This is a genomic window from Pseudomonas sp. CAU 1711 (assembly GCF_039888625.1).
Taxonomy (GTDB): Bacteria; Pseudomonadota; Gammaproteobacteria; order Pseudomonadales; family Pseudomonadaceae; genus Aquipseudomonas.
The window spans coordinates 111,951-312,791 of record NZ_JBDQQT010000004.1 but is presented as its reverse complement, the minus strand read 5'-3'; the positions used below and the strand labels follow the sequence as shown (position 1 = coordinate 312,791).

The window sequence follows — 200,841 nt, the reverse complement described above, 5'->3', positions numbered from 1 at the left end:
TTGCGGCGGCCAGAAACACCGAAATGAGCGAGCCATCTGGTCGATTTTGACCCACTGGCCGCTTTCAAAATTGGCGAAGGCCGAAGTCAGCCAGAAAAACCGCTCTACTTCAGACCTTCCTTAAGAAAACGCCGCGACCTTTACAGAGTCGCGGCGTTTTTCTGGCTTGTGTCTGCCTGAGAGCACGCGGTGCAATGCCGTAGCCTGGATGTTCTCCAGGTAAAAGCTGTCCTAAGTGCCCCTCTCCCATCGGGAGAGGGGCTGGGGGGAGAGCGTTTCGGCGAATCCCTCACCCCGGCCCTCTCCCAGGGGGAGAGGGAGAACAACAGCTGCAGACCTGAACCAAGAAAAGTCAGGCCGTGGCCGTGTGCCGCTAAGTGAACAGCATTAGCCGCAGGTGCGGGGCGTGCGAACGAGCCGTTCGGGCCTATTCCTTGACCTTCATATCCAGCGACAGGTCGCGGGCGGCCTTGGTGGCGAGAATGCCCATCAGCTGGCCGATCTCGTCCTGGCGGCTGGCGCTGGCGCCGTTGCCACTGGCGCCCATCATCACGCCCGGTACCGGCGCCTGGGCCGCGGCCTCGGCCCACACCTTGTTGATGGCGATCAGCGCCTCGAGCTTGGGCTGCAGGGCGCCGTCCGCCTCGATCACCGCCTTGCGCGCGTAGGCTTCGGCGTCGGCGGTGATCTTGGTGGCGTCGGCGGTGATGGCGGCCTTGTCGCGCAGCAGCTCGGCGGTCTGCTTCTCGATCTCGGCGCGCTGCTTCTCGCGCTCGGCGTTGATCACCGCCAGCTGCTTCTCGGTCTCGGCCTGGGTGGTGCGCTCGATCTGGTCGCGCAGGGTCTCCTGGCGGCGGGCTTCCACTTCCTTCTCGCCGCGGGCGGTGACCAGGAGCTTCTCTTCCTCTTCCTTCAGCCGGTTCTGCCGGGCCACGGCCAGCTCGGCCAGGGCCTGCTGGACCTTGACCATGCGCTGCTTGTATTGCGGGTTGGGGTCGACGTTGGTGATGCGCGCCTCGACCACTTCCACGCCGTACTTGCGGAACTGCTGCTGCTTGCGTACCGGGATGCCCTTGCTGTCCATGACCTTCTCGGTGACGAACTGGCTGGCGCTGTTGTCGCCGAAGCTGCCTTGCTCGCTGCCGGCCTGGAGGATGGCGGTCTGGCTCGGCAGGTGGCCGCGAGGGGCGCGCACTTCCTTGCGCTTGATCAGGTACAGGCCGTCATTGAGCTGGTTCTCAAATTCGGCGGCGAATTCGCTGCGCGCGCCGGCATAGAAGTCGTCGGCGCTCATCAGCGAGGCGGTGGCCTGCAGGGTCTCCTTGATGGCCGGCACCAGCGCGGTCTTGATGAAGTTTTCCGGGTTGCGGTACTCCTGGGCGATCTTCAGGAACTGCTCGCCGGAGGGCAGGCGGAAGCGCGCCGAGGACTCGACCTTGGCGTCGACGTTACCGAGGAAGACGATGGGGAAGGCCTCGATGGTGGCGCTCAGGTTGTTGTCGTCGCTGCCGTCGGAGTCCAGCCCCTTGTCCAGCACGGACTGCACGCTGAGGGCCTTCTTCCAGGGGGTGGCGCGACCGAACCACTTGGTGGCGTAGCCGACGTCGTCGACGACCTTCTCCTCGCCGAAGATGGTCCGCACGTGGGTGGCATAGCCGGCCTCGTTGTAGAAGAAGACGCCGTTGAAGCTGGCGAAGCCGACGGCAGCGACGAGGGCGGGCACGCCGACATACTTGAGCAGGCTTCTGGAGGCGGTTGCGGCGGGGATGTCCATGATCTGTCCTTGACTGCTGGAGGGAGTCGGCATGCTGCGCAGCCCTAATGGCAGCGTCAAGTGGCAGAGTGCCAGGCTGTGGCGCAGCTCGCGCCAACGGGCTCAGGCGAGCGGGAAGGGGGCCTGGTGGAAGCCGCCCTCGTCCACCTGCAGGGCCCAGCCCTGCCTGTCCCAGTCGCCGAGGACGATGCGCCGCGCGGGCTGCCCGTCCACCTGCAGTTGGTGCATGGCGGGGCGATGGGTGTGGCCGTGGATCAGGGTACGCACCTTGTGCGCGGCCATGACCCGCGGCACTTCGTCCGGGGTCACGTCGACGATTTCGCTGGCCTTCATCCGCGTCTGTGCGCGGCTCTCGCTGCGCAGCTTGCGCGCCAGCTTGTGGCGGGTGGCCAGCGGCAGGTTGCGCAGAATGAACAGGGAGAGCGGGTTGCGCAGCCAGCGGCGCAGCTTCATGTAGGCGGCGTCCAGGGTGCACAGGCTGTCGCCATGCATCAGCAGCACCGGCTCGTCATTGAGGCGGACCACGCAGGAGTCTTTCAGCAGGGTGCAGCCGGCGGCGCGGCAGAAGGCGCGGCCGATGAGGAAATCGCGGTTGCCGTGCATCAGCAAGATGCGCGTGCCAGCATCGCTCAGCTCGCGCAGGGCGCGGGCGATGTCCTGCTGGAAGGGCGACATGCCGTCGTCGCCGATCCATACCTCGAAGAAGTCGCCGAGTATGTACAGCGCCTCGGCCTCGTGCGCGCGGGTCTTGAGGAAATGCACAAACGCCCGGGTGATGTCCGGGCGTTGCTCTTCCAGGTGCAGATCGGAGATCAGCAGGATCATGTCATTCAGCAGACCGATAAAAACGTAGCGAGCGACGGCTAGGCTAGGCGCGGATAGCCGAGGAACGCACTGGGCTCGCACCCGAGTTTACAAAGGGTAAATGAGCATTCCGAAGCTGGCCGCAACGACGCATAGCCTAGCGCAGTAGTTTTTGGCGGTCTGTCAGACGATTTCGGCTTTCTCGATGACCACGTCATCCACCGGCACGTCCTGGTGGCCGGACTTCATGGTGGTGGCCACGCCCTTGATCTTGTCGACCACGTCCATGCCCTCGGTCACCTGGCCGAACACGGCGTAGCCCCAGCCCTGCATGGTCGGTGCGCTGTGGTCGAGGAAGCTGTTGTCGGCGACGTTGATGAAGAACTGCGCGGAGGCCGAGTGCGGCTCCATGGTGCGGGCCATGGCGATGGTGCCGACCTTGTTGGACAGGCCGTTGTTGGCCTCGTTCTTGATCGGCGCGCGGGTGGGCTTCTGCTTCATGCCCGGCTCGAAACCGCCGCCCTGGATCATGAAGTTGCCGATCACGCGGTGGAACACGGTGCCGTCGTAGTGGCCTTCGCGCACGTACTGTTCGAAGTTGGCGGCGGTTTCCGGGGCCTTGTCGGCGAACAGTTCCAGGGTGATGACGCCGTGGTTGGTGTGCAGCTTGATCATGGCGGATGCGCTCTCGAATTCGGGCAAGGCGGGCAGGGCGGCGGCGCGTTCGCGCCAGAGAGCCACTCCCGGTCGCATTGCGGCTGTCAGGGATATAGCGGGTTGAGTATCATACGGGCTTTGTCTCGACCGGCCTACCTCCCGCGCGGAGGCCGCACCGCATCTAAGGACACCATGAGCAAGCCCACCGTCGAAAAAGCCGCCAACTTCCTGCGTCCCATCGTCCAGGCCGACCTGGACAGCGGCAAGCACACCAAAGTCATCACCCGCTTCCCGCCGGAGCCCAACGGCTACCTGCACATCGGCCATGCCAAGAGCATCTGCCTGAACTTCGGTCTGGCCGAGGAATTCGGCGGCGAGTGCAACCTGCGTTTCGACGACACCAACCCGGCCAAGGAAGACCAGGAATACATCGACGCGATCAAGAGCGACGTCGAGTGGCTGGGCTTCAAATGGGCCGGCGAGGAGCGCTACGCCTCCGACTATTTCGACCAGCTGCACGCCTGGGCCATCGAGCTGATCAAGGCCGGCAAGGCCTTCGTCTGCGACCTGAACGCCGAGGAAATGCGCGCTTATCGCGGCAGCCTGACCGAGCCGGGCAGGAACAGCCCGTTCCGCGACCGCTCCGTGGAAGAGAATCTCGACCTGTTCGCCCGCATGAAGGCCGGCGAATTCGCGGACGGCGCCCGCTCGCTGCGCGCGAAGATCGATATGGCCTCGCCGAACATCAATCTGCGCGACCCGATCCTCTACCGCATCCGCCACGCCCATCACCACCAGACCGGCGACAAGTGGTGCATCTACCCGAGCTACGACTTCACCCACGGCCAGTCCGACGCCATCGAGGGCATCACCCACTCCATCTGCACCCTGGAGTTCGAGGACCATCGCCCGCTCTACGAGTGGTTCCTGGCCAACCTGCCGGTGCCGGCGACCCCGCGCCAGTACGAGTTCGCCCGCCTCAACCTGAACTACACCATCACCAGCAAGCGCAAGCTCAAGCAGCTGGTCGATGAGCGGCACGTCGCCGGCTGGGACGACCCGCGCATGTCGACCCTGTCCGGCTACCGTCGCCGTGGCTATACCCCGGCCTCGATTCGCACCTTCTGCGACATGATCGGCGTCAACCGCGCCGGCGGCGTGGTCGACATCGGCATGCTGGAATTTGCCATTCGCGAGGACCTGGACGCCAACGCCGCCCGTGCCATGTGCGTGCTCAAACCGCTCAAGGTGGTGATCACCAACTACCCGCAAGGGAAGGTCGAGAACCTCGAACTGCCGCGCCACCCGAAGCAGGACATGGGCGTGCGCGTGCTGCCGTTCAGCCGCGAGATCTACATCGACGCCGGCGACTTCGAAGAGACGCCGCCGGACGGCTACAAGCGCCTGATTCCGGGTGGCGAAGTGCGCCTGCGCGGCAGCTATGTGATCCGCGCGGATGAAGCGGTGAAGGACGCGCAAGGCAATATCGTCGAACTGCGCTGCAGCTATGACGAGAACACCCTGGGCAAGAACCCGGAAGGGCGCAAGGTCAAGGGCGTGATCCACTGGGTGCCGGCCGCCGAGAGCGTGGAATGCGAGGTGCGCCTGTACGATCGCCTGTTCCGCTCGCCGAACCCGGAGAAGAGCGAGGAGGGCGGCAGCTTCCTCGACAATATCAACCCGGATTCGCTGGTCGTTCTGCAGGGCTGCCGCGCCGAGCCGTCGCTGGCCATGACCACGCCGGAGGAGCGCTTCCAGTTCGAGCGCGAGGGTTACTTCGTCGCCGACCTGAAGGACACCAAGCCGGGCAAGCCGGTGTTCAATCGTACCGTCACCCTGCGCGACTCCTGGGGAGCCTGATCCATGGCGTTGTCCATCTACAACACGCTCAGCAAGGTCAAGGAAGCCTTCCAGCCGCTGGAAGGCAACAGCGTGCGCATGTATGTGTGCGGCATGACCGTGTACGACTTCTGCCATATCGGCCACGCCCGCGTGATGGTCGCCTTCGACGTGGTCACTCGTTGGCTGCGTCAGCGCGGCTATGACGTGACCTACGTGCGCAATATCACCGACATCGACGACAAGATCATCAAACGCGCCCAGGAGAACGGTGAACCGTTCGAGGCCCTGGTCGAGCGCATGATCGCCGCGATGCACGAGGACGAAGGTCGCCTCAACGTGCTGCGCCCGGACCTCGAGCCGCGCGCCACCGGCCATATCGCCGGCATGCACCAGATGATCCAGACCCTGATCGACAAGGGCTACGCCTACGCGCCGGGCAATGGCGACGTGTACTACCGCGTCACCAAGTTTGAAGGCTACGGCAAGCTCTCAAGGCGCAAGATCGACGAGCTGAAGATCGGCGCGCGCATCGAGGTCGACGAGATCAAGGAAGACCCGCTGGACTTCGTGTTGTGGAAGGGGGCCAAACCGGGCGAGCCGAGCTGGGATTCGCCCTGGGGCAAGGGCCGGCCGGGCTGGCACATCGAATGCTCGGTGATGTCCACCTGCTGCCTGGGCGAGACCTTCGACATCCACGGCGGCGGCCCGGACCTGGTGTTCCCCCACCACGAGAACGAGATCGCGCAGAGCGAGGCGGCCACCGGCAAGCTCTACGCCAAGGCCTGGATGCACGCCGGCGCGGTGCGCGTGGACGGCGAGAAAATGTCCAAGAGCCTGGGCAACTTCTTCACCATCCGCGAGGTGCTGGAGAAGTACCACCCCGAGGTGGTGCGCTACCTGCTGGTATCCAGCCACTACCGCAGCCCGATCAACTACTCGGAAGACAGCCTCAAGGAAGCCAAGGGCGCCCTGGAGCGCTTCTACAACGGCCTGAAAGGCTTGCCGGAGGTGGCGCCAAGCGGTGGCGAGGCCTTCGCCCTGCGCTTCGGCGCGGCGATGGACGACGACTTCAACTCGCCGGAAGCCTGCGCCGTGCTGTTCGAGATGATCCGCGAGGTCAACCGCCTGCGCGAGACCAACGTGCAGGCCGCCGCCGGCCTGGCCGCCCAGCTCAAGCAACTGGCCGGCGTGCTCGGCGTGCTGCAGCTGGAGCCGGACGCCTTCCTGCAAGCGGGTGCCGCCGGCAAGGTCGACGCCGCCGAGGTCGAAGCCCTGATCGCCGCGCGCCTGCAGGCCCGCGCCGACAAGAACTGGGCAGAAAGCGACCGCATCCGCGACCGGCTCACCGCCATGGGCGTGGTGCTGGAAGACGGCAAGGGCGGAACGACCTGGCGGTTGGCCGAGTAGCCTGCTTGGCCCAATAAAGAACCGCTCGTAATGAGCGGTTTTTTTTATTGGGTCGGCAGCGGTTGATTTCAGTTCGTGGCGTTTCCGGGCGTTCTTGAGCTGGCCGATCTCAGGGTATGGGGCGACCAGAAGGTCATGCTGGAGGGTCACTTCCAGTCTCTAACGCCATATTTGCGCAGTATCTCCCCCAGCCTCCCCGAGTGGCGCAAGTCGGCCATCCCCTTGTCGAATGCCTCAATCAGCACGTCACCCTTCGTGCCCTTTGGGCCGAAGGCCATATAGATGGGCTGTGGTGTGTCGCAGCCTGCCGAGATCACCTGTTGGGCAAGCCCGGTTCTGAGCAGTTGGTAGTCCATCACCACGCCGGCTTCGATCATGCCGTCCAGGCTGCCATCGACTAGTTTGCGCAGGTTGCGCATGCTTGGCTGATCGCCGGAGGTGATGAAGAGCTTGGGGGCGTTATCGGGGCGCTCGATCCATTCTTTAAAGCCATCCTCATAGACGTAGCCCAAGGCAATGCCCAGGCGTTTGATCGAGTTCAGGTCGTCGGCATTGCCCCTGTATCTGGCGGGGTTGCCGGAAGCGACATACAGGCAGTCGTAGATCAAGCCAATGGGCTCTTGGCCGACCTGCAGACCTTCTCTCTCGGTGATATCGCTGCCTGCGCCAATGGCGGCAGCGCTTGTGCCTTTCTTGACGTTGTGTACTGCGCGCTTCCACGGGAGGACGCGATAGTCGATTTCGTCCTGCGCAAAAACTGCGTTGAGAATCTCGATTGCGTACCCGGGGGCGGCATCCTCCGGTCGGCAGTTGATGGGACACCACTCATCGGCCACCACCTCGAGGCTCGCCGCGTTCACGCCGATATCTACCAGCAATAGCAATGTCGGCAGATATCTGACGCTAGGGCTCATCGACAGGCTCCTTTGCTATCGGCTGGCAGTGAATGGCCTGCAAAGCGAGGGCGGTGTTTTTAGCCTAGCTCAGCTTCTGGCTAGAAAACCCGGCAGGGAGCGGCGAGCGAGTGGGGGCGCTTGTTTCTCTCGGTGGGGCGGGAGGCGACGGAGCCGCATTGAGCGGCTCCGTGCATCGTTCATTAACCGCGCGACAGCGGCGGCGTGCGCGGCGGCACCAGGCGCTTGGAGCCGGTGGACTCATAGGCGGCGGCCAGGCGCAGCAGGCTGTTGTCGTCGTAGGCGCGGCCGGCGAAGGTCAGACCCACCGGCATGCCAATGTCGGCCATCACGCCCATCGGCACGGTGACGGTGGGTACGCCCAGGTGGCGGATGGCCAGGTTGCCGTTGGCCACCCAGACGCCGTTGCTCCAGGCGATATCGGCGGAGGCCGGATTAATATCGGCATCCGCCGGGCCCACGTCGGCCACGGTGGGGAACAGCACGGCGTCGAGCTTGAGCCCGTCCATCCAGTCCTCCAGGTCGATCTTGCGGGTCTTCTCCAGGCCGCGCAGGCCGTCGGGCAGGGTCGCGATCTGGTCCCAGGGCTTGATGCCGCGCTTGGCCATGTTGACGTATTCGTCCATGCCGGCGGCCAGGTCGCCCTCGCGGTTGGGCAGGGTGCCCGGGTCGTGCGGGAAGATCTGCGGGCCGTCGACGTCGGCCAGGCGGTTGAGCTTGGGGTCGCCGTTGGCGCGCAGGAAGTCGTCGAAGGCCCAGCCGGACAGCTCCCACAGTTCGTCATGGAGGAACTCCGGGGTGACGATGCCGCGGTTGAACACGGTGGGCGCGCCGGGGCGGTCGCCCTCGCAGTTGGACACCAGCGGGAAGTCGACCTCGATCACTTCGGCGCCGGCCGCTTCCAGTGCCCGGCGGGCGGCCTCCCAGAGGGCGATCACCGAGGCTCGGGTATGGATGCGCTGGCCGGTCGGGCCGCCGATGCCGGGGTTGTCGCTGGTGCCGGCCAGCTCGTCCTTGTTGATGAACATGCGCGGCACGCCCAAGCGCTTGCCCCTGAGGGACTCGGCGCCGGCGGCCAGTTGCAGGTAGGAGGCCGGGCGCACATCCGAGGCCTTGGGGATCGGCACCCAGGGCTGCAGGCGCCACAGGTCGCCACGCTTGTCGGCGTCGTCGGCCACCACCACGTCGAGCACTTCCAGCAGGTCGGCCATGGTGCGGGCGTAGGGCACCACCACGTCCATGGTCGGGGTCAGCGGCCAGTTGCCGCGCACCGAGATCACCCCGCGCGAGGGGGTGTAGGCGCACAGGCCGTTGTTCGAGGCCGGGCCGCGGCCGCTGGACCAGGTCTCCTCGGCCAGGCCGAAGGCGGCAAAGCTGGCGGCGGTGGCGGTGCCGGCGCCGTTGGACGAGCCGGAGGCGAAGGGCGCGGTCAGGTAGGCGGCGTTGTACGGGCTCTCGGCGCGGCCGTAGACGCCACGCTGCATGCCGCCGTTGGCCATGGGCGGCATATTGGTCTTGCCCAGGCAGATGGCGCCGGCGGCGCGCAGGCGCTCGATGGTGAAGGCGTCGCGCTGGGCGACCAGGTCCTTGAACGCCGGGCTGCCGGAGGCGGCGGTGAGGCCCTTGACCAGGTAGCTGTCCTTGGCGGTGTAGGGGATGCCGTCCAGCGGGCCGAGCGTCTCGCCGCGCGCGCGGCGGGCATCGGAGGCCTCGGCTTCCTTGAACGCCTCGGGATTGCGCACGACCAGGGCGTTGAGGCGGGTCTCGCTGTCGGGGCCGTCGTAGGCGTCGACACGGGCGAAGTAGGCCTGGACCAGTTCGACGGCGGTGGTGCGGCCGGACTCGAGCGCGGCGCGCAGTTCGGCGATGGACACTTCGGTGACTTCGATCATGTTGCCAACTCCAGCTACAGGTGGGGCGTGTTTACATTCCAGGCGAATGCCTGATCGTAAATTCGATATTTATCGACAAAAATCATTGTAACGGATATCGGAACAAAGTTTCGACAGGTCGTCGGCAGATTTCTATCAAGGTTAGGTCGCCGGATGCGAGTCAGTATGTGCCGGCCATCGGCGGTAGCCGCCGCGGCACCGAACTCTTCTTGACGATGGCGGTGTTGGTCTCCGCGTGGGCGTTGAGGCGGTCGAGCAGTTCGTCCAGCTGCTCCATGCTGCGCACCTGCAGGCGGGCGACGAAGCAGTCCTCGCCGGTGATCTTGTCGCACTCGGTGAACTCGGGAATGGACTGGATCAGGCGCTCCACCTCGTGCAACCGGCCGGGCAGCGGGCGTACCCGGACGATGGCCTGCAGCTGGTAGCCGAAGTGGCGTGGGTCCACATCCACCCGGTAGCCGCGGATCACTCCGCGCTCCTCCAGGCGGCGCAGGCGCTCGCCCACGCTGGGCGAGGACAGCCCGCTGATCTGCGCCAGGGCCTTGAGCGAACGGCGCGAGTCTTCCATCAGCGCCTTGAGCAGAAGTTGGTCGATTTCGTCGATCATATAGGTCTCGTTAGGTAAAGGTTGTCTCTTGCCTTCGTAATAAAGGCAACGCTCTGGTTTCACCTTAGATTAGTCCTGGAGCGGGGCGGGTGTGCGGCCGAATAATGAACGCACCCAAACCGGAGGACCTGACCATGGACAAAACCCTCAAGCGCGGCTCGCTGGAGATGATCGCGGCGATGCTGATATCCGGCACCATCGGCTGGTTCGTCCTGGTCTCCGGCCAGGCGGTGGTCGACGTGGTGTTCTGGCGCTGCCTGATCGGCGGTGCCCTGTTGCTGCTGGTGTGCTCCGCGCTCGGCCTGTTGCGCGGCGAGTGGCTGGGGCGCCGCATGCTGGCCCTGATGGTGCTCAGCGGGGTGGCCATAGTCGGCAACTGGCTGCTGCTGTTCGCCTCCTACTCCAAGGCTTCCATCGCCATCAGCACGGCGGTGTATAACGTCCAGCCCTTCATGCTGGTGGGGCTGGCCGCGCTGTTCCTGGGTGAGCGCATCACCTGGGCCAAGCTGGCCTGGCTGGGGCTGGCCTTTCTTGGCATGCTGGCCATCGTCAGCGCCCATGGCGAGGCCGGCACGGCGGGGGACAACTATCTGCTGGGCATCGCCCTGGCCCTGGGCGCGGCGCTGCTCTATGCGCTGGCGGCGCTGATCGTCAAGCGCCTCACCGGTACGCCGCCGCACCTGATTGCGCTGGTCCAGCTGCTCACCGGCGTGCTGATGCTGGCGCCGCTGGCCAGCCTGCAATTGCCCGAGCAGACGCAGGCCTGGGCCAGCCTGGCGGCGCTGGGCATCGTCCACACCGGGGTGATGTACATGCTGCTGTACAGCGCCATCCAGAAGCTGCCGACGGCGCTCAGCGGGGCGCTGTCCTTCGTCTATCCGATCGCGGCGATATTCGTCGACTGGCTGGCCTTCGGTCACCGCCTGAGCCCGTTGCAGTGGCTGGGCGTGGCGGCCATCCTGCTGGCGGCGGCCGGCATGCAGCAGGGCTGGAGCCTGCGCCGGCGGCGCGTGGCGGCGGTCTGAGGTTCAGAGCAGGCCGCGCAGCCGCGCCGAGCGTGGCCAGGCCAGCCTGATGCATATCCACAGGCAGAGGATGCCCACGATGGCCGACAGGACGGCGAAGCCGGCCTGCATCATGATCAGCTGATTGAACAGCTCCGGATCGTCTTCGCGCAGGATTCGCGTGGAAGAGGCGCCGCGTGCGCCCTGCGAGACCATGACGCCCTGTTGGAAGTCCATCAGCGTGGAGGCGGCCACGCCAATGCCGAGCAGCAGGAAGAAACTGCCGAGGATAAGCAGCGCCATCATGCCGTGATGCTCGTGGCGGGTGTTCTATGAGGGAAACTCGCAGGGCCGGGGCGTCGCATCTCGCAGGGTATCCTTGCCGCAGTGGTGGGGCGCGATTCAATCGTCGCGGGTCAGTACTTCCAGCAGTTCGATCTCGAAGATCAGGTTGGCATGCGGCGGGATGGCGCCGACCTGGCGCTCGCCATAGCCCAGGTGCGCCGGCACCCAGAGCTTGCGCTTGCCGCCGACGCGCATGCCCATCAGGCCGCGGTCCCAGCCCTGGATCACCCGGCGGGTACCGATCACGCACTGGAAGGGCTTGCCACGCGCGTAGGAGGAGTCGAACTCGCTGCCATCCTCCAGCCAGCCGCGGTACTGGGTGGTGATCAGCGCACCCTTGACGGCCTCCTTGCCGGTGCCGATGTGCAGGTCTTCGATCTTCAGTTCGTCGTTCATTGCGGGACTCGTCGAGAGGGATCGGGCGGCAGTCTAGGGGCTGAGCGGAGGTTTTTCGAGCCTGCCGTCCAGGGCGCCGTGCTGCCCGCCGCGACCTCCGCGCAGGCAGCGACAACGGAAGCATTCTCGCGGATGCGCCTGGCGCGAGGAGACGCCATTCGGAGAGCGGGCGCTGTTTTGCTTGTCGCCGGCACCGCCAATTCGCTAGCGTTCCGCTTATGACCGGACATCCACAGCAAGGAAGTGAAGTCGCCATGACGCAGGCACAGGAATCACACGGGCTGCAGGGCCCGGGCGAGCGGCTGGAGCGGCGCCTGCAGGCACGGCGGCTGGTGCAGATTGTCAACGTGCAGTGCGTGGTGCTGCTGTGCATCGGCCTGGAGCGAGTGGTGGCCGAGCGCTGGCTGGACACCGGCCTGGTGGCGTTGGCGCTGCTGGTCGTGCTGGCGGGGCGGGTGATGATCGGGCGCGATTGGCTGAACACGGCCGTGACGCTGATCCTGTTCAGTTTCACGGCGCTGGTCTCGGTGTCGCTGTGGTTCAGCCAGGGCCTCTACAGCGGCGCGCTGCTGTGTTTCCCGGGCATCCTGATCGTGGCCGGCATGGTGGCGCCGCTGCGCCTGTTCGTTGCCCTGCTGCTGTGCATCCTGGCGGTGGTGGCGTTCCTCACATACGCCGCGCTCAGCGGCTTGCAGAGTTTCACGCCGTCGCCCCTGGGGCTCGGCCGCATGCTCAACGTCAGCGCCATTCTGGTGATGTGCGCGGTGGCGGTGTGGCTGCTGGCCAACGACCTGCGCCGCACATTGCTGCGCTTGCAGGAGGAGATCCTGAGGGTGAAGGACTCGGAGGCCAACTTCACCCACCTGGCCCAGCACGACGCCCTGACCAACCTGCCCAATCGCCTGCTGGTGCGCGACCGCATGGAGCAGGCCATCGGCCACGCGCGGCGCGACGGCAAGCAGGTGGCGCTGCTGTTCCTCGATCTGGACAACTTCAAGACCATCAACGACTCCCTCGGCCACGCCGTCGGCGACGAGCTGTTGCAAGGCGTGGCGCGGCGCCTGCGCGAGGTGGTGCGCGACATCGATACGGTGAGCCGGCAGGGCGGCGACGAGTTCCTCCTGGTGCTGGCCGATGTCGAGGACCTGGGCGCGGTCTCCGCGCTGGCCTCCCGTCTGCAGCAGCATCTGGCCGAGCCCTTCCGCCTCAAGGGCATGCAGATCGTCAGTTCCAGCTCCATCGGCATCTCGCTGTTTCCCGGCGACGGCGAGGACTTCGACACCCTGCTCAAGCACGCCGACACGGCGATGTACCAGGCCAAGTCGGCCGGGCGTAACACCTACTGCTTCTTCGACGCGCGGATGAACGCCGACATCCGCGAGCGCCTGGCCCTGGAGCAGGACCTGCGCCAGGCGCTGGTCCGTGGTGAGTTCATGCTGCACTACCAGCCCATAGTCGACCTGCACACTGGCCGACTGCTGGCCGCCGAGGCCCTGCTGCGCTGGCGCCATCCGCAGCGTGGCCTGGTCGGCCCGGACCTGTTCATCCGGGTCGCCGAGCAGTCGGGGCTGATTGCCGAGATCGGCGAGTGGGTGCTGGACGAGGCCTGTCGCCAGGCCATGCTCTGGCAGGCGGCCGGGCTGCCGCGCCTGGTGCTGTCGGTCAACCTGTCGGCGGTGCAGTTTCGCCGTGGCGATTTGCAGTCCCTGGTGGCCGCCGCGCTGGATCGCTACGGCCTGCCGCCTTCCTACCTGGAGCTGGAGCTGACCGAGTCGATCCTGCTGCAGGACTCGCCGGCCTTCATCGAGCAGCTGCGCCGCCTCAAGGCGCTGGGCGTGCGCCTGGCCATCGACGACTTCGGCACCGGCTATTCCAATCTGTCGTACCTGCAGCGCTTCCAGGTGGACAAGCTGAAGATCGACCAGTCCTTCGTGCGCAGGCTCAACGACAATCCGCAGGACCAGGCCATAGTCACCGCCATCGTGCAGATGGCCCACAGCCTGGGGCTGCAGACGGTGGCCGAGGGCATCGAGGACGAGGCGATCCATCGGCGCCTCGCCGAGCTGGGCTGTGAGCTGGGCCAGGGCTTTCTGTTCGCCCGGCCGCTGACGGCGGCCGACTTCAGCCTGTTCGCCCGTGGCCGGACAGTGCCGGTCTAACCAGCCTGCAGGCCGCGCTGCAGGGCTAGGTCCCAGGGCGGCACGGGGCCGAAGCGACGCTTGAGGAAGTCCAGCAGCAGGCGGGTGCGCGAGTTGGCATCGCTGGCCAGGCGCAGGGCATAGATGCCGCTGGGCTCGGCCGGCGGCAGGCCGCCTTCGCACAGCAGCGGCAGCAGTTCGCCGCGCAGCAGGTACTCGCTGGTCAGCCAGGTCGGCAGGTGGGCGATGCCGAGGCCGGCGAGGGCGCTGCACAGCAGGGTCTCGGCATTGTTGGCGGTCAGCCGCAGGCGGCCGGGGCGCAGCAGCTGCGGACGGCCGTCCACCTCGAAGCGCCAGGCGTGCGGCGGCGCCAGGGCGTCCCAGTCCAGGCCGTCGTGTTGCGGCAGCTCGCGGGCGTCGCGCAACAGGCCACGGCGCTGCACGTACTCGGGGCTGGCGCAGAGCACCCGGACCATGGGCGCCAGCGGCGTGGCGACCAGGCGGGTGTCGGCCAGCGGGCCGATGCGCAGCACCAGATCGACCTCGCCCAGGTGCTCGCCGCGCAGGTCGACGAAGCTGTCGATCAGCCGCAGCTGCACGTCCAGCCCGGGGTAGAGGCCGAGAAAGTCGGCGATGGCCGGGGCCAGGTGGCGACGGCCGAAGGGCGAGGGCGCGTCGATGCGGATCAGCCCCTCCGGCGCGCTGCTCAGCGACACCGCCTCGGCACGCGCCTGGTGCAGTTCGGCGAGGATACGCCGGGCGCGCTCGGCGAAGGCCAGACCGGCCGCGGTAGGCTTGATCGCGTGAGTGCTGCGCTCGCAGAGCGTGCAGCCCAGGGCGCGCTCCAGGGCGTCCATGCGCCGCGCCACCGCCGAGGGGCTGAGCTGCAGGCGGCGGGCGGCGGCGGAGAAGCTGGCGGCTTCGAGCACCTCCAGATAGAGGGCGAGCTGTTCGGTGAGCTGGTCGGGATTCATGGCATGCCTTTGCGTAACTTGCAAAGCCATTGTGCACGGCTATGCGTTTCATGGCCATGCTTCGCCCGCTAGCATGCCTGCCAGTGTGTTGGAGGTGTCATGAGCCCTGTCGATCTGTTGCTGGACCTGCTGCTCGGCCTGCTGCTGGGAACGGTCGGCGGTCTGTTCGGCATTGGCGGCGGCCTGGTGGCGATTCCCGCCCTCGGCGTGCTGTTCGGCCTGGACCAGCAACTGGCCCAGGGCACGGCGCTGGTGATGGTGGTGCCCAATGTGCTACTGGCGCTGTGGCGCTATCACCAGCGCAACCGCATCGTGTTCCGGCATGCCGCGCTGCTCAGCGCCGCCGGCTTCGCCTGTGCCTGGCTGGCCTCGTTGTATGCGGTGGAGCTGCAGGCCGAGCGCATGCGCCAGGCCTTCGTCATTTTTCTCGTCGCCCTGGCGGTCTACAACCTGAGCCGGCTGTTCGTTCGCGGCCCGACGCCGAGCGCCGAGCTGCGCCGCCCTTGGCCCTGGCTGGGCGTGCTGGGCGGCGCGGCCGGGGCCCTGGGCGGTCTGTTCGGGGTGGGCGGCGCGGTGCTGGCGGTGCCGGTGCTGACCACCCTGTTCGGCACCAGCCAGCTGGTGGCCCAGGGCCTGTCGCTGGCCCTGGCGCTGCCGAGCACGGCGGTGACGCTGCTGACCTACGCCGGGCACGGTCATGTCGACTGGAGCATGGGCCTGCCCCTGGCGGTCGGCGGCCTGCTCAGCATCGGCTGGGGGGTGAGGCTGGCCCACTCGCTGCCCGAGCGCCTGCTCAAGGGGCTGTTCTGCGGCTTTCTGCTGGTGTGCGCGGCGCTGCTGGCGCTGGAGTAGGGCGGGCAGGGTACACATGCTACCCGGGCAAACACCGCTGCTACAGGCGGAAACCCTCGACTATATGCTCGGCCAGGGTATCGGTGACCTGCGACTGGCGCTGCGGATGGCGCAGCAGGACGATACTGGTCAGCGGCAGATTGGGCAGGCCATCGGCCTCGCCGAGGATGCGCATGTCCGGGGTGATCAGGCTCTGCAGCTGGGCGGTGAGCGCCAGGCCGGCGCGTACCACGGCGAAGATCGCCGACAGGCTGGGGCTGGTATAGGCGATGCGGTAGGGCCGCTCCATGGCGTCCAGCGCGTTGCAGGCCCAGGCGCGGCAGAAGCAGCCGGCGTTGAACATGGCCAGCGGCATGGGGTTCTGCTCGTGCGGTGTGAAGCCCTGGGCCTCGGCCCAGACGAAGCGTTCCTGGCGCAGTAGCTGGCCGATCTCCTTGCCCGGCTCGCGGGTGACTATGGTCAGGTCGAGATCCTGGCGCTGCAGCAACTGGCCGGAGGTCTCGCAATGCACTTCCACCTGTACCAGCGGGTAGGCCTGGGCGAAGCGCGAGAGGATGTCCGGCAAAAAGCGCATCACATAGTCGTCCGGCGTGCCGATGCGCACGGCGCCGACCATGTGTGGCTCGCGCAGGGTGTTGAGCACCTCGCCATGCAGCTTGAGGATGCGCCGTGCGTAACCCAGCAGTACCTGGCCCTCGGGCGTCAGGCGCACCTGACGGCCGTCGCGCTCGAACAGGGTGCGCTGCACCACGTCGTCCTCCAGGCGCTTCATCTGCATGCTCACCGCCGACTGGGTGCGGTTGACCACCTCGGCGGCGCGGGTGAAGCCGCCGCTGTCGGCGATGGCGACGAAGCTGCGCAGCAGTTCGGTATCGATGCTGGGGTAGTGGGCCATTCATCAATCTCCAAGATGCCTTGCATAAGAAACATTCGTTGGATTGATCTTATGCGTGAAGGGAAACTGGCGCCAACCCCATAGGGAGGGCGAGACGATGAAAGGTCAGAAAGGTTTTGCGATAGTTCCTTCTATATCCTGGCGGCGGCCGCTGCCGAGCCTCGACCTGGGCATGCTGTGGCTGCGCCTGCGGCGCTGGCAGCAACTGGCGCGCGAGCGCCGTCAGCTGGCGATGCTCGACGATGCGGCGCTCAAGGACCTCGGCCTGAGTCGGACCGATGTGCTGCAGGAAAGCGAGCGGCCGTTCTGGGATGATCCGCTCAAGCGCTGAAGTGAATGCATTTGGAGTGGTGGTATGAGTCAGCCGCGCAAGGGCGCCGATCTGTTTCTGTTGCAACTGATGCTGTTGCTCTGCGCGATCTGGGGCAGCCAGCAGGTGGCGATCAAGCTGGCCGCCGAGGATATCGCTCCGCTGCTGCAGGTGGCGCTGCGCTCGGGGATCGCCGCTGTGCTGGTCAGCCTGTTGCTGCTCTGGCGGGGCGTTGCCGGCGGCTGGCTGGCGGCCACCTGGCGCGGCGGCCTGCTGGCCGGCGTGCTGTTCGCCCTGGAATTCTTCTTCATCGCCGAGGGCCTGCGCCATACCACGGCCTCGCACATGGCGGTGTTCCTCTACACGGCGCCGATCTTCTCGGCCCTCGGCCTGCACCTGCTGCTGCCCGGCGAGCGCCTGCAGCCGTTGCAGTGGCTGGGCATCGCCCTGTGCTTCGGCGGCGTGGTGCTGGCGTTTGGCGCGGGGCAGGGCTGGAGCGAGCTGGATGCCGGCATGCTGCTGGGCGACCTGCTCGGCCTGTGCGCCGGCCTGGCCTGGGGGCTGACCACCGTGGTGGTGCGTGGCTCGCGGCTGTCCGAGGCGCCGTCGGCGCTGACCCTGTGGTACCAGCTGGCGGTGTCCTTCGTCCTGCTGCTGGGCTATGCGCTGCTGTTCGTCGACCTGCCCGCGCCGCGCTGGACGGCGCTGGCCATCGGCAGCGTGCTGCTGCAGGGCGTGGTAGTGTCCTTCCTCAGTTACCTGGCCTGGTTCTGGCTGCTGCGGCGCTATCTGGCGTCGAACATGACGGTGTTTTCCTTTATGACCCCCATGTTCGGGGTGAGCTTCGGCGTGCTGCTGCTGGACGAGCCGCTGAGCCTGAATTTCCTGATCGGTGCGTCGCTGGTGCTGCTGGGCATAGCTCTGGTCAGCGGCGCGGACTGGCTGCGCCGGCGCGTGGCCCGGGCGCGGGGCGCCATGGACCCGGTCTAGTGGCCTGTTTGGCTAATTCAAATATCCAATTTCGGCGCCAGGCTTCGCCATACGTCGTTGCCGCTCCTCGCCGTAGCTCTGCTACGACTCGTCGCGGCGCCTAGTCTGGCAAACCCTGGCACTCGAACTTGAATGCACGAATTAACCGCACAGGCCACTAGCCTGTACCCTATCCCAACAAGGAGCGTGCAATGTCCCGTCATCAACTGGCCCAGCTCAATATCGTCACCCTGCGCGAACCGCTGGAGGCGCCCGGCATGGCCGACTTCGTCGCCAACCTGGAGCGCATCAACGCCCTGGCCGAGACCTCGCCCGGCTTCGTCTGGCGTCTGCAGGACGAGGCGGGCGATGCCACGGCGCTGCGCCCCTTCGGCGAGGATGTGCTGGTGAACATGTCGGTGTGGGCCGATGTGCAGTCGCTCAGCGACTACGTGTACAAGTCGGCGCATGCCGAGATGCTCAAGCGCCGCCGCGAATGGTTCGACAAGGCCGGGCAGGCGCACATGGTGCTCTGGTGGGTGCCGACCGGGCATCGGCCGAGCCCGGGCGAGGCGGCCGAGCGCCTGGCGCATCTGCGCGAGCACGGTCCGAGCGCGCATGCCTTTGTCTTTCGCCATGCCTTCGCCGCGCCGGAGGAGGCGCTCGTCCAGCCCTGCTAGGTCGACTGCCCATGCGTCTGTCGCTATCGCTCGCCGAGGCCCGGCGCCTGGCTCTGGTCGCCCAGGGCTTCGGCCGTGCGCCGCGCGGCGGAGTCGGCCTACGCCAGCTGCGCAGCCAGGTCGAACGGCTTGGCGTGCTGCAGATCGACTCGGTCAACGCGCTGGTACGTGCCCACTACCTGCCGGCCTTCTCCCGTCTCGGCCACTACGACCCGGCCCTGCTCGACCAGCTGGCCTGGGGCAAGCCCCGGCAGCGTGCCCTATTCGAGTACTGGGGGCACGAGGCCTCGCTGCTGCCGCTGGAGCTTTACCCGCTGCTGCGCTGGCGCATGCGCAGAGCCGCGCAGGGCCAGGGCATCTATCGGCAACTGACCGAGTTCGGTCGCGAGCGCCGCACCGTCATCGAGCGGGTGCTGCAGGCGGTGCGCGAGCAGGGCGCGCTGGGGGCCGGCAGCCTCGGCACTCGTGTCGGCAAGGCCGGCCCCTGGTGGGACTGGAGCGAGGAAAAGCATGCGCTGGAGTGGCTGTTCGCCGCCGGCGCGGTGACCGTGGCTGCAAGGCGTGGCTTCGAGCGGCTCTACGACCTGCCGGAGCGGGTGATTCCCGCGGCGCTGCTGGAGGCCGATGTAGCCGAGGAGGAGGCCCAGCGTCGGCTGCTGCTGCATTCGGCCGATGCCCTCGGCGTGGCCACGGAGGCGGACTTGCGCGACTACTATCGCCTGGATGCCGGTACCACCAAAGCGCGCATCGCCGAGCTGGTGGAGGCGGGCGAGCTGAGCCGGGTGGCGGTCGAGGGTTGGCGGCAGCCGGCCTACTGCCGGGGCGAGCCGCGCATCCCGCGGCGCAGCGAAGCCTGCGCGCTGCTGTCGCCCTTCGACTCGCTGATCTGGGAGCGCCAGCGTACCGAGCGGCTGTTCGGCTTCCGCTATCGCCTGGAGATCTACACGCCGCCGGCCAAACGGGTATATGGCTACTACGTGCTGCCGGTCCTCTACCGCGGGCTCCTGCTGGCGCGCCTGGACCTGCGCAGCGAGCGGGCCCGGGAGTGCCTGGCGGTACATGCCGTGCACCCGGAGCACGGCTTGCTGGACGCCGAGGCGCTGTCGGCCTTGGCCGGCGAGCTGCATGCCCTGGCTCGCTGGCTGGGACTGGCGCAGGTGCGGGTCGACTGCCGTCTGCCGGCGGCGCCTGCCCTGCGCCAGGCGTTGAACGCTTAGTTCGGCGCGTCGTGGCGGGGCAGTGCCAGGGAGATCAGCGCGGCGCTCAGCACGAAGGCGCTGGATACCCACAGGCAGGCCGCCAGCCCATAGGCCTGGAACACCCAGCCGGAGAGCAGGGTGCCGATCAGCCGGCCCAGTGCGTTGGACATATAGTAGAAGCCGACGTCCAGCGACACGCCGTCCTCCTTGGCGTAGCTGACGATCAGGTAGCTGTGCAGCGAGGAGTTGACCGCGAACAGCGCGCCGAACAGCAACAGGCCGCCGAGCAGCACCAGCTGCGGCGACCAGGCGGCGCTCAGCCCCAGGGCGATTAGCGCCGGCAGCCCGGCCAGCGCCAGCGCCCAGGCGAAGGCGGCGCGGCCGTCCGGCACCTGGCCGCCGTTGCGCCCGGTGATGCGCGGGGCGAAGGACTGCACCATGCCGTAGCCGATGATCCACAGCGCCAGGAAGCCGCCGACCCACCAGAAGTCCCAGCCGAACACGCTGCTCAGGTACACCGGCAAGGCCACCACGAACCACACGTCGCGGGCGCCGAACAGGAACAGGCGGGCGGCGGAGAGGATATTGATCGCCCGGCTCTTGGACAGCAGGTCGCGGAACTTGGGCTTGGCGCGGGCGCGCCCCAGGTCCTTCTTCAACAGCATCAGGCTGCCGACCCAGATCAGCGCCAGCACGCCGGCCATGGCCAGCACGGCGCCGGCGAAGCCGAGCAGGGCCAGCAGCGCGCCGCCGAGGAAGAAACCGACGCCCTTGAGCGCATTCTTCGAGCCGGTGAGCAGGGCCACCCACTGGTACAGCGTGCCCTGCTGGCTGTCCGGCACCAGAAGCTTGATCGAGCTCTTGGCGCTCATCTTGTTCAGGTCCTTGGCGATACCCGACAGCGCCTGCGCGCCCATCACCCAGGGCACCGTCAGCCAGGCGGCCGGCATGGTGAGCATTAGCAGGGCCAGCACCTGCAGGCCGAGGCCGAGGTTCATGGTGCGATTGAGGCCGAGGCGGGCACCCAGGTAGCCGCCGACCAGGTTGGTGACCACGCCGAAGATCTCGTAGAACAGGAACAGCGCGGCGATCTGCAGCGGCGTGTAGCCCAGGCCGTGGAAGTGCAGCACCACCAGCATGCGCAGCGCGCCGTCGGTGAGGGTGAAGGCCCAGTAGTTGCCGGTGACCAGCAGGTACTGGCGCACTTCGCTGGGCAGCTGCGAGAGTCGAGACATTACGGCTTCCTTTTCCCGGATGGCATCCGGCTACAGGGCTGCGAGAGCCGGTGTGCAGGTGTTGCTTGGCGCATTTGCGCCGCTTGCGCCCCTCTCCCCAGCCCTCTCCCCGCAGGGGAGAGGGGGTTAAGTGCGAGGCTTAAGAGTTGCTCTGGCTGTGCTCCCCTCTCCCGCATGCGGGAGAGGGGCTGGGGGAGAGGGGCTGCGTTACGGTAGCCCGGATGCAATCCGGGACTCGGGCGCCCCTGCACTCAACCCGCCGCGCCAACCAACCGCGCCAGTTCCACCGTGCGGTTGGCGTAGCCCCACTCGTTGTCGTACCAGGCGTAGATCTTCACCTGGGTGCCGCCTACCACCAGGGTCGACAGCGCATCGACGATGGAGGAACGCGGGTCGGTGCGGTAGTCGATGGACACCAGCGGACGCTCCTCATAGCCGAGAATGCCTTTGAGCGGGCCCTCTGCGGCGGCCTTGAGCAGGGCGTTGACCTGCTCGGCCGTGGTCGCCCGCTCGACCTCGAACACGCAGTCGGTCAGCGAGGCGTTGGCCAGCGGCACGCGCACCGCATGGCCGTTCAGCTTGCCGCGCAGCTCGGGGAAGATCTCGGCAATCGCCGTGGCCGAACCGGTGGTGGTGGGGATCAGGCTCATGCCGCTGGCCCGCGCCCGGCGCAGGTCCTTGTGCGGCGTGTCGAGGATGCTCTGGGTGTTGGTCAGGTCGTGGATGGTGGTGATCGAGCCGTGGCGGATGCCCAGTGCCTCGTGGATCACCTTGACCACCGGGGCCAGGCAGTTGGTGGTGCAGGAGGCGGCGGTGACGATGCGATGCTGGGCAGGGTCGAACAGATGGTCGTTGACCCCCATCACCACATTCAGTGCGCCCTTTTCCTTGACCGGCGCACAGACCACCACGCGCTTCACGCCTTGCTCCAGGTAGGCCTGCAGCACTTCCACCGACTTCATCTTGCCGCTGGCCTCGAGCACCAGATCGCAGTCGCTCCAGTCGGTATCGGCGATGGCCTTGTTGGTGGTCACGCGGATGCGCTTGCCGTCGATCAGCACGTAGTCGCCGTCGCTGCCGGCCTCGTGCTGCCAGCGGCCGTGCACCGAGTCGAAGCTGAGCAGGTGGGCGTGGGTGGCGGCGTCGCCGGCCGGGTCGTTGATCCGCACGAACTCCAGCTCCGGCCAGTTCCATGCGGCGCGCAGGGCCAGGCGACCGATGCGGCCGAATCCGTTGATGCCGACTTTGAGGGTCATATTGATTGCCTTCGGGTGAGGTGGGAAATATCGGTCTTTCAGCAGCAGCTCGCCTGCCGCTGCGGGCGATTGCCCATGGCGTCGAGGCGCTCGGCGTCGGGGTCGAGCCAGTGCTGGTTGGCCTGCAGCACCGTGGCCAGGGTCTGGCCGACCCACTCGGGCAACTCGGGGTGCAGGCGGTAGTAGACCCACTGGCCCTGGCGGCGATCCGCCAGCAGGCCGCAGGTGCGTAACTGCGCCAGGTGGCGGGATATCTTGGGCTGGCTCTCGCCCAGCGCGCAGGTCAGCTCGCACACGCACAGCTCCTGCTCGCGGGCGATCAGCAGCATCAGGCGGGCGCGGGTCTCGTCCGCCAGGCACTTGAACAGACTGGTCGGGGTCATGGAGGAAACCTCCGCTGCAATAGATATGGTTTTTCGAATATATGGTTTTCCATATGTAATGTAAACCGAAACGGATCGAACGGAGAAAATAAATTGGGGCGATTCACTACGCCTGGCTGGCCGAACCGGAATCCGCGCGCGCCAAGGAAGCTCTGTGCCTACTTGGATTGATCAAGCATGCCTGGTTGGGGAGCGGCGGAGTTTACGGATACCGCAAGATTCACGACGACCTGCGTGAACTGGGGGAGTCCTGTGGCCGGCACCGCGTGGCTCGCCTGATGCGCGTGGAGGGGCTGTGCTCGCAGACCGGCTATCGTCGGCGGCCTGGGTATTACGGAGGCAAGCTGATGGAGGCCTCGCCCAACCGCCTGGAACGGCAGTTCAACGTCAGCGAGCCGAACAATGTCTGGGTCACCGACATCACTTACATTCGCACCTCTGAAGGCTGGTTGTACTTGGCAGTGGTGCTGGATCTGTTTTCGCGCCAGGTAATTGGCTGGTCGATGAAGCCACGGGTGTGCAGCGACCTGGCCATCGATGCGTTGCTGATGGCGATCTGGCGGCGTAAGCCAAAGCAGGCGGTGAAGTTCTGCCAGTTCAGCAACTCGGACTGGCAGAACTTCCTCAAGGCCAACAACCTAATCAGCAGCATGAGTCGACGCGGCAACTGCCACGACAACGCGGTTTCGGAAAGCTTTTCCAGTTACTGAAGCGGGAGCGCATCCGACGGAAAACCTACGGCACCCGCGAAGAAGCCCGTAGTGATGTGTTCGATTACATCGAGATGTTTTATAACTCCAAACGCCGGTACAGCAGGGCTATGCAGCTATCGCCAGTAGAGTTTGAAAAGCGCTATTTCCAGAGCTTGGAGAGTATCTAGAAAATCCGGAGCGATTCAGGCGGCGGTGGCCTTTGGTCACTCTCCATCTGACATACGCCTCAAGCCGGGCGCCCAATATATCGCCGTGTAATTGATCGTGATGGCGGCGGTCAGCCCGATTTCTGCGACTGGGCGCTTATTGTCGGAGTTGAGGGCGGGAATCAGCGGGCTGTTTCTGGATCACCGTCCAAGGCCAGCAAGGCCAAGGACGGTGAAGGTTTCAAAGACCCGCTACCCAGTAGATCGGAAGGCTGCGCCACTTAAGTGAACAGCATTACGCGGAAGCGGGGCTTTTTCATGCGTTCGATTCTAGAAGTCGAAGTCGTAGTCGTTCAGCTGTCTCTGCAGCCGACGCTCTTCCAGCAGATTGTCGATGATGCGGCGCTTGGTCAGGTTGGTCTTGGCCACTTCGACCACGCGTTCGCCGCCTTCTTCGCTGTCCTCGGCGACGAAGTCATCGTCCAGTTCGAGTTCTTCTTTGTCACTGCTCATGGGTCCACTCCAGATTTCGGAATGCTGATGGCGCACCTTATAGCGGCAAAGACAGAGGCGGTAAAAAAGATTTTTTCAATCGGAGTAATGCGCTCGAAAAGGCGGCTCAATCGTCCGAGGTCTTGGCCTTGTACTCGCACAGATCCTCGATGCGGCAGGCGCCACAGCGCGGCTTGCGCGCGGTGCAGACGTAGCGGCCATGCAGGATCAGCCAGTGGTGGGCGTCCAGCAGATAGTCCTTGGGCACGAACTTGAGCAGCTTCTTCTCCACCTCCAGCACGTTCTTGCCGGGAGCGAGGCCGGTGCGATTGCTGACGCGGAAGATATGCGTATCCACCGCCATGGCCGGTTGGCGGAAGGCCGTGTTGAGCACCACGTTGGCGGTCTTGCGGCCGACACCGGGCAGGGCTTCGAGGTCCTCGCGGTTGTCCGGCACCTGGCTGCCATGCTTCTCGATGAGGATGCGGCAGGCCTCGATGACGTTCTTCGCCTTGCTGTTGTACAGGCCGATGGTCTTGATGTACTCGGACAGGCCCTCGACGCCCAGGGCGTAGATGGCTTCCGGGGTGTTGGCCAGCGGGAACAGCTTGGCGGTGGCCTTGTTGACGCTGACGTCGGTGGCCTGGGCCGACAGGGTCACCGCCACCAGCAGCTCGAAGGGCGTGCTGTAGGCCAGCTCGGTCTTCGGCTCCGGGTTGTCCTCGTGCAGGCGGCGGAAGATCTCCAGGCGCTTGGCGGCGTTCATTCGATGACTCCGGTGACTCGCACGCGGCGGCTGACGGCCGGTGCGGCCGGCTCCTCGGCTTTGGCGCGTTCGGCCAGGCGCTCGTCGATGCGGTTCTTCAGGGCGATCAGCAGGCCCAGCACGAGGAATGCGCCCGGCGGCAGGATGGCCAGCAGGAAGCCCTGGTAGCCGGGCAGCAGGGTCAGTTTCCAGTCTGCGGCGATCGGGCCGAACAGCAGCTGCATGTTGGCGAACAGCATGCCGGTGCCTAGCAGCTCGCGCGCCGCGCCGATGGCCAGCAGCACGCCGCCGAAGCCGATGCCCATCATCAGGCCGTCGAAGCTGGCGTGGGCCACGCCGTTCTTCGCCGCGAAGGCCTCGGCGCGGCCGAGGATCACGCAGTTGGTGGTGATCAGCGGGATGAAGATGCCGAGGATCTGGTACAGCTCGTAGGTGAAGGCCTGCATCAGCAGTTCGATGCAGGTGGTCAGCGCGGCGATGATCATGACGAAGGCCGGCAGGCGCACGGCGTCGGTGACCTGGCGGCGGATCAGCGCCACGGCAGCGTTGGAGCAGGTCAGCACCACGGCGGTGGCGATGGCCATGCCGAGGGCGTTGACCACTGAGTTGCTCACTCCCAGCAGTGGGCACAAGCCGAGCAGCTGCACCAGGCCGGGGTTGTTCTTCCACAGGCCGTTGACGGCGATTTCGCGGAAACTAGCCATGGGCGGCCTCCGGGGTCAGCAACTCGGCCTTGTGCTTGTCGAAGTATTGCAGCGCCTTGTGCACGGCCTTGATCACTGCGCGCGGGGTGATGGTGGCGCCGGCGAGCTGGTCGAACTGGCCGCCGTCCTTCTTCACCGCCCAGCCGGCTTCGTCGGGCTGGCTCAGCGACTGGCCGTCGAAGCCGAGAATCCAGCGGCTCTTGGCCAGCTCGATCTTGTCGCCCAGGCCTGGGGTCTCGCGATGCTGCAGGGCGCGCACGCCGGCCAGGCGGCCGTCGGCAAGAATGCCCACGAGCAGTTTGATCGAGCCGCTGTAGCCGTCCGGCGCGGTGACCTGCAGGATCACCGCGCTGGGCTGGCCGCCCAGAGTGGCCAGGTAGGCGGGGGCCGGGTTTCTGTTGCCGAGCAGTTCGTCCTGCACCAGACGGCTGCTGTCGAGCAGGTGATTGTCGTAGCTGCCGGCCGGCAGGATCTGCGCCAGTGCCTGCACCTGGGCTTCGCGCTCGGCGGCGGCGATGCGCGGGGCGGTGCCCTGCTGGATGGCGGCGACCACGCCGACCGTGGCGACGGCGAACAGGCCCAGCACGGCGGCGTTCTTCAGCATGGAGCGGGAGACTTCCGGCAGCACGCTCATTCTCCCAGCTTGAAGCCGCGCTCGGCCTTGCGGTGGCCGTAGGTGCGCGGGCGGGTGTAGTAGTCGATGGTTGGCGCGGCCAGGTTCATCAGCAGGACGGCGAAGGCCACGCCATCCGGATAGCCGCCCCAGGCGCGGATGACGTAGACCAGCACGCCGACGCCGGCGCCGAAGATGATCCGCCCCAGGTTGCTGGTGGCGCCGCTGACCGGGTCGGTGACGATGAAGAAGGCGCCGAGCATGGTGGCGCCGGTCAGCAGGTGGAACAACGGCGAGCCGTTGGAGTCCGAGCCCGAGCCGTTCCAGAACAGCAGGCTCATGACGAACAGGGCGCCGAGCATACCGGCCGGTGCGTGCCAGGCGATGACTTTCTTGTACAGCAGGAACAGGCCGCCGAGCAGGAAGGCCAGGTTGACCCATTCCACGGCCTTGCCGCCGAAGCTGCCGAAGGCCGGGCTCTGTGCCCACAGTTCGTCGAGGGTCAGGCTCTTGTTGATTTTCAGCGTATCCAGCGCGGTGGCCTGGCTCCAGCCATCCGGCAGGGCGGCCAGGCCGAGGATCTGCTGGATGCCCTCGCCGATGCCGACGCTGTGCGGCGCCGGCCAGCTGGTCATGGGAATGGGGAAGGAGATCAGCACCACCACGTAACCGAGCATGGCCGGGTTGAACGGGTTCTGCCCCAGGCCGCCATACAGCTGTTTGCCGAAGACTATGGCAAAACCGACGGCGACCAGGGTCAACCACCAGGGCGCATAAGGCGGCAAGGCCAAGGCCAGCAGCACGGCGGTGACCAGGGCACTGCCGTCCTTGAGGAAGAATGCCAGCGGGCGCTTGCGCACGGCGAGGATGGCCGCCTCGCAGGCGATGGCCACCAGGCAGGCCCAGAGCAGGTTGACCAGGGTGCCGACGCCGAACAGCCAGGTCAGCACCAGGGTGCCCGGCGCGCAGGCGGCCGCGACCAGCAGCATGACGCGCTGGGTCTTGTTGCTGCCCTTGGCGTGGGGCGAGGTGATGCGGGGCAGGGCCATCGGCGCTCCGTCGTTGTATTGCCTTGTGCCGTCAGAGCGGCATGCTCATGTTCTGTAGCCCGGATGCAATCCGGGGTGTTGCTGGGCCATTCACCCGGATTGCATCCGGGCTACGGGCTTTGGTGTTCCGCCAGTTTCTGTTCGGCTGCGTTGAGCCGTGTCCGTGCGGCGTCGAGGGCTTCGGCTGCGGCGCTTTCGTCGCGCTCCAGCTTGCGCAGGTCGGCGCGGGCGAAGGCCACTTCGGTCTTCAGCGCCTTGAGCGCGGTATCGACGCCGGGCTTCTCGGTGCGCACCAGCTCGGGCGCCGGTTTGCCGGAGGCGCCCTCGGCGGCATGCAGGGCCTGTTCCGCTGCAGTCAGGGCCTGGCGCAGTCGCTCCAGCTCGCTCTCGTCGGCCCCAGCTTTTTCGGCTTTCTTCAGCTCGGCGCGTTTCATCGCCAGCTCGATCTTGGCCTTTTTCAGTTCGCTGTCGTCGACGGACTTGGCGGGGGCAGGTGCTGCGGATTGCAGCTGCTCCAGCTCCTTCTCGGCTTCGGCCAGCTTGGCGCGAGTCTGTTCCAGTTCGGCCTGCTGCTCGGCGCTGGGCGCTTCGAGCTTTTCCAGCTTGCGTAGCTGGGCCTTGAGCATGGCGGCTTCGATCTTGGCCTTCTTCAGCGCCTCGTCGTTGGCCGGTGCGGCGGCGGATGGTGCAGGCGCTGCGGATTGCAGTTGCTCCAGCGCTTTCTCGGCCTGGGCCAGCTTGCTGCGAGCCTGCTCCAGTTCGGCCTGTTGCTCAGGCGTCGGGGCTTCGAGCTTTTCCAGCTTGCGCAGCTGGGCCTTGAGCATGGCGGCTTCGATCTTGGCCTTCTTCAGCGCCTCGTCGTTGGCCGGTGCGGTGGCAGTTGGGGGCGCTGCGCTGGCCTGGGCGGCTTCCAAGGCTTTCTGCGCGGCCTCGGCGGCGCTGCGCAGTTCGGCGACCTGGGTCTTGAGCTCGTCGGTGTCGTGCAGGGCCAGCTGCTTCTCGGCCTTCTTCAGCGCGACCTGGGCCATGCTGGCCTCGATCTTCAGGCGTTTGAGCTGCTCGTCGGCGGCGCTCGGCGCGGCGCTGGCGGGTGCCGCTGCAGCGGCCTCGGCTTGCGCCGCCTTGGCCTTGGCGGCGCGTTCGGCGCGGGCCTGGCGTTCGGCCTCCTTGCGTTCTTCCTCACGGCGCAGGCGTTCCTGGCGCAGTTCGAAGCGCTGCTTGGAGTGCTCGGCCTTCTGTTGCTTCTGCTCCAGCTCGCGGATCTCGCCCTTGGCGGCGCGGTAGTACTGCACCAGCGGGATGCTGGAGGGGCAGACATAGGCGCAGGCGCCGCATTCGATGCAGTCGAACAGGTTGTGCGCCTTGAGCTGCTCGTGCTGCTGGCCGAGTGCGAAGAAATGCAGCTGCTGCGGCAGCAGGCTGGCCGGGCAGGCCTCGGCGCATTCGCCGCAGCGGATGCAGGGCATGGCCGGCGGCGGTGTGGGCAGCTCGCTGGCGGTGCCGGCCAGCAGGCAGTTGGCGGTCTTGACCAGCGGCACGCCGAGCTCGGGCAGGGTGAAGCCCATCATCGGCCCGCCCATCACCAGGCGATGGAGCTTGCCATGGTCGAGCCCGGCGAAGGCCAGCAACTCTTCCACCGGAGTGCCGAGCAGTGCCTCGACATTGCCCGGCCGCGCCAGGGCTTCGCCGGTCAGGGTGGTGATCCGCGAGATCAGCGGCTTGCCCAGCAGCACGGCATCGTGAATCGCCACGCAGGTACCGACGTTCTGGCAGAGCATGCCGATATCGGCCGGCAGGCCGCCGGAAGGCACCTCCACGCCGGTGAGAATCTGGATCAGCTGCTTCTCGCCGCCGGACGGGTACTTGGTGGGGAACACCTTGAGCCGGTAGCTGCGCTCGCTCAGGGCGCCGCGCACGGCGGCGATGGCCTCGGGCTTGTTGTCCTCGATGCCGATCAGCACTTCCTCGGGCTGGATCAACTGCACCAGGATATCGATGCCGGACACCAGCTCGACGGCGCGTTCGCGCATCAGCAGATCGTCGGCGGTGATATAGGGCTCGCACTCGGTGCCGTTGATGATCAGGGTGTGGATCTTCTGCGTCGGCCGCGCGGTGAGCTTGACCGCCGTGGGGAAGCCGGCGCCGCCGAGGCCGTTGATGCCGGCCTCGCGGATCAGCTCCAGCAGCTCGGTCGAATCCATATGGCGGTAGTCGGGCTGGGGCGTCAGCTCGATCCACTGCTCCAGGCCGTCGCTGTCGATGACGATGGCCGGCGCCAGCATGCCGGAGACATGCGGGTAGGGCTGCGGGCCGATGAAGCTCACGGTGCCGGAGGTCGGCGCATGCACGGCGGCGCTGACGAAACCGTTGGCCGCGGCGATCTTCTGGCCCTTGAGCACGCGCTCGCCCACCGCCACGCAGGGCTCGGCGGCGGCGCCGATATGCTGGCCCAGCGGCAGGATCAGGCGCTTGGGCAGCGGCGCGCGCTGGATCGGCGTGCGGTTGGACAGTTCTTTGCGTTCGGCCGGGTGGATGCCGCCGGGAATGTCCCAGATGCGTTCGTGGGCGCTCATGCGGCCTGCTCCCGGTCACTGGCGATCAGCCGGCCGGGGGCCAGCGGCAGCTGCCATTTCCAGCTCTGCACGCTGCCGCCGACTTCCACCATGTCGATGCAGTCCACCGGGCAGGGCTCGACGCACAGGTCGCAGCCGGTGCACTCGCTGGCGATCACCGTGTGCATCTGCTTGGCCGCACCGACGATGGCGTCCACCGGGCAGGCCTGGATGCACTTGGTGCAGCCGATGCACTCGGCCTCGCGGATCACCGCGACCATCTGCGGTTTCTCGCCCTCGACGGCGTCCAGCGGTTCCGGCTCGACGTCGAGCAGGTCGGCCAGGGCGGCGATGGTGGCCTCGCCGCCGGGGGGGCACTTGTTGATCTTGTCGCCGCTGGCGATGGCCTCGGCGTAGGGCTTGCAGCCTGGGTAGCCGCACTGGCCGCACTGGGTCTGCGGCAGCAGGGCGTTGATCTGCTCGGCGATGGGATCGCCCTCGACCTTGAAGCGCACGGCGGCGAAGCCAAGGATGGCGCCGCCGAGCAGGCACAGGCCGAGCAGGGCGAGAACGGCAATCAGGACCAGGCTCATAGTTTGATCAGCCCGGCGAAGCCCATGAACGCCAGGGACATCAGCCCGGCGGTGATCATGCCGATGGAAGCGCCCTGGAACGGCTTGGGCACGTCGGCGATGGCGATGCGCTCACGCATGGCGGCGAACAGCACCAGCACCAGGGAGAAGCCGATGCCGGCGGCGAAGCCGTTGGCGGTGGCGCTGATAAAGGTGAACTCGGCCTTGTTGGCATTGACCAGGGCCACGCCGAGGACGATGCAGTTGGTGGTGATCAGCGGCAGGAAAATGCCCAGCACGCGGTAGAGCAGGGGGCTGGTCTTGTGCACCACCATCTCGGTGAACTGCACGGTGACGGCGATCACCAGGATAAAACTGATGGTGCGCAGGAACTCCAGGCCCAGCGGCTCCAGCACGTACTCCTGCACCAGGTAGCTGCACATGGCGGCCAGGGTGAGGACGAAAGTGGTGGCCAGGGACAGGCCGATGGCGGTCTCGATCTTCTTCGACACACCCATGAACGGACAGAGGCCGAGGAACTGCACCAGCACGAAATTGTTGACCAGGATGGCGCTGACCATGATCAGGAGGAGGTCGGTCATGGGATTGCCGTTGTACGCAGGGTCAGGGAAAGGGGCAGTCATTATCGGGAAGGCCCCGAGGGCATACAAGTGCCGCACCGCCCTCACTGCTGCTTGTCGTGAGGGCGGTATCCGCAGCAGGCGATTGGGCGTTCCGCTTGTGCGGCGCGGCTGCCAGCGCTGGCTTGGCAAGGCACGGGATGCCTCGCTGCAGGTGCATCGAGGATGCGTGGCGAACATTTGCCCTGTGGACGGATTCGAATATTTCGCTGACGGATATAGAGGAGGTACGCATATTGCCAAATGGACTTAGTGTTCCGATAATAACCGCTCAGTCATTAAAAAGAACCTTTGAGCCAACGCTTCGACCATTCATCGCGCTATCAGGAATACGTTTACGAAACCTGCTCTAGGCTCAAGTCGAGGGAACGAGTTCAACCGTGCAAGGAGTGCCGCGATTGCCCGCATGGCGGGCTTGAAGTTCGCAGAAGGAGTCCTTGTGTGTCTCGACAGTTGCGCGGCTTTACCCTGATCGAGTTGATGATCGTCATAGCGATCATCGGCATTCTCGCGGCCATCGCCTGGCCGAGCTATCAGCAGCATGTCATCCGCGGCAAGCGTTCCGCCGCTCAGGCGGCGATGATGGACATCGCCAACCGGCAGAAACAGTTTCTGCTGGCCAACCGCGCCTATGCCGACAAGACGACCCTGGAGAACAGCGGTTACACGCTGCCGGCGGATGTCAGCGCGGCCTACACCTATACCGTCACCCTAGGCGCCGGATCTGCTCCCAGCTTCACCCTCACCTTCACTCCCCAGGGGGCGCAGGCCAGTGACGGTGCCCTCACGCTCAACAGCCAGGGGGTGAAAACCCCGGCGGGTAAGTGGTGAGCCCATGCGTCAGTCGATCTTCTCGCAGCGTGGAGTCAGTTTGGTCGAGGTGCTGGTCACCATGGTCATCCTGGCCATCGGTCTACTGGGCGTGATGGGGCTCCAAGCGCGCTTACAGGAATCGGAGATGGAAACCTACCAACGCTCCCAGGCGCTGATCCTGCTCGAGGATATGGCGCAGCGACTGGCGGCCAACCGGAATGCGGCTGCCAGCTACGTGACGGGTGGCGCCAATCCTGTCGGCGCCGGGATGAGCTGCCAGTCTACGACCACGACTCAGCGGGATCGCGACCTCAAGGAATGGTGCGAGGAGCTGCAGGGTGCCGCCGAAACCCTAGGTGCCAGTGGTTCACGTGTCGGCGCCATGCTGGGCGGGCGGGGTTGCGTGGAGTCGCTGGGGAGCAATCAGTATCTGATCACGGTGGCCTGGCAGGGCCTGGCGCCGTTGACGGCGCCTCCCGCCGGCGCAGCCTGCGGGCGCAATAGCTACGACAGCGCGGGCAGCTCGTGCACCGGCGACCGCTGCCGCCGCGTGGTGACCACTCTGGTACGGATCGCACCGCTATGAAGAACTCGCCTGCCCTCATGCATCCGCAGCGGTCGACCGGAGGCTTCGGTCTCATCGAGTTGATGGTGGCGATGGCGATCGGTCTTGTCATCACTGCCGCTACCCTCACGCTCTATGTGGATATGAGCCGCAGCAATAACGAGCTGGCCAAGACCAATACCCAAATCGAAAACGGTCGCCTGGCCATACAGTTACTGCGTGACGACCTGATGCACGCGGGGTTCTGGAACGGTTACATCCCGAATTTCGACGACATGACGCTCACCGGGGCGCCCGCCGACTATCCCCGGGATATACCGTCGCCATGCCTGGCCTATGCATCTTGGACCAGTCAGCACCGGGAAAACCTGATTGGCGTCCCGGTGGCGTTGTATGCCGATGTCCCGTCTGGCTGCTCGAGCCAACTGCCCGACAAGCAACCCAATAGCGACGTATTGGTAGTGCGGCATGTGCAGAACTGCGTCGCTGGCGCGGCCAATTGCGAGGCGCTCACCGCCGGAAAACTGTACTGGCAGACCTCCTTCTGCGAGGCCGAGGCGCGTTATCAACTGTCTGACGCGGGGCTCACATTGACTCGGCGGGACTGCACCACAACTGCCGAGATCCGCAAGTTCGTCAACAACATCTATTACCTGCGCAACTACGCCCTGGATCCTGGCGACGGTATTCCCACCCTCATGCAGTCCTCCTTCGACTTGCAGGCTGGGAGTCTGGTGCAGCAACCCGCCGTGGCCATGGTGGAAGGCGTCGAGGCCATGCGTTTCGAGTTTGGCGTGGATGACCGCAGCGACGCCAATCAGGCGGTCAGCCACACCCAGGCAATCACCTGGGCCAACCCGCAGAGTCGCTCGTCTCCGACCAATCGAGGCGATGGCGCGGCGGATCGTAGTTGCACCTCGACTACCTGCTCCTCAGCCATCACGCCGGCATGCGATATGGACCCGACCAAGCCCGCGCTGTGCAACATGGTCGACAGCGTGGTGGTGAAGGTCTACCTCCTGGTGCGCAATCTCGAACCTACGCCGGGGTACGTCTCCAGCCAACAGTACACACTCGCCGGGCAGACCTACGGCCCCTTCAATGACAACTTTCAGCGCCACGTCTATTCGACCACCGTTCGCCTGACCAATGTGTCTGGCAGGAGGGAAACTCCATGAACAGCTTGCCCCGGCGGCAGCAGGGAATGGCTCTGGTCATCACCCTGATCATGCTGTTGCTCATGACCTTGATGGTCTCGTCGAGCTTCACCCTCAGTACAACGAACCTGGAGGGCGTAGGCAGCCAGCAGTGGCGCAGCGAAGCGCTGGCGGCAGCCGACACGGCCATTGAGCAGGTCATCGGTTCGTCCTTCACGACCGCCCCGGCGGCTCAATCCATCAGTGTGGATATGAACCAGAACGGCTCGGCCGACTATGTGGTGCAGGTATCCCAACCCGTATGTGTCAGGGCGCGGGTAGCCAGCGTGGCCCCGCCGAGCAGCATGGGCTTGCAAGGGATGTCGAACAATACCTGGAACACCATCTGGGAAATTGTCGCCGCGGTGCAGGATCCGGTCAGTGGGGCTTCGGTGCGGGTGCGTTCCGGAGTGCGTGTCTTGCTTTCCGAGTCGGTCAAGAACGCGATCTGTCCTTGAGCTAGCTGTCATGAGGTATGCGTTATGAAATCGATCATCTGCAAGGCTCTCCTGCTCGCGATGAGCGCCATGGTGATGGCCGAGCGGTCGTACGCCGAGGACATCGACCTGTTCGTTGGCAATCCCAGCAGCGTCACGGAAGCGCCCAACGTCTTGATCGTTCTGGACAATACCGCCAACTGGAACCAGCCATTCGCCAACGAGAAGGCGGCCCTGGTGTCTGTGATCAACGCACTGCCGCCGGACAAGTTCCGTGTCGGTGTGATGATGTTCACCGAAAGTGGCGGCGGCAATTCCGGCAATGATGGCGCCTATGTGAGGGCGGCCATCCGCCCGCTGACAGCCGCGCACAAGACGCGCATGCAGGCCCTGGTCAACAGCCTGCACCAGAACGACGACAAGTCGAACGGCGGCAAGGTCGGCAAGGCCATGCAGGAGGCCTATCTCTACTTCTCTGCAGGCACGCCACACGCCGGCAATAACAAGGCGAAGACCGACTTCACCGGCAACACTGGGGTAAATGCCGCCTCCGATGCCATCTATGCCGTGGCCGGGAATGCCCTGGCCAGCAAGGGCAGCAGCACCTATCTCTCGCCGATTGTCGCCGGCTGTGCCAAGAACTTCATCATCTACATCAGCAACGGCGCCGCCCAGGACAATAATGCCGATACCGTGCAGTCCACCAACGCCTTGGCGGCGGCCGGCGGCTCCACCACTACTATCCCGATCACTCCCAGCGGCTCCCAGAGCAACGTCGCCGACGAATGGACTCGCTTCATGAAGAAGCACAGTTTGGGCGTGACGACCTATACGGTGGATATCGACAAGATCACCACCGGTCAGGGACCGGGCTGGACCGCGTTGCTGCAAAGCATGGCCCGCGTCAGCGGCGGTAAATACTTCGATGTCAGCAGCGGCTCGGGCGGTTCGCAAATCGTCAACGCCTTGAATGCGATCTTCTCCGAGATCCAGGCGGTGAACAGTGTCTTTGCTTCGGTCAGCCTGCCGATCAGCGTGAATACCCAGGGTACCTTTCTCAATCAGGTGTATGTCGGCATGTTCCGCCCGGACCAGGATTCCTTTCCGCGTTGGTTCGGCAATCTCAAGCAATACAAGCTCGGCCTGATCAACAATGATCTGCGCTTGCTGGATGCCAACGATACGAGCGCGATCAACAGCGCAACGGGATTCATCACCGAATGTGCGCGTAGTTTCTGGACGCCTTCGGCGGTCGACAACTACTGGACGTTCAGTCCCCGTGGCGAATGCCTCGCGGTGGCCGGTTCCGACGTCTCCAACTATCCGGATGGAAACGTGGTGGAGAAAGGGGCCCAGGGACATCGCCTGCGCAACGCGGCCACGCGCACGGTGTACACCTGTTCGCGGACCTTCGGCAGTTGCACTTCGCTGACGTCCTTCAGTACCACCAATGCCGACATTACCCAGGCGAGCCTCGGCGCAGCCGACGCCACCGCACGAAGCGACCTGATCACTTGGGCCCGTGGCCAGGATCTGCTGGAGGAAAATGGCAACGGCAACACCACCGAAGTACGACCATCCGTGCATGGCGATGTGGTGCATTCACGGCCAGTGGCGATCAACTACGGTACCGATGCATCGCCGGAGGTTGTGGTGTTCTACGGCGGCAACGACGGTGTGCTGCGCGCAATAAACGGCAATAGGACTGACAGCCAGATCGGTTTCACTGCGGGCAGTGAGCTGTGGTCATTCATGCCGCCGGAGTTCTTCGGCAACATCAAGCGGCTGTACGACAACACCAGCACCATCAGTTTCCCGGGCAGTAGCAGTGGTACGCCGAAATCCTATGGCATGGACGGTGCCGTGACTGCCTACAAGCAAGGCAGCAATGCCTGGTTGTATTCCACCATGCGCCGTGGTGGGCGTGTGCTCTACGCGTTCGACGTGTCGGCAAGGGGAGCGCCCACCCTGAAGTGGAAGCGAGGCTGCCCGAACAACTTCCCGGCTTCAGGCGCGGTGAGCGATGTCGACTGCAGTTCGGGGTTCAGCGGCATTGGCCAGACCTGGTCGGCGCCCAAGGTCATCAAGACGGCTGGCTATGGTTCGGGCGCCTCGCCCATGCTGATCATGGGCGGGGGATACGATACTTGCGAAGACGCCGACCCGCACAGTTGCACCAGTTCCACCAAGGGCAACAAGGTCTATGTGCTCGACGCAGATACGGGAAGTCTGCTGCGCACGTTCGACACGGATCGCAGTGTCGTGTCCGAGATATTCGTAGTGCCGGACAGTAGCGGCCTGGGCATCTACGGTTACGTGGCGGACCTGGGTGGAAACGTCTACCGCATCACCATGGGCACCGCTGCACCGGCATCCTGGAGCATGGTCAAGATTGCCGCGCTGGGGCCGAACCGCAAGTTCATGTTTGCGCCGGATGTCGTTCAGGACGGCTCGGACTATGTCCTCCTGCTCGGTTCGGGTGACCGGGAGAAGCCCTTGCTCAGCTACACGGCTGCTTCCAGTGCCACCAATTACTTCTTCATGCTGCGCGATAGGCCAAACGACTCGGCCTGGTTGACGAGCGAAGTCGCAAATTGCGGGGCCGCTCAACTGTGCCTGAGCTCCCTGCTGCCGATCACCAGTTCGGCCACGCCCAGCGCGAGCACGCTGGCAACGAAGAAGGGTTGGTACCTGGGTTTGAGCTCGACCGAGCAAGTCGTGACCTCGGCGATAACCGTGTTCGGTGTGGTGACCTTCAGCACCCACCAGCCGGCAGTGGCGACGCCCGGTGTGTGCAGCAGCCTCGGGGAGGCGCGGGTATACAACATCAGTTATCTGAATGCCGAGGGCAATAACGGCCAGCGCTACCTGGACCTGGCCGGTGATGGCCTGCCACCTTCGCCGGTCGCGGGCATGGTGACGTTGGATGATGGCCGTACGGTGCCTTTCGTCATCGGCGCCAACCCCAATTCGCCGCTCGAGGGCAGCCCGCCCGTGCAGCCGCTGTCTGTGCTGCAGCCTACGGCGCGGGTCTACTGGAACGTCGAGGACTAGGAGGGTAGGTCATGGCAAGACGGCTTGCTGGCCTCGACGCAGATGGCTTCTCCCTGGTGGAGCTGATGACGGCGTTAGCCGTCCTGGCGATACTCGTGGGGCTGGCGATACCGGCGTTCGACAATTTCATCCTGTCTACACGGCTGCGCACTTACGCCAATGATTTCGCCGCCAGCGTGCAATTGGCGCGCGGCGAGGCGAAGAAGCGCAATGCCGTGGTGACTCTCTGTCCTTCCTCTAATGGCAGCAGCTGCGCTAATTCGACTAATTGGGCGCAGGGCTGGATTGTGCTGAGTGGCAGCAGCGTGCTGCGCCATCGTCAGGCGACCGCCTCGGGCTATCAGATGAGCTCGGCCGTTACTGCGCTGTCCTTCCAGCCCAGTGGGTTCGGTTCCACACAAACGACACTGTTGGTGTGTCGGGCATCGCCAGTCGGTAGTCAGGAGCGCGAGGTGTCCGTTTCTGCCACAGGCCGCACGCGAGTGAAGAAGACCAGTGCAGGGAGTTGCCCAACGGGCTCCTGATAGCTGGCCTTCCTCCGGAAGGGGGGAGTAGGCGTGGCCCGCGTCACTTCACCCGCTGTCCCGGCCTGGCGCCGCTGTCCGGGCTGAGCAGGTAGATCTCCTCGCCGCCGGGGCCGGCAGCCAGGACCATGCCTTCGGAAACGCCGAACTTCATCTTGCGCGGGGCCAGGTTGGCCACGTACAGGGTCAGGCGGCCTTCCAGCTGGCTCGGGTCCGGGTAGGCGGACTTGATGCCGGAGAACACGTTGCGCTTCTCGTCGCCGATGTCCAGGGTCAGGCGCAGCAGCTTGTCGGCACCCTCGACGAACTCGCACTTCTCGATCAGGGCGATACGCAGGTCTACTGCTGCAAAAGCGTCGAAGTTGATCTCGGCGGCCAGTGGGTCCTTGGTCAGTTCGCCATTGCCAGCAGGCTTGCTGGATTCGGCGGCGAGGTCTTCCTTGGAGGCTTCGGTCATGGCTTCGATCTTCGCGGGTTCGATACGGGTCAGCAGCGGGTTGAACGGGTTGAGCGGGTGGTTGGCCAGCGGCGCGGCCAGATCATTCCAGGTCAGCGGCGCGACGTTGAGGAAGGCCTCGGCATCGGCGGCCAGCTTCGGCAGCACCGGCTTGAGCATGATCACCAGCTGGCGGAACAGGTTGATGCCCAGGGCGCATATTTCCTGCACCTCGGCCTGCTTGCCGGGGGCCTTGTTCAGCGCCCAGGGCGCCTTGTCGGCGATCCAGGCGTTGGCACGGTCGGCCAGGGCCATGATCTCGCGCATGGCACGGGAGAAATCGCGGGCCTCGTAAGCGTCGGCGATGCTCGGCGCGGCGGCCTGGAAGGCGGCCCACAGCTCCGGCTCGGGGTTGGCGGCGACCAGCACGCCGTTGTTGCCCTTGTGGATAAAGCCGGCGCAGCGGCTGGCGATATTGACCACCTTGCCGACCAGGTCGGAGTTGACCTTCTGCACGAAGTCCTCGAGGTTGAGGTCGAGGTCATCCACGCCACGGCTCAGCTTGCTGGCGTAGTAGTAGCGCAGGTATTCCGGGTTCAGGTGGTCCAGGTAGGTGCGTGCCTTGACGAAGGTGCCGCGCGACTTGGACATCTTCTGGCCGTTGACGGTCAGGTAGCCGTGCACGTTCACCGCGGTCGGCTTGCGGTAGCCGGCGCCTTCGAGCATGGCCGGCCAGAACAGGGCGTGGAAGTTGACGATGTCCTTGCCGATGAAGTGGTACAGCTCGGCGCTGGAGTCCTTGCTCCAGAACGCGTCGAAGTCCAGCTCCGGGCGCTTGGCGCAGAGGTTCTTGAAGCTGGCCATATAGCCGATCGGCGCGTCCAGCCAGACGTAGAAGTACTTGCCTGGCTCGTCCGGGATCTCGAAGCCGAAGTAGGGCGCATCGCGGGAGATGTCCCACTCCTGCAGGCCAGCATCCAGCCATTCGGCGATCTTGTTGGCCACCGCTTCCTGCAGGGTGCCGGAGCGGGTCCACTGCTTGAGCATGGCCTCGAAGTCCGGCAGCTTGAAGAAGAAGTGCTTGGAGTCCTTGAGCACCGGGGTGGCGCCGGAGATGGCGGACTTCGGGTTTTTCAGCTCGGTCGGCGCATAGGTGGCGCCGCACTTCTCGCAGTTGTCGCCGTATTGGTCCTCGGCCGCGCACTTGGGGCAGGTGCCCTTGATGAAGCGGTCGGCGAGGAACATGCCCTTCTCGGGGTCGAAGTACTGGGTCACCGAACGGGTGGCGATATGCCCGGCATCGCGCAGCTTGAGGTAGATGGCGGCGGACAGCTCGCGGTTCTCTTGCGAGTGGGTCGAGTGGTAGTTGTCGAAGTTCACCCCGAAATCGGCGAAGTCGGCCATATGCTCGGCCTGTACATTGGCGATCAGCTGCTCGGAGGTGATGCCTTCCTTCTCGGCGCGCAGCATGATGGCCGAGCCGTGGGCGTCGTCGGCGCACACATAGATGGCCTGGTGGCCGCGCAGCTTCTGGAAGCGCACCCACATGTCGGTCTGGATGTACTCGAGCATATGGCCGAGGTGGATCGAGCCGTTGGCGTAGGGCAGGGCGCTGGTGACGAGAATCTTGCGGGCTTCGGACATGGTGATCGGGCCATCGGGTGTTACGAGGGAAGTCGGCAACTATAAGGGAAGCTGCAAGCCTCAAGCTACAAGCGGCAAGCAAAAGCGCCGTTTGCTTGCGGCTTGAAGCTCGTGGCTGCTGGTATGATGCCGGCCTGATTTGCCCTGCCGTTGGAGTTGCCATGAGCACTGTCACCCGCGAAGCCGTCGAAGCCCGCCTGCGCCAGTTCACCGATCCCCACCTGAACCAGGACCCGGTCAGCGCCGGCTGCCTGCGCGAGGTCGATATCCAGGGCGGCAGGGTCGTCGTGCGTCTGGAACTGGGTTACGCCGCCGGGCTGTTCAAGAACGGCTGGGCGCAGATGCTGCAGATGGCCCTGGAAGGCCTGGACGGCGTGGAATCGGCCAAGGTGCAGGTGGACGTGTCCATCGCGCCGCACAAGGCCCAGGATCAGGTGCCTGCCCTGGCCAATGTGAAGAACATCATCGCCGTGGCTTCCGGCAAGGGCGGCGTGGGCAAGTCCACCACGGCCGCCAACCTGGCCCTGGCCCTGGCCCGCGAAGGCGCCCGGGTCGGCATGCTCGACGCCGATATCTACGGCCCCAGCCAGGGCATCATGTTCGGCATCGCCGAAGGCACCCGACCCCAGGTGCGCGAGCAGAAGTACTTCGTGCCGCTGGAGGCGCATGGCGTACAGGTGATGTCCATGGCTTTCCTCACCGACGACAACACCCCGGTGGTGTGGCGCGGGCCGATGGTCTCCGGCGCGCTGCTGCAGCTGGTGACCCAGACCGCCTGGGACGACCTCGACTACCTGGTGATCGACATGCCGCCGGGCACCGGCGATATCCAGCTGACCCTGGCGCAGAAGGTGCCGGTGGCCGGCAGCGTGATCGTCACCACCCCGCAGGACCTGGCCCTGCTGGACGCCAGGAAGGGCGTGGAGATGTTCCGCAAGGTCAATATCCCGGTGCTGGGCGTGGTGGAGAACATGGCCGTGCATATCTGCAGCAACTGCGGCCATAGCGAGCACCTGTTCGGCGAGGGCGGCGGCGAGAAGCTGGCCGCCCAGTACGGCGTCGACCTGCTGGCCTCCTTGCCGCTGTCCATGGCCATCCGCATGCAGGCCGACGGCGGCAAGCCGACCGTGGTGGCCGACACCGAGAGCCAGCTGGCGATGATCTATCAGGAAATGGCGCGCAGCGTCGGTGCGCGTATCGCCCAGGCCGGACTTGGCGCGCAGGCGATGCCTAGCATCGAGATATCCGACGACTGAGGGCGCATTGTGGAACGGGGGGACGCCGCGTCATTTGCTCGCGAAGCTCTTATGGTGACAGGTTCGCGAGCAGAACTCGCTCCTATGGGTAATGCTGTTCACTTAAGAAAACGCCGCGACTTCTTTATAGAACCGTGGCGTTTTTCTGGCTTGTGTCTGCCTGAGGGCATACTGCGCAATGCCCTCGCTTGGATATTCTCCCGCCTAAGTGCTCCCCTCTCCCGTCGGGAGAGGGGCTGGGGGTGCGGCCGTTTCGGCGAGTCCCTCACCCCGGCCCTCTCCCAGGGGGAGAGGGAGCACAACAGCCGCAGACCTGAACCAAGAAAAGTCCGACCGTGGCCGTGATGCTGCTAAGTGAACAGCATTACGCACCTACGGGGACCTTTGAACCGTGCCGCGCCTCCCGGTAATATGCGCGATCATTTTTCAGCCAACAGCTTCAGGACGCCCGCCATGAGCATCAAATCGGACAAGTGGATTCGCCGCATGGCCCTCGAACACGGGATGATCGAGCCCTTCGTCGAGCGCCAGATTCGCGGCGCCGACGACAGCCGGGTGATTTCCTACGGCGTCTCCAGCTACGGCTACGACGTGCGCTGCGCGGCCGAATTCAAGGTGTTCACCAACATCCATTCGGCGGTGGTCGACCCGAAGAACTTCGACGAGAAGAGCTTCGTCGACATCAACAGCGACGTCTGCATCATCCCGCCGAACTCCTTCGCCCTGGCCCGCACCGTCGAGTACTTCCGCATCCCGCGCGACGTGCTGACCATCTGCCTGGGCAAGAGCACCTACGCGCGCTGCGGCATCATCGTCAACGTCACCCCGCTGGAGCCGGAGTGGGAAGGCCACGTGACCCTGGAGTTCTCCAACACCACCAACCTGCCGGCGAAGATCTACGCCCACGAAGGCGTGGCGCAGATGCTGTTCCTGCAGTCCGACGAGGCCTGCGAGGTGTCGTACAAGGACCGCGGCGGCAAGTACCAGGGCCAGACCGGCGTGACCTTGCCCAAGGCCTGACCCCTCGGCCTCGCCCCACAGCAAAAAGCCCCTGGCGCGCGAGCGACCAGGGGCTTTTTCGTTGCTGCGGCCGGGGCCGCTCAGTCGCCGCGGTACTCGCAGCCGCTGGTGCAGGTCTCGTGCACGCGGATGCGCGAGAGTTCCGGCAGCAGCGGCTTGAGCTCCTGCCAGATCCACTTGGCCAGGTTTTCGCTGGTGGGGTTCTCCAGGCCGGGGATTTCGTTGAGGTAATTGTGGTCGAGGCGCTCGTAGATCGGCTTGAAGATCGCCTTGATCTCGGCGAAGTCGCGAATCCAGCCGGTATGGGCGTCGACCTCGCCCTCGATGTAGACGGCGACGCGGAAGGAGTGCCCGTGCAGGCGGCCGCACTTGTGGCCGGCTGGCACATGGGGCAGCAGGTGGGCGGACTCGAAGGTGAATTCTTTGAACAGTTCCAAGGTAAACGCTCTGCTGGATAGGCCGCTGCGCGGCGTGAGGCTCGCCGCTCAGTTTACCAGTTCGAGGGCTTAGCGAGCCTGCCGCAGGCGATTGAGCTCGGCATTGAGCCAGCCGGCCGAGGGTTGCAGGCGGCCCTGGCAGTTCACCCGGTAGGGCTCGCCGCTCATGCTGCTCTCGCTCGCGGCGCGGGCGATGAAGTCCTCGGGCGAGTCGATCAGGCCCTTGTCCTGCAGGTAGTCGAGCTTCTTCTGCAGATGCCGGCGCGCGTCGGCGGGTTGATGCTCGCTGCCGTTGCGGATGAACAGGCAGCCGCTGTGCTCGACGAAGGCGAGCAGGGCATCGACCTCCTGGCGGCCCTGGGCATCCAGACCCGCCTGGGCCGGGCCGCAGAGGAGCAGGGTGGAGAGGGCCAGGGCTCTGCTGAGGGACATGATGGTTTCCTTGCGGTGAGCGGTCAGAGGGGTTGCAGGCGCTCGCCGAGGCTGCCGCTATCGGCCAGTTCGAGGAATTCGTCGCCGAGGCGCTGGCTCTCGGCCATCGCCTTGCGCCAGTAGCGCTCGCGGCCCTCGTCGTCGCCCAGGTAGCGCTTGAAGTCGCTGCGGTCCGGCAGCTTGCCGTGGGGCAGGCGCGCCAGGTACTCGCGCGACGGCGCCAGCAACAGTACGTCCTGCAGGCGCTCGCCGTCGCCACGGCGCCAGGGCAGGCTCTTGTCGAACCAACCCGGAATCACCTTGTCGGTGAAGTGCGGGTAGAGCACCACGCCATCGCTCCGGTAGGGCAGATCGAGGTGATAGTCGAGCAGGCCGCCGTCGCGATAGGCGCCGGCTTCGAGGCCGGGGATGTCGCGGATCGCTTCCATCACCATGGGAATCGAGCCGGAGGCCAGCAGGGCCTGGCGCAGGTTGCTCTCGGCCAGGGTGTGGAAGTGCGAGCGGAAGTCGTTCAGCGCGGCCAGCGGCGGGGCCTGGCGGGCGTCGTGCAGTATCACCCGGTCGAAGTGGCGACCCAGGCGGCTGCGGCCGAGCAGGTTGTTGCCGATCACCGAGGACAGGCCCAGGCCGAGCTTGCCACGGTGGTCGTGGCGCAGCAGGCCGTGGCTGCGCACCACCATCACGTTCAGGCGGTACAGTGGGTTGTTCAGCACGGCGGCGTCCTGGCCCTCCAGCAGGTCGTCCAGCAGGCGCACGCAGCTGCGCGAGACCTCGGCCATGCTCACGCCCTTGGCGTAGCGCTGGCCGGTATACAGCTCGCCCAGGCGGCGGATGCCGACGCAGGCATCCGGCAGGCAGGCGCTGGCGAAGCGCCAGGAGCCGATGGAGGCGCCGATCAGGCTGCGTTCGCGCGGTGCCCGCGGCAGCCAGTCGCCGAACAGCGCCAGATCCAGCCCCTGGATGCCGAGGCCCTTGGGGCCACCGGCGGCGCCCGGCAGAATGCCGACGTCGGCCGGCTGCAGGCCGCGTTCGCGGATGCGCGCGAGGGCGCGCTTGCCGGCGCGCAGGCTGAGGGCGGGGGACTTGATATGAATGGCGCTCATGCTCGGCTCCATGTTGCCAGCGCGCGATTATAGTGGCCTGGCCTGTCTGGCCAAGCGGCTTCAGGCGCTGAATGCCCTGGCAGTTGCGGGGCCTATCCGGACGCTGCTGATCACATGCCGTTGGTAAAGGCCGGGTTGTTCAGGTCGATGGCCGCGCGCACCGGCTTCAGCGCTTCGGCGTACTTGCCGAGGATGTCCAGGGCATAGTCGGCGCGCCTGCGGATGCGCAGGTCGTCCTCGCCGCTGGCCTCGCCCTCGTTCAGCACCGCCTCGACCTGGCGCACGATCAGGTGCTCCGGCAGGTAGGCGATGCGGCAGTTCTTGTAACCGGAGGCGCGCAGCTCGCTGATCGGGTAGGCGCCGCCGATGCCGGAGGACACCCCCACCAGCAGCGCCGGCTTGTGCGCCAGTTCGGCCTTGCTGGCGTAGAGGAAGAAGTTCTTCACCGCCGGGCAGGCCATGCCGTTCCATTCCGGGGCTATCACCACCAGCGCGTCGGCGGCCGCCAACTGCTGGCGGTACTCGGCCCAGGGGCCCTTGTCGTCGGCCGGCCACAGCGGCAGGGCGCGCTCGCCGAGATCGAGCAGGCTGCTCTGCTCGGTGCTGGTCAGGCCCAGTTCGATCAGGCGTTGGCGGAGATAGCGGGCGACCTTGGCGGACTGGCTGCCGGTGCGGCTGGAGCCGGCGATGAGGGCGATATTGAACATGGGCGAAGTCTCTTGCAGATAACTGCGCGCAGCCTAGCGGCCGCTCTGCAACGGGGCAAGGGACGAGGCGCCAGGGGCGCGGACGGATGACGCCAGCGCCCCGAGCGGGGCGCTGGATGAGCGATCAGACGCGGAACTGATCCATCAGCCCCTGCTGGTGGTTGGCCAGGCTGTTCAGGCTCTGGCTGACCCGCGCCGACTCGTCGGCCTGGCCGGACAGCGCCTCGGTGACATCGCGGATACTGGCCACGTTGCGGTTGACCTCCTCGGCCACCGCGCTCTGTTCCTCGGCGGCCGAGGCGATCTGCAGGTTCATGTCGTTGATCACGCCCACCGCGTCGCCGATGCGGCGCAGTGCCGCCACCGCCTGCTCGACCAGCTCGACGCTGCCCTGCGCCTGCTTGTGGCTGCTGTGCATGGAACCGACCACGTCGCGGGTTCCGCTCTGCAGGTTCTCGATCACCTGGCGGATTTCCTCCACCGAGTCCTGGGTGCGCTTGGCCAGGTTGCGCACCTCGTCGGCGACCACGGCGAAGCCGCGCCCGGCCTCGCCGGCGCGGGCCGCCTCGATGGCGGCGTTGAGGGCCAGCAGGTTGGTCTGCTCGGCGATGGCGCGGATCACCTCCAGCACCGAACCGATCTGCTCGCTGCTGCTGGCCAGGCTCTCCACCTCGTGCATGGCCGCGTTCAGTTCGCTGGCCAGCTGCTCGATGGACAGGGTAGTGCGGTCGATCACCGCCAGGCCCTCGCGGGTCGCGGCGTCGGCACCGCGGGCGGCCTCGGCGGCCTGTGCGGCATTGTTGGCCACGTCGTGGGCCGTGGCGCTCATTTCCTGGGAGGCGGTGGCCACCTGCTCCACCTCGCGGAACTGCTGCTGCATGCCATCGCTGGTCTGGCTGGCGATGGCGGCGGACTGGTCGGCGGTACTGCGGGCGTCCTGCACCGTGCGCTTCACGTCGGCGATGATCGGTTGCAGCTTGTCGAGGAAACGGTTGAACCAGCCGGCCAGCTCACCCAGTTCGTCGTGCTTGGCGTACTCCAGGCGGCGAGTCAGGTCGCCCTCGCCGCTGGCGATGTTCTGCAGCATGGCGGCCACGCCCAGGATCGGCCGGGTCACGCCGCGCGCGGTCAGCCACATCAGCAGCAGGCCGGCGAATGTGGCCAGCAGGGCGAGGCCGATGGAGAAGGCCGTGTCGCCGGTACGGCGCTCGTCCAGCTGCCGTTCCAGTTTGAGTGCCGGGCCGAGCAGGGCCTGCTGCGGAGCCTCCAGCAGCACGCCCCAGGGCTTGGACTCGGGGATCGGCAGCAGCGGCTCGAACACGCGCAGTTCGTCCTCGTGCTCGAGGAATGCGGCCTTGCCGGCGGCCAGCAGGGCGGTGATCTCGGCCCCCTGGTCGACGAAGACGCTTTTCAGGGGCTTGCTCAGCTGGCTGCTGTCGCGGCTATGCCCGGCCAACAGGCCGGCCGGGCTGAGTATGCTCACATGGCCCTGACCATCGTACAGCTCGCGGTTGGCCTGCTCGGCGATCTGCTGCAGGCTCTCCAGGCTGATATCGACGCCGAGCACGCCGATGACCTTGCCGCCCTGCTCGAGGGGGAAGGCGATGCTGGTCATCAGCACCTGTTCGCCGTTGACCTCGTCGAAGTAGGGGTCCAGCACGCAGGCCATGCGGCTGTCGCGGGGGCAGGTGTACCAGGCGTTGTAGGGGGTGCCGCTGGGGCCGGCGGTGGTGTCGCCGAGCATCTCCTCGTCCATCGACTCGGACTCCAGGGTGCCCGGGGTGCCCTGCGACCAGTAGAGCGAGAAGCGCCCCTTGTCGTTGCTGCCCAGCTCGGGCATGCCGGCGAACAGCTCGTCCTTGCCGTCCAGCGCATTGGCCTCGAACACCAGGTAGAGGCCGAGCAGGTTGGGGTTGGCCTCCAGCGCGGAGCGCACCTGACGGGTCATGTCCTCGCGCAGGTCGAAGGCGTCGAGGAAGCGCTTTTCCGCCTGCTCCTTGAGGAACAGCACCTGGCGCGAGAAGCCCTTGCCGTACTGGTAGGCATCCATGAAGTAGCGCTGGATGCGGATGCCCTGCAGCTCGCCACGAGCGGCCATGCGCAGGCGCGCCGACTCCTCCAGCATGGCCGAGCTGGAGGCTTTGACCAGGGCGGCGCTGTGGGTGGACTGGTAGAGCGAGGCGCCCACCAGCAAGGTCACTATGGCCAGCAGGCAGAGGCCGGCGAGCAGGGTGATTTTCCACTGGATGGACAGGCGCGACAGCATGGGCGGGTCCTTATGAGTTCAGACTGCTACGTCATGTATCGGAGCGAGCGGCGGATACTTGACTGTTTGCGAGCATATTGAGCCGCTCATGAGCCCCTAGGCAAGAATCATGCACATGGGGTTCGGAATTTCGCACGGGTTGCCTGTGTCCGCGCCGAGCGATCCGCTCCGGCTTGGCCTAGGCCGATACCTTGCCCCGCGCGGCATGCTGCAGAGCCGCTTAAGTTCATATAAGCAAAAACGCCACGACTCGTTTGCCGAGTCGTGGCGTTTTTTGTATCGGGCCGGCCGCTCAGTGGGCGACGGCCACCAGCCCGGCCTGCTGTACCAGCTCCAGCAGCGGCTGCGGGTAGACGCCGAGGAAGAAGGCGAGCAGGGCGACGAACAGCAGCATCATGCCGCCGGCGCGCTGGCCCCAGTTGAACGGCGCGTCGTGGCGCTTGAGGTTGGGCTCGACCAGGAACAGGGTGACCATGACCCGCAGGTAGTAGAACACGCCGATGGCGCTGCCCAGCACCAGGGCGCCGAGCAGCCACCACTGCTGCGCCTGCACGCCGGCGGCGACCACGTAGAACTTGCCGATAAAGCCCGCCGTGAGGGGAATGCCGGCCAGCGACAGCATCATCACGGTGAGCACGGCGGTCAGGTACGGACGGTGCCAGAACAGGCCGCGGTACTCGTACAGGGCGTCGGCATCGCGGCCGCTGTAGGGCGTGGACATCAGAGTGATCACGCCGAACGCGCCCAGGCTGGTCAGCACATAGGTGGCCAGGTACACGCCGATGGCCTCCACCGCCAGGCCCTTGCTGGCGATCAGGGCGATCAGCAGGTAGCCGAAGTGGGCGATGGACGAGTAGCCGAGCAGGCGCTTGAGGTTGTTCTGCAGCAGCGCCAGCAGGTTGCCGAACAGGATCGAGGCGATGGCCAGCGCGCTGAGCAGGCCCTCCAGCCAGCCGCCGGCGGTGACCGGGGATATCTGGTACAGGCGCAGCAGCACGGCGAACACCGCGACCTTGCTGGCGGTGGCCAGGAAGGCGGCGACCGGCGCCGGGGCGCCCTCGTAGACATCCGGCGTCCACAGGTGGAAGGGCACTAGCGACAGCTTGAAGGCCAGGCCGATCAGCATCATGCCGATGCCGATCTGCGCGATCAGGCTGGGCAGTCCGTCGGCCGCCAGCTTGGCGCCGATGCCGGCGAAGCTCAGGCTGCCGGACTCGGCGTAGAGCAGGGCCATGCCGAACAGCAGGAAGGCGCTGCCGGCGGCCGACAGCACCATGTACTTGATGCCGGCCTCCAGCGAGCGCTTGTTGAAGAAGGCGTAGGCGATCATGCCGTAGGTCGGCACCGACAGCAGTTCCAGGCCGATGAACAGGCCGGCCAGATGCTGGGAGCTGACCAGCACCAGGCCGCCGGCGGCCGACAGCAGCATCAGCAGATACAGCTCTTCGCGGTTGCCCGGATAACCCTGGCGGCCCGACTCACCGCCCAGGTAGGCGTGGATCAGGGTGGTGCAGGCCAGGGTGGCGGCCAGCACCAGGGCCATGTAGTAGCAGGCGAACTTGTCCACCAGCAGCAGCGGGGTGACCTGGATCGGCGTCACTTCCAGGGCCGGAATCACCGACAGCAGCGCCAGGTTGAGGCCCAGCACCGAGAGGACGAAAGTCAGGTCGTGGTTGCGCTTCCAGGCGACGGCGAGCATCACCAGGATGATGGTGGCGCTGGTGACCAGCAGCGGCAGCAGCGCGATGAAGTGTTGAGTCGTCAGTTCCATGGCGCGTGATTACCGGACCGAAGCGAGTTGAGTGAGGGCGCCGCTGAACCACTGCTGCACGCCGTGCATGCTGGCGGCCGAGGTGTCGAGCACCGGCTGTGGGTAGACGCCGAGGAGGATCAGCAGCACGGCCAGGCCCAGCACCATGGACAGCTCGCGGGCCTTGAGGCCCTGCAGCGGCTCGTCCGACTTAGCCGGGCCGAAGTAGGCGCGGTGGATCATCGCCAGGGCATAGACCGAACCGAACACCAGGCCGGTGGCGGCCAGCACCACTACCCAGGGCGCGGCCGGGAAGCTGCCGACCAGGATCAGGAATTCGCCGACGAAGTTGCCGGTGCCCGGCAGGCCGAGGGCGGCGGCGGCGAAGAACAGGCTGACGCCCGGCAGCCAGGGCATGCGCGCCCAGATGCCGCCCATGTCGCGGAAGTCGCGGCTGTGCAGGCGCTCGTAGAGCTGACCGCAGAGGATGAACAGGGCGGCGGCGGACAGGCCGTGGGCCATCATCTGCACCACCGCGCCCTGCAGGGCGATGTGGCTGCCGGAGTAGATGGCGATCAGCACGAAGCCCATGTGCGACACGCTGGAGTAGGCCACCAGGCGCTTGATGTCGGTCTGCGCGAACGACAGGAAGGCGCCGTAGGCGACGGCGAACACGCCGAGGCCCATGGCGATCGGCGCGAACTCGGCCGAGGCGTTGGGGAACAGCGGCAGGGCGAAGCGCATCAGGCCGTAGGCGGCGGTCTTCAGCAGGATGCCGGCCAGATCCACGGAACCGGCGGTCGGCGCCTGGGCGTGGGCGTCCGGCAGCCAGGAGTGCACCGGCACCACCGGGAACTTCACGGCGAAGGCGGCGAAGAAGCCGAGCATCAGCAGGTACTCGGTACCGGCCGGCAGCTCGGCCTTCAGCAGGTCGGCGTAGTTGAAGGTCAGCACGCCGGTGGCGTCGTAGTTGACCAGCACCAGGGCGAGGATCGCCACCAGCATGATCAGGCCGCTGGCCTGGGTGAAGATGAAGAACTTGGTGGCGGCGTTGATCCGCGAGTGGCCCTTGCTGCCGCTGTGACCCCAGAGCGCGATGAGGAAGTACATCGGCACCAGCATCATTTCCCAGAAGAAGAAGAACAGGAACAGGTCGATGGCGAGGAACACGCCGACCACGCCGCCGAGGATCCACATCAGGTTGAGGTGGAAGAAACCGACGCGGTTCTGGATCTCGTTCCACGAACAGAGCACGGACAGCACGCCGAGCAGGCCGGTGAGGGCGATCATCAGCACCGACAGGCCATCGAGGCCGAGGTGGATGCTGATGCCCAGACGCTCGATCCACTGCAGCTTGAACTCGGCGGCCCAGACCGGGGCGGCACCCGGCGCCGGGGCCAGGCTGAAGTCGGCGCTGGCCCACAGCCACAGGCCGAGGGCGAACAGCAGGCCCATGGTGAGCAGGGCGATCCAGCGCGGCAGGACGTTGCCGAAGCGCTCGCCCTGCCAGCACAGCAGGCCGCCGATAAAGGGAATCAGGATTAGCCAGGGGAGGATCATCAGGCTGTTTTCCTTAACTCAGAAAGAGGAGTACGGCGAGCACCAGCACGGCGCCCCCGGCGATCGAGGCGGCGTACCAGCGCACCTGGCCGGTCTGGCTGCGCACCAGCACGGCGTTGCCGCCGCGCACCAGGCGCGGGGCCAGGTAGATGCCCTGGTCGATGGGGTCGCGGCCGAGCAGGCGGCAGATCAGCAGGTACGGTTTGACGAACAGCAGGTCGTACAGCCAGTCGAAGCCCCAGGCGACGAACCACCAGGCCGACAGCAGACGGCCCGGGCCGCTCTGGGCCACCGCGGTGGCGAAAGTGCGCTTACCGAGGAACAGCAGGGCGGCCAGCAGGATGCCGGCCAGGGCGATGGCGCCCGAGGCGATCTCCAGGCTGTGCTTGGCCGCACCGCCGGCATGGCCGATGCTCTGCGGCAGCACGCCGGCCAGCGGCGGGGTGATCAGCGCACCGACGAAGGTGGACAGCACGATAAGGGTCGCCAGCGGCAGCCAGTGGGCCACGCCATGGCCCGCATGAGCTTCAGTTTTCGCTTCACCATGGAAGGCGATGAAGATCAAGCGGAAGGTGTAGATCGAGGTCAGGAAGGCACCGGCCAGACCCGCGTAGAGCAGGCCGCTGTGGCCACTGGCGAAGGCCTCCCAGAGGATCTCGTCCTTGGAGTAGAAGCCGGCGGTCAGCAGCGGCAGGGCGGCCAGGGCGGCGCCGCCGACGATGAAACTGGCATAGGCCAGCGGCAGCTTCTTCCACAGGCCGCCCATCTTGAAGATGTTCTGCTCGTGGTGGCAGGCGTTGATCACCGCGCCGGAGGCGAGGAACAGCAGGGCCTTGAAGAAGGCGTGGGTCATCAGGTGGAAGATCGCCGCGTCCCAGGCCTGCACGCCGAGGGCGAGGAACATGTAGCCGATCTGGCTCATGGTCGAATAGGCGAGGATGCGCTTGATGTCGGTCTGCACCAGGGCGGCGAAGCCGGCCAGCACCAGGGTCACGCCGCCGACGATGCCGACCAGTTCGAGGATGTCCGGAGTCAGCAGGAACAGGCCGTGGGTACGCGCGATCAGGTACACGCCCGCGGTGACCATGGTCGCCGCGTGGATCAGCGCCGAGACCGGCGTCGGACCGGCCATGGCGTCGGCCAGCCAGGTCTGCAGCGGCAGCTGGGCGGACTTGCCGACCGCGCCGCCGAGCAGCATCAGGGTGGCGATCCACAGCCAGGCGTCGCCGGCCACGTACTTCTGCGGCGCCAGCGCCATCAGCTCCTGGATGTTCAGGGTGCCGAGGTGCAGGAACAGAATGAACAGGCCGATGGCCATGAACACGTCGCCGACGCGGGTGACGATGAAGGCCTTGAGCGCCGCATTGCCGTTGGGCACGTGCTTGAAGTAGAAGCCGATCAGCAGGTAGGAGCACAGGCCCACGCCTTCCCAGCCGAAGTACAGCACCAGCAGGTTGTCGCCCAGCACCAGCATCAGCATGCTGAAGATGAACAGGTTGGTGTAGGCGAAGAAGCGCGAGTAGCCCTCTTCGCCGCGCATGTACCAGCTGGCGAACAGGTGGATCAGAAAGCCGACGCCGGTGACCACGCCGAGCATGGTCAGCGACAGGCCGTCCAGGTACAGGGTAAAGCTCGGTTGGAATGCGCCAACCGACATCCACTGCCACAGCACCTGGGTGAATACGCCGTTCTGCGGCGGGTTCAGGTTGAACTGCAGCATGACCCAGGCGGCGCACAGCGCCGACAGGCCGACCGAGCCGACGCCGATGGCTGCGGCGGTGTTTTCCGAGAGTCGCCCGCGCGAGAAGGCCAGCAGGAACCAGCCGAGCAGCGGGAAGAGCAGGGTAAGGAATAGAAGGTTCATCCGCGCATCTCGCTGGCAGCGTCGACATCGAGGGTGTGGAAGCGGCGATACAGCTGCAGCAGGATCGCCAGGCCGATGCTGGCCTCGGCGGCTGCCAGGGTGATCACCAGAATGAACATCACCTGGCCGTCGGCCTGCACCCAGCGGCTGCCGGCGACGACGAAGGCCAGGGCAGTGGCGTTCATCATCACTTCCAGGCTCATCAGCACGAAGAGGATGTTGCGCCGTACCATCAGGCCGATCAGGCCCAGGCTGAACAGCACGGCGGCCAGGGCCAGGCCGTGTTCCATGGGAATGGGATTCATGCGGTGGGCTCCTTGGCTTCGTGGCGGCCCAGGTGATAGGCGGCGACCAGGGCGGCGAGCAGCAGCATGGAGGCCAGCTCCACGGCCAGCAGGTAGGGGCCGTACAGGGCGATGCCGACGGTCTTGGCGTCCACCGTCTGCAGGCCGATGGCGGCATTGCTCGGGCTGGCGAACAGGGCGTACAGCAGCTGCGCCAGGAGCAGGGTGGAGAGGATGGCCGGGCCGGTCCAGATGCCCGGGGTCAGCCACTGCCGCTCCTGCTCGGCGGCGGCCGGGCCGAGGTTGAGCATCATCACCACGAAAACGAACAGCACCATGATGGCGCCGGCGTAGACGATGATCTCCAGGGCGCCGGCGAAGGGCGCGCCGAGGGCGAAGAAGGTCATGGCCACGGCCAGCAGCGAGACGATCAGGTAGAGCAGGGCATGCACCGGATTGCTCCCGGTGATGACCCGCACTGTGGAGGCCACGGCGACGCCCGCGGCGAGGTAGAAGGCGAATTCCATCAGCAGAACCTCAAGTCATGCGCGAACTGCTCCCTCTCCCGTCGGGAGAGGGCTGGGGTGAGGGGTTCCAGCGGGCAGGGAGCAACGGCCCTCACCCCTGGCCCCTCTCCCGGGGGGAGAGGGGAATGTCGGAGGCGGTAAGGAGCGGCGATCATGGCAGCAGGCCCTTGACGTTGATCGGCTCGGCCTCGTTCTGCGCGGCGCCTTTCGGCTTGCCAGCGATGGCCATGCCCGCCACGCGGTAGAAGTTGTAGTCCGGGTTCTTGCCGGGGCCACTGATCAGCAGGTCTTCCTTCTCGTACACCAGGTCCTGGCGCTTGAACTCGCCCATCTCGAAGTCCGGGGTGAGCTGGATCGCGGTGGTCGGGCAGGCTTCCTCGCACAGGCCGCAGAAGATGCAGCGCGAGAAGTTGATGCGGAAGAACTCGGGGTACCAGCGGCCGTCCTCGGTCTCGGCCTTCTGCAGCGAGATGCAGCCGACCGGGCAGGCCACGGCGCACAGGTTGCAGGCCACGCAGCGCTCTTCGCCGTCGGGGTCGCGGGTCAGCACGATGCGGCCGCGGTAGCGCGGCGGCAGGTACACCGGCTCTTCCGGGTACTGCAGGGTGTCACGCTTGCGAAAGCCATGGCCGAAGATCATCACCAGGCTGCGCAATTGGGTCCAGGTGCCGTGCACCACATCCCAGATGTACTTGAACATGTGTGTCTCTCCTTACTGGGCCGCGGCCAGCACGAGCGCGCCGGTCACCAGCAGGTTGATCAGGGTCAGCGGCAGGCAGAACTTCCAGCTGAACGCCATGACCTGGTCATAGCGCGGGCGCGGGATCGATGCGCGCAGCAGGATGAAGATCATGATGAAGAAGCAGGTCTTCAGGGCGAACCAGATGAAGGGAATCTGCGGCAGCAGGCCGAACGGGCCGTGCCAGCCGCCGAAGAACAGGGTCACCAGCAGCGCCGAGATGGTCACGATGCCGATGTACTCGCCGACGAAGAACATGCCCCATTTCATGCCGGCATATTCGATGTGGTAACCGTCGGCCAGCTCCTGCTCCGCTTCCGGCTGGTCGAACGGGTGACGGTGCGTGACCGCGACACCAGCGATGAAGAAGGTACAGAAGCCGAAGAACTGCGGAATGATGAACCACAGGTTCTCGGCCTGATAATCGACGATGTCGCGCATGTTGAACGAGCCGACCTGCGCCACCACGCCCATCAACGCCAGGGCCAGGAACACCTCGTAGGAGACGGTCTGCGCCGAAGCGCGCAGGGCGCCGAGCAGGGCGTACTTGTTGGCGCTGGCCCAGCCGGCGAACAGCACGGCGTAGACCGACAGGCCGGCCATGGCGAAGAAGAACAGGATGCCGATGTTCAGGTCCGCCACGCCCCAGGTCGGGGTGATCGGGATGATCGCGAAGGCCATCAGCATGGCGGCGAAGGCGATCATCGGCGCGATCATGAAGATGAACTTGTCGGCGAACGGCGGCGTCCAGTCCTCCTTGAAGAACATCTTGATCATGTCGGCGGCGATCTGAAACATGCCGAACGGGCCTACGCGGTTGGGGCCGTGGCGGTCCTGCCACCAGCCGAGCAGGCGGCGTTCGACGAAGCTCAGCAGCGCGCCGCAGACCACCACCACCAGCAGGATGACGATGGCCTTGAGGACGGCGATCAGCATGTCCATGAGTTCGGGCGTCAGCCAGCTCATTGCGCGGCCTCCTGGGTTCCTGCAACACCAAGCGCGGTGGCCGTGGCGCCGGCGATGGCGGCCGGGATGCCGGCGAAGCCGGCCGGCAGACCGACCAGGCCCGGGGCCAGGTCTTCGCTGACTTTCACCGGCAGGCGCAGGGCCTGGCCGGCGACACTCAGGCTGAGCAGCGCGCCGTCCGTGGCGCCCAGGCGCTCGGCCTCGGCCGTGGCGATGGCGACGTAGGCGGGCTGGATGCGCTCCTGCACCGGTGCCGCGCGCGAGGAGTTCTCCTCGCTGCCGAACAGATGGTGCATCGGCACCACCTGCCAGGTGCCCTGGGCCGGGGCGAAGGCGTTTGGCACGGCGAACCAGGCCAGGGCCTTGCCCTGCGATTCGATCAGGCGCACGCCCGGGTCGCCGGCGCGCAGGTGGCCACCGACCTCGTCCTGGAACTTGTTCCAGGCCTGCGGCGAGTTCCAGCCCGGCGACCAGGCGAACGGCACCTGCTGGCGCGGCTCGGTGCTGCCGGCATAGCCTTCCATGGAGAAGGCGAACGCGGAGTCCGCATCCTGCGGCTGGCGTGGCTCGTGCACGCTGATATTGGCGCGCATGGCGGTGCGGCCGCTGTAGCGGTGCGGCTCGCGCGCCAGCTTGAGGCCCTTGATGCGGAACGAGGCGGTCGGCGCCGCGTCCTTGATCGCCGCCAGCATGGAGCTGCTGGCCGCGACGGCGGCGGTGACCTGGTCCAGCTGGGTCCAGTCCACGGCCTTGCCCTGCAGGGTGCAGTGCAGCGCGTGCATCCAGCGCCAGCCCTCGCGCACGAGGATACTGCTGTCGTAGTAGCTCGGCTCGAACACCTGGAAGAAGCGCTGGGCGCGACCTTCCTGGCTGACCAGGGTGCCGTCGCCCTCGGCGAAGCTGGCGGCGGACAGCACCAGGTGGGCCTTGGCGGTGGTCGCAGTCTGCTGGTGGTCGGCGACTATCACCGCCTTGGCGGCGGCCAGGGCGGCATCGACCTTGGCGGCGTCGGCGCGGCGGTACAGGTCGTTTTCCAGCACCACCACGGCATCGGCCTGGCCGGAGGTCAGGGCTTCCAGCGCGGCGTCGACCGACTTCCCGCCGAGCTCGTCACCCAGAAGCAGCGCCAGGCCCATGCTGTTGGCTTCCGGTACCACCAGGCTGATGGAGGCGTTCTTCTCGCGGTTCTTCAGGGCCTGGGCGATATTCGCCGCGGCCTCGATGATGCTCTTCTCGCCCAGCGAGGCGCCGCTGACGATCAGCGGGCGCTTGCCGGCCAGCAGGGCGTCGGCGATCAGCTGAACGAGCTCGGCGGCCTCGGCGTCCAGGCCGGTGACGGCCGGGGCGCTCGGGTCGATGGCGTGGGCCACGGCGAAGCCGATGCGCGCGAGATCCGCCGGGGCCGCATGCACGCAGGCCTCGGCCACGTCGTCCAGGCGGGTGGCGTCGACGCTGGCGATAAACAGCGGGTTGAGCGCGTCCTGGGCCACGTTCTGCACGGCGGCCATGTGCCAGTCCTGGATCTTCATCGAGGCGGCGATCTCGGTGGCCTTGCCCTTGACCGACTGGCGCAGGGCCAGGGCGATGCGCGCGGCGGTCTGGGTCAGGTCCTCGCCGAGGACGAACACGGCGTCGTGGTCCTCGATCTCGCGGATCGACGGCACCGGCAGCGGGCCGTGCTGCAGCACGTCGCGGATCAGGCGGATGTTGTCCAGCTCGGCCGCGCCGATGCCGCTGTAGAAGTTGGCCGCGCCGACCAGCTCGCGCAGGGCGAAGTTGCTCTCCAGGCTGGCGCGCGGCGAGCCAATGCCGATCACCCGCTTGCCCTTGAGCAGCTCGGCGGCGGTGTCCAGCGCGGCGTCGATGCCCAGCGTGGAGTGGCTGCCGCTGTTGAGCAGCAGGGGCTGGCGCGGGCGGTCGGCGCGATTGGTGTAGCCGTAGCCGAAGCGGCCGCGGTCGCACAGGAAGTAGTGGTTCACCGAGCCGTTGAAGCGGTTCTCGATGCGCCGCACTTCGCCGTAACGCTCGCCGGGGCTGATGTTGCAGCCGCTGGAGCAACCGTGGCAGATGCTCGGGGCGAACTGCATGTCCCACTTGCGGGTGTAACGCTCGGAGTGGGTCTTGTCGGTGAACACGCCGGTCGGGCAGACCTCGGTGAGGTTGCCGGAGAACTCGCTTTCCAGCACGCCGTCCTCGACGCGGCCGAAGTACACGTTGTCGTGCGCGCCATAGACGCCCAGGTCGGTGCCGCCGGCGTAGTCCTTGTAGTAGCGCACGCAGCGGTAGCAGGCGATGCAGCGGTTCATCTCGTGGGAGATGAACGGGCCGAGCTGCTGGTTCTGGTGGGTGCGCTTGGTGAAGCGGTAACGGCGCTGGCTGTGGCCGGTCATCACCGTCATATCCTGCAGGTGGCAGTGACCGCCTTCCTCGCACACCGGGCAGTCGTGCGGGTGGTTGGTCATCAGCCATTCGACGACGCTGGCGCGAAAGGCCTTGGACTCCTCGTCGTCGATGCTGATCCAGGTGTTGTCGCTGGCCGGGGTCATGCAGGACATGACGATGCGACCGCGGGTGTCGTTCTCGTCGGTGTACTGCTTCACCGCGCACTGGCGACAGGCGCCGACGCTGCCGAGCGCCGGGTGCCAGCAGAAGTAGGGGATGTCGAGCCCGAGGGACAGACAGGCCTGCAGCAGGTTGTCCGCCCCATCGACTTCGAAATCTTTGCCGTCTACGTGGATAGTGGCCATGGTTTCTTGGTTTCTTCGTTACCCGCCGAAACGGGCTTGGCTAATGGAAAGCTTTATTTCCCTCCACCCTCGGGAGAGGGGCGGGGCGAGGGGAAATGGCGTGTGGCCAACGTCCCTCACCCCGACCCTCTCCCGGAGGGAGAGGGTGCGTTCTTTATAGACTCACGGTTTCAGCTCGGCCGACCGGAGCGGCAGTGCTGGCCACGCCAGCCTCGAACTCCGGACGGAAGTACTTGATGGCACTGCCCAGCGGTTCGACGGCGCCCGGTGCGTGGGCGCAGAAGGTCTTGCCGGGGCCGAGGAAGTTGACCAGGCCGAGCAGGGTGTCGATGTCCTGCTGAGTGCCTTGCTTGTGTTCCAGGGCGCGAAGGATCTTCACGCTCCAGGGCAGGCCGTCGCGGCACGGTGTGCACCAGCCGCAGGATTCGCGGGCGAAGAACTCTTCCATGTTGCGCAGCAGCGAGACCATGTTGACCGAGTCGTCCACCGCCAGGGCCAGGCCGGTGCCCATGCGGGTGCCGACCTTGGCGATGCCGCCGGCGAACATGGCCGCGTCCAGGTGCTCGGGCAGCAGGAAGCCGGTGCCGGCGCCGCCGGGCTGCCAGCATTTCAGCTTGTAGCCGTCGCGCATGCCGCCGGCGTAGTCCTCGAACAGCTCGCGGGCCGGGATGCCGAACGGCAGTTCCCACAGGCCGGGGTTCTTCACCTTGCCGGAGAAGCCCATCAGCTTGGTGCCCATGTCTTCGCTGCCCGGGCGGGCCAGGGTCTTGTACCAGTCGACGCCGTTGGCGACGATGGCCGGTACGTTGCACAGGGTCTCGACGTTGTTCACGCAGGTCGGCTTGCCCCACACGCCGACGGCGGCGGGGAAGGGCGGCTTGGAGCGCGGGTTGGCGCGGCGACCTTCCAGCGAGTTGATCAGCGCGGTCTCTTCGCCGCAGATATAGCGACCGGCGCCGGTGTGGACGAACAGCTCGAAGTCGAAGCCGCTGCCTAGGATGTTCTTGCCCAGCAGGCCGGCGGCCTTGGCTTCGGCGATGGCGCGGTTGAGGTTGGCGGCGGCGTCGACATACTCGCCGCGCAGGAAGATGTAGCCACGGTAGGCCTTGAGCGCGCGCGCGGAGATCAGCATGCCTTCGACCAGCAGGTGCGGCAGCTGCTCCATGAGCAGGCGATCCTTCCAGGTGTTGGGCTCCATTTCGTCCGCGTTGCACAGCAGGTAGCGGATGTTCATGGATTCGTCGGCCGGCATCAGGCCCCACTTCACGCCGGTGGGAAAGCCCGCACCGCCGCGGCCCTTGAGGCCGGAGTCCTTGACCGTCTGCACGATGTCGGCCTGGGCCATTTCGCTCAGGGCCTTGCGCGCGGCGCCATAGCCGTTCTTCGCCTGGTACTCCTCCAGCCATACCGGCTGGGCGTCGTCACGCAGGCGCCAGGTCAGCGGATGAGTCTCTTCGCTGCGGGCGACGCTGTTGATCGGGCCGATGGAGGTGAGCGTCTTCATCATGCGTAGGACTCCAGCAGCTGGGCGATGCCATCGGCATCGAGGTTGCCGTAGGTGTCGTCGTCGATCATCACCGCCGGGGCCTTGTCGCAGTTGCCCAGGCAGCACACCGGCAGCAGGGTGAAGCGGCCGTCGGTGGTGGTTTGCCCGGGGACTATGCCGAGCTTGTCCTTGAGGCTGCCGAGCAGGTCCTCGTGGCCGCCGATGAAGCAGGTCATGCTGTCGCACACGCGAATGATGTGGCGGCCCACCGGCACGCGGAAGATCTGGCTGTAGAAGGTGGCCACGCCCTCGACGTCGCTGGCGGGGATGCCGAGGATGTCGGCGATGGCGTAAATGGCGCCGTCCGGCACCCAGCCACGCTGCTTCTGCACGATCTTCAGGGCCTCGATGCTTGCGGCGCGCGGGTCCTCGTAGTGGTGCATTTCGTGTTCGATGGCCTCAGCCTCTGCCTGGCTGAGCTCGAAGCGGTCGGTCTGGATCACGTCTTGAGAAGAAATAGTGCTCTGGCTCATGTGCTTAACGGTCCACGTCGGCCATAACGAAATCGATGCTACCCAGGTAGGCGATCAGGTCCGCGATCATGCTGCCGCGGATCACCGAGGGGATCTGCTGCAGGTGGGCGAAGCTGGGCGTGCGGATGCGCGTGCGGTAGCTCATGGTGCTGCCGTCGCTGGTCAGGTAGTAGCTGTTGATGCCCTTGGTCGCCTCGATCATCTGGAAGCTTTCGTTGGCCGGCATGACCGGGCCCCAGGAAACTTGCAGGAAGTGGGTGATCAGGGTCTCGATGTGCTGCAGGGTGCGCTCTTTCGGCGGCGGAGTGGTCAGCGGATGGTCCGCCTTGTACGGGCCTTCCGGCATGTTGCGCAGGCACTGGTCGATGATGCGGATGCTCTGGCGCATCTCCTCGACGCGCACCATGCAGCGGTCGTAGGCATCGCCGTTATGGGCCAGCGGCACCTCGAACTCGAAGTTCTGGTAGCCGGAGTAGGGGCGCGCTTTGCGCAGGTCGAAGTCCAGGCCGGTGGAGCGCAGGCCGGCGCCGGTGACGCCCCATTCCAGCGCTTCCTTGGTGTTGTACTGGGCGACGCCCTTGGTACGGCCGATCAGGATGCTGTTCTTCAGCGCCGCCTTCTCGTACTCGTCGAGGCGCTTGGGCAGCCAGTCGACGAATTCCTTGACCAGCTTGTCCCAGCCGCGCGGCAGGTCGTGGGCGACGCCGCCGATGCGGTACCAGGCCGGGTGCAGGCGGAAGCCGGTGATCGCCTCGATCACCTTGTAGGCGCGCTGGCGGTCGGTGAAGGTGAAGAACACCGGGGTCATGGCGCCGACGTCCTGGATATAGGTGCCCAGGAACAGCAGGTGGCTGGTGATGCGGAAGAACTCGGCGAGCATCACGCGGATGAAGTCGACGCGGTCCGGCACCTTGATGCCGGCCAGCTTCTCCACGGCCAGCACGTAGGGCAGGTTGTTCATCACCCCGCCGAGGTAGTCGATGCGGTCGGTATAGGGGATGAAACTGTGCCAGGACTGGCGCTCGGCCATCTTCTCGGCGCCACGGTGGTGGTAGCCGATGTCCGGCACGCAGTCGATGATCTCTTCGCCATCGAGCTGCAGGATGATGCGGAAGGCGCCGTGGGCGGACGGGTGGTTGGGGCCGAGGTTGAGGAACATGTAGTCCTCGTGCTCGCCGTGGCGACGCATGCCCCAGTCTTCCGGCCTGAAGCGCGCGGCTTCTTCCTCCAGCTGCTGCTTGGCCAGGGTCAGGCTGAACGGGTCGAACTCGGTGGCGCGCGCCGGGTAGTCCTTGCGCAGCGGGTGACCTTCCCAGGTTGGCGGCATCATGATGCGGGTCAGGTGCGGGTGGCCCTGGAAGTTGATGCCGTACAGGTCCCAGACCTCGCGCTCGTACCAGTTGGCGTTGGGCCAGATGCCGGTGACGGTGGGCACGTTGAGGTCGCTCTCTTTCAGGGCGACCTTGATCATGATGTCGCTGTTACGCTCGATCGACATCAGGTGGTAGAACACGCTGAAGTCGGCGCCCGGCAGGCCTCGGCGCTGGGTGCGCAGGCGCTCGTCGACGCCGTGCAGGTCGTACAGCATGACGTAGGGGCGCGGCAGGTTGCGCAGAAAGGTCAGCACGTTGATCAGGCGATCGCGGGCGACCCACAGCACCGGCATGCCGGTGCGGGTGCTCTGGACGGTGAAGGTCTCGGCACCGAAACGGGAGTTCAGCTCGACGACCACATCCTGGTCGTCGGCCTTGTACGGTGGAACGGACAGAATGCTGTCTGCAGTCATGGTCTCGATCGCTATCGGCGGTATGCGGCATCAGTGAGCGGGCGGGTGGGCCGGCTCACACTTCGTCGGGGCTGCGCAGGTTGGTCACGGCGATGCGCTCGGCGCGGCGCTGTTCCTTCTGCGACGGCATTTCGGCGCGGTAGACGCCTTGGTCGCCGACGACCCAGGACAGCGGGCGGCGCTCCTGGCCGATGGACTCCTGCAGCAGCATCAGGCCCTGCAGGAAGGCTTCGGGGCGCGGCGGGCAGCCGGGAATGTAGACGTCCACCGGAAGGAACTTGTCGACCCCCTGGACCACAGAATAGATGTCGTACATGCCGCCGGAGTTGGCGCACGAACCCATGGAGATCACCCACTTGGGTTCCAGCATCTGCTCGTAGAGGCGCTGGATGATCGGCGCCATCTTGATGAAGCAGGTGCCGGCGATGACCATGAAGTCGGCCTGGCGCGGTGACGCACGAATGACTTCGGCGCCGAAGCGCGCGATGTCGTGCGGCGCGGTGAAGGCGGTGGTCATCTCCACGTAACAGCAGGACAGGCCGAAGTTGTACGGCCACAGGGAGTTCTTGCGCCCCCAGTTCACCGCGCCGTTGAGAACATCTTCGAGCTTGCCCATGAAGATGTTCTTGTGGACCTGATCCTCCAGCAGCGGGTCGGCTACGGTCTCCCGCGAGCCGATCGGATACTGCTCGTTCGGAGCATCCGGATCGATCCGTGTAAGTTTGTATTGCATCGCCAAAGCCTCATTGTTTTAGCTTCGCCTGCCGATTGCGACGGCCTTCGGGCGCCCAGTCGAGCGCGCCTATACGCCAAAGATAGACAAGACCAGCCAACAGAATTGCTATGAAAACTGTAGCTTCGATCAGGCCGGCCCAGCCGCTTTCGCGTACCGAGACCGCCCAAGCGAAGAGAAAGAGGGCTTCGACGTCGAAGATCACGAACAGCATCGCGACCAGATAGAACTTCGCAGAGAGGCGCAGGCGCGCACTGCCGACCGGCAGCATGCCCGACTCGAACGGGTCGTTCTTGCTGCGGCCCCAGGCCTTGCTGCCCAGCAGGCTGGACAGACCGAGCATGAAGGCGATCAGCCCGAAGACTCCGAGCAGGAATACAGCGAAGGCCCAGTTATGGGACATGGTCGATACCGCATCAGGCATGCCGGATCTCCTTGGATAAAGGGGCGGCTTTTTAATAATGGTAGAGCAACCTCTTCGGGTTGCCCTGCAGAGTAGTGCGGCAATTTTATGCCTGCGGGCAGAGGTAAGTAAATTTTTCGAATAAAAAAATGAACGCTTAAAGCGACCTTTTATGTCGGAGAAGTGCCGCATCTCACGACATGTGGCGGTGTCTGTGGCTTTGGTCTAATGGCGTGCCCGGGTGTCGCTCGCGCTGGCGTCTCATTGATCCATGAGCGCAGCGGACTGTTGCGGATATCGATCGGCGTTCGGTGGCGCAGGCTGCTCTGAGAACCCGCTTACCGAATACTTTTCGGGTGAAAACGAAGAAGCCCCGGCATCGCTGCCGGGGCTTCCCCTGATAACACCTGCGGCGAGCCGCAGAGCCGGTTCCTATTAGTGGAACTGGTTCATGGTGTTGTCTTTACCGCTGGCCTTCAGAGCAGCTTCGCCGGCGAAGTACTCTTTGTGGTTGTCGCCGATGTCGGAACCAGCCATGTTCTGGTGCTTGACGCAGGCGATGCCCTGGCGCAGTTCCTGACGCTGCACGCCCTTCACGTAGGCCAGCATGCCCTGGTCGGCGAAGTAGCCCTTGGCCAGGTTGTCGGTCGACAGAGCGGCGGTGTGGTAGGTCGGCAGGGTGATCAGGTGGTGGAAGATGCCAGCCTGAGCGGAACCGTCGCGCTGGAAGGTGCGGATCTTCTCGTCGGCAACCTGGGCCAGTTCGGTCTCGTCGTACTCGACGCTCATCAGGTTGGCGCGGTCGTAGGCGGAGACGTCCTTGCCTTCGGCAACGAAAGCGTCGAACACCTGCTGACGGAAGTTCAGGGTCCAGTTGAAGGACGGGCTGTTGTTGTAGACCAGCTTGGCGTTCGGGATCACCTTGCGGATCTCGTCAACCATGCCTTTGATCTGGCCAACGTGCGGCTTCTCGGTCTCGATCCACAGCAGGTCGGCGCCGTTCTGCAGCGAGGTGATGCAGTCCAGGACGCAGCGAGCTTCGCCGGTGCCCTTGCGGAACTGGAACAGGTTGGACGGCAGACGCTTCGGGCGCAGCAGCTTGCCTTCACGGTTCAGCACGACGTCGCCGTTCTTCATGTCGGCCGGGCTGATTTCTTCGCAGTCCAGGAAGGAGTTGTACTGGTCGCCCAGGTCACCCGGCTCGTTGGTCACGGCGATCTGCTTGGTCAGGCCGGCGCCCAGGGAGTCGGTACGCGCGACGATCACGCCGTCGTCGATGCCCAGTTCCAGGAAGGCGTAGCGAACGGCGTTGATCTTGGCGAGGAAGTCGGCGTGCGGAACGGTGACTTTGCCGTCCTGGTGGCCGCACTGCTTCTCGTCGGAAACCTGGTTCTCGATCTGGATGCAGCAGGCACCGGCTTCGATCATCTTCTTGGCCAGCAGGTAGGTGGCTTCGGCGTTGCCGAAACCGGCGTCGATGTCGGCGATGATCGGTACGACGTGGGTTTCGAAGTTGTCGATCTGAGCCTGGATCTCGGCGGCCTTGGCGCTGTTGCCTTCGGCGCGAGCGTTGTCCAGGGCGGTGAACAGCAGGTCCAGCTCACGGGCGTCGGCCTGACGCAGGAAGGTGTACAGCTCTTCGATCAGCGCGGCAACGGAAGTCTTCTCGTGCATGGACTGGTCCGGCAGCGGGCCGAAGTCGGAACGCAGGGCGGCGACCATCCAGCCGGACAGGTACAGGTAGCGCTTGTCGGTGGTCTTCAGGTGCTTCTTGATGGCGATCAGCTTCTGCTGACCGATGAAGCCGTGCCAGCAACCCAGGGACTGGGTGTACTTGGAGGAGTCGGCGTCGTACTCGGCCATGTCTTTGCGCATGATGGCCGCGGTGTACTTGGCGATGTCCAGGCCGGTCTTGAAGCGGTTCTGAACGCGCATGCGAGCGGCGTACTCGGGGTTGATGGCGCCCCAGCTGCTGCCGTACTTCTCTTTCAGGGCGGCAACGGCCTTGATCTCGGTCTGGTAAACGGACATGGTCAATCCTTCAAAAAGTGTGTGTTGAGCACCGACTTCCCACGGGAACCTGCGATGAGGTCGCTGTATGGGAGGCTACCGCTGGGACGTCGAGGATTCGACCGAGGCGAGGATGTACCGCGAGGAGGGGTGACGAGACGAACAGTGGGATTAGGCCGAGCAGGGATGTCACCGGCTGGCTCGTGGATGCCATGGGTGACGCTGTCTGGGTCTATCGATCCGGCTGATACGGCTAAACGCTTCCCCGTCCCTCAGGACAACTTCGTTCCAGTCGCAACCTCGTCGAACTGCCTTTTGGGCTGGTAGGACACTGATCGTCCCGACGGTGGGTCGGTGCGATCCGGAGGCCCTGAATCAGGACCCCAGGCTAGCGGGAGCGGGGTCATCATGCACTTTCAAACGAGCGTTCGTCAATCGTTTTGTAGTGCTTTTTTTGTGCGACTACATGGTCGTGCGGCTTCAGTCGAGAGCCTCGACCCTGATGCGCATGCTCATGTCGCTGCTGCCCTGGGTGGAGTAGTGGCGGGCGAAGCCGGAGTCGTTGCGCTGGCTCTGCTCGCTGACGCCGCCCAGCGGAATCCATTCGCCCAGGCGGCCGCTGACGCGGGTGTCGGTGCTCTGGGTGTCGATGACGCCGGGCTGGTACTGGTTCACCCGGTCGTTGCTGGTGCTGATGCTGAGGTTGACCCGGTCGCCGGCCAGGGTGGCGGTGACGTAGAAGCCCTGGTTGACGTTGCGGTACTGGGTGTTCTGGTAGACCTGGCCGTAGGGGCCGACGCTGGTGCTGGTCAGCGGCACGCTCTGGCCGACCTGGATCAGCGCCGGGTAGCCCTCGGTGGCCTGCACCTGCTGGGTGCCGCCGCTGCGGCTGTCGGTGGAACGGCGGATGATGCGCACCTGATCTCGACCCTGGATCTCGCCGCGCCCGGCGATCACCTCGACGTCGCCGGCGCTGATGCTGCCGTCGACTCGGTAGCCGCTGCCGTCGTCCAGGCTGTTTTCGCGGGTGTCGACGCTGATCAGCAGGCGCCGCGGCGCCCGGTCCAGTTGGCCGAGCAGGTCGCGGATCTCGGCGATCTTGTCGGGCGCGGCATTGATCAGCAGCTGGTTGCCGTAGGCGCTGGCCTTGCCCTGGCCGTCCAGCGCGGTCTGCACCAGCGGCAGCACATCGTCGGCCATGCGGTAGTTGAGCTGGATCAGCTCGGTGGCCGCCTGCAGCGGCAGGCTGAGGCCGAGCGAGAGGGCGAGCAGGCAGGCGCGCAGGGTCATAGCAGGAAGCTCCGTAGGTCGGGGTCGGTCAGGCTCAGGTCCCAGGCCTCGTCGAACTGCGCCTGGCGTTGGCGAACCCGTCCGGGGTCGTTGTACAGGGCGTAGCCGGCGTACAGCTCGGGCGTTTCGCGCAGCAGCAGGCCGCGGTCGTCGACCAGCAGATAGGCGCCGGTCTCGCCGGGGTGGTCCGGGTTGATCTTGCGCACCTGCAGGTTGCTGGTGATGCGCTTGGCCAGGTTGAGCAGGCGGTGGCCCTGGCGCAGCGGCGTGCCGACGTCGCGCAGCAGGATGCGCATGCGGTTCTTCGGGCTGGCTAGGAGCAGGCGCGTACAGGCGTCCTGCACGCTGCTGTGGTTGTACAGCCAGGCTTCCAGGTCGGGGCTGTACAGGCACAGGTTGTTGTGAGCCTGTTGCAGCAGGGCCAGGGCGTGGGCCTGGGCCTCGTCCGGGCGGCCGAAGCGCTCCAGGTGCGAATGGCCGCCAAGGGCGAAGGGGGCGGGTTCGCGCGGTTCGCTGGTGACGGCTGGCTGGTTGTCGGGGTTGTGCACGGAAAAACGCCCCGGCGACTGGAATTCGATGGCCGGCAGTTCCGGTTGGTTCTCGTCGTGCGGGGCGTTTTCGTCGCTCATGCTGCCGTCCTAATCGCTATGCCGCACCATCATCACGTGGGGGATGCCGGCCTCGAGGTACTCGTCGCCCTCGATGCGGAAGCCCAGTCGCTCGTAGAAGGCGCTGGCGTGCACCTGGGCGCTGAGCCTCTGCTCGCGCTGGCCACGTTGCTCGGCGGCCTCGATGGCGGCGCGCATCAGCGCCTCACCGACCTTCAGGCCGCGCCAGTCCTTGAGCACCGAGACCCGGCCGATCTGGCCGTCGGCCAGCAGGCGCGCGGTGCCGATCGGGTAGTCGCCCTCGCAGGCGAGGAAATGCACGGCATCGATGTCCTCGTCATCCCATTCGAGTTCGGCGGGCACCGCCTGTTCGGCGATGAACACCGCCTCGCGGATGCGCCGCAGGTCGGCATTGTCCTTCTGCCAGTGGGCGAGGCGGACGTGAATCTCACTCATCAGCAAACTCCAAACTTCCTTGCTGGACCAGTTCACGCACCAGTGTACGCCCGTCTTCGTCGGCCAACCAAGGCGCCAGGTTATCGCCGTGCAGAGCCTCGGCGGCGCAGATCAGGCGCAGCAGCTCCTTGAGGTGCGCCGGCAGCAGGCGGCTCTGGCCGCTGGCGAACAGCACCAGGCCGACGTCCACCTCGCTCCAGGCCAGGCGGGCGCTGGGGTTGCGTACCAGCACGGCGCCGTCTTGCAGGGCGCCGAGGAACTCGTCTTCGGCTATTTCGGGGCCGTTGACCAGCTCGGGGTAGCGCGGCTCGGTCATGAACTGGCCGAACCAGGTGAGCAGCAGGCGTTCGTCGCTCATGTGCTCGGTCAGCAGCGCCTTGAGGCGGTCGAGGGCGTCCTGCTGGATCTGGTGCGGGTCGCTGCTCGGCGCCATGCCGGCGTCGCTGTAGCGCTCCTCGTCCGGCAGGAACTGGGCGAGAAAGTCGGTGAAGTGGGTCAGCACCTCGGCCGCGCTCGGTGCGCGGAAGCCGACCGAGTAGGTCATGCAGTCGTCCTCGGCGATGCCATGGTGGGCCAGGCGTGGCGGCAGGTAGAGCATGTCGCCGGGCTCCAGCACCCATTCGTCGGTCTGCTCGAACTCGGCAAGGATGCGCAGGTCGGCGTGCGCCAGCAGCTTGCTGTCGGCGTCGCACATCTGGCCGATCTTCCAGCGGCGCTGGCCTTCGGCTTGCAGCAGGAACACGTCGTAGTTGTCGAAGTGCGGGCCGACGCTGCCGCCCGGCGCGGCGAAGCTGATCATCAGATCGTCGATGCGCCAGCTGGGCAGGAAGCCGAAGTCCTTGAGCACCTCGGCCACTTCCGGCACGAACTGGTCGACGGCCTGTACCAGCAGGGTCCAGTCGCGCTCCGGCAGCTGGCTGAAGGTGTCCTCGGCGAAGGGGCCGCGGCGCAGTTCCCAGGGGTGGGCGCCGTGCTCCAGCACCAGGCGCGACTCGACTTCCTCTTCCAAGGCCAGGCCGGCCAGCTCGTCGGCGGTGATCGGGCTCTCGAAGCCGGGAATGGCCTGGCGGATCAGCAGGGGCTTCTGCTGCCAGTAGTCGCGCAGGAACTCGCGGGGAGTCAGGCCGCCCAGCAGCTGCAGGGGAGTATCAGGATTCATGGCTAAGCCCTTGAAAGAGATGAAATGGCTAAAACAAAAACGCCCGGCTCAGCCGGGCGTTGGCGGGGCTGGTGGCGCTCAGATGCGCTTGGCCTGGGCGACGGCGTTGCCGATGTAGCGGGCCGGGGTGAGCTGCTTGAGCTCCTCCTTGGCGGCTGCCGGCATGTCCAGGCCGTCGATGAAGCTGAGCAGGGCCTCGGGGCTGATGCCCTTGCCGCGGGTCAGCTCCTTGAGCTTCTCGTAGGGATTCTCGATGGCGTAGCGGCGCATCACGGTCTGGATCGGCTCGGCCAGGACTTCCCAGCAGGCGTCCAGGTCTTCGGCGATGCGCGCCTCGTTCAGTTCCAGCTTGCCGATGCCCTTGAGGCTGGCCTCGTAGGCGATGACGCTGTGGGCGAAGCCGACGCCGAGGTTGCGCAGCACGGTGGAGTCGGTCAGGTCACGCTGCCAGCGCGAGATCGGCAGCTTGCTGGCCAGGTGCTGGAAGATCGCGTTGGCGATGCCCAGATTGCCTTCGGAGTTCTCGAAGTCGATCGGGTTGACCTTGTGCGGCATGGTCGAGGAGCCGATCTCGCCGGCCACGGTCTTCTGCTTGAAGTAGCCGAGGGAGATGTAGCCCCACACGTCGCGGTCGAAGTCGATGAGGATGGTGTTGAAGCGGGCGATGGCGTCGAACAGCTCGGCGATATAGTCGTGCGGCTCGATCTGGGTGGTGTAGGGGTTCCACGAGAGGCCCAGGTCGCCTTCGATGAACTGCTTGGCGTTGGCCTCCCAGTCGATCTGCGGGTAGGCGGACAGGTGAGCGTTGTAGTTGCCTACGGCGCCGTTGATCTTGCCCAGCAGCGGCACGGCGGCGACCTGGGCGATCTGGCGCTCCAGGCGGTAGACCACGTTGGCCAGTTCCTTGCCGAGGGTGGTCGGCGAGGCCGGCTGGCCGTGGGTGCGCGACAACATCGGCACGCCGGCGAACTTGACGGCCAGCTCGCGAATGGCGCCGGCGATCTGCTTCATCAGCGGCAGCAGAACGCTGTCGCGGCCCTCGCGCAGCATCAGGGCGTGGGACAGGTTGTTGATATCTTCGGATGTGCAAGCGAAGTGGATAAATTCGCTGACCGCGGCCAGTTCCGGCAGCTTGGCGGCCTGCTCCTTGAGCAGGTACTCCACGGCTTTGACGTCGTGGTTGGTGGTGCGCTCGATTTCCTTCACGCGTTCGGCGTGCTCGACGGCGAAGTTCTCGGCCAGCTCGTTGAGCAGGGCGTTGGCCTCGGCGGAGAAGGGCGCGACTTCGGCGACGCCTTCATGGGCGGCCAGGCGCTGCAGCCAGCGTACTTCGACCATCACGCGGAAGCGGATCAGGCCGTATTCGCTGAAGATCGGGCGCAGGGCGCTGGTTTTGCCGGCGTAGCGGCCATCGACGGGGGACACCGCGGTGAGCGAGGAAAGCTGCATGGAGGCGTTCTCGGGCAGGTCGGTCAACGAAAAGGGCGCACATCATACACGAAAGAGCAGCTTTAAGCCGCAAGTTGCAAGCTTCAAGTAGAAGCGTGGCTCGGCGCAGGAGTGCTTTTGCTCTTACTTGCGGCTTGCAGCTTGGGGCTTGCGGCTGATTGCGAGCAGGCTGGCGGCGAAGATCAGCGCCGCGCCGATCAGCGAGGTGACGTCCGGCATCTCGCCCCAGCGCAGCCAGGCGATAAGGCCGGCGAAGACGATGGCCAGGTAGGCGATGGGGCCGATCAGGCCGGGCGGCGCCAGGGCGTAGGCCTTGGACATGACGATCTGGCTCACCGTGGCGAGCAGGCCGATGCCCAGCAGCAGGCCGAGCTGGTGCTGGTCCAGTGGCTGCCAGGCCCAGGTCAGCGGCACGGCGGAAATCAGTGCGCTGAACAGCGAGAAGTAGAAGACGATGCGGAAGGCCGGCTCGGTATCGCTCATCTCGCGAATGGACACGAAGGCGAAGGCCGCCAGGATGCTGGCCGCCAGGCCGACCAGGGCCTGGCTGTCGAACAGCGCCTGGCTGGGCTTGGCCACCAGCAGCACACCGACCAGGCCGATGCCGGTAGTGAGCAGCATGCGCCGGGTCAGCGGCTCCTTGAGCAGCCACCAGGCTAGTACTGGGGTGAACACCGGCGCCGAATAGGTGAAGAGCATGGCGTCGGCCAGCGGCAGGTGGGCGATGGCGTAGAAGAAGCAGTACATCGCCGCCAGGCCGTAGCCGGTGCGCCACAGATGCGATTTTATCCGGCCTGTCCTCAGCGGGCCGGTGCCCTTGAGGGCGACCAGCGGTAGAAAGAACAGCACGCCGACCAGGTTGCGGAAGAACACCACCGACTCGTTGTTGACGCCGCCGGACACCTCGCGGATGCCTACGCCCATCAGGGAAAAGAGCAGGGCGGAGAGCGCCAGCAGCAGGGCGCCCTGCACGGGTCTGACGCTGCGGCTGGGCGGGTTCATGTCAGCTCCGCAGCAGCGGGTAGAGTTCCTTGAGCAGCTTGCCGCGGCTGAACACCAGCTGCCAGCGGTGGCCACCGAGCTGGCGCCACAGGCGAGCCGAGCGGATGCCGGTGAGCAGCAGGGCGCGGACCTTGGAAGCCACGGCCGGTTGCTGCAGGAAGCGCATGTCGCCATGCACCTGGATGCGCTGGCGGAAGGTGCTGATGGTGTCCTGGTACAGGCTGCCGCAGGCGGCCACCACGTTGTCGTGGGTCGGGCCGAAGTGCTCGACCTGGTTCTGGATCTGGTCCAGGCGGCTGCCGATCACTTGCAGCATGTCGTCGCGCTTGGCCAGCTGGCGCTCCAGGCCGAGCAGGGCCAGGGCGTAGCGCAGCGGTTCGCGCTGCAGGCTGGCCGGGCTGCGCTCCAGGGCGCCGACCAGGGCCTTGTAACCCTCGCGCAGGTTGAGGTCGTCGCCGCCGTAGACTTCCAGCGTGCTCTTCGGGTCGCGTACCAGCAGGCTGCCGAGCAGGCAGCCGAGCTGGGCGTCGCCGACCTGGCCGGTGCGGGCCAGCTTGTCCACCAGGCTGGCGGCCTGGAATACGGCAGAGAGTGCGATCAGCTGTTCCTGGGTCGGGCTCATGCGCGCGGTGCTCCTTCGGCGCAGGGTTCGGCGACCTCGATCACGCCGCCGCCGAGGCAGATTTCGCCGTCATAGAACACCACGGACTGGCCCGGGGTGACGGCGCGCTGCGGCTCGTCGAACAGGGCGCGGTAGCCGTTCGCGGTCTTTTCCAGGGTGCAGGCCTGGTCGGCCTGGCGATAGCGCACCTTGGCGGTCAAACGGCGCGGGCTGGACAGATCGACGGGGTTGACCCAGTAGATGTCCGAGGCGAGCAGGGCGCGGGAGAACAGCCAGGGATGGTCGTTGCCCTGGCCGACGATCAGCACGTTGCGGGTGAGATCCTTGTGCAGCACGTACCAGGGCTCGTCGCCGGCGTCCTTCATACCGCCGATGCCGAGGCCCTGGCGCTGGCCGATGGTGTGGTACATCAGGCCGACGTGCCGGCCGATCACCTTGCCCTCGGTGGTCTCGATATTGCCCGGCTGGGCCGGCAGGTACTGCTTGAGGAAATCACTGAAGCGGCGCTCGCCGATGAAGCAGATGCCGGTCGAGTCCTTCTTCTTGGCGGTGGCCAGCGCGTACTTCTCGGCGATGGCGCGTACCTGCGGCTTCTCCAGCTCGCCGACCGGGAACAGGGTGCGGCCGATCTGCTCGCCGCCGACGGCGTGCAGGAAGTAGCTCTGGTCCTTGTTCGGGTCGAGGCCCTTGAGCAGTTCGCTGCGGTCGTCGATATCGCGGCGGCGCACGTAGTGGCCGGTGGCGATCAGATCGGCGCCGAGGCTGAGGGCGTAGTCGAGGAAGGCTTTGAACTTGATCTCGCGGTTGCACAGGATGTCGGGGTTCGGCGTGCGCCCGGCCTTGTATTCGGCGAGGAAGTGCTCGAACACGTTGTCCCAGTATTCCGCGGCGAAGTTGGCGGTGTGCAGCTTGATGCCGATGCGGTCGCACACGGCCTGGGCGTCGGCCAGGTCGGCCATGGCGGTGCAGTATTCGGTGCCGTCGTCCTCCTCCCAGTTCTTCATGAACAGGCCTTCCACCTGGTAGCCCTGCTCGAGCAGCAGCAGGGCGGAAACGGAGGAGTCGACGCCGCCGGACATGCCGACGATCACTCGGGTATTGGCTGGTTCGCGCATGGGAGTTCGAGAAGGGTGACTGCGGAAAGCTGGCGATTCTATCAGGAGCGGGCCCCGCGCGGCGAATCAGGCCGGGCCGCGATCGGCCGGGGTGCGGATCAGGCTGAGGTCGTGGCGTGCCCCGGCCAGGTAATCGTCGATGCAGCGCAGCACCAGTTCGCTGCGCCAGCGCTCGGGCTGGGCGGCCAGCTCGTCGCGGGTCAGCCAGCGTGGGCCGATGATGCCTTCGTCCAGGGGCGACTCCGGCAGGTGGCGCAGCGGCTTGGCGGCGAAGCACACGCGCTGGTAGGTCACGCCGTTGCTCGGCGCGGTGTACAGGTAGATGCCGGTGACGGCGGTCAGCTCCACCTGCCAGCCGGTTTCTTCCAGGGTCTCGCGCAGGGCCGCCTCGATCAGACTTTCGTCGGCTTCCAAGTGGCCGGCAGGCTGGTTAAATACCGCCTGGCCGCCGGCCAGTTCCTCGACCAGCAGGAAGCGTCCGCGGTCCTCGACAACGGTGGCGACGGTAACGTGTGGGGTGAAGCGCATAGGGGGCTCCATGCAGGCAAATGGCGGCGGGGCTCGGGCAATCCCGGGGCGAGCTGCTAGGCTTGAAAGCGCCCGGTCGGTGCCGCTCTGTAGCGGCCCTGTAGTTTGACTACAAGAATGGCCCGAGGCCAGGATTCGAGCAGTCTAAGCCGGGGCAGAGGCGCCGGTAAACGGTTAAAAGTGCGTGACTTTCTGTAGAAAAACTACAAGAATGCGACACCTTTCCGAGATCCAGATGTATCGTCTGCCGCGCTACCCGTGCGGTGGATTGTCAGACCACGAAAACAAACGGAGTCCAGCATGGGATACCAGAAGATCCAGGTGCCTGCGAGCGGCGAGAAGATCACTGTCAACGCCGACATGTCCCTGAATGTACCGAACAACCCGATCATTCCGTTCATCGAGGGTGACGGTATCGGTGTCGATATCAGCCCGGTGATGATCAAGGTCGTCGACGCTGCCGTCGAGAAGGCCTACGCCGGCCAGCGCAAGATCGCCTGGATGGAAGTGTATGCCGGCGAGAAAGCCACCCAGGTCTACGACCAGGACACCTGGCTGCCGAAGGAAACCCTGGAAGCCGTGCGCGACTACGTCGTGTCCATCAAGGGCCCGCTGACCACTCCGGTCGGTGGCGGCATTCGCTCCCTCAACGTGGCCCTGCGTCAGGAGCTGGATCTGTATGTCTGCCAGCGTCCGGTGCGTTGGTTCGAAGGCGTGCCGAGCCCGGTGAAGAAGCCGGGTGACGTGGACATGTGCATCTTCCGCGAGAACTCCGAGGACATCTACGCCGGCGTCGAGTGGAAGGCCGGTTCGCCCGAGGCCGAGAAGGTCATCAAGTTCCTCACCGAGGAAATGGGCGTCAAGAAGATCCGCTTCACCGAGAACTGCGGCATCGGCGTCAAGCCGGTTTCCCTGGACGGCACCAAGCGCCTGGTGCGCAAGGCCCTGCAGTACGCCGTGGACAACGATCGCAGCTCGGTGACCATCGTTCACAAGGGCAACATCATGAAGTTCACCGAAGGTGCCTTCAAGGAGTGGGGCTACGAGGTGGCGCGCGACGAGTTCGGCGCCGAGCTGCTGGACGGCGGCCCGTGGATGCAGTTCAAGAACCCGAACACCGGCAAGACCATCGTGGTGAAGGACGCCATCGCCGACGCCATGCTGCAGCAGATCCTGCTGCGTCCGGCCGAGTACGATGTGATCGCCACCCTGAACCTGAACGGTGACTATCTGTCCGACGCCCTGGCGGCCGAGGTGGGCGGAATCGGCATCGCGCCGGGCGCCAACCTGTCCGACACCGTGGCCATGTTCGAGGCCACTCACGGCACCGCGCCGAAGTACGCCGGCCAGGACAAGGTCAACCCGGGCTCGGTCATCCTCTCCGCCGAGATGATGCTGCGCCACATGGGCTGGCTGGAAGCTGCCGACCTGATCATCAAGGGCACCAACGGTGCCATCGCCGCGAAGACCGTGACCTACGACTTCGAGCGTCTGATGGACGGTGCCAAGCTGTTGTCCTGCTCGCAGTTCGGTGATGCCATCATCGCTCACATGTAAGGCGACGAGCGGTAAACGAAAAGGCCGGTCATCTGACCGGCCTTTTTCATTTTGGCTCTTTTCAGGCTTCCGCTGGAGTGTTTTGCGGCGAGCTGATGGCCGCCGGGGATTCACTGGTTACCAGAATCGGACTGATATTCACCGCATGCAGGCCCTTGGGGCCCTGCAGAATATCGAATTTGACCGCTTGGCCGGCCTTGAGAGTCTTGTAGCCGTCCATCTGGATAGCCGAGTAGTGGGCGAACAGGTCCTCATCTCGGCCGTCGGCGACGATGAAGCCGTAGCCCTTGGCGTTGTTGAACCACTTGACCTTACCGCTAAGCATGCTGACATCCCTCTGCAAAGGACTCCATCACTGGAGTATCATCCACTTCAGCTCCACGTCCGACTTCGGCCGTTTGGGCGCAGCCGCGGAACCCCGATACCCGATAGGGTATTCACTGTTTGTAACACCGTTTCGCCTTTAGTCAAGGTGCGCAGACGGGAGGCTGAGAAGCCTGTCAAAATCCCTCTGCCATCGAACTCCCACCTATCACTATCCCATCAGTTCAGCATGCATTCACGCAGCCAGATTCGACTAACATTCAATCAGGATCGCCCCGTCGAGCATGAGGACGATTCCACCGGCCTGGCAGTGCAGGAAGCGAAGCCGAAGTTGCAGGCACCGCCCATGTATAAGGTGCTGATGTTCAACGACGATTACACGCCGATGGATTTCGTGGTCGAGGTGCTGGAGCTGTTCTTCGGCATGAATCGGGAGCTGGCCACCAAGGTCATGCTCACCGTGCATACAGAGGGCAAGGCGATCTGCGGGGTGTTCACCCGCGACATCGCAGAGACCAAGGCGATGCAGGTCAACCAGTACGCTCGGGAGAGCCAGCATCCGCTACTCTGTGAGATAGAGAAGGACGGTTAACGCCGTCCCGCTTGGGTAAGAGGTGAAGCTATGTTGAATCGAGAGCTGGAAGTCACCCTCAATCTGGCCTTCAAGGAGGCACGTGCCAAGCGCCATGAGTTCATGACGGTCGAGCACCTGCTTCTTGCTTTGCTGGACAACGAGGCTGCAGCGACCGTACTGCGCGCCTGCGGCGCCAACCTGGATAAGCTCCGACATGATCTGCAGGAGTTCATCGACTCCACGACCCCCCTGATTCCGCAGCACGACGAAGAGCGCGAGACCCAGCCGACCCTGGGTTTCCAGCGCGTGCTGCAGCGCGCCGTGTTCCATGTGCAGAGCTCCGGCAAGCGCGAGGTGACCGGCGCCAACGTGCTGGTCGCCATCTTCAGCGAGCAGGAAAGCCAGGCCGTGTTCCTGCTCAAGCAGCAGAGCGTGGCGCGCATCGACGTGGTCAACTACATCGCCCACGGCATCTCCAAGGTGCCGGGGCATGCCGAGCATCACGAGAGCGAGCAGGAGATGCAGGACGACGAGGGGGGCGACTCCTCGCCCTCCGGCAATCCGCTCGACGCCTACGCCAGCAACCTCAACGAGTTGGCGCGCCTGGGTCGCATCGATCCGCTGGTCGGGCGTGAGCATGAGGTCGAGCGGGTGGCACAGATCCTCGCCCGGCGACGCAAGAACAACCCGCTGCTGGTCGGCGAGGCCGGTGTCGGCAAGACCGCCATCGCCGAGGGCCTGGCCAAGCGCATCGTCGACGAGCAGGTGCCGGACCTGCTGGCCGACAGCGTGGTCTACTCCCTCGATCTCGGCGCGCTGCTGGCGGGCACCAAGTACCGCGGCGACTTCGAGAAGCGCTTCAAGGCGCTGCTCAACGAGCTGCGCAAGCGCCCGCACGCCATCCTGTTCATCGACGAGATCCACACCATCATCGGCGCCGGCGCGGCCTCCGGTGGGGTGATGGACGCCTCCAATCTGCTCAAGCCGCTGCTGTCGTCCGGTGAGATTCGCTGCATCGGCTCGACCACCTTCCAGGAGTTCCGCGGCATCTTCGAGAAGGATCGCGCCCTGGCGCGGCGCTTCCAGAAGGTCGATGTCAGCGAGCCCTCGGTCGAGGACACCGTGGGCATCCTCAAGGGGCTCAAGGCGCGCTTCGAGCAGCACCACCATATCGAGTACAGCGACGAGGCCCTGCGTGCGGCGGCCGAGCTGGCGGCGCGCTACATCAACGACCGGCACATGCCGGACAAGGCCATCGACGTGATCGACGAGGCCGGCGCCTACCAGCGCCTGCAGCCGGAGGAGAAGCGCGCCAAGCGCATCGAGGTGGCCCAGGTCGAGGACATAGTGGCGAAGATCGCGCGGATTCCGCCGAAGCACGTCAGCAGCTCGGACAAGGAGCTGCTGCGCAACCTGGAGCGCGACCTCAAGCTCACCGTGTTCGGCCAGGATACGGCGATCGATTCGCTGTCCACCGCGATCAAGCTGTCCCGGGCCGGGCTCAAGGCGCCGGACAAGCCGGTCGGCTCTTTCCTCTTCGCCGGCCCGACCGGCGTCGGCAAGACCGAGGCCGCTCGTCAGCTGGCCAAGGCCATGGGCATCGAGCTGGTGCGTTTCGACATGTCCGAGTACATGGAGCGCCACACTGTGTCGCGCCTGATCGGTGCGCCACCCGGTTATGTCGGTTTCGACCAGGGCGGCTTGCTGACCGAGGCCATCACCAAGCAGCCGCACTGCGTGCTGCTGCTGGACGAGATCGAGAAGGCCCACCCGGAAGTCTTTAATCTGCTGTTGCAGGTGATGGACCACGGCACCCTGACCGACAACAACGGGCGCAAGGCGGACTTCCGCAACGTGATCCTGATCATGACCACCAACGCCGGGGCGGAAACCGCGGCGCGGGCGTCGATCGGCTTCACCCAGCAGGACCATTCGTCCGACGCCATGGAAGTGATCAAGAAGAGCTTCACGCCAGAGTTCCGCAACCGCCTGGATACCATCATCCAGTTCGGCCGCCTGAGTCACGAGACCATCAAGAGCATCGTCGACAAGTTCCTCACCGAGCTGCAGGCGCAGCTGGAGGACAAGCGCGTGCAGCTGGAGGTCAGCGACGCGGCGCGTGGCTGGCTGGCGGAGCGTGGCTACGACGTGCAGATGGGCGCGCGGCCGATGGCGCGGCTGATCCAGGACAAGATCAAGCGGCCTCTGGCCGAGGAGATCCTGTTCGGCGAGCTGGCCGAGCACGGCGGCCTGGTGCATGTCGACCTCGAAAACGGCGAGCTGCATTTCGAGTTCGAGACCACGGCCGAGCCGGCTTGATCGGCAGGCAAACGAAAACGCCCGGCAGTGCCGGGCGTTTTTGCATTCGGATTGCGCGAGGTGGCAATCAGCGGGCGCGGTAGGTGATGCGGCCCTTGCTCAGGTCGTAGGGCGTCAGTTCGACGCGGACCTTGTCGCCAGTCAGAATGCGGATGTAGTTCTTGCGCATCTTGCCGGAGATGTGCGCGGTAACGACGTGCCCGTTTTCCAACTCCACACGGAACATGGTGTTGGGCAGGGTGTCGACGACAGTACCTTCCATTTCGAAGCTGTCTTCTTTCGACATGCAGTAAAGCCCTCGGTATCCAAAGATTGGCCCGGCGCAAGGGTGCCCGGACAAAAGCGGCGTGCATTGTGCCCGAAAAGGGGGAGGGACGCCAAGTGGCTGCGGAGTCGGGAAATGGTCGGCTCAGGTCAGAACGACCCAGCGCTGGTTGACGAACAGCTCGATGGGGCGGTACTGGGTCTTGTAGCTCATCTTCCGGCAATTCTTGATCCAGTAGCCAAGATAGACGGCCTGCAGGCCGAGACGGGCGGTCTCGCCGATCTGCCAGAGAATGGCGAAGCGGCCCAGGCTGCGGCGTTCCTCGTCCGGGTCGTAGAAGGTGTAGACCGCCGACAGGCCGTTGGGCAGCACGTCGGTGACGGCCACCGCGACCAGGCGGCCTTCCAGGCGGAACTCGTAGAAGCGGGCGAAGGGTAGGTCGCGGACCAGGAAGGTGCTGAACTGGTCGCGGCTGGGTGGGTACATGTCGCCATCGGCATGGCGCTGCTCGATGTAGCGCACGTAGAGGGCGTAATACTCCTCGCTGAAGGCGGGGCGTACGGGGCGCACTTGCAGGTCGGCGTTGCGCTTGAGGATGCGCTTCTGCTGGCGACTGGGGATGAACTGGTCGGCGGGAATGCGTGCCGGCACGCAGGCGGTGCAGCGCTGGCAGTGCGGGCGGTAGAGGTGGTCGCCGCTGCGGCGAAAGCCCATCTCCGAGAGTTCGGCATAGACCTGCACATCCATGGGCTGGCTGGGATCGAGAAACAGCGTGGTGGCCTGTTCCTCGGGCAGATAGCTGCATGGATGGGGCTGAGTGGCGTAGAACTTGAGGCGTGCCAGCTCGGTCATGGTCGACCCTCGGGGAAACCCTGGGACAAGTGTATGTCAGCCCGGGGGTGCCTACCACACGAGGCGGTCATACCCGCCAGTCGGCAGCGCTGCCCTGCTCCAGATGCTCGCGCAGATAGGCGGCGAATTCCCGTCGTGGAATGGCACGGGCGCCGAAGCTGTGCAGGTGCTGGGTCGGCATCTGGCAGTCGATCAGGGCGAAGCCCCACTCGCGCAGCTTGCCGACCAGGGTGGCGAAGCCGACCTTGGAGGCATTGTCGATGCGGCTGAACATGGATTCGCCGAAGAACAGTCGGCCCATGGCCAGGCCGTAGAGGCCGCCGACCAGCTGCTCGCCCTGCCAGACTTCCACCGAGTGGGCGATGCCGCGGCGGTGCAGCTGCAGATAGGCCTGCTGCATGCTCTCGGTGATCCAGGTGCCGTCGGCGTAGTCGCGCGGTTCGGCGCAGGCGCGGATGACAGCGGCGAAGTCCTGGTCGAAGGTCACCCGCAGGCGCTGCTGGCGCATCAGCTTGGCCAGGCTGCGCGACAGGTGGAACTCCTCGGGCAGCAGAACGGTGCGTGGGTCGGGCGACCACCACAGCAGTGGCTGGCCCTCGCTGAACCAGGGGAAGCAGCCGTGCCGGTAGGCGGCGATCAGGCGCTCGGCGGACAGGTCGCCGCCGGCGGCCAGCAAGCCATTGGGTTCGCGCATGGCCTTCTCCAGCGGGGGGAAGTCCAGTGAGTCGCGTTGCAGCCAGGTCAACATGCGGGGGAGGGCGGGTGCGCTGGCACCCGCAGCCGGGCTCAGGCGTCGAGGTATTTCTCGGCGTCCAGCGCGGCCATGCAGCCGGCGCCGGCCGAGGTGATGGCCTGGCGGTAGACATGGTCGGCCACGTCGCCGGCGGCGAATACGCCCTCGATGCTGGTGGCGGTGGCGTTGCCTTCGCTGCCGCCCTGGACGATCAGGTAGCCGTCACGCATCTCCAGCTGGCCCTGGAACAGCTCGGTGTTGGGCTTGTGGCCGATGGCGATGAACACGCCGGCCAGCTGCAGCTCTTTAGTGCTGCCGTCGGCGGTGCTTTTCAGGCGCACGCCGGTGACGCCGGTGTTGTCGCCCAGCACTTCGTCCAGGGTGTGATTCCAGTGCAGGCGCACGTTGCCGTTGGCGGCCTTGTCGAACAGCTTGTCCTGCAGGATTTTCTCCGAGCGCAGTTTGTCGCGGCGATGGATCAGGTGCACTTCCTTGGCGATGTTGGACAGGTACAGGGCTTCCTCGACGGCGGTGTTGCCGCCGCCGACCACGCACACGACCTGGTTGCGATAGAAGAAGCCGTCGCAGGTGGCGCAGGCGGACACGCCCTTGCCGGCGAAGGCTTCCTCGGACGGTAGGCCCAGGTACTGGGCACTGGCGCCGGTGGCGATGATCAGTGCGTCGCAGCTGTAGGTGCCGCTGTCGCCCTTGAGAACGAACGGCTTGCTCTGCAACTCGGCGGTGTGGATATGGTCGTAGACGATCTCGGTGTCGAAGCGCTCGGCGTGCTCCTGCATGCGCTGCATCAGCGCCGGGCCGGTCAGGCCGTGCACGTCACCCGGCCAGTTGTCGACTTCGGTGGTGGTGGTCAGCTGGCCGCCGGGCTGGATGCCGGTGATGACGACGGGCTTGAGGTTGGCGCGGGCGGCATAGACGGCGGCGGTGTAGCCGGCCGGGCCGGAGCCCAGGATGATCAGGCGTGAATGCTTGACTTCGCTCATAAAAAGACCCCATAAGCCTTTGTCACAAAAGAGAATGCGTGCTCCAATTGGGCGGCACGCAAGGGATAGCCGGGTATCCTACACCGAAGCGGGAGAGGGCGGCAAAACGGCGCCCCGGCCTGGCACGATACCTGTAAATTTGTACAATAGTCCGCTCCCAGGATCGCCAGTCGCGTTCCACGCGCAGGAATGACAGCGTTTTGAAGAATCCCAGCACAGCAGCCCAGGCGCCGGCCTGGCGCCAGCAATTGCAGCATCGCCTCAAGGAAGGTGCCCTGATCGCGCTCGGCGCGCTTTGCCTGATCCTGTGGATGGCGCTGCTGACCTACGACCAGAACGATCCGGGCTGGACTCACACCAGCACTGCCCAGCAGGTGCAGAACGCCGCCGGTCGCGCCGGTGCCTGGTTCGCCGACGTATTGTTCATGGCACTCGGCTACTTCGCCTACCTGTTCCCGCTGCTGCTTGCCGTGCGCATCTGGCAGATGTTCCGTGCCCGCAACGAGCCGTGGCAGTGGAACGGCTGGATGTTCTCCTGGCGTCTGATCGGTTTGGTGTTCCTAATTCTGGCCGGCTCCACCCTGGCCTATATCCATTTTCATTCCGCGCCCGGCATGCCGGCCTCCGCCGGCGGCGCGCTGGGCGAGAGCCTGGGCCAGCTGGCTATCGAAGCGCTCAACGTGCAGGGCAGCACCCTGCTGTTCCTCGCCCTGTTCCTGTTCGGCCTGACCGTATTCACCGACCTGTCCTGGTTCAGGCTGATGGACCTGACCGGCAAGATCACCCTCGACCTGATCGAACTGGTGCACAGCCTGATCACCCGCTGGTGGGAGGCGCGTGTGCAGCGCAAGCAACTGGTGGCTCAGCTGCGCGAGGTGGACGAGCGTGTCGCCGAGGTGGCCGCGCCGGTGGTGCCGGATCGCCGCGAGCAGGCCAAGGTCAAGGAGCGCCTGATCGAGCGCGAGGAGACCCTGGCCAGGCACATGGTCGAGCGCGAGACCCGCGCCGCGCCGGTGATAGCGCCGCAACCGGCGCCCAAGGCCGCCGAGCCGAGCAAGCGCGTGCTCAAGGAGAAGCAGGTGCCGCTGTTCGAGGATGCGGCCCTGGCCGGCAGCCTGCCGCCGATCTCCATTCTCGACGTGGCCGAGAAGAAGCAGAAGAGCTTCTCCCCCGAGTCGCTGGAGGCCATGTCGCGCCTGCTCGAGATCAAGCTCAAGGAGTTCGGCGTCGAGGTGGTGGTGGAGTCCGTGCACCCGGGCCCGGTGATCACCCGCTTCGAAATCCAGCCGGGCATCGGCGTCAAGGTGAGCCGCATCTCCAACCTGGCCAAGGACCTGGCCCGTTCGCTGGCGGTGATCAGCGTGCGGGTGGTCGAGGTGATCCCGGGCAAGACCACGGTCGGCATCGAGATTCCCAACGAGGACCGCCAGATCGTGCGCTTCTCCGAGGTGCTGTCGTCCAACGAGTACGACGACGCCAAGTCGCCGGTGACCCTTGCGCTGGGCCACGATATCGGCGGCAAGCCGGTGATCGCCGACCTGGCCAAGATGCCGCACCTGCTGGTGGCCGGTACCACCGGCTCCGGTAAGTCGGTGGGGGTCAACGCCATGATCCTGTCGATCCTGTTCAAGTCCACGCCGGAAGAGGCGCGGATGATCATGATCGACCCGAAGATGCTCGAGCTGTCCATCTACGAAGGCATTCCGCACCTGCTGTGCCCGGTGGTGACCGACATGAAGGAGGCCGCCAACGCCCTGCGCTGGTCGGTGGCCGAGATGGAGCGCCGCTACAAGCTGATGGCGGCCATGGGCGTGCGCAACCTGGCCGGCTTCAACCGCAAGGTGAAGGACGCCGAGGAGGCCGGCACGCCGCTGCATGACCCGCTGTACAAGCGCGAGTCGATGGAAGACGAGCCGCCCTACCTGAAGACCCTGCCGACCATCGTCGTGGTGGTCGACGAGTTCGCCGACATGATGATGATCGTCGGCAAGAAGGTCGAAGAGCTGATCGCCCGCATCGCGCAGAAGGCCCGTGCCGCCGGCATCCACCTGATCCTGGCCACCCAGCGCCCGTCTGTGGACGTGATCACCGGTCTGATCAAGGCCAACATCCCGACCCGCATGGCCTTCCAGGTGTCGAGCAAGATCGATTCGCGCACCATCCTCGACCAGGGCGGCGCCGAGCAGCTGCTGGGCCACGGCGACATGCTTTACCTGCCGCCCGGCACCGGCCTGCCGATCCGCGTGCATGGCGCCTTCGTTTCCGACGACGAGGTGCATCGCGTGGTCGAGGCCTGGAAGCAGCGCGGCGCGCCGGACTACATCGAGGACATCCTCGCCGGCGTCGAGGAGAGCGGCAGCGGCTTCGAGGGCGGCGGTAGCGGCGAGGGCGGCGAGGGCAGCGAGGAAGACCCCTTGTACGACGAGGCCGTGGCCTTCGTGCTGGAGAGTCGCCGCGCCTCCATCTCCGCCGTGCAGCGCAAGCTGAAGATCGGCTACAACCGCGCCGCGCGCATGATCGAGGCCATGGAGATGGCCGGCGTGGTCACTCCGATGAACACCAACGGCTCGCGCGAGGTCATAGCGCCGGGGCCGTCCCGAGACTGAAGAAAGAGGATTTCCATGCGCCTGATTCGCATGCTGCTGCTGGCCACCCTGGCCTGCAGCCCCGTACTTGCCCATGCCGACGACGAGGCCGCGGTCAAGCGGCTGACCGCCTTGCTCGACCAGGCCCAGACCCTGAGCGGGCGTTTCTCCCAGCTGACCCTGGATGGCTCCGGCACCCAGTTGCAGGAGACCTCCGGGCAGATGGCGCTGAAGCGCCCCGGCCTGTTCCGCTGGCACACCGATGCGCCGCAGGAGCAGCTGCTGGTGTCCAACGGGCAGAAGGTCTGGCTGTACGACCCGGACCTGATGCAGGTGACCGTGCAGAGCCTCGACCAGCGCCTGACCCACACCCCGGCGCTGCTGCTGTCCGGCGATGTGTCGAAGATCCGTGAGAACTTCGACATCACCTACAAGGAAGGCGGCGACGTGGTCGATTTCATCCTCAAGCCCAAGGCCCGGGACAGCCTGTTCGACAACCTGCGCCTGTCCTTCCGCAAGGGCACGATCAACGACATGCAGCTGATCGACAGCATCGGCCAGCGCACCAATATCCTGTTCCTCGGCGTGAAGATGAACGACAAGCTGGACGCCGGCCTGTTCGACTTCCAGGTGCCGGAAGGCGCCGACGTCATCCAGGAATAAGAGGCCCAGGTGGACCTGTTCCGCGCCACCCCCGTCGCCCAGCCGCTGGCCGCGCGTCTGCGCGCCACCAGCCTGGACGAGTACGTCGGCCAGGAGCACGTATTGGGGGCCGGCAAGCCGCTGCGCGAGGCGCTAGAGCAGGGCGCGCTGCACTCGATGATCTTCTGGGGCCCGCCCGGCGTCGGCAAGACCACATTGGCCAGGTTGCTGGCGCAGGTCTCCGATGCCCACTTCGAGACGATTTCCGCCGTGCTGTCCGGCGTCAAGGAGATTCGCCAGGCGGTCGAGGTGGCCAAGCAGCAGGCCGCCCAGTACGGCCGCCGCACCATCCTCTTCGTCGACGAGGTGCACCGTTTCAACAAGAGCCAGCAGGACGCCTTCCTGCCCTATGTCGAAGACGGCACCCTGATCTTCATCGGCGCCACCACCGAGAATCCCTCGTTCGAGCTGAACAACGCGCTGCTCTCGCGGGCCCGCGTCTATGTGCTGAAGAGCCTGGACGAGGCCGCCCTGCGCAAGCTGGTGGCGCGCGCCCTGGGCGAGGACAGGGGCCTGGGCACGCGTGGGCTCAGTCTGCCCGAGGAGAGCTTCCAGATTCTCCTGGCCGCCGCCGATGGCGATGGCCGGCGCCTGCTCAACCTGCTGGAGAACGCCGCCGACCTGGCCGAGGACGGCGACGAGATCGGCCCCGAGCTTTTACACAACCTGCTGGGCGACAGCCGGCGGCGCTTCGACAAGGGCGGCGAGGCCTTCTACGACCAGATTTCCGCGCTGCACAAGTCGGTGCGCGGCTCCAACCCCGACGCCGCGCTGTACTGGTACGCGCGGATGATCGACGGCGGCTGCGATCCGCTGTACCTGGCCCGGCGCGTGGTGCGCATGGCCAGCGAGGACATCGGCAACGCCGACCCGCGCGCCCTGACCCTGTGCCTCAACGCCTGGGACGTGCAGGAGCGCCTCGGCAGTCCCGAGGGCGAGCTGGCCGTGGCCCAGGCCGTGGTCTACCTGGCCTGCGCGCCGAAGAGCAACGCGGTGTACATGGGCTTCAAGGCGGCCCTGCGCGACGCCGCCGAGCACGGCTCGCTGGAGGTGCCGCTGCACCTGCGCAACGCGCCGACCAAACTGATGAAGGAGCTGGGCTACGGCGAGGAATACCGCTATGCCCACGACGAGCCGGAGGCCTATGCCGCCGGTGAAGACTATTTCCCCGAGGAGCTTGCGCCGCGGCGCTACTACGACCCGGTGCCGCGCGGCCTGGAGCTGAAGATCCGCGAGAAGCTGCAGCGCCTGGCCGAGCTGGACCGGCAGAGCCCGCGGAGGCGGCGGCCATGATCAAGGTGGTGCTGGCCGTGGCGGCCGGAGGCGCCGCAGGCTCGGTGCTGCGTTTTCTCACCAGTGCCTGGGTGGTGGCGCACTGGCCGCGTCACTACTACCTGGCGACCCTGGCGGTGAACCTGGTCGGTTGTTTCCTCATCGGCGCGCTGTCGGCGTTCTTCCTGACCCGTACCGACCTGCCCCTGGCCCTGCGCACCGGGCTGCTGGCGGGTGTGCTGGGCGGCCTGACCACTTTTTCCAGCTTCAGCCTGGAAGTGTTGCGCCTGCTTGAGCATGGTCAGCCCGGCACCGCCCTGGCCCTGCTGCTCGGCAGCGTCGCCGGTGGCCTGCTGGCCGCCTGGCTGGGCATGACGCTGGTGCGTTGATGGCAAAAGGGCTCGGCTTGGCGCCTTGAAGCCCGTAAACTGCGCCACATTCACGACCGACCGCCGATCGGCGTTCATTTGCTTGTTGGGACCTACACCATGCTCGATTCCAAACTCGTTCGCAGCCAGCTCGCGGAAGTCGCGCAGCGCCTCGCCACCCGTGGTTTTCAGCTGGATGTCGCGCGCTTCGAAGCCCTCGAAGCCCAGCGCAAGGCGGTGCAGACCCGCACCGAGCAGCTGCAGGCCGAGCGCAACGCGCGCTCCAAGTCCATCGGCCAGGCCAAGGCGCGCGGCGAGGACATCGCCCCGCTGCTGGCTGAGGTCGACAAGATGGGCAGCGACCTGGAAGAGGGCAAGCGCGAGCTTGACGCCATCCAGACCGAGCTGGACGCCCTGCTGCTGAACATTCCCAACCTGCCGCATGAGTCCGTGCCGCTGGGCGAGGACGAGGAGGCCAATGTCGAGGTATCGCGCTGGGGCACTCCGCGCAGCTTCGACTTCGAGATCAAGGACCATGTCGCCCTCGGCGAGCAGCACGGCTGGCTGGACTTCGAGACCGCCGCCAAGCTCTCCGGCGCCCGCTTCGCCCTGCTGCGCGGCCCCATCGCCCGCCTGCATCGCGCCCTGGCCCAGTTCATGATCAACCTGCACACCGGCGAGCACGGTTACGAGGAGGCCTACACCCCCTATCTGGTGCAGGCCCCGGCCCTGCAGGGCACCGGCCAGCTGCCCAAGTTCGAGGAAGACCTGTTCAAGATCACCCGCGAGGGCGAGGCCGACTTCTACCTGATCCCGACCGCCGAGGTGTCGCTGACCAACATAGTCGCCGGCGAGATCCTCGACGCCAAGCAGCTGCCGTTGAAGTTCGTCGCCCACACCCCGTGCTTCCGCAGCGAGGCCGGCGCCTCCGGGCGCGACACTCGCGGCATGATCCGTCAGCACCAGTTCGACAAGGTCGAGATGGTGCAGATCGTCGAGCCGGGCAAGTCCTTCGAGGCCCTGGAAGGCATGACCGCCAACGCCGAGCGGGTGCTGCAGCTGCTCGAGCTGCCGTACCGCAAGCTGGCCCTGTGCACCGGCGACATGGGTTTCAGCGCGGTGAAGACCTACGACCTGGAGGTCTGGGTGCCGAGCCAGGACAAGTACCGCGAGATTTCCTCCTGCTCCAACTGCGGCGACTTCCAGGCGCGCCGCATGCAGGCGCGCTACCGCAATCCGGAGACCGGCAAGCCGGAGCTGGTGCACACCCTCAACGGCTCCGGCCTGGCGGTGGGCCGCACCCTGGTGGCGGTGCTGGAGAACTACCAGCAGGCCGACGGCAGCATCCGTGTGCCGGACGTGCTCAAGCCCTATATGGGCGGAGTCGAAGTCATCTAAAACAGCGGCAAGCGGCAAGCTTCAAGCTGCAAGTACAAAGCAGCTCTCTTGCCGCTTGAAGCTTGCTGCTTGAGGCTGCATTCATGGATTTCCTTCCGCTGTTTCACAAGCTTCAGGGTCGCCCGGTGCTGGTCGTCGGCGGTGGCGAGGTGGCGCTGCGCAAGGCGCGCCTGCTGAGCGATGCCGGCGCCAGCCTGCGCGTGGTGGCGCCGCAGATTCGCGGCGAGCTGCGCGAGCTGGCCGGCGCGCAAGGGGTATTCCTGCGCGGCTACGAGTCGGCGGACCTGCAGGGCGTGGCCCTGGTGATCGCCGCCACCGACGACGAGCCGCTCAATGCGCGCATCTCGGCCGAGGCCCAGGCGCTGGGCGTGCCGGTCAACGTGGTGGACGCGCCGGCCCTGTGCAGCGTGATCTTCCCGGCCATAGTCGATCGCTCGCCGCTGATAGTGGCGGTGACCAGCGGTGGCGACGCGCCGGTGCTGGCGCGGCTGATCCGCGCCAAGATCGAGACCTGGATTCCCGCCACCTACGGGCAGTTGGCGGGGCTGGCCAAGCGCTTCCGCGAGCGGGTCAAGCAGCTGTTCCCCGACGTGCAGCAGCGCCGGGTGTTCTGGGAGGACGTGTTCCAGGGGCAGATCGCCGAGAGCGTGTTCGCCGGCAAGCTGAGCGAGGGCGAGCGCCTGCTCGAGGCCAAGGTCGCCGGCGCCGCGCCGCGCGCCCTGGGTGAGGTGTACCTGGTCGGTGCCGGCCCGGGCGATCCCGACCTGCTGACCTTCCGCGCCCTGCGCCTGATGCAGCAGGCCGACGTGGTGCTCTACGACCGCCTGGTGGCGCCGGCCATCATCGAGCTGTGCCGGCGTGACGCCGAACGCATCTATGTCGGCAAGCGCCGTTCCGAGCACGCGGTGCCGCAGGAGGAGATCAACCAGCTGCTAGTGGACCTGGCCAAGCAGGGCAAGCGTGTGCTGCGCCTGAAGGGCGGCGACCCCTTCATCTTCGGTCGCGGCGGCGAGGAGATCGAGCAACTGGCCGCCGAGGGCATCCAGTTCCAGGTGGTGCCGGGCATCACCGCGGCTTCCGGTTGCGCGGCCTATGCCGGCATTCCGCTGACCCACCGCGAGCACGCGCAGTCGGTGCGCTTCGTCACCGGCCACCTCAAGGACGGCAGCACCGACCTGCCCTGGGCCGAGCTGGTGGCGCCGGGGCAGACCCTGGTGTTCTACATGGGCCTGGTTGGCCTGCCGAGCATCTGCCAGGAGCTGATCGCCCACGGTCGCGCCGCCGACACCCCGGCGGCCCTGGTGCAGCAGGGCACCACGCAGAACCAGCGGGTGTTCACCGGCACCCTGGCCAATCTGCCGCAGCTGGTGGCCGAGCACGAAGTGCACGCGCCGACCCTGGTGATAGTCGGCGAGGTAGTGAAGTTGCGCGACAAGCTGGCCTGGTTCGATCGGTAGGCTGGGTAGCGCGAAGCAAAACCCAGCGGACCCTTACCAGAGCTGGGTTTCGGTGCTGCGCACCTCTACCCAGCCTACGATTGGTAAGAGCGGCCTAGCCAGTATGGCGTGCCTGCCAGAGCGCCTCGGCGCGGCAGAAGGCCGCTTCGCGGGGCTCGCCCAGGCCGCGCAGGGCCAGGGCCAGGGTGCTGAGCACGGCCAGGCGGCCGTAGCTGTCCTCCACTTCGCCATTCCAGAAATCCAGCAGCCATTGCGGCTCCAGGCTCTGCGGCTTGACGTGGCGCTGGGCGGAGAGGGCGGGCCATTCCTCGTCCCAGTTGCTGCCGCCTTCGGTGCCGTAAAGGTGGCAGGCGCCGTCCGGGTTGACCTCGATCTCGCCGCCTTCGCCCTTGATCACTATGGCGTGGTCGCCGAGCAACTGGCTGGCCTCGCGGTGCACCGCCTGGTAACCGGGGTGGAAGATGCTCTGCAGGCCGACCCGGGCGCCCAGCGGGTTGAGGATGCGCGCCAGGGAATGGATGGGCGAGCGCAGGCCCAGGGTGTTGCGCAGGTCGATCATCCGTTGCAGCTGCGGCGCCCAGGCGCCCAGCGGGATAAAGGCCAGATGGCGGCTATCCAGCGCTGCGCTCACTTGCTCCCAGCTGCCGCACAGGGGAATCTCCAGGGTTTGCAGCAGCTGCTCGCTGTACAGGCGCCCGGCGGTGTGGGCGCCGCCACCGTGGATCAGCACGCGCACGCCGCCGGCCGCCAGTGCCTTGATCGCCAGCAGGAACCAGGGAAGGTGGCGCTTCTTGCCGGCGTAGGTCGGCCAGTCGATATCCACGGCGATGCGCGGCGCCTGCAGGCGGGCGCGGATGGCCTCGGTGAAGCCGGCCAGCTCCTCGGCGCTCTCCTCCTTGTGCCGTAGCAGCATGAGGAAGGCGCCGAGCTGGGTGTCCTCGACCCGGCCGTCGAGCAGCATGCCCATGGCCTCGCGTGCCTCCTCACGGCTCATGCTGCGCGCGCCGCGCTTGCCCTTGCCGAGAATGCGGACGAACTGGGCGAAGGGGTGTTCGGCTGGGGCGACGAGGTTCATGGCTGGATGTTCACAGGCAATTGGTGGGTTTGGGCAGGCCGGCCAGCTTGGCGGCCAGCTTGGCGGGCGTACCCTTGAACAGGCGGTTGAGGTGCAGACTGTTGCCCTTCTCCGGGCCCAGCTTGAGGGCCACGTACTTGATCAGCGGGCGGGTGGCCGGCGACAGCTGGAACTCGGCATAGAAGCCGCGCAACAGGTCGAGAATTTCCCAGTGCTCGCTGGACAGCTGCAGTTCCTCGCGCGCGGCCAGGGCCTCGGCGGTGGCCGGCGACCAGTCGGCCAGCTCGACCAGGTAGCCGTCCTTGTCCAGGGCGATCTCGCGCCCCTCGACCTGCAGTGTGCTCATAGCCAGCTGTTGACCTTGGCGTAGCGGCCGCACAGTTCGACGAAGGCCGGGTAGTCGATGGCCTGGGCGCGGGCCGGCGCGCTCAGGGCGCGGGCCCGCAGGTCTTCGTCCAGGGCGTAGAGGGCGACGCCATCCGGCATCAGCTCCAGGGCCTGCAGCTGGGCGCTGCCGGGTTGCAGAGCGTAGACGGCGTCGCCGCTCAGCAGCAGGCCGTCCTGCGGGCCGAGCAGGCGCAGGCAGCTGCTCAGGCGGCTGTCGCTGAAGGGGGAGTGGGAGAGCAGGTGCAGCGTGGCCATCAGATCGTCACCACCAGGTCGAAACGTTCGAGAAGCGGGCCGAGGGCGCTGTCGTCCAGTGCCTCGGCCGCCACCGCCAGCGGCGTGTTGGTCAGGCCGCGCTCGGCCAGGCTGCGGCTGGCGACGAACAGCTGTTCCACGCCGAACAGCGGCAGCGCCTGCAGATTGGCGCCCAGGTCCTTCTGCTGCAGGGCATCGGCGCGCTGGCCGGCGACCAGCTGGAACACGCCGTCGTCGAGAAACAGCATGGCCAGCGGCAGATCGAAGGCGCCGCCGGCCAGGGCGATGTCCAGCGCCTCGCGGGCGCCGGGGCCGGCCCAGGGTGCCTGGCGGCTGATGATCAGCATCGACTTGCTCATCAGTGGCCTCCGAAGCAGACCAGGCGGTCGGCCATCTGCGCCGCCTCGTGCAACTGGCCGAGGCCGGACAGCTCCCAGGGCCCCTCCAGGTTGGCGGCCGGCTTGCCGTAGCGCTGCGCTTCCTCGGCGTTCAGCACGCCGCGGCGCAGGGCGGCGGCGATGCAGACCACGGCATCCAGGCCGTGCTGGCGGACGAAGTCGCGCCATTCGCCGGCGAGGTCGAGTTCGTCCTGCGGGCTCACCGGGTTGGCGGCCGCGCTGTGCACGCCGTCCTGATAGAAGAACAGGCGAATGATCTCGTGGCCGCCGTCCAGCGCCGCCTGGGCGAAGCGCAGGGCGCGGCGCGAGGAGGGCGCATGAGCGGGAGCGAACAGGGCGATGGCGAACTTCATGGGATTCCGAGGGCGTGACGATGCGCCCATGATAAACGCCGAGGCATGAAAAAGCCCGCCGAAGCGGGCTCGTTCGAGGCCGGGTGGATCAGTCGTCGCCGCCCATGATGCCGAAGATCTGCAGCAGGCTGACGAACAGGTTGTAGATCGACACGTACAGGCCGATGGTGGCCATCACGTAGTTGCGCTCGCCGCCGTGGATGATGGCGCTGGTCTCGTAGAGGATGCAGGCCGAGGCGAACAGCACGAAGCCGGCGCTGATGGCCAGTTGCAGGCCGCTGATCTGGAAGAAGAAGCCGACCAGCATGGCGCCGAGCAGGACGAAGCAGCCGGCGGTGATGAAGCCGCCGAGGAAGCTCATGTCCTTGCGGGTGGTCAGCACATAGGCGGACAGGCCGAAGAACACTAGGGCGGTCATGCCCATGGCGCTGGCGATCAGCTCGCCACCGTTGGCCAGGCCCATGTACATATTGAGGATCGGCCCCAGCACATAGCCCATGAAGCCGGTCAGGGCGAAGGTGCTGAGCAGGCCCCAGCCGCTGTTGCGCAGCTTGGCGGTGAGGAAGAACAGGCCGTAGAAACCGACCAGGGTGATGATGAAGCCGGGATGCGGCAGGCTCAGCTGAGCACTGACGAAGGCACAGAGCGCGCTGAACACCAGGGTCATGGCCAGCAGGCCGTAGGTGTTGCGCAGGACCTTACTGGTTTCCAGCTGGTCCGCCTGCGCATGGGCGAGTGCATAGTCTTGTTCGTGCATGGCATCCCTCCTGAGGGTATAAATCCGTGGTCAGGCCGATCATAACAGAGCGTTCCCAACTGCCAACGTCCAGTGTTTGACAGTGTGTTGCGTTCCGGTAGTATGGCGGCCCGCAAATGCGGAGGTGTGGCCGAGTGGTTTAAGGCAGCGGTCTTGAAAACCGCCGATGGGCAACTATCCGTGAGTTCGAATCTCACCGCCTCCGCCATCTTCTCCCCTCGATCCGCCAAGCACGGCTTTCTGGCGCTTGCTTTCCGGCGGTTTTGCGCCAAGCTAGGTTCGTATCGGGGCTGTAATGGCGCAGCGAGGTGTGGCTTGATTAAGGTGCTGGTGGTCGACGACCACGATCTGGTGCGAACGGGCATCACCCGCATGCTGGCCGATATCGACGGGCTGCAGGTGATAGGCCAGGCCGACTCCGGTGAGCAGGCGCTGAAGAAGGTGCGCGAGCTGAAGCCGGACGTGGTCCTGATGGACGTCAAGATGCCCGGCATCGGCGGCCTCGAAGCCACCCGCAAGCTGCTGCGCAGCCATCCCGATCTGAAGGTCGTCGCGGTCACCGCCTGCGATGACGATCTCTTCCCCACCCGTCTGCTGCAGGCCGGCGCCGCCGGTTACCTGACCAAGGGTGCCGCCCTGGAGGAGATGGTCCAGGCCATCCGCATGGCCTTCGCCGGCCAGCGTTACCTCAGCCCGCAGATCGCCCAGCAGCTGGCGCTCAAGTCCTTCCAGCCGAACAGCGGCGGCTCGCCCTTCGACCTGTTGTCCGAACGCGAGATCCAGATCGCCCTGATGATCGCCAACTGCCAGAAGGTGCAGGCCATCTCCGACAAGCTGTGCCTGTCGCCGAAGACGGTCAACACCTACCGCTACCGCATCTACGAGAAGCTCTCGATCACCAGCGACGTGGAGCTGGCCCTGCTGGCCGTGCGCCACGGCATGGTCGACGCGGTAGGCTGAGAGCCTTAGGCAAGCCTGCAAAGAGGACGTAAACTGCGTCCTCTTGCTTTTTCGGCCTCGCGATTCCGATGACTTCCGCTCCCTTCGACCCCAGCGCCTTCCTCGCCACCTGCAGCGGCCGGCCGGGCGTGTACCGGATGTTCGACGAGGCGGGCAAGCTGCTCTACGTCGGCAAGGCGTCGAACCTGAAGAAGCGCCTGGCCAGCTACTTCCGCCAGACCGGCCTGGCGCCCAAGACCGCCGCCCTGGTGGCGCGCATCGCGCAGGTCGAGACCACCATAGTCGCCAACGAGACCGAGGCGCTGCTGCTGGAGCAGACGCTGATCAAGGAGTGGCGGCCGCCGTACAACATCCTGCTGCGCGACGACAAGTCCTACCCCTATGTGCTGCTGTCCGACGGCGACTATCCGCGCCTGGGCATCCATCGTGGGGCGAAGAAGGCCAAGGGCCGCTACTTCGGCCCCTATCCCAGCGCCGGGGCCATTCGCGAGAGCCTCAACCTGTTGCAGAAGACCTTCATGGTGCGCCAGTGCGAGGACAGCTACTTCAGGAACCGCACGCGGCCCTGCCTGCAGTACCAGATCAAGCGCTGCAAGGCGCCCTGCGTCGGCCTGGTCGAGCCGGACGAGTACGCCGAGGACGTGCGTCACTCGGTGATGTTTCTCGAGGGGCGCAGCAATGCCCTGGCCGATGAGCTGTCCGCCTCCATGGAGCAGGCGGCGGCGAGCCTGGAGTTCGAGCGCGCCGCCGAGCTGCGCGACCAGATCGCCGTGCTGCGCCGGGTGCAGGACCAGCAGAGCATGGAGGGCGGCAGCGGCGATGTGGACGTGGTGGCGGCCATGGTCAACCCGGGTGGCGCCTGCGTGCACCTGATCAGCGTGCGCGGCGGGCGGGTGCTGGGCAGCAAGAACTTCTTTCCCCAGGTCGGCATCGAGGAGGAGGGTGGCGCCGTGCTCGCGGCCTTCCTCGCCCAGTACTACCTGTCCAGCCACGAGCGCGACCTGCCGGGCGAGCTGATCGTCAACGCCATGCACGAGGACTTCCCGGTCCTGGTCGCCGCCATCGCCGAGCTGCGCGGCCGCGAGATCGGCATCAGCCACCGGGTGCGCGGCACCCGTGCGCGCTGGCAGCAGCTGGCGGTGACCAACGCCGAGCAGGCCCTGGCCGCGCGCCTGGCCAACCGCCAGCATGTGGCCGCGCGCTTCGAGGCGCTGGCCGAGGCGCTCGATCTGGGCGAGCCGCCGCAGCGCCTGGAGTGCTACGACATCAGCCATTCCAGCGGCGAGGCGACGGTCGCCTCCTGCGTGGTGTTCGGCCCCGAGGGGCCGCTGAAGTCCGATTACCGGCGTTTCAATATCGAGGGCGTCACCGCCGGCGACGACTATGCGGCCATGCACCAGGCCCTGACCCGGCGCTTCAGCAAGCTCAAGGAGGGCGAGGGCAAGCTGCCGGACATTCTCCTGGTCGACGGCGGCAAGGGGCAGATGGCGATGGCGCGCGAGGTGCTGCAGGAACTGGCGGTGCCCGAGTTGATCCTGCTCGGCGTGGCCAAGGGCGTGACCCGCAAGCCGGGGCTGGAGACCCTCTATCTCAACGACGCCGAGCACGAGTTCATCCTGCCGGGCGACTCGCCGGCCCTGCACCTGATCCAGCAGATCCGCGACGAGGCGCACCGCTTCGCCATCACCGGCCACCGCGAGCGCCGCGGCAAGGCGCGGCGCACCTCCAGCCTGGAGGAAGTGGCCGGCGTCGGACCCAAGCGCCGGCGCGAGCTGCTCAAGCACTTCGGCGGCCTGCAGGAGCTCAACCGCGCCAGCGTCGAGGAGATCGCCAAGGCGCCGGGCATCAGCAAAAAGCTCGCCGAGTCGATTTATGCCGCCCTGCACAGCGAGTAGAATGCGTTTTCATCTCGCTGGTCAGTGGTCCCGATGAACATCCCCAACCTGCTCACCGTACTGCGCGTCGCCCTGATTCCGGTCTTCATCCTGTTCTTCTATCTGCCTTTTTCCTGGAGCTACTGGGCGGCCAGTGCGGTATTCGCGCTGGCGGCGGTGACCGACTGGTTCGACGGCTATCTGGCGCGACTCTGGGAGCAGAGCACCCCCTTCGGTGCCTTCCTCGATCCGGTGGCGGACAAACTGATGGTGGCCGTGGCCCTGGTCCTGCTGGTCGAGGAGCACGCCAACCTGTGGCTGACCCTGCCGGCGGTGATCATCATCGGTCGCGAGATAGTGGTGTCGGCCCTGCGCGAGTGGATGGCCGAGTTGGGCGCGCGGGCGCAGGTGGCGGTGTCGCAACTGGGCAAGTGGAAGACTGCCGCGCAGATGGTGGCGCTGATCATGCTGCTGGCCAACCCGCCGCAACTGACCCTGTGGGTCGGGCTCGGCTACCTGCTGCTGATAGTCGCCGCCGGGCTCACCCTGTGGTCCATGCTGCAGTACCTTATGGCCGCCTGGCCGCACCTCAGCACCGGCAGCGGAAAGAAATAAAGTATTTTTGAATCAAGGGGTTGACGGCGCGTCGCGAATCGATAGAATGGCGCCCGTCACCACGACGCGGGAATAGCTCAGTTGGTAGAGCACGACCTTGCCAAGGTCGGGGTCGCGAGTTCGAGTCTCGTTTCCCGCTCCAGTTTGTTGACGTTGACGCCGCGGTAAGCGGCGTCTTCGTTTGAGGCCGGGTGGCAGAGTGGTCATGCAGCGGATTGCAAATCCGTGTACGCCGGTTCGATTCCGACCTCGGCCTCCACTATAGGAAAGCCCCGTAGATCATTGATCTACGGGGCTTTTTCTTTATAAGCCGATGTGGCTTGTCGGCACCCCAGGGGCTGTATATAGTCCAGCCCTCGCTTCACAGCGCTACCGCCCGAATGGCGAAATCGGTAGACGCAGGAGACTTAAAATCTCTCGCCAGCAATGGCGTGCCGGTTCGAGTCCGGCTTCGGGCACCATCTTGTTGTACCCCTCTCGCTCGTCTCGGGCGGCGCTCCCCTCGGTCGTTTGCCCCTATCGCTTGAATGGCAATCGGCATGTCTGCATGCTCTCGCCTCGGACGCCATTTCGGTGTCTCCGACCGAGGAGAAGACGATGACGCTACCTCTGTGGTGCCTGTTCATCAGCGCCGTGCTGATCTTCCTGGCCAAGGCCCCGGTGGCCAAGGCGATGGCCGAGGAGGGTGGCGGGCACTACGACAATCATCATCCGCGTGCCCAGCAGGCGCGCCTGACGGGCTTCGGTGCGCGGGCCCTGGCGGCGCATCAGAATAGTTTCGAGGCTTTTCCGTTATTCGCCGCCGGCGTGCTGGTGGCTCACGTGACCCAGAGCCACGGTGTGTTGGTGGATGGGTTGGCGCTGTCGTTCGTGATCGCCCGCGTGCTCTACCTGATTCTGTATTGGGCCGATCTGGCCTGGCAGCGCAGCCTGGTGTGGGTGGTGGGGCTGCTCAGCAGCCTGCTGCTGATGCTCAGCCCGGCGCTGGCCTGAAATGCAGAAGTCCCGCATCTGCAGTAATGCTGTCCACTTAGCGATATCGCGCTCGGCCGAGCTTTGATTGAGTCGGCGCCGCGGCTGTTGTTCTCCCTCTCCCTATGGGAGGGGGCCGGGGTGAGGGCCGGGCGCGAATAGACGATAGTCCCTCACCCCCAGCCCCTCTCCCGGCGGGAGAGGGGAGCGCTCTCAAGACACCGCGACATCCAGGTCATGGTATTGGGCAGTGTCCCTCGCTGCGGGCCCAAGCCAGAAAAACGCCGCGACTCTGTAAAGAAATCGCGGCGTTTTCTTAATTGAACAGCATACGCATCTGTGGGCCTCTGTTGTCACTGACCGTCGAGGGCGTCCCTGGCCTCGTCGCCGGCTTCCTCGATGGTGTCGGCCGCATCCTCGGCGGCCTGCTCCAGCTTCTCGCCCGCGCTGGGCTCCCTGTCCAGTGCCTCGTCGGCTTTCTGTTCTAGGGCTTCCCCGGTGTCCTTGGCGGCCTCGCCGAGGGACTCCATGGCTTCGGAGACGTTCTCCTTGGCCGACTCCATCTTGTCTTCGGGCTTCTTCTCGCAGGCGCTCAGGGCCAGCATGGCGGCCAGCAGGCTGGCGTAGGTAAAGGTCTTGCTCATGGTCGCTCTCCATTGGCGGCGGCACTATCCTCGATCCCGACATGAGAGGGCGGTGCTCCGGCCAAAGTTCCGCCGCATTCGGCCAAGCCTGCGCCACACTTCATCCTGGCGACGACAGCGAGCGGGTATGATGCGCGCCTTTTTCATAACGTCGCCCGGGAATGCAGTCATGAGCGATAACCCTGTTCTAGAGCGTGCCCAGCGCTTTCTGGCGGCCCTGCGCCATTGCCAGGTGCTGGGCCTGAGCGTGCACCGTGTCGGGCCCGAGGGGTTGACCCTGCACCTGCCCTACAGCACCCAGATCATCGGCAACCCCGAGACCGGGGTGATTCACGGTGGCGCCATCACCACCCTGATGGACACCACCTGCGGCATCTCCACCGTCTGCGTGCTGCCGGAGTTCGAGATCTGTCCGACCCTCGACCTGCGCATCGACTACATGCGCCCGGCCGCGCCGCACAAGGACGTCTATGGCTTCGCCGAGTGCTACCGGGTGACCGAGAACATCATCTTCACCCGCGGCTATGCCTATCAGGACGACCCGGCCGAGCCCATCGCCCACGCGGTCGGCGCCTTCATGCGCATGGGCAAGGCCGCCCAGGGCGACAAGGAACTCAAGCGCACTATCCAGGGAGGTGCCTGATGGCCGCTCTGAACCTCAACACCCTGGTACGCGAGGCCCACGAGAAGAACGACTACGATGCGCTGATCAGCCTGATTCCCTACGCCAGGCTGATCGGCATCGAGTGCCTGCGCCTGGGCGACGACATGGTGTTCCGCCTGCCGGCGAACAAGGACAACATCGGCAACCCGATACTGCCGGCGCTGCACGGCGGGGTGATCGCCGGTTTCATGGAGCACGCCGCGATGCTCCATCTGCTGATGTTCATGGGCATCCCACATTTGCCGAAAATCATCGACTTCTCGATAGATTACCTGCGCGCCGGTCATTATCGTGACACCTACGTCCAGTGCCAGGTCTGGCGCCAGGGCCGACGGGTGGCCAACGTCGCCATCACGGCCTGGCAGACCAGCCAGAGCGAACCCATCGCCACGGCCCGGGCGCACTTCAAGGTCGACGAGCCCTGATTCGGGCACCCACAACAAGGAACACCCAATGGATGCCCTGCTGATACTCGGCGGCTTGCTGCTGATCCTGGCCGGCCTGGTCTGGCTGGTGATGCTGGCCTTTTCCACCAGCCTGCTGTGGGGCTGGGGCAGTCTGCTTCCGCCGGTCACCCTGGCATACCTGGTGCGTCACTGGCGCACCGCGCGCAAGGCGGTGATGCTCCTGGGGTTGGGCTGCATTCCCCTGGTGATCGGCCTGGTGCTGCTGGCCAATCACGACGCGGCGCGCCTGGAGGCCATCCTCAGTCTGCGCTGGCTGCAGCAGCCGGCGGGGGCGCCGGCCGAGCTGCAGATCGACTTGCGCGGCGAGCTCAACGGCCAGTCGTTCGCCCCGCAGTATGGCGAGCTGATCGACGGCGTGCTGACCCTGCGCGAAGGCGAGGACTTCTTCGCCAGGCGCGAAGTGAAGATTCGCCTGCCCGAGGCGCAGAAGGCGCCGCTGCGCCTGGACGTGCTGCCGGACGATTCGGGCCCGTTGCCCGAGGTGGAGATCAGTTGGCTGCTGCCCGAGCAGGACCTGCCCGAGGCGCGTCATCTGAGCAAGGGCTACACCCTGCATCTGGACCTGCAGGCCCTGCCGCCGAACAAGCTGCAGGGCGAATTCCACCTGGTGCTGCCGCCCGCGTTCCGCACCAGCCTGAGCGGTAGCGTTGAGCTGTTCAGCGACCGCCTGCGCTACAAGGACGGACGCCTGGACACTCACTTCGACTCACCCGAGACCCTGGCCAGGGTGATCGAGGACTATCTGCAGAGGCGTTTCGCCACGCGCCTGGTGCAGCTGGGGGCGCTGCCCGAGTTGAGTTTCCCGGCCACGCAGCTGCCGTTGGCGCTGGACGCACGCATCGATGGCGAGGCTAGGCAGCTCGAACTGCTGATGGAGAAGGGCGCGGGCGGCTGGCGGGTCAGCGGCGATCACTACCCGCCGCTGGAGGAGGCGCGCCCTGCGGAGCCCCAGGCCAGTGTCGAGGCGCCGCAAACTGCGGAGCCGCGTCCGGCGCTGGATCGTCGCAAGCGTTTCTCCCTGGCGCGCCTGCAGCGCAATCCGCAGCAGTATCGCAACCTGAGCATGCGCCTGAGCAAGGCCGGCGGCGGTACGGTGGAGGGGCGCTTCGTCGGCCTGGATGCCGATGGCAGCGTGCGCCTCAATCAGCAACTCGGCAGCGGCGGCGGCCAGGCCAGCTTCAGCTTCCGCCCCGAGGAGATCGGCAGGCTCGAACTGCTCGACCCCTGATTTCGGCAAGGCCTTGAAATCCATCGGGAAGTCCCCATCTGCAGGACAACCGCCGCAATCGCGGCCTTCTGTCCTGCATGTGGAGTTCGACGACCATGAGTGTGGAAACTCAAAAAGAGACCCTGGGCTTCCAGACCGAGGTGAAGCAGCTGCTGCACCTGATGATCCATTCGCTGTATTCCAATAAGGAAATCTTCCTTCGCGAGCTGATTTCCAACGCCTCCGATGCGGCCGACAAGCTGCGTTTCGAGGCCCTGGCCAAGCCCGAGCTGCTCGAAGGCGGCGCCGAGTTGAAAATCCGCCTGAGCTTCGACAAGGATGCCAAGACCGTCACCCTCGAAGACAACGGCATCGGCATGAGCCGCGAGGAAGTGATCGCCCACCTCGGCACCATCGCCAAGTCCGGCACCGCCGACTTCCTGAAGAACCTCTCCGGCGACCAGAAGAAGGACTCGCACCTGATCGGTCAGTTCGGCGTGGGCTTCTACTCGGCCTTTATCGTCGCCGACAAGGTCGACGTCTTCACTCGCCGGGCCGGCGTGGCCGCCAGCGAAGGCGTGCACTGGTCGAGCAGGGGCGAGGGCGAGTTCGAGGTCGCCACCATCGACAAGGCCGAGCGCGGCACCCGCATCGTCCTGCACCTGAAGAGCGGCGAAGAGGAATTCGCCGATGGCTGGCGCCTGCGCAACATCGTCAAGAAGTACTCCGACCATATCGCCCTGCCGATCGAGCTGCCGAAGGAACATTACGGCGAGGAGAAGGACAAGCCGGCCGAGCCGGAGTGGGAGACCGTCAACCGCGCCAGCGCGCTGTGGACCCGTCCGCGCACCGAGATCAAGGACGAGGAGTATCAGGAGTTCTACAAGCACGTCGGTCACGACTTCGAGAACCCGCTGTCCTGGAGCCACAACAAGGTCGAAGGCAAGCTGGAATACACCTCGCTGCTCTACGTGCCGGGCCGCGCGCCGTTCGACCTGTACCACCGCGAAGCGCCCAAGGGCCTCAAGCTCTACGTGCAGCGCGTATTCATCATGGATCAGGCCGACCAGTTCCTGCCGCTGTACCTGCGCTTCATCAAGGGCGTGGTCGACTCCAACGACCTGTCGCTGAACGTCTCGCGCGAAATCCTGCAGTCCGGCCCGGTGATCGACTCGATGAAGTCGGCGCTGACCAAGCGCGTGCTGGACATGCTGGAGAAGCTGGCCAAGGACAAGCCCGAGGAATACAAGACCTTCTGGAAGGCCTTCGGCCAGGTGCTCAAGGAAGGCCCGGCGGAGGACTTCGCCAACAAGGAGAAGATCGCCGGGCTGCTGCGCTTCGCCTCCACCCATGAAGCGTCCGGCGAGCAGAGCGTGGCCCTGGCCGACTATCTCGGCCGCCTCAAGGAAGGCCAGGACAAGATCTACTTCCTCACCGGCGAGACCCATGCCCAGATCAAGAACAGCCCGCACCTGGAAGTCTTCCGCAAGAAGGGCATCGAGGTGCTGCTGCTGACCGACCGCATCGACGAGTGGCTGATGAGCTACCTGACCGAGTTCGACGGCAAGCAGTTCGTCGATGTGGCGCGCGGCGACCTGGACCTGGGCAAGCTGGACTCGGAAGAGGACAAGAAGGCCCAGGAAGAAGTGGCCAAGGCCAAGGAAGGGCTGGTCGAGCGCCTCAAGGGCGCGCTGGGCGAGCAGGTCAAGGAAGTGCGGGTGTCGCATCGCCTGACCGATTCGCCGGCGATCCTCGCCATCGGCGAGCAGGATCTGGGCCTGCAGATGCGCCAGATCCTCGAGGCCAGCGGGCAGAAGGTGCCGGAGTCCAAGCCGATCTTCGAGATCAACCCGCAGCACCCGCTGATCGAGAAGCTGGACGCCGAGCCGGACGAGGATCGCTTCGCCGACCTGTCGCACATCCTCTTCGACCAGGCCGCCCTGGCCGCCGGCGACAGCCTGAAGGACCCGGCCGCCTATGTGCAGCGTCTGAACAAGCTGCTGGTCGAGCTGTCGGCCTGATCGCTAGACTCTGTTCGTTCCAGGAAACGCCGTGCCTGCTCTGCCAGGCACGGCGTTTTTCGTGACAGCGTTTACCAAGTGTGAATTAGCACTGGAGCTTGCCAGGCGATGGCTATCTAATGGCCCGGCCCGGATTCGCCAGAGGCTGCGCCGGCCTGCTTTACTTGCCCTAGTCCCTTTACCGGTCCGTCGCCCCGCATGTCGTATTTGACCCAGTTATTCCTTCTCGATGCCGATCCCAGCCTGTTGCTGCTTGGCAGCTACAACCCCTGGCTGGTGCTGCTCTCGGTGTTGGTCGCCGCCTTCACCTCGGCCATGGCCCTGCAGGTGGCCGGCATGGCCCGGGTCAGCCAGAGCCTGGCGACTCGCCAGGTGGCCATAGTCACCGGCTCCCTGTCACTCGGCGGCGGGGTCTGGGCCATGCACTTCATCGGTATGCTGGCCTTCGAGCTATGCGCCAAGGTGACTTACGCCCCCGGCCTGACCCTGCTCTCCATGCTGCCCAGCCTGGGCGCCTCCTGGGTCGCCCTGCAGCTGCTGGCCCAGAACCGGGTGACGGCGCCGCAGCTGATCAGCAGCGGCGTGCTGGTGGGAGCCGGCATCGGTGCCATGCACTACAGCGGCATGGCGGCCATGCAGATGGCGCCGTTGCTGCGCTACGACCCCTGGTGGTTCGCCCTGTCGATCCTGGTGGCGGTGGCGCTGGCGATGCTCGCCCTGTGGGTACGTTTCGGCCTGCGCGGGCGTGACCTGGGCGTCTGGACGGTGGCGCTCGGCGGCCTGGTCATGGGCCTGGCCATCAGCGGCATGCACTACACCGGCATGGCCGCGGCGCGCTTCGTCGGCGTGCCCGAAGCGGATGCCGGCAACGAGTCGAGCCTGTACCTGGCCCTGGCGGTGGCGCTGATCACCGTCTCCCTGGCCATCTTCGTCGCCGCCGCCAACGGCCTGCTGCGCTATCGCCAGTTGGTGAGCAAGCTGCAGAGCAACGCCCTGCGCTTGAGCACCACGCTGAACACCACGGTGGATGGCATCATCACCATCGACGAGTGCGGCGTGATACAGGACGTCAATCCCTCGGTGGAGCAACTGTTCGGCTGGAGCGCCGAGGAGCTGGTCGGGCGGAATATCAGCATGTTGATGCCCGAGCCCTACCGCTCGCAGCACGACGACTACCTTGCCAACTACCGCAGCACCGGCCAGGCGCGCATCATCGGCGTCGGCCGCGAGGTCGAGGGGCGGCGCAAGGATGGCAGCGTATTGCCGATCCGCCTGGCCATTGGCAAGGCCGAGCTGCCAGGGCAGACGCTCTACGTCGGCTTCATCAGCGACATCAGCGAGCGCAAGGCGATGGAGAAGGCCCTGCGCGAGCGCGAGCAGCAGTACCGCTCGCTGATCGGCAACATCCCCGGAGTGGCCTTCCGCTGCCTGCTGGACGAGAAGTGGAGCATGCTGTTCATCAGCGACGCGGTGGAGAAGCTCTCCGGCTGGCCGGCTCGCGACTTTCTCGAGGGGCGCCGCTATTTCACCGAGCTGATTCATGCCGACGACCAGGCGCGGATCGACGCCCTGGTGCGCGAGGCCGTTTCAGCGGGGCAGGGCTATCAGGTCGAGTATCGCCTGCGGCGGCGCGACGGCAAGGAAGTCTGGGTGTGGGAGGGCGGCGGTGCGGTAGCCGATGAGCAGGGCGTGCCGCACTGGATCGACGGCGTGCTGCTGGACATCACCGAGAGCAAGCTGCGCAACGCCGAGTTCGAGAGCACCGTGACCGCCATCGGCCGCGCCCTGGCGATGGTCGAGTTCGACCTGCTGGGCTATGTGCTCACCGCCAACCAGAACTACCTCGACCTGATGGGCTACAGCCTGGAGGAGATCCGCGGCCAGCACCACAGCATGTTCTGCGCGCCGGCCTATGCCGAGAGCGAAGCCTACGCCCAGTTCTGGGCGCGCCTGGCCCACGGCGAGCTGGACAGCGGCGAATACCCGCTCATCGCCAAGGGCGGGCGCGAGGTGTGGATCCAGGCCTCCTACAATCCGATCTTCGATGCCGACGGCAAACCGTTCAAGGTGATCAAGTTCGCCACCGACCTGAGCCAGCGGCGCGAGATGGAGAAGGCCCTGCGCGAGGCCAAGGAGCGTGCCGAGCAGGCCGCCGAGGTCAAGACCACCTTCCTCGCCAACATGAGTCACGAGATCCGTACGCCGATGAATGCCATCATCGGCTTCACCGAACTGCTGCTCGGTACCCGCCTGGACGAAACCCAGCGACGTCATCTGAGCACGGTGCGCCAGGCCGCACGCTCGCTGCTCGGCCTGCTCAACGACATACTCGATACCGCCAAGCTGGAGCGTGGCGCCCTGCAGCTGGAGTGCGTCGATTTCTCCCTGCGCGCGCTGTGCGAGCAGGTCTGCGCCTCCCTGCGCCTGAGCGCCGAGGCCAAGGGGCTGTCCCTGAGCCTGGACTACCAGGCCGATCTGCCCGAGCACTTCAAGGGCGATCCGCTGCGCATCCAGCAGGTGCTGACCAACCTGCTGGGCAACGCGGTGAAATTCACCGAGAACGGCTGGGTACGCCTGGAGGTGCGTGGCGTGCCGGGCCAGGTGGAGCTGACCGTGCGCGACAGCGGCATCGGCATACCCGCTGATCGTCTGGCGCACATCTTCGCCCCCTTTGCCCAGGCCGACGCCTCGATGAGCCGACGCTTCGGCGGCACCGGCCTGGGCACCACCATCGCCCGCCAGCTGACCGAGCTGATGGACGGACACATCAGCGTGGAGAGCCGCGTGGGCGAAGGCAGCCTGTTCCGCGTCGAGCTGCCGTTGCAGGTCGGCGAGGCCGCCAGCACCACGCTGCTCGGCTCTGGGCCGCAGCTGCCGCCGCTGCGCATCCTGGTGGCCGACGATGTGCCGCAGAACCTCGAACTGCTCAGCCTGACCCTGGGCCAGCTGGGCCACGAGGTGGTCCTGGCCAAGGACGGCGAGGAGGCGCTGAATGCCTATTTCGGCGGGTCTTTCGACATGCTGCTGATGGATGTGCAGATGCCGCGCCTGGACGGCCTGGAGGCCACTCGGCGGATTCGCCGGCACGAGGTGCTCGAAGGGGTGCCGCCGACGCCGATCATCGCTCTGACTGCCAGCGTGCTGGAGCAGGATCGGCGCGCCGCCCGCGATGCCGGCATGGACGGCTTCGCCTCCAAGCCGCTGGAGATCGACAAGCTGTTGGCCGAGATGGCCAAGGTGCTGGGTCTGGCGCCGCAGGTGCGGGCCCTGTCCGACATGGCGCAGGAGGTGGCCATGGAGGCGCCCGTGGACTGGGTGCGCGGCATCCAGTTGTGGGGCAGTCAGGCACACATGGTCGCCAGCATCCAGCGCTTCCTCGGCGAGCATGCCGGCAGCTGCGCCGAAGTCGCGCGCCTGCTGCAGGAGGGCGAGCAGGCGGCCGCCATCGAACTGGTGCACCGTCTGCGCGGCGCTTCGGCCAATCTGGCGCTGCTGCGCGTCAGTCGCCTGGCCGGGCAGCTGGAACACGCCCTCAAGGGCAAGGTGGCGGCGTCGGTCCAGGAACTGCTGGCCGACCTGGCCGTGGCCCTGAGCGAGGTCACGAGCGAGCTGCCGGAGTCGCCGCAGGCGCAGGGTGCGGATACCGGCACGGCGCTGGAGCCGGGTGAGCTGTCCTTACTGATAGTGCGGGCGCGTGCCGCACTGCAACGCGGCGAACTGGCCGAGCAGATTCTGCAGCGGCTGCTGACCGGCTTGCCGACGGGCCGTGCCGAGCGTCTGCAGGGCGCCCTGGACGACTTCGATTTTGAGCGCGCCGACGCGCTGCTGGACGAGCTGTTCGGCTGGCTGCAAGCGCAATCCGGAGATACGCCGCGATGACCGACAACCGCCCCGAGTTGCTGCTGGTGGACGACGAGCCGACCAACCTGCAGGTGCTGCGCCAGATACTGCAGGACGACTACCGTCTGCTGTTCGCCAAGGATGGCGAGAAGGCCCTGGAACTGGCCGTGCGCGAGGTGCCGGCGCTGATCCTGCTGGACGTGATGATGCCGGGCATGACCGGCCATGAGGTGTGCGCCCGGCTCAAGGCCGAGCCCGCGACTTCGGCCATTCCGGTGATCTTCGTGACCGCCCTGGCGGACGTGGAGGACGAGGCCAAGGGCTTCGAGGTCGGCGCGGTGGACTACATCACCAAGCCGGTCAGCCCGCCCATAGTGCGCGCGCGGGTGCGCACCCACCTGTCGCTGGTGCGGGTCGACGAGCTCAAGCAGACCCGCCTGCAGATAGTCCAGCGTCTCGGCATGGCCTCGGAATTCAAGGACAACGAGACCGGTCTGCACGTGATCCGCATGAGCCACTACACCCATGTCCTGGCCAAGGCAGCGGGCTTCAGCGAGCAGGAGGCGGACGACCTGCTCAATGCCGCGCCCATGCACGATGTGGGCAAGATCGGCATTCCCGACGCCATACTGCAGAAGAACGGCAAGCTGAACGAGGCCGAGTGGGCGGTGATGCGCCAGCACGCGCAGATCGGTGCCGAGATCATCGGCGAGCACCCACCCGGGCTGCTGCAGGTGGCCCGGACCATCGCCCTGACCCACCACGAGAAGTGGGACGGCAGCGGCTATCCCAACGGCCTCAAGGGCGAGGAGATTCCCCTGGTGGGGCGCATAGTCGCCATCGCCGACGTGTTCGACGCGCTGACCAGCGTGCGTCCCTACAAGCCGGCCTGGCCGGTGGAGGAGGCGGTCGAATTCCTGCGCCGCGAGAGCGGCCGCCACTTCGATCCCGCGCTGGTGGAACTGTTCCTCGGCCAGATGCCGGCGATTCTCGAGATCAAGGCGCGCTGGGCGGAGGCCGAGTAGGGCAGAATGTCCGCCTCTTGCCCGCGGAAACCATCATGAACCTGCAACACTGGGAACTGCTGTCCTACATAGTCACGGTGGTGGCGCTGCCGTTCGCCATCGGCGTGTTCCTCTTCGAGCAGCGCAAGGAGCGCGAAAACGAGGAGGAGGCCATCTGGCAGCAGATTTCCGACGCCTATATCGACTTCCTCGAGGTGGTGCTGGCCAACCCCGACCTGCGCCTGCGTAGCCAGAGCGCCACGCCCGACCTTAGCGACGAACAGCGCGAACGCATGTGGGTGATCTTCGACATGCTGATCTCGCTGTTCGAGCGCGCCTACCTGCTGGCCTATGCGGACGGCATGAACGCCAAGCAGCGGCGTCGCTGGCATTCCTGGGAGGACTACATGCGCGACTGGAGCCGTCGTGAGGACTTCCGCGAGCGCCTGCCGCTCCTGCTGCGTGGCGAGGACCCGGGCTTCGCCGCCTATATCCAGCGCCTGGCCGATGAGGAGGCCGAAACGGCTCGGGCTGGCTAGTCTTGCTTGGGTTTCCTTCTCGCGGAGTCCCGAGCATGAGCAAGACGATCCTTCCCCTGCTGCTGGCCGGCGTCACCGGCCTCGCCGAAGCCGCCGTGGTGGTCAAGGCGGTGCCCTACGAGATCGATGGCGAGCCCTACGAGGGGCTGCTGGTGTACGACGACAGGATCAGCGAGCCGCGCCCGGGCCTGCTGATGGTGCCCAACTGGCTGGGCGTCAGCGAGGCTTCGGCGCAGAAGGCGGCGCGCGCCGCTGGTGACAAATACATGGTGTTCATGGCCGACCTCTACGGCAAGGGCGTGCGCCCGAACGGCCCCGACGAGGCCAAGCCGGTGGCCGGCGCCCTGCGCGGCGACCGGCCGCTGCTGCGCAAGCGTACCCAGGCCGCACTGGAGGTGCTCAGGCGCCAGCCGGGCGTGGATGTCGATCGGCTCGGTGCCATCGGCTTCTGCTTCGGCGGTGGCGCCATCCTCGAACTGGCCCGCGACGGCGCGCCGCTCAAGGCCTTCGTCTCCTTCCATGGCAATCTCGATACGCCCACTCCGGGCGATGCCCGGCGGATCAAGGCGCCGGTGCTGGTGCTGCACGGCGCCGACGACCCGTCCGTGCCGCAGGAGCAGGTCGACGCCTTCGTCGCCGAGATGAAGGCCGCCGAGGTCGACTGGCAACTGGTCAGCTACGGCGGCGCCGTGCATTCCTTCACCAACCCGCAGGCCAATGTGCCGGGGCGCAACCAATATCATCCCGTGGTGGCGGCCCGGGCGTTCAAGGCGATGAACGATCTGCTCGACGAGGTGTTTGCCCGCTGAGGCCAGGCAGATCTGCTCCTGAGTCCCGTATTCAGGGGGTATTGAGTTTTTTCTCGGCAATGGCAGGCGGGTAGTCGACGAGCACTTCTTGCGCCGAATAAATCGGTGCACTCAGGTGCGCATCGGTCAGCACCGCTCTCACCCGATAGCGCCCCGGCACCAGCTTGGGGAAGAAGGGTACATGGGCGTCCTGGCCTCGTTCGTCGGCGTGATAAACCACGAACTGCCCGTCGCGATGCTCGATGAAGTTGTCATCGAGCATCGCGCTCTCGTTGGCGCTAAGAGTGATTGGGTGGTGAACGGCGTACAGACGATGGCTGTACTCCGTGCCATCGCTCGCGGTGAACAGCAGGTGAACCTCGGCATGTTCCAGCGTCAGGGGTCTGTCGGCGCTCAGGCCCAGATTGAAGTTCGGGTAGGCCGGGTCTGAGAAGTCTGCCATGCCCAGCGTTGCCCCGTCTGGATGAGGCGCCGCGCTGTAGCGCCGGTGCAGATCGTAGGCCTGGTCGAGCGAGACCCAGCGTTCCAGCGCGCCCTTGCGCGAGGCATAGCGAATCTGCAGCCACTGGCCCCGGCGCGCCAGCACCTCGCAGACATCGCCCTGGATCAGGTAGGCCTTGCTGCGGCTGGCCTCGTGGGGTTGCTGGTACAGATACAGGCGCGCCGTCGGCACGGTCCAGGTCTGGGGCCGGTTGTCATCGTCGATGGCGCGGCTGGCCACCACTTTGCCCCGAATGTCGAAGGTCTTCTCGAACAGCGGGAAGAACAGGTAGGGGTAGTCCGGGCTGTAGTCCTCCTGCACCTGCAGGGTCTTGTACAGCCAGGGCTGGCCCTTGGCATCGAAGCGGAAGGCGTCGTAGTACCAGCGCGGGCCACTGCGGCAGCTGCTGTAAAGCGCACGCTCCTCGGGTTTTCTCTCCAGGCCACAGAAGCCCGAGCAGCCGAGCCGGTCGACCAGTGTCTCCGGCAGCGCCAGGAACTCGTAGCGGCGCTGGGTGGGGCGGTAGAGATACAGGTTGTAGACCTCGTTGACCATGCCGGCGGCCATGCTGATGCCCAGGTCGTTGTGACCATCGAAGTCATAGTCGGCGACCTCGAAACGGGGCGCCGTTTCGTTTGCCTCGGGGATTTCCAGCTCGATCCAGCTGCCGTCCGGTTGCTGCAGTCGATAGCTGTCGCCATCCTGCTGCACATGGGCCTGCAGCCCTGGCTCGGGTTCGAGTATCGGCAGGTTTGCGTGGGATAACAGCGGCGCCGCTAGAAGGGCGGAGGCGAGCAGGTGGCGAACGAGGGGCACGGCAGCAATCCTTTGCGGGCAGGACTCGCCATGTTACTGCCGGGCATCGTCCTGGCACTTGATGGCATCGGCATTTATGCACCTGGCAAGGTGATGCGCTCGCTTTCGCCCGGTACCCGTGGCCAGTCCCAGGCAGCCCATTTCTGCTTGGCCCGTTCCAGCATCTGCGCATCGCTGGCCACGAAGTTCCAGTACATGCGCCGTGGCCCCAGCGGCTCGCCGCCGATCAGTACCAGGCGGCATTCGCCGCAGGCGCTGAGCAGCGGTTCCTCGCCCTCCGGCAGCACGGCGAGGCCATGCTGCGGCAGGTCGTGGTCTTCCAGCCTGGCCTCGCCCTCGATCAGGTACAGCGCGCGCTCGCGCTGCTCGGCAGGAATCGTCAGGCTGGCGCCGGCCGCGAGCCTGATCTCGGCGTAGAGGGTGGGCGAGTGCACCGGCACCGGCGATTGCAGGCAGAAGCCGGCGCCGGCGATCAGGATGATGCTCACGCCCATGGCCTCGCTGCGCGGCAGGCTGGCGGCCGGGTGGTGGCTGTAGCTCGGTTCGCACTCCTCCAGCGCCTGCGGCAGGGCCAGCCAGACCTGCAGGCCGTGCAGGCGCGAGCCGCTGCGCCGCAGGTGCGGCGGGGTGCGTTCGACATGGGCGACGGCGCGGCCGGCGGTCATCCAGCTGACATCGCCGGGGCCGACCCGTTGGTCCGAGCCCAGGCTGTCCTTGTGCTGCAACTCGCCCTCGAACAGGTAGGTGAGGGTGGACAGGCCGATATGCGGGTGCTGGGCGATGTCCATTCCACCTCCCGGCGCATAGTCCTGGGCCAGCATATGGTCGAAGAACACGAAGGGGCCGACGCTGCGGCAGCGTGCCGAGGGCAGCGGGCGCAGGATCGGCTGGCCGGCGATGTCCTCGGCCCTGGGCTGGATCAGTAGCAGTCCGTTCATCTCAGGCCTCGTCCAGGCGGGTCTGCACCTGCACTTCGGTGCCGGTCATCAGCTTGTGCACCGGGCATTTGTCGGCGACGCGCAGCAACTGCTGGCGCTGCGCCTCGTCCAGGGCGCCGTGCAACTGCAGGGCCACTTCCAGGCGGTACAGGCCCTGGCGCTCCTGGCTGTCGTCGCGCGCCACGCGCACCTCCAGGCCGTCCAGGGGCAGGCCGCGCTGCCTGGCGTAGAGCATCAGGGTCAGTGCCTTGCAGGCGCCCAGGGCAGCGTCGAACAGGTCGTGCGGCTCGGCCGCGCTGTCGGCCCCGCCCAGCTCTGCGGGCGCGTCGGCGTACAGCCGGTGCTCGCCTATCTCGATGCGGTGGCGCAGTCCGGACTCGGTGCTGATGCGGATCATGGGGCGCTCCAAGGCTCTGGCAGGTATCCAGAGCCTTGCACGGCAAGCCGATCCGCGCCAGCCGTCTTTGCTCTCGATAGGCGGCGGGCGCGCAGAGGGCGCCTTTATCGAGGCGCGCCAGGCCGGTACCAGAGCTCCTCGCGCTGGAAGGGTGTCTGTGCCGGCAGGTCATGGTTTTCCAGCTCTATCACCCGGCGCTGCGCTAGCCGCGCCCGCTCCAGGGTGGCGCCGTGGTGCTGCTGGAACAGGGCCTCGTAGCTGCCGTCTGCGATCATCGCCTCCAGGCCGCGCTCGATGGCCGTGGCCAGGTCGGCGCGGGCTCGCGAGGTGAAAAAATAGAAGGCGGTGGGGTAGTGGATGACGATGTGCTCGTCGACCTCCAGTTCGAGCCCCTCGCGGGCGGCCTCGGCCTGCTCATTCCAGACCACCACCACCTCGCGCGGGAAGAGGTCGAAGCGGCCGGCGCCGAGCATGCGGAACAGGCTGTCGTAGCTCTGGCTGGTGATCACCTGCAGGCCGTTGTCGCGCAGGATGCGGGTGTCCGGCCAGTCGGCGCGCTGACCGAAACGCATGGGCTTGAGGTCGGCCAGGCTCTGCACGCGGCTCAGCCAGTCCTTGTCCTCGCGGCGCACCAGGGGCACGCGCCAGCCGATCAGCCCCTTGTAGAGGGGGATGCGGATCGGCAGCAGGATCTGCTCGCGGGCGCGGGTGGTCATGGCCCACATCAGCTGCACCACGCCGTCGTTCTGCTCCAGCGACTGTTCGGCGCGGCTCTGCGGCATGGGGCGTGGCGAGGGTTGCAGGCGGTAGTCGCCGCCGCTCCTGGCCAGGGCCTGATGCAGCATTTCGACCACATAGGCCTCCGGGTCGACGCCCTCGGAGTGCAGCGGATAGGTAAGCGTCTCGGCGTGGGGCTGGGCCGAGCAGAAGAGGGCGAGCAGGGCGGTGAGGCGGACGATGGGCATGCGCAGGTTTCGTGAAAATAGATGACACATGATGGCCCCTGGCTCGCGCCCTCGCCAGTTGAACGGCCGTGCGCTCGTGACTGTCTACTCTGCTCGAGATGCCAGGGAGTGACTCCATTGCCCGTCCGCCGCCCGTTGTACGCCGCCTTGCTCGGCCTGCTGGCCCTACAGGCCGATGCCCGCGACTATCGCTTCAGCGACGCGCATCTGCACTACGTGGATTTCTTCCAGGAAAGCGAGGGCATGCCCCGGCTGCTGGAGGCCATGGCCGCCGGGGGCGTCGAGCATGTGATGATCAGCGGTATCCCGGTGGCCAAGAAATGGCACGAGGACGAGCCCAAGCGCCCGCGTTATTACGCCGGCGACGATGCAGGCGCCTACTGGTACAGCGCCACCGATGTCTTCGTCGCCGAGGCGGTCCGGCGCCTGCCGCTGGAGCAGCGCGAGCGTTTCCACCCCTTCCTCAGCGGCTTCAATCCGGTGGACAAGAATGCCGACGCCCATATCCGGCGCATGCTCGAACTCTACCCGGGCTTCTGGCAGGGGCTGGGCGAGGTGTTCACCCGGCATGACGATCTCACCGCGCTGACCTATGGCGACACGCCGCGGGCCAACAACGAGGCCATGACCCGCGTCTACCACCTGGCCGCCGAGTACGACCTGCCGGTGCTGCTGCACAGCAACATCACCTCCAAGCGCGAGCGCAACCCGCTGTACCTGGCGGAAATCGAGGAGCCGCTGCGTAACCATCCGCACGTACGCTTCATCTGGGCCCACGCCGGTACCAGCCTGGAGCTTCACCGCCACCAGAGGCGCCTGGACTTTCTCCTGCCGACCCTGGAACGCATGCTGGGCGAATACCCGAACCTGCATATCGACCTGTCCTGGAGCGTGCTGCGGCCCTACCTGCTGGATGCCGAGGGGCGCGCCGATCCGCGCTGGGTAAGGCTGGTGAGCCGCTATCCGGCGCGCTTCATGCTCGGCTCCGACCTGGTCGGCCGCTTCGAGGGGCAGGGCGAGCACCTGGCGGCCTTCCGCCCCTTTCTCGATGCCCTGCCGGAGGACGTGGCGCGGCGGGTGGCGCGCGACAACTTCCTCGCCGTGTTGCCGCGCAAGCACCGCGACTGACTGTCATCAGTCTGTAACTGCGGTGTCATAGCCTCGCGCCAACTTTCCTCAAGGAGCGCGAGATGAAACTGTTCAGCCTGTCCGTCCTGGCCCTGGGCCTGTCCGCCAACCTGGCCCTGGCCGATGTGCGTGTCGAGGGCCCTGTGGAGTTTGGCGTGTTCGCCAGTGCGCCGATCAAGGACCCGCAGCCGGGCGAGCGCGTGCTGACCCGGGCCAACCAGCCGATCGAGCAGACCGAGGTGGTGCCGGCGCGCCTGGGCACCAAGTTCGGCGTGCGCTACCGCCTGCTGGGCAAGAGCGAGGCCGAGCAGCCGCTGACCCTGCTTTACTTCACGCCGGGTCTGGTCGGTCCGGATGGCAAGCGGCAGGACAAGATCGAGCTGCAGCAGAAACTGGTGGTCGGCGCGCCCCAGGATGTGATGGCCTTCGAGTTCACCGAGCACCACGAGATGGTCCCGGGCGAGTGGCGCTTCATGGTGTTCCAGGGCGATCGCAAGCTGCTGGAGCAGGATTTCGTCGTGCGCTGAGGCACAACCGAAACGAAAACGGCGCCCGTAGGCGCCGTTTTCGTTCGCGGTCGAATCAGCCCTGATAGCGCTTCAGCACCAGGGTGGCGTTGGTGCCACCGAAGCCGAAGCTGTTGCTCATCACGGTGTTCAGCTGCACGTCGCGGGTCTGGCGCTGAATCGGCAGGTCGGCCACTTCCGGGTCCAGTTCCTCGATGTTGGCCGAGCCGGCGATGAAGCCACCCTGCATCATCAGCAGGCAGTAGATGGCCTCGTGCACGCCGGCGGCGCCCAGCGAGTGGCCGGACAGGCTCTTGGTCGAACTGATGGCCGGTGCCTTGGCGCCGAACACCTCGCGCACGGCGCGCGCCTCGGCGGTGTCGCCGACCGGTGTGGAGGTGCCGTGGGTGTTGAGGTAGTCGATCGGCGTATCGACCGTGGCCAGGGCCTGCTGCATGCAGCGCACGGCGCCTTCGCCACTGGGCGCGACCATGTCGTAGCCGTCGCTGGTGGCGCCGTAGCCGACGATTTCGGCGTAGATCTTGGCGCCACGCTTGAGCGCGTGCTCCAGCTCCTCGACCACCACCATGCCGCCGCCGCCGGCGATGACGAAGCCGTCACGCTTGGCGTCGTAGGCGCGCGAGGCCTTGTCCGGAGTCTCGTTGTACTGGGTGGAGAGGGCGCCCATGGCATCGAACAGGCAGCTCTGGCTCCAGTGCTCCTCTTCGCCGCCGCCGGCGAAGACGATGTCCTGCTTGCCCATCTGGATCTGCTCCATGGCGTGGCCGATGCAGTGGGCGCTGGTAGCGCAGGCCGACGAGATGGAGTAGTTGACGCCCTTGATCTGGAATGGCGTGGCCAGGCAGGCCGACACGGTGCTGCCCATGGTGCGCGGCACGCGGTATGGGCCGATGCGCTTGACGCCCTTCTCGCGCAGGGTGTCGATGGCTTCCATCTGGTTCAGGGTGGAGGCACCGCCGGAGCCGGCGATCAGGCCGACGCGCGGCTGGGAGATCTCTTCCAGGCTGAGGCCGGCATCCTTGATCGCCTGCTCCATGGACAGGTAGGCGTAGGCCGCGGCGTCGCCCATGAAGCGCAGCACCTTGCGGTCGATCAGTTCTTCCAGGTTTAGGTCGACGGAGCCGGACACCTGGCTGCGCAGGCCCATTTCGGCATATTCCGGGTTGAAGCGGATGCCCGCCTTGCCGGCGCGCAGGTTGGCGGAAACGGTGTCCTTGTCATTGCCCAGGCAGGAAACGATGCCCAGGCCGGTGATCACGACGCGACGCATGCGGAAATATCCTTCAGAAGCTGTCGGTAGAGGTGAACAGGCCGACGCGGAGGCCTTCGGCGCTGTAGATTTCGCGGCCATCGACGCTGACGCTGCCGTCGGCGATGCCGAGGATCAGCGAACGGTTGATGGTGCGCTTGATATGAATGTTGTAGGTGATTTTCTTGGCGGTCGGCAGGATCTGGCCGAAGAATTTCACTTCGCCCGAGCCCAGGGCGCGGCCGCGGCCGGGGTTGCCCTGCCAGCCGAGGAAGAAGCCGACCAGCTGCCACATGGCGTCGAGGCCCAGGCAGCCCGGCATCACCGGATCGCCCTCGAAGTGGCAGGCGAAGAACCACAGGTCCGGATTGATGTCGAGTTCGGCGACTATCTCGCCCTTGCCGTACTTACCGCCGGTTTCGCTGATATGCACGATGCGGTCGATCATCAGCATATTGGGGGCGGGCAACTGCGCGTTACCAGGGCCAAACAGTTCGCCGCGGCTGCAGGCGAGCAATTCTTCCCGGGTATAGGCGTTTTGCTGGGTCATGCGAACTCCTCAATGGTCCCCTAGGCGGGGGCTAAGCTGCGCCGCGGGGTCTTCTTGTGTAGCGGCAGACTAGTCATAGACTGTTGCGCTGTGGTGAAAGTCACAGCCGCGTGTGCACGACTGTAAACCGGGGCGCTCTGACTCGGGTCATTTCGAGCTGGCCTCCATTGTGGCCGGGAGCGGATCACTGTGCTGGCCGAGCCAACGAAGCAACACGCGTTCCAGGTCGGCGCGCTTGAAGGGTTTGGCCAGATAGTCGTTCATGCCGGCCTGCAGACAGTCCTCGCGGTCGCCCTGCAGGGCGTTGGCGGTCAGGGCGATGATCGGCGTGCCGGCCTGGGGCGCCAGGCGGCGAATCTGCCGGGTCGCTTCGTAGCCGTCGAGCACCGGCAGGCGGCAATCCATCAGCACCGCGGCGAAGCGCGTGGCGTCGAAGCGCTGGACCGCCTGGGCGCCGTCGGCCACCAGGGTAACCCGATAGCCCAGGCTGCGCAGCATGGCCTCGATCACCGTCTGGTTGACCGGGTTGTCCTCCACCAGCAGCACTTCCTGGCCTTCCCCGGGTTGCCCGGCGCTCGTCTCGCTCGGCCGCTCGGCGCGGCGGCGGGCGCTGAAGGGCAGGGGAATCTCCAGGGTGAACACCGAGCCGACGCCTTCCTGGCTGCTGGCATGCAGGGTGCCACCCATGCGCTCGGCCAGGGTGCGGGCGATGGACAGGCCCAGGCCGGTGCCGCCGTAGCGACGGGATATCGAGGTGTCGGCCTGCTGGAAGGCGTCGAACATGTGCTCCAGGCGTTCGGGCGAGATGCCGATGCCGCTGTCGTGCACCGCGCAGGTGAGCCATAGCACCTCGTTGTCCAGCGCCTGCCAGTGGGTCTCGATACGAATGCCGCCTTCCTCGGTGAACTTCAGGGCATTGCCCAGCAGGTTGACCAGAATCTGGCGGATGCGGGTCGGGTCGCCCTGCACTTCGTAACCGTCCAGCCCGTCCTGGTTTTCCAGGCGCAGATAGAGCCCGCGCTGCTGGGCGCTGTGCTGGAACACCTGGATCGAGCCCTGCAGCAGGTCCAACAAGTTGAAGGGGATGCGCTCCAGCTCCAGGGCGCCGCGCTCGATGCGGGAGAAGTCGAGGATGTCGTTGATCACCTTGAGCAGGTGTTCGGTGGACTCGGTGGCCAGGGCCGTGTACTCGTCCTGCTCCTGGGTCAGCTCGGTGGTCTCCAGCAACTGCAGCATGCCCAGCACGCCATTCATCGGGGTGCGCAGCTCGTGGCTCATCATGGCCAGGAAGTCGGACTTGGCGCGGCTGGCCTGTTCGGCCTGTTCGCGGGTCTGGATCAGCTGGCGCATGGCCTTGTGCTGTTCGCCGCTGGCCTTGTCCAGCGCCTCGGCCAGGGCGTTGATATGGCGGGCCAGATCGCCCAGTTCGCTGGTGTCGGTCTCCGGCAGGCGGGCGCGGTAGTCGCCGGCCTTGAGCGCCTGCAGCGCCTGGCCCATCTCGATTATGGGGCCGGACAGGCGGCGGGCCAGCTGGCGCGCCAGGAGAAAGGTCAGCAGCAGGGCGATCAGGGCCAGCATGGTGGCCTTGAGCAGGATGGCCTGCTGGCGGCTGGTGAAGGCCTCGTCGGACATGCCGACCGCGATCTGGCCCAAATGATCCTCGGCCCCATTGCCACGCTGCAGATCAATGGGTGCGTGGAATACTTCTACCCGTGCCTCGCCGTTCTCGCCGGGGCGCTCGACATAGGCGAGGATTCCCTCGTCGCGGTCGCGTACCTCCAGGAAGCGCACGTGCGGGTTCTTCAGGGTGTCGCGCAGCAGATCCTCCAGGGCCCGGCGGTCGTCGTTGGCGACCCCGTACTCGGCGGCAGGGGCGAGCTGGTCGGCCACACGCTGGCCGTTTTGATCGATCTCCTGGCGCAGATCCTGTAGCCGGGCATGGGTGAAGAGACCGGTCAGCAGCAGGGTCAGCAGCAGCGCCGGGCCGACACTGATCAGTTGTGTGCGGGTGTGGATGCCCCAGCGGCCGCCGAAGGTCATGGCGTCGCCCCCGTGGCATGCGGGGCGGGAAAGCGGTGGAGGGGCGGCGAATGAAGCGGGGCGATGTAGCGCACGGAACGGCCTTGTTCTCTGGCGTAATCCCGGCATGTTAACCGAGAAGGTCGGCTTTGCCAGTGTTCGGGGTCACGCCAGGTACTGGTCGGTCGCTCCTGGCTTCGTGATAATGCCACCACCCGATCCGTCTGGAATTTCTAATGACCGAGCAACAACCCGTTGCAGTACTGGGCGGCGGCAGCTTCGGCACCGCCATTGCCAACCTCCTGGCCGCCAACGGCCAGCGTGTCCTGCAGTGGATGCGTGACCCCGAGCAGGCTGAGGCCATGCGCAGTCAGCGTGAGAACCCGCGCTACCTCAAGGGCATCAAGCTGTTGCCTGGCGTCGAGCCGGTGACCGACCTGCCGGCCGTGCTGGCGGTCAGCGAGCTGGTGTTCGTCGCCATTCCCTCGTCGGCCCTGCGCCAGGCCTTGCAGCCGGTGGCCGAACAGCTCGCCGGCAAGCTGCTGGTGAGCACCACCAAGGGCATCGAGGCCGAAAGCTTCAAGCTGATGAGCCAGATCCTCGCCGAAGTGGCGCCGCAGGCGCGCATCGGCGTGCTGTCCGGGCCCAACCTGGCGCGCGAGATCGCCGAGCACGCATTGACCGCCACGGTGATCGCCAGCGAGGACGAGGAGCTCTGCCAGCGCGTACAGGAGGCCCTGCACGGGCGCACCTTCCGCGTCTACGCCAGCCGCGACAGCTTCGGCGTGGAGCTGGGCGGTGCGCTGAAGAACGTCTATGCCATCATCGCCGGCATGGCCGTGGCGCTGGGCATGGGCGAGAACACCAAGAGCATGCTGATCACTCGCGCCCTGGCCGAGATGACCCGGTTCGCCGTGCAGCTCGGCGCCAACCCCATGACCTTCCTCGGCCTGGCCGGGGTCGGCGATCTGATCGTCACCTGCTCCTCGCCCAAGAGTCGCAACTTCCAGGTCGGCCATGCGTTGGGCGAAGGCCTGTCGCTGGACGACGCGGTGGCGCGCCTGGGCGAGGTGGCCGAGGGGGTCAATACGCTCAAGGTGCTGAAGAGCAAGGCCGAGGAGCTGCAGGTCTACATGCCCCTGGTCGCCGGCCTGTATGCCATCCTGTTCGAGGGGCGCACCCTGGAGCAGGTGATTCAGGCGCTGATGCGCGGCGAGCCGAAGACCGATGTGGACTTCATCTCCCCCAGTGGATTCTAAAGAGGAGGCTGTCATGAGCGACGAAACCAAGGAACTGGAGCGCGAATCCATCGCCCTGCGCATTCTGTGGATGGTGATCTTCGCCATCGTCTGGCAACTGGCCGAGATCGTTCTCGCCGGCGTGGTCCTGCTGCAACTGGGCTATCGCCTGTTCTATGGGGCAGCCAATGGCAGCCTGCAGGGCTTCGGCGACAGTCTCAGCCAGTATCTGCAGCAGATCGGTCGCTTCGGTACCTTCAACAGCGAAGAGAAGCCCTGGCCCTTCGCCGACTGGCCGACGCCGCGGGCACCCGAGGACAACGAGCCGCACAGCATCCCGCCGGCCCCGCATCCGGTGCGCGACGAAGAACCCAAGCTGTGAAGCTCTGGCTGCTGCGCCACGGCGAGGCCGAGCCGCGGGCGCGCAGCGACGCCGAGCGGGCGCTGACCGAGCATGGTCGCAAGGAGGTACGCAAGAGCGCCAGGCGCCTGCGCGGCGAGGCGCTCGCGCATATCCTGGTCAGCCCCTATCGGCGCGCCCAGCAGAGCGCCGAACTGGTGCGCGAGGCGCTGGGCCTCGATCTGCCGCTGACCACCCTCGACTGGCTGACGCCGGACGACGATCCGCGCCAAGTCGCCGGCCGCCTCTATGCCTATTCCGGCGACTGCCTGCTGGTCAGCCACAACCCCTTGCTCGGCCAGCTCGGTGGCTTCCTGCTGCAGGGGCATCTGCAGGAGCCGCTGCTGCTGCACACCGCCAGCCTGGTCGAACTGGAAGGCGAGACGATTCCCGGGCTGATGCGCCTGGTCGGGCTCTACCACCCCCACTGAGCTGCACTCGTCGAAGCGCTTCGCTGGCGTATGCCCGGGCGATGCGGGCTTGCGTGCGCCTGTAACATTTATCTACTTGCCGCCCCTCCCCACGCATGGAATATTCGACCAAGCAAGTGCTTGGTTGCTCCCTGTGACAAAAACAAGAAACAAGGAGGCCCCGTGGCCGATGCAGTCCGTTTGCCGCTCGACCTGTTCTTCGAGCGAGAGTCGCGTCATCCGAACAAGACTTACCTGATCCAGCCGCTGGACGGTGGCCGGACAGAGCAGTTGACCTGGTCCGAGGTCGGCGAGCAGGCGCGGCGGGCCGCCGCCTGGCTGCGTGGCCTGGAGCTGGCGCAGGGCAGCAAGATCGCCATCATTTCGAAGAACTGCGCGCACTGGATAGTTGCCGACCTGGCCATCTGGATGGCCGGGCACGTCTCTGTGCCGCTCTATCCCAACCTCACCGCCGAGTCGGTGCGCCAGGTGCTGGAGCATGCCGAGGCCAGGGTGGCCTTTATCGGCAAGCTGGACGACTGGTCGGCCATGGCGCCCGGCGTGCCGCAGGGGTTGCTCACCGTCGCCCTGCCGCTGCATGCGCCGGGGCGCTTCGACCGTGCCTGGCAGGATCTGCAGGCCTGTGCGCCGATCCAGGACAGGCCGCGCCCGGCCGCCGATCGGCTCGCCACCATCATCTACACCTCCGGCACTACCGGCATGCCCAAGGGGGTGATGCACAATTTCGGCAACTTCGGCTTCACCGCCGGGCATGCCTCGGAGCTGTTCGGTGTCGGCGAAGCGGACCGGGTGCTGTCCTATCTGCCGCTGTGTCATGTGGCCGAACGCATGTTCGTCGAGCTCAACTCCCTGTACAGCGGCATGACCGTGTACTTCGCCGAGAGCCTGGAGACCTTCCTCGAAGACCTGCGCCGCGCGCGGCCTACGGTGTTCTTCGGCGTGCCGCGGATCTGGACCAAGTTCCAGATGGGGGTCTACTCGAAGATGCCGGCGGGCAGGCTCGATTTCCTCCTCGCCATTCCGCTGCTCGGTCGGTTGGTCGGGCGCAAGGTGCTGCGCGGCCTGGGGCTGGATGCGCTGCGCTACTCCCTGTGCGGCGCGGCGCCGGTCCCCGATGCCCTGTTGAACTGGTACAAGCGTCTCGGCCTGGAGGTGCTCAACGTCTACGGCATGACCGAGAACTGCGGCTACTCCCATGTCGGCCGGCCGGGGCGGGCCCGGCTCGGCTGGATCGGCCAGAACAACCCTGGCGTGGAGGTGCGCATCAGCGAGGAGGGCGAGGTGCAGGTGCGCAGCGGCTCGACCATGCAGGGCTACTACAAGGAGCCGGGCAAGACCGCCGAGGTGATGACCGCCGACGGCTTCCTGCGCACCGGCGACAAGGGCGAGCAGGACGCCGAGGGCAACCTGCGCCTGACCGGGCGGATCAAGGAGATCTTCAAGACCAGCAAGGGCAAGTACGTGGCCCCGGCGCCGATCGAGAACCGCCTGGCCGTGCACAGCCATATCGAGCAGGTCTGCGTGGTCGGCGATGGCCTGCCGCAGCCTCTGGCCCTGTGCGTGCTGTCCGAGGCCGGGCGCAAGGAGTCCCGCGAGCAGCTGGAGAGCAGCCTCAAGCGCCTGCTGGATGAGACCAATCGGGGGCTGGACAAGCACGAGCAGCTCAACGGCCTGGTGCTAGTGCCCGAGGTCTGGGCGGTGGACAACGGCTTCCTCACGCCGACCCTGAAGATCAAGCGGGCCTCGGTGGAGGGGGCCTACGGTGCGCATTTCCAGTCGTGGGGGCAGGGCAGTGGCGAGGTGCTCTGGCACCAGGCGGCTGGCTGACTGCGATAGTGCGGGGCTCCATGCAAAACAAAACGCCCGATGCATGGCATCGGGCGTTCTGGGTTCTGTCGATAGCGCCGAAGGCGCTGGCCTGGGGCGGGTCGACAGATTACTTGCGGTCTTCCAGGCTGACGTACTCGCGCTTGTCGTAGCCGGTGTAGAGCTGGCGCGGACGGCCGATCTTGTACGGGCTGGACAGCATTTCCTTCCAGTGCGAGATCCAGCCGACGGTACGCGACAGGGCGAAGATCACGGTGAACATGCTGGTCGGGATGCCGATGGCCTTGAGAATGATGCCCGAGTAGAAGTCCACGTTCGGGTACAGGTTGCGCTCCTTGAAGTAGGGATCGGTCAGGGCGATCTCTTCCAGCTTCATGGCCAGTTCCAGTTGCGGGTCGTTCTTGATGCCCAGCTCGCCCAGCACTTCGTCGCAGGTCTGCTTCATCACGGTGGCGCGCGGGTCGCGGTTCTTGTACACGCGATGGCCGAAGCCCATCAGCTTGAACGGATCGTTCTTGTCCTTGGCCTTGGCGATGAAGGTGTCGATGTTCTCGACGCTGCCGATCTCGTCCAGCATGTTCAGCACGGCCTCGTTGGCGCCACCGTGGGCCGGGCCCCAGAGCGCGGCGATGCCGGCGGCGATGCAGGCGAACGGGTTGGCACCCGAGGAGCCGGCCAGGCGTACGGTGGAGGTGGAGGCGTTCTGCTCATGGTCGGCGTGCAGGATGAAGATGCGATCCATAGCCTTGGCCAGCACCGGGCTGATCGGTTTGATCTCGCACGGGGTATTGAACATCATGTGCAGGAAGTTTTCCGCGTAGTTCAGGTCGTTACGCGGGTACATCATGGGCTGGCCCATGGAGTACTTGTAGGCCATGGCGGCGATGGTCGGCATCTTGGCCACCAAGCGCATGGCGGAAATCTCGCGGTGGTGCGGGTTATTGATGTCCAGCGAGTCGTGGTAGAAGGCGGAGAGGGCGCCGACCACGCCACACATGATGGCCATCGGGTGGGCGTCGCGACGGAAGCCGTTGAAGAAGGTCTTCAGCTGCTCGTGCACCATGGTGTGATTCTTGATGGTGCTGACGAACTGGGCCTTCTGCTCGGCGGTCGGCAGTTCGCCGTTGAGCAGCAGGTAGCAGGTTTCCAGGTAGTCGGATTTCTCCGCCAGCTGCTCGATGGGGTAGCCGCGATGCAGCAGGACACCGGCGTCGCCGTCGATGTAGGTGATCTTCGACTCGCAAGAGGCGGTCGACATAAAGCCAGGATCAAAAGTGAAGCGACCCGTGGCGGTCAGGCCTCTCACGTCGACAACATCGGGACCCACGGTGCCGGTCAGTACGGGCAGCTCTACGGGGGCATTGCCCTCGATGATCAACTGCGCTTTTTTGTCAGCCATGTGTGGCCTCCTGTTTATGCTTGGAATCATCAGACAGCCCCCCACGCAGGGCCCGGGACACTATAGAGACATAAATCTGAAAGTCAATTTGCCGGAACCCAAGCGGCAGAGGGCTTCCAGCCCTGTTTCGGGGCGCTAATACGTCATTTATTAAGGGGGCGCAATCCGCTTTTTAGGGTGGGGCATTGCGTTGTCATTAGTAACCTAACTGTCTATACTCTGCGCCCGGCCGCCAATGGCTTGAAAGCCTGCAAGCAGGCGGCTGGCACTCCCTTGGTGAGGGGTACCTGACCAGTGCACTTCCCGACAACTTGCCCTGCTTGTTAGGGGCCTCTAGTGTGAAAAAAGCCGTGAATAGCCAACGACCTGTAAACCTAGATCTCAGGACTATAAAACTCCCGATCACAGCTTATACGTCCATTCTGCACCGTATTTCCGGTGTCATCCTCTTCCTGGGCATTGCCGTGCTGCTGTTCGCGCTCGACAAGTCCCTGGCTTCCGAGGAGGGCTTCGCAGAAGTTAAGGCGTGTCTGACCAGTCCGCTGGCCAAGCTGATCGTCTGGGGGCTGTTGTCCGCCCTGCTGTATCACCTGGTGGCCGGCGTGCGCCACCTGATCATGGACATGGGTGTCGGCGAGTCGCTGGAAGGCGGCAAGCTGGGCTCGAAGATCGTCATCGCCGTGTCGGCGGTGGTCATCGTTCTGGCGGGGGTCTGGGTATGGTAACCAACGTAACCAATCTGTCGCGTTCGGGCCTCTATGACTGGATGGCCCAGCGTGTGTCGGCGGTCGTTCTCGCGGCTTATTTTCTGTTCCTGATCGGCTATCTGGTAGTCAATCCGGGCATCGGCTACGACCAGTGGCACGCCCTGTTCGACTGCACCGCGATGCGTATCTTCAGTCTGCTGGCCCTGGTTGCCCTCGGCGCTCACGCCTGGGTCGGCATGTGGACCATTTCCACCGACTACCTGACGCCCATGGCGTTCGGCAAGTCGGCGACTGTCGTGCGTTTCCTCTTCCAGGCGTTCTGCGGCATTGCGATGTTCGCGTTCTTCGTCTGGGGTGTGCAGATTCTCTGGGGTGTCTGATTCATGTCTAGCATTCGTACTCTTTCCTATGACGCCATCATCGTCGGTGGCGGCGGTGCTGGCATGCGTGCCGCGCTGCAACTGGCCCAGGGTGGCCACAAGACTGCGGTAGTCACCAAGGTCTTCCCGACTCGTTCGCATACCGTGTCCGCCCAGGGCGGCATCACCTGCGCCATCGCCTCGGCCGACCCGAACGACGATTGGCGCTGGCACATGTACGACACCGTCAAGGGCTCCGACTACATCGGTGACCAGGACGCCATCGAATACATGTGCTCCGTCGGCCCGGAAGCCGTGTTCGAGCTCGAGCACATGGGCCTGCCGTTCTCCCGCACCGAGCAGGGTCGCATCTACCAGCGTCCGTTCGGCGGCCAGTCCAAGGGGCCGGACAATCCGACCCAGGCGGCCCGTACCTGCGCCGCGGCCGACCGTACCGGTCATGCCCTGCTGCACACCCTGTACCAGGCCAACCTGAAGGCCGGCACCTCGTTCCTCAACGAGTGGTACGCCGTCGACCTGGTGAAGAACCAGGACGGCGCCGTGGTCGGCATCATCGCCATCTGCATCGAGACCGGCGAGACCGTCTACATCCGCTCCAAGGCCGTTGTTCTTGCCACTGGCGGTGCCGGTCGTATCTACGCCTCCACCACCAACGCCCTGATCAACACCGGTGACGGCGTGGGCATGGCCCTGCGTGCCGGCGTGCCGGTGCAGGACATCGAGATGTGGCAGTTCCACCCGACCGGCATCGCCGGCGCCGGTGTGCTGGTCACCGAGGGCTGCCGCGGCGAGGGTGGCTACCTGATCAACGCCCACGGCGAGCGCTTCATGGAACGTTACGCGCCGAACGCCAAGGACCTGGCCGGTCGCGACGTGGTCGCCCGCTCCATGGTCAAGGAAGTGATCGCCGGCAACGGCTGTGGCCCGAACAAGGACCACGTGCTGCTGAAGCTCGATCACCTCGGCGAGGAAGTGCTGCACAGCCGCCTGCCGGGCATCTGCGAACTGTCCAAGACCTTCGCCCACGTCGACCCGGTGGTCGCGCCGGTTCCGGTCATCCCGACCTGCCACTACATGATGGGTGGCGTGGCCACCAACATCCATGGCCAGGCCATCACCCAGGACGCCAACGGCAACGACAAGATCGTCGAAGGCCTGTTCGCCGTGGGCGAAGTGGCCTGCGTATCGGTGCACGGCGCCAACCGTCTGGGCGGCAACTCGCTGCTCGACCTGGTGGTATTCGGCCGCGCCGCCGGTCTGCACCTGGAAAAAGCGCTGAAGGAAGGCGTGGAAGTCCGTGGTGCCAGCGAGACCGACATCGAGGCTTCGCTCAAGCGCCTGTCCGGTGTCAACGAGCGCAGCAGCGGCGAAGAAGTCGCCCCGCTCAAGCGCGAGCTGCAGCAGTGCATGCAGAACTACTTCGGTGTATTCCGTACCGGCGAATACATGAAGAAGGGCATCGCCCAGCTGGCCGATCTGCGCGAGCGCATCGCCAACGTCAAGATCTCCGACAAGAGCCAGGCCTTCAACACCGCGCGCATCGAGGCGCTGGAGCTGCAGAACCTGCTGGAAGTGGCCGAGGCCACTGCCATCGCCGCCGATACCCGTACCGAGTCCCGTGGCGCCCACGCCCGCGAAGACTTCGAGGATCGCGACGACGAGAACTGGCTGTGCCACTCCCTGTACTTCCCGGGTGACAAGCGCGTGTCCAAGCGCGCCGTCAACTTCGCGCCGAAGACCGTTCCGGCGTTCGAACCCAAAGTACGTACTTATTAAGGGTGGCCACCATGTCTCTTGGTAACACTTTGCAAGTCAGCGTTTATCGCTACAACCCGGAAAAAGACGTCGCGCCGTTCATGCAGGACTTCCAGGTACAGATCGACGGCAAGGACCTGATGGTTCTCGACGTGCTGGCCCTGATCAAGGAACAGGACGAAGGCTTCTCCTACCGTCGCTCCTGCCGCGAAGGCGTGTGCGGTTCCGACGGCATGAACATCAGCGGCAAGAACGGCTTGGCCTGCATCACCCCGCTGTCCAGTGTGGTGAAGGGCAACAAGCTGGTGATCCGTCCGCTGCCGGGTCTGCCGGTCATTCGTGACCTGGTCGTCGACATGAGCATCTTCTACAAGCAATACGAGAAGGTGCAGCCGTTCCTGCAGAATGACACGCCGGCCCCGGCCATCGAGCGTCTGCAGAGCCCGGAAGAGCGCGAGAAGCTGGACGGCCTGTACGAGTGCATCCTGTGCGCGTGCTGCTCCACCAGCTGCCCGTCGTTCTGGTGGAACCCGGACAAGTTCCTCGGTCCCGCCGCGCTGCTGCAGGCCTACCGCTTCCTGGCCGACAGCCGCGACACCAAGACCGCCGAGCGTCTGGCGTCCCTGGACGATCCGTTCAGCGTGTTCCGCTGCCGCGGCATCATGAACTGCGTCAACGTCTGCCCGAAAGGCCTGAACCCGACCAAGGCCATCGGTCACGTGCGCAACATGCTGCTGCAGAGCGGTACCTGATCCGGCTGTAAACGCAATACCTGCGCCGGCGGAGCGATCCGCCGGCGCAGCAAAGACCAGAGCCCCAGCCCACAAAGCCGGGGTTCGTACTTGAAAGAAAATGACGACCAGCAGGGGCATCCGGGCTGGTGCCCGGACTATCTGCGGGATCCGTAGTGGCTTACCGAGTCGCTGCCTGAGGACTTCGAATGAGCAAGCTGCGGCCTCCACGCCGGTGGTGTCCCCTTACCGAGGGTGACCAAGCATGCAAGAAAGCGTGATGCAGCGCATGTGGGAAAGCGCCCACCTATCCGGTGGTAACGCGGCCTACGTGGAGGAGCTCTACGAGCTCTACCTGCACGATCCCAACGCTGTGCCAGAAGAGTGGCGCACTTACTTCCAGAAGTTGCCGGCCGACGGCAACCCCGCCACCGATGTCTCGCACTCCACCGTACGCGACCAGTTCGTGCTGCTGGCCAAGAACCAGCGCCGCGCGCAACCGGTTTCCGCCGGTAGCGTCAGCAGCGAGCACGAGAAGAAGCAGGTGGAAGTCCTGCGTCTGGTACAGGCCTATCGCATGCGCGGCCATCAGGCGTCGCAGCTCGACCCGCTGGGGCTGTGGCAGCGCCCGGTGCCGGCCGACCTGGCGGTCAACCACTATGGTCTGACCGACGCCGACCTCGACACCACCTTCCGTACCGGTGAGCTTTACATCGGCAAGGAGGAGGCGACTCTACGGGAAATCCACGAGGCGCTGCAGCAGACATATTGTCGCACCATCGGCGCCGAGTTCACCCACATCGTCGACTCCGAGCAGCGCAAGTGGTTCCAGCAGCGCCTGGAGAGCGTGCGCGGCCGCCCGGCCTATTCGCCCGAGGTGCAGGGCCACCTGCTCGAGCGTCTGACCGCCGCCGAGGGCCTGGAGAAGTACCTGGGCACCAAATACCCGGGCACCAAGCGCTTCGGCCTGGAGGGCGGCGAGAGCCTGATCCCGCTGCTGGACGAGATCATCCAGCGTTCCGGCTCCTATGGCACCCAGGAAATCGTCATCGGCATGGCCCACCGCGGCCGCCTCAACGTGCTGGTCAACACCTTCGGCAAGAACCCGCGTGACCTGTTCGACGAGTTCGAGGGCAAGCAGGTCGAAGGCCTGTCCTCCGGCGACGTGAAGTACCACCAGGGCTTCTCCTCCAACGTCATGACTCCGGGCGGCGAAGTGCACCTGGCGCTGGCGTTCAACCCCTCGCACCTGGAGATCGTCTCCCCGGTGGTCGAGGGCTCGGTGCGTGCCCGTCAGGACCGTCGCAGCGACGTTACCGGCGACAAGGTGCTGCCGATCTCCATCCACGGCGACGCGGCCTTCGCCGGCCAGGGCGTGGTCATGGAAACCTTCCAGATGTCGCAGACCCGGGCCTACAAGACCGGCGGCACCATCCACATCGTGATCAACAATCAGGTCGGCTTCACCACCAGCCGTGCGGAAGACTCGCGCTCCACCGAGTACTGCACCGACGTGGCGAAGATGATCCAGGCGCCGATCTTCCACGTGAACGGCGACGATCCGGAGGCCGTGCTGTTCGTCACCCAGCTGGCCGTCGACTACCGCATGCAGTTCAAGCGCGACGTGGTCATCGACCTGGTCTGCTACCGTCGCCGCGGCCACAACGAGGCCGACGAGCCCTCCGGCACCCAGCCGCTGATGTACCAGCAGATCGCCAAGCAGCGCACCACTCGTGAGCTGTACGCCGACAGCCTGGTGCAGGCCGGCCGCATCGCCGAGGACGCGGTCAAGGCCCGCATCGAGGACTACCGCAACGCGCTGGACAACGGCCAGCACGTGGTCAAGAGCCTGGTCAAGGAGCCGAACAAGGAGCTGTTCGTCGACTGGAAGCCCTACCTGGGCCACGCCTGGACCGCGCGCCACGATACCCGCTTCGAGCTGAAGACCCTGCAGGACCTGGCCAACAAGCTGCTGGAGATTCCCGAAGGCTTCGTGCTGCAGCGCCAGGTCGCCAAGGTGATGGAAGACCGCGCCAAGATGACCGCCGGCGCCATGCCGATCAACTGGGGCTACGCCGAGAACCTGGCCTACGCCACCCTGCTGTTCGAAGGCCATCCGGTGCGCATGACCGGCCAGGACGTCGGCCGCGGCACCTTCTCGCACCGCCATGCGGCGCTGCACAACCAGAAGGACGCGACCACCTACCTGCCGCTGCAGAACCTCTACGAAGGCCAGCCGCGCTTCCAGCTGTTCGACTCCTTCCTCTCGGAAGAGGCGGTACTGGCGTTCGAGTACGGCTATGCCACCACCATGCCCAATGCGCTGGTGATCTGGGAGGCCCAGTTCGGCGACTTCGCCAACGGCGCCCAGGTGGTGTTCGACCAGTTCATCTCCAGCGGCGAGCACAAGTGGGGCCGTCTGTGCGGCCTGACCATGCTGCTGCCGCACGGCTACGAAGGGCAGGGCCCGGAGCACAGCTCTGCGCGTCTGGAGCGCTTCCTGCAACTGTGCGCCGAGCACAACATGCAGGTCTGCGTGCCGACCACTCCGGCGCAGATCTACCATCTGCTGCGCCGTCAGGTGATCCGTCCGCTGCGCAAGCCGCTGGTGGTGATGTCGCCGAAGTCGCTGCTGCGCCACCCGCTGGCCATCTCGACCCTGGAGGAACTGGCCGAGGGCTCGTTCCAGACCGTCATCGGCGAGATCGACCAGCACGACCCGAAGAAGGTCGAGCGCGTCATCCTGTGCAGCGGCAAGGTCTACTACGACCTGCTGGCCAAGCGTCGCAACGAGGGCCGCGAGGACATCGCCATCGTGCGTATCGAGCAGCTCTATCCGTTCCCGGAAGACGATCTGGCCGAGGCGCTGGCGCCGTACAAGAACCTCAAGCACATCGTCTGGTGCCAGGAAGAGCCGATGAACCAGGGCGCCTGGTACTGCAGCCAGCACCACATGCGTCGCGTCGCATCCGCGCACAAGAAGGCTCTGTTCCTCGAGTACGCCGGTCGCGAGGGTTCGGCTGCGCCGGCCTGCGGCTACGCCTCGATGCACGCCGAGCAGCAGGAAAAACTGCTGAACGACGCCTTTACTGTCTAACGCCTTCGCGCATTGGGGTGGCGGCATGGGCCGCCACCTCCCGAAGAAACCGAATTTAAGGAAACACACACAATGGCTATCGAGATCAAAGCCCCAACCTTCCCGGAATCGGTTGCCGACGGCACCGTCGCCACCTGGCACAAGAAGCCGGGCGATGCGGTCAAGCGCGATGAGCTGATCGTCGACATCGAAACCGACAAGGTGGTGATGGAAGTACTCGCCGAAGCCGACGGCGTACTCGCCGAAATCGTCAAGAACGAGGGCGACACCGTGCTCTCCGGCGAGCTGCTGGGCCGCCTGGGCGCCGCCGGTGCCGCCGTCGCCGCCCCGGCCGCCGCGCCTGCAGCCGCTGCTCCGGCTGCTAGCGCCGATGACGCCATCCTGTCGCCGGCCGCGCGCAAGATCGCCGAGGAGGGCGGCATCGATCCGAACTCCATCGTCGGCACCGGCAAGGGCGGTCGCGTGACCAAGGAAGACGCCGTCGCCGCCGTCGCCGCCAAGAAAGCCGCTCCGGCTCCGGCCGCCAAGCCGGCCGCGCCGGCCGCCGATGCGCCGCTGTTCGCCTCCGGCGATCGCGTCGAGAAGCGCGTGCCGATGACCCGCCTGCGCGCCAAGGTCGCCGAGCGTCTGGTCGAAGCCCAGTCCACCATGGCCCAGCTGACCACCTTCAACGAAGTCGACATGACCGAAGTCATGGCCCTGCGTTCGAAGTACAAGGACCTGTTCGAGAAGACCCACAACGGCGTGCGCCTGGGCTTCATGTCCTTCTTCGTCAAGGCCGCCGTCGAGGCGCTGAAGCGTCTGCCGGCGGTCAACGCCTCGATCGACGGCAACGACATCGTCTACCACGGCTACCAGGACATCGGCGTGGCCGTCTCCAGCGACCGTGGCCTGGTGGTACCGGTGCTGCGCAACGCCGAGCTGATGAGCCTGGCCGAGATCGAGAGCGGCATCGCCACCTTCGGCAAGAAGGCGCGTGAGGGCAAACTGTCGATCGAAGAAATGACCGGCGGCACCTTCACCATCACCAACGGCGGTACTTTCGGCTCGATGATGTCGACCCCGATCGTCAACCCGCCGCAAGCGGCCATCCTCGGCATGCACAACATCATCCAGCGGCCGATGGCCATCAACGGCCAGGTGGTGATCCGCCCGATGATGTACCTGGCGTTGTCCTACGACCACCGCCTGATCGATGGTAAGGAAGCCGTGACCTTCCTGGTAACCATCAAGAACTTGCTGGAAGACCCGGCGCGTCTGCTGCTGGACATCTAAAAGCCAGTTTCTCCAACGGCGGCCCTGTCTACGGGGCCGTCCGGTTTATCTGAGAAGGAATACGTTATGACCCAGAAATTCGACGTGGTAGTCATCGGTGCCGGCCCCGGCGGTTATGTCGCCGCCATCAAGGCAGCTCAGCTCGGCCTGAAGACCGCCTGCATCGAGAAGTACCAGGACAAGGACGGCAAGGTCGCCCTGGGCGGCACCTGCCTGAACGTCGGCTGCATCCCGTCCAAGGCGCTGCTGGACAGCTCCTACAAGTACCACGAGGCCCACGAGGGCTTCAAAGTGCACGGCATCGAGGCCAAGGGCGTCACCATCGACGTGCCGCAGATGGTCGCGCGCAAGAACGGCATCATCAAGAACCTGACCGGCGGCGTCGCCGGCCTGTTCAAGTCCAACGGCGTCACCCTGATCGAAGGTCACGGCAAACTGCTGGCCGGCAAGAAGGTGGAAGTCACCGGTCTGGACGGCAAGACCCAGGTGGTCGAGGCCGAGAACGTGATCCTCGCTTCCGGCTCCCGTCCGGTCGACATCCCGCCGGCCCCGGTCGATCAGGACGTGATCGTCGACTCCACCGGCGCCCTGGAATTCCAGGCCGTGCCGAAGAAGCTGGGCGTCATCGGCGCCGGCGTCATCGGCCTTGAGCTGGGCTCGGTATGGGCCCGCCTGGGCGCCGAAGTGACCGTGCTGGAGGCCATGGACAAGTTCCTCGCCAGCGCCGACGAGCAGATCTCCAAGGAAGCCCTGAAGATCCTCGGCAAGCAGGGCCTGGACATCCGCCTGAGCGCCCGCGTGACCGGCAGCGAAGTGAAGAAGAAGCAGGTCACCGTGACCTTCTCCGACGCCAACGGCGAGCAGAAGCTGACCTTCGACAAGCTGATCGTCGCCGTCGGCCGTCGCCCGGTGACCACCGACCTGCTGGCCGCCGACAGCGGCGTGACCCTGGACGAGCGTGGCTTCATCTTCGTCAACGACCAGTGCGAAACCAGCGTGCCGGGCGTGTACGCCATCGGCGACGTGGTGCGCGGCGCGATGCTGGCGCACAAGGCCTCGGAAGAGGGCGTGATGGTCGCCGAGCGCATCAAGGGCCACAAGGCCCAGATGAACTATGACCTGATCCCGTCGGTGATCTACACCCACCCGGAAATCGCCTGGGTCGGCAAGACCGAGCAGCAGCTCAAGGCCGAGGGCGTGGCGATCAACGTCGGTACCTTCCCGTTCGCCGCCAGCGGCCGCGCCATGGCCGCCAACGACACCGCCGGCCTGGTCAAGGTCATCGCCGATGCCGAGACCGACCGCGTGCTGGGCGTGCATGTGATCGGCCCGAGCGCCGCCGAGCTGGTTCAGCAGGGCGCCATCGGCATGGAGTTCGGCACCAGCGCCGAAGACCTCGGCATGATGGTGTTCTCGCACCCGACTCTGTCCGAAGCGCTGCACGAAGCGGCTCTGGCGGTGAATGGCCACGCCATCCACATCGCCAATCGCAAGAAGCGTTGAGGCCGAGGCGCGCCCCGCTGTGGCGGGGCGCCCGCTAGCAGAAAAAACCACGGCGGGCGGCCCGTGGCGGCTCGCAAGGGCCAGTCGCAGGAATGCCCGTCGGACTGCTAACCAGAGCAGTCACAGGTGGCGCGGCGCCATGAGCGCAGCGCCGAAATGCGCAATACCTAAACGAAGAACGGTAGACAAGCATGAATCTTCACGAGTATCAGGGTAAGCAGCTGTTCGCTGAGTACGGCCTGCCTGTATCCAAGGGCTTCGCCGTGGACACCCCGGAAGAAGCGGCCGAGGCCTGCGACAAGATCGGTGGCAGCGAGTGGGTTGTCAAAGCCCAGGTGCACGCCGGCGGCCGCGGCAAGGCGGGCGGCGTAAAGCTGGTCAAGAGCAAGGAAGACGCCAAGGCCTTCGCCGCCAACTGGCTGGGCAAGCGTCTGGTGACTTACCAGACTGACGCCAATGGCCAGCCGGTCAGCAAGATCCTGGTCGAGTCCTGCACCGACATCGACAAGGAACTGTACCTCGGCGCCGTCGTCGACCGTTCCAGCCGCCGCATCGTGTTCATGGCTTCCACCGAAGGTGGCGTGGACATCGAGAAAGTAGCCCACGAGACTCCCGAGAAGATCCTCAAGGCCACCGTCGACCCGCTGGTCGGCGCGCAGCCGTACCAGGGCCGCGAGCTGGCCTTCCAGCTGGGCCTGCAGGGCGACCAGATCAAGCAGTTCACCCACATCTTCGTCGGCCTGGCCAAGCTGTTCCAGGACTACGACCTGGCCCTGCTGGAAGTGAACCCGCTGGTGATCAAGAAGGACGGCAACCTGCACTGCCTGGACGCCAAGATCAACATCGACTCCAACGCCATGTACCGTCAGCCCAAGCTGCGCGCCATGCACGACCCGTCCCAGGACGACGCTCGTGAAGCCCATGCGCAGAAGTGGGAGCTGAACTACGTCGCGCTGGAAGGCAACATCGGCTGCATGGTCAACGGTGCCGGCCTGGCCATGGGCACCATGGACATCGTCAACCTGCACGGCGGCAAGCCGGCCAACTTCCTCGACGTCGGCGGTGGCGCGACCAAGGAGCGCGTGACCGAGGCGTTCAAGATCATCCTGTCCGACAGCAACGTGGCTGCCGTTCTGGTGAACATCTTCGGCGGCATCGTTCGCTGCGACATGATTGCCGAAGGCATCATCGGCGCGGTGAAGGAAGTCGGCGTGAAAGTGCCGGTCGTCGTGCGTCTGGAAGGTAACAATGCCGAGCTGGGCGCCAAGGTCCTGGCCGACAGCGGTCTGAACATCATCGCGGCTACCAGCCTCACCGACGCTGCGCAGCAGGTCGTCAAAGCCGCGGAGGGCAAGTAATGAGCGTCCTGATCAACAAAGACACCAAAGTCATCTGCCAGGGCTTCACCGGCTCGCAGGGCACTTTCCACAGCGAACAGGCCATCGCCTACGGCACCAAGATGGTCGGCGGTGTGACCCCCGGTAAGGGCGGCACCACCCACCTGGGCCTGCCGGTGTTCAACACCGTCAAGGAAGCCGTGGAAGCCACAGGCGCCGACGCCTCGGTGATCTACGTTCCGGCCCCGTTCTGCAAGGACTCGATCCTGGAAGCGGCCAATGGCGGCATCAAGCTGATCGTGTGCATCACCGAAGGCATCCCGACCCTGGACATGCTGGAAGCCAAGGTCAAGTGCGACGAGCTGGGCGTACGCCTGATCGGCCCGAACTGCCCGGGCGTGATCACTCCCGGCGAGTGCAAGATCGGCATCATGCCGGGTCACATCCACCTGCCGGGCAAGGTAGGCATCGTGTCGCGTTCCGGCACCCTGACCTATGAAGCCGTGAAGCAGACCACCGACGCCGGCTTCGGCCAGTCCACCTGCGTGGGCATCGGTGGCGACCCGATCCCGGGCTCCAACTTCATCGACATCCTCAAGCTGTTCCAGGAAGACCCGGCGACCGAGGCGATCGTGATGATCGGCGAGATCGGCGGCAGCGCCGAAGAAGAGGCCGCTGCCTTCATCAAGGCCAACGTGACCAAGCCGGTGGTGTCCTACATCGCCGGTGTCACCGCGCCGCCCGGCAAGCGCATGGGCCATGCCGGTGCCATCATCTCCGGTGGCAAGGGCACCGCGGACGAGAAGTTCGCCGCCCTGCAGGACGCCGGTGTGAAGACCGTGCGTTCCCTGGCCGACATCGGCAAGGCCCTGGCCGAGCTGACCGGCTGGCAAGCCAAGAACGCCTAAGGCGCGCTTGAGTCTGGAAGGAGGCCACCTACGGGTGGCCTTTTTCTTTTCTAGACTTCAAGAATCCAGGCCCACGGGCCGACAAAGAATCTGCGGCACCTGCCGCCGCTCTTCGCCAAGGCCTCAGAGGGAGTTCGCGCATGCAGTGGTTCGCCGACCTGCGCATCGCCTACAAGACCGCCATAGTCCCGGCCGTGCTCTGCTCGTTGCTGATCGTGCTCGGCGTGGTGTCCAGCCTGTCGCTGCGCAATGTGGCCAGCAGCCTGCAGGTGGTCACCCGTGATTTCGGCCCGAGTCTGGATCAGCTGGCACAGCTGGCGGACGGCATGGCGCGCCTGCAGCTCGCGGTGCGCCTGTATGCCCGCAGCGGCGATGCCGCCGCCGAGCAGCAGGTCGCCGAGCTGGAGAGGCGCCTGCAGGCTCTGCAGCAGGGCACTGCCGAGCGCCTGCACGATCCGCAGCACCTGCGCCTGCTGGGGGAGGTCGAGCAGGCGCGTAGCGAGTACAGCCAGCTGTTCCGCGATCAGCTGGTGCCGCTCAGCCGGCAGCGCCAAAGCCTGGTCAGCGGTGAGTTGGGGCAGCACGGCCCGGCCATCGAGAAGGCCCTGACCTCGGTGCTGGAGAATGCCCAGCAGGACTTCAACCTGGACGCCGTGTTCTATTCCAGCGCCGCCATGCGCCATCTACTGCTCGGCAGCCAGTATTTCTACCAGTACCTGCAGGAGAATCAGGAGGAGCAGGCCAAGGCCTACGAGCGCGAGCTGGGCTTCGCCAAGAGCAGCATGAGCGTGCTGCATGAGCGCACCAGTAGCCAGAGCACCAAGGACAAGCTGGCCGGTGCGCTGCAGAGCCTGGAGCTGTACAAGGTGGCGGCGGACAAGGCGGTGCAGCTGGTGCGGGCACGCAATGCGACGCTGCAGGCGATGGACCGCATCGAGCCGAAGATCGCCGAGCGGACCGGCGAGCTGCAGGTCAGCATCATGGCGGCGATGAGCGAGGCCGGGGAGACGGTCGAGCACAGCGTGGCACAGGTCAACCGCCTGCAGGGGGGGCTGGTGCTGGCGGCGCTGCTGTTCGGCGGTCTGGTGGCCTACGGCGTGGGCCGCTCGCTGGTGACCTCGATCGGCAGGATCAACCTGATGCTCAAGGACATCGCCGAAGGCGAGGGCGACCTGACCCGCCGCCTGCCGGTTCAGGGGCGCGACGACCTGGGCCTGCTGGCCGCCAGCTTCAACACCTTCGTCGAGAAGATTCGCCACACCATGACCGAGGTCTCGGGCGCTTCCGCCACGCTCGAGCGCGAGGCCGAGCAGTTGCAGGCCTCGGCCGAGTCGGCCCACCGCGATGTCGAGCAGCAGCGCGACGAGAGCCGCCAGACCGCGTCTGCCATGACCGAGATGGCCGCCAGCGCACAGGACATGGCCGGTGCCGCCGAGCATGGCGCCGAGCTGTCGCATCAGACCCTGGCCGCGGCGGAGCATGGCCGGCGCAAGGTCGAGGACAACCGCCAGAGCATGCAGCGCCTGGCGGACAAGGTCGGCCAGCTGGCCGAGGTGGTCGAGTCCCTGCGCAACGACAGCGAGCGCATCGGCTCGGTGCTGGGGGTGATCCGCGCGATCGCCGAACAGACCAACCTGCTGGCGCTGAATGCCGCCATCGAGGCGGCGCGGGCCGGCGAGCAGGGCCGGGGCTTCGCCGTGGTGGCCGACGAGGTGCGTTCGCTGGCGCAGCGCACCCAGCAGTCCACCGAGGAGATCCAGGAAATCATCCAGACACTGCAGCAACGCATGCGCTCGGCCACCGACACCATGGGCGAGAGCCAGGCGGCGGCGCGCCTGGCGGGGCAGGGCGCGGAGCAGGCGAGCTCGGCGCTGGCGGAGATCGCCGCGGCGGTCGCCACCATCGACCAGACCATCCAGCAGATCGCCGCTGCGGCGGCGGAGCAGGCCAAGGTCGCCGACACGGTGGGCGCCAGCGCGGTGCGGGCCAACGATGTCAGCGCCCATACCTTCACCACCGTCGAGCAGACCCGCGCCACGGCCGCCAACATCAAGCGTCTGGAGGACCGGCTGAGCCGGCTGATCGCCCAGTTCCGCGTGTGAGCTCGGATCGCTTACAGATTTGCGACATCCGCTTGCCCGCGGTCGACCAGCCGACCGCCCCGAGTCGCCCTGTCGGGGCCTATCCATTAAGGTGGCCGCGCCTCGGCGCCCGCTACCCACAAGGAGCGGCTGCCGTCCTCGCGGTCTCTTCCCACCCGGAGAGATGACGCTCACCGAACCTCAAGGCGAGCCCCCTCGATTTCCGAACACCTGCCTGTGGTAACGCTCCCTATGACTCGCTTGAAAAGCCTCGACCTCCTGGCCCTGGGCTTCATGACCTTTGCCCTGTTCCTGGGCGCCGGCAACATCATCTTCCCGCCCAGCGCCGGCATGGCCGCGGGCGACAACGTCTGGTCCGCCGCCTTCGGCTTCCTCATCACCGGCGTCGGCCTGCCGCTGCTCACGGTGGTGGCCCTAGCCCGCGTCGGTGGCGGCATGAACGAGCTGACCGCGCCGCTCGGCCGGCATGCCGGCACCCTGCTGGCGGTGGCCGTGTACCTGGCCATCGGTCCGCTGTTCGCCACCCCGCGCACCGCCGTGGTGTCGTTCGAGATGGGCGTGGCGCCCTTCGCCGGCAACGAGCCGCTGCCGCTGGCCCTGTACAGCGTCGCCTACTTCGTCGCGGTGCTGCTGCTCGCCCTCAACCCGGGCAAGCTGGTCGACAGCATCGGCAAGTTCATCACCCCGGTGCTGCTGGCCTCGCTGCTGGTCCTCGGCGGCGCCGCCTTGCTGGCACCGGCCGGTGCGATCGGCGAGGTCAGCGAAAACTACCGCAGCACGCCCTTCGTCCAGGGTTTCCTGCAGGGCTACCTGACCATGGATACCCTGGGCGCGCTGGTGTTCGGCATCGTCATCGCCACCGCGATCAAGGACCGCGGCGTCCGCGACGGCGCGCTGATCACCCGCTACTCGGTGGTGGCCGGGGTCATCGCCGCCATCGGCCTGTCGCTGGTCTACCTGGCGCTGTTCCAGCTCGGCGCCACCAGCCAGGGCATCGCCGGCGATGCGCAGAACGGCGTGCAGATCCTCACCACCTATGTGCAGCACACTTTCGGCCTGTACGGCAGCCTGCTGCTGGCGGTGGTCATCACCCTGGCCTGCCTGACCACCGCCGTCGGCCTGCTGACCGCCTGCGGCGAGTACTTCAGCAAGCTGCTGCCGGTCTCCTACCGAGGCGTGGTGCTGGTCTTCGGCCTGTTCAGCCTGCTGGTGGCCAACCAGGGCCTGACCCAGCTGATCAGCGTGTCGGTGCCGGTGCTGGTCGGCCTCTATCCGCTGGCCATAGTGCTGGTCGCCCTGAGCCTGCTGAGCGGTCTGTGGTGCTCGGCGCAGCGGGTATTCGTGCCGACCATGGCGGTGACCCTGGTCTTCGGCCTGGCCGATGCGCTGAATGCTGCCGGCCTCAAGGGCCTGGTGCCGAGCGCCTTCGCCCAGTTGCCGCTGGCCGCCGAGGGGCTCGGCTGGCTGCTGCCGGTGGCGCTGACCCTGCTGGTCGCGGCGGTGTTCGATCGTCTGCGCGGCGAGCCGGCCCCCCAGCCCGCCTGACCCTCCGACGCAGCCGCGCAAGGCGGCTGCGCACCTCTGCGGCGCGCCTTTTGGCGCGCTGCACCTGCTGTTTGGCGCATCTGGCACCTTCTGCCGATTGCCGCTGAGACGGGGCTGGCCGACAATTCCGGCAATTCATCCGTGGTTGTCGCACTATGTCGCACGCTATCTTTTTCGCTCATGCCAACGGCTTTCCCTCGGCCACCTACGCCAAGCTGTTCGACGCCCTGGCGCCGGACTATCGGGTGCGCCATCTGGAGCAGCACGGGCACGACCCGCGTTTCCCGGTCAACGACAACTGGAACAACCTGGTCGACGAGCTGATCCTGCATCTGCAGCAGGGAGGCGAGCCGGTCTGGGGCGTCGGCCACTCGCTCGGCGGCGTGCTGCACTACCATGCGGCGCTGCGCCATCCGGAGCTGTACCGTGGCGTGGTGATGCTGGATTCGCCGCTGCTGACCGGCGTCGACCGCCTGGTGATTCGCGCCGCCAAGCGCTTCGGCTTCATCGACCGGATCACGCCTGCGGGCAGGACGGTGGGGCGCCGCGAGGCCTTCCGCGACGTCGCCGAGGCGCGCGACTATTTCGCCGGCAAGAGCCTGTTCCGCCGCTTCGACCCGGACTGCCTGGACGCCTACGTGCGCCATGGCCTGCGCGAGGCGGGCGAGGGGCTGCGCCTGCGCTTCGACCCGGCTACCGAGATCAGCATCTACCGCAGCGTGCCGCACACGGTGCCTGGGCGGCCGCAGCAGCTGGCCGTGCCGCTCGCCGTGGTGCGCGGCCGGCACAGCAAGGTGGTGCTGGCGCACCATGCGCGGCAGGTCAACCGGGTGCCCAAGGGCGAGTACCACAGCCTGCCCGGCGGCCACATGTTCCCCCTCGAGCGCCCGCAGGACACCGCGCGCCTGCTGCGCGAGCTGTTCGCCCGCTGGCAGGGCCTGGACCTGGAACGTTCGGCATGAGTCTCAAGGTCGAGGAGATCCGCTTCAGCCTGCCGCACGTCGAACTGGCGGCGCATCTGTTCGGCCCCGAGGACGGCATCCCGGTGATCGCCCTGCATGGCTGGCTGGACAATGCCATGACCTTCGCCCGCCTGGCGCCCAAACTGGAGGGCCTGCGCATCGTCGCCTTGGACTTCCCCGGCCACGGGCATTCCGGGCATTACGCCAGCAATTCCAGCTACAGCATGTGGGAGTACCTGGAGGACGTACTGCTGGTGGCCGAGCAGCTCGGCTGGCAGCGTTTCTCGCTGCTCGGTCACTCGCTCGGCGGTATCGTCTCCACCCTGTTGGCGGCCGCGCTGCCGGAGCGCATCGAGCGCCTGGCGCTGATCGACGGCCTGGTGCCCTACACGGCCGAGGCCGATAGCGCGCCCCAGCGCCTGGGCGATGCGCTGCGCGCGCGCCTGGCGCTGCGCGGCAAGCAGAAGCCGGTCTACCCGGATCTGGACAGAGCCGTGCAGGCGCGCATGAGGGGCGTGGTGGCGGTCAGTCGCGAGGCCGCCGAGCTGCTGGCCCAGCGCGGCCTGGAGCCGGTGCCCGGCGGTTACACCTGGCGCAGCGATATCCGCCTGACTCTGCCTTCGGTGATGCGCCTGACCTTCGCCCATGTCGAGCAGTTCGTCCGCGCCGTGCAGTGCCCGGTCAGCCTGATCCTCGCCGAGGGCGGGCAGATGAGTGTCGAGCCACGGCTGAAGGCCCTGGTCGCCGGCACCGCGTTCGATACCCGCATACTGCCGGGCGGCCATCACCTGCATCTCAACGACGAGGCCGGCGCACAGCAGGTTGCAGACTGTTTCAATCCATTCTTCCGCCGCGCTTGACGCGGCCCCGGCAACTGCCGAGGCTGTGCAGGTCGTATCGGAGATTGCCATGATCGATCTGTACACCGCCGCCACGCCCAACGGGCACAAGGTGTCCATCGCCCTCGAGGAGCTGGGCCTGCCGTACCGGCTGCACGCGCTGTCCTTCGACAAGAAGGAACAGAAGAGTCCCGAGTTCCTGCGCATCAGCCCCAACGGACGCATTCCCGCCATAGTCGACGAGGGTTTCGCCGTGTTCGAGTCCGGCGCCATCCTCCTCTACCTGGCCGAGAAGACCGGCCGCCTGTTGCCGGCGGATGCCAAGGGGCGCTCCCTGGCCATCCAGTGGCTGATGTTCCAGATGGGTGGGGTAGGGCCGATGCAGGGTCAGGCCAACGTGTTCTTCCGTTACTTCCCGGAGAAACTGCAAGGCGCCATCGACCGTTACCAGCACGAGACCCGCCGCCTCTACGAGGTGCTCGACCGCCGCCTGGGCGAGGCCGAGTACCTGGCCGGCGCCTATGGCATCGCCGATATCGCCACCTTTCCCTGGGTGCGCATCCACGACTGGGCCGGTGTCTCGGTCGAGGGGCTGGAGCACCTGCAGCGCTGGTTGGATGCCATCGCCGCCCGCCCGGCGGTACAGCGCGGCCTGCAGGTGCCGCCGCGCCCGCAGGAAGAGTCCGCCTTGGTGAAAACCGCCCAGGGCATGCTGACACGCTAAGGAGCCGCATGCGTCGCCATATTCTGTCGTTCTGCCTGAGCCTGTGCTCGCCCATCCTGATGGCGGCCGATGTTTCCGGCAGCCAGGACCTCGAAGTGCTGAAGCGTTTCCCCCGCGCCGAGATAGTCGACTACCGCGACCTGTCCGATGCGGAGCGGCGCTATCCCCAGGACGGTCTGCGCCGCATCAGCGGCCAGCTGCGCCCCTCCAGCGAGGTACTGGCCGAGGGCCGTCTGCGCGCGCTGACCTATCGCCTGCCCGACGGCCATGCCCCTGTCGAGGCGCTGGCCGCTGCCCGCGGGCAACTGATGGCGCAGGGCGCCGAGCTGCTGTTCTGGTGCGAGGGGCGCGACTGTGGCTCGAGCAGCCTGTTCGCCAACGCCATCTTCGGCAACTCCAAACTCTATGGCCCGGAGGAGCGGCAGAGCTACCTGTTGCTGCGGCTGGCGCCGCCCCAGCAGGACAGCCTGGTGGCGCTCTACGGCATCACCCGCGGCAACCGCCGCGCCTATCTGCACGCCGAACAGCTGGACGCCGGCGCCGCACTGGGCGAGATTCTGCCGGCCGCCGCCACGCTGCTGCGCCAGCTGCGCGACAGCGGCCAGTTGCAGCTGCGTGCGGGCGAGCCCGAGGGTGACTGGGCCGACCTGCTGACGCGCACTCTCAGCCTGGACCGCACCCTGCGGGTACGCTTGAGCGGTGTGTTCGCCGAGCAGTGGCGCGCGGCGCTGGAAGCTCGCGGCGTGCGCGGCAATCGCCTGGAGCTGGGCGAGGGCGATGGCACGGCGCTGCTGGTGCAAGAACTACCCTGAACGCTGATACAGTCGGGCCAGAATGCCCGTCGCCACGGATTGCCCGACCATGCTGAACAACGATCGCTTTCTGGTGCTGATACTGCTGCTGGTACTGCTCGGGGCCTGCGCCTGGGTGCTGGCGCCGTTCTTTTCCGCGCTGTTCTGGGCCGCCGTACTGGCCTTCGCCAGCTGGCCACTGATGCGCCTGCTGACGCAGCTTCTCAAGGGCCGGGAAAACACCGCCGCCGGCATCCTCACCGCCGGCTGGATGGTGCTGGTGGCGGTGCCGCTGGTGTGGCTCGGCTTCAACCTGGCCGACCATATCCGCGACGCCACCGAGCTGTTCAAGAATCTTCAGGTCGAGGGCCTGCCGCAGCCGCCGTCCTGGCTGGCCGAGCTGCCGCTGGTGGGGCAGAGCCTGGTCGAGTTGTGGGCGCGCGTCGACAAGGAGGGCGGCGAGTTGCTGGCCACGGTGCGGCCCTACCTCGGCCAGGTGGGCAACTGGCTGCTGGCGCGCAGCGCACAGTTGGGCGGCGGCATGCTGGAGCTGGCGCTGAGCCTGGTGCTGGTGTTCTTCTTCTATCGCGACGGCCCGCGCATGGCGGCCTTCGTGCAGAGTCTGCTGCAGCGCCTGATCGGCGACCGTGCGGGGCATTACCAGGAGCTGGTGGCCGGCACCGTGCAGCGGGTGGTCAATGGCGTGATCGGCACCGCCGCCGCCCAGGGTCTGCTGGCGCTCATAGGCTTCTACATCGCCGGCATACCGGGCGCCTTGGTGTTGGGCATAGTCACTTTCGTGCTCAGCCTGATTCCCATGGGCCCGCCGCTGGTATGGGTGCCGGCCACTGCCTGGCTGGTCAGCCAGGAGCAGTACGGCATGGCCGTGTTCCTGGGGATCTGGGGCATGTTCGTCATCAGCGGTGTGGACAACGTGCTCAAGCCCTATCTGATCAGCCGCGGCGGCAATCTGCCGCTGGTGGTGGTGCTGCTCGGCGTGTTCGGCGGCATCCTGGCTTTCGGCTTCATGGGCCTGTTCCTCGGCCCGACCCTGCTGGCCGTGGCCTTCAGCCTGCTCGGCGACTGGGTGGCCAACACGCCGCAGGTCGCGGCCCTGGAAGAAGAGCGCAAGGACGGGGCCTAGGACCGGCAAAGCCCACTGGTTGGCATCCCGCGCACGGCCGCCTTGGTCGGCGCCGGGTGCGGTGGTAGCCTGCGCAGGCTCCGACAGTCTTGCCGGAGCCCATCGTTCCAGGCCGCGGCAAAGCCCGCAGAGGCTGCGCGGCTCAAGGAAGAAAGGCCAACACGACACAACGGACATACATTCCATGAAGAAATCTGCAGGTATCGCCGCAGGCGCACTGGTTGCCATCGCCGCCCTTGGGGCAGGGGGCGCCTGGTACACTGGCAATCAGTTGCCAGCGGTGCTGGACGAGTCGATCAAACGGGCCAATGCGGACCTGGCCAAGAGCCTCCCGGCGTTGGGGCTGGATGCCTCCATCGAGCTGCTCTCGCTGGAACGTCACTTCTTCAGCAGCGATGCCCGCTACCGCCTGACCTTCAACGGCTCGCTGGATGGCGAGGCGCCGCAGCAGCTGGAGCTGGTGATCGGCGACCGCATCGAGCACGGCCCCTTTCCGCTGTCGCGACTCAAGGGGCTCAAGCTGATGCCGGTGCTGGCCACCAGCAACTACGTTCTGGAGTCCAACCTGGCACTGGAGAAATGGTTCGCCGCGGCCAACGGCAAGTCGCCACTGGCAGGCCAGGCCAGTCTGGGCTATGACCGTTCCGTCGCCGGCAACCTGCGCCTCAGCCCGCTGCAGATGGCCCTGGACGAGGAAAGCGACCTGGACTTCAGCGGCCTGGGCATCGACTTCGACAGCACCGCCGAAGCCAAGGCCATCGAGGCCAGCGGCCTGATGGACAGCCTCAAGATCACCTCCAGGCTAAGCGAGAGCCAGGAGCCCCTGACCATCGAGCTCCAGGGCCTGAGCCTGGACAGCCAGACCGAGAAGGGCGCGAGCGATTTCTACCTAGGGCGCAACCAGGTCAAGCTGCAGGGCGTGCAGATCCTGGTCGGCGACAACGCGCCTATCCTGTTCAAGGACCTTGCCCAGCTCGACGAGACCAGCGAGGCCGATGGCCGGCTGGCCGGCCGCTCCACCTACAGCATCGGTATGGTCAGCTACCAGGGCCACGATATCGGTGCTGTGGAGCTGATCTCCAGCGTGAAGAACCTCGATGCCGGCGCCCTGCAGTCGCTGCTGGCCCTGTACGGCGAGGTTCTCAAGGGCGCTTCCCAGGCGCAGGCGCAGCCGGCCAGCCTGGCGGCCGAGAGCGAGATGCCGGAGCTCTCCGAGGCACAGAAGGCCCAGCTGCTGGTCGATCTGGACAAGTTGCTGGCCGCCAGGCCAAGCGTCGCCCTGGAGAAACTGGCGTTCAAGACCGCCAACGGCGAGAGCAGCCTGAGCCTGGCCCTTGACTTCGCCAAGCCGGAGTCCTTCGAGTTGCCGGCGCCCGAACTGGCCAAGCAGCTGCTCAGCCAGCTGGATGCCAAGCTGGTGGTGTCCAAGGCGATGATCACCGATATGGTCGGCCTGCAGGCCACCTTCGCCGGCGAAACCGACCAGGAGGCCGTCGCCCAGAGCGCCGCGATGATGACCGAAATGACCACCGGCATGGCCCTGGCCAGCGAACTGGCCAGGCTGGAGGGTGACAACATCGTCACCAGCCTGCACTACGCCGACGACAAGGTCGACTTCAACGGCAAGCAGATGAGCGTCGAGGAGTTCGTCGCCATGGCGTTCAGCACCGGCGCCGGCCTGGGCATGAGTGCTGCGGCTCCGGATGAGGAGGAACTGGGAGCGGACGGCCTGGAGCTGGAGGAAGAGGCAGGCCTCGAGGAGACTCCGGTCGAATAACCTCGTGCAGTGACGCCAAAGGCCCGCAGCGATGCGGGCCTTTTGCTTTTGGCCAGAGCCCTGGCGCGCCGGCAGCGCGCATGCGCGGCAAACTGAATGCCCCGTACAGGCGCAGAAAAGCGCTGCAATTCCCAGACATCAGGCCAGCACCAGCGGCGCCACGCTGAAACAGGCCTCCGTCAAGCCCGACTCGACCCTGGACCGCATGATCGCCCTGGTCGAAGGCGCCAAGCGGCAGATGCCCCAAGGGGTGGCGCCGGACACCCTGCTGACCGGCCTGGGCCTGATCTTCCTGCTGGTGGTAACGCCGTATGGCGACCCAGGACGCCGCCAAAATTAAACAGTCAACTTCCGATTTAGGGCACTAGACTCCCGTAGTCGTTTATTTCCATCGCTCAATGCCATCGGTACATGGCTTTGGGTATAGCGAAGGCGCGACATGCTGCGATGGAAGCACGTCAAGGAGGACTGGAATTGCACACGCAAAGGTTGGCCGTATGCGCTCCCACCCGGTGGGCGCCGGGCTCGGGGTGGCCATGGTGACGGACGCCAGGCCGCTCCGGGGCGGCTTCGGGGCGGTTCCGTGGGAAACGGCGCCGCGCGCCATCGGCAACTCCCCCGCCTTCCAGCGTTTGCTGCGCCTGGTGGAGCGTGTCGCGCAGACCGACAAGCCGCTGCTGATCTGGGGGCCGACCGGCGCCGGTAAGGAGGTGGTGGCGCAGCTCGTCCATCACCGTTATTGCGGAGGCCTTGCGCCGTTCATCGACGTCAACTGCGGGGCAATCCCGGAGCAGTTGATGGAGGCCGAACTGTTCGGCCATGCCAAGGGGGCTTATACCGGCGCCGTCGCCAGTCGGCCAGGGCAGCTCGAGTTGGCAAGCCGGGGCACGCTGTTCCTCGATGAAGTCGGCGAATTGCCGATGTCCTTGCAGCCCAAGTTGCTGAGGGTGCTGGAAACGCGCACGTTCCGGCCGCTCGGCTCCGGCGAGGTTCGGCGTTTCGAAGGGCGTGTGGTGGCGGCCACCCATCGCGACCTGCAGGCCCTGGTCAGGGAAGGCCGGTTCCGCGAGGACCTGTACTACCGTCTGGCCGTGTTCGTGCTGGACGTGCCGGGGTTGGAACAGCGTCGGGAAGATATCGCTGCCCTGGTTGCGCATTTCGCCGCGCTGCAGCCCCGTCCGCTGTCGTTCACGCCCGAGGCGTTGGAGCGGCTGCGGCGGCATGCCTGGCCGGGAAATGTGCGCCAGTTGCGCAGTCTGGTGGATCGTCTCGGCATTCTTGCGGAGTCCCCGCTGATCAGCGCCGAGGTGCTGGATGACTTTCTCTCGCCAGCGCTTGCCGGCACAGCTGCCCCTGCCTCGCTGGCCGACGCATTGCTGCAACTACCCGGGGCGAACAAGCTGGCCGCGGCGGAGCAATTGCTGGTCGACCATGCACTGCAGCTATGCAACGGCAACAAGACGCTGGCCGCGCGCCTGCTGGGGGTGGGTCGCAAAGTGGTCGAGCGGCGCGTGTTGGCGCGCGAGGACAAGCGCGGCGCCGTACAGCGGCAGATCGATCAGGCCCGCCGGCTGGTGGCGCAGGCCGATTTCCGCGGGGCGATTCCGCTATTGGAAAGCGCGCGGGACCTGCTCCGCAGCCTGCCCGCCCAGGACAACCAGCTGCGTCAGCAGTTCGAGCTACTGCGACTGTTGGGGGTGAGTTACCGCAGCCTGCACGGCTGGCTCAGCGCGGAGGCGCAGGAGTGCTACGAGTCCGCGTTGGAGATCGGCAGGAACTTGGCCGGCGACGCGGACCTGATCCCCATCCTGCTCGGCATCTGGACTACGCAACTGATGGCCCTCGACCTGGGCAAGGCGCGTGCCACCGCACAGCAGATGCTGCAACGGGCACAGGCTACCGGCAACGCCGACGTTCACGGCGAAGCGCATTTCGCGATGGCGAATACGCTGTTCTGGCTGGGCGACAGCACCGAGACATTGGCCTGCCTGGCCCGCAGTGGATTGGCGGCGTCCCCGGCAGGACAGCGCAACGCCGGTTTGCATGGCTTCGACCTGTCCGGCCTGGCCGTGACCTTCGAAGGGCTCGCCGCGTTCCAGCTCGGGGAGTTCCAACGTTCGCGCACCGCCTGGCAGGCGCTGATACAACTCGGCGAGCCACAGAACCCGCATGCCTTCGACCGTGCCATCGCTCTGCAGGGTGCGACCTGGTTGGCCTGCCTGTTCGAGGACATGCCGCGGCTGGGCAGCCTGGCCACGGAGCTGGAAGCGTTGTCGCGCGCGCATGGCTTCGCCTTCTACCAGGGCGTCGGCGAGTTGTTCCGCGGATACCACCTGGCCTCGCTGGGCGAGTACGAGGCGGCGGAGCAGGCGATGGTGGAAGGCTACGAGCACTTCATGCTGCGCAACGGCGGCAAGTTGTTTCATTCCTTTCAAGCCTGGAAGCGCGCCGAATTGCTGCTGGTCGCCGGCCGCCCCTCCGAGAGCGACGCCTTGGCGGCGCAGGCGCTGGATACCGTGCTGGAACACCAGGATCGCGCATACATGAGCGAGTTGCTGGACGTGCGAGCACGCGCTCGGCTGAGCATGGGCGACACCGAAGGGGGCGAGCAGGGGCTGCGTAGCGCCTATTCGACCGCGGTGGCGCTTGGCTCGGTGCCGGCACGGGTTCGTACCGCGGCCAACCTGGCGATCTTGCTGTGCCGGACCAACCGACGCGGGCAAGCGCTCGACCTGTTGATCCGCGCAATGCGCGGCGTGGCGGCGGACTCTGCTTGTCCGCCGGTGGTGGCACGGGCCTCTCGGCTGCTCGAGGACCTGGGCGAGGGCAATCTGCATGCAACCCATCCGGAAGGAGGATTACGTCATGGCATATGAATTGGGACCGAACGACCTGGAGCTCCTGCTACTGGGCGGCTGTTTCTTCGGCAGCGGCGGCGGCGGGACAGTGGTCTCGGCGCGGCATCTGGCCACGCATTTCCACATAGGCGATTACTACCCCACTGACCGGGTTCGCGTCGTCGACGTGGACGAGGCCAAAGACGGCGACACGGTGATGGTGGCGTACATGGGCGCACCGGAAGCCATCGATAAGGTGCTCTACCCGGAGGGGCCAGTGCTGGCCGTCCGCCAGGTGCAGGCCCGCCTGGAGGCCGAGGGCCGCCATCTGGCCTACGTGGTGCCGCCGGAGAGCGGTGCCCTGGGTTTCGTGGTGGCCTGCCTGGTCGCGGCCAAGCTGGGCCTGGCGGTCGTCGATGCCGACGGAGCCGGCCGCGCGGTGCCATCGCTGCCCATGCTGACCTTCGCCTCCCACGAGGTGAACCCGAGGCCGGCCTTTCTCGTCAGCCAGAAAGACCTGTGCGTGGAACTGGATGTCACGCCCCGTAGCGGCAGCAATGGCGGCGCCACCCATCAACAGGACGTGTCGGCCATCATCGAGCACATGATGCGGCCCATCATCACCGAGCCCGAATTCGGTCAATTCGGCGGGCTCGCCATGTGGGTCATGGATTCGGCGCGGCTCGCCGAGGCCCTGCCGATCCGCGGTACCCTGAGCCGTGCCCTGGCGCTCGGGCAAGCCTTGCAGGCCGGGCAGGTCGAGACGCCACAAGCGATGATCGACTTCCTATTCTCGCACTTCGACCTGTACGCCCGGCCGCTATTCGGCCCCGGCATGCTGGTGTCGGCCGAGGTGCAGACCACCGGCGGTTTCGACGTGGGCAAGATGCACATCGAGGCGGACGGTGCACGCTGCACCGTCCTCTTCCAGAACGAGTCGTTACTCGCCTGGAGCAGCGCGGCGGCTCGGCCGATCGGGATGGCTCCCGACAGCCTGGCCTATTTCGTGGGAGGGCCAGGGCAAAAGGTGTTCTCCAACGGTGATCTGGTGATGGAGGATGGCTCCCTCAATCCGGCGGTACGCGGTCGGCCGGTGACGGTCCTGGGAATCGAAGCCAGCCCGGCCCTGCGGCAACCCGGCGGGCTGATACTGGGCAGTTTCATGAACCTGCTCGAGCAGCTCGGCTATCTGGGGCCCTATGTGCCCGTCGAAGCCGCGCATCCAGCCGTTACCGGAGAACCCGTATGAGCCCCCTGCGTATCTGCATACTTGCACCGGTCGCTACCGATGGCTTCAATCAGCGCCTGCTCGAGTCGGTGCAGCCGGTGATACCGCCCGACGTCGCGGTAGAGGTTCGCAATCTGCCGCAAGGTACCGACCATATTCAGGACCGTATCGACTGGCTGAACAATGGCACTCCAGTGGTGGCGATGGCCCGGCGACTGGAGCAGGAGGGCTTTGACGGCATCTGGCTGAGCGATTTCGATATGTGCGGCGTGGAGGCGGCGCGCGAAGCGATCGACATTCCCATCATCGGCGGGTTTCCCACCTCGGCCTTCACCGCGCTGGCATTGAGCCAACGTTTTTCCATCATCACCGTGCTGCAGAGCACGCTGGGCATGCAGCGCGGGCACCCGCAAGCCTACGGTCTGCAGGATTCGTTCGCCTCCATCCATTCCATCGATTGCCCGGTGGACCAGTTGTCCAATACCGAGCTGGTGGTGGGCAAGGTGTTCGAGGCCGGCGTGCGCGCGGTCCGCGAGGATGGCGCTCAATCCCTGCTGCTGGGCTGTACCGGTTTCATCGACGTAGCCCGACAGGTGGAGGCGCTGCTGCAGGAGGCGCTGTCGCTCTATGTGCCGGTGATCGACCCGAATCAGGCGGGTTTCGGTTTCCTGGTCTCGCTGGTGCGTATGAAGCTACGGCCCAGCCGGCTGACTTATAGCAAGGAACCGTCGGTTGGATAGGGGATGCCTGTGCGCGCATGGCGGCGTGAACGACGGAACCTGCTACCCGTGCATCCTCCCCAGAAATAAGGCTCGACGACGTCGAGCCTTATTTTCATGGCGTGCCGCGATCAATTCAGGCGAATGAACGGGTCCCAGGTCACGTAGTAGCTGGCCGGGCGGATGCCACCGGTGGTCACCTTGATCTGGATCTGGTAGGTGGTCACCTGTGCATTGGCATTGATCGCCTGGCCGACCCAGTAGCTGCCGTCGGGGCTGTCCTGGATCGGATAGCCAGTGCTGCCGAACACCGAGCCCGACGACACCTGGAAGCCGGTGATCGACACCGTGTCGTTCGAATTGGGATTGATCGGCACGACCTCGAAGCCGACCAGGTCACCCAGGTTGACCCGGGAATTCAGTTCCAGCGTGCCTTCGCCGGAACTACCGTTGGTCAAGCGATTGTCGAACATGTACACGCCGGTATTGATGCTGCCACCCCCCATCGACACCACGTAGGCCGTGTCCACAGCGATGGTGACCGCGCTTTGCGGATCGAAATTGGCGGTGGGGTTGACGGTGCGGACGACCGCACCCGGTTGGCTCGATTGCGTCATAGTCCTTGGCTCCTTTGTCGCTATGGTTTGTTAACCGGCGGATACGGCTACGCTCGGGCTCAGGTTCACGGTTACGCCCGAACCACCCTGAACCTGGACGTTGATGGCGAGCGGGTAGCTGAAGTTGCCCGAGTTCTGGACGGTGCCGGTAAAGGCAGCCGCGTTGTCCGGCGCCCGTTGCGGCTGGCCGCTGAAGCCCCAGGCGCCGGAGTTACCGATCGACTGGATGGAGACGTTGGAGGTGGATTTGGGGTTGATCAGCATGACTTGCCAACAGACGTTGGTGCCTTGCGAGCACGCGGTTGCCAGGTTGGGCGTCCCCTCGGCTTCGCTCCCGGACGCGACCCGGTTGTCGACGAGATAGACGCCCGCCCGGCTATTCGTGGAAACGGCATTGTCATCCACCCAAATTTGTATCTGGACGGGGCAGTTCGTGGTAGGAATTCCCATGCTCAGCTCCTTGCTTGAGTTTCACGGTGGGGCATCGCAGCCCCGGCTAAGGCACGGTATGCGGTACGTGGCGCACCGTGCCGAAGGGGCTACGGCAAAGGCTGTGCCATGTATCTAAGTAGTTGATATATATTGACTTAATACCGAATTGGTCGGTGCTGCCTTGGTCGAAATGGACGATTTCGTCCAGTCCGGCCGTAGAGGATCGGATGGAAGCGGCCATTGGATCGGAACGGCATCCACCGCTTGCCGCCGCGCCTGGCTTCGCCTGCCGGAAGGTGGCCCTGACGCGCTAGGAGTACGCGGTGCTGGCCATGCTCGGCCGCTACTTGGGTCGGGTGGTGCCCAGCAGCCACTGCGCGATATCTGGGGGCCGACGCACGCCGAGGGCGGCCATTATCTGCGGCTGGTGGTCGGCCATCAGCGGCAGAAGCTCGGCGACGACCCGACCGCGCCGCGGAGGCGGCCTCGGCTATCGTCTGCTGGAGCTGTAGAGGCTTCGCTCCCCCCCGCCCGTTTACGGGAGAGGGGCCGGGGAAGAGGGGCAGTAGTGTCGCGTTAGCCGTGCTCGCGTTCGTATTTGTCCAGGGTGTCGGCGGTGATCTGCCGCCCCAGCTGGATCAGCTCGGGTGCCTTGTGGAACTCGAAGAAGCGACAGACCCGCTTGGGCACGTTGATCAGGATGTCCGGCGGGTAGCCGGCGATCTTGTACTGGGCCAGCGAGCTCTGCATGGTCTCGAAGCTCAGGTTGACCAGTTCCAGCAGCGAGGCCGGCCCGACATTGCCGAGCTCGCGGGAGCCGCTGGCCGACTTGGGGGCGCTGTCGTCGGGTTCGCGCGGGGGCTTGGGCTCGACCCAGGGATTGTCCAGTTCCGCGATCAGCTTTTCGTCTTCCTCCTCGTCCACCTCGCGGCGCAGGAAGGGCAGGCGGGCGCTGAGCGAGCCCATCAGCTGGTCGATCTTGCCCTTGAAGGCGGCCGGCCGCTCGATCACCGGCAGGCTGTACTGCTTCTGGTTCTGCGCGTTGAGGTTGACCGCGACGATCAGGTCGCAGTGGCTGGATACCACCGGGACTATCGGCAGCGGATTGAGCAGGCCGCCGTCGACCAGCATGCGGGTGCCCTGGGTGACCGGCGTGAACAGGCTGGGAATGGCCGCCGAGGCGCGCATGGCCTTGTGCAGGCAGCCTTCCTGGAACCAGATCTCCTGCTGGTTGGTGAGGTCGGTGGCGACCGCCGTGTAGGGAATGGCCAGATCCTCGATGTCGATCTCGCCGACCATCTCGTGGATCTTGCCGAACACCTTCTCGCCACGGATGGCGCCGAGGCGGAAGCTGACGTCGAGCAGGCGCAGCACATCCAGATAGTCCAGGCTCTCGGTCCATGCGCGGTAGTCCTGCAGCTTGCCGGCGGCGTAGATGCCGCCGACCACCGCGCCCATGGAGCAACCGGCGATGCAGCCGATCTCATAGCCCCGGGCCTCCAGTTCCTCGATCACCCCGATATGGGCATAGCCGCGCGCGCCGCCCGAACCCAGTACCAGAGCCACTCTCTTGTTCATCGCCGAATTCCCCCGCATAGGCTTCGAACATACCCGCGTAGAGCGGCCGCGCCAAGGTCGGCTTTGCTAGAATCCGCAGCGCCCCGGCACTTTGCGGCCGCCGCGACATCCAAGTCGCGAGACCATTATCAGGAGAGAGAAGATGACGAGAATCGCCACCCTGGCCCTGTTGGCCCTGGCCATCTCCGGCTGTGCCGCCAAGACGGCCTACCGCGACAGTTGCGCCAATCAACTGGACGCCGCCTGGCGCGAGCTGGATCTGGCCAAGGCCGAAGGCTTCGCCGGTACCGTGAGTTACTCCAAGGCCCTGACGCTGCTGACCGGGGCCAAGACCTCGCAGCAGTTCGAGGGTTACGAGAGCTGCACCAAGAATGCCAGGAAGGCGCGCTTCTATATCAGTGAGTCGCGCGCCGGGCGCTGACGCGGACTTGTCGCCAACTGTTTCGCGGAGCTTTGCCCGAGCCGCCGCGGCCATTAGCATCGTGGCTACGGAACGGGAGTGAGCGATGCGAAACAGACTGGATGCGGTACTCGATGCGGTCAACCAAGTGCTGCTGGGCAAGGAGCCCCAGGTACGCCTGGCCCTGACCTGCCTGTTGGCGCGCGGACACCTGTTGATCGAGGACCTGCCCGGGATGGGCAAGACTACTCTCAGCCAGGCCCTGGCGCGGGTGCTGGGGCTGTCCTACCAGCGCATCCAGTTCACCTCCGACCTGCTGCCCGGCGACATCCTCGGCACCTCGGTGTTCGACAAGGACAACGGGCAGTTCGTCTTCCACCCCGGGCCGATCTTCGCCGAGCTGGTGCTGGCCGACGAGATCAACCGCGCCACGCCGAAGAGCCAGAGCGCGCTGCTGGAGGCCATGGAGGAGGGCCAGGTGACCATCGAAGGCGCCACTCGGCCGCTGCCCGAGCCCTTCTTCGTCATCGCCACGCAGAACCCGGTCAGCTCCGGCGGCACCTTCGCCCTGCCCGAATCGCAGCTGGACCGTTTCCTCATGCGCCTGTCGTTGGGCTATCCGGCGCGCGCGGCGGAGAAGGCGCTGCTGCTCGGCGAGGCGCGGCGCGAGGTGCTGCCACGGCTGGAGCCGATTCTCGATCATGCCGAGCTGGCGGCCATCCAGGCGCTGATTCCGCAGATCCGCACCAGCGATGCCCTGGTCGACTATGTGCTGCGTCTGGTCGAGGCGACCCGCAGCGAGCCGCAGTTCGCCTGGGGCCTGTCGCCACGCGCCAGCCTGGCGCTGCTGGCGGCGGCGCGGGCCTGGGCCTACCTGGCCAACCGCGACTATGTGATCCCCGAGGACGTGCAGGCGGTGCTGCCGGCGGTGGTCGGCCACCGCCTGCGCGAGCGCGCCGATCCGGCCGGCCACGGTGGCGGCGCGCTGGTGCAGTGGCTGCTGCGCGAGGTCGCGGCGGTGTGACCGGGCTCAAGGCGCGCTGGCGGCGCTGGATCGCCCGGCGCATTCCGCCGGCGGCGCAGGTGCAGCTGAACCAGCGGCGCATCTTCATCATGCCCGACCGGGTCGGCGCCGCCTTCGGTCTGGCCCTGGTGCTGATGCTGCTGGCCGCGATCAACTACGAGAACAGCCTGGCCTACGGCCTGACCTTCCTGCTGGCCGCGGTGTTCGTCGTGGCCATACTGCACACCTATCGCAACTTCGCCGGGCTGATCCTCAAGGCAGGCAGCAGCCCGGCGGTGTTCGTCGGCGAGCAGGCACGCTTCAGGGTGCGCCTGGAAAGTGACGGCCAGGCCCATCAGGCCATCGCCCTCGGCTGGCCGCCGCAGGCGCTGCAGAGCCAGGACGTGCCGGCTGCCGGTCAGCGCGAATGCGAGCTCGATCTGCCGGCGCTGCGCCGGGGCTGGCTGCGTCCCGAGCGACTGCGGGTGGAGAGTCGCTTCCCCCTGGGTCTGCTGGTGGCCTGGAGCTGGGTCGACCTGGATCAGGCCGTGCTGGTCTACCCGCGTCCGCAGGAGGGCGATCTGCCGCTGGCGGCCGGTGCCGGCGACGAGGCCGAGGACGAAGGCCGGCGCGCGAGCGGGCAGGGCGCGGACGACTACCAGGGCCTGCGCGAATACCAGCCGGGCGACTCCAAGCGACGCCTGCACTGGAAGGCCTTCTCCCGTGGCCAGGGCCTGCTGGTCAAGGACTTCGCCACGCTGGCCGGGCGCGACTTGTGGCTGGACTTCAATACCCTGGGTGGCGACATCGAGGCGCGCCTGTCGCTGCTCTGCCACTGGGTATTGCAACTCGATGCCCGTCAGCAGGCCTATGGCCTGCGCCTGCCGGGGCTGGAGCTGGCGCCGGACTTCGGCGACGGTCACCGTCAGGCCTGCCTGCGCGCCCTGGCGCTGTACGGGGAGCGACCATGAGCACCACGCCGGCGATCCCGCGTATCGCCCTGACCTGGCTGCTGGTGGCCCAGGTGCTGGTGATACTGCCGCACCTGCTGCACCTGCCGCCGTGGATCGTCGGCCTGTGGCTGCTGTGCGCCGGCTGGCGCATCCAGGTATTCCGCATGCGCGCCCGTTTCCCCTCCGGGCTGCTGCGCGCCGGCCTGATGCTGGCCACCGCGGCGGCGGTGTTGCTCTCGCGCGGCAGCCTGATCGGCCTGGACGGCGGCGTGCTGCTGCTGGTGGCCGCCTTCACCCTCAAACTGGTGGAGCTGCGCAGCCGGCGCGATGCGTTGGTGCTGATCTTCCTCGGCTTCTTCGTCGTGGTGACCTCCTACCTGTTCGACGACAGCCTGCTCAGCGCCCTGTACAGCCTGCTGCCGGTCACCGCCCTGCTGGCCGCGCTGATCGGCCTGCAGAACAGCGGCCTGGCCGGGCGCCCGGCCGCCACCCTGAAACTGGCGGCGGCGATGATGGCGCAGGCGGTGCCGCTGATGCTGCTGATGTTCCTGTTCTTCCCGCGCCTGGGGCCGCTGTGGAGCCTGCCCACGCCGCAGAAGGGCATCACCGGCCTGTCCGACAGCATGGCGCCGGCCGATGTGGCGGAGCTCAGCCGCTCGCCGGCATTGGCTTTTCGCGCCACCTTCGACGGGGCTGTGCCGAGCCGTGACCTGCTCTACTGGCGGGCCTTGACGCTGGATCGCTTCGACGGCCGGCGCTGGTCGCAGAGCAAGTCCGGCTCTGCCGAGCAGGCGCCGCGCTGGCAGACAGAAGGCCCCGCCCTGGACTACAGCGTGATCATGCAGGCCAGCGGCAGACCCTGGTTGTTCGTGCTCGACATGGGCCTCAGCGAGCAGCCGGGGGCCAGGCAGATGGACGACTTCCGCCTGGAGTTGCCGCGCCCGGTCATGCAGAACCTGATGTACCGTGCCCGATCCTGGCCGCAGGCCGTGCGCCAGCCTCTGTTGCCGGAAGGCATCCGCCGCCGCGCCCTGCAGTTGCCGGCCGAGGGTGACCCGCGCAGCCGCGAGTGGGCCAGCGAACTGCGCAATCGCCATGTCGATACCGAGCCGCTGGTGGCGGAGCTGCTGCAACACTTCAATCGCGAACCCTATGGCTACACCCTGAAGCCGCCGCCCGTGGGCGAACACAGCATCGACGAGTTCCTGTTCCGCACCCGCAAGGGCTTCTGCGCCCATTACGCCGGGGCCATGACCTTCGTGCTGCGCGCCGCCGGTATTCCTTCTCGCGTGGTGGCCGGCTACCAGGGTGGCGAGCTGAATCGGGCAGGCAACTACCTGACGGTACGTCAGCTGGATGCCCATGCCTGGGTCGAGTACTGGCTCGAAGGGCGCGGCTGGGTCAGCGTCGACCCGACTTTCCAGGTCGCCCCGGAGCGGGTCGAGCTGGGTTCGCAGGAGGCCCTGGAAGCGGACGAGGGCTTCCTCGAGGGTTCGCCGCTATCGCCGCTGCGTTACCGTGGCGTGCCCTGGATCAACGAGCTGCGCCTGGCCTGGGACAACCTCAACTACAACTGGCAGCGCTGGGTGCTGGGCTACCGCGGCGAACAGCAGCTGAGCCTGCTCAAGCGCTGGTTCGGCAGCCTGGACTGGCAGCGCATGGCCCTGGTCATGGTTGGAGGCTGCGGATTGCTGCTTGGCCTGCTTGCCCTCTGGCTATTCAAGCCCTGGCGTCGCGAGCGCGATCCGCAGCGCCTGTTGCTGCGCCGCTTCGAGCGTCTGCTGGCGCGCCAGGGGCTGCAGCGTGCGCCGGGCGAGGGCGTGCGTGCCTTTGCCGCTCGCGCCGTGGCCGCCCTGCCGGTGCAGGCGCGTGCCATCGAGGATTTCGCCCGCGACTTCGAGGCCCAGCGCTATGGTGGAGTGGAGCCGGCGCCTGGACGCCTGCGCGAGCGCCTCGTCGTGCTGCGTAAGGCTCTGCCGTGGCGGGGGAAACGATGAGCGCATTCGATGACAGGTTGCAGCGCCGGGTATTGGGCCTGCAGGTCCGCCTGTATGCCTGCTGCGCGCGCCTGAGTGCGGGCACCGATGGCGAGGCGCTGCACGACCTGCGCATCGCCCTGCGCCGCCTCGCCAGCCTGCTGCGACCGCTGCGCCGCGAACCGTTGTGCGCGGCGCTGGAGCAGGCGGTGACGGTGCTCAACCGGGCCAGCGGGCCGCTGCGTGACATCGAGGTGCTGGCCCATGAGCTGGAGGCGCAGGGGCTGTCCGGCCCCGCGGCGCTGCGCCGCGACTGTCTGGCCGAGGCTTATGTCGAACTGCTGGCGGGAGTGCCGCTGCGGGGCCTGATGGTCCGCTTGGACGAATGGCCGGAGGATTGTCGGCAGGCCCGTCGCCATGGCCAGTGGCGGGCACGGGGCAAGCGGGTGGCGCGCCATCTCGACAGGCTGGCGCGCAAGCTGGCCATGGCATTGCGTGATCCGGCCCATGACCGTCATCGTCTGCGCCTGCTGATCAAGCGCCTGCGTTACTGCGCGGAGGCCTGGCCGGCCTACTACCAGCTCGAGCCTGCGCGGCTGAGGAGCCTGCGGCGAGCCCAGGCGGCCCTGGGCCACTGGCATGATCACTGGCAATGGCTGCAGCGCCTCGAAATCGAGACCGATCTGGGGCCTTGTGCCGGCATCTGGCGGCAACGGCTGTTGGACGCCGAGCGGGAAGCGGATCTGGCGCTGCTGGAGCTCTGCGAGTTTTTTCCGCAAGTACCGGCGCAGAGCCGATAGCGCGAGATTCACGGGGCACCTTTGGCGTTCCTGCCACTCCCGGGAAGGCGTGCTTTTCTCTAAGCTGCAGTCTGTGCAGACAGGAGATTGTGCATGACCTTTGCCGAGCTGATTCACGCGGTACACACCCATCCCCAACATGTCGTGGTTCCCGCTCTCTGGGGCCAGGGCAGGGCGGCCTTCGGCGGTCTGGTGGCGGCCATGCTGTACGAGGCCATGCGGCTCAAGGTGGCGCCGGGCAAGCCGGTGCGCTCGCTGGCGGTCACTTTCGTTGCTCCCCTGCAGATGGGCGAGGCGACGGCCTTCGAGGTCGAGGTGCTGCGCGAGGGTAAGTCGGTCAGCCAGGTGCTCGGGCGCGCCGTGCAGAACGGCGCGGTGGTGGCCATGGCTCAGGGCAGCTTCGGCGCCGCACGCGAGTCCGCGGTGCGCGTCGTGGCCGAGCCGGCGCCGGCGATGAAAGCGGTGGAGGAGTGCCAGGAGCTCGGCTACATCCCCGGCGTGACGCCCGAGTTCACCCGCTTCCTGGCCATGCGCTGGGGCGAGGGCGGCATGCCCTTCAGCAACAATCAATCACGCAGCATGGGCGGCTGGGTGCGTCTGCGCAGCGACGTCAGCTACGACCGGGTGAGCGAGGCTCACCTGCTGGCCCTGGTCGATGCCTGGCCGCCGGTGGTCCTGGCGCATCTGAGCAAGCCGGCGCCGGGCAGCTCGCTGACCTGGACCATCGAGTTCGTCCACCCCATTCCCAGCCTGACCACCCACGACTGGTGCCTGTACCGCGCCGAGATCGAGCATGCCGCGGATGGCTACGGCCATATCGCCGCGCGCCTGTGGACGGCCGACGGCCAGCTGCTGGCGCTGAGCCGGCAGACCACCACGGTGTTCGATTAAAGCTGCGGCAGGTCGAAGAAGGCCCGTGCCGTGGCCGTGGTATGCGCGGCCACGGCCTCCGCGCTCTCGCCGCGGTGCAGGGCCACCTCGCGCAGCACCTCGGTGAGGAAGGCCGGCTCGTTGTGCCCGCTCTTCGGCTTGGGCCGCAGGCTGCGCGGCAGCAGCCAGGGGGCGTCGCTCTCCAGCATCAGGCGGCCGGCGGGGATGTCGCGCAGCAGCGGGTGCAGATGGGTGCCGCGGCGCTCGTCGCAGACCCAGCCGGTGATGCCGATGTGCAGGTCGAGGTCCAGATAGCCGTACAGCGTATTCCTGTCGCCGGTGAAGCAGTGCACCACGGCGGCCGGCAGGCGGTCGCGGAATTCGCGGAGGATGGCCGTGAGCCGGGCGCCCGCCTCGCGCTCATGCAGGAATACCGGCAGCCGCAGCGCCACGGCCAGGGCCAGCTGTTCCTCCAGGGCCTTCTCCTGTTGCGGCCTGGGCGAGAAGTCGCGATTGAAGTCCAGCCCGCATTCGCCCACCGCGCGTACCGGCGTCTCGCTCAGCAGGGCACGCAGCTGCCGCGCGCTGTCGCCGTTCCACTGGCTGGCATCGTGCGGGTGCACGCCGGCGGTGCTGAACAGTCGACGGCCGCTGTCGTCCAGCTGGCGGCAGAATTCCAGGGCATTCTCGCTCTCTTCCAGGCTGGTGCCGGTCAGCACCAGTTGGCAGACGCCGGCTGCCGTTGCGCGTTCGATAACCGCCTCGCGTTCGCGCGCCAGGCTGGGGTGGGTCAGGTTGACGCCAATGTCGATGAGTTGCATGGTGCTACCTCGCAAACCGAGCGGGGCAGCATACCAGAGCCTTGCTTGCCGTAATAAAGCAAGTAAATACAGGTAGTTATGCATGCTTGTTAATGTTTGTTGCCAGCTCGGGCTGGCCGTTTGAGCGTCGCTGTGCCAACCTCCGCGCCCCTCGCTTCCGTGCCATTCGTCGCCGGAATGCACTCAGTCGGCCGGCTCGCAGCATGAATCGGCCTCGCCCGGAGGCTCGATGACGCGAGCGCTGCTGTTCCTGCTCTGCTGCCTGGCGATACTGCCGGCTCAAGCGCGCCTGAGCGCCTTGAGCGGGCAGGCGCCGGCGACCGGCAGCCAGCGCGATCTGGCGCAGATCCGCAAGAGCGGGGAGCTGCGCGTGCTGATCAACCAGAGCCGCAACAGCTCGGGCGAGGTGCGCGGCCAGGCCATCGGCGTCGAGTATCGGCGCCTGCGCGCCTTCGAGCAGTACCTCAACCGCAATGCCGCTGGCGCTCGCGAGCTGCGCCTGAAGATGATCCCCCGCCCCAAGGACCAGTTGCTGGCCGCCCTGCAGCGTGGCGACGGCGATCTGGTGGCGCCGGGCGAGCTGCTCTCCGCCCATCCCGGACAGAGTATCAGCGCCAGTGCGGCGATCCGTCGGGACGTGCCGCTGGTGGTGGTCGGCAATGTGCGCAATCGTCATTACCGTAGGCTGGAGGACATGGCCGGGCGCAGCCTGGTGCTGCCGCTCGGCAGCGTCGGCGCCGAGGCGCTGCTCCCGCTCAACCGGCGCCTGGGCGAGCGTGGACGCCCGCCCATAGTGGTGGAGTGGGCCGACCCCAGCCTGGCGGTGGAAGATGTGCTGGAGATGGTGCAGGCGGGCATCTATCCCTGGACCGCGGTGGAGCTGCCGATCGCCGAGCGCTGGCTGAAAGTGATGCCGCGCCTGCGCATCGAGCGCCACCTGGTCGTCAGTCAGGAGCGCGACCTGAGCTGGTTCGTGCGCCGCGACTCGCCCATGCTGCGCGCCAGCGTCGACCGCTTTCTCGCCGGCTATCGCGCGCCGGCCGACCAGGACGCCGCCTTCCAGCGGGTCTACCGGCGCTCCTACAAGGTGCGTAATCCGCTGGCCGGCGGGGCCGACCGGCAGCGCCTGGAGCGCGTGCGCAGCGTGCTGCAGAAACATGGCGAGCAGCAGGACCTGGACTGGCTGCAACTGGCCGCGGTGGCCTACAAGGAGTCCACCCTCAACCCGGCGGCGCGCGGCGCCTCGGGCGCCACCGGGCTGATGCAGATCACCCCGGCGGCGGCACGCAGCGTCGGCGTGGGCAATATTCAGGCGCTGGACAACAACGTGCTGGCCGCGGCCCGCTACATGGCGCGAATCCGTCGCGAGTTCTTCCCCAGCCGGCAGATCGCCGAGGCCGAACGCATGGCCTTCGTCCTCGCCGCCTACAACATGGGCCCGCAACGGGTGCAGGGGCTGAGGGCGGAGGCGCGCCGGCGCGGTCTGGACCCCAACCGCTGGTTCTTCCAGGTGGAGCGGGTGGCGATGGAGCGCATGGGGCTCGGCGTGGTGAGCTATGTCAACAGCGTGAACAAGTACTACCTTGCCTATGACCGCGAGCGTTTTCTGCTGGAACCGCAGAAGCCTCGGAAAGGAAATTAATCGATTTTATTGACCTATATAAGCGGCAAATTGCGCTTTTATGGTCTAATAATTCGAATAGTATGTGCCTCAACCACCCCAATACTCCCCACGAGGAACTGGCACATGAACGACCTGATCAAGAACCTGATGACTTCTAACGCCGGCTACGGCATCACCCTGCTGCGTGTGGGCGCCGGTTTGACCTTCGCCGCCCATGGCGCGCAGAAACTCTTCGGCTGGTTCGGCGGCTACGGCCTCGAAGGCGTCGGCCAGTGGATGGAAAGCATCGGAATCACCCCGGGTTACCTGATGGCGGCCCTGGCCGGCAGCGCCGAGTTCTTCGGTGGCCTGGCCCTGGTGGTCGGCCTGCTGGTGCGCCCGGCCGCGCTCTCGCTGCTGGTGGCCATGCTGGTGGCGATGTTCGCAGTGCACTGGCCGAACGGCTTCTTCATCACCAACAATGGCTACGAATATGCCCTGATCCTCGGCCTGATCAGCGCGGTGCTGATGATAGAGGGCGCGGGCAAGCTGTCCCTGGATCGCATCCTCTCGCGCTGACAGCCGCCATAACCGAGCAGAGGCCCGCAATGCGGGCCTCTTGCATTTCAGTCTGCGCTCTCTCGGCTCTGCGCCAGCTGCTCGGCGGCTTCCAGGCGCAGGCGCTCGTTGTCGTCGAAGCGCTCGCTGGCCAGCGCGGCGATGGCCGAGCGTTTGTCCGCGGCGCTGAGCCCGCTGCTGGCTTCGATGGCGGCCTTGTCCCGGCGGTAGTCGCCCAGTCGCTGCTGCCATTGCCGGCGCTTGCCGTCCAGCACCTCCAGGCGCGCCGTGGCTTCGGCGCCGACCAGTTGCAGGCGCAGCTGACGCAGCTGTGCGGACGTGCCGCCCTGGGCGCGCAGGGCGCTGGTCTGCTGGCGCAGTTCCTCCTGCAGCTGCGGTACCAGCAGCTCCTGCAGCTCCTCGGGCAGGCCGGCGCGCAGCTGATCCAGCGCCTCGGCCTTCTGCTGGTCGCTGAGGCTGCTGTCCTGACGCAGCGCCAGGCGCTGCAGGGTGAACTGGTTGTAGGCCTCTTCCGGGGCGAAGAACGCCTGGTGCGCCTCGACGCCGAAGATGCCGGCGCGCAGGGCCCGCACCGCCTGCTCGCGCTGGCGCATGGCGTCCAGGCTGGCCAGCTGCGGCAGCTCCTTCTCCAGCTGGATCAGCTGCCGTTTGTAGTCCAGGTACTGCTGCAACAGGGCCATGGCCTGGCCCTGTGCAGGTTCCGCCAGGTTGCTGCGGATATAGGCCTGCAGCCGACCGATGCTGGCCTGCAGGCTCTCCTCGCCGTAGGCGCTGAGGAAGTAGTCGAAGATGCGCCGGATATCCATGCTGATCAGCAGGTTGCCGGCCGGGTCCAGGCGGAAGCGGCCATCGACCTCGGTACCGGCGAAGGAGGGAGGCAGGGGAGCCATGGTCGTGTCCTGCGCGCTCGCCTGCCGGTCGTCCTGGACCGGCACGGTCAGGCCGGGGAGTGCCGGCGGAGCGGGTAGGGCGGACGGTGCCGGGTTCGGGGGCTGGTCCGGGGCGAGGGGAGACAGGTACAGGGTGACGGCGATGCTGGCCCCGATCAGCAGGGGCACAGCCAGAAGCAGGGGTTTGTTCACGGCATGACTCGCGGAAAAGCGGACGGGGCCCGCAGGCCCCGCCGCGTGGCTCAGAGGCCGGCCAGCTTGAGGCGGTTGGCCTGCTGGCGGTAGACGGTGACCGGGTCGGTCTCGAACAGGTGGGTCAGGCCGAAGATCTGGTTGACCTCGTCGAGGTGGTTCATCCGGTAGTTGTCGCGGATCACCTTGCCCAGGTGCGAGCTGCAGCGACCGACCAGGCCATCGTTGGCTTCGTTGAAGGTCAGCGAGCTGGCACCCATCAGCAGGTCGCTGACATCCAGCAGGTTGGTCAGCGGACTGGTGCCGCTCCAGGAGTAGTAGCTGACGCCGTTGACCTTGTAGGCACCCTCGCCGCAGGCACTGGTGGGGATGCCCTGCGGGTACTTGGCATTGAAGGCCGCGGCCCCCTGGCTGTTGAGCGAGGCCAGGGCGGCCAGAGCGTTCTGCTGGGCGCCGCTGGAGCTACCGGAGAGGAAGTTGATCAGCGCGCCCAGGCCGTTGACTATGCCGGCCAGCAGCGTTTCGCCGACCGAGCCCGGCGGTACCTGGCGAATGAAGTCGGCGGTGGCCGAACCCTTGTGCGGAGCGCCGACGCTGGTCACCGAGGCGACCAGGTCGGGGCGCACGGCGGCGACGTAACGGATGGTCGGGCCGCCGTGGCTGTGGCCGACCAGGTTGACCTTGCCCTTGCCGCTGATGGCGGCGATCTCTTCGACCTGCTCGAGCAGTTCCTCGCCGCGCAGCTCGGAGCTGTTCAGCTGGCTGACCTCGGTGACGTACACGCTGGCACCGTCGGAGCGCAGCGAGGAGGGGATGCCGTACCAGTAGTCGACGCCGAGGATGCTGTCGAAGCCGAGCATGCCGTGGGTCAGGACGATAGGGTACTTGGTCTTGGTGTAGCCGGTGGAGCCGAACCAGCCGGCTTCGGCCTGGCCGGACAGCAGCAGGGCGCTGCCGATGCAGAGGGTGAGCAGGGTCTTCTTGTTATTCATCTTATGCTCTCGAACGGTGATTTAGGCAGAGATCCATCCGTGCACCCAGCCAGCCGCCCCATCCAGGGTCGGTACTGCGGCTTGGGCGAGAGGGGCACGATCTGTGCCAAAAGAGTGCAAATTAGAACAAAGGCTCTAAACGGCCGTTTGCTGCGCAAGCCAGAAAGTACGGGGCCTCTGCTTCGGGTTGGGGATGTTACCTAGGGAAACGTGGGTGTTTCTCAGGCGTGCTACGCGAGCGGGGCTTATCCGCCGGCAGCCTTGTCGCCGAGCGGCCAGCAGCGCAGGGGCAGATAGCGGCCCTGCAGCGACTGATACAGCACCAGTTCGTCGGCTTGCCAGGCGAAGTCCGCAGGCTCGCTCGCGATGGGTGGCCGGCTGCCACGGGCCAGGGTCAGGTGGGGACGGAAGGGGCGCCGATCGCTCGGCAGGCCCGCCGCGACCAGGGCCAGTTCCAGTTCCCGGGCCAGGCGCAGCAGATTGGCGGGCGCTCGGCTGGGGGCCAGGTGCAGCAGGCCGCCGCGCCAGCAGGCGAGGTTGTCCAGGTGCAGCTCGCAGGCCAGTTCCGCCAGCGCCAGGCCGGTTGGAATGCGCTCCAGCATCGTCAGCTGCTCGGCCGGCAGATGGCCGAGAAAAGCCAGGGTCAGGTGCAGGTTGGCGCGTGGCGTGAGGTGGCCGACGAAGTGTTGGCGTGCGCGCCAGCGGTCGATGCGTTCGGCCATCGCCGGCGCGCAGGGCAGGGCGAAGAACAGGCGAAGCTTCTCTGGCTGCATGAGCCCTCCTTGACAGGCTGCGTCGGCATTCCTAGGATCGCACTCCATGGCGCCGATTTAAGAGCAACTTGCGGGGCGCCGCCCGGTCGGGCGAATACCGCTAAAGCGCTGGCCGGTGTCGCCTCCCACCGCAGTCCGGCGGGACTATGAGGCCGAGACTGCATCATGAGCTGCCCACGCACCCACCTGCATTTTTCCCCCCTGCCGCGCTGCGCGGTCAATCGCCATCCCCATGTGCTGCTGGTCGGCAGTCATCAGGCGCGCCTGCTGAAGAGCCTCGAAGGCTGGCCCAAGCACTGGCCGGCTTCGCGCAATTTCCTCGTGCGTTTCGCCGGGCCGCGGCCCGAAGACCTGCGCGCGCTGCCCAACGATGCCTATGACCTGGTGGTGGTCGGCGTGGAAGCCCGGCCGCTGCAGGCCGAGCTGATCGGCCAGTTGGTGCGGGTGGCCCGCCAGGGCCTGATCAGCCTGCGCTGAAGCCCGGGTAGTCGATGGCGGTGATGCACAGCGCCTGCTCGCCGCCGGGCGTCTGCACCCGCACCTCGGCGTCCAGCGCCTTGCCGACCAGGGCGCGCGCCAGCGGCGAGTCGATGCTGATCAGGCCCTGCTTGAGATCCAGTTCGTCGGGGCCGACGATCCGGTAGCGCGACTCCACGCCGGCCTCGTCCTCCAGGGTCACCCAGGCACCGAAGTAGACCTTGTTCGGATCGCTTGGCGGGGCGGCGACCACCTTGAGGTTTTCCAGGCGCTTGGTGAGGAAGCGTACCCGGCTGTCGATCTCGCGCAGCATCTTCTTGCCGTAGATGTACTCGGCGTTTTCCGAGCGGTCGCCCAGGGCGGCGGCTTCGCTGACCGCCTGAGTCACCTGGGGCCGGCGCACATGCCAGAGCTCGTGCAGTTCGGCGCGCAGGCGCGCCTCGCCCTCGGGGGTGATCAGGGGAGTGCCGGCGGTGCGGGGTGGGCGATATCGGCTCATGCTGCTCGTAACCAGGTGGGAGCTGGTCATTCTAACAAGCTCAGACTTCGCGCAGCACCGTCAGGGGCGAGGCGTTCAGGGCTCGGCGTGTGCCCCAGACACCGGCAGTGCCGATCAGCAGGGCGCCGATCAGGGGCAGCAGGAGCAGCCAGGGGTGCGCTTGCCACTGCAGGTCGAGGGCGAAGCGGTACAGCAGGAAGCTCACCAGTTCGCAGCCGAGCGCGGCCAACAGGCCACTGGCCGCCCCAAGCAGAGCGAACTCGGTGCGCCGCGCCGCCTGCAGCAGCTGGCGCCTGGCACCCAGGGCCCTTAGCAGGGCGCCCTGGCGCAGGCGCTCGTCGAGGGTCGCCTGCAGGCCGGCGAACAGCACCGCCAGGCCGGCGGCGAGGACGAACAGCAGGACGTATTCGACCGCCAGGCTGACCTGCGCCATGATGCTGCGCAGCTGCGCGAGCAGGGCCTCCACCTGCAGCAGGGTGACGGCCGGGAAGGCTCGCGCCAGTTCGACCAGTTGCGCCTCGCTGCGTGGCGGCAGGTAGAAGCTGGTCAGGTAGGTGGCAGGCAGGTCGCGCAGGGTGTCCGGCTCGAAGATCATGTAGAAGTTCGGCTGGAAGCTGTCCCATTCGACCTGGCGCAGGCTGCTGACCCGCGCCTGGCGCTCCAGGCCGCCGACGCTGAAGGTCAGCCGATCTCCCAGGCCCAGGCCCAGACTCTCCGCCAGCTTGGCCTCTACCGAGACGCCCGGCAGTTCTTCGTGGGACTGCTCGCCCCACCAGTTGCCTGCCAGCAAGCGGTTGCCTTCCGGCAACTCGCTGGCCCAGGTCAGGCTGAGGTCGCGCTGAATGGCGCGTTCGCCCTGGCTGTCCTTGCTGACGATGCGCTGCACCGGTTCGCCGTCGATATGGGTCAGGCGCCCGGCGACTATCGGGTAGAGCGGCGCCGGATGCGGCGACAGACTGGCCAGGCGCGCAGCGAAGGCCTCGCGTTGCTCCGGCAGCACGTTGAGGGCGAAGTGGTTGGGCGCCTGCTCGGGCAACTGGTTCTGCCAGGTGTCCAGCAGTTCGCCGCGCAGCAGGGCGATCAGCGCCATGGCCAGCAGGATCATGCCGAAGGCCAGCGCCTGGCCGGCGGCGGCCAGCGGATGACGCAGCAACTGGCCGAGGCCGAGGCGCCAGGGCAGGGCGGCGCGAGCCAGCAGGCGACGCAGGCTGCGCAGGCCGAGCAGGAGCAGGCCGCCGAGCAGCAGGGTGGCGAGCAGGCCGCCGCCGAGCAGGCCCAGGGTCAGGCGCAGATCCAGGCTCAGGCGCCACATGATCAGCCCTAGGGCCAGCAGTGCGCTGCCATACACCAGCCAGGAACTCAGCGGCGTCGGCAGCAGGTCGCGGCGCAGCACCCGCAGCGGCGGCACGCGGCCGAGGGCAGCCAGCGGCGGCAGGGCGAAACCGGCCAGCGCCACCAGGCCGGTGGCCATTCCGGCCAGCGCCGGCAGTGGCCCTCCCGGAGGCACGCCTGGCGGCAGCAGGCCCTGCAGCAACTTGAACAGGATCAGCTGGCCGAGCCAGCCGAACAGTGCGCCGAGCAGGCAGGCGAACAGGCCGAGCATGCCCAGTTGCAGGCCGAACAGGCCGAGTGCCTGGCGTCGCGACAGGCCCAGGCAGCGCAGCAGCGCGCTGGCGTCGAAGCGCCGCGCGGCGAAGCGCGCCGCCGAGAGGGCCACGGCCACGCCGGCCAACAGCACGGCGGCCAAGCTGGCCAGGTTCAGGTAGCGCTCGGCGCGGCCGAGGGCGCCGCCGAGTTGGCGGTTGCCGTCGCGGGCGTCTTCCAGGCGCTGATGGGCGGCCAGGCCGCTTTCCAGCGTCTGCCGATAGCGCGCCAGGCTGTCGCCCTCGCCACGCCACAGCTCGCGAAAGCGCACGCGGCTGCCGGGTTGCACCACACCGGTGGCGGCCAGGTCGTCGATATGCATCAGCACCCGTGGTGTCAGGCTGTAGAAGTCGCCGGCGCGGTCCGGCTCGTGGGTCAGCACGCGGGACAGGCGCAGGCTCAGGTTGCCGACCTCGATGCGGTCGCCCGGTTGCAGGTCGAGGGCGGCGAACAGGCGTGCCTCGCCCCAGGCCTCGCCAGGTTGCGGGCCGGCTCCGGGCTGCTCGGCGGCATAGGGTGCGGCGGCGCTCTTCAGTTCGCCGCGTAGCGGATAGTTGCGGCTGGCGGCCTTGACGCTGGCCAGTTGGATGCCTTGTTCGCCGGCGATCACGCTGGAGAACTCGACGACCCGCGCATGCTCCAGGCCGAGCCTGCGCCCGGCCTCGATCTGTTCGGCGCCGGCCGGCGAGCTGCCGGCCAGCACCAGGTCGGCGCCGAGGAACTCGGTGGCGCGCAGCAGCATGGCGGCGTTCAGGCGCGCGCCGAAGTAGCCGATGGCGGTGCTGGCGGCGACCGCCACCAGCAGGGCGAAGAACAGCACGCGCAGCTCACCGGCGCGGCTGTCGCGCAGCAGCTGACGCCAGGCCAGAAGCAGCAGCGGCGGACGCATCAGGGTTCCACGCTGTCGATCAGGCGGCCGGCATCCAGGCGGATCAGGCGGCGGCAGCGATGGGCCAGGCGCTCGTCGTGGGTGACCAGAACCAGGGTGGTGCCGCGCTCGCGATTGAGGGCGAACAGCAGGTCGCTGATGCGCTCGCCGGTGTGGCTGTCGAGGTTACCGGTGGGCTCGTCGGCGAACAGGATCGCCGGCTCGGCGGCGAAGGCGCGGGCGATGGCCACGCGCTGCTGCTCGCCGCCGGAGAGCTGGCGCGGATAGTGGCCGAAACGCTGCGCCAGACCGACGCGCTCGAGCAGGTCGGCGGCACGCCGGCGGGCGTCGCCACGGCCTTCCAGTTCCAGCGGCAGCATGACGTTCTCCAGCGCGTTGAGGTTGTCCAGCAGCTGGAAGGACTGGAACACGAAGCCGACTTGTTCGGCGCGGACCCGGGCCCGGTCGTCTTCGTCGAGTGCGTGCAGGGCGTGGCCGGCCAGTTCGACCTCGCCGGAGCTGGGCAGGTCCAGGCCGGCCAGCAGGCCGAGCAGGGTGGATTTGCCCGAGCCGGAGCTGCCGACTATAGCCAGGCTGTCGCCGCGATCCAGGTCGAAGGAGAGCTCATGCAGGATGCTCAGCTCGCCTTCCGTGCTGGGAACCACTTTGCTAAGGTGCCGCGCAGAAAGAATGGCGCTCATGGAGAGTCCGATGCGAGGGTGGGTGAGCTGTGTGCTGGCGTTGCTGCTGTGGGCCCCGGGGGCTCTGGCCGGCACCGTGCTGGTCGTTGGCGATAGTATCAGCGCCGCTTTCGGGCTGGATACCCGCCAGGGCTGGGTCAGCCTGCTGCAGGAACGCCTGCGCGACGAGGGTTTCGAGCATCGCGTGGTGAACGCCTCGATCAGCGGCGACACCAGCGCGGGCGGTCTGGCACGCCTGCCGGCGCTGCTTGTGCAGCATCGTCCGGAACTGGTGATTATCGAACTGGGCGGCAACGATGGCCTGCGCGGTCAGCCCCTGGGACAATTGCAACAGAATCTTTTAGCCATGGTTCGGCACTCGCAGGAAGGCGGTGCCAAGGTGCTCATTCTGGGGATGAGGCTGCCACCGAATTACGGTCAGCGCTACACGACGGCCTTCGCCGAAGTCTTTGCCAAAGTCGCCAGCGAGACGGGTTCGACCCTGGTGCCTTTCTTCCTGGAGGGGGTCGGTGGGGTGCCGGGGATGATGCAGGCCGATGGCGTCCATCCCCTGGCGGTTGCCCAGCCGCAGATGCTGGAAAATGTCTGGCCGACCCTGAGGCCGTTGCTCTGAGCCTTTTCCGGCTGCTGGCTTTCGGCTATCGTGGCGACCCGCCCCGGAGCCCCGAATGCCGCGTCCCGCCTGGTCCCTGTATGCCTATCAACTGATCGTCCCCGACGAGCAGATGGACCTGTTTGCCTGCCGCGAGGCACGCCTGCACCTTGTCGCACGGCAGCTGGAGCTGGGCGGGCACGCCGACCGCACCCTCTGCGGCGGCCTGCTGCCGGCTTTGCCAGCGCTGCATGAGGTCGATCGCGACGGTCTGCGCGACAAGCGCCTGTGTTTGGCCTGTCGTGCCGCTCTGGAGGCGCAGCGGCGTGGCGAACGGCCCCTGTGGTCCGACGCCTGAGCTCTCCCGGCGCGATCGCCCTGGGTGTACAATTCTCAGCCTAATCCATCAACCGCTTTGCCAAGGACCAACGGATGTTGTCGCTTGCTCGCTCCCTGAGCCTCGCCAGTTTGATCGTGGCTGGCCATGCCGCCGCCCTAGAGCTGCCCCTGCCGCCTCCGGGCGAAGATATCGTCGGCCAGATCCAAGTGATCAAGGCCAAGTACGAGGACACCTTTGCCGATATAGCCACGGTCAATGACCTGGGCTACCTGGAGATGGTCGCGGCCAATCCGGGTGTCGATGCCTGGCTACCGGGCGAGGGCTCCGAGATCGTCCTGCCGACCCGCTACATCCTGCCGCCCGGCCCGCGCGAAGGGATAGTGATCAACCTGGCCGAGTACCGCATGTACTACTTCCCGAAAGGGCAGAACGTGGTGCATACCTTTCCCTTGGGGATCGGTCGCGAGGGATGGGGTTCGCCCATCGCCACTACCACCATCACCGGCAAGACGCCCAATCCGGGCTGGACGCCGCCGGCCTCCATCCGCGCCGAGCACGCCGCCGACGGTGATCCGTTGCCGGCCTATGTGCCGCCGGGGCCGAACAATCCGCTGGGGCCGTTCAAGTTCAGCCTGGGCACAGCCGGCTACCTGATCCATGGCTCGAACAAAAAGTTCGGCATTGGCATGCGCGTCAGCCATGGCTGCTTCCGCATGCTCAATCACAACGTGCTGGAGCTGGCCAAGATGGCGCCGGTGGGCACCAAGGTGCGCATCATCAACGAGCCTTACAAGTTTGGCGTCAGCGATGGCAAGGTCTATCTCGAGGCCCACGCTCCGCTGGTCGATGAGGGCGAGCTGTCCGTGGTAGACAAGCATGCCGCGGTGATCAACGCGCTGCTGAAGAACGAGCAACTGGGCGCCAGCATGCGCCTGGACTGGGAAATGGTGCGCGAGGTCGTGGCCTCCGAAGACGGCATGCCGATCGAGATCGCCGTGCCCGACCAGACCGTGGCCAGCCAGGAGACGGCCCCCTTGGAGCTCTGAGCCGGTAGCCGTACTAGCCCGCGATGCTCTCCGGTGTCGCGGGTTTTTTATTGTCTTTCTACAGGCATTAAAAAAGCCGACCCGGCAAGCCGGGTCGGCTTCTTCAAGCCTTGGCAAGTATTACTTGCGGCTGGCTTTTTCCAGCATGCGCAGAGCGCGCTCGTTGGCTTCGTCAGCGGTCTGCTGAGCCTTCTGAGCGGCAGCCAGAGCCTCGTCGGCCTTGCGGTAGGCTTCGTCGGCACGGGCTTGAGCGCGGGCAGCTGCGTCTTCGGTAGCGGTCAGACGAGCTTCGGTTTCTTTGGACATGCTGCTGCAACCGGTAGCCAGAACGGCGGCCAGGGCCAGAGCAGAGAATTTCAGAACATTGTTCATCGTTTTCCCCTTAAGGTGGACTTTCCATGAAAAGCAATTTCCCAGGCCGGGAAATTAGCCGGGCTACATACTACCCGTTACTTTTAGTAAGTAAACTGACCTGAGGCAAGGCGCATCAAAATTTTTTTAGATTGCTCGGTCGTTACTGTTTTTTGTTTAAAAAACATACAGTTTTGAGCGTTCGGGGGCTTTCCCGGAGTGTGGCTGGCATTGTGCTGGCCTGTTAAGATCGTCCGCGCCATTGGGGCAGGAAGTTTTCGCAACTAGTGCAGGGACGTTCGCATGTCGAAACTCATCAAGTGGGGCCTCCTGGCCATTCTCGCCGTCGCTTTGCTGATCAAGGCGTCACTTTGGTTATCGGTGCGCTCGATCATGGACGATGCCATCGCGCGCATGTCGCCCGCCGTCAATCTCAGCTATGAGGGCATCACCTCCTCATTCGATGGGCGGGTCGGTATCGAGGGCATCGAGATGGCCATTCCGATGTTCCGCGACGAAATCCGCATTGCCCATGCAGAGTTGCAGTTCAAGGGACTGAAGGACCTGCTGTCGTTCAAGGAGCGACTGGAGGCGGGCAAGTTCCCCGAGCAGATGGCCGTCAATATCAAGGGGCTTGAGCTGGACGTGCATGGCCCGTTCATGGAGATGATCCATCAGATGCCGGCCCAGCCGGATCTGTACGGCGCTGTCACCAGCGCGGCCTGTGGCAGGGCCAAGCGCATCGGCGTCGATGAACTGCTGGATATGGGCTATCGCACCCTGGAAACGGACGGCCAGTTCTCCTACCTGTTCCAGCCGGGTGCGCAGACCCTGACCTTCAACCTCAATGCCGATACCCGCGACATGAGCGATTACCGGCTGAGTTTCACCCTGGTGAACATGCCCGAAACGCCCGGAGACCTGCGGGTCAACCCGCCGCGGATCTCCACCATCACGCTGGAAATCAACGACAACCAGTATCAGCGCAAGATCAATAGCTACTGCGCCGCCAAACTCGGCCAGTCGGAGGAGCAGTACCTGCAGACCAGTCTGGAGCATCTGGACAAGTCGCTGCGTGGCCAGCGCATTGCGCTCGACCCCGCTCTGCTTAAAGCCCTGGAGGCCTACTACAGGGACCCGCAATCGCTGCGCGTGGAGCTGACCCCGAGTGAGTGGGCCACGCTGGACGAGGGGCTGCGCTTCTTCGAGCCCAAGGATGTGATCGCCATGCTGCGCCCGGTGCTGCTGATCAACCAGCAGTCGGTGGAACCTCTGGCGTTTTCCTGGGTCGATCCCCGGGCGGTGGCCAAGCCCGAACCGAACGAACTGGTCAGGGCGGAGGGCGGCGATACTGTTCAGCCGGGCAAGCAGTATGAGTTCGTCAGCGTGGCGAGTCTGGCCAGCCATGCGGGTAAGCGTCTACAGTTCATTACTTATGACGGCACTTATTACCAGGGAGTGCTGCATAAGGTGGAGAACGACAGGGCCTTCCTGAGCGTGCAGTTCGGTACGGGTTCGGCAGAGATGTTTCTTCGCCTGGAAAAGATCGATAAGGTAAGGGTTCTGTTCTAGTGCTCGTTGAGGAGTTGAAATGAGTCAAGCGTTGTCCATCCACCATGACCAGGCGGGTCACCAGTTCGAGGCCGTGATCGACGGTCACCGCGCCTATCTGGCCTATATGGATCTGGGCAAGCAGACGCTCGACATCTATCGCACCTTCGTGCCCAACCCGCTGCGCGGCCGCGGCATTGCCGCGGCGCTGACCGAGCAGGCCCTGGAGTATGCAGAAACCATGGGCTACACGGTGATTCCCTCCTGTTCCTATGTGGAACGCTATCTGGAGCGGCGCCAGCGTCAGCAACTCAGGCACTGAGTCGTCGCACAATGAAAAACGCCGGGCACTGCCCGGCGTTTTCGTTACGGCGCTCGTTCAGCGGCGCTGGCGCTTGGGCAGCACATCCTTGAGCTTGGCGTGCATGCTGCGCAGGGTCTTCTCGGTGGCTTCCCAGTCGATGCAGGCGTCGGTGATGGAAACGCCGTACTTGAGGTCGCCGAGATCCTTCGGAATAGACTGATTGCCCCAGCCCAGATGGCTCTCCACCATCAGGCCGACGATGGAATTGTTGCCTTCGAGGATCTGGTTGGCCACGTTCTCCATGACCAGCGGTTGCAGGGCCGGGTCCTTGTTGGAGTTGGCGTGGCTGCAGTCGACCATGATGTTCGGCCGGATCTTGGCCTTGCTCAGCTCCTGCTCGCAGATGGCGACGCTGACCGAGTCATAGTTCGGCTTGCCGTTGCCGCCGCGCAGCACCACATGGCCGTAGGCGTTGCCCTTGGTGGTGACGATGGAGACGCCGCCCTCCTGGTTGATGCCGAGGAAGCGGTGCGGGCTGGAGACCGACTGCAGGGCGTTGATCGCCACGGTCAAGCCGCCGTCGGTGCCGTTCTTGAAGCCCACGGCCGAGGACAGGCCGGAGGCCATCTCGCGGTGGGTCTGGGATTCGGTGGTGCGCGCGCCGATGGCCGACCAGCTGATCAGGTCCTGCAGATATTGCGGGGAGATCGGATCGAGCGCCTCGGTGGCGGTCGGCAGGCCCATCTCGGCTAGATCGCGCAGCAGCTGGCGGCCGATATGCAGGCCGTCCTGGATCTTGAACGAGTCGTCCAGGTAGGGGTCGTTGATCAGGCCCTTCCAGCCGACCGTGGTGCGCGGTTTCTCGAAGTACACGCGCATGACCAGGAACAGGCTGTCGGACAGCTCGGCGGCCAGCACCTTGAGGCGTTCGGCGTACTCGTGGGCGGCCTTGACGTCGTGGATGGAGCAGGGGCCGACCACCACGAACAGGCGGTGGTCCTTGCCGTCGAGAATGTCGCGGATCACCTGCCGGCCTTGGGCGACAGTGCGTTGGGCGGCTTCGGTGAGGGGGATTTCGCGCTTGAGCTGCGCCGGGGTGATCAGGGTTTCATTGGACGAAACGTTGAGATCGTCAATCGGTAAATCAGCCATCGTGGTACTCGTCAGGTCACGGGAGCCGAGCGCCTCTTCAGGCGAAATCAGTGGGCGCAGCGGGGGACAGGAACCTTAACGCGTTCCGGGGCGCCTCGACAATGGCCGCGGGGCGCGAATCTAGTGGATTTGCGCGCTGGGGAACTCGGCCGCGTGCAGGGCGATCCACTCGCGGGCCACGTCCTCGACCTCCAGTTGCTTGCCGAGCTCCTCTTCGCGCTGGTGGCGGTAGTGCTCGATCTGGCAGATCTGCTCGACCATGCGGGCGCGGAACAGGGTGTCTTCGTCGATGAAGGCGATGCCCACCAGATAGTGATCGGCCTGCTTGCGGCACCAGGCCACCACCCCGGGGTAGCGCGCCTGCTCGCCGAACAGGGGGATGCGCATCTCGATGGCGGTGCCCCTGCGGAAGCCCTTGCTGGAATTGCATGCCACCCCGCCCAGGCTGATATTGTTCAGGCGCTGCTTCGGCAGGAAGGCATGTTTGCGCTGAACCAGCTCCACCGGCATGTCGCTTGGATGACGCAGAAAACGACGCATTTCGACTACTCCGGATGCCATGCTTTTGACATCAGTCATGAACAGTATAGTGCCCAGCCTGGAACTGACCGACCTCGATGCCGACCACTGCTTGCTGGATCTGCCGGGCAGCTCCCTGCTTATTTTCACCAGCATGGGTTGTGCCAATTGCCGTTGGGCGCGCCGCGAACTGCCGTGCATGCCGCTTGCGATCCAGCGCCTGTGCTGGGTCGATGCAGGGCGCAACGGCGGTCTGGTGCAGCGTTATGGCGTCTTTCATCTGCCGAGCCTGTTCCTGATCCATGAGGGTCAATTCCTTGGCGCCCTGTCGGTCGCTCTACGCCAGCCCGACCTGGCCATGGCCATCGAGCAGGCGCTGAGTCGCGAGCCCGAGGAGCTGCCCTGATGTATCGCTCGCATCGGCGGGCCATGGACTGATGCGGCCCTGCACATTCTTCCGTGAGCGGTCGTGCGCCCATGGGCCGCGCTAGCCCGCATCCCGCGCGCTGCTAAGCTCATTTAAGACCCTAGCCGTCAGTCAGGGAGGCCGCATGTTGCGTTCGATTCTCTATGCCACCGACCTGGGGCTCTATGCGCCCTACGTCTTGCAGCATGCCCTGGCGCTGACGCGGGCCTTCCATGCCGAGCTGCATGTGGTGCACGCGGTGGAGCCCATGGGGCTGTTCGCCGAGTCGGTGCTGCAGACCTACCTGGACGAGAGCACGCTGCAGGAGTTGCGCAGCAAGGGGCTGAGCACCGTGATGGAGAGCATCGAGCAGCGTGTGCTGGAGGCCTTCCGCGATGAGATGGGCGAGCCCCAGCAGGATATGCAGCTGATCCGCAGCGTGCGCGTGGCACAGGGCGATCCCCCGCAGGTGATACTCGAAGAGGCGCGCAAGCTGGGTGTCGACCTGTTGATCGTGGGCAGCCACAGCCATGGCGCCGCCCATGACACCCCCCTGGGGCGCACCGCGGCGCGACTGCTGCAATTGGCGGAGACGCCTGTCTATCTGGTACCCATGCTGCAGCATCGATAGGCGGCTTATCGCCAGTGGTTAGACGAACGGCATGCACGGCGCGAAAAACCGTCTAGCTTTAATCTCTAAACCGTTAATATGGTTATATCGCTGCGCCGGCAAATTCGGCTGGCGTCTATCTGCTTTCGAGGGATTCTTATGAAGCTGCAGCAGCTGCGCTACATCTGGGAAGTGGCGCACCATGAGCTCAATGTTTCAGCCACTGCACAGAGCCTCTATACCTCGCAGCCGGGCATCAGCAAGCAGATACGCCTGCTGGAGGACGAGCTCGGCGTCGAAGTCTTCGCCCGTAGCGGCAAGCATCTGACCCGGGTGACGCCGGCAGGGGAGCGGATTATCACCACCGCCGGGGAGATACTGCGCAAGGTCGAGAGCATCAAGCAGATAGCCCAGGAGTTCTCCAACGAGAAGAAGGGCACCTTGTCCATCGCCACTACCCACACGCAGGCACGCTACGCGCTGCCGCCGGTGATCGGCAGCTTCATCAAGCAGTACCCGGAGGTCGCCCTGCACATGCATCAGGGTACGCCGATGCAGATCGCCGAGATGGCGGCCGATGGCACGGTGGACTTCGCCATCGCCACCGAAGCCCTGGAGCTGTTCGGCGACCTGGTGATGATGCCCTGCTACCGCTGGAACCGTTGCGTGATAGTGCCCCAGGGGCATCCCCTGACCAAGCTGCCCAAGCTGACCCTGGAAGCGCTGGCCGAGCACCCGATCGTCACCTATGTGTTCGGCTTCACCGGCCGCTCCAAGCTGGACGAGGCCTTCAGTCATCGCGGGCTGACGCCCAAGGTGGTGTTCACCGCGGCCGATGCCGACGTGATCAAGACCTATGTGCGTCTGGGGCTGGGTGTCGGCATAGTCGCGCGCATGGCGGTCGATGCCAGGCTCGACGGCGACCTGGTGGTGCTCGACGCCAGCGAGCTGTTCGAGCCCAGCGTGACCAAGATAGGTTTTCGTCGCGGCACCTTCCTGCGCGGCTTCATGTGCGACTTCATCGAGAAGTTCGCCCCGCACCTGACCCGTGACGTGCTGGCCAAGGCCGTGCAGTGCCATACCAAGGTGGAACTGGACGAGCTCTTCGAGGGTGTCGAGCTGCCGATTCACTGACGCGCGAGCGCTCGCGTCGAATCCGGCCATGGGCGGCGACGTCTTGCCGCTGTGCGGCAATGGCTAAAAAGCGCCCGCCAGGACGGCGGGCGTGGAAGGCCGCCGGTGTGTGCGGCCGGAAGGTTTGAGGATAAAAAAGCCCGCTTGTGAGGCGGGCACGAAGCGCGGGCCGCGGGAGGCGATGCGGCCCGTCGTGGTAGATCAGTCGATGCGCGCGCCCTGGGCGATCCAGGCGCCGATCAGGTCGCGCTCTTCCTGGGTCATCTGGGTCATGTTGCCCAGCGGCATGACCTGCGAGGCGACGCTCTGGGCCTGGATGCGTGCCGCGTTGGCCTGTATCTCCTGAGCGGTGTCGAGCATCACGCCGCCCGGCGCGCTGCTGAACATCGGGCTGGTCGGCTTGGCCGAGTGGCACACGGTGCAGCGTTCGTGGATCACGCTGACCACTTTCTCCAGCTCCGGTGCTGCCGTGGCGGTCTGTGCCGGAACGGCAGGGGCCTGCACTTCTTCCACCTTGTTCACCTGAACCGTCTCCTTGGTCGCTACGGTCGCGTGCTGTTCCTGCGCGGCCGGGGCCTGGCTGGCGATCGGGGCGCTGCTGGCCTTGTAGCTGGGGGAGGTGACAAAGGCTAGGCAGACCATGCCCAGGGCGCCGGCCGGCAGGGTCCAGGCGTACTTGTTGCTGTCGTGGCGGGTGTTGAAGTAATGGCGGATCAGTACCGCCAGCACCGCGATGCCCGCCAGGATCAGCCAGTTGTACTGACTGCCGTAAGTGCTCGGGAAGTGGTTGCTGATCATGATGAACAGCACCGGCAGGGTGAAGTAGTTGTTGTGGCGCGAGCGCAGCAGGCCCTTGGCCGGCAGCACCGGATCGGGTTCGCGGTTATCTTCGATGGCCTTAACCAGCGCGCGCTGGGCCGGCATGATGATGCGGAATACGTTGCCGACCATGATGGTGCCGATCAGCGCGCCGACATGGATGTAGGCACCGCGGCCGCTGAACACCTGGGAGAAGCCCCAGGCCGCGCCGATGATCAGCACGAACAGCACCAGGCCGAGCAGGGCGGGCGTCTTGCCCAGCGGCGAGTCGCACAACAGGTCGTAGACGAGCCAGCCGACCAGCAGGGAGCCGGCTCCGATGGCGATGGCGGCCGCCGGGGCCAGTTCCACGCCAGGCTTGATCAGGTACAGGCTGGGGTTGAGGTAGTACACCACCATCAGCAGGGCGACGCCCGACAGCCAGGTGAAGTAGGCCTCCCATTTGAACCAGTGCAGGTTCTCCGGCATCTTCGGCGGTGCCAGCTTGTATTTTTCCAGGTGGTAGATGCCACCACCGTGGATGGCCCAGAGATCACCGGACAGCCCTTCGCGCGGGTTGCTGCGGTTGAGGTTGTTCTCCAGCCAGACGAAATAGAAGGATGCACCGATCCAGGCGATACCGGTGATCATGTGAACCCAGCGAATGCCGAGGTTCAGCCATTCAGTCAAATGTGCTTCCACAGTCGTTACCTCTTTCCCGTCGGGCCACACGCAACCCGAAGGGCTTCTCTTATTGGTGGGGGTCGAGGAGCAGTTGCTCGTCCTCGGTGAAGTAATGCTCGTCGCAGTTGTTGCCGGAACCACTGCGATCAACCACCAGGAAGTCATCCCGCTTTTCGATCGTCAGCACCGGGTGGTGCCAGACGCCGCGATGGTAATTAACGCCCTGCCTGCCATTGGTGAGGAAGGCACGGACCAGACCCGGTACAGGTACATCGCCAAGTGGCGCGACCACGACCAGAAAGGGGTTGCCGAGCAGCGGTATGAAGGCCTGGCTGCCCAGCGGATGGCGCTCCAGCATGCGTACGCGCAGCGGCATCTGCAGCGCTTCGGCACTGAAGATGCTGATGATCGCCCGGTCTTCGGGCTGCACGGTCTCTACCGTGGCCAGCTTGTGGTAGCGACGGGTGGAGCCGTTGTTGATCATGAAGTAGTCGCTGCCGTCGGTTTCGATGACATCACCGAAAGGCGCGAAGGCTTCCTTGGTCAACGGTTCGATCTTCAGAGTACGCATGTTTTTCTGCTTATTCAGAGGTGTAAGGGGCGGTGTCGACTGCAGTCAGAGTGCCTGCAGGCGGAACAGCGCGATCTTGTTGATCTCGGCCAGGGCCGTGGCGAATTCCTGCTCCGGGGAGTTGTGGATGCGCTCCTCGAAGGCCGCCAGGATCTGGTGCCGGTTGCTGCCTTTCACCGCCTTGATGAAGGGGAAGCCGAACTTGGCCTTGTAGGCATCGTTGAGTTCGGTGAAACGGGCGAATTCCTCGGCTGTGCACTCGTGGATGCCCGCGCCGGCCTGCTCCGAGGTGGAGGAGGCGGTCAGCTCGCCGCGGATGGCTGCCTTGCCGGCCAGGTCCGGGTGAGCGTTGATCAGGGCCAGCTGCAGATCGTGGCTGGCGCTGAGCAGGATGTCGGCCATGCGCTGGTGCAGGCCGTCGATATCGTCGATCTGGGCGTCCTGGCCGAGGTCATAGGCGCGCTCCGCCACCCAGGGCGAGTGCTCGTAGATCTCGGCGAAGGCGGCGACGAAGGCCTCGCGGTCGAGGCTGGAGGGGGTCAGGGTCTGGAAGCGGCTCATTTCACGCTCTCTTTCTTGAACGGATGGGTGACATGCCAGTGACGCGCGATGTCGACACGACGGGCGAACCAGACCTTGTCGTGGCTCTTCACGTAGTCGATGAAGCGGGCCAGCGCGGCGATGCGTGCCGGACGGCCGAGCAGGCGGCAGTGCATGCCGATCGACAGCATCTTCGGCGCGCCGGCCTCACCCTCGGCGTAGAGGGTGTCGAAGGCGTCCTGCAGGTAATTGAAGAAGTCGTCACCGCAGTTGAAGCCTTGCACCTGGGTGAAGCGCATGTCGTTGGTATCCAGGGTGTAGGGGATCACCAGGTGCGGCTTGTCGGCGCTGCTCTCTGGGTCCCAGTAGGGCAGGTCGTCGTCGTAGGTGTCGCTGTCGTAGAGGAAGCCGCCTTCCTCGCGCACGATGCGGCGGGTGTTCGGGCCGGTGCGCCCGGTGTACCAGCCCAGCGGGCGTTCACCGGTCAGCTCGGTGAGGATGCGGATGGCCTCGAGCATGTGCTCGCGCTCCTGGGCTTCATCCATGTATTGGTAGTCGATCCAGCGATAGCCGTGGCTGCAGATCTCGTGGCCGGCCTCGACCATGGCGCGGATGGCCTCGGGGTGGCGCTGGGCGGCCATGGCGACGGCGAAGATGGTCAGTGGAATGTCATGGCGCTTGAACAACTTGAGCAGGCGCCAGACGCCGGCGCGGCTGCCATACTCGTAGAGCGACTCCATGCTCATATTGCGCGCGCCCTGCAAAGGCTGGGCGGCGACCATTTCCGAGAGGAAGGCTTCGGACTCCTTGTCGCCATGCAGTACGCAGCGCTCGCCGCCTTCCTCGTAGTTGAGCACGAAGGAGATGGCGATGCGTGCGTCGCCCGGCCAGTGCGGATGGGGAGGGTTGCTGCCGTAGCCGATCAGGTCACGAGGATAGTCAGCGCTCACGTGAGATTTCCTTCATTGGGTGGATACCGCCTCACCGATTCTGTCAGGTTGTGCGGCCTTGCTAATTGTATACAAAACAAATGACACAATGTAAATCGGAAAATCGCCATGAATCGCCTGCCTGTGTCGCTGGCTGGAGACGTATCGCCGATTCTGTAACCGGCTTTTCGGCATTGATGGCGATGTTTTGATGATGTGATTGTGTACAAAAATATCGACTACTGTTCTATAGTGTTCGCCGAACAGGCCGGATCGCCAGGCGACCCGGTCACGGCCATAAATGTAGAGGATCGAACGCATGGGACGATTGACGACACATGTACTGGATGCCGCACACGGCAGCCCCGGGCGCGATATCAGCATCGAGCTGTATCGGGTAGAGCCTGCCGGGCTGGAGCTGGTGGCGCGGGCAAAGACCAACGACGACGGGCGCTGCGATGCGCCTTTGCTGCAAGGCGAGGACTATCGCAGCGGCGTCTACCAGTTGCACTTCCATGCCGGTGACTATTACCGCGCTCGCGGTGTGCAGCTGGCAGAACCGGCTTTTCTCGATGTGGTGGTGCTGCGTTTCGGCATCAATGAGCAGCAGGATCACTACCACGTGCCGCTGCTGATCTCGCCCTACAGCTATTCGACCTATCGCGGCAGCTAGTCACTGCCACCGTTCCTAGGTGTATTGCGGCCCGCCTCGAGCGGGCTTTCTTTTGCGTTTACGCTGGCCGTGTAGGCGGTACCCCCGTCGGGCTTGGCGTCTTGCAAGGGCCTCCCGGGCTGCTCGCCGGCCCGCGTAGGCTGGGTAGAGCAACGCGAAACCCTGCGATGGGAGCGGCTTGGCGCCATCGCTGGGTTACGCCCTTCGGGCTAACCCAGCCTACGGTCCGTTTCTCGAAAATGCAGAAGCCCCGGTATCGCTACCGGGGCTTCGCAAGTTCGGTTCGACCTCAGAGGAAGGCGAACTTGGCGATGAAGATGATGCACAGCGCATAGAGGCTGACGGACACCTTGTCGCGCTGGCCGGTCAGCAGCTTGAGCGTGGCATAGGTGAGGAAGCCCAGGGCGATGCCGTTGGCGATGGAGAAGGTCAGCGGCATCATCACTACGGTGACGATGGCCGGGATGGTGTCGGTGTGATCCTTCCAGTCGATGTGGCCCATGCCGCTCATCATCAGCATGGCGACGTAGATCAGCGCGCCGGCAGTGGCGTAGGCGGGGATCATCCCGGCCAGCGGGGCGAAGAACATCGCGGCGAGGAACAGCAGGCCGACGACTACGGCGGTCAAGCCGGTACGGCCGCCGGCGGCGACGCCCGAGGCGCTCTCGACATAGCTGGTCACCGGCGGGCAACCGACCATGGCGCCGATCACGCTGGAGGTGCTGTCGGCCTTCAGGGCCTTGGACAGGTTCTGGATCTTGCCGTCTTCGTCGACCAGGTGAGCGCGGTGGGCGACGCCCATCAGGGTGCCGGCGGTGTCGAACATGTTGACGAAGAGGAAGGCTAGGATGACGCTGACCATGGCGATATTGAAGGCACCGGCGATGTCCATGGCGAGGAAGGTCGGAGCCAGGCTCGGCGGCATGGAGACCAGGCCGTTGTACTCGACCAGGCCGAGCATCCAGCCCACCGCGGTGACCGCCAGCATGCTGAAGAGGATGGCGCCGAACACGTTGCGGTGGCTGAGTACGGCGATCATCAGGAAGCAGATGGCGGCCAGCAGAGCCGAGGGTTCGCCGAAGGAGCCCATGGTCAGCAGGGTGGCCGGGCTATCGACGACGATGCCGGCGGTCTTCAGGCCGATCAGCCCGAGGAACAGACCGACCCCCGCGCCCATGGCGAAGCGCAGGCTCATAGGGATGCTGTTGAGCAGCCACTCGCGAATCTTCGACAGGCTCATGATCATGAACAGCACGCCGGAGATGAATACCGCGCCCAGGGCGATCTGCCAGCTGTAGCCCATCTCACCGACCACCGTGTAGGTGAAGAAGGCGTTGAGGCCCATGCCCGGCGCCAGGCCGACCGGCCAGTTGGCATAAAGACCCATGAGGAAGCAGCCCAGTGCCGCACCGATACAGGTGGCGACGAAGGCTGCGCCATGGTCGACGCCGGCGTTAGCCATGATGTTGGGGTTGACGAAGATGATGTAGGCCATGGTGACGAAGGTCGTCAGGCCGGCGATCAGCTCGGTCTTGATGGTGGTTCGATGTTCGCTGAGTTTGAACAGCCTCTCGAGCAGCCCTCGTTTCGAGGAATAGGCCACAAAGGGTTCTTGTTCTTGTTGTTTCGCGCTTTCCACAGCAGGTACCTCTCGTTGTTTGTCGTTAGTCGCTCGTCTGGCTGGTTACCTGTGTTCCTTGCGCAGTGAGTCGACTGGAGGTGCGTTGCCTCACGGGGCCGTGCCTATTCCTGACCTAAAAGTCAGAAAGTGTGCAGTCGGATTATCTTTTTGTGTACAAAAAAGTCAATTAATGTTTTGGAAAAAGCCCGAGAAATCTCCATTGAAAATCTTCTATGCTCCGGCTGAGGCGCTAGAGGCCGCACGGTAATTGACTTGCGTGGCCATGCTCGTTGTTTTGTGTACAATAATGTTTATCGCGCGCCCCATACGCTGAACCCCTGGTCAACGGCCCGGTCTTCGGCGTAGTGTCGCGCCAACGAGATTTCCTATTCCTCTCACGTGAGCCACATGAACGAAGCAGTGCAATCTCTGAGCAAGACCCCGCGCGTCGCCAAGGCCACGCGTGCGGGCACCCAGGACGAGGTGGTCTACGCGCACATCTTCGAGGCCATCCTCGAGCAGCGCCTGGCGCCCGGCACCAAATTGAGCGAGGAAGCCCTCGGCGAGATCTTCGGCGTCAGCCGTACCATCATTCGTCGCGCCCTGTCGCGCCTGGCCCACGAGGGCGTGGTGTCGCTGCGGCCGAACCGTGGTGCGGTGGTCGCCAGCCCGGGCGCCGACGAGGCCCGGCAGATCTTCTATGCGCGGCGCATGATCGAGCGCGCCATCACCGAACTGGCCTGCCTGCATGCCACGCCGTTGCAGATCGCCGGCCTGCGGCAGATGGTGCAGGAGGAGCGCGCCTGCTTCGCCCGTGGCGACCGCGCCAAGGGCATTCGCCTGTCCGGCGAGTTCCATCTGAAGCTGGCCGAGGCGGGCGGCAACCAGACCCTGGTCGGCTTCCTGCGCAGCCTGGTGTCGCAGACCTCGCTGATCATCGCCCTGTACGAGAGCAGCAGCCGCACACATTGCTCGGACGACGAACACGACCAGGTCATCGACGCCATCGAGGCGCGTGACGTCGAGCGCGCGGTGGAGCTGATGATGCGTCACATGGACAGCGTCGACGCCAAGCTCAACCTGGAAGACGACAGCGCCACCGACGACCTGCATGCGGTGTTCTCGCACCTGCTGCAGGGCAAGAAGAAGACGACCCGCGTGCCGCGCAGCGCCTGACCTCTGCTGTAATGAAAAGGCCCCGCAGTGCGGGGCCTTTTCATTTGCGGTGGATTTGCTGGGTTTCGCGTCGCTCTACCCAGCCTACGGTGTCGCTGTGCCGCAAACCTAGGCTGGGTTAGGCCAAAGGCCGTAACCCAGCACTGGGTCGCATTCAGTCGCGCTGGTGTACCGAGCGACCGGCGGCGAAGGTTTCCTGCACCACGCGATCGTCGCCGAGTATGGTCAGGGCGAACAGGCGCTCCTCCAGGCTGCGTGCTTGCTGCATGCGGTAGCTGAGCAGGGGCGTGGCGTTATAGTCGAGCACGACGAAGTCCGCGTCCTTGCCGGCTGCGAAGTTGCCGATGCGCTCGTCCAGGTAGAGCGAGCGGGCGCCGCCCAGGGTAGCCAGGTACAGCGACTTGAACGGGTCGAGCTTCTTGCCCTGCAGCTGCATGACCTTGTAGGCCTCGTTGAGCGACTGCAACTGGCTGAAGCTGGTGCCGGCGCCGACGTCGGTGCCCAGGCCCACGCGCACACCGTGGCGCTGCAGCTTCTCCAGGTCGAACAGGCCGCTGCCGAGGAACAGGTTGGAGGTGGGGCAGAAGGCCACCGCCGAGCCGGTCTCACCGAGGCGCGCACACTCCTCGTCGCACAGGTGCACGCCGTGGGCGAACACCGCGCGCGGGCCGATCAGGCCGTGGTGGTCATAGACGTCCAAGTAGCCCTTGCGTGCCGGGAACAGCTCCTTGACCCACTCGATCTCCTTGCGGTTCTCGGACAGGTGGGTGTGCATGTACAGGTCCGGATACTCGCCGAACAGCTTGCCGGCCAGTTCCAGCTGCTCGGGCGTGCTGGTCGGGGCGAAGCGCGGGGTGACGGCATAGTGCAGGCGGCCTTTGCCGTGCCAGCGCTCGATCAGGGCCTTGCTGTCGGCATAGCCGGACTCCGGGGTATCGGTCAGATAGTCCGGGGCGTGGCGGTCCATCAGCACCTTGCCGGCGATCATGCGCAGGTCCAGCGCCTGGGCCGCCTCGAAGAAGGCGTCAACCGACTCCTTGTGCACGGTGCCGAACACCAGTGCGGTGGTGGTGCCGTTGCGCAGCAGCTCCTTGAGGAAGATGCCGGCCACGTCGGCGGCATGGGCCTTGTCGGCGAACTGACGCTCGGTGGGGAAGGTGTAGGTGTTCAGCCAGTCCAGCAGCTGCTCGCCGTAGGCGGCGATCATGCCAGTCTGCGGGTAGTGGATATGGGTGTCGATGAAACCGGGGGTGATCAGCGCATCGCGATACTCGCGCACTTCCACGCCCTTGAGCCGCGGCAGCAGTGCCTCGGCGGCGCCGGCCTCGACCACGCGGCCGTTTTCGACCAGCAGGATGCCGTCGGCGAAGTATTCGTAGGAGGCGTCGACGCCCACCTCGGCGGGGTCGGCGAGGCTGTGCAGCAGGGCTGCGCGGTAGGCTTTCAGGTTTTGCGTCATCTCGATTCTCGGGGTTCTGGGCCTTCACGGCGGCCGTGCGGCGGCCGGGCATGCCCGGCACGGAATGCTTGGCTCAGGACTGGGCGCGGCGCGAGTCCGGCAGCAGGCGGCTGACGGTCGACTTGCCCTTGCGGGTGTCCAGGCCGAAATGGGCGTTGTACTGGGCGACAATCTCGCCGGCGATGGAGATGGCGATTTCGGCCGGCAGCTTGCCCTTGACCTCGGGCAGGCCCATGGGGCAACGCATGCGCTGGATCTGCTCGGCGGCGAAGCCGCGCTCGCGCAGGCGGTGCTCGAACTTGACGCGCTTGGTCTTCGAGCCGATCAGGCCGTAGTAGGCGAAGTCACCGCGTTCGAGGATGGCCTGGGTCAGTTCCAGGTCGAGCTGATGGTTGTGGGTCATGACGATGAAGTAGCTGCCGGCGGGCATCTCGTCGACCTCGTCGACCACTTCTTCGCTGACCACCTTCTCCACGTTGGCGGGGACGTAATCCGGGAACTCGGCGTCGCGCGAGTCGATCCAGCGCACCTTGAGCGGCAGGCTGGCGAGTAGGGGGATCAGGGCGCGGCCGACATGGCCGGCGCCGAACAGGGCGATATGCGCCTGCGGCTGGCCCATGGGCTCGAACAGCAACACGGTGGCGCCGCCGCAGCACTGGCCCAGGCTGGCGCCGAGGGAAAAGCGCTCCAGGCGGGTCTGCTGGCTGCGGCTGGCAAGCATCTCGCGGGCCATTTCCATGGCCTTGTATTCCAGGTGACCTCCACCGATGGTCTCGAAGATGCGCTCGGCGGTGACCACCATCTTCGAGCCGGAATTGCGCGGCGTGGAGCCTTGCTCCTCGATGATGGTGACCAACACGCAGGGCTCTCCCTGCTGCTGCAGTTCGGCGAGGGCACTGATCCAGCTCATTTGCTCAGCCTCCAGCTCGGCGAGGTCTGTCCCGGGCGGGGCAGGCGCCAGTTGCTCAGCGAGGGCTCCAGCAACGGTACCGGTGTCGGCCGTTGCTCCTGGGGTTTCGCATCGGTGTGTCTTGTCATTGTTTTACACCTGTTTCGTACGTTGTTCGCGGCTGGTCGTAGCCCGGATGCAATCCGGGGACTGCATCCGGGCTGCGCGTCAGGCCGGTTCGATCTCGGCGGCGGCGCTGGCGGCCTTGCTGCTCTGCTTGAGCTTGCGCAGCTGCTCAACGCCCCACAGCACGCGCTCCGGGGTGGCCGGGGCGTCGATCTGCGGTTGCACCTTGTAGTCGGCCAGGCTGGCCACGGCGTCCTTGATCGCGCACCAGGCGGCGATGCCGAGCATGAACGGCGGCTCGCCCACGGCCTTGGAGTGGAACACGGTCTGTTCCGGGTTCTTGCGGTTCTCCACCAGCTTGACCCGCAGGTCGATGGGCATGTCGGCGATGGCCGGGATCTTGTAGCTGGCCGGACCGTTGGTCATCAGCTTGCCCTTGGCGTTCCACACCAGCTCCTCGGTGGTCAGCCAGCCCATGCCCTGGACGAAGGCGCCCTCGACCTGGCCGATGTCGATGGCCGGGTTCAGCGAGTCGCCGACGTCGTGCAGGATGTCGGTGCGCAGCATCTTGTATTCGCCGGTCAGGGTGTCGACCAGCACCTCGCAGCAGGCCACGCCGAAGGCGTAGTAGTAGAAGGGGCGGCCGGCTGCCTTGTTGCGGTCGTAGTAGATCTTCGGCGTGCGGTAGAAGCCGGTGGACGACAGCGACACCTGGCCGAAGTAGGCCTTCTGGATCAGTTCCTCGAACGACAGGAAGTGATCGCGCACGCGCACCTGGCCGTTGCGGAACTCCACGTCTTCCGGGGTGACCTTGTACTCGCGCACCAGGAAATCGACCAGACGCTGTTTGATGGTCTCGGCCGCGTTCTTCGCCGCCATGCCGTTGAGGTCGGCGCCGCTCGATGCGGCGGTCGGCGAGGTGTTCGGCACCTTGTCGGTGTTGGTGGCGGTGATCTGGATGCGCCCGATGTCGACCTGGAACACTTCGGCCACCACCTGGGCGACCTTGGTGTTGAGGCCCTGGCCCATCTCGGTGCCGCCGTGGTTCAGGTGGATCGAGCCATCGGTGTAGATGTGGATCAGCGCGCCGGCCTGGTTGAGGAAGGTGGCGGTGAAGCTGATGCCGAATTTCACCGGGGTCAGCGCCAGGCCCTTCTTCAGCACCGGGCTGGTGGCGTTGAAGGCGCGGATTTCCTCGCGGCGCTTGGCGTACTCGCTGCTGGCCTCCAGCTCGGCGGTCATCTCATGGATGACGTTGTGCTCGACCGTCTGGTGGTAGTGGGTGACGTTGCGCTCGTCCTTGCCGTAGTAGTTGAGCTTGCGCACTTCCAGCGGGTCCTTGCCGAGGTGGCGGGCCACGGCGTCCATCACTTCCTCGATGGCGACCATGCCCTGCGGGCCGCCGAAACCGCGGTAGGCGGTGTTCGACGCGGTGTTGGTCTTGCAGCGATGACCGTTGATGGTGGCGTTGCCGAGGAAGTAGGCGTTGTCCGAGTGAAACATGGCGCGGTCGACGATGGAGCCGGACAGGTCCGGCGAGTAGCCGCAGTTGCCGGCCAGGTCCATCTGGATGCCGCTGAGCAGGCCGTCGTCGTCGAAGCCCACTTCGTACTCGACGTAGAAGGGGTGGCGCTTGCCGGTCATGGTCATGTCTTCCATGCGCGGCAGGCGCATCTTGGTCGGACGCCCGGTCAGGTGAGCGATCACCGCGCACAGGCAGGCCGGGCCGGCGGCCTGGGTTTCCTTGCCGCCGAAGCCGCCGCCCATGCGGCGCATGTCGATCACTATCTTGTGCATGGCCACGCCGAGCACTTCGGCGACCAGCTTCTGTACCTCGGTGGGGTTCTGCGTCGAGGTGTAGACGATCATGCCGCCATCCTCGGTGGGCATCACCGAGGAAATCTGGGTTTCCAGGTAGAAGTGTTCCTGGCCGCCGATATGCAGGGTGCCGGTGATGCGGTTCTTGGCGCGGCTCAGGGCCGCGCTGGAGTCACCGATCTTGTGCTGGTGGCTGTCCAGTACGAAGTGCTTCTTGCGCAGCGCCTCGACCACGTCGAGCACCGGCTCCAGGTCCTCGTACTCGACGATGGCGGCCATGGCCGCCTTGCGCGCGGTCTCCAGGCTGTCGGCGGCGACCGCCAGGACGACCTGACCAACGTACTCGACCTTGCCGTCGGCCAGCAGCGGATCGCCGGCGACCACCGGGCCGATGTCCAGCTGGCCGGGGACGTCCTTGGCGGTGATGGCGATGGCCACGCCGGGGAACTGGTAGCAGGGGCTGACATCCAGCTTGGTGATGCGCGCGTGGGCGCGATCGCTCATGCGGGCGTAGACGTGCAGCTGGTTGGGGAACTCCAGACGGTCGTCGATATACACCGCCTCGCCGCTGACGTGCTTGTCCGCACTCTCGTGCTTGACGCTGCGGCCGACGCCGGTGGTGATGCCGTTGCGGAACAGTTCGGCCAGTTCAGCCTGGGATTTGCTGGCGTGATGGTTAGACATAGGCGGTCACCCGGGTTTTCACTTCAGGGGAGTACAGTTCGAGGAAGCAGCGGCGCAGCAGGTTCTGCGCGGCCAGCAGGCGGTATTCCTTGCTGGCGCGGAAATCGCTGAGCGGAGTGAAGTCCTCGGCCAGGGCCTCGCAGGCCAGCTCGATGCAGCCCGGGTACCAGGCGGCGCCGGTCAGGGCCTTCTCGCAGGCGCTGGCGCGCTTGGGGATGGCCGCCATGCCGCCGAAGGCGACGCGCGCCTCGCGCACCACGCCGTCGACCAGGGTCAGGTTGATCGCCGCGCACACCGCGGAGATGTCGTCGTCCAGGCGCTTGGACACCTTGTAGGCGCGGAACTCCTGGTTCGGTTTGCTGCGCGGCACCAGGATCTTCTCGATGAACTCACCTTCCTGGCGGGCGGTGACCTTGTAGTCGAGGAAGTAGTCTTCCAGCGCCAGGGTGCGGGTCTGGTTGCCCTTGCGCAGGACGATCTGCGCGCCCAAGGCGATCAGCAGCGGCGGGGCGTCGCCGATCGGCGAGGCGTTGCCGATGTTGCCGCCGAGGGTGCCCTGGTTGCGGATCTGCAGCGAGGCGAAGCGGTGCAGCAGCTCGCCGAAGTCCGGGTATTCCTTGGCCAGCGCTGCATAGCAATCGGACAGCGGCGCGGCGGCGCCGATCTCGATGTGGTCGGCGCTGATGTCGATGCGCTTCATCTCGGCGATATGGCCGACATAGATCATCACCGGCAGCTCGCGGTGGAACTGGGTGACTTCCAGGGCCAGGTCGGTGCCGCCGGCGAGCAGGCGTGCCTCGGGCGTGGCGCTGTACAGCTCGGCCAGGTCGGCCACGGTCAGCGGCAGCAGGCAGCGCTTGTCGCCGCTGTTCAGCTCGGCGGTTTCGCGCGGGGCGATGGCCTTGAGGCGGGCCACGGTCTCGGCCTCGGCGGCATCGAACTGGTCCGGCTGGCGGTTGCAGCAGGCCTGCTCGGCGGCGTCGATGATCGGCCGGTAGCCGGTGCAGCGGCACAGGTTGCCGGCCAGGGCTTCCATGGTCTGCGCCTTGTCGAAGCCCTCGGCGCCGGACGCGGCCCGACTCTTCTGCAGGGCGAACAGGCTCATGACGAAGCCCGGGGTGCAGAAGCCGCACTGCGAGCCATGGCAGTCGACCATGGCCTGCTGCACCTGGTGCAGCTTGCCCTGGTGGCGCAGGTCTTCCACGGTGATCAGCTGCTTGCCGTGCAGCGAGGCGACGAAGGTCAGGCAGGCGTTGAGGGTGCGATAGCGAATGCGCTCCCGGTTCGGATCACCCTCGAGCTCGCCGACCACCACGGTGCAGGCGCCGCAGTCGCCCGAACCGCAGCCTTCCTTGGTGCCGGGTTTGCCCGCATGCTCGCGCAGGTACTGGAGGACGGTGACGTTGGGGTCGAGTTGGCGCTCGCTGCGCAACTCGCCGTTGAGAAGGAACTGGATCAAGAACGACCTCCAGGCATTGTATTTGTTGTGGCGAAGAGCTGGTTGAGGTCAAGTTAAAGTTTTCTGACTTTCAGGTCAACTAAATCTGACTTGAAGGTCAGAAAATATCTGCATAGCCCCTATTCCAAGGTGTCGCGACGCCCTGCTTGGTCCGCCGAAAGCCTGTGTTAAACTCGCCGGCGCCCGTTTTCCTCCCTTCTCTATTTAGCAGGAGCAGCATGAGCTTCCAGGCCGTGGAGTGCCCGTCCGGGCGTCTCGCCATCCGCGTCGGTGTCCGCCTGTCCGCGAGGGAGGCTTCGGCATGCGCCTGAAGTGCATCAAGCTGGCGGGCTTCAAGTCCTTCGTCGACCCCACCACGGTGAGCTTCCCGAGCAACATGGCGGCGGTGGTCGGTCCCAATGGCTGCGGCAAGTCCAACATCATCGACGCCGTGCGCTGGGTGATGGGCGAGAGCTCGGCGAAGAACCTGCGCGGCGAGTCGATGACCGACGTCATCTTCAACGGCTCCAACACCCGCAAGCCGGTGACCCAGGCCAGCATCGAACTGATCTTCGACAACAGCGACAACTCGCTGGTCGGCGAATACGCCGCCTTCGCCGAAATCTCCATCCGCCGCCGGGTGACCCGCGACGGGCAGAACACCTACTTCCTCAACGGCACCAAGTGCCGCCGCCGCGACATCACCGACATCTTCCTCGGCACCGGCCTGGGGCCGCGCAGCTACTCGATCATCGAGCAGGGCATGATCAGCAAGCTGATCGAGGCCAAGCCCGAGGACCTGCGCAACTTCATCGAGGAAGCGGCCGGCATCTCCAAATACAAGGAGCGCCGCCGCGAGACCGAGAGCCGCATCCGCCGCACCCAGGAGAACCTGGCGCGCCTGACCGACCTGCGCGAGGAGCTGGAGCGCCAGCTCGAGCGCCTGCACCGCCAGGCCCAGGCCGCCGAGAAGTACCAGGAATACAAGGCCGAGGAGCGCCAGCTCAAGGCGCAGCTGGCCGCGCTCAAGTGGCAGACGCTGAACGAGCAGGTCGGTGCCCGCGAGAAGGTGATCGGCGACCAGGAGGTGGCCTTCGAGGCCCTGGTGGCCGAGCAACGCAGCGCCGACGCCAGCATCGAGCGCCTGCGCGACGGCCACCACGAGCTGTCCGAGCGCTTCAACCAGGTGCAGGGCCGTTTCTATTCGGTGGGGGGCGATATCGCCCGGGTCGAGCAGAGCATCCAGCACGGCCAGCAGCGTCTGCGCCAGTTGCAGGACGACCTCAACGAGGCCGAGCGGGCGCGGCTGGAAACCGAGTCGCACCTGGGCCACGACCGCACGCTATTGGCCACTCTGGGCGAAGAGCTGGCCATGCTCGAACCCGAGCAGGAACTGACCAGCGCCGCCGCCGAGGAGTCCGCCGCGACGCTGGAAGAGGCCGAGGCCGCCATGCATGGCTGGCAGGAGCAGTGGGAGAGCTTCAACCAGCGCAGCGCCGAGCCGCGTCGCCAGTCCGAGGTACAGCAGGCGCGCATCGCCCAGCTGGAGCAGAGCCTGGAGCGCCTGGCCGAGCGCCAGCGGCGCCTCGCCGACGAGCTGGCGCAGCTGACCGCCGATCCCGAGGATGCCGCGATTCTCGAGCTCTCCGAGCAGCTGGCCATCGGCGAGTTGCGCCTGGAAGAGCTGCATGCGGGCGAGGAAAGCCAGGTCGAGCGCCTCGAACAGCTGCGCGGCGAATTGCAGCAGGCCACCCAGGCCCAGCAGCAGGCCCAGGGCGAACTGCAGCGCCTGAATGGCCGCATCGCCTCGCTGGAGGCGCTGCAGCAGGCCGCGCTGAACCCCGGCAAGGGCGCCGCCGAGTGGCTGCGTGAGCAACAACTGAGCAGCCGCCCGCGTCTGGCCGAGGGCCTGCGCGTGGAAAGCGGCTGGGAACTGGCGGTGGAGACGGTGCTGGGCGCCGATCTGCAGGCCGTGCTGCTGGACGACTTCGATGGCCTGCACCTGGACGGCTTCGACCAGGGCGAGCTGCGCCTGGTCAACCCGCAGGGCGGCGGCGCGCGCAGCGCCGGCAGCCTGCTGGACAAGGTCGAGGCGAGCATCGACCTGGCGCCCTGGCTGGGCCGGGTGCGCCCGGTCGAGAGCCTGGAGCAGGCTTTGGCCCAGCGCCTGCAATTGGGCGAAGGCGAGAGCCTGATCAGCCGCGACGGCTACTGGGTCGGCCGGCATTTCCTGCGTGTGCGCCGCGCCAGCGAGGCCGAGAGCGGCGTGCTGGCCCGCGGCCAGGAGCTGGAGCGGCTGCAGGCCGAGCGCGACGAACGCGAGGCGACGCTGGCCGATCTGGATGAGCGCCTGCAGAGCCTGCAGGCCGCCCAGCGCCAGCAGGAAGAGACGCGCGAGCAGCAGCGCCGCCAGCTGCAGGACGAGTCGCGGCGCCTGGGCGAGATCAAGGCGCAGCTGTCCGCCGGTCAGGCCAAGGCCGAGCAGCTGGCCCTGCGTCGCCGCCGCCTCGAAGAAGAGCAGGGCGAGGCCGCCGAGCAGCGCGAGCTGGAGCAGGAGCAACTGGGCGAGTCGCGTCTGCTGCTGCAGGAGGCGCTGGACGCCATGGCCGTCGACACCGAGCAGCGCGAAAGCCTGCTGGCCAGTCGCGACCAGCTGCGCGAGCGCCTCGATCGGGTGCGCCAGGAGGCTCGTCAGCACAAGGATCACGCCCATCAGCTGGCCGTGCGCCTGGGCAGCATCCGCGCGCAGCACGAGTCCACCCGTCAGGCCCTGGAGCGCCTGCAGTTGCAGTTCGAGCGCGCCATCGAGCGCCGCGAGCAGCTCAACCTCAATCTGGAGGAGGGCGCCGCACCGTTGGAAGAGCTGCGCATGAAGCTCGAGGAACTGCTGGAGCGGCGCATGGGCGTGGAGGACGAGCTCAAGTTGGCTCGCCTGGCCCTGGAAGACGCCGACCGTGAGCTGCGCGACGCCGAGAAGCGGCGCAGCCAGGCCGAACAACAGTCGCAGTTGCTGCGCGGCCAGCTGGAACAGCAGCGCATGGACTGGCAGGGCCTCAACGTGCGGCGCAAGGCCCTGCAGGAGCAACTGCTGGAGGAGGGCTACGACCTGCACGGCGTGCTCGCCACGCTACCCGGCGAGGCCAGCGAGGCGGAGTGGGAGCAGCAGCTGGAACAACTGGCCGGACGCATCGCCCGCCTCGGTGCGATCAACCTGGCGGCCATCGACGAGTACCAGCAGCAGTCCGAGCGCAAACGCTACCTGGACGCCCAGGACGCCGACCTGGTCGAGGCGCTGGAGACCCTGGAAAACGTCATCCGCAAGATCGACAAGGAAACCCGCAATCGCTTCAAGGAGACCTTCGATCAGATCAACGCTGGCCTGCAGGCGCTGTTCCCCAAGGTCTTCGGCGGCGGTCACGCCTATCTGGAACTGACCGGCGAGGACCTGCTCGACACCGGTGTGGCCATCATGGCGCGTCCGCCGGGCAAGAAGAACAGCACCATCCACCTGCTCTCCGGCGGCGAGAAGGCGCTCACCGCTCTGGCCCTGGTATTCGCCATCTTCCAGCTCAACCCGGCGCCGTTCTGCATGCTCGACGAAGTGGATGCGCCGCTCGACGACGCCAACGTCGGCCGCTACGCGCGACTGGTCAAGGAGATGTCGGAGAAAGTGCAGTTCATTTATATCACCCACAACAAGATCGCCATGGAAATGGCCGATCAGTTGATGGGCGTGACCATGCACGAGCCGGGTTGCTCGCGCCTGGTGGCGGTGGACGTGGAAGAGGCGATGAATATGGTGGAGGCCTGACCGCGTCCCGCGTGCGGCCGGCGCCGAAACGGCGGCCCCTGAGGCATTATCTGCAGGCAGATGCCTTGTCCCGGTGCACATTTACCGTTCGTCGTGCTAGCTTAAGCCTCACTTTTGTTACGCGCGAAAATTACCTGTAGGAACATACAGTTGTTCGCGTTCCAAAGGGGCAGGAAGCCCTTATTCTCATTACATATTCATCTATATCGTTCAGGGGCTTGGGAGTTTCATGGAGCTGCGCTATTGGCTAATCGTCATTGGTGTAATCGTTATCGTCGGCATTCTCTTTGATGGGTGGCGGCGCATGCGCGGTGGCAGCGGCAAGCTGAAATTCCGGCTGGACCACAGTTTCAGCAACCTCCCCGACGACGACTCGGATCCCGACCTGCTCGGCCCGGCGCGGGTCATCGATCGCAAGCGCGAGCCCGAATTCAACGAAGCAGACATGCCCACCGTCAGCGCCAGCGAGCTCAATCGCAAGCGCAACCTCGAGCCGAGGCAGGGCGACCTGGCCCTGGATGCCGACGAGCCGGTACCGACCCTGCTGACCCCGGTCGAGGAAGAAGACGACTTCGGCTCCGCCAAACCGGCCAAGGAGCAGCTGCCGGTCGAGGAAGTGCTGGTGATCAACGTGATCGCCCGCGATGGCGACGGCTTCAAGGGCCCGGCGCTGTTGCAGAACATCCTGGAGAGCGGCCTGCGTTTCGGCGAGATGGACATCTTCCACCGTCACGAGAGCATGGCCGGCAATGGCGAGGTGCTGTTCTCCATGGCCAACGGCGTCAAGCCGGGCACCTTCGACCTGGACGACTTCGAGCTGTTCTACACTCCGGCGGTGAGCTTCTTCCTCGGCCTGCCGGGGCCGCGTCATCCCAAGCAGGCCTTCGACCTGATGATCGCCGCCGCGCGCAAGCTGGCCCACGAGCTGAACGGCGAACTCAAGGACGACCAGCGCAGCGTGATGACCGCGCAGACCATCGAGCACTACCGCCAGCGCATCTCCGAGTTCGAACGCAAGAAGCAGCTCGCCGGCAAGCGCTGAGCGCCCCGCCGTATGTACTCCAAGAGCAGCCTAGGCTGCTCTTGTCGTTTTCCAGGACACAAGCACCATGACCGACGCCGCCCAACGTATTGCCGAGCTCCGCGCCGAGCTGGATGAACACAACTACCGCTACTACGTGCTGGATGAGCCGAGCGTGCCCGATGCCGAGTACGACCGCCTGTTCCGCGAGCTGCAGGCCCTGGAGGCCGCACACCCGGAGCTGGTGACGGCGGAGTCGCCGACCCAGCGCGTCGGCGGCGAGGCTTTGAGCGCCTTCGGGGAGGTGCGCCACGAGGTGCCCATGCTCAGCCTCGGCAACGGGTTCGAGGAGGAGGATCTGCGCGCCTTCGACCGCAGCGTGCAGAGCGGCCTCGGCCTCTCGGGTGGGGACTTGTTCGGTGGCGGTGCCGAAGTGGAATACAGCTGCGAGCCCAAGCTCGACGGCCTGGCGGTCAGCCTGCTGTACCGCGATGGCCAACTGGTGCGCGGCGCCACCCGCGGCGATGGCAGCACCGGCGAGGACATCAGCGCCAACGTGCGCACCATCCGCAACGTGCCGCTCAAGCTCAAGGGCGAGGGCTGGCCGGCGCTGCTCGAAGTGCGCGGCGAGGTATACATGCCCAAGGCCGGTTTCGACGAGCTCAACGTGCGTCAGGCCGAGAGCGGCGGCAAGACCTTCGCCAACCCGCGCAACGCCGCCGCTGGCAGCCTGCGTCAACTCGACCCGAAGATCACCGCCAGCCGCCCGCTGGAGTTCTGCTGCTACGGCGTCGGCCAGGTTAGCGGCGAGCTACCGGCCACCCAGGTTGGCCTGCTCGAACAGCTCAAGGCCTGGGGCGTGCCGATCAGCCGCGAACTGAAGCTGGCCCGGGGCGTCGAGCAGTGTCTGGCCTACTACCGCGATATCGGCGAGCGGCGCATGGCCCTGGCCTACGACATCGACGGCGTGGTGTTCAAGGTCAACAACATCGAGGACCAGCAGCAGCTGGGCTTCCGTGCGCGCACCCCGCACTGGGCGCTGGCGCACAAGTTCCCCGCCCAGGAGGAACTCACCGAGCTGCTGGACGTGGAGTTCCAGGTCGGCCGCACCGGCGCCGTCACCCCGGTGGCGCGCCTGAAGCCGGTCAAGGTGGCCGGCGTCACGGTGTCCAACGCCACCTTGCACAACATGGACGAGGTGGCGCGCCTCGGCCTGATGATCGGCGATACCGTGATCATCCGCCGCGCCGGCGACGTGATCCCCCAGGTGATGCAGGTGGTGGCCGAGCGCCGCCCCGCCGACGCCCGCCCGGTGCATGTGCCCGAGCAGTGCCCGGTGTGCGGCTCCGCCGTGGAGCGCACCCAGTTGGTCAAGCGCAGCAAGGGCAAGGAAACCACCAGCGAGGGCTCGGTCTATCGCTGCGTCGGCCGCCTGGCCTGCGCGGCCCAGCTCAAGCAGGCGATCATCCACTTCGCTTCGCGCCGCGCGCTGGATATCGAGGGCCTGGGCGACAAGATAGTCGAGCAGCTGGTGGACACCGGCCTGGTCGCCTCGCCGGCCGACCTGTTCACCCTGAGCTACGAACAGGTGGTGGCGCTGGAAGGCTTCGCCGACCTGTCCACGCGCAACCTGCTGGCGGCCATCGAGGACAGCGCCCGGCCGACCCTGGCGCGCTTCATCTATGCCCTGGGCATCCCCGACGTGGGCGAGGAGACCGCCAAGCTGCTGGCCCGCGCCCTCGGTTCCCTGGCGCGCATCCGTCGGGCCCTGCCGGAGGTGCTGACCTGGCTGCCGGACGTCGGCCTGGAAGTGGCCCACGAGATCCACAACTTCTTCGGCGACGCGCACAACCTCAAGGTCATCGACGAGCTGCTGGCCCGTGGCGTCGAGCTGCAGGAGGAGGGCGAGCTGAGCCCCGAGTTCTCCGCCTGCGCGACCCTGGCCGGGCTTATCGACAAACTCAATATCCCCTTCATCGCCGCCACCGGCGCCGAGAAGCTGGCGGCCAGGTTCGGCAGCCTCGAAGGGGTGATCGGGGCCGACTGGCTGGACCTGCGCCAGGTCGAGCGCCTCAACGAGAAGGCCGCTCGCTCGCTGCGTGACTTCTTCGATGTGCCGGCCAACGCCGAGCGCGCCGCGCGCATCGAGGCGCAGCTACGCGACTTCGGCATGCACTGGGCTAGCGAGAAGAAGGTGGTCGAGGGCCTGCCGTTGGCCGGCCAGACCTGGGTGCTGACCGGCACCCTGGAGGCGATGAGCCGCGATGTCGGCAAGGAGAAGCTGGAGAGCCTGGGCGCCAAGGTGGCCGGCTCGGTCTCGGCCAAGACCGCCTGCGTGGTGGCGGGGCCGGGGGCCGGCTCCAAGCTGACCAAGGCCAACGAACTCGGCGTGAGGGTCATGGACGAAGCGGAGTTTCTCGCCCTCCTGGCGCAGTACCATGCCTGATGTTCTTCAGGGCCACCTGCTGCCGGCAGATGGGCTCATGGGCGAGGCGGGGATCCTCGGAGAACTGTCGACATAGCTTGAGTGCCCGGGCAACCAACTCTGCCGGTGCCGTACCGGTCACTTCCTGCCAGGTGGAGTTGTGCAGATCGAGCAAGCGAAAGCCAACCCGATCCTCTCCGAAGCTCCCGTAAGTGAGCATGTCGGCTTTGCCGAGATGGGAATATTCCTTGCGCTCGATGAGCGTGGGGATCCACTTCGGTTTCAGCTCGATCTCACCGCTCGAACGAACCCGATAGTAACCAATGCCCTGTTGCAGGGCTTTGTCGGGGTCGGGGCTGTTATTGAGAATGGCTGGAACCGAGAATCCCGATTCGACGAAGAAGTCGCGCTCCCCCAGGGCGGGGCGCAGCAGCGACCGGCCATCAGGCTCGGGTTCTGCTGACAGGTCCAGATAGTCGAGAGCAGTCGGCAGGATATCGATCAGGCCGACGGTATTCGTGATCGGAAGACGCGTGCCGGATAGGGTCGGTCGTCCCTTCTGGTAGGCCTGCATGGCGAGCAGGACTTGGTATTGGGCCGCAAGCGTGGCGTGGGTGCCGTGTCCGTTTATCGACAGCTGCCACCTTTCCTTGCTTTTCCCTGTGCCTATCAGGTCCAGGGCATCGGTCGAGAAGGATTCGCCATGGTCGGAAATGAAGAAGACCAGCGCATTGTCGAGTCGCCCGGAGGACTTCAGTTCTGCCATGGTACGGCCGAACTGCTCATCGGCTTCGCTGACGGCCTTCAGATAGTTCAAGTAGTACTCATCGCTGTAAACGGCTGGAGAGAAATGTTTGAATCGCTCCTCCTCGAGGGCACTTTGCGGAACGATTGCATAGGGCCAGTGCGCCATGCAGAAATGTATGGCGGCAAAAGCGGGGGTGTCGTCGGGGATGTCGTTCAGTGCTGCGGCCATTGCGTCGACAAATACCGCGCCGCGGTATGAGTTGTAGGCGGCCCTATTGTTGTGGATATAGGGGAACAGATGGCGGGCGGCCGGAGTCTGCCTGATGAAGTTGAGTATCGGTGTATCTGAGGCGGTGCCGAGTAAGAAGTCCCCGGCGCCGACATCTGGGCCAACGATCCTGTCGAAGCCGTGACGACTGGAAATGTTGGCGAAGCGCCGCTCGTCCATCGCCAGCAGCGTTTGATAGCCGAGCGTCTTGAGGTATTGGGGCAGTGTCCTGTACTGCGGATTCAGGAAACTGTCCGGAATCAAGTTGAAGCGTGCCCCGTGCCGGCTTGGATAGACGCCGGTCAGTATGCTCATCCAAGCCGGATAGGTATGTGCCAGGGGCGTGATCGCCCTGGGATAGAGAACTGCCTGCCGCAGATACCCCTGGAGGTGGGGCGTGTAGGTATCGCCAACCACATCCGGGCGCAGGGAGTCGAAGCCGATGATGATGATATCGGGATGCTGCCGCTCCGCCGTCTGCCCATCCCGCGATGGCACCTGGTCTTTCCAGGGTAGCCACACGCCCAGAATGCCCACGAGAGCCAGCCCCCAGACGGGCTTGCGCATCAGCCCCCCGCCCAGCAGCAGTACCAGCCATAGGGCCAGGCCTACCCAGAGCAGAATCCAGAATCCGCTTCCGGCCTCTTCGCCGGCAGAGAAAAAGCTTTGCGGGAAGAAACATCTATTGGCGAGCAGGGCCAGTATCACGCCCCACACCAGCAGCAGGCCGTAGCCGCTGCGTTCGCGCGAGAGCCAATGCGGCGAGAGCCAGCGCCAGCAGGCCAGCACCAGCGCCCCGAGCATCAGGTGCGGCAGGGTGAAGGCGACGGCAAACCACAACATGTCAAGGCCGAACTGAGAAAGCAGCAGCCTGCCGTCGAAGATGGACTCGTATACCCAGGTTTGCAGCAATATGCGCAGCTTAGGCGCCGTCGTGAACAGCAGGTAAAGCAGGCTGAACAGCAGCAAGAAGCTCGAACCCGTCAGCCAGAGCTTCCAGGTGGCCAGGGGCCGGTCGTTTGGGCTGTATCGCTCCGCCGACATCGCGATTGCTCCACTATCAGGATTACGCTCTGCCAATCCCGCTCGGCGCGTGCGCTTCTGCTTTTCGGGGCTCAGCAGGTTCTCCGCGCTTCGCTGCCGCCTGCCGCGTCTTCATCGTCCATGAAAGGAGGGGCTTCCATCGGTTGGCTTTCGCAGCGGTATTCACTGGGGGTGCAGCCCAGGCACTGCTTGAATGCCCGGGCAAAATAGGATGGATCCTTGAAGCCCGTTTCGTAGCCGATGTTGGCGACGGGCATCTGGCTGTTGGCCAGCAGGTCCTTGGCCAGTTCCATGCGCTTGCCGAGTACATACTCCATGAAGCCCGTGCCCAACACTTCCTTGAACAATCTGGAGAAGCGGAACGGCGTCATGCCGCAGCGCTGAGCCAGGTCCTTCTGATCGATGCCTTCCTGAAAGTGCTGGTCGATATAGTTCACGGCCTTTTGCAGGGCATGGTGCTTCTGGTGCTCCTTGGTCAGGCGAATGCTGTCCGGCAGATTGCTGCTGCGCTCGACGTGAGGCTTTCGCGCATGCACATCCTCCTGCCAGCGCAGCTGACAGAGGCGCTCCAGTGCTCTCAGGAAGCGGTTCTTCTCCACTCCCTCTAGCGGCAGTGTCAGGTATTCCCAGACGCCCGAGCGCATGGCCCAGACCGCCAGTTCCTCGGAGTGTTGCACGGTGAACATGGTGATGGGGATCGAAGGGGCCGTGCGTTTCACTTCCAGAAGCAGGTTCAGCCCCAGGCTGTCGGGCCTGTCGAAGTGCATGCAGATCATGTCGGGCTGCTGCCCCGTCTCGCGCGCCGAGACGCTGGAGTCCTTTGCCAGGCGGCAATCGCAGGTCGTGTGGAACTGCGCGATCAACTCCTCCGTCGAGCGATCGTGAGTCAGGTCCATCCACAGCAGGAATGGTTTGCGTTGAGTTTTGGCCAAGTCCGACTTCATAACCTTAGCTCTGAGATTTTTCTCTCGCCCCACTTGAGCAGTATTGTCAAAGTGCCACTAGTGCAAATATTGAATCGAAATATTAATGACGGTTTTAAATTTATTGCCTGTAACTAATTGATATCTAAAATAAATTTCTCAAAGGAGACTTTCGCTCCTCACCTCTCTTACGGCACCGTCTGTCGCTTGCGAACGTAGTGCAATAACACACGCAAGGCATTTACCGCTTTCGGTAGTGCCTGGAAGCAAATTGCAAAAAACTCCTAGTGAACGACAAAAATCTCCTAACCCATCGAGCCGGCCTTCTCTAGGGTCAAAGTCAGGTCGGGCGTGAGGCGCGACTGCCAGCCAGGTTGGCGTTGATCCTGTAGATCCTGTTGATGAGGTGAGCGAGATGAAATTCGAGAATGTCAAAGCCTCGGTAGTGAGGTTCCTGAAAGACGAAGAAGGCCTGACGATTGTCGAGTACGCAGTGGCCGGTGGCCTGATCACCCTGGCCGTGGTCGCCGCGTTCAATCTGTTGGGAACTGAGGTCAACAACAATATCCGAGAACTCTGCGGCGCCGTCAGGTCTAGTAACGGCACAGTGACCCCCTGCTAGTCGGGCCTTACCACCATGAATGCTTGGCAGATGTCGATGCAGTATTGGCTGGTGGCTCTGCTGATGCTGGCGGCGGCGAGTGATGTCACTTGCCGCCGCATCCCCAATCTATTCGTGCTGATTGGCCTGTCCGCGGGGCTGCTCGGGCAGTACCTGTTGTCCGGCAGCCTAGCGCAGGCCGGTTACGGCGCCCTGGCCGGACTGGGGCTGTTCATACCGTTCTACGCCCTGGGTGGCATGGCCGCTGGCGATGTGAAGCTGATGGCGGTGGTCGGCAGCTTCCTCGGCCCGCTGGGCGCCGCATGGGCCGCGGCGATGACCCTGATCGCGGGCAGCCTGATCGGCATCCTGATCCTGCTCTGGCGTGGCCAGTTCTTCAAGCTGGTGCAGCGCTACTGGGTAATGGCCAGCCTGCGCGCCTACGTGCCCGCCGAGGCTGGCGATGCCTCGCAGCAACGCTTTCCCTTCGCCGTGGCCATCCTGCTGGGCACAGTGACCAGTGTCTTCTGGTTACCGCTTCGGTCGTAAGGAGGGAGGAGAATCATGTACGCCATCAGCGACAGCAACTCCTACCCCAGCGAGCGTGAGGCCGTACAGAAGCTGGCTCCCCAGCCCAAGAGCATCGTCGATACCGGCCTGAACGAGAATTTTCTCGGCGATCTGCTGTGCAAGCACCTGCACGATGCCGGGGTGCTGGATATGCCGCGTCTGGTCGAGCGCCTGGCGCTGACCGGCGCCGTGGTGGATGAGGTGCTGCAGTTCCTGCGCAAGCAGGGGCGGGTCGAGGTGCTGGGGCAGGGCGGCGGCCAGGTACTGCGCTATGGCCTGACCGAACGCGGCCGGGTGGCCGCGCGCGATGCCCTGGAGCGCAGCGGCTACCTGGGCGCCGCGCCTTTCCCGGTGAGCGGCTATCGCTCGCTGATCAAGGTGCAGACCATCCACCATGGCAATGTCACCGCACGCGACATGCGCTCCGCCTTCACCGGCGTGGTGCTTGGCGACGACATGCTGGACCAGCTCGGCGTGGCGATGAATTCCGGGCGGGCCATCATGATCTACGGCCCTGCCGGTACCGGTAAGACCTTTATCAGCAGCAAGCTGATCCGCCTGTTCGCCGAGGCCATCTGGGTACCCCATGCCATCGTCATCAACGACTCGGTGATCGAGGTCTACGACCCCCAGGTGCACCAGATCCTGGAGGATCCCAAAGAGAATCCGCTGATGCTCGACGAGGGCATCGACCGTCGCCTGCTCTGCTGCAGACGCCCCATCGTGATTACCGGCGGCGAGCTGACCATGGAGCAGCTCGACGTTCGCTATGACCCCTACAGCCGCCAGTACCAGGCGCCGCTGCAGCTCAAGGCCAGCAATGGCATGTTCATCATCGACGACATGGGGCGCCAGCGCATGGCACCGGCGCAGTTGCTGAACCGCTGGATAGTGCCGATGGAGGAGAAGCGCGACTTTCTCAGCCTCGGTGGCGGGCGGCACTGCGAGCTGCCGTTCGACCTGATCCTGGTGTTCTCCACCAACCTGAATCCGCTGGAGCTGGCCGACGAGGCCTTCCTCCGGCGCATCGGCTACAAGCTGCATTTCGACTACCTGAAGCCGGATGCCTATGAACGCATCTGGCGGCAGGAGTGTGAGCGTCTCGGCGTCGCCTTCGATCCGGTCCTGCTGCGCTATGTGTTGCAGGGGCTGTATGAGGCGGAGGGCATGCCGCTGGTGCCCTGCCATCCGCGCGATCTGCTCGGCATGGCGCTGGACCGCCAACGCTATCTCGACAGTTCGGGGCCTCTGTCGCCCCGGGAGCTGGAGTGGGCCTGGCGCAACTATTTCGTGCAACTCGATTTTCTCGGCTGAGGAGGTACAGACATGAACGCTCGTACACTCACCCTGGTGGTCCTGTCCCTGGCCTTGGGCCTGGGGGCCGCCTGGATGGCCAACAACTGGTTGAGCCAGCGGCTCAATGCTGGCCCAGACGACAACATGCAAGGAGTGCTGGTGGCCGCCGTGGAGATTCCCTTCGGCACCATGATCGAGGCCCAGCACATCACCCTGGTGCGCATGCCCAAGGGCACGGCGCCGGACGACTCGTTCGACAGCCCGGAGAAGGCCATCGGCAAGATCGCCACCTTCTCCATGCTGCGCGGCGACATCCTGCGCAACGCGCGGCTGGCCGAGCACCTGGGTGGCAGCACCCTGGCCTCGCTGATCGAGACCGACAAACGCGCCATCTCGGTACGGGTCGACGATGTGGTCGGGGTCGCCGGCTTCCTGCTGCCGGGCAACAGGGTCGACGTGTTGGCCACCAAGAAGAGCGGCAACGCCAATGCCCAGGCCGAGACCATCCTCGAGGACCTGCGGGTGTTGGCCGTCGACCAGACCGCCAGCACCGACAAGACCCAGCCCGTGGTGGTACGCGCGGTGACCCTGGAGATGACCCCGGATGAGGCCGAGATACTGGTCAAGGCCATGGCCGAGGGGCGCCTGCAACTGGCGCTGCGCAATCCGCTGGATAACCAGAAACGCCCTCCCGAGCCGCCGGTGGCCGCCCTGCCGGCCCCGGCGGCGGGCCCGGCTCCTCAACCCAAACCAGTGGTGCGGCGCAGTAACGGCGGTGTGGGCGTCACCGTGAT

The 200,841-nt window shown here is 65.9% G+C and carries 184 protein-coding genes, 4 tRNA genes and 4 pseudogenes (1 of these 192 cut by a window edge); 98 read left to right on the top strand and 94 right to left on the bottom strand.

Going from position 1 to position 200,841, the window contains the following annotated elements; all coding sequences use genetic code 11:
- Positions 1–427: 427 nt before the first annotated feature.
- The 3 genes from AAFN46_RS06660 to AAFN46_RS06650 form a co-directional block, all read right to left on the bottom strand.
- Positions 428–1,774, bottom strand: coding sequence for an SPFH domain-containing protein (locus AAFN46_RS06660; protein ID WP_347807899.1), 1,347 nt, complete (start codon positions 1,772–1,774; stop codon positions 428–430).
- A gap of 102 nt (positions 1,775–1,876) precedes the next feature.
- Positions 1,877–2,599: a UDP-2,3-diacylglucosamine diphosphatase gene (lpxH, locus tag AAFN46_RS06655; RefSeq protein ID WP_347807898.1), complete on the bottom strand. Its 723-nt coding sequence runs from the start codon at positions 2,597–2,599 to the stop codon at positions 1,877–1,879.
- A gap of 162 nt (positions 2,600–2,761) precedes the next feature.
- Entirely contained in the window at positions 2,762–3,253 is a 492-nt protein-coding gene (locus AAFN46_RS06650) for a peptidylprolyl isomerase (RefSeq protein WP_347807897.1), read from the bottom strand.
- Positions 3,254–3,427: 174 nt separating this feature from the next.
- Between AAFN46_RS06650 and AAFN46_RS06645 the strand changes: the two genes are divergently transcribed.
- Positions 3,428–5,095: a glutamine--tRNA ligase/YqeY domain fusion protein gene (locus AAFN46_RS06645; RefSeq protein ID WP_347807896.1), complete on the top strand. Its 1,668-nt coding sequence runs from the start codon at positions 3,428–3,430 to the stop codon at positions 5,093–5,095.
- Between the two features lie 3 nt (positions 5,096–5,098).
- Positions 5,099–6,484, top strand: a complete 1,386-nt coding sequence (gene cysS / locus AAFN46_RS06640; RefSeq protein ID WP_347807895.1) for a cysteine--tRNA ligase — start codon at positions 5,099–5,101, stop codon at positions 6,482–6,484.
- 146 nt (positions 6,485–6,630) lie between these two features.
- Here cysS and AAFN46_RS06635 read toward each other — a convergent pair whose 3' ends face one another.
- The 3 genes from AAFN46_RS06635 to AAFN46_RS06625 form a co-directional block, all read right to left on the bottom strand.
- A complete protein-coding gene (locus AAFN46_RS06635; RefSeq protein WP_347807894.1) occupies positions 6,631–7,398 on the bottom strand; it encodes a transporter substrate-binding domain-containing protein in 768 nt (255 codons plus the stop codon).
- Positions 7,399–7,580: 182 nt separating this feature from the next.
- Complete coding sequence (locus tag AAFN46_RS06630) at positions 7,581–9,290, bottom strand: amidase (protein ID WP_347807893.1); 1,710 nt, start codon at positions 9,288–9,290, stop codon at positions 7,581–7,583.
- A gap of 160 nt (positions 9,291–9,450) precedes the next feature.
- Positions 9,451–9,897, bottom strand: a complete 447-nt coding sequence (locus tag AAFN46_RS06625) for an Lrp/AsnC family transcriptional regulator (protein WP_347807892.1) — start codon at positions 9,895–9,897, stop codon at positions 9,451–9,453.
- Positions 9,898–10,031: 134 nt separating this feature from the next.
- Between AAFN46_RS06625 and AAFN46_RS06620 the strand changes: the two genes are divergently transcribed.
- Positions 10,032–10,922, top strand: a complete 891-nt coding sequence (locus tag AAFN46_RS06620; protein WP_347807891.1) for a DMT family transporter — start codon at positions 10,032–10,034, stop codon at positions 10,920–10,922.
- 3 nt (positions 10,923–10,925) lie between these two features.
- On the opposite strand, the gene AAFN46_RS06615 is transcribed toward AAFN46_RS06620, so the two are convergent.
- Both AAFN46_RS06615 and AAFN46_RS06610 read right to left on the bottom strand, forming a co-directional pair.
- Positions 10,926–11,207, bottom strand: a complete 282-nt coding sequence (locus tag AAFN46_RS06615) for a hypothetical protein (RefSeq protein WP_347807890.1) — start codon at positions 11,205–11,207, stop codon at positions 10,926–10,928.
- A 96-nt stretch (positions 11,208–11,303) separates the two neighbouring features.
- Positions 11,304–11,642: an FKBP-type peptidyl-prolyl cis-trans isomerase gene (locus AAFN46_RS06610; protein ID WP_347807889.1), complete on the bottom strand. Its 339-nt coding sequence runs from the start codon at positions 11,640–11,642 to the stop codon at positions 11,304–11,306.
- A gap of 254 nt (positions 11,643–11,896) precedes the next feature.
- On the opposite strand from AAFN46_RS06610, the gene AAFN46_RS06605 reads away from it, so the two are divergent.
- Positions 11,897–13,801 carry an EAL domain-containing protein gene (locus AAFN46_RS06605; protein WP_347807888.1) on the top strand — a complete coding sequence of 635 codons (1,905 nt, stop codon included), beginning with the start codon at positions 11,897–11,899 and terminating at the stop codon, positions 13,799–13,801.
- On the opposite strand, the gene AAFN46_RS06600 is transcribed toward AAFN46_RS06605, so the two are convergent.
- Complete coding sequence (locus AAFN46_RS06600) at positions 13,798–14,754, bottom strand: LysR family transcriptional regulator (protein ID WP_347807887.1); 957 nt, start codon at positions 14,752–14,754, stop codon at positions 13,798–13,800. The genes AAFN46_RS06605 and AAFN46_RS06600 overlap by 4 nt on opposite strands.
- Before the next feature lie 99 nt (positions 14,755–14,853).
- Between AAFN46_RS06600 and AAFN46_RS06595 the strand changes: the two genes are divergently transcribed.
- Positions 14,854–15,606: a sulfite exporter TauE/SafE family protein gene (locus AAFN46_RS06595; RefSeq protein WP_347807886.1), complete on the top strand. Its 753-nt coding sequence runs from the start codon at positions 14,854–14,856 to the stop codon at positions 15,604–15,606.
- A 40-nt stretch (positions 15,607–15,646) separates the two neighbouring features.
- On the opposite strand, the gene AAFN46_RS06590 is transcribed toward AAFN46_RS06595, so the two are convergent.
- Complete coding sequence (locus AAFN46_RS06590) at positions 15,647–16,501, bottom strand: LysR substrate-binding domain-containing protein (RefSeq protein ID WP_347807885.1); 855 nt, start codon at positions 16,499–16,501, stop codon at positions 15,647–15,649.
- Positions 16,502–16,598: 97 nt separating this feature from the next.
- On the opposite strand from AAFN46_RS06590, the gene AAFN46_RS06585 reads away from it, so the two are divergent.
- The 4 genes from AAFN46_RS06585 to AAFN46_RS06570 all read left to right on the top strand — a co-directional run bounded on the left by AAFN46_RS06585 (position 16,599) and on the right by AAFN46_RS06570 (position 19,677).
- Entirely contained in the window at positions 16,599–16,832 is a 234-nt protein-coding gene (locus AAFN46_RS06585; protein ID WP_347807884.1) for a DUF1127 domain-containing protein, read from the top strand.
- Between the two features lie 24 nt (positions 16,833–16,856).
- Complete coding sequence (locus AAFN46_RS06580) at positions 16,857–17,801, top strand: DMT family transporter (protein WP_347807883.1); 945 nt, start codon at positions 16,857–16,859, stop codon at positions 17,799–17,801.
- Positions 17,802–17,992: 191 nt separating this feature from the next.
- Positions 17,993–18,460, top strand: a complete 468-nt coding sequence (locus AAFN46_RS06575) for a DUF3291 domain-containing protein (protein ID WP_347807882.1) — start codon at positions 17,993–17,995, stop codon at positions 18,458–18,460.
- Positions 18,461–18,471: 11 nt separating this feature from the next.
- Positions 18,472–19,677, top strand: a complete 1,206-nt coding sequence (locus AAFN46_RS06570; RefSeq protein WP_347807881.1) for a crosslink repair DNA glycosylase YcaQ family protein — start codon at positions 18,472–18,474, stop codon at positions 19,675–19,677.
- Here AAFN46_RS06570 and arsJ read toward each other — a convergent pair.
- The 3 genes from arsJ to AAFN46_RS06555 form a co-directional block, all read right to left on the bottom strand.
- Positions 19,674–20,894 (bottom strand): organoarsenical effux MFS transporter ArsJ, encoded by a 1,221-nt coding sequence (gene arsJ / locus AAFN46_RS06565; RefSeq protein ID WP_347807880.1) that lies wholly within the window; start codon positions 20,892–20,894, stop codon positions 19,674–19,676. The two genes, AAFN46_RS06570 and arsJ, sit on opposite strands and share 4 nt — an antisense overlap.
- Before the next feature lie 251 nt (positions 20,895–21,145).
- Positions 21,146–22,150, bottom strand: a complete 1,005-nt coding sequence (locus AAFN46_RS06560; RefSeq protein ID WP_347807879.1) for an ArsJ-associated glyceraldehyde-3-phosphate dehydrogenase — start codon at positions 22,148–22,150, stop codon at positions 21,146–21,148.
- Positions 22,151–22,188: 38 nt separating this feature from the next.
- On the bottom strand, positions 22,189–22,533 hold the full coding sequence (locus AAFN46_RS06555) for a metalloregulator ArsR/SmtB family transcription factor (RefSeq protein ID WP_347807878.1): 345 nt from the start codon (positions 22,531–22,533) through the stop codon (positions 22,189–22,191).
- Positions 22,534–22,640: 107 nt separating this feature from the next.
- On the opposite strand from AAFN46_RS06555, the pseudogene AAFN46_RS06550 reads away from it, so the two are divergent.
- A pseudogene (locus AAFN46_RS06550) lies at positions 22,641–23,413 on the top strand (IS3 family transposase); the annotation flags it as partial.
- Positions 23,397–23,681: pseudogene (locus AAFN46_RS06545) on the top strand (IS4 family transposase); the annotation flags it as partial. The pseudogenes AAFN46_RS06550 and AAFN46_RS06545, both read left to right, overlap by 17 nt.
- A gap of 41 nt (positions 23,682–23,722) precedes the next feature.
- Here AAFN46_RS06545 and AAFN46_RS06540 read toward each other — a convergent pair.
- The 8 genes from AAFN46_RS06540 to rsxA form a co-directional block, all read right to left on the bottom strand.
- Positions 23,723–23,905 carry a hypothetical protein gene (locus AAFN46_RS06540; RefSeq protein ID WP_347807877.1) on the bottom strand — a complete coding sequence of 61 codons (183 nt, stop codon included), beginning with the start codon at positions 23,903–23,905 and terminating at the stop codon, positions 23,723–23,725.
- 106 nt (positions 23,906–24,011) lie between these two features.
- A complete protein-coding gene (gene nth, locus AAFN46_RS06535; RefSeq protein WP_347807876.1) occupies positions 24,012–24,650 on the bottom strand; it encodes an endonuclease III in 639 nt (212 codons plus the stop codon).
- Entirely contained in the window at positions 24,647–25,354 is a 708-nt protein-coding gene (locus AAFN46_RS06530) for an electron transport complex subunit E (RefSeq protein ID WP_347807875.1), read from the bottom strand. The genes nth and AAFN46_RS06530 overlap by 4 nt, the downstream gene beginning before the upstream one ends.
- Positions 25,347–25,982 carry an electron transport complex subunit RsxG gene (gene rsxG / locus AAFN46_RS06525; RefSeq protein ID WP_347807906.1) on the bottom strand — a complete coding sequence of 212 codons (636 nt, stop codon included), beginning with the start codon at positions 25,980–25,982 and terminating at the stop codon, positions 25,347–25,349. Before rsxG ends, AAFN46_RS06530 begins: the two co-directional genes overlap by 8 nt.
- A 2-nt stretch (positions 25,983–25,984) precedes the next feature.
- On the bottom strand, positions 25,985–27,016 hold the full coding sequence (locus AAFN46_RS06520) for an RnfABCDGE type electron transport complex subunit D (RefSeq protein WP_347807874.1): 1,032 nt from the start codon (positions 27,014–27,016) through the stop codon (positions 25,985–25,987).
- A gap of 110 nt (positions 27,017–27,126) precedes the next feature.
- Positions 27,127–29,589 (bottom strand): electron transport complex subunit RsxC, encoded by a 2,463-nt coding sequence (gene rsxC, locus AAFN46_RS06515; RefSeq protein ID WP_347807873.1) that lies wholly within the window; start codon positions 29,587–29,589, stop codon positions 27,127–27,129.
- Complete coding sequence (rsxB, locus tag AAFN46_RS06510; RefSeq protein WP_347807872.1) at positions 29,586–30,161, bottom strand: electron transport complex subunit RsxB; 576 nt, start codon at positions 30,159–30,161, stop codon at positions 29,586–29,588. Before rsxB ends, rsxC begins: the two co-directional genes overlap by 4 nt.
- Positions 30,158–30,742, bottom strand: a complete 585-nt coding sequence (gene rsxA, locus AAFN46_RS06505; RefSeq protein WP_347807871.1) for an electron transport complex subunit RsxA — start codon at positions 30,740–30,742, stop codon at positions 30,158–30,160. The genes rsxB and rsxA overlap by 4 nt, the downstream gene beginning before the upstream one ends.
- Before the next feature lie 480 nt (positions 30,743–31,222).
- Between rsxA and AAFN46_RS06500 the strand changes: the two genes are divergently transcribed.
- Genes AAFN46_RS06500 through AAFN46_RS06475 form a run of 6 tightly spaced genes read left to right on the top strand, consistent with a single transcriptional unit; the run spans position 31,223 to position 37,370 of the window.
- Positions 31,223–31,612, top strand: a complete 390-nt coding sequence (locus tag AAFN46_RS06500; RefSeq protein ID WP_347807870.1) for a type IV pilin protein — start codon at positions 31,223–31,225, stop codon at positions 31,610–31,612.
- Positions 31,613–31,616: 4 nt separating this feature from the next.
- A complete protein-coding gene (gene pilV / locus AAFN46_RS06495; RefSeq protein ID WP_347807869.1) occupies positions 31,617–32,180 on the top strand; it encodes a type IV pilus modification protein PilV in 564 nt (187 codons plus the stop codon).
- The gene (locus AAFN46_RS06490; protein ID WP_347807868.1) at positions 32,177–33,337 is read left to right on the top strand and encodes a PilW family protein; all 1,161 of its coding nucleotides are present in this window, start codon (positions 32,177–32,179) and stop codon (positions 33,335–33,337) included. The genes pilV and AAFN46_RS06490 overlap by 4 nt, the downstream gene beginning before the upstream one ends.
- The gene (locus tag AAFN46_RS06485; RefSeq protein ID WP_347807867.1) at positions 33,334–33,813 is read left to right on the top strand and encodes a PilX N-terminal domain-containing pilus assembly protein; all 480 of its coding nucleotides are present in this window, start codon (positions 33,334–33,336) and stop codon (positions 33,811–33,813) included. Before AAFN46_RS06490 ends, AAFN46_RS06485 begins: the two co-directional genes overlap by 4 nt.
- Before the next feature lie 24 nt (positions 33,814–33,837).
- Positions 33,838–36,846, top strand: coding sequence for a pilus assembly protein PilY (locus AAFN46_RS06480; protein ID WP_347807866.1), 3,009 nt, complete (start codon positions 33,838–33,840; stop codon positions 36,844–36,846).
- 11 nt (positions 36,847–36,857) lie between these two features.
- On the top strand, positions 36,858–37,370 hold the full coding sequence (locus tag AAFN46_RS06475) for a GspH/FimT family pseudopilin (protein WP_347807865.1): 513 nt from the start codon (positions 36,858–36,860) through the stop codon (positions 37,368–37,370).
- Positions 37,371–37,413: 43 nt separating this feature from the next.
- Here the strand turns inward: AAFN46_RS06475 and metG are convergent, their stop codons facing one another.
- On the bottom strand, positions 37,414–39,450 hold the full coding sequence (gene metG, locus AAFN46_RS06470) for a methionine--tRNA ligase (protein ID WP_347807864.1): 2,037 nt from the start codon (positions 39,448–39,450) through the stop codon (positions 37,414–37,416).
- A 161-nt stretch (positions 39,451–39,611) separates the two neighbouring features.
- On the opposite strand from metG, the gene apbC reads away from it, so the two are divergent.
- Together apbC and dcd are read left to right on the top strand one after the other, a co-directional pair.
- A complete protein-coding gene (gene apbC / locus AAFN46_RS06465; RefSeq protein WP_347807863.1) occupies positions 39,612–40,706 on the top strand; it encodes an iron-sulfur cluster carrier protein ApbC in 1,095 nt (364 codons plus the stop codon).
- Positions 40,707–41,159: 453 nt separating this feature from the next.
- The gene (gene dcd, locus AAFN46_RS06460; RefSeq protein WP_074976654.1) at positions 41,160–41,726 is read left to right on the top strand and encodes a dCTP deaminase; all 567 of its coding nucleotides are present in this window, start codon (positions 41,160–41,162) and stop codon (positions 41,724–41,726) included.
- Positions 41,727–41,806: 80 nt separating this feature from the next.
- Here the strand turns inward: dcd and queD are convergent, their stop codons facing one another.
- The 28 genes from queD to AAFN46_RS06320 all read right to left on the bottom strand — a co-directional run bounded on the left by queD (position 41,807) and on the right by AAFN46_RS06320 (position 72,288).
- Complete coding sequence (gene queD / locus AAFN46_RS06455; RefSeq protein ID WP_347807862.1) at positions 41,807–42,163, bottom strand: 6-carboxytetrahydropterin synthase QueD; 357 nt, start codon at positions 42,161–42,163, stop codon at positions 41,807–41,809.
- Between the two features lie 69 nt (positions 42,164–42,232).
- Complete coding sequence (locus AAFN46_RS06450; protein WP_347807861.1) at positions 42,233–42,595, bottom strand: DUF5329 domain-containing protein; 363 nt, start codon at positions 42,593–42,595, stop codon at positions 42,233–42,235.
- Between the two features lie 23 nt (positions 42,596–42,618).
- Positions 42,619–43,698 carry a patatin-like phospholipase family protein gene (locus tag AAFN46_RS06445; protein ID WP_347807860.1) on the bottom strand — a complete coding sequence of 360 codons (1,080 nt, stop codon included), beginning with the start codon at positions 43,696–43,698 and terminating at the stop codon, positions 42,619–42,621.
- Between the two features lie 110 nt (positions 43,699–43,808).
- Entirely contained in the window at positions 43,809–44,405 is a 597-nt protein-coding gene (locus AAFN46_RS06440; RefSeq protein WP_347807859.1) for an NAD(P)H-dependent oxidoreductase, read from the bottom strand.
- Positions 44,406–44,529: 124 nt separating this feature from the next.
- Positions 44,530–46,671 (bottom strand): methyl-accepting chemotaxis protein, encoded by a 2,142-nt coding sequence (locus tag AAFN46_RS06435; RefSeq protein ID WP_347807858.1) that lies wholly within the window; start codon positions 46,669–46,671, stop codon positions 44,530–44,532.
- A gap of 292 nt (positions 46,672–46,963) precedes the next feature.
- The gene (gene nuoN, locus AAFN46_RS06430) at positions 46,964–48,442 is read right to left on the bottom strand and encodes an NADH-quinone oxidoreductase subunit NuoN (protein WP_347807857.1); all 1,479 of its coding nucleotides are present in this window, start codon (positions 48,440–48,442) and stop codon (positions 46,964–46,966) included.
- 9 nt (positions 48,443–48,451) lie between these two features.
- A complete protein-coding gene (gene nuoM, locus AAFN46_RS06425; protein WP_347807856.1) occupies positions 48,452–49,981 on the bottom strand; it encodes an NADH-quinone oxidoreductase subunit M in 1,530 nt (509 codons plus the stop codon).
- Between the two features lie 13 nt (positions 49,982–49,994).
- Positions 49,995–51,845 carry an NADH-quinone oxidoreductase subunit L gene (nuoL, locus tag AAFN46_RS06420; protein ID WP_347807855.1) on the bottom strand — a complete coding sequence of 617 codons (1,851 nt, stop codon included), beginning with the start codon at positions 51,843–51,845 and terminating at the stop codon, positions 49,995–49,997.
- On the bottom strand, positions 51,842–52,150 hold the full coding sequence (nuoK, locus tag AAFN46_RS06415) for an NADH-quinone oxidoreductase subunit NuoK (RefSeq protein WP_347807854.1): 309 nt from the start codon (positions 52,148–52,150) through the stop codon (positions 51,842–51,844). Before nuoK ends, nuoL begins: the two co-directional genes overlap by 4 nt.
- Complete coding sequence (nuoJ, locus tag AAFN46_RS06410; protein WP_347807853.1) at positions 52,147–52,656, bottom strand: NADH-quinone oxidoreductase subunit J; 510 nt, start codon at positions 52,654–52,656, stop codon at positions 52,147–52,149. The genes nuoK and nuoJ overlap by 4 nt, the downstream gene beginning before the upstream one ends.
- A 151-nt stretch (positions 52,657–52,807) precedes the next feature.
- Entirely contained in the window at positions 52,808–53,356 is a 549-nt protein-coding gene (gene nuoI, locus AAFN46_RS06405) for an NADH-quinone oxidoreductase subunit NuoI (RefSeq protein ID WP_347807852.1), read from the bottom strand.
- Positions 53,357–53,368: 12 nt separating this feature from the next.
- Positions 53,369–54,361 (bottom strand): NADH-quinone oxidoreductase subunit NuoH, encoded by a 993-nt coding sequence (gene nuoH / locus AAFN46_RS06400; protein ID WP_347807851.1) that lies wholly within the window; start codon positions 54,359–54,361, stop codon positions 53,369–53,371.
- The gene (nuoG, locus tag AAFN46_RS06395) at positions 54,358–57,108 is read right to left on the bottom strand and encodes an NADH-quinone oxidoreductase subunit NuoG (RefSeq protein WP_347807850.1); all 2,751 of its coding nucleotides are present in this window, start codon (positions 57,106–57,108) and stop codon (positions 54,358–54,360) included. Before nuoG ends, nuoH begins: the two co-directional genes overlap by 4 nt.
- Positions 57,109–57,262: 154 nt before the next feature.
- A complete protein-coding gene (gene nuoF / locus AAFN46_RS06390; protein ID WP_347807905.1) occupies positions 57,263–58,612 on the bottom strand; it encodes an NADH-quinone oxidoreductase subunit NuoF in 1,350 nt (449 codons plus the stop codon).
- Positions 58,612–59,112, bottom strand: a complete 501-nt coding sequence (gene nuoE / locus AAFN46_RS06385) for an NADH-quinone oxidoreductase subunit NuoE (protein WP_347807904.1) — start codon at positions 59,110–59,112, stop codon at positions 58,612–58,614. The genes nuoF and nuoE overlap by 1 nt, the downstream gene beginning before the upstream one ends.
- 19 nt (positions 59,113–59,131) lie before the next feature.
- Entirely contained in the window at positions 59,132–60,913 is a 1,782-nt protein-coding gene (gene nuoC / locus AAFN46_RS06380; RefSeq protein WP_347807849.1) for an NADH-quinone oxidoreductase subunit C/D, read from the bottom strand.
- Positions 60,914–60,968: 55 nt separating this feature from the next.
- Positions 60,969–61,646, bottom strand: a complete 678-nt coding sequence (locus tag AAFN46_RS06375) for an NADH-quinone oxidoreductase subunit B (protein ID WP_347807848.1) — start codon at positions 61,644–61,646, stop codon at positions 60,969–60,971.
- 10 nt (positions 61,647–61,656) lie between these two features.
- On the bottom strand, positions 61,657–62,070 hold the full coding sequence (locus AAFN46_RS06370) for an NADH-quinone oxidoreductase subunit A (protein ID WP_110683590.1): 414 nt from the start codon (positions 62,068–62,070) through the stop codon (positions 61,657–61,659).
- 414 nt (positions 62,071–62,484) lie between these two features.
- Positions 62,485–64,080 carry an isocitrate lyase gene (locus tag AAFN46_RS06365; protein ID WP_347807847.1) on the bottom strand — a complete coding sequence of 532 codons (1,596 nt, stop codon included), beginning with the start codon at positions 64,078–64,080 and terminating at the stop codon, positions 62,485–62,487.
- A 459-nt stretch (positions 64,081–64,539) separates the two neighbouring features.
- Entirely contained in the window at positions 64,540–65,349 is an 810-nt protein-coding gene (locus tag AAFN46_RS06360) for a secretin N-terminal domain-containing protein (protein WP_347807846.1), read from the bottom strand.
- Positions 65,346–65,978, bottom strand: coding sequence for a histone acetyltransferase HPA2 (locus AAFN46_RS06355; protein WP_347807845.1), 633 nt, complete (start codon positions 65,976–65,978; stop codon positions 65,346–65,348). The genes AAFN46_RS06360 and AAFN46_RS06355 overlap by 4 nt, the downstream gene beginning before the upstream one ends.
- 9 nt (positions 65,979–65,987) lie before the next feature.
- Positions 65,988–66,419, bottom strand: a complete 432-nt coding sequence (locus tag AAFN46_RS06350) for a GNAT family N-acetyltransferase (RefSeq protein ID WP_347807844.1) — start codon at positions 66,417–66,419, stop codon at positions 65,988–65,990.
- Positions 66,406–67,572, bottom strand: coding sequence for a cupin domain-containing protein (locus AAFN46_RS06345; RefSeq protein ID WP_347807843.1), 1,167 nt, complete (start codon positions 67,570–67,572; stop codon positions 66,406–66,408). Before AAFN46_RS06345 ends, AAFN46_RS06350 begins: the two co-directional genes overlap by 14 nt.
- A 78-nt stretch (positions 67,573–67,650) precedes the next feature.
- Positions 67,651–69,021, bottom strand: coding sequence for an adenylosuccinate lyase (gene purB, locus AAFN46_RS06340; RefSeq protein WP_347807842.1), 1,371 nt, complete (start codon positions 69,019–69,021; stop codon positions 67,651–67,653).
- A 123-nt stretch (positions 69,022–69,144) separates the two neighbouring features.
- Positions 69,145–70,023 carry a DMT family transporter gene (locus AAFN46_RS06335; RefSeq protein WP_347807841.1) on the bottom strand — a complete coding sequence of 293 codons (879 nt, stop codon included), beginning with the start codon at positions 70,021–70,023 and terminating at the stop codon, positions 69,145–69,147.
- A 1-nt stretch (position 70,024) separates the two neighbouring features.
- On the bottom strand, positions 70,025–70,645 hold the full coding sequence (gene hflD, locus AAFN46_RS06330; RefSeq protein ID WP_347807840.1) for a high frequency lysogenization protein HflD: 621 nt from the start codon (positions 70,643–70,645) through the stop codon (positions 70,025–70,027).
- Positions 70,642–71,760, bottom strand: a complete 1,119-nt coding sequence (mnmA, locus tag AAFN46_RS06325) for a tRNA 2-thiouridine(34) synthase MnmA (RefSeq protein ID WP_347807839.1) — start codon at positions 71,758–71,760, stop codon at positions 70,642–70,644. The genes hflD and mnmA overlap by 4 nt, the downstream gene beginning before the upstream one ends.
- Before the next feature lie 66 nt (positions 71,761–71,826).
- A complete protein-coding gene (locus AAFN46_RS06320; protein WP_347807838.1) occupies positions 71,827–72,288 on the bottom strand; it encodes an NUDIX hydrolase in 462 nt (153 codons plus the stop codon).
- Between the two features lie 300 nt (positions 72,289–72,588).
- Between AAFN46_RS06320 and icd the strand changes: the two genes are divergently transcribed.
- Positions 72,589–73,845, top strand: coding sequence for an NADP-dependent isocitrate dehydrogenase (gene icd, locus AAFN46_RS06315; protein WP_347807837.1), 1,257 nt, complete (start codon positions 72,589–72,591; stop codon positions 73,843–73,845).
- Positions 73,846–73,906: 61 nt separating this feature from the next.
- On the opposite strand, the gene cspD is transcribed toward icd, so the two are convergent.
- Positions 73,907–74,170 (bottom strand): cold shock domain-containing protein CspD, encoded by a 264-nt coding sequence (gene cspD, locus AAFN46_RS06310; protein WP_347807836.1) that lies wholly within the window; start codon positions 74,168–74,170, stop codon positions 73,907–73,909.
- Between the two features lie 228 nt (positions 74,171–74,398).
- On the opposite strand from cspD, the gene clpS reads away from it, so the two are divergent.
- Both clpS and clpA read left to right on the top strand, forming a co-directional pair.
- Positions 74,399–74,761: an ATP-dependent Clp protease adapter ClpS gene (gene clpS, locus AAFN46_RS06305; RefSeq protein WP_347807835.1), complete on the top strand. Its 363-nt coding sequence runs from the start codon at positions 74,399–74,401 to the stop codon at positions 74,759–74,761.
- Positions 74,762–74,791: 30 nt separating this feature from the next.
- On the top strand, positions 74,792–77,062 hold the full coding sequence (gene clpA, locus AAFN46_RS06300; RefSeq protein ID WP_347807834.1) for an ATP-dependent Clp protease ATP-binding subunit ClpA: 2,271 nt from the start codon (positions 74,792–74,794) through the stop codon (positions 77,060–77,062).
- 67 nt (positions 77,063–77,129) lie between these two features.
- On the opposite strand, the gene infA is transcribed toward clpA, so the two are convergent.
- The 4 genes from infA to trxB all read right to left on the bottom strand — a co-directional run bounded on the left by infA (position 77,130) and on the right by trxB (position 79,913).
- Entirely contained in the window at positions 77,130–77,348 is a 219-nt protein-coding gene (infA, locus tag AAFN46_RS06295) for a translation initiation factor IF-1 (RefSeq protein WP_002553999.1), read from the bottom strand.
- A gap of 123 nt (positions 77,349–77,471) precedes the next feature.
- Positions 77,472–78,179 carry an arginyltransferase gene (locus AAFN46_RS06290; RefSeq protein WP_347807833.1) on the bottom strand — a complete coding sequence of 236 codons (708 nt, stop codon included), beginning with the start codon at positions 78,177–78,179 and terminating at the stop codon, positions 77,472–77,474.
- 67 nt (positions 78,180–78,246) lie between these two features.
- Entirely contained in the window at positions 78,247–78,927 is a 681-nt protein-coding gene (gene aat, locus AAFN46_RS06285; protein WP_347807832.1) for a leucyl/phenylalanyl-tRNA--protein transferase, read from the bottom strand.
- A gap of 38 nt (positions 78,928–78,965) precedes the next feature.
- Positions 78,966–79,913, bottom strand: a complete 948-nt coding sequence (trxB, locus tag AAFN46_RS06280) for a thioredoxin-disulfide reductase (protein ID WP_347807831.1) — start codon at positions 79,911–79,913, stop codon at positions 78,966–78,968.
- 146 nt (positions 79,914–80,059) lie between these two features.
- On the opposite strand from trxB, the gene ftsK reads away from it, so the two are divergent.
- The 6 genes from ftsK to cysG all read left to right on the top strand — a co-directional run bounded on the left by ftsK (position 80,060) and on the right by cysG (position 87,695).
- Positions 80,060–82,519 (top strand): DNA translocase FtsK, encoded by a 2,460-nt coding sequence (gene ftsK, locus AAFN46_RS06275; protein ID WP_347807903.1) that lies wholly within the window; start codon positions 80,060–80,062, stop codon positions 82,517–82,519.
- A gap of 15 nt (positions 82,520–82,534) precedes the next feature.
- Positions 82,535–83,161 (top strand): outer membrane lipoprotein chaperone LolA, encoded by a 627-nt coding sequence (lolA, locus tag AAFN46_RS06270; protein WP_347807830.1) that lies wholly within the window; start codon positions 82,535–82,537, stop codon positions 83,159–83,161.
- A gap of 9 nt (positions 83,162–83,170) precedes the next feature.
- A complete protein-coding gene (locus AAFN46_RS06265; RefSeq protein ID WP_347807829.1) occupies positions 83,171–84,493 on the top strand; it encodes a replication-associated recombination protein A in 1,323 nt (440 codons plus the stop codon).
- Positions 84,490–84,861 (top strand): fluoride efflux transporter CrcB, encoded by a 372-nt coding sequence (gene crcB / locus AAFN46_RS06260; protein WP_347807828.1) that lies wholly within the window; start codon positions 84,490–84,492, stop codon positions 84,859–84,861. The genes AAFN46_RS06265 and crcB overlap by 4 nt, the downstream gene beginning before the upstream one ends.
- A 99-nt stretch (positions 84,862–84,960) precedes the next feature.
- Positions 84,961–86,238, top strand: a complete 1,278-nt coding sequence (serS, locus tag AAFN46_RS06255) for a serine--tRNA ligase (protein ID WP_347807827.1) — start codon at positions 84,961–84,963, stop codon at positions 86,236–86,238.
- Between the two features lie 83 nt (positions 86,239–86,321).
- Positions 86,322–87,695, top strand: coding sequence for a siroheme synthase CysG (gene cysG, locus AAFN46_RS06250; RefSeq protein WP_347807826.1), 1,374 nt, complete (start codon positions 86,322–86,324; stop codon positions 87,693–87,695).
- 94 nt (positions 87,696–87,789) lie between these two features.
- On the opposite strand, the gene AAFN46_RS06245 is transcribed toward cysG, so the two are convergent.
- From AAFN46_RS06245 to AAFN46_RS06220, 6 genes are all read right to left on the bottom strand, one after another.
- Positions 87,790–88,770 carry a glycosyl transferase family protein gene (locus AAFN46_RS06245; protein WP_347807825.1) on the bottom strand — a complete coding sequence of 327 codons (981 nt, stop codon included), beginning with the start codon at positions 88,768–88,770 and terminating at the stop codon, positions 87,790–87,792.
- 10 nt (positions 88,771–88,780) lie between these two features.
- Positions 88,781–89,116 (bottom strand): TusE/DsrC/DsvC family sulfur relay protein, encoded by a 336-nt coding sequence (locus AAFN46_RS06240; RefSeq protein WP_347807824.1) that lies wholly within the window; start codon positions 89,114–89,116, stop codon positions 88,781–88,783.
- Positions 89,113–89,412 carry a sulfurtransferase complex subunit TusB gene (gene tusB / locus AAFN46_RS06235; RefSeq protein WP_347807823.1) on the bottom strand — a complete coding sequence of 100 codons (300 nt, stop codon included), beginning with the start codon at positions 89,410–89,412 and terminating at the stop codon, positions 89,113–89,115. Before tusB ends, AAFN46_RS06240 begins: the two co-directional genes overlap by 4 nt.
- Complete coding sequence (tusC, locus tag AAFN46_RS06230) at positions 89,412–89,771, bottom strand: sulfurtransferase complex subunit TusC (RefSeq protein WP_347807822.1); 360 nt, start codon at positions 89,769–89,771, stop codon at positions 89,412–89,414. Before tusC ends, tusB begins: the two co-directional genes overlap by 1 nt.
- Positions 89,771–90,163, bottom strand: coding sequence for a sulfurtransferase complex subunit TusD (tusD, locus tag AAFN46_RS06225; protein ID WP_347807821.1), 393 nt, complete (start codon positions 90,161–90,163; stop codon positions 89,771–89,773). The genes tusC and tusD overlap by 1 nt, the downstream gene beginning before the upstream one ends.
- An 88-nt stretch (positions 90,164–90,251) precedes the next feature.
- Positions 90,252–90,920: a Bax inhibitor-1/YccA family protein gene (locus AAFN46_RS06220; protein WP_347807820.1), complete on the bottom strand. Its 669-nt coding sequence runs from the start codon at positions 90,918–90,920 to the stop codon at positions 90,252–90,254.
- Between the two features lie 120 nt (positions 90,921–91,040).
- Here AAFN46_RS06220 and AAFN46_RS06215 point away from each other — a divergent pair.
- The 8 genes from AAFN46_RS06215 to AAFN46_RS06180 all read left to right on the top strand — a co-directional run bounded on the left by AAFN46_RS06215 (position 91,041) and on the right by AAFN46_RS06180 (position 95,362).
- Positions 91,041–91,128 (top strand) — tRNA-Ser (locus tag AAFN46_RS06215).
- Positions 91,129–91,235: 107 nt separating this feature from the next.
- Positions 91,236–91,880 carry a UvrY/SirA/GacA family response regulator transcription factor gene (gene uvrY, locus AAFN46_RS06210; protein ID WP_347807819.1) on the top strand — a complete coding sequence of 215 codons (645 nt, stop codon included), beginning with the start codon at positions 91,236–91,238 and terminating at the stop codon, positions 91,878–91,880.
- Positions 91,881–91,948: 68 nt separating this feature from the next.
- Positions 91,949–93,775: an excinuclease ABC subunit UvrC gene (gene uvrC, locus AAFN46_RS06205; protein WP_347807818.1), complete on the top strand. Its 1,827-nt coding sequence runs from the start codon at positions 91,949–91,951 to the stop codon at positions 93,773–93,775.
- Positions 93,776–93,808: 33 nt separating this feature from the next.
- Positions 93,809–94,369 carry a CDP-diacylglycerol--glycerol-3-phosphate 3-phosphatidyltransferase gene (gene pgsA, locus AAFN46_RS06200; RefSeq protein ID WP_347807817.1) on the top strand — a complete coding sequence of 187 codons (561 nt, stop codon included), beginning with the start codon at positions 93,809–93,811 and terminating at the stop codon, positions 94,367–94,369.
- Between the two features lie 66 nt (positions 94,370–94,435).
- Positions 94,436–94,511: transfer RNA gene (locus tag AAFN46_RS06195), tRNA-Gly, on the top strand.
- 43 nt (positions 94,512–94,554) lie between these two features.
- Positions 94,555–94,628: transfer RNA gene (locus AAFN46_RS06190), tRNA-Cys, on the top strand.
- 115 nt (positions 94,629–94,743) lie between these two features.
- Positions 94,744–94,830, top strand: a tRNA-Leu gene (locus AAFN46_RS06185).
- 136 nt (positions 94,831–94,966) lie between these two features.
- Positions 94,967–95,362, top strand: coding sequence for an MAPEG family protein (locus AAFN46_RS06180; RefSeq protein ID WP_347807816.1), 396 nt, complete (start codon positions 94,967–94,969; stop codon positions 95,360–95,362).
- 332 nt (positions 95,363–95,694) lie between these two features.
- On the opposite strand, the gene AAFN46_RS06175 is transcribed toward AAFN46_RS06180, so the two are convergent.
- Complete coding sequence (locus tag AAFN46_RS06175; RefSeq protein WP_347807815.1) at positions 95,695–95,985, bottom strand: hypothetical protein; 291 nt, start codon at positions 95,983–95,985, stop codon at positions 95,695–95,697.
- A gap of 169 nt (positions 95,986–96,154) precedes the next feature.
- Here AAFN46_RS06175 and AAFN46_RS06170 point away from each other — a divergent pair, with 169 nt between their 5' ends.
- The 8 genes from AAFN46_RS06170 to AAFN46_RS06135 all read left to right on the top strand — a co-directional run bounded on the left by AAFN46_RS06170 (position 96,155) and on the right by AAFN46_RS06135 (position 106,536).
- Positions 96,155–96,628 (top strand): PaaI family thioesterase, encoded by a 474-nt coding sequence (locus tag AAFN46_RS06170; RefSeq protein WP_347807814.1) that lies wholly within the window; start codon positions 96,155–96,157, stop codon positions 96,626–96,628.
- Entirely contained in the window at positions 96,628–97,074 is a 447-nt protein-coding gene (locus AAFN46_RS06165; protein ID WP_347807813.1) for a PaaI family thioesterase, read from the top strand. Before AAFN46_RS06170 ends, AAFN46_RS06165 begins: the two co-directional genes overlap by 1 nt.
- A gap of 28 nt (positions 97,075–97,102) precedes the next feature.
- Complete coding sequence (locus tag AAFN46_RS06160; RefSeq protein WP_347807812.1) at positions 97,103–98,344, top strand: MFS transporter; 1,242 nt, start codon at positions 97,103–97,105, stop codon at positions 98,342–98,344.
- A 95-nt stretch (positions 98,345–98,439) separates the two neighbouring features.
- Positions 98,440–100,344 carry a molecular chaperone HtpG gene (htpG, locus tag AAFN46_RS06155; RefSeq protein WP_347807811.1) on the top strand — a complete coding sequence of 635 codons (1,905 nt, stop codon included), beginning with the start codon at positions 98,440–98,442 and terminating at the stop codon, positions 100,342–100,344.
- A gap of 198 nt (positions 100,345–100,542) precedes the next feature.
- Positions 100,543–104,223: a PAS domain S-box protein gene (locus tag AAFN46_RS06150; RefSeq protein ID WP_347807810.1), complete on the top strand. Its 3,681-nt coding sequence runs from the start codon at positions 100,543–100,545 to the stop codon at positions 104,221–104,223.
- The gene (locus AAFN46_RS06145) at positions 104,220–105,209 is read left to right on the top strand and encodes a two-component system response regulator (RefSeq protein ID WP_347807809.1); all 990 of its coding nucleotides are present in this window, start codon (positions 104,220–104,222) and stop codon (positions 105,207–105,209) included. The genes AAFN46_RS06150 and AAFN46_RS06145 overlap by 4 nt, the downstream gene beginning before the upstream one ends.
- A 35-nt stretch (positions 105,210–105,244) precedes the next feature.
- The gene (locus tag AAFN46_RS06140) at positions 105,245–105,727 is read left to right on the top strand and encodes a hypothetical protein (protein ID WP_347807808.1); all 483 of its coding nucleotides are present in this window, start codon (positions 105,245–105,247) and stop codon (positions 105,725–105,727) included.
- Between the two features lie 35 nt (positions 105,728–105,762).
- Positions 105,763–106,536: a dienelactone hydrolase family protein gene (locus AAFN46_RS06135; protein ID WP_347807807.1), complete on the top strand. Its 774-nt coding sequence runs from the start codon at positions 105,763–105,765 to the stop codon at positions 106,534–106,536.
- A gap of 31 nt (positions 106,537–106,567) precedes the next feature.
- Here AAFN46_RS06135 and AAFN46_RS06130 read toward each other — a convergent pair whose 3' ends face one another.
- From AAFN46_RS06130 to AAFN46_RS06115, 4 genes are all read right to left on the bottom strand, one after another.
- Positions 106,568–107,833, bottom strand: coding sequence for a hypothetical protein (locus AAFN46_RS06130; RefSeq protein ID WP_347807806.1), 1,266 nt, complete (start codon positions 107,831–107,833; stop codon positions 106,568–106,570).
- 74 nt (positions 107,834–107,907) lie between these two features.
- Positions 107,908–108,771 carry a pirin family protein gene (locus tag AAFN46_RS06125; RefSeq protein WP_347807805.1) on the bottom strand — a complete coding sequence of 288 codons (864 nt, stop codon included), beginning with the start codon at positions 108,769–108,771 and terminating at the stop codon, positions 107,908–107,910.
- Between the two features lies 1 nt (position 108,772).
- On the bottom strand, positions 108,773–109,168 hold the full coding sequence (locus tag AAFN46_RS06120; RefSeq protein WP_347807804.1) for an OsmC family protein: 396 nt from the start codon (positions 109,166–109,168) through the stop codon (positions 108,773–108,775).
- 104 nt (positions 109,169–109,272) lie between these two features.
- A complete protein-coding gene (locus tag AAFN46_RS06115; RefSeq protein WP_347807803.1) occupies positions 109,273–110,133 on the bottom strand; it encodes a hypothetical protein in 861 nt (286 codons plus the stop codon).
- 117 nt (positions 110,134–110,250) lie between these two features.
- Here AAFN46_RS06115 and AAFN46_RS06110 point away from each other — a divergent pair, with 117 nt between their 5' ends.
- Both AAFN46_RS06110 and AAFN46_RS06105 read left to right on the top strand, forming a co-directional pair.
- Entirely contained in the window at positions 110,251–111,261 is a 1,011-nt protein-coding gene (locus tag AAFN46_RS06110) for an amidohydrolase family protein (protein ID WP_347807802.1), read from the top strand.
- Between the two features lie 62 nt (positions 111,262–111,323).
- A complete protein-coding gene (locus AAFN46_RS06105; protein ID WP_347807801.1) occupies positions 111,324–111,788 on the top strand; it encodes a DUF3859 domain-containing protein in 465 nt (154 codons plus the stop codon).
- Between the two features lie 55 nt (positions 111,789–111,843).
- On the opposite strand, the gene fabB is transcribed toward AAFN46_RS06105, so the two are convergent.
- The 3 genes from fabB to AAFN46_RS06090 form a co-directional block, all read right to left on the bottom strand.
- Positions 111,844–113,058, bottom strand: coding sequence for a beta-ketoacyl-ACP synthase I (fabB, locus tag AAFN46_RS06100; protein WP_347807800.1), 1,215 nt, complete (start codon positions 113,056–113,058; stop codon positions 111,844–111,846).
- 13 nt (positions 113,059–113,071) lie between these two features.
- Positions 113,072–113,587 (bottom strand): 3-hydroxyacyl-[acyl-carrier-protein] dehydratase FabA, encoded by a 516-nt coding sequence (gene fabA, locus AAFN46_RS06095; protein ID WP_347807799.1) that lies wholly within the window; start codon positions 113,585–113,587, stop codon positions 113,072–113,074.
- Positions 113,588–113,734: 147 nt separating this feature from the next.
- Complete coding sequence (locus AAFN46_RS06090; RefSeq protein ID WP_347807798.1) at positions 113,735–115,627, bottom strand: ATP-binding protein; 1,893 nt, start codon at positions 115,625–115,627, stop codon at positions 113,735–113,737.
- Between the two features lie 215 nt (positions 115,628–115,842).
- Here AAFN46_RS06090 and AAFN46_RS06085 point away from each other — a divergent pair, with 215 nt between their 5' ends.
- The 4 genes from AAFN46_RS06085 to AAFN46_RS06070 all read left to right on the top strand — a co-directional run bounded on the left by AAFN46_RS06085 (position 115,843) and on the right by AAFN46_RS06070 (position 119,502).
- Positions 115,843–116,865, top strand: coding sequence for an NAD(P)H-dependent glycerol-3-phosphate dehydrogenase (locus AAFN46_RS06085; RefSeq protein ID WP_347807797.1), 1,023 nt, complete (start codon positions 115,843–115,845; stop codon positions 116,863–116,865).
- A gap of 13 nt (positions 116,866–116,878) precedes the next feature.
- Positions 116,879–117,226, top strand: coding sequence for a DUF4389 domain-containing protein (locus AAFN46_RS06080; RefSeq protein ID WP_347807796.1), 348 nt, complete (start codon positions 116,879–116,881; stop codon positions 117,224–117,226).
- Positions 117,223–117,675 carry a phosphohistidine phosphatase SixA gene (sixA, locus tag AAFN46_RS06075; protein ID WP_347807795.1) on the top strand — a complete coding sequence of 151 codons (453 nt, stop codon included), beginning with the start codon at positions 117,223–117,225 and terminating at the stop codon, positions 117,673–117,675. Before AAFN46_RS06080 ends, sixA begins: the two co-directional genes overlap by 4 nt.
- Before the next feature lie 162 nt (positions 117,676–117,837).
- Positions 117,838–119,502, top strand: a complete 1,665-nt coding sequence (locus AAFN46_RS06070; RefSeq protein WP_347807794.1) for an AMP-binding protein — start codon at positions 117,838–117,840, stop codon at positions 119,500–119,502.
- Between the two features lie 109 nt (positions 119,503–119,611).
- Here the strand turns inward: AAFN46_RS06070 and gltA are convergent, their stop codons facing one another.
- Complete coding sequence (gene gltA / locus AAFN46_RS06065) at positions 119,612–120,901, bottom strand: citrate synthase (RefSeq protein WP_347807793.1); 1,290 nt, start codon at positions 120,899–120,901, stop codon at positions 119,612–119,614.
- 338 nt (positions 120,902–121,239) lie between these two features.
- Here gltA and sdhC point away from each other — a divergent pair, with 338 nt between their 5' ends.
- From sdhC to AAFN46_RS05960, 21 genes and pseudogenes are all read left to right on the top strand, one after another.
- Entirely contained in the window at positions 121,240–121,626 is a 387-nt protein-coding gene (sdhC, locus tag AAFN46_RS06060) for a succinate dehydrogenase, cytochrome b556 subunit (protein WP_347807792.1), read from the top strand.
- The gene (gene sdhD / locus AAFN46_RS06055; RefSeq protein WP_347807791.1) at positions 121,620–121,988 is read left to right on the top strand and encodes a succinate dehydrogenase, hydrophobic membrane anchor protein; all 369 of its coding nucleotides are present in this window, start codon (positions 121,620–121,622) and stop codon (positions 121,986–121,988) included. The genes sdhC and sdhD overlap by 7 nt, the downstream gene beginning before the upstream one ends.
- A gap of 3 nt (positions 121,989–121,991) precedes the next feature.
- Entirely contained in the window at positions 121,992–123,764 is a 1,773-nt protein-coding gene (sdhA, locus tag AAFN46_RS06050; RefSeq protein WP_347807790.1) for a succinate dehydrogenase flavoprotein subunit, read from the top strand.
- Positions 123,765–123,775: 11 nt separating this feature from the next.
- Positions 123,776–124,495 (top strand): succinate dehydrogenase iron-sulfur subunit, encoded by a 720-nt coding sequence (locus tag AAFN46_RS06045; RefSeq protein ID WP_347807789.1) that lies wholly within the window; start codon positions 123,776–123,778, stop codon positions 124,493–124,495.
- A gap of 244 nt (positions 124,496–124,739) precedes the next feature.
- On the top strand, positions 124,740–127,571 hold the full coding sequence (locus AAFN46_RS06040) for a 2-oxoglutarate dehydrogenase E1 component (protein ID WP_347807788.1): 2,832 nt from the start codon (positions 124,740–124,742) through the stop codon (positions 127,569–127,571).
- 72 nt (positions 127,572–127,643) lie between these two features.
- On the top strand, positions 127,644–128,846 hold the full coding sequence (gene odhB, locus AAFN46_RS06035) for a 2-oxoglutarate dehydrogenase complex dihydrolipoyllysine-residue succinyltransferase (RefSeq protein WP_347807787.1): 1,203 nt from the start codon (positions 127,644–127,646) through the stop codon (positions 128,844–128,846).
- A 66-nt stretch (positions 128,847–128,912) separates the two neighbouring features.
- Positions 128,913–130,349, top strand: coding sequence for a dihydrolipoyl dehydrogenase (lpdA, locus tag AAFN46_RS06030; RefSeq protein ID WP_347807786.1), 1,437 nt, complete (start codon positions 128,913–128,915; stop codon positions 130,347–130,349).
- Between the two features lie 191 nt (positions 130,350–130,540).
- On the top strand, positions 130,541–131,707 hold the full coding sequence (gene sucC, locus AAFN46_RS06025; protein ID WP_347807785.1) for an ADP-forming succinate--CoA ligase subunit beta: 1,167 nt from the start codon (positions 130,541–130,543) through the stop codon (positions 131,705–131,707).
- Positions 131,707–132,594 (top strand): succinate--CoA ligase subunit alpha, encoded by an 888-nt coding sequence (gene sucD, locus AAFN46_RS06020; protein ID WP_347807784.1) that lies wholly within the window; start codon positions 131,707–131,709, stop codon positions 132,592–132,594. The genes sucC and sucD overlap by 1 nt, the downstream gene beginning before the upstream one ends.
- 140 nt (positions 132,595–132,734) lie before the next feature.
- Positions 132,735–134,696: a methyl-accepting chemotaxis protein gene (locus AAFN46_RS06015; RefSeq protein ID WP_347807783.1), complete on the top strand. Its 1,962-nt coding sequence runs from the start codon at positions 132,735–132,737 to the stop codon at positions 134,694–134,696.
- A gap of 231 nt (positions 134,697–134,927) precedes the next feature.
- Complete coding sequence (gene brnQ / locus AAFN46_RS06010) at positions 134,928–136,241, top strand: branched-chain amino acid transport system II carrier protein (RefSeq protein ID WP_347807782.1); 1,314 nt, start codon at positions 134,928–134,930, stop codon at positions 136,239–136,241.
- 155 nt (positions 136,242–136,396) lie between these two features.
- Positions 136,397–137,203, top strand: coding sequence for an alpha/beta hydrolase (locus tag AAFN46_RS06005; RefSeq protein ID WP_347807781.1), 807 nt, complete (start codon positions 136,397–136,399; stop codon positions 137,201–137,203).
- Positions 137,200–138,063, top strand: coding sequence for an alpha/beta hydrolase (locus AAFN46_RS06000; protein ID WP_347807780.1), 864 nt, complete (start codon positions 137,200–137,202; stop codon positions 138,061–138,063). Before AAFN46_RS06005 ends, AAFN46_RS06000 begins: the two co-directional genes overlap by 4 nt.
- 49 nt (positions 138,064–138,112) lie before the next feature.
- Positions 138,113–138,766, top strand: a complete 654-nt coding sequence (locus AAFN46_RS05995; RefSeq protein WP_347807779.1) for a glutathione S-transferase N-terminal domain-containing protein — start codon at positions 138,113–138,115, stop codon at positions 138,764–138,766.
- Positions 138,767–138,774: 8 nt separating this feature from the next.
- Positions 138,775–139,578 carry a DUF4892 domain-containing protein gene (locus tag AAFN46_RS05990; protein WP_347807778.1) on the top strand — a complete coding sequence of 268 codons (804 nt, stop codon included), beginning with the start codon at positions 138,775–138,777 and terminating at the stop codon, positions 139,576–139,578.
- A gap of 49 nt (positions 139,579–139,627) precedes the next feature.
- The gene (locus AAFN46_RS05985) at positions 139,628–140,701 is read left to right on the top strand and encodes an AI-2E family transporter (protein ID WP_347807777.1); all 1,074 of its coding nucleotides are present in this window, start codon (positions 139,628–139,630) and stop codon (positions 140,699–140,701) included.
- A gap of 184 nt (positions 140,702–140,885) precedes the next feature.
- Positions 140,886–142,478 carry a YdgA family protein gene (locus AAFN46_RS05980; RefSeq protein WP_347807776.1) on the top strand — a complete coding sequence of 531 codons (1,593 nt, stop codon included), beginning with the start codon at positions 140,886–140,888 and terminating at the stop codon, positions 142,476–142,478.
- A gap of 187 nt (positions 142,479–142,665) precedes the next feature.
- Positions 142,666–142,782: pseudogene (locus tag AAFN46_RS05975) on the top strand (hypothetical protein); the annotation flags it as partial.
- Between the two features lie 193 nt (positions 142,783–142,975).
- Entirely contained in the window at positions 142,976–145,354 is a 2,379-nt protein-coding gene (locus AAFN46_RS05970; RefSeq protein WP_347807775.1) for a sigma-54 dependent transcriptional regulator, read from the top strand.
- A complete protein-coding gene (locus tag AAFN46_RS05965; RefSeq protein ID WP_347807774.1) occupies positions 145,344–146,564 on the top strand; it encodes a DUF917 domain-containing protein in 1,221 nt (406 codons plus the stop codon). The genes AAFN46_RS05970 and AAFN46_RS05965 overlap by 11 nt, the downstream gene beginning before the upstream one ends.
- Entirely contained in the window at positions 146,561–147,283 is a 723-nt protein-coding gene (locus AAFN46_RS05960; protein WP_347807773.1) for an aspartate/glutamate racemase family protein, read from the top strand. The genes AAFN46_RS05965 and AAFN46_RS05960 overlap by 4 nt, the downstream gene beginning before the upstream one ends.
- A gap of 110 nt (positions 147,284–147,393) precedes the next feature.
- On the opposite strand, the gene AAFN46_RS05955 is transcribed toward AAFN46_RS05960, so the two are convergent.
- Positions 147,394–147,879 (bottom strand): AidA/PixA family protein, encoded by a 486-nt coding sequence (locus AAFN46_RS05955; RefSeq protein WP_347807772.1) that lies wholly within the window; start codon positions 147,877–147,879, stop codon positions 147,394–147,396.
- Positions 147,880–147,909: 30 nt separating this feature from the next.
- Positions 147,910–148,329: a hypothetical protein gene (locus tag AAFN46_RS05950; protein WP_347807771.1), complete on the bottom strand. Its 420-nt coding sequence runs from the start codon at positions 148,327–148,329 to the stop codon at positions 147,910–147,912.
- Positions 148,330–148,601: 272 nt separating this feature from the next.
- Between AAFN46_RS05950 and AAFN46_RS05945 the strand changes: the two are divergent.
- Positions 148,602–148,823: pseudogene (locus AAFN46_RS05945) on the top strand (winged helix-turn-helix domain-containing protein); the annotation flags it as partial.
- A gap of 64 nt (positions 148,824–148,887) precedes the next feature.
- On the opposite strand, the gene AAFN46_RS05940 reads toward AAFN46_RS05945, so the two are convergent.
- A complete protein-coding gene (locus tag AAFN46_RS05940) occupies positions 148,888–149,889 on the bottom strand; it encodes a patatin-like phospholipase family protein (RefSeq protein ID WP_347807770.1) in 1,002 nt (333 codons plus the stop codon).
- Between the two features lie 142 nt (positions 149,890–150,031).
- Here AAFN46_RS05940 and AAFN46_RS05935 point away from each other — a divergent pair, with 142 nt between their 5' ends.
- The 6 genes from AAFN46_RS05935 (at position 150,032) to AAFN46_RS05910 (ending at position 155,912) form a co-directional block, all read left to right on the top strand.
- Positions 150,032–150,310: a hypothetical protein gene (locus tag AAFN46_RS05935; protein WP_347807769.1), complete on the top strand. Its 279-nt coding sequence runs from the start codon at positions 150,032–150,034 to the stop codon at positions 150,308–150,310.
- A gap of 85 nt (positions 150,311–150,395) precedes the next feature.
- Positions 150,396–151,313 carry an AAA family ATPase gene (locus tag AAFN46_RS05930; protein WP_347807768.1) on the top strand — a complete coding sequence of 306 codons (918 nt, stop codon included), beginning with the start codon at positions 150,396–150,398 and terminating at the stop codon, positions 151,311–151,313.
- Positions 151,310–152,263 (top strand): DUF58 domain-containing protein, encoded by a 954-nt coding sequence (locus AAFN46_RS05925; RefSeq protein ID WP_347807767.1) that lies wholly within the window; start codon positions 151,310–151,312, stop codon positions 152,261–152,263. Before AAFN46_RS05930 ends, AAFN46_RS05925 begins: the two co-directional genes overlap by 4 nt.
- A complete protein-coding gene (locus AAFN46_RS05920; RefSeq protein WP_347807766.1) occupies positions 152,260–154,242 on the top strand; it encodes a DUF3488 and transglutaminase-like domain-containing protein in 1,983 nt (660 codons plus the stop codon). Before AAFN46_RS05925 ends, AAFN46_RS05920 begins: the two co-directional genes overlap by 4 nt.
- The gene (locus AAFN46_RS05915) at positions 154,239–155,021 is read left to right on the top strand and encodes a CHAD domain-containing protein (RefSeq protein ID WP_347807765.1); all 783 of its coding nucleotides are present in this window, start codon (positions 154,239–154,241) and stop codon (positions 155,019–155,021) included. The genes AAFN46_RS05920 and AAFN46_RS05915 overlap by 4 nt, the downstream gene beginning before the upstream one ends.
- Positions 155,022–155,114: 93 nt before the next feature.
- Positions 155,115–155,912: a thioesterase family protein gene (locus AAFN46_RS05910; RefSeq protein ID WP_347807764.1), complete on the top strand. Its 798-nt coding sequence runs from the start codon at positions 155,115–155,117 to the stop codon at positions 155,910–155,912.
- On the opposite strand, the gene AAFN46_RS05905 is transcribed toward AAFN46_RS05910, so the two are convergent.
- The gene (locus AAFN46_RS05905) at positions 155,909–156,712 is read right to left on the bottom strand and encodes a TatD family hydrolase (protein WP_347807763.1); all 804 of its coding nucleotides are present in this window, start codon (positions 156,710–156,712) and stop codon (positions 155,909–155,911) included. The two genes, AAFN46_RS05910 and AAFN46_RS05905, sit on opposite strands and share 4 nt — an antisense overlap.
- A 229-nt stretch (positions 156,713–156,941) precedes the next feature.
- Between AAFN46_RS05905 and AAFN46_RS05900 the strand changes: the two genes are divergently transcribed.
- Positions 156,942–158,354 (top strand): transglycosylase SLT domain-containing protein, encoded by a 1,413-nt coding sequence (locus AAFN46_RS05900; protein WP_347807762.1) that lies wholly within the window; start codon positions 156,942–156,944, stop codon positions 158,352–158,354.
- Between the two features lie 105 nt (positions 158,355–158,459).
- Positions 158,460–158,894 carry a DoxX family protein gene (locus tag AAFN46_RS05895; protein WP_347807761.1) on the top strand — a complete coding sequence of 145 codons (435 nt, stop codon included), beginning with the start codon at positions 158,460–158,462 and terminating at the stop codon, positions 158,892–158,894.
- Between the two features lie 47 nt (positions 158,895–158,941).
- Here the strand turns inward: AAFN46_RS05895 and AAFN46_RS05890 are convergent, their stop codons facing one another.
- From AAFN46_RS05890 to thpR, 3 genes are all read right to left on the bottom strand, one after another.
- Entirely contained in the window at positions 158,942–159,976 is a 1,035-nt protein-coding gene (locus AAFN46_RS05890) for a lipase secretion chaperone (protein WP_347807760.1), read from the bottom strand.
- A gap of 50 nt (positions 159,977–160,026) precedes the next feature.
- Complete coding sequence (locus AAFN46_RS05885) at positions 160,027–160,968, bottom strand: triacylglycerol lipase (protein ID WP_347807759.1); 942 nt, start codon at positions 160,966–160,968, stop codon at positions 160,027–160,029.
- A 245-nt stretch (positions 160,969–161,213) separates the two neighbouring features.
- Positions 161,214–161,741: an RNA 2',3'-cyclic phosphodiesterase gene (thpR, locus tag AAFN46_RS05880; RefSeq protein ID WP_347807758.1), complete on the bottom strand. Its 528-nt coding sequence runs from the start codon at positions 161,739–161,741 to the stop codon at positions 161,214–161,216.
- A 165-nt stretch (positions 161,742–161,906) separates the two neighbouring features.
- On the opposite strand from thpR, the gene AAFN46_RS05875 reads away from it, so the two are divergent.
- On the top strand, positions 161,907–162,218 hold the full coding sequence (locus AAFN46_RS05875; protein ID WP_347807757.1) for a class I SAM-dependent methyltransferase: 312 nt from the start codon (positions 161,907–161,909) through the stop codon (positions 162,216–162,218).
- On the opposite strand, the gene greB is transcribed toward AAFN46_RS05875, so the two are convergent.
- The 3 genes from greB to AAFN46_RS05860 are packed head-to-tail and all read right to left on the bottom strand — an operon-like array spanning position 162,205 to position 165,930.
- Positions 162,205–162,717, bottom strand: a complete 513-nt coding sequence (gene greB, locus AAFN46_RS05870; RefSeq protein ID WP_347807756.1) for a transcription elongation factor GreB — start codon at positions 162,715–162,717, stop codon at positions 162,205–162,207. The two genes, AAFN46_RS05875 and greB, sit on opposite strands and share 14 nt — an antisense overlap.
- A 40-nt stretch (positions 162,718–162,757) precedes the next feature.
- A complete protein-coding gene (locus AAFN46_RS05865; protein ID WP_347807755.1) occupies positions 162,758–165,250 on the bottom strand; it encodes an FtsX-like permease family protein in 2,493 nt (830 codons plus the stop codon).
- Entirely contained in the window at positions 165,250–165,930 is a 681-nt protein-coding gene (locus AAFN46_RS05860) for an ABC transporter ATP-binding protein (RefSeq protein ID WP_347807754.1), read from the bottom strand. Before AAFN46_RS05860 ends, AAFN46_RS05865 begins: the two co-directional genes overlap by 1 nt.
- Before the next feature lie 10 nt (positions 165,931–165,940).
- Between AAFN46_RS05860 and AAFN46_RS05855 the strand changes: the two genes are divergently transcribed.
- The 3 genes from AAFN46_RS05855 (at position 165,941) to AAFN46_RS05845 (ending at position 167,908) form a co-directional block, all read left to right on the top strand.
- Positions 165,941–166,543, top strand: a complete 603-nt coding sequence (locus AAFN46_RS05855; RefSeq protein ID WP_347807902.1) for an arylesterase — start codon at positions 165,941–165,943, stop codon at positions 166,541–166,543.
- A 55-nt stretch (positions 166,544–166,598) separates the two neighbouring features.
- Entirely contained in the window at positions 166,599–166,880 is a 282-nt protein-coding gene (locus tag AAFN46_RS05850) for a hypothetical protein (RefSeq protein ID WP_347807753.1), read from the top strand.
- Between the two features lie 74 nt (positions 166,881–166,954).
- Positions 166,955–167,908, top strand: coding sequence for a L,D-transpeptidase family protein (locus AAFN46_RS05845; protein ID WP_347807752.1), 954 nt, complete (start codon positions 166,955–166,957; stop codon positions 167,906–167,908).
- A gap of 120 nt (positions 167,909–168,028) precedes the next feature.
- Here the strand turns inward: AAFN46_RS05845 and oprI are convergent, their stop codons facing one another.
- Positions 168,029–168,280, bottom strand: coding sequence for an outer membrane lipoprotei OprI (oprI, locus tag AAFN46_RS05840; RefSeq protein ID WP_003239826.1), 252 nt, complete (start codon positions 168,278–168,280; stop codon positions 168,029–168,031).
- A 282-nt stretch (positions 168,281–168,562) separates the two neighbouring features.
- Between oprI and AAFN46_RS05835 the strand changes: the two genes are divergently transcribed.
- Both AAFN46_RS05835 and AAFN46_RS05830 read left to right on the top strand, forming a co-directional pair.
- The gene (locus AAFN46_RS05835; RefSeq protein ID WP_347807751.1) at positions 168,563–169,831 is read left to right on the top strand and encodes a hypothetical protein; all 1,269 of its coding nucleotides are present in this window, start codon (positions 168,563–168,565) and stop codon (positions 169,829–169,831) included.
- Positions 169,832–169,850: 19 nt separating this feature from the next.
- A complete protein-coding gene (locus tag AAFN46_RS05830; RefSeq protein WP_347807750.1) occupies positions 169,851–170,132 on the top strand; it encodes a GNAT family N-acetyltransferase in 282 nt (93 codons plus the stop codon).
- 57 nt (positions 170,133–170,189) lie between these two features.
- Here the strand turns inward: AAFN46_RS05830 and AAFN46_RS05825 are convergent, their stop codons facing one another.
- Together AAFN46_RS05825 and AAFN46_RS05820 are read right to left on the bottom strand one after the other, a co-directional pair.
- Positions 170,190–171,266 carry a 3-deoxy-7-phosphoheptulonate synthase gene (locus AAFN46_RS05825; protein WP_347807749.1) on the bottom strand — a complete coding sequence of 359 codons (1,077 nt, stop codon included), beginning with the start codon at positions 171,264–171,266 and terminating at the stop codon, positions 170,190–170,192.
- Between the two features lie 120 nt (positions 171,267–171,386).
- Positions 171,387–171,806, bottom strand: coding sequence for a PilZ domain-containing protein (locus AAFN46_RS05820; RefSeq protein ID WP_347807748.1), 420 nt, complete (start codon positions 171,804–171,806; stop codon positions 171,387–171,389).
- A 37-nt stretch (positions 171,807–171,843) separates the two neighbouring features.
- Between AAFN46_RS05820 and AAFN46_RS05815 the strand changes: the two genes are divergently transcribed.
- The 3 genes from AAFN46_RS05815 to cysB all read left to right on the top strand — a co-directional run bounded on the left by AAFN46_RS05815 (position 171,844) and on the right by cysB (position 173,935).
- A complete protein-coding gene (locus AAFN46_RS05815) occupies positions 171,844–172,191 on the top strand; it encodes a thioredoxin (RefSeq protein WP_347807747.1) in 348 nt (115 codons plus the stop codon).
- Between the two features lie 145 nt (positions 172,192–172,336).
- Positions 172,337–172,822 (top strand): universal stress protein, encoded by a 486-nt coding sequence (locus AAFN46_RS05810; RefSeq protein ID WP_347807746.1) that lies wholly within the window; start codon positions 172,337–172,339, stop codon positions 172,820–172,822.
- A gap of 138 nt (positions 172,823–172,960) precedes the next feature.
- Positions 172,961–173,935 carry an HTH-type transcriptional regulator CysB gene (cysB, locus tag AAFN46_RS05805; RefSeq protein WP_347807745.1) on the top strand — a complete coding sequence of 325 codons (975 nt, stop codon included), beginning with the start codon at positions 172,961–172,963 and terminating at the stop codon, positions 173,933–173,935.
- Between the two features lie 201 nt (positions 173,936–174,136).
- Here the strand turns inward: cysB and AAFN46_RS05800 are convergent, their stop codons facing one another.
- Genes AAFN46_RS05800 through puuE form a run of 4 tightly spaced genes read right to left on the bottom strand, consistent with a single transcriptional unit; the run spans position 174,137 to position 177,478 of the window.
- Positions 174,137–175,435 (bottom strand): urate hydroxylase PuuD, encoded by a 1,299-nt coding sequence (locus tag AAFN46_RS05800; protein WP_347807744.1) that lies wholly within the window; start codon positions 175,433–175,435, stop codon positions 174,137–174,139.
- A gap of 49 nt (positions 175,436–175,484) precedes the next feature.
- Positions 175,485–175,988: an ureidoglycolate lyase gene (locus AAFN46_RS05795; protein ID WP_347807743.1), complete on the bottom strand. Its 504-nt coding sequence runs from the start codon at positions 175,986–175,988 to the stop codon at positions 175,485–175,487.
- Positions 175,989–176,033: 45 nt separating this feature from the next.
- Entirely contained in the window at positions 176,034–176,549 is a 516-nt protein-coding gene (gene uraD / locus AAFN46_RS05790) for a 2-oxo-4-hydroxy-4-carboxy-5-ureidoimidazoline decarboxylase (RefSeq protein WP_347807742.1), read from the bottom strand.
- Complete coding sequence (puuE, locus tag AAFN46_RS05785) at positions 176,546–177,478, bottom strand: allantoinase PuuE (protein WP_347807741.1); 933 nt, start codon at positions 177,476–177,478, stop codon at positions 176,546–176,548. The genes uraD and puuE overlap by 4 nt, the downstream gene beginning before the upstream one ends.
- 298 nt (positions 177,479–177,776) lie before the next feature.
- On the opposite strand from puuE, the gene uraH reads away from it, so the two are divergent.
- On the top strand, positions 177,777–178,130 hold the full coding sequence (uraH, locus tag AAFN46_RS05780) for a hydroxyisourate hydrolase (protein WP_347807740.1): 354 nt from the start codon (positions 177,777–177,779) through the stop codon (positions 178,128–178,130).
- A 289-nt stretch (positions 178,131–178,419) separates the two neighbouring features.
- Here uraH and AAFN46_RS05775 read toward each other — a convergent pair whose 3' ends face one another.
- Positions 178,420–179,769, bottom strand: coding sequence for an NCS2 family permease (locus AAFN46_RS05775; RefSeq protein ID WP_347807739.1), 1,350 nt, complete (start codon positions 179,767–179,769; stop codon positions 178,420–178,422).
- A 390-nt stretch (positions 179,770–180,159) separates the two neighbouring features.
- Between AAFN46_RS05775 and AAFN46_RS05770 the strand changes: the two genes are divergently transcribed.
- A complete protein-coding gene (locus AAFN46_RS05770; RefSeq protein ID WP_347807738.1) occupies positions 180,160–180,927 on the top strand; it encodes a GntR family transcriptional regulator in 768 nt (255 codons plus the stop codon).
- A 154-nt stretch (positions 180,928–181,081) separates the two neighbouring features.
- On the opposite strand, the gene guaD is transcribed toward AAFN46_RS05770, so the two are convergent.
- From guaD to xdhA, 4 genes are all read right to left on the bottom strand, one after another.
- Positions 181,082–182,386: a guanine deaminase gene (gene guaD / locus AAFN46_RS05765; RefSeq protein ID WP_347807737.1), complete on the bottom strand. Its 1,305-nt coding sequence runs from the start codon at positions 182,384–182,386 to the stop codon at positions 181,082–181,084.
- A 73-nt stretch (positions 182,387–182,459) separates the two neighbouring features.
- A complete protein-coding gene (gene xdhC, locus AAFN46_RS05760) occupies positions 182,460–183,296 on the bottom strand; it encodes a xanthine dehydrogenase accessory protein XdhC (protein WP_347807736.1) in 837 nt (278 codons plus the stop codon).
- A 207-nt stretch (positions 183,297–183,503) separates the two neighbouring features.
- Complete coding sequence (gene xdhB, locus AAFN46_RS05755) at positions 183,504–185,903, bottom strand: xanthine dehydrogenase molybdopterin binding subunit (protein ID WP_347807735.1); 2,400 nt, start codon at positions 185,901–185,903, stop codon at positions 183,504–183,506.
- Positions 185,896–187,362 carry a xanthine dehydrogenase small subunit gene (xdhA, locus tag AAFN46_RS05750; RefSeq protein WP_347807734.1) on the bottom strand — a complete coding sequence of 489 codons (1,467 nt, stop codon included), beginning with the start codon at positions 187,360–187,362 and terminating at the stop codon, positions 185,896–185,898. Before xdhA ends, xdhB begins: the two co-directional genes overlap by 8 nt.
- 301 nt (positions 187,363–187,663) lie before the next feature.
- On the opposite strand from xdhA, the gene smc reads away from it, so the two are divergent.
- The 3 genes from smc to ligA all read left to right on the top strand — a co-directional run bounded on the left by smc (position 187,664) and on the right by ligA (position 194,619).
- Positions 187,664–191,152: a chromosome segregation protein SMC gene (gene smc, locus AAFN46_RS05745; protein ID WP_347807733.1), complete on the top strand. Its 3,489-nt coding sequence runs from the start codon at positions 187,664–187,666 to the stop codon at positions 191,150–191,152.
- Between the two features lie 229 nt (positions 191,153–191,381).
- Positions 191,382–192,194, top strand: coding sequence for a cell division protein ZipA (zipA, locus tag AAFN46_RS05740; RefSeq protein ID WP_347807732.1), 813 nt, complete (start codon positions 191,382–191,384; stop codon positions 192,192–192,194).
- 67 nt (positions 192,195–192,261) lie between these two features.
- The gene (ligA, locus tag AAFN46_RS05735; RefSeq protein ID WP_347807731.1) at positions 192,262–194,619 is read left to right on the top strand and encodes an NAD-dependent DNA ligase LigA; all 2,358 of its coding nucleotides are present in this window, start codon (positions 192,262–192,264) and stop codon (positions 194,617–194,619) included.
- Here ligA and AAFN46_RS05730 read toward each other — a convergent pair.
- On the bottom strand, positions 194,570–196,657 hold the full coding sequence (locus AAFN46_RS05730; protein WP_347807730.1) for a sulfatase-like hydrolase/transferase: 2,088 nt from the start codon (positions 196,655–196,657) through the stop codon (positions 194,570–194,572). The two genes, ligA and AAFN46_RS05730, sit on opposite strands and share 50 nt — an antisense overlap.
- Positions 196,658–196,728: 71 nt before the next feature.
- Positions 196,729–197,601: a response regulator transcription factor gene (locus tag AAFN46_RS05725; RefSeq protein WP_347807729.1), complete on the bottom strand. Its 873-nt coding sequence runs from the start codon at positions 197,599–197,601 to the stop codon at positions 196,729–196,731.
- A gap of 394 nt (positions 197,602–197,995) precedes the next feature.
- Here AAFN46_RS05725 and AAFN46_RS05720 point away from each other — a divergent pair, with 394 nt between their 5' ends.
- The 4 genes in view from AAFN46_RS05720 to cpaB are tightly spaced (at most 30 nt apart) and all read left to right on the top strand, a layout consistent with a single transcriptional unit that may run on beyond the window.
- On the top strand, positions 197,996–198,202 hold the full coding sequence (locus tag AAFN46_RS05720) for a Flp family type IVb pilin (RefSeq protein ID WP_347807728.1): 207 nt from the start codon (positions 197,996–197,998) through the stop codon (positions 198,200–198,202).
- A 30-nt stretch (positions 198,203–198,232) separates the two neighbouring features.
- Complete coding sequence (locus tag AAFN46_RS05715; protein ID WP_347807727.1) at positions 198,233–198,730, top strand: prepilin peptidase; 498 nt, start codon at positions 198,233–198,235, stop codon at positions 198,728–198,730.
- Positions 198,731–198,745: 15 nt separating this feature from the next.
- Entirely contained in the window at positions 198,746–200,065 is a 1,320-nt protein-coding gene (locus AAFN46_RS05710) for an AAA family ATPase (protein WP_347807726.1), read from the top strand.
- A gap of 12 nt (positions 200,066–200,077) precedes the next feature.
- Positions 200,078–200,841, top strand: the 5' portion of a protein-coding gene (cpaB, locus tag AAFN46_RS05705; RefSeq protein WP_347807725.1) for a Flp pilus assembly protein CpaB. 34 nt of this gene lie beyond the right edge of the window; the window shows 764 of its 798 coding nt (coding positions 1–764); its start codon is at positions 200,078–200,080; its stop codon lies beyond the right edge, outside the window.

Bases quoted from the DNA above. Each gene is read 5' to 3' on its own strand.
- AAFN46_RS06150 (WP_347807810.1), top strand. From the start codon at position 100,543: ATGTCGTATTTGACCCAGTTATTCCTTCTCGATGCCGATCCCAGCCTG.
- odhB (WP_347807787.1), top strand. From the start codon at position 127,644: ATGGCTATCGAGATCAAAGCCCCAACCTTCCCGGAATCGGTTGCCGAC.
- AAFN46_RS06580 (WP_347807883.1), top strand. From the start codon at position 16,857: ATGAGTCAGCCGCGCAAGGGCGCCGATCTGTTTCTGTTGCAACTGATG.
- AAFN46_RS05980 (WP_347807776.1), top strand. From the start codon at position 140,886: ATGAAGAAATCTGCAGGTATCGCCGCAGGCGCACTGGTTGCCATCGCC.
- AAFN46_RS06005 (WP_347807781.1), top strand. From the start codon at position 136,397: ATGTCGCACGCTATCTTTTTCGCTCATGCCAACGGCTTTCCCTCGGCC.
- rsxA (WP_347807871.1), bottom strand. From the start codon at position 30,742: ATGACCGACCTCCTCCTGATCATGGTCAGCGCCATCCTGGTCAACAAT.
- AAFN46_RS06085 (WP_347807797.1), top strand. From the start codon at position 115,843: ATGACCGAGCAACAACCCGTTGCAGTACTGGGCGGCGGCAGCTTCGGC.
- tusC (WP_347807822.1), bottom strand. From the start codon at position 89,771: ATGAGCAAGTCGATGCTGATCATCAGCCGCCAGGCACCCTGGGCCGGC.
- sucC (WP_347807785.1), top strand. From the start codon at position 130,541: ATGAATCTTCACGAGTATCAGGGTAAGCAGCTGTTCGCTGAGTACGGC.
- lolA (WP_347807830.1), top strand. From the start codon at position 82,535: ATGCGCCTGATTCGCATGCTGCTGCTGGCCACCCTGGCCTGCAGCCCC.
- nuoC (WP_347807849.1), bottom strand. From the start codon at position 60,913: ATGACTGCAGACAGCATTCTGTCCGTTCCACCGTACAAGGCCGACGAC.
- nuoG (WP_347807850.1), bottom strand. From the start codon at position 57,108: ATGGCCACTATCCACGTAGACGGCAAAGATTTCGAAGTCGATGGGGCG.
- AAFN46_RS06600 (WP_347807887.1), bottom strand. From the start codon at position 14,754: ATGAATCCCGACCAGCTCACCGAACAGCTCGCCCTCTATCTGGAGGTG.
- AAFN46_RS06520 (WP_347807874.1), bottom strand. From the start codon at position 27,016: ATGGCCCTGCCCCGCATCACCTCGCCCCACGCCAAGGGCAGCAACAAG.
- AAFN46_RS06585 (WP_347807884.1), top strand. From the start codon at position 16,599: ATGAAAGGTCAGAAAGGTTTTGCGATAGTTCCTTCTATATCCTGGCGG.
- AAFN46_RS06490 (WP_347807868.1), top strand. From the start codon at position 32,177: ATGAAGAACTCGCCTGCCCTCATGCATCCGCAGCGGTCGACCGGAGGC.
- AAFN46_RS05970 (WP_347807775.1), top strand. From the start codon at position 142,976: ATGCGCTCCCACCCGGTGGGCGCCGGGCTCGGGGTGGCCATGGTGACG.
- aat (WP_347807832.1), bottom strand. From the start codon at position 78,927: ATGTTGACCTGGCTGCAACGCGACTCACTGGACTTCCCCCCGCTGGAG.
- nuoJ (WP_347807853.1), bottom strand. From the start codon at position 52,656: ATGGAATTCGCCTTCTACCTCGCCGCGGGCGTCGCCGTGGCCTCCACA.
- AAFN46_RS06620 (WP_347807891.1), top strand. From the start codon at position 10,032: ATGGACAAAACCCTCAAGCGCGGCTCGCTGGAGATGATCGCGGCGATG.
- uraD (WP_347807742.1), bottom strand. From the start codon at position 176,549: ATGAGCCGCTTCCAGACCCTGACCCCCTCCAGCCTCGACCGCGAGGCC.
- AAFN46_RS05995 (WP_347807779.1), top strand. From the start codon at position 138,113: ATGATCGATCTGTACACCGCCGCCACGCCCAACGGGCACAAGGTGTCC.
- AAFN46_RS06320 (WP_347807838.1), bottom strand. From the start codon at position 72,288: ATGCGCTTCACCCCACACGTTACCGTCGCCACCGTTGTCGAGGACCGC.
- dcd (WP_074976654.1), top strand. From the start codon at position 41,160: ATGAGCATCAAATCGGACAAGTGGATTCGCCGCATGGCCCTCGAACAC.
- fabB (WP_347807800.1), bottom strand. From the start codon at position 113,058: ATGCGTCGCGTCGTGATCACCGGCCTGGGCATCGTTTCCTGCCTGGGC.
- AAFN46_RS06610 (WP_347807889.1), bottom strand. From the start codon at position 11,642: ATGAACGACGAACTGAAGATCGAAGACCTGCACATCGGCACCGGCAAG.
- AAFN46_RS06660 (WP_347807899.1), bottom strand. From the start codon at position 1,774: ATGGACATCCCCGCCGCAACCGCCTCCAGAAGCCTGCTCAAGTATGTC.
- AAFN46_RS06245 (WP_347807825.1), bottom strand. From the start codon at position 88,770: ATGAACCTCGTCGCCCCAGCCGAACACCCCTTCGCCCAGTTCGTCCGC.
- AAFN46_RS05950 (WP_347807771.1), bottom strand. From the start codon at position 148,329: ATGGGAATTCCTACCACGAACTGCCCCGTCCAGATACAAATTTGGGTG.
- nuoH (WP_347807851.1), bottom strand. From the start codon at position 54,361: ATGAGCTGGCTGACGCCCGAACTCATGGACATGCTGATCGCCGTCCTC.
- AAFN46_RS06345 (WP_347807843.1), bottom strand. From the start codon at position 67,572: ATGAATCCTGATACTCCCCTGCAGCTGCTGGGCGGCCTGACTCCCCGC.
- greB (WP_347807756.1), bottom strand. From the start codon at position 162,717: ATGAGCCGATATCGCCCACCCCGCACCGCCGGCACTCCCCTGATCACC.
- AAFN46_RS06135 (WP_347807807.1), top strand. From the start codon at position 105,763: ATGAGCAAGACGATCCTTCCCCTGCTGCTGGCCGGCGTCACCGGCCTC.
- AAFN46_RS06000 (WP_347807780.1), top strand. From the start codon at position 137,200: ATGAGTCTCAAGGTCGAGGAGATCCGCTTCAGCCTGCCGCACGTCGAA.
- tusB (WP_347807823.1), bottom strand. From the start codon at position 89,412: ATGGCCACGCTGCACCTGCTCTCCCACTCCCCCTTCAGCGACAGCCGC.
- AAFN46_RS06125 (WP_347807805.1), bottom strand. From the start codon at position 108,771: ATGAACGGACTGCTACTGATCCAGCCCAGGGCCGAGGACATCGCCGGC.
- AAFN46_RS05725 (WP_347807729.1), bottom strand. From the start codon at position 197,601: ATGAAGTCGGACTTGGCCAAAACTCAACGCAAACCATTCCTGCTGTGG.
- AAFN46_RS06480 (WP_347807866.1), top strand. From the start codon at position 33,838: ATGAAATCGATCATCTGCAAGGCTCTCCTGCTCGCGATGAGCGCCATG.
- AAFN46_RS06590 (WP_347807885.1), bottom strand. From the start codon at position 16,501: ATGGCCCACTACCCCAGCATCGATACCGAACTGCTGCGCAGCTTCGTC.
- AAFN46_RS06165 (WP_347807813.1), top strand. From the start codon at position 96,628: ATGGCCGCTCTGAACCTCAACACCCTGGTACGCGAGGCCCACGAGAAG.
- AAFN46_RS05720 (WP_347807728.1), top strand. From the start codon at position 197,996: ATGAAATTCGAGAATGTCAAAGCCTCGGTAGTGAGGTTCCTGAAAGAC.
- AAFN46_RS06240 (WP_347807824.1), bottom strand. From the start codon at position 89,116: ATGAGCACACTGCAGGTCGAGGGGCGCGAGATCGCCCTGGACAAGGAC.
- AAFN46_RS05960 (WP_347807773.1), top strand. From the start codon at position 146,561: ATGAGCCCCCTGCGTATCTGCATACTTGCACCGGTCGCTACCGATGGC.
- AAFN46_RS06375 (WP_347807848.1), bottom strand. From the start codon at position 61,646: ATGCAATACAAACTTACACGGATCGATCCGGATGCTCCGAACGAGCAG.
- AAFN46_RS06560 (WP_347807879.1), bottom strand. From the start codon at position 22,150: ATGACCCTCAAAGTCGGCATCAACGGATTCGGCCGCATCGGTCGCCTG.
- nuoF (WP_347807905.1), bottom strand. From the start codon at position 58,612: ATGAAGACGCTCACCTCCATCGGCCCGATCAACAGCGTCGCCCGCAGC.
- nuoL (WP_347807855.1), bottom strand. From the start codon at position 51,845: ATGAACCTTCTATTCCTTACCCTGCTCTTCCCGCTGCTCGGCTGGTTC.
- AAFN46_RS06120 (WP_347807804.1), bottom strand. From the start codon at position 109,168: ATGATCCGCATCAGCACCGAGTCCGGACTGCGCCACCGCATCGAGATA.
- AAFN46_RS05795 (WP_347807743.1), bottom strand. From the start codon at position 175,988: ATGCGTACTCTGAAGATCGAACCGTTGACCAAGGAAGCCTTCGCGCCT.
- clpA (WP_347807834.1), top strand. From the start codon at position 74,792: ATGTTGAATCGAGAGCTGGAAGTCACCCTCAATCTGGCCTTCAAGGAG.
- hflD (WP_347807840.1), bottom strand. From the start codon at position 70,645: ATGAGCCCGACCCAGGAACAGCTGATCGCACTCTCTGCCGTATTCCAG.
- pilV (WP_347807869.1), top strand. From the start codon at position 31,617: ATGCGTCAGTCGATCTTCTCGCAGCGTGGAGTCAGTTTGGTCGAGGTG.
- tusD (WP_347807821.1), bottom strand. From the start codon at position 90,163: ATGAAGTTCGCCATCGCCCTGTTCGCTCCCGCTCATGCGCCCTCCTCG.
- smc (WP_347807733.1), top strand. From the start codon at position 187,664: ATGCGCCTGAAGTGCATCAAGCTGGCGGGCTTCAAGTCCTTCGTCGAC.
- nuoI (WP_347807852.1), bottom strand. From the start codon at position 53,356: ATGTTCAAGTACATCTGGGATGTGGTGCACGGCACCTGGACCCAATTG.
- AAFN46_RS06170 (WP_347807814.1), top strand. From the start codon at position 96,155: ATGAGCGATAACCCTGTTCTAGAGCGTGCCCAGCGCTTTCTGGCGGCC.
- oprI (WP_003239826.1), bottom strand. From the start codon at position 168,280: ATGAACAATGTTCTGAAATTCTCTGCTCTGGCCCTGGCCGCCGTTCTG.
- sdhD (WP_347807791.1), top strand. From the start codon at position 121,620: ATGGTAACCAACGTAACCAATCTGTCGCGTTCGGGCCTCTATGACTGG.
- AAFN46_RS06140 (WP_347807808.1), top strand. From the start codon at position 105,245: ATGAACCTGCAACACTGGGAACTGCTGTCCTACATAGTCACGGTGGTG.
- cysS (WP_347807895.1), top strand. From the start codon at position 5,099: ATGGCGTTGTCCATCTACAACACGCTCAGCAAGGTCAAGGAAGCCTTC.
- AAFN46_RS05845 (WP_347807752.1), top strand. From the start codon at position 166,955: ATGTTGTCGCTTGCTCGCTCCCTGAGCCTCGCCAGTTTGATCGTGGCT.
- AAFN46_RS06625 (WP_347807892.1), bottom strand. From the start codon at position 9,897: ATGATCGACGAAATCGACCAACTTCTGCTCAAGGCGCTGATGGAAGAC.
- AAFN46_RS06080 (WP_347807796.1), top strand. From the start codon at position 116,879: ATGAGCGACGAAACCAAGGAACTGGAGCGCGAATCCATCGCCCTGCGC.
- guaD (WP_347807737.1), bottom strand. From the start codon at position 182,386: ATGACGCAAAACCTGAAAGCCTACCGCGCAGCCCTGCTGCACAGCCTC.
- AAFN46_RS05885 (WP_347807759.1), bottom strand. From the start codon at position 160,968: ATGAATAACAAGAAGACCCTGCTCACCCTCTGCATCGGCAGCGCCCTG.
- AAFN46_RS06365 (WP_347807847.1), bottom strand. From the start codon at position 64,080: ATGTCCGTTTACCAGACCGAGATCAAGGCCGTTGCCGCCCTGAAAGAG.
- AAFN46_RS06435 (WP_347807858.1), bottom strand. From the start codon at position 46,671: ATGCTGTCGCGCCTGTCCATCCAGTGGAAAATCACCCTGCTCGCCGGC.
- AAFN46_RS05910 (WP_347807764.1), top strand. From the start codon at position 155,115: ATGACCTTTGCCGAGCTGATTCACGCGGTACACACCCATCCCCAACAT.
- AAFN46_RS05935 (WP_347807769.1), top strand. From the start codon at position 150,032: ATGACGAGAATCGCCACCCTGGCCCTGTTGGCCCTGGCCATCTCCGGC.
- AAFN46_RS06575 (WP_347807882.1), top strand. From the start codon at position 17,993: ATGTCCCGTCATCAACTGGCCCAGCTCAATATCGTCACCCTGCGCGAA.
- AAFN46_RS06555 (WP_347807878.1), bottom strand. From the start codon at position 22,533: ATGACCCCGACCAGTCTGTTCAAGTGCCTGGCGGACGAGACCCGCGCC.
- AAFN46_RS06540 (WP_347807877.1), bottom strand. From the start codon at position 23,905: ATGAGCAGTGACAAAGAAGAACTCGAACTGGACGATGACTTCGTCGCC.
- ligA (WP_347807731.1), top strand. From the start codon at position 192,262: ATGACCGACGCCGCCCAACGTATTGCCGAGCTCCGCGCCGAGCTGGAT.
- AAFN46_RS06290 (WP_347807833.1), bottom strand. From the start codon at position 78,179: ATGACCGAGCTGGCACGCCTCAAGTTCTACGCCACTCAGCCCCATCCA.
- AAFN46_RS05955 (WP_347807772.1), bottom strand. From the start codon at position 147,879: ATGACGCAATCGAGCCAACCGGGTGCGGTCGTCCGCACCGTCAACCCC.
- lpxH (WP_347807898.1), bottom strand. From the start codon at position 2,599: ATGATCCTGCTGATCTCCGATCTGCACCTGGAAGAGCAACGCCCGGAC.
- AAFN46_RS06090 (WP_347807798.1), bottom strand. From the start codon at position 115,627: ATGACCTTCGGCGGCCGCTGGGGCATCCACACCCGCACACAACTGATC.
- rsxB (WP_347807872.1), bottom strand. From the start codon at position 30,161: ATGAGCCTGGTCCTGATTGCCGTTCTCGCCCTGCTCGGCCTGTGCCTG.
- AAFN46_RS05730 (WP_347807730.1), bottom strand. From the start codon at position 196,657: ATGTCGGCGGAGCGATACAGCCCAAACGACCGGCCCCTGGCCACCTGG.
- AAFN46_RS06440 (WP_347807859.1), bottom strand. From the start codon at position 44,405: ATGTTCAATATCGCCCTCATCGCCGGCTCCAGCCGCACCGGCAGCCAG.
- AAFN46_RS05990 (WP_347807778.1), top strand. From the start codon at position 138,775: ATGCGTCGCCATATTCTGTCGTTCTGCCTGAGCCTGTGCTCGCCCATC.
- AAFN46_RS06645 (WP_347807896.1), top strand. From the start codon at position 3,428: ATGAGCAAGCCCACCGTCGAAAAAGCCGCCAACTTCCTGCGTCCCATC.
- AAFN46_RS05835 (WP_347807751.1), top strand. From the start codon at position 168,563: ATGTCGAAACTCATCAAGTGGGGCCTCCTGGCCATTCTCGCCGTCGCT.
- AAFN46_RS06145 (WP_347807809.1), top strand. From the start codon at position 104,220: ATGACCGACAACCGCCCCGAGTTGCTGCTGGTGGACGACGAGCCGACC.
- AAFN46_RS05900 (WP_347807762.1), top strand. From the start codon at position 156,942: ATGACGCGAGCGCTGCTGTTCCTGCTCTGCTGCCTGGCGATACTGCCG.
- AAFN46_RS06105 (WP_347807801.1), top strand. From the start codon at position 111,324: ATGAAACTGTTCAGCCTGTCCGTCCTGGCCCTGGGCCTGTCCGCCAAC.
- AAFN46_RS05865 (WP_347807755.1), bottom strand. From the start codon at position 165,250: ATGCGTCCGCCGCTGCTGCTTCTGGCCTGGCGTCAGCTGCTGCGCGAC.
- sucD (WP_347807784.1), top strand. From the start codon at position 131,707: ATGAGCGTCCTGATCAACAAAGACACCAAAGTCATCTGCCAGGGCTTC.
- sdhA (WP_347807790.1), top strand. From the start codon at position 121,992: ATGTCTAGCATTCGTACTCTTTCCTATGACGCCATCATCGTCGGTGGC.
- xdhC (WP_347807736.1), bottom strand. From the start codon at position 183,296: ATGAGCTGGATCAGTGCCCTCGCCGAACTGCAGCAGCAGGGAGAGCCC.
- apbC (WP_347807863.1), top strand. From the start codon at position 39,612: ATGAGCACTGTCACCCGCGAAGCCGTCGAAGCCCGCCTGCGCCAGTTC.
- arsJ (WP_347807880.1), bottom strand. From the start codon at position 20,894: ATGTCTCGACTCTCGCAGCTGCCCAGCGAAGTGCGCCAGTACCTGCTG.
- nuoM (WP_347807856.1), bottom strand. From the start codon at position 49,981: ATGATCCTCCCCTGGCTAATCCTGATTCCCTTTATCGGCGGCCTGCTG.
- uvrC (WP_347807818.1), top strand. From the start codon at position 91,949: ATGACTTCCGCTCCCTTCGACCCCAGCGCCTTCCTCGCCACCTGCAGC.
- nth (WP_347807876.1), bottom strand. From the start codon at position 24,650: ATGAACGCCGCCAAGCGCCTGGAGATCTTCCGCCGCCTGCACGAGGAC.
- AAFN46_RS05920 (WP_347807766.1), top strand. From the start codon at position 152,260: ATGAGCACCACGCCGGCGATCCCGCGTATCGCCCTGACCTGGCTGCTG.
- AAFN46_RS06115 (WP_347807803.1), bottom strand. From the start codon at position 110,133: ATGCCCATCGTCCGCCTCACCGCCCTGCTCGCCCTCTTCTGCTCGGCC.
- infA (WP_002553999.1), bottom strand. From the start codon at position 77,348: ATGTCGAAAGAAGACAGCTTCGAAATGGAAGGTACTGTCGTCGACACC.
- AAFN46_RS05830 (WP_347807750.1), top strand. From the start codon at position 169,851: ATGAGTCAAGCGTTGTCCATCCACCATGACCAGGCGGGTCACCAGTTC.
- rsxC (WP_347807873.1), bottom strand. From the start codon at position 29,589: ATGAGCGCCCACGAACGCATCTGGGACATTCCCGGCGGCATCCACCCG.
- nuoN (WP_347807857.1), bottom strand. From the start codon at position 48,442: ATGGAACTGACGACTCAACACTTCATCGCGCTGCTGCCGCTGCTGGTC.
- fabA (WP_347807799.1), bottom strand. From the start codon at position 113,587: ATGACCCAGCAAAACGCCTATACCCGGGAAGAATTGCTCGCCTGCAGC.
- AAFN46_RS06630 (WP_347807893.1), bottom strand. From the start codon at position 9,290: ATGATCGAAGTCACCGAAGTGTCCATCGCCGAACTGCGCGCCGCGCTC.
- AAFN46_RS06450 (WP_347807861.1), bottom strand. From the start codon at position 42,595: ATGTCCCTCAGCAGAGCCCTGGCCCTCTCCACCCTGCTCCTCTGCGGC.
- AAFN46_RS05815 (WP_347807747.1), top strand. From the start codon at position 171,844: ATGAACAGTATAGTGCCCAGCCTGGAACTGACCGACCTCGATGCCGAC.
- purB (WP_347807842.1), bottom strand. From the start codon at position 69,021: ATGCAGCTTTCCTCGCTCACCGCGGTGTCCCCCGTCGATGGCCGCTAC.
- AAFN46_RS05895 (WP_347807761.1), top strand. From the start codon at position 158,460: ATGAACGACCTGATCAAGAACCTGATGACTTCTAACGCCGGCTACGGC.
- icd (WP_347807837.1), top strand. From the start codon at position 72,589: ATGGGATACCAGAAGATCCAGGTGCCTGCGAGCGGCGAGAAGATCACT.
- pgsA (WP_347807817.1), top strand. From the start codon at position 93,809: ATGAACATCCCCAACCTGCTCACCGTACTGCGCGTCGCCCTGATTCCG.
- AAFN46_RS05820 (WP_347807748.1), bottom strand. From the start codon at position 171,806: ATGCGTCGTTTTCTGCGTCATCCAAGCGACATGCCGGTGGAGCTGGTT.
- AAFN46_RS06040 (WP_347807788.1), top strand. From the start codon at position 124,740: ATGCAAGAAAGCGTGATGCAGCGCATGTGGGAAAGCGCCCACCTATCC.
- cspD (WP_347807836.1), bottom strand. From the start codon at position 74,170: ATGCTTAGCGGTAAGGTCAAGTGGTTCAACAACGCCAAGGGCTACGGC.
- AAFN46_RS05915 (WP_347807765.1), top strand. From the start codon at position 154,239: ATGAGCGCATTCGATGACAGGTTGCAGCGCCGGGTATTGGGCCTGCAG.
- lpdA (WP_347807786.1), top strand. From the start codon at position 128,913: ATGACCCAGAAATTCGACGTGGTAGTCATCGGTGCCGGCCCCGGCGGT.
- AAFN46_RS06615 (WP_347807890.1), bottom strand. From the start codon at position 11,207: ATGATGGCGCTGCTTATCCTCGGCAGTTTCTTCCTGCTGCTCGGCATT.
- metG (WP_347807864.1), bottom strand. From the start codon at position 39,450: ATGTCCGAAGCCCGCAAGATTCTCGTCACCAGCGCCCTGCCCTACGCC.
- cysG (WP_347807826.1), top strand. From the start codon at position 86,322: ATGGATTTCCTTCCGCTGTTTCACAAGCTTCAGGGTCGCCCGGTGCTG.
- AAFN46_RS06045 (WP_347807789.1), top strand. From the start codon at position 123,776: ATGTCTCTTGGTAACACTTTGCAAGTCAGCGTTTATCGCTACAACCCG.
- nuoK (WP_347807854.1), bottom strand. From the start codon at position 52,150: ATGAATCCCATTCCCATGGAACACGGCCTGGCCCTGGCCGCCGTGCTG.
- AAFN46_RS06335 (WP_347807841.1), bottom strand. From the start codon at position 70,023: ATGAACCCGCCCAGCCGCAGCGTCAGACCCGTGCAGGGCGCCCTGCTG.
- brnQ (WP_347807782.1), top strand. From the start codon at position 134,928: ATGACTCGCTTGAAAAGCCTCGACCTCCTGGCCCTGGGCTTCATGACC.
- AAFN46_RS05930 (WP_347807768.1), top strand. From the start codon at position 150,396: ATGCGAAACAGACTGGATGCGGTACTCGATGCGGTCAACCAAGTGCTG.
- AAFN46_RS05860 (WP_347807754.1), bottom strand. From the start codon at position 165,930: ATGAGCGCCATTCTTTCTGCGCGGCACCTTAGCAAAGTGGTTCCCAGC.
- gltA (WP_347807793.1), bottom strand. From the start codon at position 120,901: ATGGCTGACAAAAAAGCGCAGTTGATCATCGAGGGCAATGCCCCCGTA.
- AAFN46_RS06605 (WP_347807888.1), top strand. From the start codon at position 11,897: ATGACGCAGGCACAGGAATCACACGGGCTGCAGGGCCCGGGCGAGCGG.
- thpR (WP_347807758.1), bottom strand. From the start codon at position 161,741: ATGCAGCCAGAGAAGCTTCGCCTGTTCTTCGCCCTGCCCTGCGCGCCG.
- AAFN46_RS06220 (WP_347807820.1), bottom strand. From the start codon at position 90,920: ATGCACGAACAAGACTATGCACTCGCCCATGCGCAGGCGGACCAGCTG.
- AAFN46_RS05850 (WP_347807753.1), top strand. From the start codon at position 166,599: ATGCCGCGTCCCGCCTGGTCCCTGTATGCCTATCAACTGATCGTCCCC.
- trxB (WP_347807831.1), bottom strand. From the start codon at position 79,913: ATGAGCGAAGTCAAGCATTCACGCCTGATCATCCTGGGCTCCGGCCCG.
- AAFN46_RS06485 (WP_347807867.1), top strand. From the start codon at position 33,334: ATGAACAGCTTGCCCCGGCGGCAGCAGGGAATGGCTCTGGTCATCACC.
- AAFN46_RS05810 (WP_347807746.1), top strand. From the start codon at position 172,337: ATGTTGCGTTCGATTCTCTATGCCACCGACCTGGGGCTCTATGCGCCC.
- AAFN46_RS05715 (WP_347807727.1), top strand. From the start codon at position 198,233: ATGTCGATGCAGTATTGGCTGGTGGCTCTGCTGATGCTGGCGGCGGCG.
- uraH (WP_347807740.1), top strand. From the start codon at position 177,777: ATGGGACGATTGACGACACATGTACTGGATGCCGCACACGGCAGCCCC.
- AAFN46_RS06355 (WP_347807845.1), bottom strand. From the start codon at position 65,978: ATGAGCGACGAAAACGCCCCGCACGACGAGAACCAACCGGAACTGCCG.
- mnmA (WP_347807839.1), bottom strand. From the start codon at position 71,760: ATGCGCGAACCAGCCAATACCCGAGTGATCGTCGGCATGTCCGGCGGC.
- AAFN46_RS06445 (WP_347807860.1), bottom strand. From the start codon at position 43,698: ATGAGCGCCATTCATATCAAGTCCCCCGCCCTCAGCCTGCGCGCCGGC.
- zipA (WP_347807732.1), top strand. From the start codon at position 191,382: ATGGAGCTGCGCTATTGGCTAATCGTCATTGGTGTAATCGTTATCGTC.
- AAFN46_RS05825 (WP_347807749.1), bottom strand. From the start codon at position 171,266: ATGGCTGATTTACCGATTGACGATCTCAACGTTTCGTCCAATGAAACC.
- serS (WP_347807827.1), top strand. From the start codon at position 84,961: ATGCTCGATTCCAAACTCGTTCGCAGCCAGCTCGCGGAAGTCGCGCAG.
- AAFN46_RS05770 (WP_347807738.1), top strand. From the start codon at position 180,160: ATGAACGAAGCAGTGCAATCTCTGAGCAAGACCCCGCGCGTCGCCAAG.
- cysB (WP_347807745.1), top strand. From the start codon at position 172,961: ATGAAGCTGCAGCAGCTGCGCTACATCTGGGAAGTGGCGCACCATGAG.
- AAFN46_RS06015 (WP_347807783.1), top strand. From the start codon at position 132,735: ATGCAGTGGTTCGCCGACCTGCGCATCGCCTACAAGACCGCCATAGTC.
- AAFN46_RS06370 (WP_110683590.1), bottom strand. From the start codon at position 62,070: ATGCCTGATGCGGTATCGACCATGTCCCATAACTGGGCCTTCGCTGTA.
- htpG (WP_347807811.1), top strand. From the start codon at position 98,440: ATGAGTGTGGAAACTCAAAAAGAGACCCTGGGCTTCCAGACCGAGGTG.
- AAFN46_RS06570 (WP_347807881.1), top strand. From the start codon at position 18,472: ATGCGTCTGTCGCTATCGCTCGCCGAGGCCCGGCGCCTGGCTCTGGTC.
- AAFN46_RS06635 (WP_347807894.1), bottom strand. From the start codon at position 7,398: ATGAGCCCTAGCGTCAGATATCTGCCGACATTGCTATTGCTGGTAGAT.
- AAFN46_RS05940 (WP_347807770.1), bottom strand. From the start codon at position 149,889: ATGAACAAGAGAGTGGCTCTGGTACTGGGTTCGGGCGGCGCGCGCGGC.
- AAFN46_RS06530 (WP_347807875.1), bottom strand. From the start codon at position 25,354: ATGGCTAGTTTCCGCGAAATCGCCGTCAACGGCCTGTGGAAGAACAAC.
- AAFN46_RS05710 (WP_347807726.1), top strand. From the start codon at position 198,746: ATGTACGCCATCAGCGACAGCAACTCCTACCCCAGCGAGCGTGAGGCC.
- xdhB (WP_347807735.1), bottom strand. From the start codon at position 185,903: ATGTCTAACCATCACGCCAGCAAATCCCAGGCTGAACTGGCCGAACTG.
- crcB (WP_347807828.1), top strand. From the start codon at position 84,490: ATGATCAAGGTGGTGCTGGCCGTGGCGGCCGGAGGCGCCGCAGGCTCG.
- AAFN46_RS05875 (WP_347807757.1), top strand. From the start codon at position 161,907: ATGAGCTGCCCACGCACCCACCTGCATTTTTCCCCCCTGCCGCGCTGC.
- AAFN46_RS06475 (WP_347807865.1), top strand. From the start codon at position 36,858: ATGGCAAGACGGCTTGCTGGCCTCGACGCAGATGGCTTCTCCCTGGTG.
- AAFN46_RS06175 (WP_347807815.1), bottom strand. From the start codon at position 95,985: ATGAGCAAGACCTTTACCTACGCCAGCCTGCTGGCCGCCATGCTGGCC.
- clpS (WP_347807835.1), top strand. From the start codon at position 74,399: ATGCATTCACGCAGCCAGATTCGACTAACATTCAATCAGGATCGCCCC.
- AAFN46_RS06160 (WP_347807812.1), top strand. From the start codon at position 97,103: ATGGATGCCCTGCTGATACTCGGCGGCTTGCTGCTGATCCTGGCCGGC.
- AAFN46_RS05855 (WP_347807902.1), top strand. From the start codon at position 165,941: ATGCGAGGGTGGGTGAGCTGTGTGCTGGCGTTGCTGCTGTGGGCCCCG.
- AAFN46_RS05905 (WP_347807763.1), bottom strand. From the start codon at position 156,712: ATGCAACTCATCGACATTGGCGTCAACCTGACCCACCCCAGCCTGGCG.
- AAFN46_RS05985 (WP_347807777.1), top strand. From the start codon at position 139,628: ATGCTGAACAACGATCGCTTTCTGGTGCTGATACTGCTGCTGGTACTG.
- AAFN46_RS05965 (WP_347807774.1), top strand. From the start codon at position 145,344: ATGGCATATGAATTGGGACCGAACGACCTGGAGCTCCTGCTACTGGGC.
- AAFN46_RS06650 (WP_347807897.1), bottom strand. From the start codon at position 3,253: ATGATCAAGCTGCACACCAACCACGGCGTCATCACCCTGGAACTGTTC.
- AAFN46_RS06360 (WP_347807846.1), bottom strand. From the start codon at position 65,349: ATGACCCTGCGCGCCTGCCTGCTCGCCCTCTCGCTCGGCCTCAGCCTG.
- AAFN46_RS06595 (WP_347807886.1), top strand. From the start codon at position 14,854: ATGAGCCCTGTCGATCTGTTGCTGGACCTGCTGCTCGGCCTGCTGCTG.
- AAFN46_RS06180 (WP_347807816.1), top strand. From the start codon at position 94,967: ATGACGCTACCTCTGTGGTGCCTGTTCATCAGCGCCGTGCTGATCTTC.